Source organism: Amycolatopsis sp. NPDC004378 (genome assembly GCF_053602455.1).
In genome coordinates this window covers 282,272-506,026 of record NZ_JBSGDR010000004.1, presented here as the reverse complement: position 1 = coordinate 506,026, position 223,755 = coordinate 282,272, and the positions used below count along the sequence as shown (strand labels likewise).

The 223,755-nt window shown below is 72.3% G+C and carries 221 protein-coding genes and 1 pseudogene (2 of these 222 only partly in view); 129 read left to right on the top strand and 93 right to left on the bottom strand.

Translation table 11 applies throughout. The features are described 5' to 3' along the window. On the bottom strand, positions 1-535 hold the 5' portion of the coding sequence (locus ACWEN0_RS17385) for a DMT family transporter (RefSeq protein ID WP_451974209.1). The gene continues 395 nt to the left of window position 1, outside the view; only the first 535 of its 930 coding nucleotides appear in the window; the start codon lies at positions 533-535; its stop codon lies off the left edge, out of view. 83 nt (positions 536-618) lie between these two features. On the opposite strand from ACWEN0_RS17385, the gene ACWEN0_RS17380 reads away from it, so the two are divergent. Next, the gene (locus ACWEN0_RS17380) at positions 619-1,572 is read left to right on the top strand and encodes a GlxA family transcriptional regulator (RefSeq protein ID WP_451974207.1); all 954 of its coding nucleotides are present in this window, start codon (positions 619-621) and stop codon (positions 1,570-1,572) included. A gap of 3 nt (positions 1,573-1,575) precedes the next feature. Here ACWEN0_RS17380 and trpD read toward each other — a convergent pair whose 3' ends face one another. Genes trpD through ACWEN0_RS17365 form a run of 3 tightly spaced genes read right to left on the bottom strand, consistent with a single transcriptional unit; the run spans position 1,576 to position 3,500 of the window. Further along, positions 1,576-2,610 (bottom strand): anthranilate phosphoribosyltransferase, encoded by a 1,035-nt coding sequence (gene trpD, locus ACWEN0_RS17375; protein WP_451974205.1) that lies wholly within the window; start codon positions 2,608-2,610, stop codon positions 1,576-1,578. Positions 2,611-2,615: 5 nt separating this feature from the next. Next, entirely contained in the window at positions 2,616-3,026 is a 411-nt protein-coding gene (locus tag ACWEN0_RS17370) for a hypothetical protein (protein ID WP_451974203.1), read from the bottom strand. A gap of 60 nt (positions 3,027-3,086) precedes the next feature. Continuing rightward, entirely contained in the window at positions 3,087-3,500 is a 414-nt protein-coding gene (locus ACWEN0_RS17365; RefSeq protein ID WP_451974201.1) for a hypothetical protein, read from the bottom strand. 95 nt (positions 3,501-3,595) lie between these two features. Here ACWEN0_RS17365 and ctaE point away from each other — a divergent pair, with 95 nt between their 5' ends. The 4 genes from ctaE to qcrB all read left to right on the top strand — a co-directional run bounded on the left by ctaE (position 3,596) and on the right by qcrB (position 7,909). Next, the gene (gene ctaE, locus ACWEN0_RS17360; RefSeq protein ID WP_451974199.1) at positions 3,596-4,219 is read left to right on the top strand and encodes an aa3-type cytochrome oxidase subunit III; all 624 of its coding nucleotides are present in this window, start codon (positions 3,596-3,598) and stop codon (positions 4,217-4,219) included. 62 nt (positions 4,220-4,281) lie between these two features. After that, on the top strand, positions 4,282-5,100 hold the full coding sequence (gene qcrC / locus ACWEN0_RS17355; RefSeq protein WP_451974197.1) for a cytochrome bc1 complex diheme cytochrome c subunit: 819 nt from the start codon (positions 4,282-4,284) through the stop codon (positions 5,098-5,100). Continuing rightward, entirely contained in the window at positions 5,097-6,251 is a 1,155-nt protein-coding gene (gene qcrA / locus ACWEN0_RS17350; protein WP_451974195.1) for a cytochrome bc1 complex Rieske iron-sulfur subunit, read from the top strand. Before qcrC ends, qcrA begins: the two co-directional genes overlap by 4 nt. Further along, a complete protein-coding gene (qcrB, locus tag ACWEN0_RS17345) occupies positions 6,248-7,909 on the top strand; it encodes a cytochrome bc1 complex cytochrome b subunit (protein ID WP_451974193.1) in 1,662 nt (553 codons plus the stop codon). The genes qcrA and qcrB overlap by 4 nt, the downstream gene beginning before the upstream one ends. 133 nt (positions 7,910-8,042) lie before the next feature. On the opposite strand, the gene ACWEN0_RS17340 is transcribed toward qcrB, so the two are convergent. Both ACWEN0_RS17340 and ACWEN0_RS17335 read right to left on the bottom strand, forming a co-directional pair. Beyond that, positions 8,043-8,324, bottom strand: coding sequence for an Lrp/AsnC family transcriptional regulator (locus tag ACWEN0_RS17340; protein WP_284750247.1), 282 nt, complete (start codon positions 8,322-8,324; stop codon positions 8,043-8,045). Positions 8,325-8,365: 41 nt separating this feature from the next. Beyond that, complete coding sequence (locus ACWEN0_RS17335; RefSeq protein WP_451974191.1) at positions 8,366-9,103, bottom strand: maleylpyruvate isomerase family mycothiol-dependent enzyme; 738 nt, start codon at positions 9,101-9,103, stop codon at positions 8,366-8,368. 44 nt (positions 9,104-9,147) lie between these two features. Between ACWEN0_RS17335 and ACWEN0_RS17330 the strand changes: the two genes are divergently transcribed. Further along, positions 9,148-10,083: a MerR family transcriptional regulator gene (locus ACWEN0_RS17330; protein ID WP_451974189.1), complete on the top strand. Its 936-nt coding sequence runs from the start codon at positions 9,148-9,150 to the stop codon at positions 10,081-10,083. On the opposite strand, the gene ACWEN0_RS17325 is transcribed toward ACWEN0_RS17330, so the two are convergent. Then, positions 10,059-11,762 carry a DEDD exonuclease domain-containing protein gene (locus tag ACWEN0_RS17325; protein WP_451974187.1) on the bottom strand — a complete coding sequence of 568 codons (1,704 nt, stop codon included), beginning with the start codon at positions 11,760-11,762 and terminating at the stop codon, positions 10,059-10,061. The genes ACWEN0_RS17330 and ACWEN0_RS17325 overlap by 25 nt on opposite strands. 160 nt (positions 11,763-11,922) lie before the next feature. Between ACWEN0_RS17325 and ACWEN0_RS17320 the strand changes: the two genes are divergently transcribed. The 4 genes from ACWEN0_RS17320 to ACWEN0_RS17305 all read left to right on the top strand — a co-directional run bounded on the left by ACWEN0_RS17320 (position 11,923) and on the right by ACWEN0_RS17305 (position 16,375). Beyond that, the gene (locus ACWEN0_RS17320) at positions 11,923-13,320 is read left to right on the top strand and encodes an NYN domain-containing protein (protein WP_451974185.1); all 1,398 of its coding nucleotides are present in this window, start codon (positions 11,923-11,925) and stop codon (positions 13,318-13,320) included. Positions 13,321-13,387: 67 nt separating this feature from the next. Continuing rightward, on the top strand, positions 13,388-13,645 hold the full coding sequence (locus ACWEN0_RS17315; protein ID WP_451974183.1) for a hypothetical protein: 258 nt from the start codon (positions 13,388-13,390) through the stop codon (positions 13,643-13,645). Between the two features lie 436 nt (positions 13,646-14,081). Next, complete coding sequence (locus ACWEN0_RS17310; RefSeq protein ID WP_451974181.1) at positions 14,082-15,134, top strand: NlpC/P60 family protein; 1,053 nt, start codon at positions 14,082-14,084, stop codon at positions 15,132-15,134. An 83-nt stretch (positions 15,135-15,217) separates the two neighbouring features. Further along, positions 15,218-16,375 (top strand): glycosyltransferase family 4 protein, encoded by a 1,158-nt coding sequence (locus tag ACWEN0_RS17305; protein WP_451974179.1) that lies wholly within the window; start codon positions 15,218-15,220, stop codon positions 16,373-16,375. Here the strand turns inward: ACWEN0_RS17305 and ACWEN0_RS17300 are convergent. Further along, on the bottom strand, positions 16,372-16,995 hold the full coding sequence (locus ACWEN0_RS17300) for a uridine kinase (RefSeq protein WP_451974177.1): 624 nt from the start codon (positions 16,993-16,995) through the stop codon (positions 16,372-16,374). The two genes, ACWEN0_RS17305 and ACWEN0_RS17300, sit on opposite strands and share 4 nt — an antisense overlap. Positions 16,996-17,059: 64 nt before the next feature. On the opposite strand from ACWEN0_RS17300, the gene ACWEN0_RS17295 reads away from it, so the two are divergent. From ACWEN0_RS17295 to ACWEN0_RS17240, 12 genes are all read left to right on the top strand, one after another. After that, complete coding sequence (locus ACWEN0_RS17295) at positions 17,060-17,473, top strand: SRPBCC family protein (RefSeq protein ID WP_451974175.1); 414 nt, start codon at positions 17,060-17,062, stop codon at positions 17,471-17,473. 25 nt (positions 17,474-17,498) lie between these two features. Further along, positions 17,499-18,698, top strand: coding sequence for a cytochrome P450 family protein (locus ACWEN0_RS17290; RefSeq protein WP_451974173.1), 1,200 nt, complete (start codon positions 17,499-17,501; stop codon positions 18,696-18,698). Positions 18,699-18,791: 93 nt separating this feature from the next. Next, positions 18,792-20,135, top strand: coding sequence for an SdrD B-like domain-containing protein (locus ACWEN0_RS17285; protein WP_451974171.1), 1,344 nt, complete (start codon positions 18,792-18,794; stop codon positions 20,133-20,135). An 18-nt stretch (positions 20,136-20,153) separates the two neighbouring features. After that, positions 20,154-21,434, top strand: a complete 1,281-nt coding sequence (locus tag ACWEN0_RS17280; RefSeq protein ID WP_451974169.1) for an adenosylmethionine--8-amino-7-oxononanoate transaminase — start codon at positions 20,154-20,156, stop codon at positions 21,432-21,434. 209 nt (positions 21,435-21,643) lie between these two features. After that, entirely contained in the window at positions 21,644-23,875 is a 2,232-nt protein-coding gene (locus ACWEN0_RS17275; RefSeq protein WP_451974167.1) for a bifunctional SulP family inorganic anion transporter/carbonic anhydrase, read from the top strand. A gap of 235 nt (positions 23,876-24,110) precedes the next feature. Further along, on the top strand, positions 24,111-26,267 hold the full coding sequence (locus ACWEN0_RS17270) for a SulP family inorganic anion transporter (RefSeq protein ID WP_451974165.1): 2,157 nt from the start codon (positions 24,111-24,113) through the stop codon (positions 26,265-26,267). Positions 26,268-26,399: 132 nt separating this feature from the next. After that, positions 26,400-27,806: an alpha/beta hydrolase gene (locus ACWEN0_RS17265; protein ID WP_451974163.1), complete on the top strand. Its 1,407-nt coding sequence runs from the start codon at positions 26,400-26,402 to the stop codon at positions 27,804-27,806. A 45-nt stretch (positions 27,807-27,851) separates the two neighbouring features. Continuing rightward, positions 27,852-28,577, top strand: a complete 726-nt coding sequence (gene bioD / locus ACWEN0_RS17260; RefSeq protein ID WP_451974161.1) for a dethiobiotin synthase — start codon at positions 27,852-27,854, stop codon at positions 28,575-28,577. A gap of 72 nt (positions 28,578-28,649) precedes the next feature. Further along, positions 28,650-29,663: a biotin synthase BioB gene (gene bioB, locus ACWEN0_RS17255; protein WP_451974159.1), complete on the top strand. Its 1,014-nt coding sequence runs from the start codon at positions 28,650-28,652 to the stop codon at positions 29,661-29,663. Next, positions 29,620-29,856 carry a biotin synthase auxiliary protein BsaP gene (bsaP, locus tag ACWEN0_RS17250; protein ID WP_451974157.1) on the top strand — a complete coding sequence of 79 codons (237 nt, stop codon included), beginning with the start codon at positions 29,620-29,622 and terminating at the stop codon, positions 29,854-29,856. The genes bioB and bsaP overlap by 44 nt, the downstream gene beginning before the upstream one ends. Positions 29,857-30,303: 447 nt before the next feature. Continuing rightward, entirely contained in the window at positions 30,304-30,900 is a 597-nt protein-coding gene (locus tag ACWEN0_RS17245) for a DUF2567 domain-containing protein (RefSeq protein ID WP_451974155.1), read from the top strand. Between the two features lie 62 nt (positions 30,901-30,962). Continuing rightward, entirely contained in the window at positions 30,963-31,985 is a 1,023-nt protein-coding gene (locus tag ACWEN0_RS17240; RefSeq protein ID WP_451974153.1) for a M48 family metallopeptidase, read from the top strand. Here the strand turns inward: ACWEN0_RS17240 and ACWEN0_RS17235 are convergent, their stop codons facing one another. Together ACWEN0_RS17235 and ACWEN0_RS17230 are read right to left on the bottom strand one after the other, a co-directional pair. After that, entirely contained in the window at positions 31,986-32,702 is a 717-nt protein-coding gene (locus ACWEN0_RS17235; RefSeq protein ID WP_451974151.1) for an LON peptidase substrate-binding domain-containing protein, read from the bottom strand. It lies immediately after the preceding gene. Between the two features lie 40 nt (positions 32,703-32,742). Further along, on the bottom strand, positions 32,743-33,375 hold the full coding sequence (locus tag ACWEN0_RS17230; protein ID WP_451974149.1) for an NUDIX hydrolase: 633 nt from the start codon (positions 33,373-33,375) through the stop codon (positions 32,743-32,745). A gap of 111 nt (positions 33,376-33,486) precedes the next feature. On the opposite strand from ACWEN0_RS17230, the gene nadA reads away from it, so the two are divergent. The 4 genes from nadA (at position 33,487) to ACWEN0_RS17210 (ending at position 38,278) form a co-directional block, all read left to right on the top strand. Next, the gene (nadA, locus tag ACWEN0_RS17225; protein ID WP_451974147.1) at positions 33,487-34,500 is read left to right on the top strand and encodes a quinolinate synthase NadA; all 1,014 of its coding nucleotides are present in this window, start codon (positions 33,487-33,489) and stop codon (positions 34,498-34,500) included. Further along, positions 34,497-36,146 carry an L-aspartate oxidase gene (locus ACWEN0_RS17220; RefSeq protein ID WP_451974145.1) on the top strand — a complete coding sequence of 550 codons (1,650 nt, stop codon included), beginning with the start codon at positions 34,497-34,499 and terminating at the stop codon, positions 36,144-36,146. Before nadA ends, ACWEN0_RS17220 begins: the two co-directional genes overlap by 4 nt. Further along, positions 36,143-37,036, top strand: coding sequence for a carboxylating nicotinate-nucleotide diphosphorylase (nadC, locus tag ACWEN0_RS17215; RefSeq protein ID WP_451974143.1), 894 nt, complete (start codon positions 36,143-36,145; stop codon positions 37,034-37,036). Before ACWEN0_RS17220 ends, nadC begins: the two co-directional genes overlap by 4 nt. Positions 37,037-37,108: 72 nt before the next feature. Continuing rightward, on the top strand, positions 37,109-38,278 hold the full coding sequence (locus tag ACWEN0_RS17210) for a S8 family serine peptidase (protein WP_451974141.1): 1,170 nt from the start codon (positions 37,109-37,111) through the stop codon (positions 38,276-38,278). A gap of 194 nt (positions 38,279-38,472) precedes the next feature. Here the strand turns inward: ACWEN0_RS17210 and ACWEN0_RS17205 are convergent, their stop codons facing one another. From ACWEN0_RS17205 to ACWEN0_RS17180, 6 genes are all read right to left on the bottom strand, one after another. Beyond that, positions 38,473-38,841, bottom strand: coding sequence for a hypothetical protein (locus ACWEN0_RS17205; protein ID WP_451974139.1), 369 nt, complete (start codon positions 38,839-38,841; stop codon positions 38,473-38,475). After that, positions 38,838-40,178 (bottom strand): alpha/beta hydrolase, encoded by a 1,341-nt coding sequence (locus tag ACWEN0_RS17200; RefSeq protein WP_451974137.1) that lies wholly within the window; start codon positions 40,176-40,178, stop codon positions 38,838-38,840. The genes ACWEN0_RS17205 and ACWEN0_RS17200 overlap by 4 nt, the downstream gene beginning before the upstream one ends. 25 nt (positions 40,179-40,203) lie before the next feature. Next, positions 40,204-41,496, bottom strand: coding sequence for a WXG100 family type VII secretion target (locus ACWEN0_RS17195; RefSeq protein ID WP_451974135.1), 1,293 nt, complete (start codon positions 41,494-41,496; stop codon positions 40,204-40,206). Continuing rightward, positions 41,493-41,879: a hypothetical protein gene (locus tag ACWEN0_RS17190; RefSeq protein ID WP_451974133.1), complete on the bottom strand. Its 387-nt coding sequence runs from the start codon at positions 41,877-41,879 to the stop codon at positions 41,493-41,495. The genes ACWEN0_RS17195 and ACWEN0_RS17190 overlap by 4 nt, the downstream gene beginning before the upstream one ends. A 102-nt stretch (positions 41,880-41,981) precedes the next feature. Continuing rightward, on the bottom strand, positions 41,982-42,284 hold the full coding sequence (locus ACWEN0_RS17185) for a hypothetical protein (protein WP_372668884.1): 303 nt from the start codon (positions 42,282-42,284) through the stop codon (positions 41,982-41,984). Between the two features lie 17 nt (positions 42,285-42,301). Further along, entirely contained in the window at positions 42,302-42,646 is a 345-nt protein-coding gene (locus ACWEN0_RS17180; protein ID WP_155541946.1) for a WXG100 family type VII secretion target, read from the bottom strand. Positions 42,647-42,904: 258 nt separating this feature from the next. Here ACWEN0_RS17180 and ACWEN0_RS17175 point away from each other — a divergent pair, with 258 nt between their 5' ends. Beyond that, positions 42,905-44,368, top strand: coding sequence for an AMP-binding protein (locus ACWEN0_RS17175; RefSeq protein ID WP_451974131.1), 1,464 nt, complete (start codon positions 42,905-42,907; stop codon positions 44,366-44,368). Here the strand turns inward: ACWEN0_RS17175 and ACWEN0_RS17170 are convergent. The 4 genes from ACWEN0_RS17170 to eccCa all read right to left on the bottom strand — a co-directional run bounded on the left by ACWEN0_RS17170 (position 44,365) and on the right by eccCa (position 50,084). Continuing rightward, entirely contained in the window at positions 44,365-44,841 is a 477-nt protein-coding gene (locus ACWEN0_RS17170) for a nucleotidyltransferase domain-containing protein (RefSeq protein WP_451974129.1), read from the bottom strand. The genes ACWEN0_RS17175 and ACWEN0_RS17170 overlap by 4 nt on opposite strands. Next, positions 44,841-45,284 carry a YdeI/OmpD-associated family protein gene (locus tag ACWEN0_RS17165; protein ID WP_451974127.1) on the bottom strand — a complete coding sequence of 148 codons (444 nt, stop codon included), beginning with the start codon at positions 45,282-45,284 and terminating at the stop codon, positions 44,841-44,843. The genes ACWEN0_RS17170 and ACWEN0_RS17165 overlap by 1 nt, the downstream gene beginning before the upstream one ends. Before the next feature lie 55 nt (positions 45,285-45,339). Then, positions 45,340-46,044, bottom strand: coding sequence for a S1 family peptidase (locus tag ACWEN0_RS17160; protein WP_451974125.1), 705 nt, complete (start codon positions 46,042-46,044; stop codon positions 45,340-45,342). Between the two features lie 113 nt (positions 46,045-46,157). Then, positions 46,158-50,084: a type VII secretion protein EccCa gene (gene eccCa / locus ACWEN0_RS17155; RefSeq protein ID WP_451974123.1), complete on the bottom strand. Its 3,927-nt coding sequence runs from the start codon at positions 50,082-50,084 to the stop codon at positions 46,158-46,160. A 143-nt stretch (positions 50,085-50,227) separates the two neighbouring features. Here eccCa and ACWEN0_RS17150 point away from each other — a divergent pair, with 143 nt between their 5' ends. The 7 genes from ACWEN0_RS17150 to ACWEN0_RS17120 are packed head-to-tail and all read left to right on the top strand — an operon-like array spanning position 50,228 to position 56,722. Then, complete coding sequence (locus ACWEN0_RS17150) at positions 50,228-51,001, top strand: WXG100 family type VII secretion target (protein WP_451974121.1); 774 nt, start codon at positions 50,228-50,230, stop codon at positions 50,999-51,001. A gap of 31 nt (positions 51,002-51,032) precedes the next feature. Next, the gene (locus ACWEN0_RS17145) at positions 51,033-52,091 is read left to right on the top strand and encodes a WXG100 family type VII secretion target (protein WP_451974119.1); all 1,059 of its coding nucleotides are present in this window, start codon (positions 51,033-51,035) and stop codon (positions 52,089-52,091) included. Between the two features lie 3 nt (positions 52,092-52,094). Next, positions 52,095-53,456 carry a WXG100 family type VII secretion target gene (locus ACWEN0_RS17140; RefSeq protein WP_451974117.1) on the top strand — a complete coding sequence of 454 codons (1,362 nt, stop codon included), beginning with the start codon at positions 52,095-52,097 and terminating at the stop codon, positions 53,454-53,456. Then, a complete protein-coding gene (locus ACWEN0_RS17135; RefSeq protein ID WP_451974115.1) occupies positions 53,456-53,926 on the top strand; it encodes a hypothetical protein in 471 nt (156 codons plus the stop codon). Before ACWEN0_RS17140 ends, ACWEN0_RS17135 begins: the two co-directional genes overlap by 1 nt. Next, positions 53,923-54,243, top strand: coding sequence for a YbaB/EbfC family nucleoid-associated protein (locus ACWEN0_RS17130; protein WP_451974113.1), 321 nt, complete (start codon positions 53,923-53,925; stop codon positions 54,241-54,243). The genes ACWEN0_RS17135 and ACWEN0_RS17130 overlap by 4 nt, the downstream gene beginning before the upstream one ends. Next, complete coding sequence (gene eccD / locus ACWEN0_RS17125; RefSeq protein WP_451974111.1) at positions 54,243-55,613, top strand: type VII secretion integral membrane protein EccD; 1,371 nt, start codon at positions 54,243-54,245, stop codon at positions 55,611-55,613. Before ACWEN0_RS17130 ends, eccD begins: the two co-directional genes overlap by 1 nt. A 44-nt stretch (positions 55,614-55,657) precedes the next feature. Next, complete coding sequence (locus tag ACWEN0_RS17120) at positions 55,658-56,722, top strand: serine hydrolase domain-containing protein (RefSeq protein ID WP_451974109.1); 1,065 nt, start codon at positions 55,658-55,660, stop codon at positions 56,720-56,722. On the opposite strand, the gene ACWEN0_RS17115 is transcribed toward ACWEN0_RS17120, so the two are convergent. Then, a complete protein-coding gene (locus tag ACWEN0_RS17115; protein ID WP_451974107.1) occupies positions 56,719-57,774 on the bottom strand; it encodes a type VII secretion protein EccE in 1,056 nt (351 codons plus the stop codon). The two genes, ACWEN0_RS17120 and ACWEN0_RS17115, sit on opposite strands and share 4 nt — an antisense overlap. Positions 57,775-57,916: 142 nt before the next feature. Here ACWEN0_RS17115 and eccB point away from each other — a divergent pair, with 142 nt between their 5' ends. The 3 genes from eccB to ACWEN0_RS17100 are packed head-to-tail and all read left to right on the top strand — an operon-like array spanning position 57,917 to position 60,695. Next, positions 57,917-59,338 carry a type VII secretion protein EccB gene (eccB, locus tag ACWEN0_RS17110; RefSeq protein ID WP_451974105.1) on the top strand — a complete coding sequence of 474 codons (1,422 nt, stop codon included), beginning with the start codon at positions 57,917-57,919 and terminating at the stop codon, positions 59,336-59,338. An 11-nt stretch (positions 59,339-59,349) separates the two neighbouring features. After that, positions 59,350-60,042, top strand: a complete 693-nt coding sequence (locus tag ACWEN0_RS17105; protein ID WP_451974103.1) for a response regulator — start codon at positions 59,350-59,352, stop codon at positions 60,040-60,042. Further along, positions 60,039-60,695 carry a response regulator gene (locus tag ACWEN0_RS17100; RefSeq protein WP_451974101.1) on the top strand — a complete coding sequence of 219 codons (657 nt, stop codon included), beginning with the start codon at positions 60,039-60,041 and terminating at the stop codon, positions 60,693-60,695. Before ACWEN0_RS17105 ends, ACWEN0_RS17100 begins: the two co-directional genes overlap by 4 nt. Here the strand turns inward: ACWEN0_RS17100 and ACWEN0_RS17095 are convergent. Further along, the gene (locus ACWEN0_RS17095; protein WP_451974099.1) at positions 60,692-61,498 is read right to left on the bottom strand and encodes a carbon-nitrogen hydrolase family protein; all 807 of its coding nucleotides are present in this window, start codon (positions 61,496-61,498) and stop codon (positions 60,692-60,694) included. The two genes, ACWEN0_RS17100 and ACWEN0_RS17095, sit on opposite strands and share 4 nt — an antisense overlap. Before the next feature lie 93 nt (positions 61,499-61,591). Here ACWEN0_RS17095 and hisD point away from each other — a divergent pair, with 93 nt between their 5' ends. The 4 genes from hisD to ACWEN0_RS17075 are packed head-to-tail and all read left to right on the top strand — an operon-like array spanning position 61,592 to position 64,762. Then, the gene (gene hisD, locus ACWEN0_RS17090) at positions 61,592-62,917 is read left to right on the top strand and encodes a histidinol dehydrogenase (protein ID WP_451974097.1); all 1,326 of its coding nucleotides are present in this window, start codon (positions 61,592-61,594) and stop codon (positions 62,915-62,917) included. Further along, on the top strand, positions 62,914-64,011 hold the full coding sequence (locus ACWEN0_RS17085) for a histidinol-phosphate transaminase (protein ID WP_451974095.1): 1,098 nt from the start codon (positions 62,914-62,916) through the stop codon (positions 64,009-64,011). The genes hisD and ACWEN0_RS17085 overlap by 4 nt, the downstream gene beginning before the upstream one ends. Then, positions 64,008-64,607 carry an imidazoleglycerol-phosphate dehydratase HisB gene (gene hisB / locus ACWEN0_RS17080; RefSeq protein WP_451974093.1) on the top strand — a complete coding sequence of 200 codons (600 nt, stop codon included), beginning with the start codon at positions 64,008-64,010 and terminating at the stop codon, positions 64,605-64,607. Before ACWEN0_RS17085 ends, hisB begins: the two co-directional genes overlap by 4 nt. Then, positions 64,604-64,762, top strand: a complete 159-nt coding sequence (locus ACWEN0_RS17075) for a hypothetical protein (RefSeq protein ID WP_451974091.1) — start codon at positions 64,604-64,606, stop codon at positions 64,760-64,762. Before hisB ends, ACWEN0_RS17075 begins: the two co-directional genes overlap by 4 nt. Positions 64,763-64,806: 44 nt before the next feature. On the opposite strand, the gene ACWEN0_RS17070 is transcribed toward ACWEN0_RS17075, so the two are convergent. Then, on the bottom strand, positions 64,807-66,993 hold the full coding sequence (locus ACWEN0_RS17070) for an MMPL family transporter (RefSeq protein ID WP_451974089.1): 2,187 nt from the start codon (positions 66,991-66,993) through the stop codon (positions 64,807-64,809). A 205-nt stretch (positions 66,994-67,198) separates the two neighbouring features. On the opposite strand from ACWEN0_RS17070, the gene ACWEN0_RS17065 reads away from it, so the two are divergent. Then, positions 67,199-67,789 (top strand): TetR/AcrR family transcriptional regulator, encoded by a 591-nt coding sequence (locus ACWEN0_RS17065; RefSeq protein ID WP_451974087.1) that lies wholly within the window; start codon positions 67,199-67,201, stop codon positions 67,787-67,789. Between the two features lie 227 nt (positions 67,790-68,016). Beyond that, positions 68,017-68,694, top strand: a complete 678-nt coding sequence (locus ACWEN0_RS17060; protein WP_451974085.1) for a hypothetical protein — start codon at positions 68,017-68,019, stop codon at positions 68,692-68,694. A gap of 30 nt (positions 68,695-68,724) precedes the next feature. On the opposite strand, the gene soxR is transcribed toward ACWEN0_RS17060, so the two are convergent. After that, positions 68,725-69,186: a redox-sensitive transcriptional activator SoxR gene (gene soxR / locus ACWEN0_RS17055; RefSeq protein WP_284740995.1), complete on the bottom strand. Its 462-nt coding sequence runs from the start codon at positions 69,184-69,186 to the stop codon at positions 68,725-68,727. Between the two features lie 52 nt (positions 69,187-69,238). Between soxR and ACWEN0_RS17050 the strand changes: the two genes are divergently transcribed. The 3 genes from ACWEN0_RS17050 to ACWEN0_RS17040 are packed head-to-tail and all read left to right on the top strand — an operon-like array spanning position 69,239 to position 71,287. After that, complete coding sequence (locus tag ACWEN0_RS17050; protein WP_451974083.1) at positions 69,239-69,928, top strand: thiamine pyrophosphate-dependent enzyme; 690 nt, start codon at positions 69,239-69,241, stop codon at positions 69,926-69,928. 7 nt (positions 69,929-69,935) lie between these two features. Further along, positions 69,936-70,820 (top strand): transketolase family protein, encoded by an 885-nt coding sequence (locus tag ACWEN0_RS17045; RefSeq protein ID WP_451974081.1) that lies wholly within the window; start codon positions 69,936-69,938, stop codon positions 70,818-70,820. Between the two features lie 38 nt (positions 70,821-70,858). Continuing rightward, entirely contained in the window at positions 70,859-71,287 is a 429-nt protein-coding gene (locus ACWEN0_RS17040) for an NUDIX hydrolase (RefSeq protein WP_451974313.1), read from the top strand. On the opposite strand, the gene ACWEN0_RS17035 is transcribed toward ACWEN0_RS17040, so the two are convergent. Genes ACWEN0_RS17035 through ACWEN0_RS17025 form a run of 3 tightly spaced genes read right to left on the bottom strand, consistent with a single transcriptional unit; the run spans position 71,273 to position 73,232 of the window. Next, positions 71,273-71,797: an NIPSNAP family protein gene (locus tag ACWEN0_RS17035; protein ID WP_451974079.1), complete on the bottom strand. Its 525-nt coding sequence runs from the start codon at positions 71,795-71,797 to the stop codon at positions 71,273-71,275. The two genes, ACWEN0_RS17040 and ACWEN0_RS17035, sit on opposite strands and share 15 nt — an antisense overlap. Positions 71,798-71,834: 37 nt before the next feature. Continuing rightward, a complete protein-coding gene (locus ACWEN0_RS17030) occupies positions 71,835-73,007 on the bottom strand; it encodes an acyl-CoA dehydrogenase family protein (protein WP_451974077.1) in 1,173 nt (390 codons plus the stop codon). Between the two features lie 48 nt (positions 73,008-73,055). Beyond that, entirely contained in the window at positions 73,056-73,232 is a 177-nt protein-coding gene (locus ACWEN0_RS17025) for a hypothetical protein (protein WP_451974075.1), read from the bottom strand. Between the two features lie 171 nt (positions 73,233-73,403). On the opposite strand from ACWEN0_RS17025, the gene ACWEN0_RS17020 reads away from it, so the two are divergent. From ACWEN0_RS17020 to ACWEN0_RS17000, 5 genes are all read left to right on the top strand, one after another. Next, on the top strand, positions 73,404-74,258 hold the full coding sequence (locus tag ACWEN0_RS17020) for a hypothetical protein (RefSeq protein ID WP_451974073.1): 855 nt from the start codon (positions 73,404-73,406) through the stop codon (positions 74,256-74,258). Between the two features lie 32 nt (positions 74,259-74,290). Next, positions 74,291-74,908 carry an imidazole glycerol phosphate synthase subunit HisH gene (hisH, locus tag ACWEN0_RS17015; RefSeq protein WP_451974311.1) on the top strand — a complete coding sequence of 206 codons (618 nt, stop codon included), beginning with the start codon at positions 74,291-74,293 and terminating at the stop codon, positions 74,906-74,908. A 35-nt stretch (positions 74,909-74,943) separates the two neighbouring features. After that, on the top strand, positions 74,944-75,681 hold the full coding sequence (priA, locus tag ACWEN0_RS17010) for a bifunctional 1-(5-phosphoribosyl)-5-((5-phosphoribosylamino)methylideneamino)imidazole-4-carboxamide isomerase/phosphoribosylanthranilate isomerase PriA (protein ID WP_451974071.1): 738 nt from the start codon (positions 74,944-74,946) through the stop codon (positions 75,679-75,681). A 75-nt stretch (positions 75,682-75,756) separates the two neighbouring features. Beyond that, a complete protein-coding gene (locus ACWEN0_RS17005; protein ID WP_451974069.1) occupies positions 75,757-76,131 on the top strand; it encodes a DUF1330 domain-containing protein in 375 nt (124 codons plus the stop codon). A 10-nt stretch (positions 76,132-76,141) separates the two neighbouring features. Beyond that, the gene (locus ACWEN0_RS17000; protein ID WP_451974068.1) at positions 76,142-76,618 is read left to right on the top strand and encodes a GNAT family N-acetyltransferase; all 477 of its coding nucleotides are present in this window, start codon (positions 76,142-76,144) and stop codon (positions 76,616-76,618) included. On the opposite strand, the gene ACWEN0_RS16995 is transcribed toward ACWEN0_RS17000, so the two are convergent. From ACWEN0_RS16995 to ACWEN0_RS16980, 4 genes are read right to left on the bottom strand one after another with little or no spacing between them, the layout of a single operon-like run. Next, positions 76,602-76,988, bottom strand: coding sequence for a PPOX class F420-dependent oxidoreductase (locus ACWEN0_RS16995; protein WP_451974066.1), 387 nt, complete (start codon positions 76,986-76,988; stop codon positions 76,602-76,604). The two genes, ACWEN0_RS17000 and ACWEN0_RS16995, sit on opposite strands and share 17 nt — an antisense overlap. A 13-nt stretch (positions 76,989-77,001) precedes the next feature. After that, positions 77,002-77,736: an ABC transporter permease gene (locus ACWEN0_RS16990; protein ID WP_451974064.1), complete on the bottom strand. Its 735-nt coding sequence runs from the start codon at positions 77,734-77,736 to the stop codon at positions 77,002-77,004. Continuing rightward, complete coding sequence (locus tag ACWEN0_RS16985; RefSeq protein ID WP_451974062.1) at positions 77,733-78,446, bottom strand: ABC transporter ATP-binding protein; 714 nt, start codon at positions 78,444-78,446, stop codon at positions 77,733-77,735. Before ACWEN0_RS16985 ends, ACWEN0_RS16990 begins: the two co-directional genes overlap by 4 nt. Positions 78,447-78,450: 4 nt before the next feature. After that, positions 78,451-79,041 carry a putative glycolipid-binding domain-containing protein gene (locus ACWEN0_RS16980; RefSeq protein WP_451974060.1) on the bottom strand — a complete coding sequence of 197 codons (591 nt, stop codon included), beginning with the start codon at positions 79,039-79,041 and terminating at the stop codon, positions 78,451-78,453. A 136-nt stretch (positions 79,042-79,177) separates the two neighbouring features. Between ACWEN0_RS16980 and ACWEN0_RS16975 the strand changes: the two genes are divergently transcribed. Next, positions 79,178-80,125: a hypothetical protein gene (locus tag ACWEN0_RS16975; RefSeq protein ID WP_451974058.1), complete on the top strand. Its 948-nt coding sequence runs from the start codon at positions 79,178-79,180 to the stop codon at positions 80,123-80,125. On the opposite strand, the gene ACWEN0_RS16970 is transcribed toward ACWEN0_RS16975, so the two are convergent. Both ACWEN0_RS16970 and ACWEN0_RS16965 read right to left on the bottom strand, forming a co-directional pair. Next, positions 80,115-81,083 carry a hypothetical protein gene (locus tag ACWEN0_RS16970; protein ID WP_451974056.1) on the bottom strand — a complete coding sequence of 323 codons (969 nt, stop codon included), beginning with the start codon at positions 81,081-81,083 and terminating at the stop codon, positions 80,115-80,117. The two genes, ACWEN0_RS16975 and ACWEN0_RS16970, sit on opposite strands and share 11 nt — an antisense overlap. Beyond that, positions 81,080-81,577 (bottom strand): RNA polymerase sigma factor, encoded by a 498-nt coding sequence (locus ACWEN0_RS16965; RefSeq protein WP_451974054.1) that lies wholly within the window; start codon positions 81,575-81,577, stop codon positions 81,080-81,082. Before ACWEN0_RS16965 ends, ACWEN0_RS16970 begins: the two co-directional genes overlap by 4 nt. Before the next feature lie 116 nt (positions 81,578-81,693). Here ACWEN0_RS16965 and ACWEN0_RS16960 point away from each other — a divergent pair, with 116 nt between their 5' ends. Next, positions 81,694-82,260 carry a TetR/AcrR family transcriptional regulator gene (locus ACWEN0_RS16960; protein WP_451974052.1) on the top strand — a complete coding sequence of 189 codons (567 nt, stop codon included), beginning with the start codon at positions 81,694-81,696 and terminating at the stop codon, positions 82,258-82,260. Further along, positions 82,257-83,069, top strand: coding sequence for an NmrA family NAD(P)-binding protein (locus ACWEN0_RS16955; protein ID WP_451974050.1), 813 nt, complete (start codon positions 82,257-82,259; stop codon positions 83,067-83,069). Before ACWEN0_RS16960 ends, ACWEN0_RS16955 begins: the two co-directional genes overlap by 4 nt. A 3-nt stretch (positions 83,070-83,072) precedes the next feature. Here the strand turns inward: ACWEN0_RS16955 and ACWEN0_RS16950 are convergent. Beyond that, a pseudogene (locus ACWEN0_RS16950) lies at positions 83,073-83,276 on the bottom strand (phytase); the annotation flags it as partial. 3 nt (positions 83,277-83,279) lie between these two features. Then, complete coding sequence (locus tag ACWEN0_RS16945) at positions 83,280-83,876, bottom strand: TetR/AcrR family transcriptional regulator (protein WP_451974048.1); 597 nt, start codon at positions 83,874-83,876, stop codon at positions 83,280-83,282. Between the two features lie 38 nt (positions 83,877-83,914). On the opposite strand from ACWEN0_RS16945, the gene hisF reads away from it, so the two are divergent. From hisF to ACWEN0_RS16915, 6 genes are all read left to right on the top strand, one after another. Beyond that, entirely contained in the window at positions 83,915-84,688 is a 774-nt protein-coding gene (gene hisF / locus ACWEN0_RS16940) for an imidazole glycerol phosphate synthase subunit HisF (protein ID WP_451974046.1), read from the top strand. Beyond that, positions 84,685-85,062: a hypothetical protein gene (locus ACWEN0_RS16935; RefSeq protein WP_451974044.1), complete on the top strand. Its 378-nt coding sequence runs from the start codon at positions 84,685-84,687 to the stop codon at positions 85,060-85,062. The genes hisF and ACWEN0_RS16935 overlap by 4 nt, the downstream gene beginning before the upstream one ends. Further along, positions 85,059-85,421 (top strand): phosphoribosyl-AMP cyclohydrolase, encoded by a 363-nt coding sequence (hisI, locus tag ACWEN0_RS16930; protein ID WP_086841627.1) that lies wholly within the window; start codon positions 85,059-85,061, stop codon positions 85,419-85,421. The genes ACWEN0_RS16935 and hisI overlap by 4 nt, the downstream gene beginning before the upstream one ends. Further along, entirely contained in the window at positions 85,418-85,780 is a 363-nt protein-coding gene (locus tag ACWEN0_RS16925) for a DUF1304 domain-containing protein (protein WP_364628204.1), read from the top strand. The genes hisI and ACWEN0_RS16925 overlap by 4 nt, the downstream gene beginning before the upstream one ends. 86 nt (positions 85,781-85,866) lie before the next feature. Beyond that, entirely contained in the window at positions 85,867-86,295 is a 429-nt protein-coding gene (locus ACWEN0_RS16920) for a hypothetical protein (RefSeq protein ID WP_451974042.1), read from the top strand. A gap of 91 nt (positions 86,296-86,386) precedes the next feature. Further along, on the top strand, positions 86,387-87,409 hold the full coding sequence (locus tag ACWEN0_RS16915; RefSeq protein WP_451974040.1) for a hypothetical protein: 1,023 nt from the start codon (positions 86,387-86,389) through the stop codon (positions 87,407-87,409). On the opposite strand, the gene ACWEN0_RS16910 is transcribed toward ACWEN0_RS16915, so the two are convergent. Continuing rightward, positions 87,390-88,004 (bottom strand): TetR/AcrR family transcriptional regulator, encoded by a 615-nt coding sequence (locus tag ACWEN0_RS16910; RefSeq protein WP_451974038.1) that lies wholly within the window; start codon positions 88,002-88,004, stop codon positions 87,390-87,392. The genes ACWEN0_RS16915 and ACWEN0_RS16910 overlap by 20 nt on opposite strands. Before the next feature lie 94 nt (positions 88,005-88,098). On the opposite strand from ACWEN0_RS16910, the gene ACWEN0_RS16905 reads away from it, so the two are divergent. The 7 genes from ACWEN0_RS16905 (at position 88,099) to ACWEN0_RS16875 (ending at position 94,297) form a co-directional block, all read left to right on the top strand. Further along, positions 88,099-89,649: an anthranilate synthase component I gene (locus ACWEN0_RS16905; protein ID WP_451974036.1), complete on the top strand. Its 1,551-nt coding sequence runs from the start codon at positions 88,099-88,101 to the stop codon at positions 89,647-89,649. 34 nt (positions 89,650-89,683) lie between these two features. Next, positions 89,684-90,211 carry a Trp biosynthesis-associated membrane protein gene (locus ACWEN0_RS16900; protein ID WP_451974309.1) on the top strand — a complete coding sequence of 176 codons (528 nt, stop codon included), beginning with the start codon at positions 89,684-89,686 and terminating at the stop codon, positions 90,209-90,211. A gap of 124 nt (positions 90,212-90,335) precedes the next feature. Further along, positions 90,336-91,145 (top strand): indole-3-glycerol phosphate synthase TrpC, encoded by an 810-nt coding sequence (gene trpC / locus ACWEN0_RS16895; RefSeq protein ID WP_451974034.1) that lies wholly within the window; start codon positions 90,336-90,338, stop codon positions 91,143-91,145. Beyond that, positions 91,124-92,353 carry a tryptophan synthase subunit beta gene (gene trpB / locus ACWEN0_RS16890; protein ID WP_451974307.1) on the top strand — a complete coding sequence of 410 codons (1,230 nt, stop codon included), beginning with the start codon at positions 91,124-91,126 and terminating at the stop codon, positions 92,351-92,353. The genes trpC and trpB overlap by 22 nt, the downstream gene beginning before the upstream one ends. Then, positions 92,350-93,141, top strand: a complete 792-nt coding sequence (trpA, locus tag ACWEN0_RS16885) for a tryptophan synthase subunit alpha (RefSeq protein ID WP_451974032.1) — start codon at positions 92,350-92,352, stop codon at positions 93,139-93,141. The genes trpB and trpA overlap by 4 nt, the downstream gene beginning before the upstream one ends. Before the next feature lie 33 nt (positions 93,142-93,174). Next, entirely contained in the window at positions 93,175-93,552 is a 378-nt protein-coding gene (locus ACWEN0_RS16880) for a MerR family transcriptional regulator (RefSeq protein WP_451974030.1), read from the top strand. A 94-nt stretch (positions 93,553-93,646) separates the two neighbouring features. After that, positions 93,647-94,297 (top strand): peptidoglycan recognition protein family protein, encoded by a 651-nt coding sequence (locus ACWEN0_RS16875; protein ID WP_451974028.1) that lies wholly within the window; start codon positions 93,647-93,649, stop codon positions 94,295-94,297. A 4-nt stretch (positions 94,298-94,301) separates the two neighbouring features. Here ACWEN0_RS16875 and ACWEN0_RS16870 read toward each other — a convergent pair whose 3' ends face one another. Then, complete coding sequence (locus ACWEN0_RS16870) at positions 94,302-95,576, bottom strand: hypothetical protein (protein ID WP_451974026.1); 1,275 nt, start codon at positions 95,574-95,576, stop codon at positions 94,302-94,304. A 130-nt stretch (positions 95,577-95,706) separates the two neighbouring features. Continuing rightward, a complete protein-coding gene (locus ACWEN0_RS16865; protein WP_451974024.1) occupies positions 95,707-97,065 on the bottom strand; it encodes a glutamine synthetase in 1,359 nt (452 codons plus the stop codon). A 54-nt stretch (positions 97,066-97,119) separates the two neighbouring features. Here ACWEN0_RS16865 and ACWEN0_RS16860 point away from each other — a divergent pair, with 54 nt between their 5' ends. The 4 genes from ACWEN0_RS16860 to lgt are packed head-to-tail and all read left to right on the top strand — an operon-like array spanning position 97,120 to position 101,845. Further along, positions 97,120-98,550 (top strand): APC family permease, encoded by a 1,431-nt coding sequence (locus ACWEN0_RS16860; RefSeq protein ID WP_451974022.1) that lies wholly within the window; start codon positions 97,120-97,122, stop codon positions 98,548-98,550. Further along, positions 98,547-99,671, top strand: coding sequence for an amidohydrolase (locus ACWEN0_RS16855; RefSeq protein ID WP_451974020.1), 1,125 nt, complete (start codon positions 98,547-98,549; stop codon positions 99,669-99,671). The genes ACWEN0_RS16860 and ACWEN0_RS16855 overlap by 4 nt, the downstream gene beginning before the upstream one ends. Then, positions 99,668-100,837: a M20 metallopeptidase family protein gene (locus ACWEN0_RS16850; RefSeq protein ID WP_451974019.1), complete on the top strand. Its 1,170-nt coding sequence runs from the start codon at positions 99,668-99,670 to the stop codon at positions 100,835-100,837. The genes ACWEN0_RS16855 and ACWEN0_RS16850 overlap by 4 nt, the downstream gene beginning before the upstream one ends. Before the next feature lie 18 nt (positions 100,838-100,855). Continuing rightward, positions 100,856-101,845: a prolipoprotein diacylglyceryl transferase gene (gene lgt, locus ACWEN0_RS16845; protein ID WP_451974017.1), complete on the top strand. Its 990-nt coding sequence runs from the start codon at positions 100,856-100,858 to the stop codon at positions 101,843-101,845. Between the two features lie 49 nt (positions 101,846-101,894). On the opposite strand, the gene ACWEN0_RS16840 is transcribed toward lgt, so the two are convergent. From ACWEN0_RS16840 to ACWEN0_RS16825, 4 genes are all read right to left on the bottom strand, one after another. Then, positions 101,895-102,647: a hypothetical protein gene (locus ACWEN0_RS16840; RefSeq protein WP_451974015.1), complete on the bottom strand. Its 753-nt coding sequence runs from the start codon at positions 102,645-102,647 to the stop codon at positions 101,895-101,897. A gap of 8 nt (positions 102,648-102,655) precedes the next feature. Then, entirely contained in the window at positions 102,656-103,717 is a 1,062-nt protein-coding gene (locus ACWEN0_RS16835; RefSeq protein WP_451974013.1) for a hypothetical protein, read from the bottom strand. A 19-nt stretch (positions 103,718-103,736) separates the two neighbouring features. Continuing rightward, complete coding sequence (locus ACWEN0_RS16830; protein ID WP_451974011.1) at positions 103,737-104,120, bottom strand: type VII secretion target; 384 nt, start codon at positions 104,118-104,120, stop codon at positions 103,737-103,739. 97 nt (positions 104,121-104,217) lie between these two features. Continuing rightward, the gene (locus ACWEN0_RS16825; RefSeq protein ID WP_451974009.1) at positions 104,218-105,006 is read right to left on the bottom strand and encodes an SDR family oxidoreductase; all 789 of its coding nucleotides are present in this window, start codon (positions 105,004-105,006) and stop codon (positions 104,218-104,220) included. Positions 105,007-105,322: 316 nt separating this feature from the next. Here ACWEN0_RS16825 and gltB point away from each other — a divergent pair, with 316 nt between their 5' ends. From gltB to ACWEN0_RS16805, 4 genes are all read left to right on the top strand, one after another. Further along, the gene (gene gltB / locus ACWEN0_RS16820) at positions 105,323-109,876 is read left to right on the top strand and encodes a glutamate synthase large subunit (protein ID WP_451974007.1); all 4,554 of its coding nucleotides are present in this window, start codon (positions 105,323-105,325) and stop codon (positions 109,874-109,876) included. Continuing rightward, the gene (locus tag ACWEN0_RS16815; RefSeq protein WP_451974005.1) at positions 109,869-111,377 is read left to right on the top strand and encodes a glutamate synthase subunit beta; all 1,509 of its coding nucleotides are present in this window, start codon (positions 109,869-109,871) and stop codon (positions 111,375-111,377) included. The genes gltB and ACWEN0_RS16815 overlap by 8 nt, the downstream gene beginning before the upstream one ends. Before the next feature lie 129 nt (positions 111,378-111,506). After that, positions 111,507-112,394, top strand: coding sequence for a trypsin-like serine peptidase (locus tag ACWEN0_RS16810; protein WP_451974003.1), 888 nt, complete (start codon positions 111,507-111,509; stop codon positions 112,392-112,394). A gap of 361 nt (positions 112,395-112,755) precedes the next feature. Continuing rightward, on the top strand, positions 112,756-114,147 hold the full coding sequence (locus ACWEN0_RS16805; RefSeq protein ID WP_451974001.1) for a class II 3-deoxy-7-phosphoheptulonate synthase: 1,392 nt from the start codon (positions 112,756-112,758) through the stop codon (positions 114,145-114,147). Positions 114,148-114,189: 42 nt separating this feature from the next. On the opposite strand, the gene ACWEN0_RS16800 is transcribed toward ACWEN0_RS16805, so the two are convergent. The 5 genes from ACWEN0_RS16800 to pknB form a co-directional block, all read right to left on the bottom strand. After that, positions 114,190-115,506, bottom strand: coding sequence for a wax ester/triacylglycerol synthase family O-acyltransferase (locus ACWEN0_RS16800; protein ID WP_451973999.1), 1,317 nt, complete (start codon positions 115,504-115,506; stop codon positions 114,190-114,192). A 182-nt stretch (positions 115,507-115,688) separates the two neighbouring features. Next, positions 115,689-116,390 carry a hypothetical protein gene (locus ACWEN0_RS16795; protein ID WP_451973997.1) on the bottom strand — a complete coding sequence of 234 codons (702 nt, stop codon included), beginning with the start codon at positions 116,388-116,390 and terminating at the stop codon, positions 115,689-115,691. Between the two features lie 136 nt (positions 116,391-116,526). Then, complete coding sequence (locus tag ACWEN0_RS16790) at positions 116,527-118,032, bottom strand: SPFH domain-containing protein (protein WP_451973995.1); 1,506 nt, start codon at positions 118,030-118,032, stop codon at positions 116,527-116,529. Positions 118,033-118,087: 55 nt separating this feature from the next. Next, positions 118,088-118,297 carry a hypothetical protein gene (locus ACWEN0_RS16785; RefSeq protein ID WP_451973993.1) on the bottom strand — a complete coding sequence of 70 codons (210 nt, stop codon included), beginning with the start codon at positions 118,295-118,297 and terminating at the stop codon, positions 118,088-118,090. Beyond that, entirely contained in the window at positions 118,294-120,318 is a 2,025-nt protein-coding gene (gene pknB, locus ACWEN0_RS16780; RefSeq protein ID WP_451973991.1) for a Stk1 family PASTA domain-containing Ser/Thr kinase, read from the bottom strand. Before pknB ends, ACWEN0_RS16785 begins: the two co-directional genes overlap by 4 nt. A gap of 103 nt (positions 120,319-120,421) precedes the next feature. Here pknB and ACWEN0_RS16775 point away from each other — a divergent pair, with 103 nt between their 5' ends. Genes ACWEN0_RS16775 through ACWEN0_RS16755 form a run of 5 tightly spaced genes read left to right on the top strand, consistent with a single transcriptional unit; the run spans position 120,422 to position 122,438 of the window. After that, a complete protein-coding gene (locus ACWEN0_RS16775; protein WP_451973989.1) occupies positions 120,422-120,790 on the top strand; it encodes an Rv2175c family DNA-binding protein in 369 nt (122 codons plus the stop codon). Between the two features lie 46 nt (positions 120,791-120,836). Then, positions 120,837-121,244: a hypothetical protein gene (locus tag ACWEN0_RS16770; RefSeq protein WP_451973987.1), complete on the top strand. Its 408-nt coding sequence runs from the start codon at positions 120,837-120,839 to the stop codon at positions 121,242-121,244. A gap of 6 nt (positions 121,245-121,250) precedes the next feature. After that, a complete protein-coding gene (locus ACWEN0_RS16765; RefSeq protein ID WP_451973985.1) occupies positions 121,251-121,553 on the top strand; it encodes a hypothetical protein in 303 nt (100 codons plus the stop codon). Positions 121,554-121,571: 18 nt separating this feature from the next. Continuing rightward, entirely contained in the window at positions 121,572-121,880 is a 309-nt protein-coding gene (locus tag ACWEN0_RS16760) for a hypothetical protein (RefSeq protein ID WP_451973983.1), read from the top strand. Between the two features lie 33 nt (positions 121,881-121,913). Then, positions 121,914-122,438, top strand: a complete 525-nt coding sequence (locus ACWEN0_RS16755) for a CGNR zinc finger domain-containing protein (protein ID WP_451973981.1) — start codon at positions 121,914-121,916, stop codon at positions 122,436-122,438. A 52-nt stretch (positions 122,439-122,490) separates the two neighbouring features. On the opposite strand, the gene ACWEN0_RS16750 is transcribed toward ACWEN0_RS16755, so the two are convergent. Genes ACWEN0_RS16750 through merB form a run of 5 tightly spaced genes read right to left on the bottom strand, consistent with a single transcriptional unit; the run spans position 122,491 to position 127,505 of the window. Continuing rightward, the gene (locus ACWEN0_RS16750; RefSeq protein ID WP_451973979.1) at positions 122,491-123,270 is read right to left on the bottom strand and encodes an LLM class F420-dependent oxidoreductase; all 780 of its coding nucleotides are present in this window, start codon (positions 123,268-123,270) and stop codon (positions 122,491-122,493) included. Continuing rightward, entirely contained in the window at positions 123,267-124,193 is a 927-nt protein-coding gene (locus ACWEN0_RS16745; protein ID WP_451973977.1) for a phytoene/squalene synthase family protein, read from the bottom strand. Before ACWEN0_RS16745 ends, ACWEN0_RS16750 begins: the two co-directional genes overlap by 4 nt. Then, on the bottom strand, positions 124,190-125,662 hold the full coding sequence (gene crtI, locus ACWEN0_RS16740; protein WP_451973975.1) for a phytoene desaturase family protein: 1,473 nt from the start codon (positions 125,660-125,662) through the stop codon (positions 124,190-124,192). The genes ACWEN0_RS16745 and crtI overlap by 4 nt, the downstream gene beginning before the upstream one ends. Position 125,663: 1 nt before the next feature. After that, positions 125,664-126,755 carry a polyprenyl synthetase family protein gene (locus tag ACWEN0_RS16735; protein ID WP_451973973.1) on the bottom strand — a complete coding sequence of 364 codons (1,092 nt, stop codon included), beginning with the start codon at positions 126,753-126,755 and terminating at the stop codon, positions 125,664-125,666. Positions 126,756-126,815: 60 nt separating this feature from the next. Continuing rightward, entirely contained in the window at positions 126,816-127,505 is a 690-nt protein-coding gene (gene merB / locus ACWEN0_RS16730; RefSeq protein ID WP_451973971.1) for an organomercurial lyase, read from the bottom strand. A 114-nt stretch (positions 127,506-127,619) separates the two neighbouring features. Between merB and metF the strand changes: the two genes are divergently transcribed. The 3 genes from metF to ACWEN0_RS16715 all read left to right on the top strand — a co-directional run bounded on the left by metF (position 127,620) and on the right by ACWEN0_RS16715 (position 131,313). Next, positions 127,620-128,504, top strand: a complete 885-nt coding sequence (metF, locus tag ACWEN0_RS16725) for a methylenetetrahydrofolate reductase [NAD(P)H] (RefSeq protein WP_451973969.1) — start codon at positions 127,620-127,622, stop codon at positions 128,502-128,504. A gap of 42 nt (positions 128,505-128,546) precedes the next feature. Next, on the top strand, positions 128,547-130,235 hold the full coding sequence (locus ACWEN0_RS16720) for a DUF885 domain-containing protein (RefSeq protein ID WP_451973967.1): 1,689 nt from the start codon (positions 128,547-128,549) through the stop codon (positions 130,233-130,235). Between the two features lie 211 nt (positions 130,236-130,446). After that, positions 130,447-131,313, top strand: coding sequence for a DMT family transporter (locus tag ACWEN0_RS16715; protein WP_451973965.1), 867 nt, complete (start codon positions 130,447-130,449; stop codon positions 131,311-131,313). Positions 131,314-131,316: 3 nt separating this feature from the next. Here the strand turns inward: ACWEN0_RS16715 and ACWEN0_RS16710 are convergent, their stop codons facing one another. Then, the gene (locus ACWEN0_RS16710; protein ID WP_451973962.1) at positions 131,317-131,889 is read right to left on the bottom strand and encodes a GNAT family N-acetyltransferase; all 573 of its coding nucleotides are present in this window, start codon (positions 131,887-131,889) and stop codon (positions 131,317-131,319) included. Next, positions 131,886-132,398, bottom strand: a complete 513-nt coding sequence (locus ACWEN0_RS16705; RefSeq protein WP_451973960.1) for a YbaK/EbsC family protein — start codon at positions 132,396-132,398, stop codon at positions 131,886-131,888. Before ACWEN0_RS16705 ends, ACWEN0_RS16710 begins: the two co-directional genes overlap by 4 nt. A gap of 213 nt (positions 132,399-132,611) precedes the next feature. Between ACWEN0_RS16705 and ACWEN0_RS16700 the strand changes: the two genes are divergently transcribed. Genes ACWEN0_RS16700 through ACWEN0_RS16680 form a run of 5 tightly spaced genes read left to right on the top strand, consistent with a single transcriptional unit; the run spans position 132,612 to position 137,137 of the window. Then, positions 132,612-133,598 carry an SAV_6107 family HEPN domain-containing protein gene (locus tag ACWEN0_RS16700; protein WP_451973958.1) on the top strand — a complete coding sequence of 329 codons (987 nt, stop codon included), beginning with the start codon at positions 132,612-132,614 and terminating at the stop codon, positions 133,596-133,598. Next, the gene (locus ACWEN0_RS16695) at positions 133,588-134,355 is read left to right on the top strand and encodes a maleylpyruvate isomerase family mycothiol-dependent enzyme (protein ID WP_451973956.1); all 768 of its coding nucleotides are present in this window, start codon (positions 133,588-133,590) and stop codon (positions 134,353-134,355) included. The genes ACWEN0_RS16700 and ACWEN0_RS16695 overlap by 11 nt, the downstream gene beginning before the upstream one ends. A 59-nt stretch (positions 134,356-134,414) precedes the next feature. Beyond that, on the top strand, positions 134,415-135,146 hold the full coding sequence (locus tag ACWEN0_RS16690; protein WP_451973954.1) for a VOC family protein: 732 nt from the start codon (positions 134,415-134,417) through the stop codon (positions 135,144-135,146). A 15-nt stretch (positions 135,147-135,161) separates the two neighbouring features. Beyond that, positions 135,162-135,995: an alpha/beta fold hydrolase gene (locus ACWEN0_RS16685; RefSeq protein ID WP_451973952.1), complete on the top strand. Its 834-nt coding sequence runs from the start codon at positions 135,162-135,164 to the stop codon at positions 135,993-135,995. 56 nt (positions 135,996-136,051) lie between these two features. Beyond that, positions 136,052-137,137: a GNAT family N-acetyltransferase gene (locus ACWEN0_RS16680; protein ID WP_451973950.1), complete on the top strand. Its 1,086-nt coding sequence runs from the start codon at positions 136,052-136,054 to the stop codon at positions 137,135-137,137. Positions 137,138-137,373: 236 nt separating this feature from the next. Here the strand turns inward: ACWEN0_RS16680 and def are convergent, their stop codons facing one another. Genes def through ACWEN0_RS16650 form a run of 6 tightly spaced genes read right to left on the bottom strand, consistent with a single transcriptional unit; the run spans position 137,374 to position 146,916 of the window. Next, positions 137,374-137,874: a peptide deformylase gene (gene def, locus ACWEN0_RS16675; RefSeq protein ID WP_451973948.1), complete on the bottom strand. Its 501-nt coding sequence runs from the start codon at positions 137,872-137,874 to the stop codon at positions 137,374-137,376. 36 nt (positions 137,875-137,910) lie between these two features. Continuing rightward, positions 137,911-142,575 (bottom strand): DEAD/DEAH box helicase, encoded by a 4,665-nt coding sequence (locus tag ACWEN0_RS16670; RefSeq protein ID WP_451973946.1) that lies wholly within the window; start codon positions 142,573-142,575, stop codon positions 137,911-137,913. Further along, positions 142,553-143,353 (bottom strand): DeoR/GlpR family DNA-binding transcription regulator, encoded by an 801-nt coding sequence (locus tag ACWEN0_RS16665; protein ID WP_451973944.1) that lies wholly within the window; start codon positions 143,351-143,353, stop codon positions 142,553-142,555. Before ACWEN0_RS16665 ends, ACWEN0_RS16670 begins: the two co-directional genes overlap by 23 nt. After that, a complete protein-coding gene (locus ACWEN0_RS16660) occupies positions 143,325-144,644 on the bottom strand; it encodes an MFS transporter (RefSeq protein ID WP_451973942.1) in 1,320 nt (439 codons plus the stop codon). The genes ACWEN0_RS16665 and ACWEN0_RS16660 overlap by 29 nt, the downstream gene beginning before the upstream one ends. Beyond that, on the bottom strand, positions 144,641-145,669 hold the full coding sequence (pdxA, locus tag ACWEN0_RS16655; RefSeq protein WP_451973940.1) for a 4-hydroxythreonine-4-phosphate dehydrogenase PdxA: 1,029 nt from the start codon (positions 145,667-145,669) through the stop codon (positions 144,641-144,643). Before pdxA ends, ACWEN0_RS16660 begins: the two co-directional genes overlap by 4 nt. After that, positions 145,666-146,916: a four-carbon acid sugar kinase family protein gene (locus tag ACWEN0_RS16650; RefSeq protein WP_451973938.1), complete on the bottom strand. Its 1,251-nt coding sequence runs from the start codon at positions 146,914-146,916 to the stop codon at positions 145,666-145,668. Before ACWEN0_RS16650 ends, pdxA begins: the two co-directional genes overlap by 4 nt. Before the next feature lie 180 nt (positions 146,917-147,096). Between ACWEN0_RS16650 and ACWEN0_RS16645 the strand changes: the two genes are divergently transcribed. The 5 genes from ACWEN0_RS16645 to ACWEN0_RS16625 all read left to right on the top strand — a co-directional run bounded on the left by ACWEN0_RS16645 (position 147,097) and on the right by ACWEN0_RS16625 (position 151,305). Continuing rightward, entirely contained in the window at positions 147,097-148,953 is a 1,857-nt protein-coding gene (locus tag ACWEN0_RS16645) for an Hsp70 family protein (protein ID WP_451973936.1), read from the top strand. A gap of 44 nt (positions 148,954-148,997) precedes the next feature. Further along, positions 148,998-149,192: a DUF3046 domain-containing protein gene (locus ACWEN0_RS16640; protein ID WP_451973934.1), complete on the top strand. Its 195-nt coding sequence runs from the start codon at positions 148,998-149,000 to the stop codon at positions 149,190-149,192. A gap of 237 nt (positions 149,193-149,429) precedes the next feature. Further along, positions 149,430-150,476: a recombinase RecA gene (gene recA / locus ACWEN0_RS16635; protein ID WP_451973932.1), complete on the top strand. Its 1,047-nt coding sequence runs from the start codon at positions 149,430-149,432 to the stop codon at positions 150,474-150,476. A gap of 86 nt (positions 150,477-150,562) precedes the next feature. Beyond that, the gene (locus ACWEN0_RS16630) at positions 150,563-151,090 is read left to right on the top strand and encodes a regulatory protein RecX (RefSeq protein WP_451974305.1); all 528 of its coding nucleotides are present in this window, start codon (positions 150,563-150,565) and stop codon (positions 151,088-151,090) included. Next, on the top strand, positions 151,090-151,305 hold the full coding sequence (locus ACWEN0_RS16625; RefSeq protein WP_451973930.1) for a hypothetical protein: 216 nt from the start codon (positions 151,090-151,092) through the stop codon (positions 151,303-151,305). Before ACWEN0_RS16630 ends, ACWEN0_RS16625 begins: the two co-directional genes overlap by 1 nt. 6 nt (positions 151,306-151,311) lie before the next feature. Here ACWEN0_RS16625 and ACWEN0_RS16620 read toward each other — a convergent pair whose 3' ends face one another. From ACWEN0_RS16620 to edd, 4 genes are all read right to left on the bottom strand, one after another. Further along, complete coding sequence (locus ACWEN0_RS16620; RefSeq protein WP_451973928.1) at positions 151,312-152,664, bottom strand: MFS transporter; 1,353 nt, start codon at positions 152,662-152,664, stop codon at positions 151,312-151,314. A 19-nt stretch (positions 152,665-152,683) separates the two neighbouring features. Continuing rightward, positions 152,684-154,672 (bottom strand): PEP/pyruvate-binding domain-containing protein, encoded by a 1,989-nt coding sequence (locus tag ACWEN0_RS16615; RefSeq protein ID WP_451973926.1) that lies wholly within the window; start codon positions 154,670-154,672, stop codon positions 152,684-152,686. 214 nt (positions 154,673-154,886) lie between these two features. Next, positions 154,887-155,492 carry a bifunctional 4-hydroxy-2-oxoglutarate aldolase/2-dehydro-3-deoxy-phosphogluconate aldolase gene (gene eda / locus ACWEN0_RS16610; RefSeq protein ID WP_451973924.1) on the bottom strand — a complete coding sequence of 202 codons (606 nt, stop codon included), beginning with the start codon at positions 155,490-155,492 and terminating at the stop codon, positions 154,887-154,889. Continuing rightward, positions 155,489-157,369, bottom strand: a complete 1,881-nt coding sequence (gene edd / locus ACWEN0_RS16605; protein WP_451973922.1) for a phosphogluconate dehydratase — start codon at positions 157,367-157,369, stop codon at positions 155,489-155,491. The genes eda and edd overlap by 4 nt, the downstream gene beginning before the upstream one ends. A 253-nt stretch (positions 157,370-157,622) precedes the next feature. Here edd and ACWEN0_RS16600 point away from each other — a divergent pair, with 253 nt between their 5' ends. Genes ACWEN0_RS16600 through ACWEN0_RS16575 form a run of 6 tightly spaced genes read left to right on the top strand, consistent with a single transcriptional unit; the run spans position 157,623 to position 163,122 of the window. Beyond that, positions 157,623-157,910: a hypothetical protein gene (locus ACWEN0_RS16600; protein ID WP_451973920.1), complete on the top strand. Its 288-nt coding sequence runs from the start codon at positions 157,623-157,625 to the stop codon at positions 157,908-157,910. Further along, entirely contained in the window at positions 157,907-158,731 is an 825-nt protein-coding gene (locus ACWEN0_RS16595) for a hypothetical protein (RefSeq protein ID WP_451973918.1), read from the top strand. The genes ACWEN0_RS16600 and ACWEN0_RS16595 overlap by 4 nt, the downstream gene beginning before the upstream one ends. Positions 158,732-158,780: 49 nt before the next feature. After that, positions 158,781-160,697 carry a fumarate reductase/succinate dehydrogenase flavoprotein subunit gene (locus tag ACWEN0_RS16590; RefSeq protein WP_451973916.1) on the top strand — a complete coding sequence of 639 codons (1,917 nt, stop codon included), beginning with the start codon at positions 158,781-158,783 and terminating at the stop codon, positions 160,695-160,697. Then, positions 160,694-161,446, top strand: coding sequence for a succinate dehydrogenase/fumarate reductase iron-sulfur subunit (locus ACWEN0_RS16585; RefSeq protein ID WP_451973914.1), 753 nt, complete (start codon positions 160,694-160,696; stop codon positions 161,444-161,446). Before ACWEN0_RS16590 ends, ACWEN0_RS16585 begins: the two co-directional genes overlap by 4 nt. A 30-nt stretch (positions 161,447-161,476) precedes the next feature. After that, complete coding sequence (locus ACWEN0_RS16580) at positions 161,477-162,001, top strand: GNAT family N-acetyltransferase (RefSeq protein ID WP_451973912.1); 525 nt, start codon at positions 161,477-161,479, stop codon at positions 161,999-162,001. Beyond that, positions 161,998-163,122, top strand: coding sequence for an amidohydrolase family protein (locus ACWEN0_RS16575; protein WP_451973910.1), 1,125 nt, complete (start codon positions 161,998-162,000; stop codon positions 163,120-163,122). The genes ACWEN0_RS16580 and ACWEN0_RS16575 overlap by 4 nt, the downstream gene beginning before the upstream one ends. On the opposite strand, the gene ACWEN0_RS16570 is transcribed toward ACWEN0_RS16575, so the two are convergent. Continuing rightward, complete coding sequence (locus ACWEN0_RS16570) at positions 163,109-163,960, bottom strand: helix-turn-helix domain-containing protein (protein WP_451973908.1); 852 nt, start codon at positions 163,958-163,960, stop codon at positions 163,109-163,111. The two genes, ACWEN0_RS16575 and ACWEN0_RS16570, sit on opposite strands and share 14 nt — an antisense overlap. Before the next feature lie 372 nt (positions 163,961-164,332). On the opposite strand from ACWEN0_RS16570, the gene ACWEN0_RS16565 reads away from it, so the two are divergent. Both ACWEN0_RS16565 and ACWEN0_RS16560 read left to right on the top strand, forming a co-directional pair. Then, positions 164,333-165,271 (top strand): DUF4037 domain-containing protein, encoded by a 939-nt coding sequence (locus tag ACWEN0_RS16565; protein ID WP_451973906.1) that lies wholly within the window; start codon positions 164,333-164,335, stop codon positions 165,269-165,271. After that, positions 165,264-165,953, top strand: a complete 690-nt coding sequence (locus tag ACWEN0_RS16560; protein ID WP_451973904.1) for a YoaK family protein — start codon at positions 165,264-165,266, stop codon at positions 165,951-165,953. The genes ACWEN0_RS16565 and ACWEN0_RS16560 overlap by 8 nt, the downstream gene beginning before the upstream one ends. Here ACWEN0_RS16560 and ACWEN0_RS16555 read toward each other — a convergent pair. The 5 genes from ACWEN0_RS16555 to ACWEN0_RS16535 form a co-directional block, all read right to left on the bottom strand. Next, a complete protein-coding gene (locus ACWEN0_RS16555; RefSeq protein WP_451973902.1) occupies positions 165,907-166,644 on the bottom strand; it encodes an SDR family NAD(P)-dependent oxidoreductase in 738 nt (245 codons plus the stop codon). The genes ACWEN0_RS16560 and ACWEN0_RS16555 overlap by 47 nt on opposite strands. Before the next feature lie 153 nt (positions 166,645-166,797). Beyond that, the gene (locus ACWEN0_RS16550; protein ID WP_451973900.1) at positions 166,798-167,712 is read right to left on the bottom strand and encodes an amino acid ABC transporter permease; all 915 of its coding nucleotides are present in this window, start codon (positions 167,710-167,712) and stop codon (positions 166,798-166,800) included. Beyond that, positions 167,709-168,395 carry an amino acid ABC transporter permease gene (locus ACWEN0_RS16545; RefSeq protein ID WP_451973898.1) on the bottom strand — a complete coding sequence of 229 codons (687 nt, stop codon included), beginning with the start codon at positions 168,393-168,395 and terminating at the stop codon, positions 167,709-167,711. The genes ACWEN0_RS16550 and ACWEN0_RS16545 overlap by 4 nt, the downstream gene beginning before the upstream one ends. 76 nt (positions 168,396-168,471) lie before the next feature. Continuing rightward, positions 168,472-169,323 carry a glutamate ABC transporter substrate-binding protein gene (locus tag ACWEN0_RS16540; protein WP_451973896.1) on the bottom strand — a complete coding sequence of 284 codons (852 nt, stop codon included), beginning with the start codon at positions 169,321-169,323 and terminating at the stop codon, positions 168,472-168,474. 53 nt (positions 169,324-169,376) lie between these two features. After that, a complete protein-coding gene (locus tag ACWEN0_RS16535) occupies positions 169,377-170,105 on the bottom strand; it encodes an amino acid ABC transporter ATP-binding protein (RefSeq protein ID WP_284741287.1) in 729 nt (242 codons plus the stop codon). A 276-nt stretch (positions 170,106-170,381) separates the two neighbouring features. Between ACWEN0_RS16535 and ACWEN0_RS16530 the strand changes: the two genes are divergently transcribed. Both ACWEN0_RS16530 and ACWEN0_RS16525 read left to right on the top strand, forming a co-directional pair. Beyond that, the gene (locus tag ACWEN0_RS16530) at positions 170,382-171,056 is read left to right on the top strand and encodes a response regulator transcription factor (RefSeq protein WP_451973894.1); all 675 of its coding nucleotides are present in this window, start codon (positions 170,382-170,384) and stop codon (positions 171,054-171,056) included. Between the two features lie 4 nt (positions 171,057-171,060). Beyond that, positions 171,061-172,458 (top strand): sensor histidine kinase, encoded by a 1,398-nt coding sequence (locus ACWEN0_RS16525; RefSeq protein ID WP_451973892.1) that lies wholly within the window; start codon positions 171,061-171,063, stop codon positions 172,456-172,458. On the opposite strand, the gene ACWEN0_RS16520 is transcribed toward ACWEN0_RS16525, so the two are convergent. After that, positions 172,455-173,381 carry a TAXI family TRAP transporter solute-binding subunit gene (locus ACWEN0_RS16520; protein WP_451973890.1) on the bottom strand — a complete coding sequence of 309 codons (927 nt, stop codon included), beginning with the start codon at positions 173,379-173,381 and terminating at the stop codon, positions 172,455-172,457. The genes ACWEN0_RS16525 and ACWEN0_RS16520 overlap by 4 nt on opposite strands. An 82-nt stretch (positions 173,382-173,463) precedes the next feature. Between ACWEN0_RS16520 and ACWEN0_RS16515 the strand changes: the two genes are divergently transcribed. Further along, positions 173,464-174,669 carry an NAD(P)/FAD-dependent oxidoreductase gene (locus tag ACWEN0_RS16515; RefSeq protein WP_451973888.1) on the top strand — a complete coding sequence of 402 codons (1,206 nt, stop codon included), beginning with the start codon at positions 173,464-173,466 and terminating at the stop codon, positions 174,667-174,669. A 50-nt stretch (positions 174,670-174,719) separates the two neighbouring features. On the opposite strand, the gene ACWEN0_RS16510 is transcribed toward ACWEN0_RS16515, so the two are convergent. Beyond that, positions 174,720-175,385 (bottom strand): DUF4097 family beta strand repeat-containing protein, encoded by a 666-nt coding sequence (locus tag ACWEN0_RS16510; protein WP_451973886.1) that lies wholly within the window; start codon positions 175,383-175,385, stop codon positions 174,720-174,722. 376 nt (positions 175,386-175,761) lie between these two features. Here ACWEN0_RS16510 and ACWEN0_RS16505 point away from each other — a divergent pair, with 376 nt between their 5' ends. Then, on the top strand, positions 175,762-177,123 hold the full coding sequence (locus ACWEN0_RS16505) for a beta-1,3-glucanase family protein (RefSeq protein ID WP_451973884.1): 1,362 nt from the start codon (positions 175,762-175,764) through the stop codon (positions 177,121-177,123). Here the strand turns inward: ACWEN0_RS16505 and ACWEN0_RS16500 are convergent. Continuing rightward, a complete protein-coding gene (locus ACWEN0_RS16500; RefSeq protein WP_451973882.1) occupies positions 177,081-177,581 on the bottom strand; it encodes a M15 family metallopeptidase in 501 nt (166 codons plus the stop codon). The genes ACWEN0_RS16505 and ACWEN0_RS16500 overlap by 43 nt on opposite strands. A gap of 87 nt (positions 177,582-177,668) precedes the next feature. On the opposite strand from ACWEN0_RS16500, the gene ACWEN0_RS16495 reads away from it, so the two are divergent. Continuing rightward, positions 177,669-178,337, top strand: coding sequence for a response regulator transcription factor (locus ACWEN0_RS16495; protein ID WP_451973880.1), 669 nt, complete (start codon positions 177,669-177,671; stop codon positions 178,335-178,337). Further along, complete coding sequence (locus ACWEN0_RS16490) at positions 178,330-179,445, top strand: sensor histidine kinase (RefSeq protein WP_451973878.1); 1,116 nt, start codon at positions 178,330-178,332, stop codon at positions 179,443-179,445. Before ACWEN0_RS16495 ends, ACWEN0_RS16490 begins: the two co-directional genes overlap by 8 nt. On the opposite strand, the gene vanX is transcribed toward ACWEN0_RS16490, so the two are convergent. The 3 genes from vanX to ACWEN0_RS16475 are packed head-to-tail and all read right to left on the bottom strand — an operon-like array spanning position 179,421 to position 182,060. Beyond that, a complete protein-coding gene (vanX, locus tag ACWEN0_RS16485; RefSeq protein ID WP_451973876.1) occupies positions 179,421-180,029 on the bottom strand; it encodes a D-Ala-D-Ala dipeptidase VanX in 609 nt (202 codons plus the stop codon). The two genes, ACWEN0_RS16490 and vanX, sit on opposite strands and share 25 nt — an antisense overlap. Next, entirely contained in the window at positions 180,026-181,060 is a 1,035-nt protein-coding gene (gene vanA / locus ACWEN0_RS16480) for a D-alanine--(R)-lactate ligase (RefSeq protein ID WP_451973874.1), read from the bottom strand. Before vanA ends, vanX begins: the two co-directional genes overlap by 4 nt. Continuing rightward, positions 181,053-182,060, bottom strand: a complete 1,008-nt coding sequence (locus ACWEN0_RS16475) for a D-isomer specific 2-hydroxyacid dehydrogenase family protein (protein WP_451973872.1) — start codon at positions 182,058-182,060, stop codon at positions 181,053-181,055. The genes vanA and ACWEN0_RS16475 overlap by 8 nt, the downstream gene beginning before the upstream one ends. Before the next feature lie 218 nt (positions 182,061-182,278). Between ACWEN0_RS16475 and miaB the strand changes: the two genes are divergently transcribed. Continuing rightward, positions 182,279-183,760: a tRNA (N6-isopentenyl adenosine(37)-C2)-methylthiotransferase MiaB gene (gene miaB, locus ACWEN0_RS16470; protein ID WP_451973870.1), complete on the top strand. Its 1,482-nt coding sequence runs from the start codon at positions 182,279-182,281 to the stop codon at positions 183,758-183,760. Continuing rightward, a complete protein-coding gene (locus ACWEN0_RS16465) occupies positions 183,757-184,230 on the top strand; it encodes an Rv2732c family membrane protein (protein WP_451973868.1) in 474 nt (157 codons plus the stop codon). The genes miaB and ACWEN0_RS16465 overlap by 4 nt, the downstream gene beginning before the upstream one ends. On the opposite strand, the gene ACWEN0_RS16460 is transcribed toward ACWEN0_RS16465, so the two are convergent. Then, positions 184,227-184,658, bottom strand: a complete 432-nt coding sequence (locus ACWEN0_RS16460) for a hypothetical protein (RefSeq protein WP_451973866.1) — start codon at positions 184,656-184,658, stop codon at positions 184,227-184,229. The genes ACWEN0_RS16465 and ACWEN0_RS16460 overlap by 4 nt on opposite strands. 171 nt (positions 184,659-184,829) lie before the next feature. Next, positions 184,830-186,143 (bottom strand): DUF349 domain-containing protein, encoded by a 1,314-nt coding sequence (locus tag ACWEN0_RS16455; protein WP_451973864.1) that lies wholly within the window; start codon positions 186,141-186,143, stop codon positions 184,830-184,832. Between the two features lie 219 nt (positions 186,144-186,362). Between ACWEN0_RS16455 and miaA the strand changes: the two genes are divergently transcribed. Both miaA and dapF read left to right on the top strand, forming a co-directional pair. Then, complete coding sequence (gene miaA / locus ACWEN0_RS16450) at positions 186,363-187,274, top strand: tRNA (adenosine(37)-N6)-dimethylallyltransferase MiaA (RefSeq protein WP_451973862.1); 912 nt, start codon at positions 186,363-186,365, stop codon at positions 187,272-187,274. Positions 187,275-187,284: 10 nt separating this feature from the next. Further along, on the top strand, positions 187,285-188,112 hold the full coding sequence (gene dapF / locus ACWEN0_RS16445) for a diaminopimelate epimerase (RefSeq protein WP_451973860.1): 828 nt from the start codon (positions 187,285-187,287) through the stop codon (positions 188,110-188,112). A gap of 16 nt (positions 188,113-188,128) precedes the next feature. Here dapF and valS read toward each other — a convergent pair whose 3' ends face one another. Beyond that, complete coding sequence (gene valS / locus ACWEN0_RS16440; RefSeq protein ID WP_451973858.1) at positions 188,129-190,639, bottom strand: valine--tRNA ligase; 2,511 nt, start codon at positions 190,637-190,639, stop codon at positions 188,129-188,131. A 9-nt stretch (positions 190,640-190,648) separates the two neighbouring features. Then, a complete protein-coding gene (locus tag ACWEN0_RS16435) occupies positions 190,649-191,902 on the bottom strand; it encodes an MFS transporter (protein WP_451973856.1) in 1,254 nt (417 codons plus the stop codon). Positions 191,903-191,963: 61 nt separating this feature from the next. On the opposite strand from ACWEN0_RS16435, the gene ACWEN0_RS16430 reads away from it, so the two are divergent. Genes ACWEN0_RS16430 through ACWEN0_RS16420 form a run of 3 tightly spaced genes read left to right on the top strand, consistent with a single transcriptional unit; the run spans position 191,964 to position 195,010 of the window. Beyond that, entirely contained in the window at positions 191,964-192,467 is a 504-nt protein-coding gene (locus ACWEN0_RS16430; RefSeq protein WP_451973854.1) for an ArsR/SmtB family transcription factor, read from the top strand. Positions 192,468-192,509: 42 nt separating this feature from the next. Next, a complete protein-coding gene (gene hflX / locus ACWEN0_RS16425) occupies positions 192,510-193,952 on the top strand; it encodes a GTPase HflX (protein WP_451973852.1) in 1,443 nt (480 codons plus the stop codon). A 53-nt stretch (positions 193,953-194,005) separates the two neighbouring features. Continuing rightward, positions 194,006-195,010, top strand: a complete 1,005-nt coding sequence (locus ACWEN0_RS16420; RefSeq protein WP_451973850.1) for a hypothetical protein — start codon at positions 194,006-194,008, stop codon at positions 195,008-195,010. A 198-nt stretch (positions 195,011-195,208) separates the two neighbouring features. Here ACWEN0_RS16420 and lexA read toward each other — a convergent pair whose 3' ends face one another. Beyond that, positions 195,209-195,868 carry a transcriptional repressor LexA gene (gene lexA, locus ACWEN0_RS16415; protein WP_051767737.1) on the bottom strand — a complete coding sequence of 220 codons (660 nt, stop codon included), beginning with the start codon at positions 195,866-195,868 and terminating at the stop codon, positions 195,209-195,211. 353 nt (positions 195,869-196,221) lie between these two features. On the opposite strand from lexA, the gene ACWEN0_RS16410 reads away from it, so the two are divergent. The 3 genes from ACWEN0_RS16410 (at position 196,222) to ACWEN0_RS16400 (ending at position 200,375) form a co-directional block, all read left to right on the top strand. Beyond that, entirely contained in the window at positions 196,222-196,689 is a 468-nt protein-coding gene (locus tag ACWEN0_RS16410; RefSeq protein WP_451973848.1) for a LysM peptidoglycan-binding domain-containing protein, read from the top strand. A gap of 352 nt (positions 196,690-197,041) precedes the next feature. After that, positions 197,042-197,536 (top strand): transcriptional regulator NrdR, encoded by a 495-nt coding sequence (nrdR, locus tag ACWEN0_RS16405; RefSeq protein ID WP_451973846.1) that lies wholly within the window; start codon positions 197,042-197,044, stop codon positions 197,534-197,536. A gap of 31 nt (positions 197,537-197,567) precedes the next feature. Next, on the top strand, positions 197,568-200,375 hold the full coding sequence (locus tag ACWEN0_RS16400) for a vitamin B12-dependent ribonucleotide reductase (RefSeq protein WP_451973844.1): 2,808 nt from the start codon (positions 197,568-197,570) through the stop codon (positions 200,373-200,375). A 27-nt stretch (positions 200,376-200,402) separates the two neighbouring features. Here ACWEN0_RS16400 and ACWEN0_RS16395 read toward each other — a convergent pair whose 3' ends face one another. Genes ACWEN0_RS16395 through ACWEN0_RS16380 form a run of 4 tightly spaced genes read right to left on the bottom strand, consistent with a single transcriptional unit; the run spans position 200,403 to position 203,113 of the window. Then, positions 200,403-201,194, bottom strand: coding sequence for an isocitrate lyase/PEP mutase family protein (locus tag ACWEN0_RS16395; RefSeq protein WP_451973842.1), 792 nt, complete (start codon positions 201,192-201,194; stop codon positions 200,403-200,405). Then, positions 201,191-202,642 (bottom strand): MFS transporter, encoded by a 1,452-nt coding sequence (locus ACWEN0_RS16390; protein WP_451973840.1) that lies wholly within the window; start codon positions 202,640-202,642, stop codon positions 201,191-201,193. The genes ACWEN0_RS16395 and ACWEN0_RS16390 overlap by 4 nt, the downstream gene beginning before the upstream one ends. A 1-nt stretch (position 202,643) precedes the next feature. Further along, positions 202,644-202,958 carry a VOC family protein gene (locus tag ACWEN0_RS16385; RefSeq protein WP_451973838.1) on the bottom strand — a complete coding sequence of 105 codons (315 nt, stop codon included), beginning with the start codon at positions 202,956-202,958 and terminating at the stop codon, positions 202,644-202,646. Beyond that, complete coding sequence (locus ACWEN0_RS16380) at positions 202,955-203,113, bottom strand: ribbon-helix-helix domain-containing protein (RefSeq protein ID WP_451973836.1); 159 nt, start codon at positions 203,111-203,113, stop codon at positions 202,955-202,957. The genes ACWEN0_RS16385 and ACWEN0_RS16380 overlap by 4 nt, the downstream gene beginning before the upstream one ends. A gap of 101 nt (positions 203,114-203,214) precedes the next feature. Here ACWEN0_RS16380 and ACWEN0_RS16375 point away from each other — a divergent pair, with 101 nt between their 5' ends. Beyond that, a complete protein-coding gene (locus ACWEN0_RS16375) occupies positions 203,215-203,949 on the top strand; it encodes a ferritin-like domain-containing protein (protein ID WP_451973834.1) in 735 nt (244 codons plus the stop codon). A gap of 147 nt (positions 203,950-204,096) precedes the next feature. On the opposite strand, the gene ACWEN0_RS16370 is transcribed toward ACWEN0_RS16375, so the two are convergent. Then, entirely contained in the window at positions 204,097-206,109 is a 2,013-nt protein-coding gene (locus ACWEN0_RS16370) for a prolyl oligopeptidase family serine peptidase (protein ID WP_451973832.1), read from the bottom strand. Positions 206,110-206,281: 172 nt separating this feature from the next. Between ACWEN0_RS16370 and ACWEN0_RS16365 the strand changes: the two genes are divergently transcribed. Then, positions 206,282-207,229, top strand: a complete 948-nt coding sequence (locus ACWEN0_RS16365) for a neutral zinc metallopeptidase (RefSeq protein ID WP_451974303.1) — start codon at positions 206,282-206,284, stop codon at positions 207,227-207,229. Here ACWEN0_RS16365 and ACWEN0_RS16360 read toward each other — a convergent pair. Beyond that, positions 207,222-207,794: a TIGR03086 family metal-binding protein gene (locus ACWEN0_RS16360; RefSeq protein WP_451973830.1), complete on the bottom strand. Its 573-nt coding sequence runs from the start codon at positions 207,792-207,794 to the stop codon at positions 207,222-207,224. The two genes, ACWEN0_RS16365 and ACWEN0_RS16360, sit on opposite strands and share 8 nt — an antisense overlap. A 77-nt stretch (positions 207,795-207,871) precedes the next feature. Between ACWEN0_RS16360 and pdxR the strand changes: the two genes are divergently transcribed. From pdxR to ACWEN0_RS16345, 3 genes are all read left to right on the top strand, one after another. Then, positions 207,872-209,278 (top strand): MocR-like pyridoxine biosynthesis transcription factor PdxR, encoded by a 1,407-nt coding sequence (pdxR, locus tag ACWEN0_RS16355; protein ID WP_451973828.1) that lies wholly within the window; start codon positions 207,872-207,874, stop codon positions 209,276-209,278. Further along, positions 209,275-209,697, top strand: a complete 423-nt coding sequence (locus ACWEN0_RS16350) for a hypothetical protein (RefSeq protein ID WP_451973827.1) — start codon at positions 209,275-209,277, stop codon at positions 209,695-209,697. The genes pdxR and ACWEN0_RS16350 overlap by 4 nt, the downstream gene beginning before the upstream one ends. 102 nt (positions 209,698-209,799) lie before the next feature. After that, on the top strand, positions 209,800-210,231 hold the full coding sequence (locus tag ACWEN0_RS16345; protein ID WP_451973825.1) for a CBS domain-containing protein: 432 nt from the start codon (positions 209,800-209,802) through the stop codon (positions 210,229-210,231). Positions 210,232-210,302: 71 nt separating this feature from the next. Here the strand turns inward: ACWEN0_RS16345 and ACWEN0_RS16340 are convergent, their stop codons facing one another. Next, positions 210,303-211,862: a DUF4139 domain-containing protein gene (locus ACWEN0_RS16340; protein ID WP_451973823.1), complete on the bottom strand. Its 1,560-nt coding sequence runs from the start codon at positions 211,860-211,862 to the stop codon at positions 210,303-210,305. Between the two features lie 83 nt (positions 211,863-211,945). On the opposite strand from ACWEN0_RS16340, the gene ACWEN0_RS16335 reads away from it, so the two are divergent. Then, on the top strand, positions 211,946-213,751 hold the full coding sequence (locus ACWEN0_RS16335; protein WP_451973821.1) for a Xaa-Pro dipeptidyl-peptidase: 1,806 nt from the start codon (positions 211,946-211,948) through the stop codon (positions 213,749-213,751). After that, positions 213,751-214,389, top strand: a complete 639-nt coding sequence (locus ACWEN0_RS16330; protein ID WP_451973819.1) for a YdcF family protein — start codon at positions 213,751-213,753, stop codon at positions 214,387-214,389. The genes ACWEN0_RS16335 and ACWEN0_RS16330 overlap by 1 nt, the downstream gene beginning before the upstream one ends. On the opposite strand, the gene ACWEN0_RS16325 is transcribed toward ACWEN0_RS16330, so the two are convergent. Then, the gene (locus ACWEN0_RS16325) at positions 214,386-215,027 is read right to left on the bottom strand and encodes a response regulator (RefSeq protein ID WP_451974301.1); all 642 of its coding nucleotides are present in this window, start codon (positions 215,025-215,027) and stop codon (positions 214,386-214,388) included. The genes ACWEN0_RS16330 and ACWEN0_RS16325 overlap by 4 nt on opposite strands. Then, positions 215,024-216,136 (bottom strand): sensor histidine kinase, encoded by a 1,113-nt coding sequence (locus tag ACWEN0_RS16320; RefSeq protein WP_451973817.1) that lies wholly within the window; start codon positions 216,134-216,136, stop codon positions 215,024-215,026. Before ACWEN0_RS16320 ends, ACWEN0_RS16325 begins: the two co-directional genes overlap by 4 nt. A gap of 95 nt (positions 216,137-216,231) precedes the next feature. On the opposite strand from ACWEN0_RS16320, the gene ACWEN0_RS16315 reads away from it, so the two are divergent. Together ACWEN0_RS16315 and ACWEN0_RS16310 are read left to right on the top strand one after the other, a co-directional pair. Next, a complete protein-coding gene (locus tag ACWEN0_RS16315) occupies positions 216,232-217,086 on the top strand; it encodes a M23 family metallopeptidase (protein ID WP_451973815.1) in 855 nt (284 codons plus the stop codon). A 158-nt stretch (positions 217,087-217,244) separates the two neighbouring features. Beyond that, positions 217,245-218,369: a DUF4192 domain-containing protein gene (locus ACWEN0_RS16310; protein WP_451973813.1), complete on the top strand. Its 1,125-nt coding sequence runs from the start codon at positions 217,245-217,247 to the stop codon at positions 218,367-218,369. Between the two features lie 314 nt (positions 218,370-218,683). On the opposite strand, the gene galE is transcribed toward ACWEN0_RS16310, so the two are convergent. From galE to ACWEN0_RS16295, 3 genes are all read right to left on the bottom strand, one after another. Continuing rightward, positions 218,684-219,673: a UDP-glucose 4-epimerase GalE gene (gene galE / locus ACWEN0_RS16305; protein ID WP_451974299.1), complete on the bottom strand. Its 990-nt coding sequence runs from the start codon at positions 219,671-219,673 to the stop codon at positions 218,684-218,686. Positions 219,674-219,775: 102 nt separating this feature from the next. Continuing rightward, complete coding sequence (galK, locus tag ACWEN0_RS16300) at positions 219,776-220,960, bottom strand: galactokinase (protein ID WP_451973811.1); 1,185 nt, start codon at positions 220,958-220,960, stop codon at positions 219,776-219,778. Beyond that, positions 220,957-221,673: an iron dependent repressor, metal binding and dimerization domain protein gene (locus tag ACWEN0_RS16295; protein WP_451973809.1), complete on the bottom strand. Its 717-nt coding sequence runs from the start codon at positions 221,671-221,673 to the stop codon at positions 220,957-220,959. The genes galK and ACWEN0_RS16295 overlap by 4 nt, the downstream gene beginning before the upstream one ends. A gap of 113 nt (positions 221,674-221,786) precedes the next feature. Here ACWEN0_RS16295 and ACWEN0_RS16290 point away from each other — a divergent pair, with 113 nt between their 5' ends. The 3 genes from ACWEN0_RS16290 to ACWEN0_RS16280 all read left to right on the top strand — a co-directional run. Next, on the top strand, positions 221,787-222,632 hold the full coding sequence (locus tag ACWEN0_RS16290; RefSeq protein ID WP_451973807.1) for a sulfurtransferase: 846 nt from the start codon (positions 221,787-221,789) through the stop codon (positions 222,630-222,632). Positions 222,633-222,775: 143 nt separating this feature from the next. Further along, positions 222,776-223,120, top strand: a complete 345-nt coding sequence (locus tag ACWEN0_RS16285; RefSeq protein WP_451973805.1) for a hypothetical protein — start codon at positions 222,776-222,778, stop codon at positions 223,118-223,120. Between the two features lie 135 nt (positions 223,121-223,255). Beyond that, on the top strand, positions 223,256-223,755 hold the beginning of the coding sequence (locus ACWEN0_RS16280; protein WP_451973803.1) for an acetoin utilization protein AcuC. The gene runs 670 nt beyond the window's last position; the window shows 500 of its 1,170 coding nt (coding positions 1-500); it begins with the start codon at positions 223,256-223,258; its stop codon lies off the right edge, out of view.

Genomic DNA, 223,755 nt, shown 5'->3' with positions numbered 1-223,755 from the left:
GGATGTGCTTCAGCTGCTTCGCCACGAAGGACGCGCCGGCGTAGAGCACGGCCGCGCCGAGCGCCAGCCCGATCCCGGCCAGCTGCACGGGTTTGCCGTCCTCGCCGTGCGCCGACAGGGAGATCAAGGCCACCCCGCCGAACGCGATCGCGGCCCGGGCCAGGTGGCTCTTGGCCACCTTCTCGCCGAGGAATGCCGCCGCCAAGCCGACCAGGATCAGCGGCTGGGTGTGGTAGACGACCGTGCTGACCGAGATCGACGACAGCGCGTAGGACGCGAAGAGCAGCACCCAGTTGCCGACCAGGAAGAGGCCGCCGAGGACGGCCAGGCCGAGGTCGCGCCGGGACGGCCGCCAGGCGGGCAGCCAGCCGCGCGCGAAGCACCAGATCACCAGGAGCGCCCCGCCGACGAAGCAGCGGGCGAAGGCCACGGCCGGTGCGGCCGCGCCGCTCTCGAGGACGACGGCGCCGATCGTGCCGGACATCGCCATCGCCGCGGACCACTGGAGCAGCGGGCGGGTTTCGGAGTTCGTCATGGCGTCCAGGTTCGCCGGGCCGGCGTCGCTCAACCAGTGTCAGAGATGACAACGGCCGCAAAACTTGTGACATGCTGGCCGGCATGGACGTCAACCGGGTCGCGGTGGTGCTGGCCGACCACGTTTCGCCGTTCGAGCTGGGCGTCGCGTGCGAAGTGTTCGGCACCGACCGCACGGCCGACGGCATCGAGGGCTGGGAGTTCGGCGTCTGCTCGCCGGCGGGCGCGCCGGTCGCGAGCTGGTCGGGGTTCGGGTTGTCCGGGCTCCGCGGGCTGGACTTCGCGGAGTCGGCCGACCTGCTGATCGTGCCGACGTGCGCACCGCGGACGGCACCGCCGCCCGCGGACCTGCTGGACGTGCTGCGCGACGCGGTCGCGCGGGGAGCGTGGGTGGCGGGGTTCTGCGCGGGAGTCTTCACGCTGGGCTACGCGGGCCTGCTGGACGGCCGTCGCTGCACGGTCCACTGGGTCTACGAGGCGGAGTTCCGGGCCCGCTTCCCCGCCGCCCGGGTGGACCCGCAGGCCCTGTACGAGGACGACGGCGGCATCCTGACGAGCGCGGGGACGGTCGCGGCCGTCGACCTGTGCCTGCACCTGGTCCGCCGGCTGCGCGGGGTCACGGCGGCGACGACCCTGGCCCGCCGGATGGTGGCGGCGCCGTTCCGGGCGGGCGGTCAGGCCCAGTTCGTCCAGGCCCCGGTCCCGTCCGTCCCGGACGACTCGGTGGTGGCGGAGGCCCTGGAGTGGGTGGAGCGGCGGCTGGACCGGCCGTTCACGGTGGCCGAACTGGCCCGGCGGAGCGGGCTGGGGGAGCGGACGTTCCTGCGCCGCTTCTCGGCGGCGACGGGGACCACGCCGCACCGCTGGCTGACCGAGCGGCGCCTGGACCGGGCGCAGGCGCTGCTGGAGGAGGGCCGGCTGTCGGTGGAGGACATCGCGGTGGCGTGCGGGTACGCGTCGGCGGCCGCGCTGCGGCACCAGTTCACCCGGCTGCGCGGTACGAGCCCGACGTCGTACCGCGCGGCCTTCCGCGGCTGAGGCTCAGGCGAAGGCGATCCAGCGGTCCAGGAGCGCCGCCGCGGCGCCGGAATCGATCGCCTCGGCCGCCCTCGCCAGGCCAGCGCGCAGATCGTCCTCCAGGGACGCCGAGAAGCCCGTGAACGCCGCCAGCGCCGCGGCCGCGTTGATCAGCACCGCGTCCCGCACCGGCCCCGGCTTGCCGCCCACCAGCTCGCGGACCACCTGGGCGTTCGACGCCGCGTCACCGCCGCGCAGGTCGTCCGCCGTCGCCCGGGGCACGCCCAGGGCGGCGGGGTCGAGCGTTGTCTTCGTCACGGTTCCGCCCGACACCACCCAGACCGACGAGGTCGTCGTAGTCGTGATCTCGTCGAGGCCGTCGTCGCCGCGGACGATCAGGGCCGTCGTCCCCCGGCGCGCGAACACCTCGGCCAGGACGTGCGTTTTGTCCTCGTACGCGCAGCCGATCAGGGCGCTGCCCGGCTGGGCCGGGTTGGTCAGCGGGCCGAGCAGGTTGAACGTCGTCGGGATGCCGAGCTCGCCGCGGACCGGGCCCGCGTGCCGCAGCGCCGGGTGGAACGCCGACGCCAGGAAGAACCCCACGCCGACCTCGGTCAGGCTGCGCTGGACGTCCTCCGGGGGCAGGGAAATCGTCACCCCGAGGGCTTCCAGGACGTCGGCCGCGCCGGACTTCGACGACGCGCTGCGGTTGCCGTGCTTGGCCACCGGGGCGCCGGCCGCCGCTGTGACGATCGTCGCCATCGTCGAGATGTTCACCGAGTTGGAGCCGTCGCCGCCGGTGCCGACGATGTCGACGGCCGGGCGGTCCAGCTCGACGCGGCGGGCGTGCGCCAGCATCGTGGCCGCCATGCCGGCGATCTCCGCCGGCGTTTCGCCCTTCGCGCGCAGCGCCACCGCGAACCCGGCGATCCGGGCCGGGCTCGCCGCGCCGCTCATGATCTGGTCCATCGCCCACGCCGTGTCCTCCTCGGACAGGTCGACGCGCGCGACGAGCTGCTTGAGCAGCGGCGGCCAGGTGCGGGGGACCGGGGTGGCCACCGGGCTCAGCCGTTCACGGCGGGGACCCGTCGCGCGCGCAGCACGTCGGCGACGGTCTCCGCGGCGGTCAGCGGGTCCAGCGGGTGCACCAGCACGGCGTCCGCCTGCGACCAGGTGGCCAGCCACCGGTCGTCCTTGCGCCGCACGGAAACCACGATCGGCGGGCAGTCGGCGATCTCGGCCTTGAGCTGCCGGCAGAGGCCGATGCCGCCGGTCGGCTGGGCCTCGCCGTCGAGGATGGCCAGGTCGACGTTCCCCTCGTCCACCTCGGACAGCACGTCGGCGATCCCGGCCGCCTCGACGTAGTCGACGCGGTCCAGGTCGGCGGCGGGCCGCCGGCCGACCGCGTTGACGATCGCCTCGCGCACCTCCGCCTTGTGGCTGAACACCAGGACCCGCATCGACCGCTCGCCCATCAGGCACGCCTCCAACTCGTCACCACACGTCTGCCTGGATCGTATCGGCCGAGACCGACATCACGCGGTCGGCTCCGGCTGTTGCGCGTCCCAGCCCAGCGCGTCGCCGCCCAATCGCTGGGCGAGACCGGCCATCCGGGACCGTTCCTGGGCGCAGTGGAGCGCGTCGAGCACCTGGACGCGCACCGCGTGCACCCGCGCCAGGTCGCCCGACGCGGACTGTTCCCGCAGCTCGTAGCCGTCCTGGGCGAGGATCGACGCCGCCTCCGCGAGCCGGCCCGGCGGCAGGAGCAGGTGGTGCCGCAGGACGGCCGGTGCCGTGCTGACCCAAGCGGGTGAACCGGCGAGGACGGCCGAGTCGGCGACGACCGGGTCGAAGGCCTCGGCGACGATCTCCAACCCGGGCGTATCGGGTGTCAGACCTGGGGTTTCGCGCTTTTTGACCAGGTCAAGCAGCCGGTCGAGTAAACCCATGAGTAGCTCTCACCTTCCCGGGCATCCGGTGTGATCGGTTACGCAGACGGCTCGCCGTGGACCCACCCGGCGGAGCGGCGGTGCGAGAGGACATAATGCGACGCGTGACAACGGCAGCTCCCACCATCAGTCAGCGGGTCCACTCGCTGAACCGGCCGAACATGGTCAGTGTCGGCACCATCGTGTGGCTTTCCAGCGAGCTGATGTTCTTCGCCGGACTGTTCGCGATGTTCTTCACCGTCAAGGCGCAGAACTCGTCCGGCCAGTGGCCGCCGCCGCTGCACGGCGAGGAGTTCCACCTCAACGTGACGTACGCGATCCCGTTCACGGTGATCCTCGTGCTGTCCTCGCTGACCTGCCAGTTCGGCGTGTTCGCGGCCGAGCGCGGCGACGTCTACGGGCTGCGCCGCTGGTACATCATCACGTTGATCATGGGTGCGATCTTCGTCGGCGGCCAGGCCAACGAGTACCACAACCTGGTCGAAGAGGGGATGACGATCCCGTCCGGCCCGTTCGGCACGGTCTTCTACCTCGCCACCGGGTTCCACGGCCTGCACGTCATCGGCGGGCTCATCGCGTTCGTGTACCTGCTCATCCGCACGAAGCTGAGCAAGTTCACCCCCGCCCAGGCCACGTCGGCGATCGTCGTGTCCTACTACTGGCACTTCGTCGACATCGTGTGGGTCGGCCTCTTCGGTGTGATCTACCTCCTTCCGTAGGTCCGCCCCAGCCGCCACCACCATCACCATCGGCCTGAACTGACAGCAAGGGTTGCCGCAAGATGACCACCAGCACCAAGTCCTCGGAGCGCCGCTACCGCGCGCGGTCGAAGCTGCGGAGGCGGTTCGCCGGCCTGCTCGCGCTCGGTATCGCGCTGGTAGGCGCCGGCGCCCTGTACGCCGTGTTCGCCCCGGAGCCGCAGACCGCGCAGGCCCAGGGCACGCCCGCGCAGCTGCGCCTCGGCGAGCAGGTCTACAACAACACCTGCATCGCCTGCCACGGCGCGAACCTCGAGGGTGTCAAGGACCGCGGCCCGAGCCTGATCGGCATCGGCGACGCCGCGGTGTACTTCCAGACCTCTTCCGGCCGGATGCCCGCCGCGCGCCAGGAGGCGCAGGCCGAGCGGAAGCCGCCGAAGCTGACCGAGGCCGAGATCGACGCGGTCGGCGCCTACATCCAGGCGCACGGCGGCGGCGTGCAGCGTCCCGCCGAGAAGGGCGAGGCCCTGCGCGGCTCCGACCCGGCCCGCGGTGGCGAGCTGTTCCGCCTGAACTGCGCCTCGTGCCACAACTTCACCGGCCGCGGTGGCGCGCTGTCCGCCGGCAAGTACGCGCCGAACCTGGACCCGGCCAGCGAAGAGCAGATCTACACGGCCATGCTCACCGGCCCCCAGAACATGCCGAAGTTCTCCGACCGGCAGCTGTCGCCGGAGGAGAAGAAGGACATCGTCGCCTACGTGAAGTCGGTGTCGGACGGCAACAACAACCCGGGTGGGAACGGCCTCGGCGGGGTCGGCCCCGCTTCGGAGGGCGTGATCGCCTTTATCGTCGGGATCGCCGCGCTGATCGGCGTGACGTTGTGGATTGGATCGAAGGCATGAGTGCCGAGGGGCCGAAGCCGCCGACGGAGGCGGAGCTGGCTGAGATGGACCGGGACCAGCTGGTCAAGCTGGGCGGCGCGCTCGACGGGGTCGAGATCGTCGAGTACCCGACTCCGTGGCCCGTGGAGGGCACCCGCGCGGAGAAGCGGGCCGAGCGCCTGGTCGCGTTCTGGTTCGGGCTGTCCGCCCTGGCCGGGATCGGGTTCGTGGTCTCGCTCATCTGGTGGCCGTGGCAGTACGAGGCGCCGGACAACGAGAGCGGCCACTTCTGGTACAGCCTCTACACCCCGATGCTCGGCATCACGCTCGGCCTGGCCATCCTCGGCCTGGGCATCGGCGTGATCCTGTACACGAAGAAGTTCGTGCCCGCCGAGGTCGCCGTGCAGCAGCGCAGCGACAACCAGGGCGAGGGGTCGGCCGAGGTCGACCGCCAGACGATCCTCGCGCACCTGGCCGACGCCGGGAACCGCAGCACGATCGCCCGCCGGTCGCTGATCAAGCGCTCGGCGATCGCCGGTGCCGGCGCGCTCGGCCTCGCGGCCGCGGCGCTGCCGCTGGCGTCGTTCATCAAGAACCCGTGGAAGAACAGCGAGTCGCGCGACTCGCTGTGGCACACCGGCTGGCAGCCGAACTTCCCCGGCGAGAAGGTCTACCTCCGCCGCAACACCGGCAAGCCCCTGGAAGAGGGCGAAGAGGTCAGCCTGGTCAAGGCCGAGGACCTCGACGCCGGCGCGATGGAGACGGTCTTCCCGTACCGCGACTCGGAGAAGGGCAAGCCGGAGCTGCTGGCCGCCGCGCTCACCCGCGTCGACAACCCGGTCATGCTGATCCGCCTGCGCCCGACTGACGCCGCCAAGGTGGTCAAGCGGGCCGGCCAGGAGGACTTCAACTTCGGCGACTACTACGCGTACACGAAGATCTGCAGCCACGTCGGCTGCCCGACCTCCCTGTACGAGCAGCGGACCAACCGCATCCTGTGCCCGTGCCACCAGTCGCAGTTCGACGCCCTCCACTACGCCAAGCCGATCTTCGGCCCGGCGACCCGGCCGCTGGCCCAGCTACCGATCACGGTGGACGAAGAGGGATACTTGATCGCGCGAGGCGACTTCATCGAGGCCATCGGTCCGGCCTTTTGGGAGCGTAAGTCATGAGTTCACTCACCACGCCGACCAAGGGGTCGAGCCCGGTCGAGAAGGCGCTGGGCGACGCGGCCGACAACGCGGACCAGCGGTATCACCTGGCCAAGGGCCTGCGGCACCAGCTGAACAAGGTGTTCCCGACGCACTGGTCGTTCCTGCTGGGCGAGATCGCGCTCTACAGCTTCATCATCCTGCTGCTCACGGGTGTGTACCTGACGTTGTTCTTCGACCCCTCGATGCAGGAGGTCGTCTACCACGGCAGTTTCAAGAACATGCAGGGCCTGGAGATGTCGCAGGCCTTCCGCACCACGCTGGACCTCTCGTTCGACGTGCGGGGCGGGCTGTTCATGCGGCAGCTGCACCACTGGGCGGCGCTGATCTTCGTGGCGTCGATGGCCGTGCACATGCTGCGGATCTTCTTCACCGGCGCGTTCCGGCGCCCGCGTGAGGCGAACTGGGTGATCGGCGGGCTGCTGCTGATCCTGGGCTGCTTCGAGGGGTTCTTCGGCTACTCGCTGCCCGACGACCTGCTCTCGGGCACCGGGATCCGGGCGACGCTGTCGGGGATCGTGCTGTCGGTGCCGGTGATCGGCACCTGGATCCACTGGGCGCTCTTCGGCGGGGAGTTCCCGGGCGACCAGATCATCCCGCGGCTGTACACGCTGCACATCCTGCTGCTGCCGGGGATCATGCTGGCGCTGGTCGGGGTGCACCTGGCGCTGGTGTGGTACCAGAAGCACACCCAGTTCCCGGGGGTGCGGCGCAAGGAAACCAACGTCGTCGGCGTGCGGATCATGCCGTACTTCGCGCTCAAGGGCGGCGCCTTCTTCACCGTGGTGATCGGGGTCCTGGCGCTGATGTCGGGGCTGTTCCAGATCAACCCGGTGTGGAACTTCGGGCCCTACAACCCGGCTCAGGTGTCGGCGGGCTCGCAGCCCGACTGGTACATGGCCTGGGCCGACGGCATGCTCCGGATCTGGCCCGCCTGGGAGGTCTACCTCGGGAACTACACGATCCCGGCGGTGTTCTTCCCCGGCGCGATCGGCATGCCGATCCTGTTCGGCCTGCTGCTCGGCTACCCGTTCATCGAGCGGAAGCTGTCCAAGGACACCGCGCACCACAACCTGCTCCAGCGGCCGCGTGACGCACCGGTCCGCACGGCGCTGGGCGCGATGGCACTGGGCTTCTTCGCCGTCATCGAGCTGTCGGGCTTCAACGACATCATCGCCGACCAGTTCGACATCTCGCTGAACGCGACGACGTGGGCGGGCCGCATCGGCGTGCTGATCGTGCCGCCGGTGGCGTACTACGTGACCTACCGGCTGTGCATCGGCCTGCAGCGGGCCGACCGCGAGGTGCTCGAGCACGGCGTCGAGACGGGCATCATCAAGCGGCTGCCGCACGGTGAGTTCATCGAAATCCACCAGCCGCTGGCCGGTGTCGACAGCCACGGCCACGCGATCCCGCTCGAGTACCAGGGCGCTCCGGTGCCGAAGAAGATGAACAAGCTGGGCTCGGCCGGGCACGCCGTCCCGGGCACGTTCTGGTCGCCGGACCCCGCCGAGGAGACCGCCGCGCTGCAGCGGGCCCACGGCAACGGGCACTCGAACGGGCACGCCGAGATCGAGAGCGCGGAGGCGGCCGAGGCCGCGAAGCACTCCGACCACTGAGTTCCGCACACGACGAAGGCCACCTCCCGCGGGAGGTGGCCTTCGGTCGTCTCAGCGGTGTTCTCGGGCGTCGGCCGGGGCCTCCCTGTCTCCAGGCTCCGGTGCCGCGTGCGCGCGTGCCTCGGAGGCCTTCTCAGTCCTCGGCGCCGATCGCGAAGGCCTGCTCGGTGTCGGCCCGCGAGTACGACCGGAACGCGATGTGCGTGACGGTGTCGAGCACGCCCGGCACCTTCCCGATCCGGCCCGGGATCAGGTCGGCGAGCTCCTCGTGCGCGGACACCTTGACGGTGGCGATGAGGTCGACGTCCCCGGCGCACGAGTAGACCTCGCCGACGCCGTCGATGTCGGCGATCGCCTGCGCCGCGTCCGGGATCGCGTCCGCCTCTACCTGGATCAGCACGATCGCGGTGATCACCTGGGTCCTCCAAGACTCGTCTGCGGGTGTCGCCCGCGATCCTAGGCCGCTGTGCGCGCCAGCCAGTGCTCGGCCAGCGCGCGCTCTCCGGTGATCGTGACGTGCCCGGCGGGCAGGCGGCGGGTGAAGACCAGCAGCAGGTCCCGCACGGGGCCGGCGAGGGTGACGTCGGCGGTGCCGGTGCCGTGGGCCCACTCGACGCCGTCCGGGGTGCGGGTGATGAGCCAGCCCCCGCCTTCGTCCGGCCGGAGGCAGAGGGTCTGGCCGGTGCCGCGCAGCTCGGCGAAGGCCGGTTTGAGGCTCGCCGTGACCGGGTGGGACAGCATTTCCAGCCACTCGGTCACGGCGTCGGCCGCGAGGTCCGGGGCCACGTCGAAGGCCGTTCCCGTGGCGAGGGCGGCGTCGGCGTGGTGGATCGTGGTGTCGTTGAGCATCCGGCGCAGCCAGAACCCGGCCGGCTGGTCGCCGAAGAACGTCCACACGGGCTTGTCGCCGGCGTCCAAGGCGGACTTGGCGAGGTCTTCGGCGCCCTGGAGCAGCCAGTCCGCCCAGGTGTCCGTGCTGCCGGGGTCGGCGTCGAGCGGGTCGGGGACCGGTGCCGGGCCGGACCGGACTATGCCGGCGGACCAGCGGTGGGCCTGGCCGATGTGGCCGACCAGGACCCGCAGCGGCCAGTCCGGGCAGGTGGGGACGGGGGAGCCGGGGTCGCCGTCGGCCACTGTTCGCGCGAAGGCGGCGGTGCGGTCGAGGAGTGCCTCGGCGAGTCTCGTGCTGTGCATGGCCGTACCGTAGGAATTCCACCCGGCTGGAGGTTCGACCGAAGGTGACCGAAGACACACTCGGGATCGGCGACCTGGCACGGCGGACGGGGGTGCCGGTCCGCACGATCCGCTTCTACTGCGACGAGGGACTGCTGGAGCCCGCCCGCAGCGGCGGTGGCCACCGCCGGTTCGGCCCGGCGGCGGTCGAGCGGCTGACCCTGGTCCGGCGCCTGCGCGGCCTCGGCCTGGGCCTGCGCGCGATCACCGACGTCGTCGCCGGCCGCCGCTCCCTCGACGACGCGGTGGCCGCCGAGCGGGCGGCGCTGGACCGCGAGGTCGCGACGCTGGCGTGGCGGCGTTCGGTGCTCCGCGCGGTCGAGGAGGCCCCGCCCGCGGACCGCGCGGCCCGGCTCGAGCTGCTGTCGGCGGTCCAGGACGGCTTCTCCGCGCACGACACGCTGGTCCGGCTGTGGCACCCGATGACGACCGGGCCGATCCCGCCGGACACGGCCGAGATGTTCCTCGGCATCAGCGCGCCCCGGCCCCCGGAGCAGCCGACGACCGCACAGGTGGTCGCGTACGCGTCGCTGGTGCTGCTGGCGGCCGACCGGGCACTGGTGCCGCACGTGCGGGCCAGCACGCTGGTGGCCCACGAGCGCGTCGCGGACCTGGGCGCGCTGCACGCGGAGGTGGGAGCGGCGTGCGGGCTGGCGTCGGCTTCGGTGGCCGCGGGGGAGCCGCCGGCGCCGGGCCCGGCGTTGGACCGCTTCGTGGCGGCGCACGCCTCGGCGTGGGGTCGGGAGGACAGCCCGGAGTTCCGGCGCGCGGTGAACCACCGGACGGCCCCGGACCGGCATCCCCGGCTGCGGCGGTACTGGCACCTGGCGGGCGAGGTGACCGGGGAGGCGGCTCCGATGGGCGTCGCGCACACCTGGCTGCTGGACGCGCTGGACCGCTCGGTGCGGCAGGCTGCTCAGCCCACGTGCTCGAGTGAATGAGCCGTCGACACCAGGTCCAGCCACCCTTGCCAGCCGGCCACCGCGGCCGGTTCGGCCCACGGGCGGGTCGTGCGGACCAGGCGGACGCCCGGCCGGGTCAGCCAGCGCAACAGCACCCCCACCTCCTCCGGGGGCGCGCCGTTCAACGGCCCGGGGTCCGGCAGGACCGTCTCCGCGGAGGCCACCAGGGCCTCCACCACCGGCATCGGCGGCACTCCGCGGCGCGCCACCCCCGCCGAGGCCAGCCGGCCGTAGCGGATCACCGACAACTCCCAACCGCCCGAACCGTCCGGGCCCGCCGCGATCAGCTCCGCGATCGAGGCCAGCGACGCCTGCCGGTGGGCGCGGCCCAGCGCGCGGATGAGGTCGGCCAGCTCGTCGCGGTGGCGGGCCGCCTGCTCGTAGTGGCGGCCCTCGGCCAGCCGCTCCACGAGCCGCGCCGCCGTGTGCAGGGGGCGGCCGTCGTGGCCCGCGATGAGCCCCGACACCGACTCGACCGCCGGGACGTACGCCTCGACGCTCTGCCGTCCCGCGCACGGCGCGCCGCACCGGCCCAGCTCCGCCAGCACGCACGGTGTCCCGTTCGGCGACCTCGGCGAGATCCGCTGGGTGCACGTCCGCAGGCCCGAGGCGCCGGCCAGCGTGTCGGCCGTCGCCTTCGCGTCCGCCTGGTTGCGGAACGGGCCCAGCACGCCCGGCCGTGGCAGGCGGACCACCGACAACCGCGGGAACGCCTCTTCCGTCAGCCCGACCCACCAGCCCTGGTGCCGGTTCTTCGACCGCCGGTTGTACGCGGGCCGGTGCGCCGCGATCAGCCGCAGCTCCCGCACTTCCGCCTCCAGGGCGTGCGCGCACACGACGTGGTCGACGCGTTCGGCGATCGCGACCATCTCGCGGATCCGGCTCCGCCCTTCCGAACCCGTGAAGTACGTCCGCACGCGCCGGCGCAGGTCCTTCGCCGTGCCGACGTACAGGACCTCGTCCTTCGGCCCCTTGAACAGGTAGACGCCGGGAGCCGACGGCAGGTCCGCTGCCATGTGCCGCTTCGCCCGCTGGGCCACGGTGACCTCGGGCAGGTAGCCCATCAGCTCCTCGAGCGAATGGACGCCGAGGTTGCCGACGCGCTCCAGCAGCCCGTGCAGCACGTCGACCGTCGCCTTCGCGTCGTCGAGCGCCCGGTGCGTCGGCCGGGTCCGGGCGCCGAACAGCAGCGCCAGCGCGGTCAGGTTGTAGCGGCCGACCTCGTCGCGCGGGACGACGCGCCGGGCGAGGCGCGCGGTGCACACCACGGTCGGTTTCGGCCAGGCGTAACCGTGTGCCTCGCAGGCGGCCCGCATGTGCGAGGTGTCGAAGCCGGAGTTGTGCGCCACCAGCACGGAACCGGCGATGAACTCGAGGAACGCCGGCAGCACCTCCTCGATCGGCGGCGCGTCGTACACCATCGTCTGCGTGATGCCCGTCAGCGAGACGATCTGGGGCGGGATCGGCTTGCCCGGGTTCACCAGGGTCCCGAACTCGCCGAGCACCTCACCGCCGTGCACCTTGACCGCGCCGATCTCGGTGATCTCGGAGGCCCCCGGCCCGGCACCGGTGGTCTCGAGGTCGAAGACGACGAAAGTCGTTTCCCGCAAGGGGGTTCCGAGCTCGTCGAACGCGAGCTGAGCCTGGATCGAACGCATGGTCGGGAGAGTAGGGGCGACCACCGACAGTTTTCGGGGGTTCGGGTGGCGGAGCCCCCGGCTCGGGGCGGAGCCCCGGATGGGCACCGACAGTTTTCGTGCGTGGCCGCTCCGTGTGCCGCGCGGGGCGTGATGCGGGGGCGGGGCCTACCCTGGACCAATGCACCCGCAGCCGCTCGTGCCGGAGCCGCCCGAGGACCCCGCTGGTCCGTCGGGTGTCGCGTCGCGCTCCGAGCCGGCTGAGGACGTCGCTGACCAGGGGGAACGGCCCGAACCGGCTACTTGGCCCGCGCTTCCCGAACCCGTCCGGGACCGGATCGCCGAGCTCTCCGCGGCCGCCGTTGCGAAGCTGCCCGCCACCGACGTGCCGCGGCAGCTGCGGCCCGTCGCGAAGTTCGCCCCGGCCAAGCGCGCCAAGCTCGGCGGTGCCGCTCTGCTCGCCGCGCTCGGGGAGTCGTCGCAGTTCCGGACCGCCGTCATCGAATGGCTGCGCGAGCACCGGACCGACGCCCTCGACCCGAACGCCGCCGACTCGGTCGCCGCGGCCGCGGCCGCCGTCCTGCTCGGTGAGTCCGGTGCCGCCGGGCGCGTGCGGCTCGTCGCCAGGAACGCCGAGGAAAACGCCCTGCGCGCCGAACGCGACGCCGCCTTGGCGCGCAGCCAGCGGCTCGAAGCGGAGCTGGCTCAGGTGCGCGCCGAGCTCGTCGAGGCGCAGCGCGCCGCCGAAAGCGCGCGTGGTGAGCGAGAGGGCGAAGTCGAGAAGCTCCTGAAGCGGCTTCGCGAACAAGGTGTCCAATTGCGCCAGGCGAAGGACGCGGCCGAAGTGGCGTCCGCCGAGGCCGAACGCGGTTCGACCGCCCGCGCCGAGGAAATCGCCGCCCTCAACGCCCAGCTCGAGCGGGAACGCCAGCGCGTCGCGAACGAGCGTGCCCGCGCCGAACGCGCCGTCGCCGACGCCGACATCGCGCGCCAGTCCGCCCGCGAGGCCCGCGAAGCCGACGAAGTCCGGCTCGCCCTGCTCATCGACACCATCGACGGCGCGGTCACCGGCCTGCGCCGCGAACTCGCCCTCGGCGCGCGCGGTGCCCGGCCTGCGGACATGGTCCGCGGCACCCGCACCGGCACCGGCCAGGGCGGGAAGATCGCCGACGTGTCCACGTTGGACCGCTACCTCGCGCTGCCCAACGTGCACCTGATCGTCGACGGCTACAACGTCACCAAGACCGGCTACCCCGAACTCGCGCTGGCCGACCAGCGCGACCGGCTGATCCACCAGCTGTCCGCCTTGGCCGCGCGCACCTCCGCGGAGGTCACCGTCGTCTTCGACGGCGCCGGCGTGCTGTCGGTCCCGGCGTCGGTGCCGCGCGGGGTGCGGGTGCTGTTCTCCGACCGCGGGGTCCTCGCCGACGACGTGATCCGCAACCTCGTCGCGGCCGAGCCCGCGGGCCGGCCCATGGTCGTCGCGACGTCCGACCGCGCCGTCGCGGACTCCGTGCGGGGCGGGGGCGCCCATCCGGCGCCGTCCGCGGTGCTGGTCAGCCGGCTGTCCCGGGTCTGATCGCCGGAAATTGTCGGTGGTGACCCCTACCGTCCTCTTCAGTCAGTTCCGGCGTGAGGAGGACCACATGAGCGACACCGCAGACCTGTCCCGAGTGGACGTCTCGCACATTTCGGTCGAGGACATCGAAAACCAGGTCATCGACTGCGACCGCTGCGTCGTGCGGGGCATTTCCTGCCACGACTGCGTCGTCAGCGTGCTGCTCGGCGCGCCGCCCGCCGTCGTGTGGGACGCCGACGAGCGCCGCGCCGTGGACGCGCTCGCCGACGCGGGGATGGTGCCCCGGCTGCGCTTGGTGGAGGGACCCGTTCTGCACAGCGCCTGACACGCCCGTTTCGTGTCGGCGCGCCGAATGGTCGATCGGATCAGGTGAACGGTCGGTGACCGAATCGGCCTCCGAAGAAACCCCAGCGTGTAACGCCCGTCACATGTTTTCTCCCCTGCTGGTCCGATGGGGTTTCACGGCGTCACGGAGAGTTTTTGCCCGGGGGGTGGTGGACGTGGTGGCGGTCTTTTCGTAACCTGTCCGAGATCTCGTGGCCCCTGGCCGTCGATAAGGGCGGCGACGCGGGATCGCCGCCGGACGCAGCTTTGTCGGGAAGCTGGGAACCGGAACCACCACCGCGTGCTTCACCTGTTGCGGTCGGCGCATGCCGGACGCACCACCTCGCGGCGGCGGGACAGCGGCGAAGAGGAACCCCCGACCTCTTCGTGCCCCGGTCCCCCTCGGCGGCCGAGACGCAAAGGAGACCCGCGCGACCGTGCAGTCGCATCCAGTTAGGCGCGTGGTTTCAGGTGCCCTCGCGGCGGCCTCGGTGATCACCCTCGTCACCATCGCCCAGCCGACGGCCACCGCCGCCCCCGTCCCCGTACTCCAGGCCCCGCCCACCGGTTCGGACGCCCTCGCCCAGTACCGCGACCTCGCGGCCCAGGCCGAGAAGCTCAACGAAGACCTGCTCAAGGCCCAGGACGACCTGAAGGCCAAGCAGGGTGAGCTCGACAAGGCCACCGGCGACGTCAACGCGGCGAAGGACCAGGCCGCCAAGGCCGCCGAGAACCAGAAGAAGTACCAGACCGAGGTCGACAAGTTCGCCGGCGCGTCGTTCACCAGCGGCGTCCAGCTGAACAAGCTGTCCGCGCTGCTGGCCGGCACGTCCACTCAGGACTTCCTGGACCGGTCGTCCGCGCTCGAGGTCATCGCGACCGAGAAGAACGGCGCGATGGGCAACCTCACCGGTGCCGTGCAGCAGGCGACCGACGCCACGAACAAGGCCTCCGACGCCGCCAAGCGCGCGCAGGACGCCCGTGACGCGGCCGCGAAGCTGACCGACGACATCAAGGCCAAGCAGAAGACGCTGAACGACCAGATCGAGCAGCTCAAGGCGGCCAACAAGAGCCTGAGCGCCCTCGACAAGGCCGCGCAGCGCGACACGGGCTCCGCGGCCCCGGGCCTCAAGGCCCCGACCGCCGCCGCCCAGACGGCGCTCGACGCGGCCCTGAGCAGGCTCGGCAGCCCGTACAGCTGGGGTGCCACCGGACCGAACCAGTTCGACTGCTCGGGCCTGATGCTGTGGGCCTACAAGCAGGCCGGCATCACGCTGCCCCGGTCGAGCCGCGAGCAGTCCACCTTCGGCGCCGCGGTGCCGCGGGACCAGCTCCAGCCGGGCGACCTCGTGTTCTACTACTCGCCCGTTTCGCACGTCGGCATGTACGTCGGCGACGGCAAGATGGTCCACGCGCCCGACACCGGTGACGTCGTGAAGATCTCGCCGCTGCAGAGCCAGTACGCGGGAGCGCGACGCCCGACGTCGTGACCCCGGGGTGAACGCAGGAGGGGCGGTGCCGCACACGCGGTGCCGCCCCTCCTGCGTTGCAAGCGGCCGCTAGCCTCTGGGGCGTGCTCAAGACCCTCCTCGTGACCAACGACTTCCCGCCGCGGCCCGGGGGGATCCAGAACTACCTGAACTCCCTCGCCACCCGGCTGCCGGCGGACGACCTGGTCGTCTACGCGCCGTCGTGGGAGTCGCGCACGGGGTCGCACGAGGAGTTCGACGCCGAGGCGCCGTTCGAGGTCGTCCGGCACCCGACGTCGCTGATGCTGCCGACGCCGGACGTCCTTCGCCGCGCGAAGCAGATCATGCGTGCGAGGGACTGCGAAGCCGTCTGGTTCGGCGCTGCGGCGCCGCTCGCGCTCCTGGGGCATTCGCTGCGCCAGGCCGGCGCGCGGCGCGTCGTGGCGTCCACGCACGGCCACGAGGTCGGCTGGTCCATGCTCCCGGCCGCACGGCAGGCGTTGCGGCGCATCGGGGACACTGTGGACGTCGTCACCTACGTGAGCCGGTACACGCGCGGCCGGTTCGCCGCCGCGTTCGGCCCGATGGCCGGGCTGGAGCTGCTGCCGTCCGGGGTGGACACCGAGCTGTACAAACCGGACCCGGCCGGCCGCGCGGAAATCCGGGCGCGCCACGGGCTTTCCGACCGCCCGACGGTCGTGTGCGTGTCGCGGCTCGTTCCGCGCAAGGGCCAGGACCAGCTGATCCGCGCGCTGCCGAAGATCCGGCGGCGCGTCCCGGACGCCGCGCTGCTCATCGTGGGCGGTGGCCCGTACCGCAAGACGCTGACCGGGCTGGTCGCCGAGCTGGGCCTCGAACGCGACGTCGTGCTCACCGGTTCGGTGCCGTGGGCCGAACTGCCCGCGCACTACGCGGCGGGCGACGTCTTCGCGATGCCCGCCCGCACGCGCGGCAAGGGCCTCGACGTCGAGGGGCTCGGCATCGTCTACCTGGAGGCCTCGGCGACCGGCCTGCCGGTGGTCGCGGGCAACTCCGGCGGCGCGCCCGAAGCGGTGCTCGACGAGGTCACCGGGCACGTCGTCGAGGGCCGGGACGTCGACCAGCTCGGCGAGACCGTGGCGAGCCTGCTGGCCGACCCGGTGCGCGCGCGGCGGATGGGCGAGGCCGGCCGCGCCTGGGTGAGCGCGAACTGGCGCTGGGACACCATGGCCGGGCGGCTGTCCGGGCTGCTGGACGGCGACCCGGTGGCCGTCGTCCGCTAAGGCGTGTACAGCGCCGGGTGCCGCGGATCGTCGACGCGCACGACGACGTCGGCCAGCGCGCTCGGGTCGACTTCTTCTTCGTACCGCTCGTAGGCCGGGACCGCCCAGGCGTCCGGTACGCGGCGGCGCAGCGCGGCGGGGGAGAGCCACAGGTGCACGGCCAGGTCGAAGGCCAGGCCGGTGCCCAGCAGCAGCTCGCCGTCGACGAGCACGACCCCGCCGTCGGGCACCGGCACCCGCTCGGCGCGGGTCGCGCGGTCGCGTCCGGCGTCCCACAGCGAAGGCAGGACCTCGCCGGAGCCGTCGTCGCCCAGCGGGTCGAGCACCTCGCGGCGCAGGGCGCCGAGGTCGAGCCAGTCGGTGTAGCGGGCGTCCGGGTCGGTGCGGCCGTGCTCGAAGCGCAGGGACGCCGGCCGCAGGAAGTCGCGTGCCGACACGCGCAGCGCCGCGCGGCCGCGCAGGCGCAGCGGGTCGACCAGGGCGTCCGCGAGGGCTGTGGTTTCCGTCGCACCTTCGGCACCGTCGACGGCGACCGCGATCCGTCGGCGCCCGGTGAGCGCGTCGATGCGTTCGGTCAGTTCTTCGGCCAGCACGGCGGGCGAAATCGGGCGGTAGCGCACGGGTACCGATCCTGCACCCGGGCCGGTGCACGATTTCGTCGTACCCCGATGGGAGGATGGAAGCATGAGTTCTTCAGTGGGGAAGACGGCCGATGTGGGCTGGAACATAGGGGTTTCCCGCACTTTGCCGTACGCGGCGGAGACGGTGTGGGACTTCCTGGTCAGCCGCGACGGCGTCGCGATCTGGCTCGGCCCGGGCGTCGAGCTGCCGCGGGAAGCGGGGGAGGAGTACGAGACGGCGAACGGCACGGTGGGCGAGATCCGCAGCTTCGTCGAGCACGACCGCGTCCGGCTCACCTGGCGGCCGAGCGACTGGGACCACGACTCGACGGTGCAGGTGCGGCTGAGCGGCGCGGGCGCCAAGACGACGCTGCGGTTCCACCAGGAATGGCTCTCGGGCGCGGAAGAACGCGAGGAACAGCGGGCATACTGGCAGGACGTGACCGAGCGCGTCGTGGCGGCACTGGCCGAGCGCTGACGCGGATCCACTGCATGGGGGCGGTATGACGGCGATCGAAGTGGCGGAGGACTTCGCCCAGGACGCGCACCTGTTCGCGGAGATGCTCCGCGCGGGCGGCCCGGTGCGCCGCGCCCGGATGCCGCGCGGCCTGGACTGCTACATCGTCACGGACTTCGCGCTGGCCAGGGCGCTGCTGGCGGATCCCCGGCTGCACAAGGACAACCGGCGCGCGTACGAGCTGTTCGAGGCGAAGTTCCCGGCCGGGGCGACCGGCCAGGGCAGCTTCGGCGAAGCGCTCGGGCGGCACATGCTCAACACCGACCCGCCGGACCACTCGCGGCTGCGCAAGCTGGTCAACAAGGCGTTCACCGGCCGCACGGTGGCCCGGCTGCGCCCGCGGATCGAAGAGATCACCGCCGAGCTGCTCGACGGGCTGGCCGGGCAGGAGCGGGCGGACCTGCTGCCGTCGTTCGCCGCGCCGCTGCCGATCACGGTGATCTGCGAGCTGCTCGGCGTCGCCCCCGAGGACCGCAACGAGTTCTCCGGCTGGTCGAAGACGCTGCTGAGCGCGTCGGCGCCGGAAGACGCGCAGCACGCGGCGCAGAGCATGCTGACCTACCTCACCGGCCTGATCGCGCAGAAGCGCGCCGAGCCGGTCGAAGACCTGCTGTCGGACCTGGTGCACGCGAGCGACGACGGCGACTCGCTGTCCCCGGACGAACTCGTCTCGATGGCGTTCCTGCTGCTGGTCGCCGGGCACGAGACCACGGTCAACCTGATCGCCAACAGCGTCCTGGCGTTGCTGCGCGAGCCGGCGCAGCTGGCCCTGCTGCGCGCCGACCCTTCGTTGCTGCCCAACGCGGTCGAGGAGTTCCTCCGCTTCGACGGCCCGATCCACCTGGCGACCCTGCGCTTCACCGCGGCGGCGGTCGAAGCGGGCGACGTGACGATCCCCGAGGGCGAGTTCGTGCTGATCTCGCTGCTGGGCGCGAACCGCGACGAGGCGAAGTTCGAGGACCCGAACCGGCTCGACGTCACGCGGGCCGCGGGCGGGCACCTGGCCTTCGGGCACGGCATCCACTACTGCGTCGGCGCGCCCCTGGCCCGGCTGGAGGCCGAGATCGCGCTGGGCGGGCTGCTGGCCCGCTTCCCGGACCTGGCCCTGGACGCGAAGCCGGACGACCTCGTCTACCGGTACAGCTCCCTGGTCCACGGCTTGGAGTCCCTGCCCGTCCGACTGTGACGTGCATCACTTGGGGTCGGCCGAAGTGCTCCTTCGCGCGTGAAAGCGCCGAAGCCCGCGCGGGAGGTGCGGGCCGGGTGAAGGGGAGTCACCTTGAGAGCCAGGATTTTCGCGATGGCGGCCGCCGTGCTCGTGGCGGTCGTGGGCTGGGCCGTTCCGGCGGCCGCGGCCGGGTACGACCTGCGCGGCACGGCCGCGGTCGAGGGCGGGCTGAAGGTGCCTGGCGAGCACGTGACCGTGAAGTACACGATCACCAACGCCGGTGACACCACCGTCTACCGCGCTCGCGGGTTCGCCGAGGTGCTCGAAGGCACGCCGTTCCAGGTCGAGTCGGGCTGGGGCGATCTCGGTGCCACCGGGGGCGCGGACTTCGCGCCGGGCGAATCGCGGGAGTACGTCCTGACCGGGAGCCTGGACCACCACGGAGCCGGTCCGGCGAAGGTGCGGCTGTCGGTGAACGTCGTGGACGGCGTGACGCCGCCGCTGGCCGTGACCGACGTGACCATCCCGGTCGCCGAGGGCACCGGTTCGATCGCCGGTCAGGTGTTCGGCGACGCCGACCAGGACGGTGTCGCCGACCCGGGAGAGGGACTGGCCGGCGTCAGCGTCGAGCTGTACCGCTACGGCGTGAGCCAGACCCGGACGAGCGGACCGGACGGGCGGTTCTCCTTCGAGAACCTCGAGCCCGGCGAGTACGACCTCTACCCGTCGCAGGCGCCCGGCGGCTGGGTGCTGCTCGGCGGTGGGCGAACGGTCCGGGTCGACGGGACGGTGCCCGTCGTCGACGTGCCGGTGCGGGCCGTGCGCCCGCTGTCCGAGTCGCTGCGCGCGAAGCTCGTGCTGGACAAGGAGACCTACCACGCGGGCGACCACGCGGTCATGACCGTGAAGCTGGTCAACACCGGATCGCGTGTCCTGTCCGGTCTTCACGGCTCCTGCGACCGCGTCGGCTACGGCCGCGACCTCGACATCACCTCGGCGGGCTGGGGCGAGCTGGACTACCTCGGCGCCGGCGCGACGATCCGGCCGGGGGAGACCCGCGTGTTCCGGGTGCCCGGCACGGTTCGCGACGTGTCGGGGAGCTGGGGCTTCCTCGAGCAGTACTGCGACTTCGGCAACGAAGAGACGTACGGCATCGGGCCCGAAAGCCGGGACACCGCCAAGGTGACCGGGCGGACCGGCACGAGCACCGGGCGGATCGTCACGGACACCGGTGACGGCCTGGCCGGGCAGCTCGTGAAGGCCACCGACCGCGACACGCTCCGCGTGATCACCGCGACGACCGGTGCGGACGGGAGCCTCACCTTCACCGGTCCCGCGGGGCGCTACGACCTGTCGGTGCGCGGCCCGGGGAAACTCGACGGGCCGGCTCCGGTCTACGTGGTGGCCGCACCCCTGAACGGGAACGGCTGGGTGTTCACGAGGCGAGCCGGCTGAGGGAGTTAGGGTCGGCGGATGGACTCCGCCGACCTGCTCGCTCTCGACGCCCAGCACGTCTGGCACCCCTACGCGCCGATGCCGGCGAAGGTGCCTTCGCTGCTCGTCTCCGAAGCGAGCGGCGTGCGGCTGAAGCTCGCCGACGGGCGGGAGCTCGTCGACGGGATGTCGTCGTGGTGGTCGGCGATCCACGGCTACCGGCACCCGGTGCTCGACGCCGCGCTCGCCGCGCAGGCCGGGCGGATGAGCCACGTCATGTTCGGCGGCCTGACCCACGAGCCCGCGATCACCCTCGCCAAGACCCTGGTCGACCTGACGCCCGAAGGGCTCGAGCACGTCTTCCTCTGCGACTCCGGCTCGGTGTCGGTCGAGGTCGCCGCGAAGATGTGCCTGCAGTACCAGCGTTCCCGCGGGTTGCCGGAGAAGCGGAAGCTGCTCACCTGGCGCGGCGGCTACCACGGCGACACGTTCACGCCGATGAGCGTCTGCGACCCCGAAGGCGGTATGCACTCGCTGTGGCGCGGGGTGCTGCCCGACCAGGTCTTCGTGCCCGCGCCGCCGTCCGGGTTCGACACCCCGCCTGACCAGTCCTATGTGGACACCCTGGCCGAGGCGATCGCCCGGCACGCCGGCGAGCTGGCCGCGGTGATCGTCGAACCGGTCGTGCAGGGTGCCGGCGGGATGCGGTTCCACAGCCCGGCCTACCTGCGCGCGCTGCGGGAACTGACCGAGGCGCACGACGTGCTGCTGATCTTCGACGAGATCGCGACCGGCTTCGGCCGCACCGGCGCGCTGTTCGCCGCCGAGCACGCGGGCGTCACCCCGGACGTCCTCTGCCTCGGCAAGGCGCTCACCGGCGGCTACCTGACCATGGCCGCGGCGCTCTGCACGCCCGAGGTGGCGGCGGGGATCTCCCGGGGCGCGCTGCCGGTCCTCGCGCACGGGCCGACGTTCATGGGCAACCCGCTGGCTTCGGCGGTGGCGAACGCGTCGCTGGGCCTGCTCGCCGACGGCACCTGGCGCGACGACCTCAACCGGCTCGAAAAGGGCCTGCTGGACGGCCTCGCGCCGGCCCGCGACCTGGGTTCCGTGGTGGACGTGCGGGTGCTCGGCGGGATCGGCGTGCTGCAGCTCGACCACCCGGTGGACATGGCGGTGGCGACGCAGGTGGTGACCGAGCACGGTGCCTGGCTGCGGCCGTTCCGCGACCTCGTCTACGCGATGCCGCCGTACGTTTCGGGCGACGACGACCTGGCCGTGATCACCGGCGCGATGCTCGCGGTCGCCGCGAAGGCGTGAATTCACCTCATCGGCCGTGACCGCGCGCACAGCGAGACCCGAAGGCCCTTCATCGTCGCTCTGCGTGCGCGACCAAGATCATCACCACGCGAACGGCGGAGGCCGCAAGTGCTGCTTTCGCCTGAAAAGTCCGGTCCGCGCGTGCCGGGGCAAACGCGAGAAATGCTTGCGTAGCGGACTTTTCGCGCGGTTTCGGCGATCCTGCCCCCATGATCGAGATCGTTCGCGGTGAGCACGACACCGGACCCCCGAAGAAGCCCGAGTTCGCGGAGAACCTCAAGCACGATTTCCTCGCGTCGATAGTCGTCTTCCTCGTCGCCGTCCCCCTCTCCCTCGGCGTGGCCTTCGCCGCCGGGGCGCCGCTCCTCTCGGGCCTGATCTCCGCCGTCGCCGGCGGGCTGGTCGCGAGCCTCCTCGGTGGATCGCCGCTGCAGGTCAGCGGCCCCTCCGCCGCCCTCACCGTGGTGCTGGCCGACACGATCGCCACCCACGGCTGGCCGGTCACCTGCGCGATCACCGTCGCGGCCGGCCTGCTCCAGATCCTCTTCGGGCTCACCCGCCTCGCCCGCGCCGCGCTCGCGGTGTCGCCGGCCATCGTGCACGGGTTGCTCGCCGGCATCGGCGTGACGCTGGTGCTCGGCCAGCTGCACGTCGTGCTCGGCGGCACGGCGCAGGGGTCCGCGCTCGCCAACGTCGTCGCGCTGCCGGGGCAGCTGGCCGGGCACCACGACCAGGCCGTGCTGGTCGGTGTCGTCACCCTCGTGGTGCTGCTGGCCTGGCCACGCCTCCCGAACGCGCTCCGCCGCGTGCCCGCGCCGCTGGCGGCGGTCACCCTGGCCACCGGGCTGTCCGTCGGCACCGGCATGACCCTGCCGCGCGTCGACCTGCCCGCCGGGCTGCCCGCCCTGCACGTCGTGCCGAGGCTGCCCGACGGCGGCTGGGGCGGGTTCGCCCTCGCCGCCGTCACCATCGCGCTGATCGCGGGCCTGGAGAGCCTGCTCTCCGCGGTGTCCGTGGACAAGCTGCGCGGCGGCCCGCGCAGCGACCTCGACCGCGAGCTCGTCGGGCAGGGCGCGGCGAACGTCGCCGCCGGCGCGCTCGGCGGGTTCCCGGTCACCGGCGTGATCGTGCGCAGCATGACCAACCACGAGGCGGGCGCCCGCACCCGGACGTCCGCGATCCTGCACTGCGCCTGGATCCTCGCCGCCTGCCTGCTGCTCACCGGCGTGCTGCGGCTGATCCCGCTGGCCGCCCTCGCCGCGCTGCTGGTGTACGTCGGCGCGAAGCTCGTGAACATCACCGGGCTCAAGGAAGTCCGCCGGCACGGCGACCTGCCGGTGTACGCCGTCACGCTGGCCGGCGCGGTCGCCGTCAACCTGCTCACCGGGGTCGCGGCGGGGATCCTGCTCGCGCTCGCGCTGATGCTGCGGCGGATGATCTTCTCGGGGATCCACGTCGAGAAGGACGGTGAGCGCCACCGGGTCGTCATCGAGGGCGCGCTGACGTTCCTGTCCGTGCCGCGGCTGACCCGGGTGCTCGCCGAGGTGCCGCCGCACGCCGAGGTGACGCTCGAACTGCTCGTCGACTACCTCGACCACGCCGCGTTCGACTGCCTGCGCGGCTGGCAGCAGGCGCACGCGGGGCCGGTGACGGTCGACGAGATCGGGCACCCGTGGTTCGAACGCGGGACCGCCGGCGCGCCGACCGTGCGCCGCAGCGTCGCCGCGCGCGTCGTGCCGCGGTGGCTCGCGCCGTGGTCGCAGTGGCAGGCCGAGCACGTCGTGCTGCCCGCGCAGCGCACGGCCAGTTCGCTGCTGTGCCGGGGTGCGTCGGAGTTCCAGCGCCGCACCGCGCCGCTGCTGCGCGACACCTGGAGCGGGCTGGCGCACGGCCAGCAGCCGCACACGCTGTTCATCACCTGCGGCGACGCGCGGATCGTGCCGAACCTGATCACCACGAGCGGGCCGGGCGACCTGTTCACCGTGCGGAACATCGGCAACCTGGTGCCGCCCGCGGACGGCGACGACTCGTCCGTCGGCGCGGCGGTCGAGTACGCCGTCGGGGTGCTCGGGGTGGCCGAGATCGTGGTGTGCGGGCATTCCGGCTGCGGCGCGATGAAGGCGCTGCTCGGCCAGGCACCGGCGGGGCTCGTGCAGCTCGGCAGCTGGCTGCGGCACGGCGAAGCGACGCTGCGGCGGCGTTCCCGCGAAGCCCCGCTGCTACTCGGTGGCGAACGGCCGGCCGCCGAGGCCGACCAGCTCGCGCTGCAGAACGTGGTGCAGCAGCTGGAGACGCTCCGCGGCTACCCGGTGGTCGCCGCGGCACTGGAGCGCGGCGGGCTGCGGCTCACCGGGATGTACTTCGACGTCGGCGCCGCGCAAGTGTCCCTTTTGGACGACGCGGCCCGCGGGTTCGTCCCGGCGGGCGCGCCGGAGCACTGACCGAGTCGGTCTGCCGCGGCTGTCGTGGGTGGTCAGGGCGGTTCTCACCCGCCCTGACCGCCCACGACAGCGAAACCGTTGTGTGGTACGGGTTTCACCTGTCGGCCGACAGGTACTCGATCTTGTGAACGGCGCGTTAACGAGCTGTCCGGTTTGTGACGTTCGAGCTAAATATGGCCAGTTGTTCACTCGAACGGGTGGCACATAGCGGACATTTCACACGATTTCCGGTTGCATGGTGATCATGAGACCCCTCGCCGTGCTCCGCCACGACCTGCCGGCCTCACTGGTCGTCTTCCTCGTAGCTGTCCCCCTGTCCCTCGGCATCGCCCTCGCCTCGGGCGCGCCGGTCGCCGCCGGGCTCGTCGCGGCCGTCGTCGGCGGTGTCGTCGCCGGCGCGCTCGGCGGGTCCGCGCTCCAGGTGAGCGGGCCCGCCGCCGGCCTGACCGTCGTGATGGCCGAAACCATCCAGACGTTCGGCTGGGTCGTCACCTGCGCGATCACCGTCGCCGCCGGCGCGTGTCAGATCCTGCTGGGGCTGAGCCGCATCGCGCGCGCCGCGCTGGCCATCTCGCCGGCCATCGTGCACGGCATGCTGGCCGGCATCGGCGTCACGATCGTGCTCGGCCAGCTGCACGTCATCCTCGGCGGGAAGGCCCAGAGCTCGGCGATCGAGAACATCGCCGAACTGCCCGGCCAGATCGTCGCCCACCACGACTCGGCCGCGCTGATCGGCCTGCTCACCATCGCGATCCTGCTCGTCTGGCCGCGGCTGCCGAAGGCCGTGCAACGCGTGCCGGGGCCGCTCGCCGCGATCGCCGCGGCCACCGTCCTGTCCGTCGTCACCGGGATGACGCTGCCGCGCGTCGAACTGCCGGGTGACTTGCTGAACGTCCACCTCGTGCCGCAGCTGCCCGACGGCGGCTGGGGCGGGTTCGCGCTCGCCGTCGTCACGATCGCCCTGATCGCCAGCGTCGAGAGCCTGCTCTCGGCGGTCGCGGTCGACCGCATGCACACCGGCCCGCGCGCCAACCTCGACCGCGAGCTGGTCGGCCAGGGCGCGGCCAACATGGTCTCCGGCGCCCTGGGCGGCCTGCCGGTGACCGGCGTGATCGTCCGCAGCTCCACCAACGTCGCCGCCGGCGCGAAGACGCGGGTGTCCGCGGTGCTGCACGGCGTCTGGGTGCTGCTGTTCGTCGTGCTGCTGGCCGGGCTGATCCAGAGCATCCCGCTGGCCGCACTGGCCGGGCTGCTCGTCCACGTCGGCGCCAAGCTGGTGAACCCCGGGCACATGAAGACCGTGCTGGCCCACGGCGACCTGCCCGTCTACCTGCTCACCCTGGGCGGGGTCGTCGTGTTCGACCTGCTGACCGGTGTGCTCGCCGGGATCGGGCTGGCGCTGGTGCTGATGCTGCGCCGCACGCTCTGGTCCGGGATCCACGTCGAAACCGAAGGCGGCAGGCGACGCGTCGTCGTCGAAGGGGTGCTGACGTTCCTGTCCGTGCCGCGGCTGTCGAAGGTGCTCGGCGGCATCCCGGCCGGCGTGCCGGTGCGGCTGGAGCTGGTCGTCGACTACCTCGACCACGCCGCGTTCGAAAGCCTGACCACCTGGCAGCAGGCGCACGAGCGCGCGGGCGGCACCGTGGAGGTCGACGAGGTCGGCCACCCCTGGTTCGGCGAAGGCAAGGCGGGCCGCCCGACGCGGTCCCGGCTCGCCGCGAGCCGGGCGGTGCCGCGCTGGCTCGCGCCGTGGTCGGAATGGCAGGCCGTCGAAGGCATCCCGGCCCAGCAGACCCGCCGCGGCGCCACCGAGTTCCACCGCCGGGCGGCGCCGTTGCTGAAGGACACGTTGTCCGGGCTGGCCGACAGCCAGCGGCCGCGGACGCTGTTCATCACGTGCGGCGATTCTCGCATCGTGCCCAATCTCATCACCACGAGCGGCCCGGGCGACCTGTTCACCATCCGGAACATCGGGAACCTCGTCCCACCCGGGCAAACCGACCCGTCGATGAACGCGTCGATCGAGTTCGCCGTCGGCGTGCTCGGCGTTTCGGAGATCGTCGTCTGCGGCCATTCCTCTTGCGGCGCAATGAAAGCCGTCGTCGACGGCGCGCCGGCGGGCCCGCTGGGCGACTGGCTGCGGCACGTCGAACCGAGCACCCGGCGCGACGGCGCGGTCACCCTCGACGGTGCCCGGCCCGCCCGCGAGGCCGATCGGCTGGCCCTGCACAACGTTCTGCAACAACTCGAGCACCTGCGGGAGTACCCGCTGGTCGCGGCGGCCGAGTCGGCCGGGAAGCTGCAGCTGACCGGCATGTACTTCGACGTCGGGGCCGCGAGCGTGCACCTGCTCGACGGGGAGGCGCACGCGTTCGTCGCCGCCGGGCAGTAGCCCGAACGGCGGTTCCCGGGCTGGGCACGACATGCGAACTTCGTGCGTCCACAAGGCACACGAGAGCAGGGACTCGTGGGCCGTCGCACGAAGGGGGATGGCCGAGTCATGTCGCTTTCCAGACGTTTCCGGGTGACAGCCGTGGCCGTGCTGGCCGCGGTCGCCGGGTTCCCGGCCACCGCGGCCGCATCGGGCCCCGCACTCGCGTGGGGCCCGTGCGCCGGGGTGCCGGAACCGAGCCAGGGCCTGCAGTGCACGTCGATGAGCGTGCCGCTCGACTACGCGCGGCCGGGCGGTCAGCAGATCACGCTCGCGTTCTCCCGGCTGCCCGCCGCGGACCCGGCGAAGCGCCGGGGCGTGCTGCTGCTGAACCCGGGCTCGCAGGGCGATTCCCAGCTTTCCCTGCCGTTGCAGCTGATCGCGCTGGGCCTGCCGCAGTCCGTGCGGGACACCTACGACCTCGTCGCGTTCGACCCGCGCGGGGCGGGCAACAGCACCCGGGTGACGTGCGACCTGCCCGTGACGTTCATGATCCCGCCCGCCTACGCGGTGACGAACGCGGACGTCGACAAGCAGGCCGGGGTCGCCCGCCAGAACGCCCAGGGCTGCGCGGCCGCGCCCTCGGCGCCGCTGCTGCCCTACATCACCGTCCGGAACGTCGCGCGCGACCTCGACGGCATCCGCGCGGCGCTGGGCGAACGGAAGGTTTCGTTCCTCGGCTACTCGTTCGGCGCCTTCCTCGGCGCCACCTACGCCACGATGTACCCGGCGCGCACGGACCGGTTCGTGCTGGACAGCTCGACCGGGCCGAACGGCCTCGACTTCACCTGGTCGCGCCGGTTCGCCCCAGGCCTCGAGAAGCACTTCCCCGACTTCGCCGCCTGGGCGGCGTCCCAGAACGCGACGTACGGCCTCGGCAGCACACCCGAAGCCGTCAAGGCGAAGTACTTCGAGCTGGCCGCGAAGCTCGACCAGACGCCGATCGAGACCGTCGACGGCGCCACGTTCCGCTGGATCAACGAGGCGCTGACCCAGTCGGACGCGACGTTCCCGCTGCTGGCCCAGGTCTACCAGCAGGCCGCGGACGGCACGATCTCGCGGCCGCCGCTGCCGCCCGGCTTCGACTTCTCCGGGCTGCTCTCGATCGTGTGCAACATGGACGGCTGGCCCACCGACGTCGAGGTCTACCGGCGCGCGGTGAACCACGACCGGGCGGCCTACCCGCTGCTGGGCGCGGCCGCGGCGAACGTCTGGGCGTGCGCGTTCTGGCCCGCGCGCAAGACCGAGCCGCAGGTGCGCATCGGGGACCACGGGCCGTCGAACATCCTGATGGTCCAGAACCTGCGCGACAACGGGACGGACTACCCGGGCGGCGTCGAGATGCGGCGCGCGCTGGGCGACCGGGCCCGGCTGGTGACCGTCGACCAGGGCGGCCACCGCGCGTACCTGTTCGGCACCAACGCCTGCGCGAACGCCACGGTGGCCCGGTGGCTCGCCGACGGCGTCCGTCCGGCGGCCGACACCAGCTGCCCCGCCTGAGCCCGGGCTGCGGACCGGTCCCCGGGGTCACTATGTTCATGGTCCGTGACCATGCTGGTGATGACGGGGACCGGGACCGGGGTCGGCAAGACGATCACCACGGCGGCGATCGCGGCCCTGGCCGTGGCGGGCGGGCAGCGCGTCGCCGTGCTGAAACCCGCCCAGACCGGCGTGCGGCCGGACGAACCGGGCGACCTGGCCGACGTCCGCCGGCTCGCCGGCGCCGGCGTCACCACCCGGGAGCTGCGCCGCTACCCGGACCCGCTCTCGCCGGAGGCCGCCGCCCGCCGCAGCGGCCTGCCGACGCTCGACCCCGGGGAGATCGCCCAGGCGGCGGCCGACCTGGACACCGGCCACGACCTCACCCTCATCGAAGGCGCGGGCGGCCTGCTCGTGCGCTTCGACGGCGCCGGGGCCAGCCTCGCCGACGTCGCGTGGTCGCTGGGGTCGTTGGTGATCATCGTGGCCGAGGCGGGCCTGGGCACGCTCAACGCGACCGCGCTCACCGCCGAGGTCGCCACGAAACGCGGGCTGACCGTCGCCGGGGTGATCATCGGCGCCTGGCCGGCCGAACCGGACCTCGCGGCGCTGTCCAACCTCGAAGACCTGCCGGTCGCGGCCGGGGCCCCGCTGCTCGGCGTGCTGCCGGCCGGGCTCGGCGAGGCCTCGCCCGAGGAGTTCCTGGCCGCGGCGCGGGCCGGGCTCTCGCCGTGGTTCGGCGGCGAGTTCGACCCCGAGCTGTTCGCCGGGTGCGCATCCGCCGAGAAGTGACGTGCGTCGCTGTCGTCCCGCGCCGCCGTCGTGCACGATGAGGGACGCTTTCCCCACGACCAAGGAGCAGCCGTGACCGCAGTCCCGGACACCGACGTCCTCGCCTACGCGCGCGAACGCGTCCTCGAAAACGGCGTCGGCCTGGGCGAAGCCGAGGTCCTCGAGGTGCTGCGGCTGCCCGACGAGCGGCTGCCCGACCTGCTCGCGCTCGCGCACGAGGTGCGGATGCGCTGGTGCGGCCCCGAGGTCGAGGTCGAGGGCATCATCAGCCTGAAGACCGGCGGCTGCCCCGAGGACTGCCACTTCTGCTCGCAGTCGGGCCGCTTCCCGACGCCGGTGCGGTCGGCGTGGCTCGACATCCCCAACCTGGTCAAGGCGGCCCGCCAGACCGCCGAGACGGGCGCGACGGAGTTCTGCATCGTCGCGGCCGTGCGCGGCCCGGACAAGCGGCTGCTCTCGCAGGTCCGCGAAGGCGTCCGCGCGATCCGGGAAGACGGCAACGACATCCAGATCGCGTGCTCCCTCGGCATGCTCACGCAGGAGCAGGTCGACGAGCTCGTCGAGATGGGCGTGCACCGCTACAACCACAACCTCGAGACGGCGCGCTCGCACTTCCCGGCGGTCGTCACGACCCACACGTGGGAAGAGCGCTGGGACACGCTGCGGATGGTCGCCGAGGCGGGCATGGAGGTCTGCTGCGGCGGCATCATCGGCATGGGGGAGACGGTCGAGCAGCGCGCGGAGTTCGCGGTGCAGCTGGCCGAGCTGAGCCCGCACGAGGTGCCGATGAACTTCCTCATCCCGCAGCCTGGGACGCCTTACGAGGACTACGAGATCGTCGAGGGCCGCGACGCGCTCCGGACGGTCGCGGCGTTCCGGCTCGCCATGCCGCGAACGATGCTGCGGTTCGCCGGGGGGCGTGAGCTGACCCTGGGTGACCTTGGTGCCGAGCAGGGGATGCTCGGCGGTATCAACGCGATCATCGTCGGGAACTACCTGACCAACCTGGGGCGGCCTGCTTCTGCTGACCTCGAGATGCTCGATGAGCTCAAGATGCCGATCAAGGCGCTCAGTGACAGCCTCTGACGCTCCCGCCTTTTGTGTCCATTGTGGACAGGCTTCGGCCGGGGGTGCCGACCACCCGGCTTGTCACAACCCGAGGACGGCGTTGGAACCGCCGCGCTACTGCACGTTCTGCGCGCGGCGGTTGGTGGTCCAGGTGAGCCCTCTGGGCTGGACGGCGCGCTGCAGCCGCCACGGCGAGACGGCGAGTGGCTGAGGGTGGGTCGGTTGGCGTTAACGAACCATTTCGTTCATGAGGGTCGGTGTAACGAACCAGATCGTTCATTGCTGGTCCTTGAGGGTGGCGAGTTGGCTGGGTCCGGGGTCCGGGGTCCGGGCTCGCAGGTGGAGCGGTGAGGTAACTAACCGGATCGTTCACGCGTCGGCGGCCGCGGGGTAACTCACCGGATCGTTCATAGCGGCGCGCCAGGGTGGCCGGATCGGGCGGCGAGGTAACTAACCAGATCGTTCACACGTTGATGGCCGCGCAGTAACTCACCAGATCGTTCATAGCGGCGCGCCGGGATGACCGGGTCGGGCAGTGAGGTAACTAACCGGATCGTTCACAACAAAGCCTGTCAGCCCCGACACGACCGAGCGCCTCACGGCGCTCCCGCACCGACCGGTTACCCTCGGTCGCACCATGTCGCAGGAGGGAGTCCGGGTGAGTGAGTCGTCGGGGCCCGCGCATCGGCCATCGGCTGTGGCCGGGCCGTGGTCGGTGCCCGTGCTTTTCCGGGAGCGGCGGCCGAAGGTCGTCGTCAAGGCCGACCTGCTGCCCGCCGTGAGCGTGCTCGGCACCCTCAGCCTGCTGAGCTTCCCGCTCGCCTTCGCCTGGTCGCGCCTCGCGCCCCCGGAACGCGTGCGCATCATCGCCTCCGACGGCACCCAGGGCGCCCTGGAACTCGAGAGCTGGCACCGCTTCGACGACCTCGCCGTCTTCGGGCTCATGACGCTCGGGCTCGGGATCGTCGTCGGTGTCGTCGTCTGGCTGCTGCGTGAACGCCGCGGGCCCGTCGTGTTCCTCGCCGCCGTGCTCGGGGTCGCCCTCGCGAGCGCGCTGGCCATGCTGCTCGGCGTCGGCTGGGCGAACAGCCACTACGCGATCGGCTCCGCCCCCGCGCTCGGCTCGGTGATCGAGCTGGCGCCGCGGCTCGAGTCGTGGTGGGTGCTGCTCACCGGCCCGCTCGGCGTGACGATCGCCTACAGCCTCCTCGCCACCTGGAACGGCCGCGACGACCTCGGCCGCCGCCTCGGCTGAAGCGCGCCCCCGCGGCGGGCACTTTCCCCTAGTCTGGTGGCTCGACCACAGGGGGATCACCAGTGACTGAAGACATCGAGGTCTCGCGGCACAACGCCGTCCGCTTTCCCGGCATCAGCCCGCGCGCGTACGAGCACCCCGTGGACCGCGGCGCGCTCGCGACCCTGCGCGCGGTGCCCGGGTTCGCCCAGGTCGTCAAGGCCGTTTCGGGCTTCTACAACGAGCGCGGCGAGCGGCTGATGGCGCTCGCCTCGTCGATCCGCGTCGGGCCGAAGCAGTACCCGGAGCTCGACCGGTTGCGCCACGAGTGCGCCGAGACGCTCGACCTGCCCGCCGTGCCGAACGTGTTCGTCCACCAGGACCCGCGCATCCAGGCGTCGGCCGTCGGCATGGACGAGCCGTTCATCCGGCTCAGCACGGGGCTCGTCGAGCTGATGAGCCACGAGTCGCTGCGGTTCGCGATCGGGCACGAGATGGGGCACGTGCTGTCCGGGCACACGGTCTACCGCACGATCATGGTGCGCCTGATCGGCCTGCAGATGTCGCTGTCGTGGACGCCGGTGAGCGCGCTCGGCATCCGGGCGATCATCGCGGCGCTGCGCGAGTGGTACCGCAAGGCCGAGCTGTCCTGCGACCGCGCCGGGCTGCTGTGCGGCCAGGACCCGACCGCCGCCCTGCGGGCCCAGATCCAGGTGGCCGGCGGCGTCGACCCGGCGCGGATCGACATCCCGTCGTTCCTGCAGCAGGCGAGCGAGTACGAGTCGGTCGAAGACATCCGGGACAGCTTCCTCAAGCTCAAGTTCGTCGAGACGGAGACGCACCCGTTCGCGGTGGTCCGCGCGGCGCAGCTGCAGAAGTGGGCGGCCTCGGAGGAGTACCGAGCGATCCTGGCGGGCGACTACCCGCGTCGCGACGACGACACCCCGACGTCCGACTGGAAGGACGACCTCAAGTCGGCGGCCAAGTCGTACAAGGACTCGTGGAGCGCGTCGGCCGACCCCCTGACGAAGGTGTTCAGCGACGTCGGCGAAGCCGTCTCCAGCACGGCGGGCAAGGTCTGGAGCAAGTTCGGGACCGGGGACTGATCAGTTCAGGCTGGCCGGGCGGCTCAGGTCGGTGAGCTCGCCCGGCGGCAGCGGCACCGCGCCCAGCGTGTCCAGGAACCCCGCCTCGCGCGTCAGCAGCCGGCACGCGATGCGCAGCCGGCGCAGCGGGTGGCGTTCCTCCAGCAGCCGCTGCCGGTCGTCCAGGGGGAGCAGGCAGTCGGCGGCCAGCAGGTAGGCCAGGTCGCCGATGTCGGCCTCCGCGTCCGGGGTGTGCCAGTCGTCGCTGCGCCAGGCCGTTTCGCAGTAGCGCCGGTGCGCCGTGCGGGCGACCGTCGCGAGGCGCTCGGCCATGTCCCCGCCCGGGGACACCGGGTCGTCGTCGATCCACTCCACCGACGCGATCAGGTAGGGCGCCGACGTGCAGTCGAGCTCCCGCAGCCGGAACCGGCGCTGGGCCTGCGTCACGACGTCGAAGCGGCCGTCCGGCAGGCGCTTCGCCTCGCGCAGGATCGTGCTGCAGCCGAACTCGTACAGCTGGTCCAGACCACGTACTTCGCGGGTGAGCGACGAACGCAGGGCCACGACCCCGAATTCGCGGCCCGGCACCGTTCCGCTCACGAGATCCGCGGTCAGCTGGCGGTAGCGCGGTTCGAAGATGTGGAGGGGGAGTTTCGTCCCCGGGAGCAGAACGGTCTGCAACGGGAACAACGGCAGCAATGTCGTCGTCGCGTCGCTTTCCGGTTCCGGCTCGGTCACGGCTCCACGGTAAGGGGAGAACGCCTCCGCCGCAGCACGGTCACTTGTTCGGCGGCTTGAACACGGCAAACGGGTCGGTGATCTGCATGCCCTTGCCCGCGAAGGAGAACAGTGCCGCCGGACGCCCGCCCGCGCGGCCCGGCGGGGCCGTGTGCCCGGTGGGCACCAGCAGGCCGCGCCGGGACAGCACGCGCTGCAGGTTGGTCGCCGAGACGCGGTAGCCCAGCGCGGCCGAATACAGCCCGCGCAGCGCCGAAATCGTGAACTCGTCGGGCGCGAGCGCGAAGCCGAGGTTCGTGTAGGAGAGCTTCGACCGCAGCCGGTCGCGGGCGCGCAGCACGATCGCCTCGTGGTCGAACGCCGTGCGCGGCAGCTTCGCGACGTCGTGCCACTCGGTGTCTTCGGGCACCTCCGGGTCGACGTCGGAGGGGACGAGCCCGAGGAACGCCGTCGCCACCACGCGCGGGCCCGGCACCCGGCGCGGGTCGCTGAACACCGCGAGCTGCTCGACGTGCTTGAGCTGGCGGACGTCGACCTTCTCGGCGAGCTGGCGCCGGATCGACGTCTCGACGTCCTCGTCGGGCCGCAGCCGCCCGCCCGGCAGCGACCAGCGGCCGAGGTGCGGGTCGAGCGCGCGGCGCCACAGCAGAACCCGCAGTGTGTCCGAGCGCACTTGAAGGACCGTTCCCAAAACCTCGTGGGCCAGGGGGGCCTGGGTGTTAAGATGACTTCGCACGGTTTTCGATTATAAGGCGAAAACCGGAGACCGGTCCAGGAGGGCCAGATGACCACCACGTTGGTTCCGGAGGGACTCACCCCGTTCGGCGGGGTCGAGGCGAACGCGGCCTGGGCGGAGGAGGTGCGGCGCCTGGCGAAGCAGCGCGACGCGGTCCTGCTCGCGCACAACTACCAGGTCCCGGAGATCCAGGACATCGCCGACCACACCGGCGACTCGCTCGCCCTCAGCCGCATCGCGGCGAGCAGCGACGCGTCCACCATCGTCTTCTGCGGCGTGCACTTCATGGCCGAGACCGCGAAGATCCTCTCTCCGGAGAAGACCGTCCTGATCCCGGACGCGCGGGCCGGCTGCTCGCTCGCGGACTCCATCACCGGCGCCGAGCTGCGCGCCTGGAAGGCCGAGCACCCGGGCGCGGTCGTCGTCTCCTACGTCAACACCACGGCCGAGGTGAAGGCCGAGACGGACATCTGCTGCACGTCCTCGAACGCGGTCGACGTCGTCGCCAGCATCCCGGCTGACCAGGAGGTTCTCTTCCTGCCGGACCAGTTCCTCGGGGCGCACGTCAAGCGCGTGACCGGCCGGGAAAACATGCACGTCTGGGCCGGCGAGTGCCACGTCCACGCCGGCATCAACGGCGCCGAGCTGGCCGAGCGCGCGGCTTCGAATCCCGACGCGGACCTGTTCATCCACCCGGAGTGCGGCTGCGCGACGTCGGCGCTCTACCTGGCCGGCGAGGGCGCGGTGGCGCCGGAGCGGGTCAAGATCCTCTCGACCGGCGACATGGTCCACGAGGCCCGCGACACGAAGGCCAAGTCGGTCCTGGTGGCCACCGAGATCGGCATGATCCACCAGCTCCGCAAGGCCGCGCCGGGCATCGACTTCCGCGCGGTGAACGACCGCGCGTCCTGCCGGTACATGAAGATGATCACGCCCGCCGCCCTGCTGCGGTGCCTGCGTGACGGCCTGGACGAGGTCCACGTCGACGTCGAAACGGCCGCCCGCGCGCGTGCTTCGGTGCAGCGGATGATCGAGATCGGGCAGCCCGGCGGCGGCGAATGACCACGCCGGTTAATGATTCACAGGCGAAAACCCCGGTCTGGGAAGCCCGCGCGGACCTCGTGGTGGTCGGCAGCGGCGTCGCGGGGCTGACGGCCGCGTTGCGGGCCCAGGCGCTCGGGCTGCACGTCCTGGTGGTCACCAAGGCGGCGGTCGAGGACGGCAACACGCGCTGGGCGCAGGGCGGCGTCGCCGTCGTCCTGGAAGACGAGCACGACCTCGACGACTCGGTCGCCAAGCACGCGGAGGACACCTTCACCGCGGGCGCCGGGCTGGTCGACGAGGCCGCCGCCCGCTCGATCCTCGACGGCGGCCCGGCCGCGGTCGCCCGGCTCCGGGCGGACGGGGCGGAGTTCGACGCCGCGACGGCCGGCGGCGGGCTGCTCGCGCGGACCCGCGAGGGCGGGCACAGCGCGTTCCGGGTCATCCACGCGGGCGGCGACGCGACCGGCGCCGAGGTCGAGCGCGCCCTGGTCGCGCAGGCCGGGCAGGCGCGGGTGCCGGTGCTCGAGCACCACATCGCCGTCGACGCGCTGCGCACGCCGGGCGGCCGGGTCGCGGGCGTGACCGTGCTCGACCGCAACGGGGTGCCCGGGGTCGTCCGGGCGCCGGCCGTGCTGCTGGCCAGCGGCGGGCTCGGGCAGCTCTACCAGGCGACGTCCAACCCGGAGATCGCCACCGGCGACGGGCTCGCGCTCGCGCTGCGGGCCGGGGCGACCGTGGCGGACATCGAGTTCGTCCAGTTCCACCCGACCGTCCTGTACACCCCGGGCGCGCGGGGACGCTGCCCGCTGGTCACCGAGGCCGTGCGCGGCGAGGGCGCGACGCTGGTCGACGCCGCCGGCGTGCCGGTCATGGCGGGCGTGCACCCGCTCGGCGACCTGGCTCCCCGCGACGTCGTCGCGGCGGCGATCACCCGGCGGCTGCTTTCGGCGCCGGGCGGGGTCGACGACCACGTCTTCCTCGACGCGACCTCGATCGCCGGGTTCGCGCGGCGGTTCCCGACGGTGTTCGCCGCGTGCGGGGTGCTGGGGCTCGACCCGGCCGTCGACCCGATCCCGGTGACGCCGGCGGCGCACTTCTCGTGCGGCGGCGTGGTGACCACTGTGGACGGTCGCTCGTCGGTCCCCGGTTTGTACGCCGCGGGCGAGGTCGCGCGGACCGGCCTGCACGGCGCGAACCGCCTGGCGTCGAACAGCCTGCTCGAAGGGCTGGTCGTCGGACAGCGCGTCGCCGAGGCCGTCGCGGCGGACCTCGCGGCCGGGTTGCTGGCCGATCCGTCGCGGGGCCGGTTGCCGTCGTGGACGACCGCCCCGGCGGCGGAACGCGATGCGCTGCAACGGGTCATGAGCCGGTACGCGGCGATCGGCCGCGACGCCGATGGGCTCGCGGCGGCCGGGTCGGTGCTCGACCTGTCTACTCAGGATAGTCCCTTGTGGACGCACGCGGCGGTGGAGGACGCGGCGTTGACGGTGGTGGCGCAGGCGTTGCTCGCCGCGGCCGTCCGGCGGACCGAGTCGCGCGGCTGCCACGTGCGCAGCGACTTCCCGGCGCTCGACGACGGCTGGCGGCGCAGCCAGCACATCCGGCTCAGCCCGTCCGGCCAGCCCGTGCTGGCCGACCCGATCCCCCTGGAGGGCGTGGCATGACGTTCCCGATCTCCGAACCCGCCGTGCGCCTGATCGCGGCTTCGGGCCTCGACGTCGAAGACGTGACGCGCGTGGTCACGACGGCGCTGGGCGAAGACCTGCGCTACGGGCCGGACGCGACCACCGCGTCGGCGGTGCCGGAGTCCGCGACCGCGGTGGCCGAGCTGACCCCGCGCGTCGACGGGGTCGTCGCCGGGCTGCCGGTGGCGCTGGCGGTGTTCGACGTGGTGCTGGGCGACGAGTACGAGGTGCTGGCCGGGCGCGAGGACGGCGAGCGGCTGGTCGCGGGGGAGCCCGCGCTGGTGCTGCGCGGCCCGGTGCGCGGGCTGCTCACCGCCGAGCGGACGGCGCTGAACCTGCTGTGCCACCTCTCGGGCGTCGCGACCGCGACCGCGGCCTGGGTGTCCGAAGTGGACGGTACCGGGTGCGCGATCCGGGACTCCCGCAAGACCTTGCCGGGCCTGCGGCTGCTGCAGAAGTACGCCGTCCGGTGCGGCGGCGGGGTGAACCACCGAATGGGGCTCGGCGACGCGGTGCTGATCAAGGACAACCACGTCGTCGCGGCGGGTTCGGTGACGGCGGCGCTGGCCGCGGCCCGCGAGCACGCGCCGGAACTGGCGTGCGAGGTCGAGGTCGACACCCTCGACCAGCTCGAGGAAGCCCTGGCCGCGGGCGCCGACGAGGTGCTGCTGGACAACTTCACGCCGGACGAGTGCGCCAAGGCCGTCGCGCGCCGCGACGAAGTCTCCCCGAAAACACGGCTGGAATCCTCTGGTGGGCTCACCCTCGACCGTGGTAGGGCCTACGCGGAGTCCGGTGTGGACTATCTTTCGGTGGGCGGGCTGACCCACTCTTCACCGGCGTTGGATCTCGGCATGGACCTTCGCTGAACGGCGTTTCCCGGCTAGACTGACGGTGGCGGAAGTCCTTTTCCGCCACCGTCTTTCTTGGTGGGGGCTCGGGTGCGGATACCGGCGGTGCTCGCGGTGGCGGGCTTTTTCGCGCTCGCCTCGCCCGCGTCCGCCGTCGCCGCTCCGGAAACGGGGTGCGCCAACCCGTCCGGCACGTACACCGGCGAGGTCCCGTGGGGGCAGCGGCTGGTCGACCCGGCGCGGCTGTGGCCGCTGACTCGGGGCGAAGGCCAGCTGGTCGCGGTGATCGGCACGGGCGTCGACGGGCAGAACACGCAGTTCGCGCCCGGACAGCTCGAAGGCGGCGCCGGCACGGAACGCACGGACTGCGACGGCCGCGGCACGATCGCCGCCGGGATCGTCGGCGCGCAGCCGGATTCGTCGACGACGTTCGCCGGCGTCGCGCCCGGCGCGCACCTGCTGCCGATCCGCTACACGCAAGCGGAAGGCACGACGTCGGACCGCGGCGGCGACCCGGGCGCGCTGGCCGGGGCGATCGACACGGCGGTCGACCGGCACGCCGGCGTCGTCCTGATCGCGGTGCCCGCGGCGTTCGACAGCCCGGCGCTGGCCGGCGCGGTCGCGCGGGCGCGGGCGGCCGGCGCGGTCGTCGTCTCGGCCGCGGCGGCGACCCAGCAGGGCACGCGGACGTACCCGACGGCGACGGCCGGCGTCCTGGCGGTCGGGTCGGTGAACCCGGCAGGCGAGCCGGTGCAGACGGAAGCCGGCGACTACCTGGGCGTCGCGGCGCCGGGCGCGGAGCTGGTCAGCACGTCGGCCGGGGCGGGCGGCGCGGTGGCGCACCGCTGGCCGGTGACCGACCCGGGCCTGGCGGCGGCGTACGTCGCGGGCGTCGCGGCGCTGGTCCGGGCGTACCACCCGGACCTGACGGGCGACCAGGTCCTGACCCGCCTCACGCTGACGGCGCACCGCCCGTCCTCCGGCGGCCACGACCCGCGGCTGGGCTGGGGAGTCCTGGACGCGTACGCGGCGGTGTCCTCGACCCTGCCCGCCGACGTCGCCCCGCCGGGCGCGGCACCCGCACCGGGCTCGGCTCCCGAGGTCGTCCCGGCGGCGGCGCCCGCGCGCCCGTCGTCCGACGTCGCCGCGGGCACGATCGCCCTGGCCGGGGTCGCCCTGGCCGCGGCCGCGGGCGTGACGGTCGCCGCGGTCCGCCGGGCCCGCCGCCGAGGCTGGCGCCCCTCCCGCTTCACCCCGTGATGCCCTTCCCATCACGTGTGATGCCTGCCTGATCACGTGTGATGCCTCGTTGCGCACGGGCGATCGTCGTACCGGACCAGCGGACCCGTGTGATCAGCCGGGCATCGCGTGTGCGTGAAGAGGCATCACGTGTGATTGAGGGGGCATCACGTGTGTTTGGAGGGGCATCACTCGTGATTGGGGGGGCGACACGGTTAGGCGGGGGTGGGGCGGGTCGAGCCGATGATCGCCACCGCCTGGCCGGCTCGGGCGACGTGCACGGTGAAGTCGGCGCCCTCGCGGCTGAAGCGGGCGATCAGTTCGCGGGGGGTGCTGCGGTCGTGGGCCTGCCAGCCGCGCTGCTCCAGCGTCGGGACGACCACCTCGGCCAGGCGGCGTTCCGGGTCGCCCGGGTGCTCCAGGCGCACGCCGTACTGCCAGCACAGCACCTGCCCGGGCCGGGTGGGGTCGCAGTCGAGCTCGCCGTCGACCGTCCGGTCCGCGTCGGGGCCGAACACCGCCGCGACGCTGTCGATCACGTCCGTCAGCTCGGCGGCCAGGCGATCCAGGTCCGGAGAAGTCACCGGAGCACACCCCCGTCGTTGAGGAACTCGACGCCGTTCTCGAGGATGCCATGCGGCTGGAACGTGCCGTTCGCCGTGGTCGGCCCGGCCGTGATGACCCGGTAGATGTTCGTCCACGACTCCGATCCGGGCTTGAGCACGTCGCTGTGCGACGAAAGGCCCCACAGCTGCGAACCGTCGGCGGCGCGGCCGGTTTCCAGCTCCGTGACGCCGGGGAAGGTGTCCGGGTCCGCGCCGTGGCCGATGCCGGTCCACTCCAGGCCCCGCGCGTTGCCCTGGGCGATCTCGATCGGGTCGAGCGGCGCGGTCATCGAGTACCGCTGGACGCCCGCCTGGCTCGCCGGCAGGTCCGACGGCGACCAGACGCCGTGGCCCATGCCCGCCGACTCGACGTGCAGGACGCGGTCGACGTCGAGGCCGTGCGTCTCGGCCAGCCCGACCGTCGCGCCGCCGTAGCTGTGCCCGATCGCGGTGAGCGTGACGTCGGAACCGGCGTGGCTCGCGATCTCGCCGCGCAGGTCGTCGGTGAAGTTCTTGAGGTCCGGCGCCATCGCTTCCGCGTAGCTCGCGGAAGGCCCCTGGACGACCGGGTTCTGCGGGAACACGCCGTCGGCCCAGACGACCATCGCCGTGCGCCCGGTCGGGTCCGCGGCCACCAGGCTGCGCCCGAGGCCGGCGTAGGCGTCGAAGTTCGACATCTGCGTGTTGACACCGGGCACGAACAGCCCGACGTTGCGCGTCCCCGGCTCGATGTGCCCGACGAGCTCGGCGATCCGGCCGTTGCCCGCGGGGTCGAACTTCAGGATCTGCCGGTTGTTCGCGAGGATGTCTTCGTACAGCTTGATCCGCGCCTGCGACCGCTTGATCTCGTCGGCGTCGGTCAGCGAAGCCAGCCGGGAGCGCTCGGCGGTCAACGCGTCGGCGACCTTCGCGCGGTTCTGCTCGATGGCCCGTGCCCACGCGCCGGTGTCGGCCGAACCGCCGATGCCCGCGGGGTTTCCCGCGGCCGGCAAGGGATCTTCGGGCATGAGCGCCCGGTACATCGCGGCGATCCGCACGTCGGTGCGGCGGTAGCCGGCGGCCGACTCGGTCAGACCACTTTGGAGCGTCCGGAGCCGTGACACGCCGGACCCGAGCTTCGAGCCCAGCTCCGTCATCGTCTTCTCGAACGTCTTGGCCGCCGCCGCGGACGCGCTGACCCGGCCGAACGCGGCGGCCGGGACCTGCTCGCCCGCGACCGCCTTCTGCGCCGCGGAAAGCGCCTCGGCGAGGGTCCCGAACCGTCCGGCCACGGTGTCGAGGCGGGCCGGGGCGACGCGATAGCCGGCAGCCGTCACGGCCCGCCTCCGTTCGTAGAGTGGTTCAGTACGCTTCCGGCTCTTCGCCGATCACCGGCGGCGCGACCGGGGCCGACTGGCCCCAGACGTTCTCCGTCTCCACCAGCCACGCCGGGATCCGGCGGCCGGACCCCAGGTCGCCGCCGGCGCCCATGCCCATCGGCATCATGGGCATCATCGGCATCGCGCTCTTGGCGGCCGCCGCGCCCGCGGCCCCGGCGACGCCGCCGGCGAGCCCGCTGAACGCGCTGCCCGAGCCGCCGTCGCCCGCCAGACCGGAGTGCGCCGCGGGACCGTCCGCGCCGCCGCCGATCCCGGCACCGCCCGGGACGCCGCCGCCGATCGACGGCGCGTCGCCCCCGCCGATCGGGATGCCGCCGCCGGCGCCGCCTTCGACGCCCGCGCCGCCGCCGAGCTTCGTGCCGGCCGGCTCGTCCTTGTTCTCCTTGGGGTCCTTGCCCGACGCCCAGCCCGGCACCTTCGGCATGATCGAGCCGAACCGGCCGAACGCGGCGGCCGAAGCCGCGGCGAGCCCGGCCGTGAACATGTCGCCGAAGAGCGGGTTCGACGTCGGCACGGTCGTCCCGGGCGGCGGTGTCCCGGTGGTGGGCAGCGGGTGCCCGCCGGTCGGGGTGACGACGACGCCGGGGTCGCCGACGCCGTTGCCGACGAGCCCGGGAGCACCCGCGCTGCCCGCGCCGCCGCCGGCCGGCGGGGTCGCCGGCACCTCGACGGCGTTCGGCGACGCCGGGATCGAGTCCTCGGCCACCGTGTACTCGCCGGCCAGTTCCGTCATCACCGCGATCGCCTTGCCGTGGGCCGAACCGGCCGCGTTGGCCGCGGACTGCTGCGCCTCGACGTTCGCGATGGCCTGCTGGCGCTGCTGCGCCGCGGCCTGCACGACGGCGGGCGAAGCGTCCGGCGGCAGCAGCGGCGGGTTCACGGCGAGCGCGACGTCGGCGGGGGAGACGTCCGGCACCGAGACCGGCGGCGGCATCTCCTTCTTGGCCTTCACCAGCGCGTCGGCGGCGTCGTCGAGCATCACGTTCATCGCCTCGGCGGTCTGCGCCACCTTGGAGATGCCGTTCGCGAGGTCGACGATCATGTGCTGGTACTGCTCGGCCGCGCCGCCGGTCCACTGGTCCTTGAACTCGGTGAGCTCCGAGTTGAGGTTGTGGGCCTGCTCGTGCAGGTGCAGCGCGGCGGACTTCCACTTGTCGGCGGCGTGCCGCGCGCTGTTCGGGTCGCCGGCCTGCAGCATCGCGTACAGCTGCTGGTGGCTGTACGCGGCGAAGTTCGTGTGGGCGGTGTTCGTCATCCCTTGCGGCTCCCGTCCGAGTCGCCCAGGCCGAGCAGGCCGAGCACGGGGTCGAGCAGGCCGGTGACGGCGCCCGAGGTGTGGAGGTCCCCGGCGACCGCCTCGTCGGCGTTCTGGTAGCCGTCGGCGACCGTGGTGGTGACGTCCTGCGCGAACCCGATCGCGCTGCGGACCTGGTCGAGCAGGCCCTGCATCTCCGAGACGGCGGCGCGGTGGGCGTCGGCCAGCGACCCGGCCTCGCCGAACTCGCCGAACAGCAGCGGCTCCTGGCCGAGGGTCAGCAGGAAGTCGTTCGGTTTGGACATCGCGTGGATCTGGGTTTCCAGCTCCCGCACGAAGTCCTTCAGCGATTCCAGGTGGACGTAGTACGACTGGTCTGGCATCGGTCCCGGCTCTCTGGGTCGCGCTCACGGAGGGAGGGAAAGCCGGTCGGCCGGTGCGAGCGGGGGGTTTCCCGCACCGGCCGACCGACGTCTGGGCGCGGTTCAGCCCGCGAACAGTCCCTGGTTGCGGTTTTCCAGCGTCTGCTGGAGGTCGTGGGCCTCGCCCACCTTGCCGCCGAACTGCGCGATGATCGCGACGATGTCGGCGGTCGCCTGGCGCAGCCGGGTCTCCGACTGGCGGGCCGCGTCACCGGCGGAGCTGCCGGAGGCGTACCAGGTCGCGGTGATCGGCTGGAGGTTCTGGTGCAGCTGCTCCAGCTGCGAGGTGAGCGCCTTGGCCTTGGCGGCCAGGGACGCCGAGCTGTGCTGCAGCGCGGCGAAGTTGATTTCGACGACGTCGGCCATCGGTACGTCCTCTCGGGTCAGGGGTTGAGGCGGGGGATCACGCCCGAGCCCTCGAGGGTGTTGCCGACCCCCTGGAAGCTCTGGTGGACGTCGGCGTCGCCGCGGCCGTAGTTCTGGTGGCTGGTGTGGACGAGCTGCGACATGGTGTCGAGCTCCTTCACCGCCACGGTCATCTTCTCCTGCAGGCGCCGCTGGAGGTCCCAGAACGCCACGGCCTGGTCACCCTTGTAGTTGCGCAGCGCCTCGGTCAGCTCGGACTCCAAGCTGGCCATCGTGGACTTGGCGTTCGTCGCGGTTTCCTCGAAACCCTGGACGGCGCGCGTCATGGCAGCGGAATCTGCCTGGAATCCCGGACTGGACATCGACGGGCCACCTCCTTCCTGAAGCGGAATATCGCCTGACGCGGGTGGTCCGCGCGGTGTGAAAGTCACGCTAGAAAAGAGCCTGGTGTGGTCAAACGGCACAACTGCCGGTCGCGGTGACGGCACTTATACCCACAGGCCCGGCCCGGTCCGCGCGTCTGCCGCGGCAGACGAGGAAACCCGCTGGTCAGCACGGTTCTGCCGAAATTCTGAGATCCGCCCGGTAGACCCGGACGCCCCGGGCGAAAGGCGGTCGAGATGGTCCACCCGCAGGCACTGCTGGACGAGCTGGAGCGCGCCCCGGAGGTCCCCGCCTTCGAACACGGCTCGCGGCTGACCACCCGCGGCGAGCTGCGGGAGCTGGTCGGCCGGTTCACGGCCGGCCTGCGGGCGGCCGGGCTGAAGGCGGGCGACGGCGTCGGGATCGCCACCGCCGTCACGGCGGAGGGGTTCGCCGCGATCGTCGCGGCGCACGTGCTCGGCTGCCGCGTCGTCGGGGTGCGGCCCGGCCTGCCGGTGCCGCAGCTGCGCCACATCGTCGGCGAGGTCGACGCCCTGGTCGTCGACGCCGCGTCCGAATCGCCGGAACTGCTCGGCACCGTGGCCGGCGCGCCGGTCCTGCGGGTCGGGCCCGAACTGCTCGCCACCTACGAGGAGCCGGTGCCGCGGGGACGGCCGGACGACGTCGCGACGGTCGTGTTCACCAGCGGCAGCACCGGCGTGCCGAAGGGCGTCACCTACAGCTACCGCGCCCTGACCGAAGGCCGGGTGTGGCGGGCGCCGGTCCCCGGCTCGGCCCACGAGCGGCTCGGCGCCGGGTTCGGCCGGTTCCTGCTGTTCGGCACGCTCACCAGCGCGGTGATGCTCGAACAGCTGGGGGTGTGCCTGCTCGCCGGCGGGACCGCGGTGGTCCCGGAGGAGCTGCCGGACTTCCCCTGGGTGCTGCCGCGGCTGCGGATCACCGCGGCCCTGATGACCGTCCCGCGGCTGCACCAGGTGCTCGACGTGCTGCGCACCGAGGACGTCGACCTGAGCGGCCTGCGGACCCTGATCGTCGCCGGTTCACCGGTGCCGCCGCACAAGCTGGCCGAGGCCCTCGAGCGGATCGGGCCGGCGATGCACCACGCGTACGGGCAGACCGAGACCGGGATGCTGACGATCTGCGGCGCCGGCGAGGGCTCCGGCTCGGTCGGAAAGGCTTGCGACACCGTCGAAATCGAGGTGCGCGACGCCTCGGGCGCACCGGTGCCGGCCGGCGCGGAGGGCGAGGTCTGGGTGCGGACGCCATCGGCGCTCGCGGGCTACTGGCGGGACGAAGCGACGACGGCCGACGTGCTGCGCGAGGGCTGGGTTCGCACGCAGGACCTCGGGTTCCTGGATGACGCCGGTTACCTGCACCTGTCCGGGCGGGCCCGCGACGTCGTGATCGTGAACGCGATCATCCACTACACCGGCCCGATCGAGCGGGCGATCGCGGCGCACCCGGACGTCGACCAGGCGTACGTCGTGGCGGTCCCGGACGCGCAAACCGGCGAAGCCGCGCATGCCTTCGTGGTGCCGGTCCCGGGCCGGGAGCCGGACCTCGGCGCGGTGCGCAAGGCCGTGGCGGCGGAGCTGGGGGAGGCGGCGGTGCCGGCGCGGTTCAGCCTGGTGGCGTCGGTTCCCGTGGCGCCGTCGGGGAAGCCGGACAAGGCGGCGCTGCGCGCGTCCGTTGTGGACTAGAACCAGGTGTCGACGCCGAAGGTTTCCTTCAGGGCGCGCATGTCCGCGACGTCGTGGGGTTTCGGCTCGTAGCCCTGGTGGAAGAAGACCTGCTGGGCCACGGAAACGCAGGGCACCTCGACGCCGTCGACCCGGCCGGTCACGAAACAGTCCGCGGGGTAGGGGAAAGTCCCGTCGGGCGCGGCTTGGCGGGCCGAGCCGTCCTCGGCGAAGACGAGCGGGTGCAGGTCCAGTTCCGTGCTGCCGTCGGAGAGGACGAACCGGACCGGGCGCAGGTCGCCGGTTTCGCGGTAGCCGAGAGCGGCGAGGGCCTCGAGGACTTCGGGTTCCTGCTCGAGGCGGTGCAGCAGGTCGAGGTCGCGGTGCTCGCGCGTCTGCCGGCCCAGGAGGGCGTCGATGCCCCAGCCGCCCGCGAGCCAGACCTCGGCCGGGCTGACGGCTTCGAGGACGCGCAGGACCGTGCCGGCGTCCATCACTTCCCGGCGCGCAGGTCGGTGATCACCTTGGCGACGCGGCGCTGCCGGGTCTCCTCGGTCTTGGCCTGCCCGATCGGGAGCACGAACCGCTGTTTCGCGCTGTAGGAGAGCTTTGCGAAGCGTTCCGCGGCGGCCGGGTCGGCGGCCAGGGCCGTCGCGAGGTCCTCGGGGATCTCCAGTTCGCGGGGCGCGGTGTCGAGCGTGATCTCGACGTCGACCTCGTCGCCCGCGGCCACGCCGGCCTTCTCGCGGTTCTCCCCGCTGAGCGGCACCAGGAACTGCCCGCCGCGGCTGCCGACGGTGGTGCGGTAGGTGTGCCCGCCGAGTGTCACGGTGACCGCGGGTTTCTTGCCGGCACCGAGCGCCTCGAGCACGTCGCCGGGGACCGGGAGGCCGGTCGCCGTCTTGCCGCCGAGCAGGACCTGGGTGCGGAACTTCATGGCGCCGAGTATGCCGCGTGCCGGCCTCCCGGGCGGAGAGGCCGGCACGGGCGCGTCAGACGCCGGCGGTGGTGCGGATCCAGCTGCGGCTCGACGCGATGCTCGCGTAGTTCTGCGTGCCCTGCGGGTTCGAACCGGAGTTGTTGCCGGTGGAGCAGACGCCGACCTGGACGCCGTTGGCGAGCTGCGGTCCGCCCGAGTCGCCGTGCCACGCCGAGCCGGTGACGCCCTGGCTGGCGATGGCGGTGCCGCCGAACGCGTCCGTGCTGGTGCCGGTGACGCGGACGTCGGCGGTCTTGAGCGTGCTCGACGGCGGGCTGGTGCCCTCGGTGCGGCCCCAGCCGTAGATCTGGTTGGTGGCGCCGGCCGGCGGGTTGCCGGTGCCGAGCTTCATGAAGGTGGTGTTCACGGCCGTCGTCAGGTGCAGCAGCGCGATGTCGCCGTTCGGCGACGCCTTCTGCTGGTCGACGGTGGCGGTGGTGCCCTGCTGGAGCGTCACGCTGCCGACCTTGACGTGCATGCCCGGCGAGTTCAGGCAGTGCCGGGCGGTGAGCACCCACTGCGGGGCGATGATCGTCCCCGAGCACTCGAAGCCGCCGTAGGTGGTGACGTTGTTCCAGTAGATCTGGGCGCCCCACGGCGCGGAGGAGACGGTGCTCCCGCCGATGATGTCCTGCTGGGCGTCCGCGACCCCCGCGGAGACCAGGCTCAGCGCCGCGGCGGCGGCACCCACCGCGGCAACAGCCCTCGACATGCGCATGAAAATGCCCTTCGGCCCAGGTGATCCGGATATTCGTCCCGAACGGGACGACCAGCTCAAACTAGGAGCCGTGAAGGATTTTCGGAACCTACCGAAGTCGGGTAACCGCGGACCTACGACTCCACCGGCTTGGTCCACGCGACCTGGACGAGCCCGGTCCCGTGCCGACGGGACACCAGGGTCCCGCGCCCCGGAGGCTGCGGCGAAGGCTTCACATCCGCGAGAAGGGCCCCCTCGTCCTTGGTGCCGGACATGATCAACCCCGGCGAACCCAGCTCCCGCAGCCGCTGGAGGACGGGCTCGAACAACGCCCGCCCGGCGCCGCCGGAGCCCCGGACGATGATCACGTGCAACCCGATGTCGCGGGCCTGGGGCAGGAACTCCAGCAGCGGCTGGAGCGGGTTGCGGCCGACCGTCGCGACGAGTTCGTAGTCGTCGACGAGGACGAACAGCTCCGGGCCCCGCCACCAGGACCGGTTCCGAAGCTGTTCCGGCGTGACGGAAGGACCGGGCAGGCGGTTGCGCATGGCCGTCGCGCACTCGCCGATGAGGTCCGTCAGCTTGCCCTCGGCGCCGGCGTAACCCAGCAGGTGCGGCTCGGAAACCGCGCCGAGCAACCCCCGCCGGTAGTCGGCGACGATGATCGCCGCTTCCTCGGGTGTGTACGCGGAAGTGATGCCGTGGGCGATGGCCCGCAGCAGGGAGCTCTTCCCCGACTCGACGTCGCCGAAGGCCACGAAGTGCGGGTCCGCCGCGAAGTCCAGGTACACCGGGCGCAACGTCGATTCCGCGATGCCCAACGTGACTTGGCGCGAAGGGGCCGCGGGCAGGCTGTCGAGGGGTACCTCCGGTGGCAGCAGCCGGACCTGCGGTGCACGCGGGCCTTGCCACGCCTCGGAAATCCGCCGGGTCAGGTCGACGCCGCCCGAGCCGATCGTCTCCGGGCGCTGGTCGCCGTCCACGCGGGGCAGCGCCGCCAGGAAGTGGAGCTTCTCCGCGGTGATGCCGCGGCCGGGGCGGTCGGCCGGGACGTTCGCCGCCACCTTGCGGTCGATCGACGAGTCCATCGGGTCGCCCAGGCGCAGCTCGAACCGCGTGCCGATCGCGTCGCGCAGCTGGGCGCGGACGCCGATCCACTGGTTCAGCGAGACGATCACGTGGATGCCGAACCCGAGCCCGCGCGCGGCCAGCCCGGTGATCTGCTCCTCCAGCTGCTCGTACTCCTGGCGGATCGTGGTCCAGTTGTCCACGAACAGGAAGACGTCGCCGAACTCGCGGCCGTCGGTGCTTTCGGTGAACTCCGCGCGGCGCCGGCGGAACGTCGTGATCGACTCGATCCCGTGGGCGGAGAAGAACTCCTCGCGCTGCTCCAGCAACGTCGTCAGCTCGGCGACGACCCGGCGGCAGCGCTGCGCGTCACGCCGGGTCGCGTAGCCGGACGTGTGCGGCAGGCCGGCGATCGGGGCCAGCGCGCCGCCACCCATGTCCAGGACGAACAGCTGCACCTCGGCCGGGGTGTGGGTCAGGGCGAGCATGCCCGCGATGTCCTTCATGAGCGTCGATTTGCCGCTCTGCGGCGCGCCGACGATCAGCGCGTGCCCGCCCGCGCCGGAGAAGTCGGCCCACAGCATGTCGCGGCGCTGCTCGAACGGCTTGTCCACCAGCGCGACCGGGATCGTCAGCTTGCCGTTGCCGCCCCAGCCGAGCGGGCACAGCCCGCGCGCGGCGTCCTCGCCCAGCGGCGGCAGGAGCTGGTCGAGCGTCGGTGGCTCGTTCAGCGGCGGCAGCCAGATCTGGTGCGCGGCCGGGCCGCGGCCCTCCAGGCGCGACAGCATCGCGTGGATGATCGTCTCGCCGGTGCCGTCGGTCTTCGGCGCGTCTTCGATCTCGGTCGTGACCGGGATTTCCACCGGGGCCAGGGAAAACGGCAGCACACCGAGCTCCTGCCCGTCCTCGCGCACGACCGTGCTGCGCGGCGGCAGCTCCCCGGAGACGTACGCGGCCTTGAGCCGGATCAGCGTCTCGGTGTCGGACTTCAGGTACGCCGACCCCGGCACCGGCGGCAGGTGGTACGCGTCGGCGACGCCCAGCACGGTCCGGCTTTCCGACGCCGAGAACGTCCGCAGGCCGATCCGGTAGGACAGGTGGGAGTCCAGCCCGCGCAGCCGGCCCTCCTCGAGCCGCTGCGACGCCAGCAGCAGGTGGATGCCCAGGGACCGGCCGAGCCGGCCGATCGCGACGAACAGGTCGATGAACTCCGGCCGCGCGGACAGCAGCTCGGAGAACTCGTCGATGATCACCAGCAGCGACGGCAGCGGGTCGAGGGGCGCGCCGTCCGCGCGGGCCTTCTCGTAGTCGCGGACCGACGCGTAGTTCCCGGCCGCGTGCAGCAGTTCCTGACGCCGCAGCAGTTCGCCGTTGAGCGCGTCGGCCATGCGGTCGACGAGCGCGAGGTCGTCGGACAGGTTCGTGATGACCGCGCAGGTGTGCGGCAGCCCGGTCATCCCGGCGAACGTCGCGCCGCCCTTGAAGTCGATCAGCGCCAGGTTGAGCGTCTCCGACGAGTGCATGACGGCCAGCGCCGTGACGAGCGTCCGCAGCAGCTCGCTCTTGCCGGACCCGGTCGCGCCGATGACCAGGCCGTGCGGGCCCATCCCGCCCTCGGCCGACTCCTTGAGGTCCAGCTCCACCGGCCGGCCCTCGGGGTTGACGCCCAGCGGGATCCGCAGCCGGTCGCGCGCGGCGCGCGGCGCCCACGTGACCGCCGTGTCGGTGTCGCGCGGGTCGCCGATGCCGAGCAGCCCGGACAGGCCGAACGTCGCCGACATCGGCTTCTCGCCGACGACGGCGGCCGCGGTGTGCAACGGCGTCAGCATCCGGGCGAGCGCCTCGGCCGCGCCGCGGTCGAGGGTGTCCGGGCGGCCGAGGAAGCCGAGCCGCTGCTCGGTGGCGTCGCCGACGACCATGCCGAGGGAGCCGGGCGCGGTGTGCAGGCTCAGCAGCCGCTCGGTCGAGTACGTCCGCGGGTGCTCCTGCCCGATCTCGATCACCGTGACGCCGAGGCGGCCGTCCTCGCCGACCAGCCGGGGTTCGCCGTGGGCGGTGCCGCCGTCGACGACCACGACCAGGTGCGGCAGGTCCAGCTCGGCGGCCGCGCGCCGGCTGAACGCGGGGCGTTCGCCGAGGTCGGGGCCGAGCAGCTCGGCCAGCCCGGCCACCGAGTCGGCCGCCAGGCGCCGGGAGCCGACGGCGTCGGTCGCGCCGGCCGCCGTCGCGTGCGGCAGCCACTTCGCCCACTCCCAGTCGTGCTGACGCTCGCCCGGGACGCACAGCGCGATCCGCAGGTCGCCGGGGGAGTGGAAGGTGACGAGCTGGCACAGCAGCGCCCGGACCAGGCCGAGCACGTCCGGCCGCCGCCCGGCCACGGTGACCGCGGCGAACGACCGCAGCGACAGCGCCACCGGCAGGCCGTCGACCGTCGAGTAGGTGCGGATGAAGTGCTTGAGGCTGGTGGAGGACACCGGGTCCAGGTCCTCCAGCGGCACGGTCTGGGGCGCCTTCAGCGGCGTCGCCAGCCGCTGCGGCCCGGTGCCCGCGCGGACCTGCGCGAACTGCGCGTCGCCGCGCCGCCGGTCCCACAGCTGTCCGGTCTCGACGTAGGCCCAGAGGTCGGCCGGGTCGGGCTGGAGCGCGACCATCGCCGCGCGCTGGCCGTCGGCGATGTCGCGGACCTGGGCGCGCAGGCCGGAGAGGTACCGCTGGTAGTCGCGGCGCTCGTCGTTGATCTGCGCCTTCTTCGCCATGCCGCCGCGCCCCAGCGACATCACGACCATGCCGCCCATGGCGCAGAGGAACAGGGCACCGAAGACGTAGGTCATCACGCCGCCGTCGCGTCCGATGTAGACGAACGACATCGCGCCCATGCCGAGCATCATCGGCAGGAACATCATCAGCTGCACCATCCCGCCGGACGAGCTCTTCGGGAGCATCGGCGGCGACTGCAGCACGATCTCGGTCGGGCGCTCGGGCGTGAGGCTCATGAGGCAATGCTCCAGCGGATCGGGGTGGCTCTGACCGGTATTTTGGCCACTCGCCGACCCGCCGCGGTGGGTACTTTTGCCGTCCGCCCGCTTCCGGGGCCGAACCTACGCTCTGCCGAGCAGCCACCCGCGGAAGGAGAGCCATGGCCGGCGAGTACCGGGCTGAGCCCGAGGCGATGCGCTCCGCCGTGGGCAATGTCGGAGGGATCATCGCCCACGGCATCAACGCCGTGGCCGACCTCGAACGCCTGGTCGTGCAGCCGATGTCGTTCGCGACGTTCGGCACCGCGGTCGCCGCCGCGAACGCCGCCCTGCACTCCGGCCAGATCACCGCCGTCCGCACGCTGCTGCAGCTGCTCCAGCAGGTCAACGGGCTCGTCAAGGCCAGTGCCGACGCCTACCAGGCGGCGGACCAGGACGCCGCCGCCGGCTACGGCGGGGGGCACGACGGGTCCTCGGCACCCGTGTCGTCGATCTGGGGGAGCTCGAACGCCGCCGAGCTCGCCACCCTGGCGGTCAACGACAGCGCGGGCGCCCACGGGGAGCCGTCCTCGGTCGGGAACGTGCTGCGCTACCTCGGGGACGCGCGGCTGGGCCGGCTGGGCGACCACCCGATCACCGACGCCCGCTTCCAGGGCGTCGCCGACTTCAACGACTGGCTGGCGGGCGACGCCGACAACCAGGCGCGGGTCGGGCTGATCGAGGTCTACGCGGGCACCGCCCGCACGTTCTCCGACGTCCCCGGCGGCGTGCACAGCGGGGACGTCGTGGTGGTCGAGCCGTTGCTGTTCTCCGACCGCCAGCCGGTCATCGGCGTCGCCGGCGACGGCGGCCGCCTCTACAACCACGGGCTCCTCGACGCCCGCATCAGCGGGCTGGCGAAGGTCAGCGTGTACCGGCCCGCTTCCGTCGTCTGATCGTCCGCTCCTTGAGAACCTGCGAGGTCCGATGCTGACTTTCCCGAACTCCAGCGCGATGGACGCGACCGCGTCTTCGGGCGGGCCGATCACCATCCTGCCGCAGATCGTCACCGGCCAGCCGGAGCAGATCGCGCAGCACGTGCTCGACCTGATCAAGAAGGCCGAGCAGTTCCTGAGCATGTACAACGAGCTGTCCAAGGCCGCCGACCAGCTGGGGAAGATCTGGTCGGGCGCGGCGAGCGAGTCGGCGCTGAAGAAGATCTCCGACTCCCTCCAGCAGCTCACCACGATCATCACCGTCGTCCAGAAGGGCGCCGAGCTGCTCGGCGTCTCCGGCACGCTGATCAAGACCGCGCAGCAGGCCTACCGCTCGGTGGTGGCCGCGGTGAACCCGACGGTCGCCTCGCTGATGTCGAACCCGTGGACCTACGGCGCGGCGGTCGCTTTGTCGACCGCGACGAGCGCGTCGCTGCGGGCGTTCATCACCTCGATCGGCGCGCTGCTCAAGGCCCTCGGCGCGGGGGACCTCGCCCAGCAGGTCACCACGCTCGCGCAGGTCATCGGCGAGATCGAGAAGCTGTTCCACCACGGTTCGCCGAGCGGGGGCGCGACGACGCCGTCGATCGGGGCCACCCCGGTCACGGCGCCCCAGACCCCGTCGCCGGTGGCGAGTCCGGCCGGGCAGCAGGCGGTGGCGGGCGGGAGCGGCGGGGGGATCCCGCAGCAGCCTTCGTTCACCGACTACACCCCGCCCGCGCTCGCCGCCGGCGGCGGTTCCGCCACCGGCACGGGCGCGAACGGCGCGACCGTGCCGGTGACCGCGAACGGGACCCCGCTGGACCCCTCGAACAGCTGGATCCCGGTCGACCACGCTTCGACGTCGCCGGCCACCGGTCCGGTTCCCGCCCAGCCGGCTCCGGTACCCGCGGCGGGCGGCGCGAACGAGGTCACCATCCACACGAACCTCACCACCGGGGAGTCCACTGTGGAGGCTCCAGGTGGGCAGGACTTCGACCTGGACATCGCGCTCGACTACAACGGCAAGCACTTCAGCCAGCACGTCGGCTACGACGCGGCCGGGAACTAGCCGGTGGGGGGCTCGGGGGTCGTCGACGCGTCGGGCGTGGTCAGCTCCGTGCTGTCCGGGTACCGGCAGGTCCTGGTCGAATGCCAAAGACGGGTCACCGGTGACCCCGGTGCCCTGAGCGCGGCTTCGCAGCGCGTCGCCACCCAGGCCTCGACGGTCTCGGGTAAGGCGAAGGAGATCGAGGACTCCGCCCAGACCCTGCACGCGGACTGGGACGGCGACGCCTACACGGCGTTCGCCACCGCGGCCCAGAAGCTCGGCGAAGAACTCACCGACGCCGCCACCAAGCTCGACGACCAGGCGAAACGGCTCTCGACGGCGGCTCGGCTCGTGCAGTCGGCCAAAGCCGCGGTCGACTCCGTCCTCGCGCAGTTCGACCAGTACGCCCAGCAGCTGACCGCCCAGGCGCGCGCGGTGAACTCCGGCTCGGTCGGCGCGTTCATCCAGGCCGCGCGGCAGCTCGGCGAGCAGAGCGTGCAGGCCGCCCGCCAGGTCGTCGACGAGTTCTCCGACGCCCTCGCCGAGCTCTTCCCGCCCGAGGGCACCCAGCGCCTGGAGTACAAGCTGGGCAAGAAGACCGGCGGCCCGCTGGGCTGGCTCAACGGCAGCCCGCTCGACGGGCGCAAGCGGCCGCGCGACGCGCCGTCGTGGTTCAAGAACTCGGGCTGGAAGAAGCTCACCTGGGACGGCCTCGAAGGCACCCGCGCGCCGAAGAAGGCGGACACGCCGTTCGGGCAGCCGAAACCCGAGGGCCTCAAGGACAAGCTGGGCAACAACACCGAGATCACGTACTACAAGTTCAAGCACGACCAGGACGGGCTCACCCCGGAGTACGACGGCAAGATCACCTCGAAGGGCTGGGACGTCGGCGCGTCCGGGCACACCGAGCTGGCCGCGGTCAAGGAAGAGCTGGAGGCCAAGGGCGACTGGGGTGTCTCTTCGGCGCACGCCAAGGGCACGGTGTTCGCCGGCGGCGAAGCGAGCGCGTCCGGCACGATCGGGGCCCACGGCGCCGGCGCGCACGCGAACGTCTTCGCGGGCGGCAAGGTCGAAGGCGAGGTGGCCGCGGACGTCGCGGGCATCGGCGTCGGCGCGAACGGGACCCTGCAGTACGGCATCGGCGCGCAGCTCGACGCCCAGGCCGTCTACGACGCCGGGCACCTCAAGGTCAACTTCAAGGCGGGCGCGGCACTCGGCCTGGGCGCCGGGATCGGCGCCAAGATCGACATCGACCTGCCGAAGCTCGGCCACACCATCGGCGAGTACGGCGGCGCCGCCGTCGACTACGTCGGCCACGCGGCCTCCGACGCGGCGAACGCCGTCGGATCCGCTTGGGACGACGCCGTTTCGGCCGTGGGGCTGTGATGACGCTTCCCCTGGACTTCGTCATCCCGGACGGGTGGACCGCGGTCGACCCGGGTGACTCGGGCGCGGTGTTCGTCGCGGTGCACGACGCCGCGCCGGGCGAGTTCGTCCCGAACATCACCCTGAGCGTCCGGCAGCGGCCGGACGAGGCGTCGATCGACGCCATCGCCGGCGAAGCCGTCGAGCGGCTTTCGCTGACCTCGGCGGGGCTCGACGTCCTGAGCCGCCGCGACGTCGGCGAGCCGGCCGCCCCCGGCGTCATGCAGCTGCTCCGCCTGCGCACCGGCGAAGGCGAAGAGCTGATCCAGACCCAGGTGCACCTGACGATCCCCGGCGCGACGCCGGCGGAGCGGCTGGTGCTCGAGCTCGCCTGCACGGCCGCGCCCGCGACCGCGCGGCGGCTCTCACCCGGTTTCCAGCGGTTCGTGGGCAGCGTCCGCGTCCGCCAGCACGAAGGGAATGCACAGTGACCGATCCGTACGCGGTGCCGGACATGGACGAACTGCTCGCCCAGGTGCGCAAGCAGACCGAAGAGGTCCAGCGGATCCAGCGCACGGTCGAGGCGATGGAGGTCAAGGCGCACTCGCGCCAGAACGAGGTCACCGTCACCCTCCGCGGCGACGGCCGGTTCACCTCGGTCGACATCGACCCCCGCGCGATCCGCGAGTACGACGCCCGCAACCTGTCGGAGATCGTCCTCGAAGCGGTGAACGCCGGGCTGGCGAAACTCGCCGAGGCGTCGAACGCCAAGTTCGCGCCGGTGATCGCGGCCGCGAAGAACGTCTGATGACCGCGTCTCTGACGGGGACGACGCGGCGGGTCACGGTGGTCACGCCGAGGGCCCGCGTCGACGTCGCCCTGCCGCAGCAGTCGACGTTCGCCGAGCTGGTGCCGCAGCTGGTCCGGCTGGCCGGGGCGTCCGGGCAGGCGTCGGCCGAACACCCCGGCTGGGTGCTCGCCCGGCTCGGCGGCGCGCCACTGGCCCTGGGCCTGAGCGTCGCGGCCGCCCAGATCCGCGACGGCGAAGTGCTGCACCTGACCCCGCGGGAGCGCCCGCGGGGTCCGCTGCTGTTCGACGACGTCGTCGACTCGATCGCCAGCGTCGCCGACACGACCGGCGGGTGGGGCCCGTCGGTCGCCCGGCGCTCCGGCCTGGTGGCCGCGGTCGTGCTGCTGCTGGCCGGCGGGCTGCTGGTGCAGGCGGCGGCGTCCGGCAGCGTGCTGGCGCCGATCGGGACCGGTCTCCTGGCCCTCGTGCTGCTGCTCGGCGGCGGCGCGCTGAGCCGGGCCTACGGGGACGCCGAAGCCGGCGCGGCCGGGGCGGTCGCCGGGGTCGGCGTCGCGCTGCTGGCCGGGATGTCCGTGCTGCCCCCGCACCCGCTGTTCTCGCTGTCGGCGGGGCCGCTGGCCGCGGGGTTCGCCGCGGTGACGGTGTACGGCGTGCTGGCGGCGGTCTCGGTGGCCGACCGCCTGCCGTGGTTCGTGGCCATCACCGGCGCGGCCGGCTTCGGCGCGGTGACGACGGGCGTGGTGCTGCTCGGCGGGGTCCGCCCGGTCGCGGCGGCGGCGGTCGTCGCGGTGCTGGGCACGGCGCTGGCGGCGGTGGCGCCGATGCTCGCGATGCGGCTGACCCGGCTGCCGCTCCCGCGCGTGCCGGACGACATGGAAGCCTTCCGCGCGGACGAACAGCCGTCGCTCGGCACCGAGATGATCGGGCGGACGTCGCGCGCGCAGGCGGTGCTGACGGGCCTGCTGGTGGGCCTGGGCCTGGTGGTGCTCGCCGCGTCCGTCGTGCTCGCCACCGGCGGGCCGTGGGAAGCCGGGCTCGCCGGGCTGCTCGGCGTCGCGTGGATCCTGCGATCCCGTTCGTACGCGGGGAAAGCGCAACGCCTGGTGCTCGTCGGCTTCGGCGTCGCGGGCCTGGTGACCGCCGGGGTGTGGCTCGTCGCCTCGGGCGGCCGCACGGTGGTCTTCGCGGCGGGCTGCGCGGTCGTGCTGGCGGCGGTGGTCTGCCTGGTGTACGCGACGCGGGTCGCGCGCGGGCTGCGTTCTCCTTACTGGTCAAGGCTTCTGGACGTCTCGGAGTTCCTGGTGCTGCTGTCGCTGGTGCCGTTCGTGGGCATGGTCGCGGGGGTGTACGAAGCCGTCCGCGGCTGAAAATGAGTTGGCCCGGCCGCGGCGGAGGGGGTTCACTCTTCGCCGTGGCAAACCTTTCCGGTACGTGCGACGACCGGTTCGGCAAGGTGGCGGACGTGCTGGCGGCGTCGCTGGACGCCGTCGACGTGGGCGCGAGCGTGGCCGTCTTCCAGGACGGCGAACCCGTGGTGGACCTCTGGGGCGGCCACCGCGACGCGGCCCGCACCGTGCCTTGGGACCGCGACACGATCACCAACGTCTGGTCGACGACCAAGACGATGACCGCGCTGTGCGCGCTGGTCCTCGCCGACCGCGGCGACCTGGACCTCGACGCGCCGGTTTCCCGCTACTGGCCCGAGTTCGCGGCCGCGGGCAAGGACGGCGTGCTGGTCCGGCACCTGCTCGGGCACACCGCGGGCCTGCCGGACTTCGCCGGCCCGATCGCCGTCGAAGACCTCTTCGACTGGCCCGCCGTGACGGCCCGGCTGGCCGCGCAGGCCCCGAGCTGGGAGCCGGGCACCGCGGGCGGCTACCACTCGATCACCTTCGGGTTCCTCGTCGGGGAAGTCGTGCGCCGCGTCACCGGGCGCAGCCTCGGCACGTTCTTCGCCGAGGAGATCGCCGGGCCGGCCGGCGCCGACTTCCACATCGGGCTGGCCGCCGAGCACGACCACCGAGTCGCGCAACTGATCCCCGCGCCCGAAGGCGACCGGCCGCCGGGCTTCCTGATCGGGGTGGCGGACTCGCACACCGAAGCCTGGCGGCGCGCGGAACTGCCCGCCATCAACGGGTTCGGCCACGCTCGCTCGGTCGCCGCCGTGCAGTCGGCCTTGGCCTGCGGGGGAACCGCGGGTGGCGTCCGGCTCCTGTCGGAGGCCGGCTGCGAGCGCGTCTTCGAGGTGCAGTCCGACGGCGTCGACCGCGTGCTCGGCATGCCGATGCGCTGGGGACCGGGCTACCGGCTGGAGGGCCGGACGTTCTCGTGGGGCGGCTGGGGTGGCTCGGTCGTGTTCGTCGACGTCGAGCACCGGCTGGCGGTCGCGTACGTGATGAACCAGGTGCTCTGGGCCGACGGGTACGCGCGCGGCCTGGAAGTCGTGATGGCCGCCTACGACGGGGTCACGGCTTAGGCGTCGAGGGCGAGGGGGAGGGTCCGGCGGACGGCGTCGCCGTGGCGTCCGTGCAACGGGACCACCGGGATCCCCGGCGGGGGAACGGGAGCGCCGGGGCGAGCGCCGACCCGGATCGTCACCTCGTCCTTCTCGCGCCCGCCCGGCGTCCGGGTCAGCGTGTACGACGTCGCCGTGAACGCCGCGCCCGGCACCGCGAAGTCCAGCGCCCGCGCCGAACGCGGGGCGAAGCACATCTGCGGCGCGTCGCCCCAGTGCCAGGACCGCCAGCGGTCGGGAGCGCCGTCCGGAGCACCCTGGACGCCCAGCGCGACCCGCAGCTCCTTCGCGAGTTCCCCGGCCTCCAGCACGGTGCTCTGGTAGCCCGCCTCGGCGAGCGAACCCATCAGGCTCAACGCCGCCGACGCCGTGCTGCGCAGCGCGCCGAGGTCGCCGCCGCCGCGGGCCAGCGCCGCGATCGGGGCGAGGTCCGGGCGGTAGCGCACGGTCAGCCACCGCACCCGCAGCACCTGCTCGCCGCGCGGGATCGCCCACGTCAGCAGCTGCGCCGAAGCCAGCGGGATGTCGGTGCGCCGGTAGGCCTCGCGCAGGATCTCGACCAGCGCGGCCGGTCCCGGCGCGCCCGGGCCGGCGGTCAGCCGGACGATCGCGCTCCACCCGCCGTCGACCTCGGCGACGCCGAAGCGGTTGCCCGCGCGGTCGACGTGCTGGCGCACCTTCACCGGCCCGGCCAGGTGGTGCAGGGGGTCCGGGCTGTCGCGGCGGGTGTCGTGGCGGCGCAGCCGGTAGGCCGTCCAGGTCAGTGCCCACCCGGCGAGGTGCCGCCCGGCGAACCGCACGGACGTCAGCAGCACGAGCACCCCGGCGGCGGCGGTGACGCCGATGCGCACGGGCTGCGTGACGGTGCCGACCAGCCACGCGAGCAGCACGGCGATCGCGGCGACCTCCCACACCGCGGCCTGCAGCGGCCGGATCGGCAGCAGCCAGGGCAGCGGCGCGTGCGAGCGCCGGGACGGTGCCCGGCGGACGGCGCCGGCGGTTTCGACGGACACGGGCTCCCCTTTCCCCGGGTCTGCGACGCTACTGCCTGGCCGGATACCGCGTGGGCGTAAAAATTACCCTCGCCGCCCCCGCACCCGCGGCTTAGCATCGGGCACTCGGGAGGACGACGCACACAGCCGGGGGCTAAGCAGCGTGTGGACGCAGCGGGACCAGATCCAGGCGTACCAGTTCCTCCGGCGCAGGCTCGTTTCCGCACTCGTCGCGGCCGACGCCAACCACCCCGTCTCGCCCAGCCGCCGGCTCGTGCTCGGCACCGTGCTGGGGCTCGTGGCCGCCCTGCTCGTCACGGCCGTCTTCGGCATCATCGGCCTGCTGAACCCCTCCGGCGGCAAGGACTGGCTGGCCGGTGGCAAGGTGATCGTCGAAGAGGGCACCGGCGCGCGGTTCGTGCTCGGCGCGGACGGCGTCCTGCACCCCGTGCTCAACTACGCCTCCGCGCGGCTGCTGGCCGGCGGCAACGGCGACGCGACGGTGTCCGTCTCCTCGGAGAAGCTCGGCAGCGCCGGGCGCGGTGCCCAGATCGGCATCCCGGGCGCGCCCGACTCGGTGCCCGCGCCGAGTGCGCTGGTCACCACGCCGTGGACGAGCTGCAGCCGGTCCACCCAGGACGCGCCCGCGTCGGCCGAGCCCCGCACCGCCGTCCTGCTCGCCGCCCCGGCGTCCGGCGTCGAGCTGCCGCGCGACCAGGGCGTCATCGTCCGGCTGCCCGCGGGCGAGCGCTTCCTGCTCACCGGCGGGCGGCGCTACAAGCTCTCCGACGCGGCCGCGACCGCGCTGCAGTTCGACAGCTACCCGACGATCGCGGTGTCCGCGCGGTGGATCGACACCGTCCCGGCCGGGCGCGACCTCACGGCGTTGCCGGTCGACGGCGCGGGCGACCGCGGGCCCGCGGTGGGCGGGCGCGCCACCCGCGTCGGCGAAGTCCTCGCCGTCGTGGACGCGATGGCCGCGCCCGGCGCCGCGACGTCGTACTACCTCGTCCGCCGCGACGGCCTCGAACCGGTCGGCCAGACCGAAGCGAGCCTGCTGGTGACGACGGAAGCCAACGCGGTCGCGTATTCCGGGACGCCGGCGCCGGTCGAGGTCCGCGCGGCCGACGTCGCCGCCGTGGCGAAGGTCGCCGCGCCCCGCGCGGGCGGCGCCGACCCGGCCGCCTTCCCCGACCGCATCCCGGGCAAGGCGCCGATCACCGGCGGCTCGGTCGCGTTGTGCATCCAGGGCAGCCGGCTGCTCGTTTCGGCCGAATTCCCGCTTTCCCCTGGGGCCAAGGCAATCCAGGTCACCACGAGGACCGAAGCAAGGGTGGCGGACGAGGTGTACGTGCCTCCGTCGGGAGGCGCCGTCGTCGTCGAATCCGGTTCGGCCACCACCTACCTGGTGACCGACACAGGCCGGAAGTACCCGGTGGTCAACGCGCAGGCACTCGCGTCGCTCGGCTACGGAAGCGTGGCGAAGTCACCGGTCGCAGGTAGTTTGCTGGCATTGGTGCCGACGGGCCCCGCGCTGGACCCGGCTTCGGCCGGGCGGCCGGCCCCGTCGGGTGGAACGGGGTGAAAGTCGTGCACATGACACAAGAGCGCTCGACCGAAGACGAACGAGAACCGGGTCGCGTCCGGGTGGCGGTCATCGAAGACCACCCGCTGTACCGCGTCTCGGTCCAGCGCGTGCTGGCCGAAGCGGACTTCGTGGAGCTCGGCGCGGTGGTCGATTCGGTGGCGCGGTTCCACGTCCACCGGCAGCCGCCGGGCAGCGTGGTCCTGCTCGACCTGGGGCTGCCGGGCGTCGCGGGGGCGGCGGCGGTGCTGGAGGTCTGCGAGCTCGGGCACCACGTGCTCGTGGTCTCCGCGCAGGCGGAACCCGAGGTCGTGCTGGGCGCGATCGCGGCCGGGGCGCGGGGCTTCCTCTCGAAGGACGTCGACGCGGACGAGCTGCTGATCGCGATCAAGACCGTCGCCGACGGCGGCGCGTACGTCTCGGCGGTGGTGGCCGGGATGATCATGAAGGACAACGCGGACCGGCCGGCGGTCTCGGCGGACGTCGAGCTGTCGCCGCGCGAGGAGCAGGTGCTGCGGCTGGTGGCGGCGGGGGAGCGCGACGTCGACATCGCGCTGATCCTCGGCATCGGTGTCCGGACCGTGCGGGGCTACCTCGACCGCATCCGCGACAAGACGGGCGAACGGCGGCGCCCCGGCCTGGTCAAGGAAGCCATCCGGCGCGGCCTGATCGGCGGCGCGGGTCCCAAGCGCGGCCGCAAATGAGCGAACCCGCGGCCGACGCCCCGGCGCCGCGCCGGATCACCGTCGGGGTCATCGAGGACCACCCGCTCTACCGGTACGCGCTCACCCGCGTGCTCACCGAAGCCCCGGACATCGAGCTCGGCGCGGTCGCCGACTCGGTGGCCCGGTTCGCGGTCCAGGACCAGCCGGCGGGCAGCGTCGTGGTCCTCGACCTCAAGCTCCGCGGGGTCCAGGACGCGGCCGCGGTCCTGGAAGTGGGGCACATGGGGCACAAGGTGCTGGTGGTGTCCGCGCACGCGGAACAGCCGGAGGTCCTGGGGGCGATGCAGGCGGGCGCGAAGGGGTTCCTGTCCAAGGACGTCGACGGCGACGAGCTCCTGCGCGCGATCCGCACGATCGCCGACGACAACGCGTACGTGTCGCCGACCCTGGCCGGGATGATCATCCAGGACAGCGAAGAGCGCCACGCGGGGCCGAAGATCGTGCTGTCGGAGCGCGAGAAGCAGGTCCTCCGCCTGGTGGCGGCGGGGGAGCGCGACGTCGACGTGGCGGAGATCCTCAACATCAGCGTCCGGACGGTCCGCTCGTACCTGGACCGCATCCGCGACAAGACGGGCGAGCGCCGCCGCGCGGGCTTCGTCCGCGTCGCGATCCGCGAAGGCCTGCTCCGCTAGCTGTGCCGCTGGAGGCGGCGGTTGGCCAGGGCACCCGTCGCCGTGCGGGCCTTGGCCGGTACCGCCGGGTCGACGTCCACCAGGAGCGTCTCCGGGCCCGCGCCCGCGGCCGCGTGCACCCGGCCGAAGCCGTCCGCGGCCAGCGAATACCCGATCCCGGTCGGCGCCTTCGGGTTGACCGAAATCCCGGTCGCCGCCGGGTCGGCCTGGCCGCAGGCCAGGACCCAGCAGCCCGAGTCCAGGGCCCGCGCCCGCACCAGGACCTCCCACTGCTCGCGCTTGCCCTCGCCCGCGCCCCACGACGCCGGCAGCAGCACGACGTCGGCGCCGTCGTCGGCCAGCGCGCGGAACAGCTCCGGGAACCGGACGTCGTAGCAGGTCGCGACGCCGTAGACGACGCCGTCCAGCTCGAACGTGGTCACCGCGGCGCCGGGCGCGACCGTGTCCGACTCCGCGAAGCCGAACGCGTCGTAGAGGTGGATCTTGTCGTAGCCGCGGTGGTGCCCGCCGCCGGTGACGAGCAGCGTGTTGTGCACCCGGCCGCCGTCCGCCGGGGTGAACATCCCGGCGACGACCACGACGTCGTGCTCGGCGGCAAGCGTGGCCACCGCCGAGGCCCACGGCCCGTCGAGCGGCTCGGCGACCGGCGCCAGCGGCCGCCCGAACCGCGCCATGGCCGCTTCGGGGAAGACGACGATCCGCGCACCGCCGGCCGCCGCGGCTTCCACCCCGGCGCGCACCAGCTTCAGGTTCGCCTCCGGTTCGTCACCCGAGTTGACCTGGCACAACGCGATTCGCGTCACCGCTGCCTCCTGCATGCTGGGATCGGCCGTCGTTCCGCCGCACCAAGGAGTATCGCCGACGGGCGCTCGAGCGTGACCTCGTACCCTGGGGGCATGTTGAACCGCACCGACCTGCGCGGGCAGGTCCCGACCGCCGCCGAACTGCGCGCCACGCTGCCCCGCGCCGAATACGACGTGGACGCGGCGCTGCATCACGTGCGCCCGGTGGTCGAGGCGGTCCGTGACCGCGGTGTCGAAGCCGTCCTCGAGTACACCGAGCAGTTCGACAAGGTCCGCCCGGTGTCCGTGCGGGTGCCGCGGGAGCGGCTGACGCAGGCGCTCGCGCAGCTCGACCCGCAGGTGCGCGCCGCACTGGAGGAGTCGATCACCCGCGCCCGCAAGGTGCACGCCGAGCAGCGCCGCACCGACGTCACGACCACGGTCGTCGACGGCGGCACGGTCACCGAGAAGTGGGTGCCGGTCGAGCGCGTCGGGCTGTACGCGCCGGGCGGGCTGGCCGTGTACCCCTCGACCGTGGTGATGAACGTGGTCCCGGCGCAGATCGCCGGCGTCGGCTCCCTGGTCGTCTGCTCGCCGCCGCAGGCCGGGTTCGCCGGGCTGCCGCACCCGACCATCCTCGCCGCGGCCGAACTGCTCGGCGTCGACGAGGTGTGGGCGGTCGGCGGCGCGCAGGCCGTCGCGCTGCTGGCCTACGGCGGCACGGACACCGACGGCACCGAGCTCGCCCCGGTCGACGTCGTCACCGGGCCGGGCAACATCTACCTGACCGCGGCCAAGCGGCTCCTGCGCGGCCTGATCGGGATCGACGCCGAAGCCGGGCCCACCGAGATCGCCATCCTCGCCGACGAGACGGCCGACCCGGTGCACGTCGCCGCCGACCTGATCAGCCAGGCCGAACACGACCCGCTGGCCGCGAGCGTGCTGGTGACGACGTCGGTCGAGCTGGCCGACGCCGTCGACGAGGAGCTGGTGAACCGGGTCGCCGCGACGAAGCACACCGAGCGGGTCGGCCAGGCCCTGGGCGGCAAGCAGTCCGGCGTCATCCTGGTGTCCACAGTGGACGACGGCCTGCGCGTGGTCGACGCCTACGCCGCCGAGCACCTCGAAATCCAGACGGCGGACGCGCGGTCCGTCGCCGCCCGGGTCCGCAACGCCGGCGCGATCTTCGTCGGCGCGTACGCCCCGGTGTCGCTCGGCGACTACTGCGCCGGGTCCAACCACGTCCTGCCCACCGGCGGGTTCGCCCGCCACTCCTCGGGCCTGTCCGTGCAGAGCTTCCTCAAGGGCATCCACGTCGTGGACTACTCCGAGGACGCGCTGCGCGAGGTCGCCGGCCGCGTCGTCGCGCTGGCCGACGCCGAGGACCTGCCCGCGCACGGCGAGGCCGTCACCGCGCGCTTCGGGGGTTCGGTCCGATGATCGGCGAAGAAGTCACCCTGGACCAGTTGCCGCTGCGCGAGGACCTGCGCGGCAAGACGCCGTACGGCGCGCCGCAGCTGGCCGTCCCGGTCCGGCTCAACACCAACGAAAACCCGTACCCGCCGCCGCCCGAGCTGGTCGCGGACGTCGCGGAGGCCGTCCGCGCGGAAGCCGCCGAGCTGCACCGCTACCCGGACCGCGACGCCCTCGAGCTGCGCCACGACCTGGCCGACTACCTGAGCGTGTCGACGCGGGTGGTGCTCACCGAGGCGAACGTCTGGGCCGCCAACGGGTCCAACGAGGTGCTGCAGCAGATCCTGCAGGCCTTCGGCGGGCCCGGGCGCAGCGCGCTCGGCTTCGAGCCGTCGTACTCGATGCACCCGATCATCGCGTCCGGCACCCGCACCGAGTGGGTCCCGGCGCCGCGCCGCGACGACTTCACGCTGGACACGGCCGCGGCGGCCGCGGTCATCGCGGAAAAGCGGCCGGACATCGTGTTCGTCACGAGCCCGAACAACCCGACCGGCGGCTCGATCCCGCTGTCCGAGCTGCGGGCCGTCCTGGACGCGGCCACCGGGATCGTGGTCGTCGACGAGGCGTACGCGGAGTTTTCGTCGCAGCCGAGCGCGGTGCACCTGCTCGAGGACTACCCGGCGCGGCTGATCGTGTCGCGCACGATGAGCAAGGCGTTCGCCTTCGCGGGCGGCCGGCTCGGCTACCTCGCGGCGGCGCCCGCCGTCGTCGACGCGCTGCAGCTGGTGCGGCTGCCGTACCACCTTTCGCGGCTCACACAGGCGGCCGCGCGGGCGGCACTGCGGCACGCCGACGCCACTTTGGACAGTGTGCACAAGCTGGCCGCGGAACGCGACCGCGTCGTGGAGGCGCTGGCGGGCCTGGGGTACGACCCGGTGCCGAGCGACTCGAACTTCGTCCTCTTCGGACGGTTCAGCGACCCGCACGCCGCCTGGCAGTCCTACTTGGACAAGGGGGTGCTGATCCGCGAGCCCGGCATCGAAGGGCACCTGCGCGTCAGCATCGGCACCCCGGAAGAGAACGACGCCTTCCTCGAGGCGAGTAAGGAAGTTTCCCGATGACCCGCATCGGCAAGGTCGAACGGACCACCAAGGAGTCCTCGATCTTCGTCCAGCTGGACCTCGACGGCACCGGCGAGGTCGAGATCTCGACCGGCGTGCCGTTCTACGACCACATGCTGACGGCGTTCGGCGTGCACGGTTCCCTGGACCTCAAGGTCGAGGCGACCGGCGACGTCCACATCGACGCCCACCACACGGTCGAGGACACGGCGATCGTGCTCGGCCAGGCGGTCCGCCAGGCCCTGGGCGACAAGAGCGGCATCCGCCGCTTCGGCGACGCGTGGATCCCGATGGACGAAACCCTGGCCCACGCGGCGATCGACGTCTCGGGCCGGCCGTACTGCGTGCACGTGGGCGAGCCCGAGCAGTTCACCACCTTCACGATCGGCAACAACTACCCGTTCGTGCTCACGCGGCACGTCTTCGACTCGCTGTCGTTCCACGCGCAGATCGCGCTGCACGTGCGCGTGATCCACGGCCGCGACCCGCACCACATCGCGGAGGCGCAGTACAAGGCCGTGGCCCGGGCCCTCCGGGCGGCGACCGAGCCGGACCCGCGCGCGGGCGGAATCCCTTCCACGAAGGGCGTTCTGTGAGCAACGGAGTCATCGGCGTCCTCCTGCTCGCCCTGGGCGGCTTCCTGCTGGGCGGCGTCTATTCGACGTGGAAGACGGCCAAGTTCATGGCGGGGGTGCTCGCCGTCGCGGCCCTGCTGGCCATCGGCGGCGCGATCTTCTGGTTCTCCAGCTGACGTGAAGAATGCCCCCTCGGGTGAGGGGGCATTCTCCGGGTCCGCTACCGGCTCGCGCCGACCAGTTCCCGCTCCCCGGGCTCGTCGAGGTGCTTGGTGAGCTTCTCGCCCTCGACGTCGACGTCCGGCAGGATGCGGTCGAGCCACTTCGGCAGCCACCACGCGCCGCGGCCGAGCAGCGACATCACCGCCGGCACCAGCGTCATGCGGACCACGAACGCGTCCACCAGCACGCCGAACGCCAGCGCGAAGCCGATCGACTGGATCAGCGCCGATTCGGCGAGCACGAACCCGGCGAACACGCTGATCATGATCAGCGCCGCCGCGACGACCACGCGCGCGCCGTGGCGGAAGCCGGTGACCACGGCTTCCTGCGGGTCGGCGCCGTGGACGTGCTCCTCGCGCATCCGCGTCACCAGGAACACCTGGTAGTCCATCGCCAGCCCGAACAGCACGCCGATCAGCAGGATCGGCAGCATGCTCATGATCGGCCCGGTCGACTCGACGCCGAGCAGGCCGGTCAGCCAGCCCCACTGGAACACCGCGACCACCGCGCCGAACGTCGCCGCGACGGAGCCGAGGAAGCCGATCGTCGCCTTCAGCGGCACCACGACCGAGCGGAACACCAGCATCAGCAGCACGAACGCGAGCCCGACGATCAGCGCGAGGTAGGGCAGCATCGCGTCGGACAGCTTCGCCGAGACGTCGATGTTCGCCGCCGTCTGCCCGGTGACGGCCAGCTTGGCGCCGGTCGCGTTCTCGAGCACCCCCGACTGGGCGCGGATCGCGGCCACCAGGTCCTCGGTCTGGGTGCTGCTCGGGCCGCTCTTGGGGATCACCGTCAGCAAGGCCGTGTCGCCCGCCTGGTTGGTGCGGGGCGGCGTCACCGCGGCGACATCGGGCAGCTTCGCGATGTTCGACGCGGCCTGGCCCAGCGCGACCTGGCGGTTGGTGCTCGCGCCGGCGTCGACGACGACCAGCAGCGGCCCGTTCGAGCCCTCGCCGAAGCTGCGGCTGGCGATCTCGTACGCCTTGTGCTGCGTCGACTCCGGCGCGGCGGTGCTGTCGTTGGGCAGGCCGAGCTGCATGCCGAGCGCGGGCAGCGCGACGACGGCCATCCCGGCCAGCGCGACGAGCAGCACCGGGATGCGGTGGCGGCCGACGAACCGCGCCCAGCGCTCGCCGTGCGTCGTTTCGGCCGGCCTGCGGCGCAGCCGGACGCGGCCACCGGCGACCCTGCGGCCGGCGAAGCCGAGGATGGCGGGCAGCAGCGTCAGGGCGATGACCACGGCGATCGCGACGGTCACCGCGGCGGCGACGCCCATCTGGCCGAGGAACGGGATGCCGACGACGGTCAAGCCGGCCAGGGCGATGATGACGGTGAGCCCGGCGAACACGACGGCCGAACCGGCGGTGCCCGCGGCGCGCCCGGCGGCTTCCTCGGGGTCGCGGCCGATGCTGAGCTCGTGCCGGTAGCGCGACACGATGAACAGCGCGTAGTCGATGCCGACGGCGAGCCCGATCATCAGCGCCAGGATCGGCGTGTTCGAGTTCAGCTCGAGGAAGCCGGAGGCGAGGAAGATGCCGCCCATCCCGGTGCCGACGCCGATCAACGCCGTGAGCAGCGGGATGCCGGCGGCGACGAGCGAACCGAACGTGATGATCAGCACGACGGCCGCGACCGCGACGCCCAGCCCCTCGGTGGCGCCGGTTTCCGGGACACCCTGGACGGCGTCGCCGCCGAACTCGACGGTGAACCCTTGCGCGCGGGCCGCGTCGGCGGCGTTCTGGAGGGCCTCGCGGTCACTGTCGGTGAGTTCGTAGGCCTTCGCGCCGTAGCTGACCTGGGCGAGTGCGACGCGCTTGTCGGGCGAGATCGACTGCGCCTGGAACGGGTCCACGACGGCGGCGACCTTCGGCGCGGTCTTCAGCTGCCCGACCGTCGCCTCGACCGCGGCCTTGCCCTTGGCGTCGGTGACCGTGGTCCCGGCCGGGGCCTCGATGACGACGCGGGCGGTCGCGCCACCCGCGTTGGCCTGCGGGAACTTCTCGGTGAGCTGGTCGATCGCCCGCTGGGACTCGGTGCCGGGGATGGTCACCGAGTTCGACAGCTGGCCGGACAGCGTCAGGGCGCCCAGCCCGAGCGCCACGAGGACGGCCGTCCAGACGGCGGCGACCAGCGCCCGCCGTCGGAAGGACAACCGGCCGAGCCGGTACAGGAAGGTCGCCACGAGTCAGCTCCGTTTCGCCCGAACGGGGTCGGTTCACTCAATCTGGTTCCTTTCCAAGCTAGCCGATCGGCAAGGGTGACTCCAAGCCGATCGGCAAGTATGTGACTTGCCGAACAGCAAGGTTTGTTCCAGCCGATCGGCAAGTAAGCGGTTTGCCGATCGACAGGGAGTGACGTACGCTCCGACGGCTCGCTGAGGAGGAAGAATGACCGCCGGCCCGGCCGAGGACACCCGGACCCGACTGCTGCAGACCGCGCTGCGCCTGTTCACCGAACACGGGGTCGAGGGCACGTCGCTGCAGATGATCGCCGACGCGCTCGGGGTCACGAAGGCGGCGGTCTACTACCACTTCAAGACGAAGGCGGAGATCACCGAGGCGGTGGCCGAGCCCGGCGTGCGGGACCTGGACGAACTGGTGCTGCGCGCGGCCGCGCAGAAGCGCCGCGGCACGCAGGTGGACCTGCTGCTGGAGGGGTTCGTCGACCTGGTGATCCGGCACCGCGCGCTGGTGGCGCTGTTTTCGAGCGACCCGGGCCTGATCCGCGCGATCGAGAAGTCCGCGCACGGCGGCATGGAGGGCTTCGGCCGCGCGCTGCTGGGCATCCTGGCGGGCCCGGCCCCGGACCCGACGGCCCGGGTCAACGCGATGGTGACGTTGACGGGCATCGCCATGGCCGGCGGCTCCCCGGACCTGGCCGGCCTGGGCGACGACGAGCTCCGCACGGAACTGCTGGACGTGGGCCGCCGCCTGCTGGGCCGCCCCCGCCGCCGCACCCCAGCCGTGTCGACCCTCTAATCACGCGTGATGCCTCTCCAGTCACGCGTGATGCCTCTCCAACCACGCGAGATGCCCCACCGATCACACGACGCCCGAGTCCAAGCTCGGGCCGGGGCTGGGGGCTTCCGCCTCGGTGCGCGTGTTGTCCGGGGCGGAAGCGAGCGTCGACGCCGTCAGCCGGTGGTGATCGTGGCCGCGGGGTTGCCTTTCACTGATTTTTCATCGGCCGGCGCGATCATGCCCCCATGCGGCGAACCGGGGCGTGGACAGGCGGGGCGACGGCGGTGGCGTGCGCGGTCATGGCGATCGACCTCTCGCGTTCCGACCTTCACGACCAGTCGTGGCTCGGCGGTGCGGGCTCGTTCGTCACCGGGGTCTCGGCGCTCACCGGCGCGCTCGTCCTCGCCGTGCCCGCGCGGCCGCGGCCGGTGCCCGTGGCGGCCGTCGGGGCCGAACGGGATCCCACCGTCGTTCCGCTGACCACGCCCTCGTCGCGGATCCGGCATCGGGCCGTCGGCGTGCTGACCGGGGTTGTCTGGCTGGGCGTCTTCCTCGCCGTCGCCTACCTCGGTGGTGCGTCGCTCGGTGCCGTGCTGCCGCTGGTTCTGCTGGCCGTCTTCGCCTTGGCCGGCTTCTGGGACGCCCACGCCGACGGCAAGGACGAGCTGATCCTCGACCCGGCGGGCATGACGATCGTCGATCGGCGGCGGATCGCCGTGCGGGACCGGTCTTTCCGGGTGCGGTGGGCGGACCTCGAAAGCGTTGCGCTCCAAGCGCGCCGTGGCCGGTGCTGCGTCGCCGTGCGATACGGCAAGCACGGCGGCTGGGACGTCGTCCTCGAGCTGCCGTCCGAGAGTCCCGAACTCCTTTACGTCGTCAGGAGAGCGCTCGAACGGTTCGCGGGCGGCAAGTTCCGGGACTGACGCGGTGCAGGTACGCCGGGGGCAAGCGGTTCAGATGCCGCCTTCGACCGCCGGACGCAGTTTGCTCGCCCCCGGGCCGAAACGCGCCAGCTCGTCGTCGTTGTTGTAGAGCGCGCAACTGCGCAGTGACAGGCACCCGCAGCCGACGCAGCCGGTGAGCCGGTCGCGAAGCCGTTGCAGGGCGTCGATCCGCGCGTCGAGCTCGTGCTGCCAGTCGCGGGACAGCCGGGCCCAGTCGGCCTTCGTCGGCGCGTGGTCGGCGGGCAGTGACGCCAGCGCCGAGCTGATGTCCTCCAGGGAAAGCCCGACGCGCTGCGCGGCGCGGATGAACGCGATCCGCCGCAGCACCGAGCGCGGGTACCGGCGCTGGTTGCCCGCCGAACGCTCCGAGCTGATCAGCCCTTTCTCCTCGTAGAACCGCAGTGCCGTGTGCGGCACCCCGCTGCGGTCCGCCACCTGTCCGATGCTGAGATGTTCAGCGAGCCTCGTCACCAGCTCAGGCTATCCTTGACTTCGAGTTTAGTCGAGGTTGCATGGTCGGTTCATGACCACTGCGACCGAACCGGGTTACGCCGAGCTGCCGCGTCTGATCTCGCTCATGACCGGCGACGACAAGCACCAAGCCGCCGCGGAGTCCACTGTGGACGTCTTGTGGGTGCTGTACGACCGCGTGCTCGACATCACGCCGTCGAACCACCGGGAGCCCGGCCGCGACCGGTTCCTGCTGTCCAAAGGGCACGGTCCGATGGCGTACTACGCCGTGCTCACCGCGAAAGGCTTCCTCGACGAAGCCGAGCTGCCGACGTGGTCGAACGCGCTTTCCCGGCTGGGACACCACCCCGACCGGCGCCGGATCCCGGGCGTCGAGATCTCGAGCGGCTCGCTCGGCCACGGCCTGCCGATCGCGTTGGGGACGGCGCTGGGCCTGCGTGCCCGGGGCATCGGGTCGAAGGTGGTGACGTTGATCGGCGACGCGGAGCTGGACGAGGGCTCGAACCACGAGGCGATCGTCGTCGCGGCGCGGTCGGGCCTGGAGAACCTCACGACGGTGGTGGTCGACAACCAGTCGTCGACGCGCGGCTGGCCGGGCGGGATCGCGCGGCGCTTCGACGTCGAAGGCTGGGAGACGCGCACGGTGTCCGGCCGCGACCATTCCGCGTTGTACGGCGCTTTCACCGCTGCGCACCCCGGCCGTCCGCTGGCCGTGATCGCCGTCGTCGAACCGAAGGGCTGATTTCGTCATGAGGGAAACGTTCCTGACCACGACCGAGAAGATCCTGGACGCCGACCCGGAGGTGGCGGTCGTCCTGGCGGACATCTCGGCGGCCCAGCTGGCCGGTGCCGCGCGGCGGCACCCGGACCGCGTGCTGAACGTCGGGATCCGCGAGCAGTTGCTGGTCAGCGCGGGCGCGGGGCTGGCACTGGCCGGACTGCGGCCGATCGTGCACACGTTCTCGTCGTTCCTGGTGGAGCGCGCGTTCGAGCAGATCAAGCTCGACTTCTCGCACCAGGACGTGGGCGGGGTGCTGGTGTCGTACGGCGCGTCGTACGACATGCCGACCGCGGGGCGCACGCACCAGTCACCGGGCGATGTGGCGCTGATCGATTCGCTGCCGGGCTGGACGGTGCACGTCCCGGGCCACGCCGCCGAAGCCCGGCGGTTGCTGCTGGATTCCGTGCCGGGGGACGGCCGGGTCTATCTGCGGTTGTCGGCCCAGACGAACGCTTCGCCGCACTTGGGGGTGGGGTTCACGCGGTTGCGGTTCGGTTCGTCGGGGGTCGTGGTGGCGGTGGGGCCGGTGCTGGACCGGGTGCTTCGGGCCACTTCCGGGCTGGATGTGACGGTTTTGTACGCGTCCACGGTTCGGCCTTTCGACGCTGCCGGGTTGCGGTCTGCTGCGCTGGCTGCTTCGGGGTCTGTTGTGCTTGTGGAGCCCTATTTGGCCGGGACTTCGGCTTACTGGGTTTCCGAGGCGCTGGGAGACGTGCCGCACCGGGTGAAGTCGTTGGGGGTGCGGCGGGATGTCGAGGTGCGGACTTACGGGGGGATCGCGGACCACGATCTGGCCCATGGGCTGGATGCCGGCTCGTTGAGGCTGTCGATCAGGGATTTTCTGGGGGAGTAGGCGGAGCTTCACCGCGGAAGGCCGATAGCGTGACTTCCATGGGGTCCAGCATTCGGCCGATCGCGCTCGGTCTGATCAGGCGGCGTGAGCAGATCCTCGTCTTCGAGGGGCGCGACGACGTCAAAGGCGAGACCTACTACCGGCCCCTCGGAGGCGGGGTCGAGTTCGGGGAGCGCAGTGAAGACGCCCTCGCAAGAGAGTTCCGCGAAGAGCTCGAAGCCGAGATCAGGGTCGGGGAACGGCTCGGTGTGCTCGAGAACGTCTTCACCTGGCGTGGACGGCCCGGCCACGAGATTGCCTTCGTCTATCACGCCGAGTTCGTCGATGCCGGCTTCTACGCCAGAGAGGAGATGAAGATCCTCGACGATCCCGCCACCGCGCGGTGGGTCGACGTCGAGGACTTCCGCGACGGCAGCAAGATCCTCTACCCCGACGGGCTCACGCGACTGCTCTCACCGGAGCAGTGACCGCGAAGTCGGCTGCAGTTCCAGTCCGGGCGGAACCCGGCTGAACGACACCGTGAACGGGCCGTCCGTGCGGACCGGCAGCTGCGGGAAGTTGTTCGGCGAAGGCTCCGTCTCGAACACCGCGAACGCCTCGGGCGACGCCGAGAAAGACAGGTGCACCCCCGAGCCCGGCGGGGGAGATGCCAAGCCGCGCCGCACCGGGCGCAGCAGAAGCACGTTGTCCGAGTCCACCATCGTCGCGTTGGCCTCGGCCCGGAAGCGCCGCCACACCGGCCCGGTGTAGAACGCGGTAAGCGCGGCGAAGCGGGCGGCCAGGGACGAGAACCCCCGCAGCCACAGGAACTCGTCCGGGGACGACGGCACGCGGAACAGGCCGAACAGGTGCGCGCCCGCCTCTTCCTGGGGCTCGACGAACTCGCGCTCGAACAACGCGATCAGCTCGTCACGACGCCCCGGGTGGAGCGTGTAGCGCCGGAGTTCGAGGACGCTCTCGAAGTCGGTGAAATCCACGACCGGAACGCTAGCGGGCACCACCGACAAAACCGGATCAGCGGAACGCCGCCAGCCCCGTCACGGCCTGGCCCAGGGACAGCGCGTGCATCTCCTCCGTACCCTCGTACGTCAGCACCGTCTCCAGGTTCGCCATGTGCCGCATCACCGGGTACTCCAGGGAAATCCCGTTCGCGCCCAGCATCGTGCGGGCCTCGCGCGCGACGGAAATCGCCGAGCGGACGTTCGCCATCTTGCCGAAGCTCACGTGGTTGTGGTGCAGCGAACCCGCGTCCTTGAGCCGGCCGATCTGCAGGGCCACCAGGCCCGCGCGGTTGACCTCGACGACCAGGTCGGCCAGCTTGCGCTGCGTCAGCTGGAACCCGGCGAGGGGCTTGCCGAACTGCGAGCGCGACAGCGTGTACTCCAGCGCCGATTCGTAGCACGCGCGCGCGGCGCCGACGACGCCGAACAGGATCCCGTAGCGCGCCTCGTTCAGGCAGGACAGCGGCCCGCGCAGGCCCCGGACCTCGGGGAACGCGGCCGACGAAGGCAGTCGCACGCCGTCCAGGACCAGCTCCGCCGTCAGCGACGCGCGCAGGGACAGCTTGTGCTTGACCTCGTTGGCCGTGAACCCCGGCGTCGACGTCGGGACGACGAAGCCGCGGATGCCGTCCTCCGTCTGCGCCCAGACCACCGCGACGTCGGCGACCGTGCCGTTGGTGATCCACATCTTCGTGCCCGACAGCACCCAGTCGGACCCGTCGCGCACCGCGCGCGTCCGCATCGAGCCCGGGTCGCTGCCCGCGTCCGGTTCGGTCAGGCCGAAGCAGCCCAGCGCGTCGCCCGTCGCCATCCGCGGCAGCCACTCCTGCCGCTGCTCCTCGCTGCCCCACCGGTGGATCGCGTACATCGCCAGCGACCCCTGCACCGAAACGAAGCTCCGCAACCCCGAGTCGACGGCTTCCAGTTCCCGGCACGCGATGCCGTAGGCGACCGCGCTGGTGCCGGCGCAGCCGTAGCCCTCCAGGTGCATGCCCAGCAGCCCCATCGAGCCGAAGCCCTTGGCGAGCTCGGCGGCGGGCAGGACGCCCGTTTCGTACCAGTCCGCGACCCGGTCCAGCAGCTGGTCCTTCGCGTACGCGCGGACGGCGTCGCGGATCGCCCGCTCCTCTTCGGCGAGCCCGGCGTCGAGGTCGAGGAAGTCGTGCGGGTCAGGAGTGCGGGTCATGGGGGCTCCCTGGGGACGCGTCGGTGCGGCCCCAGCAGGAAACCACAGTCAGACGTCTGCTCCCCGCGTGGCGTTCGTCACGCGGGCGGCAGACGCGCGCGGCGTGCACCGCTGCCGGGCCTGCTGGCGCGGGATCAGCAGCTCGCTGAACTGCGGGAACGGCTCGCTCTCGATGTCTTCACGCCAGGCGTGCAGCATCTGGGACAGCAGATCGTCCTCGGCCATCTTCGCCTCCCTGGCGTCCGGTCGTGCGGTGCTCAGGCCACACGATCGGGTGACTTGGTACCCAGCGAGCGGGACGGCGAAACGGCCTTCGCCAAGATTCTTCCGACCCGTCACCACCTCGTGGCAGAATCGCGTCGCCGCCGCCACCGCCTCTACTCCCGAGGAGCGCACATGCGTGCGGCCAGTCTGCTCGCCCTCACCACCGCCGCCCTGCTCGCCACGGCCGGCGTCGCCACGGCGCACGAATCCGGCTGGCGCCAGGCCGGCCACACGACCGCGGAAAACCGGATCAGCGGCGAGGGCCTCACCACGCTCCGCCTGCCCGGGCACGCCCCCGAGATCGTCTACCGCAACGGCGCCACCATCCCGCAGCCGCTCAAGGACGAGGGCTGGGGCCACGTCGGCGACCCGGACTCGCTGCGCGGCTACGTCTTCGACGTCTACCAGGACACCGTCACGCCGACCCCCGTGAAGAAGATGTACCTGGTCACGAAGCCCGACGGGTCGACGACGGAGTTCGTCCACCCGCTGCAGCCGGACGAGCCCGCGGCCAACGCGAACGCCCAGGTCGTGGTCACGCCCGACGGCCAGTGGCTGGTGTCGGGCCCGCTCGGCGAGATCGACCGCCTCTACGTCTCGGCGACGCCGTTCCTCAACCCCCGGGGCCCGAAGGCCGCCGGTGACCTGCCCGTCGCCGCCCGCATCCACCTCGACCACCACATCCGCAGCGCCCAGGGCTGCGACTTCGTCGGCCCGACGCGCCTGATCTGCGCGACGAGCGACCCGTACAACGACCTGTACCCGACGAACCTGCAGCTCCTGCAGATCGACCTGGCCCGGCCGCTCAACGGCCGTGACGTCACCGCGAAGGTGCACGAGATCGGCCAGGTTCCGCTGGTCAGCACCTGCACCGGCACGTTCACCCCGGAGGGCGTCGACTACGACGCGGGGACCCTGCGCGTCGAGGTCGTGCCGCCGGCACCGTGCAACACCGTGACGGACGTCTATTCGTTCGAGCGCCGCTGAGGGCGACGGCTACGCTGGGTGGCGTGTCTCGTGTGGTGATCCTCGACTACGGTTCCGGCAACCTCCGCTCCGCCGAACGCGCCGTGGCGCGCGCCGGGGCCGAAGTCGAGGTCACCGCCGACCCGCACGCCGCGATCGAGGCCGACGGCCTGGTCGTGCCGGGCGTCGGCGCCTACTCCGCCTGCATGGCGGGGCTGCTCGAGGTCAAGGGCCACCGGATCATCGGCAAGCGCCTGGCCGGCGGCCGTCCGGTGCTCGGCATCTGCGTCGGCATGCAGATCCTCTTCGCCCGCGGCGTCGAGCACGGCGAGGAGACCGAGGGCACGGCGGAGTGGCCGGGTGTCGTCGACCGGCTGAACGCCGAGGTCCTGCCGCACATGGGCTGGAACACCGTCCGCGCGCCCGCGGACTCGCAGCTGTTCGCCGGGCTCGACCCGGACGAGCGGTTCTACTTCGTGCACTCCTACGCCGCGCGCAAGTGGGAGCTGGAGTCGGGCATCGGCCAGGAGCCGAAGGTCACCTGGTCGAACCACGGCGAGGACTTCGTCGCCGCGGTGGAGAACGGACCGCTGTGGGCGACCCAGTTCCACCCGGAGAAGTCGGGCGACGCCGGCGCGCACCTGCTGCGCAACTGGCTCGCGACCCTCTGACCGGGTGACCGGCGTCTCCGCCTTAGAGTTACGGCGTGACTTTCACGCTGCTTCCCGCCGTTGATGTGGCCGATGGCCAGGCCGTGCGACTCGTCCAGGGCGAGGCCGGCACCGAAACCTCCTATGGCAGCCCGCTTGAAGCGGCGCTCGCCTGGCAGCGCGACGGCGCCGAGTGGATCCACCTGGTCGACCTCGACGCCGCGTTCGGCAAGGGCAGCAACCGCGAGCTGCTCGCCACGGTCGTCGGCAAGCTCGACGTCCAGGTCGAGATCTCCGGCGGCATCCGCGACGACGCGTCGCTCGAGGCCGCCCTGGCCACCGGCGCCCGCCGCGTCAACCTCGGCACCGCCGCGCTCGAGGACCCGGAGTGGACCGCGCGCGTGATCGGCGAGTACGGCGACCGCGTCGCGATCGGCCTCGACGTCCGCATCACCGACGCCGGCCACCGGCTCTCGGCCCGCGGCTGGACGTCCGACGGCGGCGACCTGTGGGAGGTCCTGGAGCGCCTGGACCGCAACGGCGCCGCCCGCTACGTCGTCACCGACGTGAGCAAGGACGGCACCCTGCGCGGCCCGAACCTCGAGCTGCTGCGCGACGTCGTGGCGCGCACCGACGCGCCGGTGATCGCCTCGGGCGGGGTGTCCAGTGTGGACGATCTCGTCGCGCTGGCCGGCCTGGCGTCCGACGGCGTCGAGGGCTCCATCGTCGGCAAGGCGCTCTACGCCGGGGCGTTCACGCTGCCCGAGGCGCTCGCCGCGGTCGCGAAGCTCTGAGGAGCATTACCTCCCGCGTAATCGACGCTGCACGGAAACCCGGTCAGGATTCCTTTCGACGACGAAAGGAATCCCATGACCGCCTACGGACTCGCCCACCTGCGCCCGCCCGCCGTGCTCCACGAAGAAGTCTTCCAGTACCTCGAACGCATCCAGGCGACGCTCGACCCCCACGGCGGCAAGTTCGTGGTGCACGGCTCGCCCGTCGAAGTCAGGGAAGGCGAGTGGCCCGGCACGCTCGTCGTCATCGAGTTCCCGAGCCTCGACGCCGCCCGCCGGTGGTACGACTCCGCCGCCTACCGGGAGATCCTGCGCCTGCGGGCCGACCACATCCCGGGTGACCTCGTGCTCGTGGAGGGGTGCGGCCCGGACCACGACTCGGCCGCCCTGGGGGCCGCGCTGCGGGCACTCGCCTGCAAAGGGGCTGACAGCGGCACCCGCGTCCCCTAGGTTGCCGCGGGTGGAGGAGATCGTCACCCAGCTCGAAATGACCGCCGCCGATCAGCTGAACCCGGCGCCGGTCGTCGACGGCGTCACGCTCGTCGCCACCGGGCCGGGGCCGCACGTCCGGGACCTGCACGTCCGGATCGGGACGCCCTACCGCTGGCCCAGCGCCACCAGGAGCGGCGAGGACTGGGACAGGTGGCTGGCGGAGCCGGGCCGCCGGTACCGGCTCGTCGAGTACCGCGGGGAGGTCGCGGGCGCCGCCGATTTCGAGCCGCAACCCGGGGACGCCGTCGAAATCACCACCTTCGGCCTGCTGCCCGAGTTCGTCGGGAAGGGCCTCGGCGGGTACGCGCTCACCCTCGTCGTCGCCGATGCCTGGACGGTCCCCGGGGCGAGCCGGGTCTGGCTGCACACCTCGACCCTCGACCACCCGAACGCGCTGCCGAACTACCTGCGGCGCGGCTTCCGCAGCTTCAGCCGTCCAGCTTGACCGCGATGCCGACCGTCCGGTCCGCCGGGCCGCGCAGCTTCGAGAAGAACATCGTGATCCGCCCGATGATGCCGTACTTGCGGGCGATCGCCTTCCGGACGCGCTCGGTGTCCGAAGCGTCCAGCAGCCGCGCCTGGCCGGTGGCGACGGCACCGTGCGTCTTCTGCCCGCGCAGGTCGCACGCCTGGACCTCGACCCGGCCGCTGTTGCGGATGCGCTTGACCTTCCCGGCCTTGCGCTCCGACCAGAACACGAGCTCACCGGCGTCGCCGGCCACCCAGATCGGGGTCGGCACGGCGCGGCCGTCGCGGCGGAACGTGGTCAGGACGACGTAGCGCTCGGCGGCGAGCCGGTCCGTTTCGGATGCCATGCGCCCACGGTAGTCACGGCGTCCGGCGCCGCAGCGTCGCCGCGCCGAGCACCAGCGCCAGCAGCGCGCAGCACGCCACGACGACCAGGTTGCGCAGGATCACCGCGTCGATCGTCGACGACGCCGTCACGCGGGTCAGCGCCTCGACCGCGTACGAAAGGGGCATCACGTCCGACAACCACCGCAGCAGCCAGCCCATGTCGCCGCGCGGCACGAACAGCCCGCACAGCAGGATCTGCGGCAGCACGAACACCGGCATGAACTGGATCGCCTGGAACTCGGTGCGCGCGAACGCGCTGACGAACAGCCCGAGCGCCATCCCCAGCAGCGCGTCGAGCACGGCGATCAGCAGCAGCATCCCCACCGGCCCGGCCAGGTCGAGCCCGAGCCACCACAGGGAAACCCCGGCCGCGAGCGCGACCTGGACGACGGCGATCGCGCCGAACGCCAGCGCGTAGCCGAACAACAGGTCGAGCCGTCCGATCGGCAGCGTCATCAGGCGTTCGAGGGTGGCCGTGGTGCGCTCCCGCAACGTCGTGATCGAGGCGATGAGGAACATGATCAGGAACGGGAAGACGCCGAGCAGCGCGGGCGCGACGTGGCTGAACACCAGCGTCGAGTTGAAGACGTACCGCAGTAGGATCATCAGCAGCGTCGGCACCAGGACCAGCATCACGACGGTGCGCGGGTCGTGCCGCAGCTGCGTGAGGATGCGCCGCGTCGTGGCGAGCGTCAGCGCGGGGTTCACGAGGCGGCCCTCACCAGGTGCAGGAAGGCGCCTTCCAGGTCGGCGGCGCCGGTGCGCACGCGCAGCGCTTCCGGTGCGTCGTCGGCGAGCAGCGTGCCCTCGCGCATCAGCAGGAGCCGGTCGCAGCGCGCGGCTTCGTCCATGACGTGGCTGGAGACGAGCAGTGTCGCGCCGCCGTCGGCCAGCCGGCGGAACAACGCCCACAGCTCGTCGCGCAGCACCGGGTCGAGGCCGACGGTCGGCTCGTCGAGCACGAGCAGTTCGGGCTCACCGAGCAGCGCGACGGCGAGGTTCGCGCGGTTGTGCTGCCCGCCGGACAGCGAGCCGACGAGCTTCCCGGCGTGGTCGCCGAGGCCGACTTCGCCGATGACCCGGTCCACATCGGACCCCGGTGCGCGCAGCACCGCGGCGAAGTACCGCAGGGCCTCCCGGACGGTCAGGTCGGCGTAGATGGCCGGGTTCTGCGTGGCGTAGCCGATCCGGCGCCGCAGCGGCGGGCTGCCGGCCGGCAGGCCCAGCACGGTGACGGTGCCGCCTTCGACGATCTGCACGCCGACGACCGCGCGCATCAGCGTGGTCTTGCCGCAGCCGCTCGGGCCGAGCAGCCCGGTGACGGCGCCGCGCGGCACCTCGAAGCTCACGTCCCGGACGACGACCCGGCCACCGCGCCGCACCCGCAGGCCGGTGACCGCCAGCGCAGAATTAATCATGCGTTTAATTCTGCGCGTGCCGGGAATCGCCGTCAAGGGGGTGGCGGACGGCGATGCCGGGGTAGCGCGTGACCAGGCCGGCGGCGTCGTACTCCAGGACACAGGAGAAGCCGAACACCGGTGCCGCGTAGGCGTAGCGGCCCGGGCTCAGGTGCTCGTAGGTCTGCTCCAGCCGGCCGACGCCGAGGTCCGCCGCGCGGACGTACGCGGCCGGTGCGGCGGCCCGGCCGCCCCGCGGCAGGGCGAGCCGGTGGACGGGGAAGGTGTTCGTCATCGCGGACGACTCGAGGTCGAGGTCCAGGCAGCCGTCCAGGCGCGGGGCCGGCCGCCCGTCGAGCCGCCAGTGCCCGCGTCCGTCCGCTTCGATCGCGAGCGTCCGCGAGCCGCCCGGCCCGCGGCCGTCGAGCCGCGCCGAGCGCAACGTCCACTGTGGACCGACGGCGAGGGTGTACCGCACCGCCCAGGCGAGGCCGTCCTCCACGGCGGTGGTCGCACCTTCGGCGAGCCAGCCGTCTTCGTGGGGGCGGAACCAGGTCGTCTCGAAACCGGAGCGGGCATCGACGTGGCGCCACGCGGCGCTTTCCGGGAACGGCATGCCCCACCGTAGTCGGCGTGAAAAACGACTGGTCCGTTCGTCGTCCGAAGGCCACTCGCCTGGCCGAGGCGTTTCGACAACCGTGTCTGAAACGCTTTGCCGGCTGGGTTTCACCGGCTCACCGGAGGGAACGTCCATGGCTGTCGCGCAGCAGGTCCCAGTCCACCCCCAAGCAGGGTTCTTCGGCGCGGGGCCCTATCCGTCCCGCCGCGTCGTGATCGCCGTCGCCGCGGTCCTCGGCGGGTTCGTGCTCACGGCGTTGTGGTCCGCGACGTTCGTCGACTCCGTCATCGGCGACACGGTCGCCAACAACCTCCTCGGCCACGACGCGAAGGCGACGCCGATCGGCGGCGTCCTCACCGGGACGCTCTTCGCGTTCGTCTCCGGCCTCGCCGGGTCCTTCACGGCCTGCAACATCGCCGCGTTCGGCGCGGTCGCGCCGCTCGTCGGCGGCCAGGCCGGGGAGAAACGGCGCTTCGCCACCACGCTCAAGCCGCTGGGCTGGATCGCCGCCGGCATGCTCACCGTCTCGGTCGGCTACGGCGTCGTCGTCGCGCTCGTCGGCACGCGCATGCCGCAGTTCTCCACCGCGCAGGCGAGCGGCCTGACCCCCCGCAGCGTCCAGTCCATGATCGCCTTCGGCGTCGTGGGCCTCGTCTTCCTGGTCATGGGCCTGATCGCGCTCGGCATCCTCCCCAACCCCGCCCGCGGGTTCGTCGCCCGCCACCCCGCGGCGCCGCTGGTCCTCATGGGCGCGCTCATCGGCGGGTTCCTCATCGGCCGGCCGTACCCGCTCTTCCGGATCATGTTCCGCAGTGCCGCCGAGCAGCACAACGTGCTCTACGGCGCCGCCGCGTTCGCCCTGCAGTCGGTCGGCAACATCGTCGTCATGGCACTGCTGTTCCTGCTCCTGACGCACGCCACGGGCGGTCGCGTGCAGCGCTGGCTCGCCGCGAAACCCGCCCGCGTCGCGACGGTCACCGGCGCGGCCCTGCTCGTCGGCGGCACGTTCACGCTGCTCTACTGGGACGTCCGCGTGCTCGGCCGGCTCGGGCTGATCTGGTTCCCGGCGGTCAGCTGGTAGCCCGCCCGAGCCACTGGTAGTCCGGCGAGGGGTCGAGCCGGACGCCGTCCGCGACAGCGACCAGCTCGGCCTCCGGCCGCGGGCCCGACACCGTCAGCCACCGGCCCGAAGACAGCCGGACCGCGACCATCGCCTCCTGGCCGGCCACGAAGAACCCCTGGCCGCCGCGGACGATGACGGGCGCGGCGCCGTTCACGCCGGGGGAGCCCGCGCCGGCCGTGACCCGCACGACCGCGGACGGCCGGGCCGGGTCGGCGGCGGTCAGCTCGGTGGTCGCGTCGGCCGGCCCGGTGCCCCTGACCGCGGCCGAGCGCTCGGTCAGGCCCGCCGGGAGCGCGCCGAAGCGCAGCTCGCCGCGGACGCCGACCGGCGTGGCGGTGACTCCCTGGGCGATCCGCAGGGCCACCACCCGGGCGTCCGGGACCCCGCTGACCCGCGCGGTCAGGACGTGGTCGTCGTCGGCGAGCCAGGTGATCAGCGCGGTCGTCCCGGTGTCGCCGGTGATCATGGCGACCCGGCCGCCCACCAGGACCTGGTCGTGGATCGCCGCGATCCGCAGCTCGGTCTGCGACCATTCGGGGTCGGCGGTCGAGTAGACCGACAGGGTGACCTCCGCGGGGCCGGCGAACCACCGGCGGACCTGCGGCGCGATGCCGGGCCCGCCTTCGCGGTACTGCTCGGTGAAGCCGGGCGGGAGCCAGCCCGGGCCGTAGCCGAGCACCGGCCGGCCGGCGGCCGGTACCGGGTCCGTCGAGGTGATCAGCTGCGTGCCGGCGAACACCCCGGCGACCAGCACGACCACCGCGGCGGCCACCAGCGCGAGCCGCGCCGGCGCGTGCCGGCGTCGTCCGGCGTCCGCCAGCGCTTCGCGGACCGCGTGACCGTCGGGAGCGCGCGCGGCGAGGCGGTCCAGGCTCTCCCGGATCAGCGTCTCGGTCTCGTGCTCGCGGCGGGTCATGCGGGGTCTCCGGTGGTGAGGAACGCGGGGTGCGGGGCCTGGCGCAACGTCGCCAGCGCGCGCGAGATCTGGCTGCGCACGGTGGACACGCCGCAGCGCAGGAGTGCGGCGATTTCGGCGTCGGAGTAGTTCTCGTAGTAGCGCAGGACGATCGCCGCGCGCTGCTTGCGGGGCAGCGTCGCGAGCAGGCCGAGCATCGCGTCCCGCTCGTCGTAGGCGGCGGCCGGGTCGGCTTCGGGCGGGCTCAGCGCGTCGAGGACGTCGTGGCTGCTCGGCACCATCCGCCGCACCGCGCGCCGCCGCCACGACAGGTATTCGTTGGTGACCATCCGCCGCACGTAGGTGGGCGGGTGGTCGATGGCTTCCCAGCGCTGCTGGGCGCGCAGCAGCACGTCCTGGACGATGTCCTGCGCGAGGTGGGGGTCGCCGGCCAGGACGGTGGCGTAGCGCAGCAGCCCGTCCAGCCGCTCGGCCACGAAGTCTTCGAAACCCACACGCGTCCCCTCTGTCTCCTTCATGGACGCGCGAGGGGACCGGGGTGATGCACGCGAGCGCGATGTTTTTCGGGTACATTCGATACGAGACGGTTTCGTTTCGTATTGGAGGGCTCATGCCGGGCAGACCCCGCGACGCCGGCCGCGACGTCGTCATCTTCGACGCGACGCTGGAGCTGCTGACCCGCTCCGGGTACGACCGGCTGTCGATCGAAGCCGTCGCCGCCGAGGCCGGGGTGGGGAAGGCGACGATCTACCGCCGCTACGCCGGCAAGGCCGACCTGGTCGCCGCGGCCGTCGACGCCCGCGCGGGCGCGACCCCGCCCGCGGCCGGGGCCGCCGACCTCCGCGGCGCGCTGCTGGAGACCGTCGGGTGGCTGGCCCGGGAGATCGCCGGCCAGGAGGTCGCGTTGCTCGGCGCGCTGTTCGCCGGCATGCGCGGCGATCCCGCCCTCGCCGCGGCGATGCGGCGGATCCTGCGCCGCGACCAGGCGGCGATGACCGCGCGGCCGCTCGCCGACGGGCACCTGGACCCGCGAGGGGCGGCGCTGTTCGCCGAACTCGCCCCGGCGGTCGTCGTGCACCGGCTGGTCGTCACCGGCGAACCCTGCGACGGACCCTTCCTCGAGCACCTCGTCGACGACGTGCTGCTTCCCCTGCTGCGAAAGGAAACCCGGCCATGATCGTGGTCACCGGCGCGACCGGCGCCCTCAACGGCGCCACCGTCGAACACCTGCTGAAGCGGATCCCGGCCGAGGAGATCGGCGTCAGCGTCCGGGACGTCACGAAGGCCCGGCACTTCGCCGAACGGGGCGTGCGGGTCCGGCGTGGCGCCTACGACGACCCGGCCGCCCTGCGCACCTCGTTCGAGGGCGCCGACCAGGTGCTGCTGGTCTCGTCGAACGACCCGGCCGCCGACGCGGTCGCCCTGCACCGCACCGCGATCGGGGCCGCCGTCGCCGCGGGGGCCCGGCGGATCCTCTACACCAGCCACCAGAACGCGCGCGGCGACAGCCCGTTCGGTCCCGGGCGGGACCACGCCGCCACCGAGGAGCTCCTGGCCGGCTCCGGCGTCGCCTGGACGTCGCTGCGCAACGGCTTCTACGCCCACAGCCTCGGCCGGCTGCTCGGCCCGTGGCGCGAGACCGGCACGATCACCGCGCCGCAGGACGGCCCGGTCTCCTGGACCGACCGCGCCGACGCCGCCGAAGCCGCGGCGGTGGTCCTCGCCGGTGAGCGCTCCTTCGACGGGCCCGTCACGCTCACCGCCCGCCAGGCCGTCACCTTCGGCGACCTCGCGGCGCGCTACGGCGTGGAGCGGGTCGTGCTCGACGACGACCGGTGGGTGGCCGACCAGGTCGCCGCCGGAACGCCCGAACCGCTCGCGCGGATGCTGCTGACGTTCTTCGAAGCCGCGCGGGCCGGGCACTTCGCGGAGACCGGCCCGGTCCTGGCCGAACTGCTCGGCCGGGAACCGCTCACCGCGGGATGACGTGTACGAGCGCACGCGGTCGACGAGCTCCGGCCGCTCGAAGCCCTCGGCCGAGAGGGGATCCGCCAGATCCCGACGTCCTCCTGGGCGGCGTAGAGCGTCCGGCCGTCGAACACGGACCCCTTCGAGCTGCGGGCCTTCGCCCGGCTCTGCGCACGGCGACCAGGTCGTGCCGTCCGGCGGCCGGAACGCCGAGGGCAGATGGACAGCCTACGGTGGGGGACCGACGGTTTCGCGGCCGTCGAGGTAGTACTGCGCCACCGGGGCGAGCAGCGCGACTATCTCCTCGTCGGCCGCCTCCGCCAGCGCGGGGAGCTTGATCACGTACCGCAGCAGCGCGATCCCGATCATCTGCGCCGCGATCCCGGTGACGCGGACCTTCGGCACCCCCAGCGCGCGGGCCACGTCCGCCAGGACGGCGCTCGCGATGAACTGGCGCATCATCACCGCGACCTGCTCGTTCGTCGCCGCCGCGCGGAGCATCGCGAGGAACGGCGTCCGGCCCTCCGGCACGGCCCAGACCGCCAGGAAGGCGCGCACCAGCCGTTCGCCGACGCCCGCGCGCGGGCCGGCCAGGATCGCGGGCACCAGCTCCGCCGGGTTGACGGGGAGGTTCATCGCCGCCACGAACAAGGCCTGCTTGGTGCCGAAGAAGTGGTGCAGCAGGGCCGCGTTCACGCCCGCGTCGGCGGCGATCCCGCGGACCGTCGCACCGTCGTACCCCAGCTCGGCGAACCGGTGCCGCGCCGCGTCGAGGATCTTCTCGCGCGTCTCGGTCTGCCCCGGCCGCCGCCCCGCCCGTGCCATCGTCCGAGCTTAGAAGACCGGTGACTACGCTGGTGGGCATGTCTGTCGCGGTGCGGGTGATCCCCTGTCTCGACGTCGACGCGGGCCGGGTCGTGAAGGGCGTCAACTTCGCCGGCCTGCGCGACGCCGGCGACCCGGTCGAGCTGGCCCGGCGTTACGACGCCGAAGGGGCCGATGAGCTGACGTTCCTCGACGTCACGGCGTCTTCCGGCGACCGCGAGACCACCTACGAGGTCGTCCGCCGCACCGCCGAGCAGGTCTTCATCCCGCTGACCGTCGGCGGTGGCGTCCGCAGCAACGACGACGTCAACCGGCTGCTGCGCACCGGCGCGGACAAGGTGAGCATCAACACCGCCGCGATCGCGCGGCCGGAGTTCCTCCACGAGGCTTCGCGGCGGTTCGGCTCGCAGTGCATCGTGCTGTCGGTCGACGCGCGCCGCGTGCCCGAAGGCGGCGAGCGGACCGCGTCCGGCTTCGAGGTGACCACCCACGGCGGCCGCCGCGGCACCGGGATCGACGCCGTCGAATGGGCCGCGCGCGGCGAAGAGCTGGGTGTCGGCGAGATCCTGCTCAACTCCATGGACGCCGACGGCACGAAGAACGGCTTCGACCTCGAGCTCATCGAGCTGGTCCGCAAGGCCGTGCGGGTCCCGGTCATCGCGAGCGGTGGCGCGGGTGCGGTGGAGCACTTCCTGCCCGCGGTCCGCACGGGCGCGGACGCGGTGCTCGCGGCCAGCGTGTTCCACTTCGGACAGTTGAAGATCGGCGACGTCAAGGACGCGCTGCGCGAAGGCGGGGTCGAGGTCCGATGAAGTCCTGGCAGGCACCCGTCGAGGTCAAGGTCACCGCCGTCCTGCTGGTCGGGCTGCCGGTGGCGTGGGCCTTGCTCGACCTGATCCCGGTGCTGGGTGCCGGGGCGGGCCTGGAGATCTACCGGATGCCCGCGCTCGCGCTGATCCTCGGCGGCGTCGTGACGACCGGGCTGGTGCTCAAGATGGGCAGCGCCCGCATCGGCGGGCTGGTCGTCACCGTGGTCTTCGCGCTGCTGCACGCGTTCCTGCTGCTGGCCGCCGAACTGTGGTGGAACAAGCTGTTCTCCGGGCTGTCCTTCGCCGGGTACGGCTACGCGTTCGTCCTGTTGAACTCGATGCCGCTCAAGCGGCACATCGTGGGAGTCGGAGCATGACCCTGGACGCGGCCGTCTCGGCGCGCCTCAAGCGCAACGCCGACGGCCTGATCGCCGCGGTCGTCGTCGAGCACGCCACTTCGGACGTGCTGATGATGGCCTGGATGAACGACGACGCACTGGCCGCCACCCTCGCCACCCGCCGCGGTACGTACTGGTCGCGCAGCCGGCAGAAGCTGTGGGTCAAGGGCGAGACGTCCGGCCACTACCAGCACGTCCGCGAGGTGCGGATCGACTGCGACGGCGATACCGTCCTGCTGCGCGTCGACCAGACCGGCCCGGCCTGTCACACCGGCACGCACACCTGTTTCGACACCGAAGAGCGCCTGCTCCTCGCCGACGAGAAAGAGCACGCGTGACAATCGTCGCCGACGTCCTGGTCGGGCTGGTCGCCCTGATCCACGTCTACATCGTCGTCCTGGAGATGTTCCTCTGGACGACCCCGCGCGCCCGCGCGGCCTTCGGCACCACCGAGGAGTTCGCGAAGGAGAGCGCGCCGCTGGCCGCGAACCAGGGGCTGTACAACGGGTTCCTGGCCCTCGCGCTCGTCTGGGGCCTGATCGCGAGCGACCCGACGGGCTTCCAGCTCAAGCTCTACGGCATCGTCTGCGTGATCATCGCGGGCCTGTACGGCGCGGCGACGGCGAACAAGCGGATCCTGTTCGTGCAGGTGCTGCCGGGCACGCTGGCGCTCATCGCCCTGCTGCTGGCCCGCTGAACACCGCGGACTGGCTGCCGCCGCCCGAAAACCCGGCGGACGCGGACTTCGCCACGGCGGCGCTGGGCCGGCGGCGCCGGCGCGCGGTGGCGTTCGCGGTGCTGGTGATCCTGGCCGCCGTCGCGGGCCTGTTCACCGGCCAACCGGTCGTCGTGGTCCTCGGTCCCGTGTTCGCCGCGGCCGCGGTTCTCCGCGCTTTCTTCGCGCAGCGGCGGGTGCTGGCGGCGCGCCGCACGGGCTGGCGGGCGGCCAAGATCACCCTCTCCCGCCGCGGGGTGAGGGGCGAATTCGCGATCGTCGAGGTGCGGTTCGCCGAGGACAGCCGGATCATCCTGTCCTCCCGCCCGGGCGGCTTCGCCATGGCCAGGCTGGCGGATCTGCCCCGCCTGCGAGCGATCGTCGCGGGGTACGGGCCGGCGATGACCGTGCTCGTCCTCGAAGACCCGCCGCTGTGCGCCAAACCAGTGCTGTTCGGGGCGAGCGCCGTGACCTACCGGTGGCGGCCGGGCCCCTGACCGGTACGCCCGGCGCGGCCGTCCGGTTGCCCCGGTGGCCTGTGCCGTTTCTCGCAGCGTCACCGTGATCCGGCCGTCCTACGCTCATCCGATGGGGCTCGGCGCGCGGCGCAGGACATGGCTGGTCGTCACGGTGCTCGGCGTGGTCGTCTTCCTCGTCGTCACCGCCGGCACGACGTACTCGCTGCTCGACCCGGGCTACGTCTTCGAAGACGGCGAACTCCCCGTCGAGGCCGTCATCCTGGCCGGGTGCCTGGTGCTCGCGCTGACCGGCGGCTACCGGGTGCGGGTCCTCGACCGCCGGGTCCTGGCCGCCGCAGGCGGCCTCGAAGCGTGGCTGCCGCCGGAGGAGAGCACGGCCGGCACCGACAGCGTGGACCTCGGGGCCGAAACCCGGCGCCTGCGCGGGATCGCCCGCCGGGCGGCGGGACTGGCCGTGGTCTGGACCGTGCTGGTCGCCGGCGCGCTGACCGGCCTCGGCCTGGCCGACGCGGCCGCCGCGGACCTCCTCGCCACCGGGGTGCGCGTGCCCGGCATCGTGCTCGAGGCGCACACCCCGGCCAAGGGCGCGCCCACGATCTGGGTGCGCTACCACTCGCCGGGCCGGTCGTGGACCGAGGAGATCGACCGCGACTCGGGGCGGGACTACGTGGCCGGCGACCCGGTGACCGTCGTCTACGACCCCGGCGACCCCGCGCACGTGCGCACCACGGACGAGGCGAACACGAACCAGGTCGTCGTCGGCTTCAGCACGGTCGCGCTGCTGCTCGGCGCCGGCGGGCTGCCGTTCGCGCTCGGCGCCACCGTCGGCTGGCGCCGCCGGGCCCGGGCGGTCGCCGCGACCGGGTGGCGGGCCGCCGCGGTGACCGTGGTGCCCGACGTGCGGCGTGCGGGCCTGGCGGACGTCCACGTCCGCTACCGCGACGGCTCCGGGATCGTGCTTCGCTGCGCGCTTTCGACGCACGGCCCGGGCGAACTGGCCGGACAGGCGGACCGCCGGGCCTGGATCGGCGGCTGGGGACGGCGGATGGTCGTGCTGTTCCCGTACGGCCCGCGCCGGCCCGGCCCGCACGCCGTGCCCGCGTACGCGGTCGTCAGTCGATCTCTCCGGTGAGGTAGCGCTGCACGGTCGGCGCCACCGCGGCCACCAGCGTGTCGATCTCCGCCTGGGCCAGCGGCTCGAACTTCGCGACGTAGCGGATCATGCCCATGCCGACCAGCTGTGACGCGCACAGCGTCATCCGCAGCGGGACCCGGTCGGAACCGATCGACGTGATCAGCGCCGTGAAGAACTGCTGGAAGAAGTCGCGCAGCGCGTGGCCGGCCTGCTCGTGGCCGGTGATGCTGCGGATGAGCGCCTGGAAGACGTCGCCGCCCGCGCCGTCCCAGCGGGTGAGGAACGCGCGGACGATCCGCGCGCCCATCTCGTCGTCCGGGCCGTCGCGGATCTCCGCCTGCAGCTCGAAGGGGTCGAACGGCAGCTGGAGGACGGCCTTCGCGAACAGCCCCTCCTTGCTGCCGAACCAGTGGTTGACCATGGCCGCGTCGACGCCGGCGCGGGTGGCGATCGAGCGCACGGTCGCACCGTCGTAGCCGTTCTCGGCGAACACGGCCCGCGCGGCTTCGACCAGCGCGGTACGGGTGTCCTGGCCGGCGGGCCGCCGGCCGCGGCGGCGCGAAGTAGGCTCGGTGCTGTCGGTGGTGCTCACGCCTCCATCATGACGTACGGCCCCGCGTAATTCAACATTCATTGAATTCGGGGTCTGGCAAATCCCTCCGTGGCGGTGCAGCACAATGAGGGCCATGGTCAGCGCAACCGCCGGTCCCGGCTCGGTCAGCCCGTCCCGCGAAGACTTCCGAGCCCTCGCCGAAAGCCGCCGCGTGATCCCGGTCGTGCGCCGGGTGCTCGCCGACGGCGAGACGCCGATCGGGGTCTACCGCAAGCTCGCCGCCGACCGGCCGGGCACGTTCCTGTTCGAATCCGCCGAGAACGGCGCCTCCTGGACGCGCTGGTCGTTCATCGGGGTCCGCAGCCCGGCCGCGCTCACCGTCCGCGACGGCCAGGCGGTCTGGACCGGCACCCCGCCGGTCGGCCTGCCCGGCGAAGGCAACCCGCTCGACGTCCTGCGCGAGACGATCGAAGCCCTGCACACCGAGCCGCTGCCCGGGCTGCCGCCGCTGACCGGCGGCATGGTCGGCTACGTCGGCTACGACGCCGTGCGCTGGCTGGAAAAGCTGCCGGAGCTGGCCGAACGCGACCTCGACATCCCCGAGCTGACCATGCTCCTGGCCACCGACCTCGCGGCGTTCGACCACCACGAGGGCACGGTCACGCTCATCGCGAACGCCGTCAACTGGGACGACTCGCCCGAGCGCGTGGACGCGGCCTACGACGACGCCGTCGCCCGGCTGTCCGTGATGACCGAGGAACTGCAGGTCCACGCGCCGCCGACGGTCGCGGCGTTCGACCGGCCCGCGCCCGAGTTCGTCCGCAAGCGGTCCAAGGAGGACTTCCACGCCGCCGTCGAGAAGGCCGTCGAGGCGATCAAGGCCGGCGAAGCGTTCCAGATCGTGCCGTCGCAACGGTTCGAGATCCCGACCGCGGCCGACGCGCTCGACATCTACCGCGTGCTGCGGACGTCCAACCCGAGCCCGTACATGTACCTGCTGCGGCTCGAAGGCTTCGACATCGTCGGGTCCAGCCCCGAATCGCTCGTCACCGTGCGGGACGGCCGCGCGACCACGCACCCGATCGCGGGCACGCGCTGGCGCGGCGCCGACCCGGAAGAGGACGCCCAGCTGGCCAAGGACCTCCTGGCCGACGACAAGGAGCGAGCCGAGCACCTGATGCTCGTCGACCTCGGCCGCAACGACCTCGGCAAGGTCTGCAAGCCGGGCACCGTGCGCGTCGTCGACTTCTTCCAGATCGAGCGCTACAGCCACGTCATGCACATCGTGTCCACCGTCACCGGCGAGCTGGCCGAAGGCAAGACGGCGTTCGACGCGGTCACCGCGTGCTTCCCGGCCGGGACGCTCTCGGGCGCGCCGAAGGTCCGCGCGATGCAGCTGATCGAGGAGCTGGAGCCCGTCCGCCGCGCGCTGTACGGCGGCGTCGTCGGCTACCTCGACTTCGCCGGCGACGCCGACACGGCGATCGCGATCCGCACCGCGCTGGTCAAGGACGGCATCGCGCACGTCCAGGCCGGCGGCGGCGTGGTCGCCGACTCGGTGCCGGACTACGAGGACACCGAGTCGCTCAACAAGGCCAGGACCGTGCTCTCGGCCGTCGCCGCCGCGCAGACGATGGTGGCGGCGGGCACCCTCGACCCGGCCGCGGACCGCGCGCATGTCTGAGGAGCAGGCCAGGCCGTCCCGCCGTCCACTGTGGATGATCGTGGTCGCGCTCCTGCTCGGCGCGCTCGCGCTGTGGGGTGCGTCACGGCTCACGTGGTACGCCGAGTTCCGCGACGGCGGCGTGCGCGGCACGGTGCTCTACCGCGAGACCGGCGAGCAGCGCGCGACGGCGCTCGTGCCGCTGGCCCTGCTCGCGCTGGCGGGCGTCGCCGGGGTCGTCGCGACCGGCGGCTGGGCGCGGCGCGTGCTCGGCGGCGTGCTGGCGCTGGCCGGCGCCGCCGCGATCTGGAGCGGGGTGGCGGGCGTCCGCGTCTCCGGCTGGGCGGAAGGGCTGCCCGTGACGCAGATGCTGCTCGGCCGCGGCTTGGCCGCGCTCGGGGGAATTCTCGTCGCCGCGGGCGGGTTGGCAGCCGTCAAGGGCGCGGGCAAGGCCGCGCGGCTCGGGCCCAGGTACGCGGCGCCGGCCACCCGGAAGAAGGCCCGGGATCCGGACGCCGAGCTGTGGGAAGCGCTGTCGGAAGGGGAGGACCCGACGGACGTCCGGGGGAGGCATTCGGAGTAACGCGCGCACCCGGAACCGGGCGCTCCAGATGCGGGGGTTAGCATCGTTTCGGCGGGAAGGGGAAGGTTTTTGTGAGCGACCTTGCGAGTGAATCCGTGAGCACGTGCCCGGACGGGGGCGTCCGGTGACCGTGCTCGAAGACATCGTCGCCGGTGTGCGCGAGGACCTCGCGGCCCGCGAGTCCGTGCTGCCGTTCGACGAACTGAAGATCCGCGCGGCCGCCGCCCCGGCGCCCCGCGACGTGATGACCGCGCTGCGCGAGTCCGGCATCGGCGTGATCGCCGAGGTGAAGCGGCGCAGCCCGTCCAAGGGCGAGCTGGCCGACATCCCCGACCCCGCCGCGCTGGCCAAGGACTACGAAGACGGCGGCGCGCGCGTGATCAGCGTGCTGACCGAGCAGCGGCGGTTCGGCGGTTCGCTGGCCGACCTCGACGCGGTCCGCGCGGCCGTGGACATCCCGATCCTGCGCAAGGACTTCATCGTCAGCCCGTACCAGGTGCACGAGGCCCGCCTGCACGGCGCCGACATGGTGCTGCTGATCGTCGCCGCGCTGGAGCAGAACGCGCTCGTCGCGCTGCTCGACCGCGTCGAGTCGCTGGGCATGACCGCGCTGGTGGAGATCCACAACGCCGAAGAGGCCGACAAGGCCCTCGAGGCGGGCGCGAAGGTCATCGGCGTCAACGCGCGCAACCTGCACACCCTCGAGGTGGACCGGGACGTCTTCTCGCGGCTGGCCCCCGGCCTGCCGATGGACGTCTACAAGGTCGCCGAGTCGGGCGTGCGCGGGCCGGGCGACTTGATGTCGTACGCCGGCCACGGCGCCGACGCGGTGCTGGTCGGCGAAGGGCTCGTCGCGTCCGGCGACCCGAAGGGCTCCCTGGTCAAGCTGGTCACCGCCGGTTCCCACCCCGCCTGCCCGAGGCCGTCCCGGTGACCCGAGAGCACGACAAGCACGACCCGGACGAGCGCGGCTACTACGGCCCGTACGGCGGGCGGTTCATGCCGGAGGCGCTGATCGGCGTCGTCGACGAGGTCGCCACCGAGTACGACAAGGCCCGCGACGACCCGGAGTTCCTGACCGAGTTCAACCGCCTGCTGAAGGACTACGCGGGCCGTCCGTCGCTGCTCACCGAGGCCAAGCGCTTCGGCGAGCACGCCGGCGGCGCGCGCGTGTTCCTCAAGCGCGAGGACCTGAACCACACCGGCTCGCACAAGATCAACAACGTGCTGGGCCAGGCGCTGCTCACCAAGCGCATGGGCAAGAAGCGCGTGATCGCCGAGACCGGCGCGGGCCAGCACGGCGTCGCGACGGCCACCGCGTGCGCGCTGCTCGACCTCGACTGCGTCGTCTACATGGGCGAGGTCGACACCGAGCGCCAGGCGCTGAACGTGGCCCGGATGCGGCTGCTCGGCGCCGAGGTGATCCCGGTCAAGACCGGTTCGCGCACGTTGAAGGACGCGATCAACGAGGCCCTGCGCGACTGGGTGACCAACGCGGACACCACGCACTACCTCTTCGGCACGGCCGCCGGCCCGGCGCCGTTCCCGACGATGGTCCGCAACTTCCACCACGTGATCGGCGAAGAGGCCCGCGCGCAGATCCTCGAGCAGGCCGGCCGCCTGCCCGACGTCGTCGCGGCCTGCGTCGGCGGCGGGTCGAACGCGATCGGCATCTTCTCGGGCTTCTACGACGACCCGTCCGTGCGGCTGGTCGGCCTGGAGCCGGGCGGCGAGGGCATCGAGGGCAACCGCCACGGCGCGACGCTCACCAAGGGCACCCCGGGCAACCTGCACGGCGCGATGACGTACCTCCTGCAGGACGAGGACGGCCAGACGGTCGAGTCGCACTCGATCTCGGCCGGGCTCGACTACCCGGGCGTCGGCCCCGAGCACGCGTGGCTCAAGGACACCGGCCGCGCCGAATACCGGCCGGTCACCGACGCCGAGGCGATGGACGCGTTCCAGCTGCTGTCGCGCACCGAAGGCATCATCCCGGCGATCGAGTCGGCGCACGCGCTGGCCGGCGCGCTGGTGCTGGGCCGCGAGCTGGGCCCGGACGGCCTGATCGTCGTCAACCTGTCGGGCCGCGGCGACAAGGACATGGACACGGCGGCGAAGTGGTTCGGGCTGGTGAACGAATGAGCGGGCTGGACGACCTCTTCGCGACGACGCACGCGGAGGGCCGCGGCGCGCTGGTCGGCTACCTCCCGGCGGGCTTCCCGACGGTCGAGGGCTCGAAGGACCTGATCGCGGCGTGCGTCGACGGCGGTGCGGACCTGATCGAGGTCGGCGTCCCGTACTCGGACCCGGTGATGGACGGCCCGACCATCCAGGCCGCGTCGGTGACCGCGCTGGACAACGGCTTCCGCCTCAAGCACGTGTTCGAGGTGGTCGAGTCGGTGTCCGCGCGCGGCGGCCGCGCGGTGGTGATGACGTACTGGAACCCGGTGCACCGCTACGGCGTCGACCGCTTCGCGCGTGACCTGGCCTCGGCGGGCGGGCTCGGCCTGATCACACCGGACCTGATCCCGGACGAAGCCGCGTCGTGGATGACGGCCTCCAAGGAACACGGCCTTGACCGGACCTTCCTCGTGGCGCCGTCGTCGTCGGAAGAGCGGCTCGCGCTGACGGCGGCCGCGTCGTCGGGCTTCATCTACGCGACCGCGGTGATGGGCGTGACGGGCGCGCGCGACCAGGTCGGCGCGGGCGCGGAGGCCCTGGTCCGGCGCACGCGAGCCCACACGGACCTGCCGATCGGCGTGGGCCTGGGTGTCCGCTCGGGCGACCAGGCGGCCGAGGTGGCTTCGTTCGCGGACGCGGTGATCGTGGGTTCGGCCCTGGTCACGGCAGCGGCCGAGGGCCCTGCCGGGGTGCGCCGCCTGTCGGAGGAGCTGGCCGAGGGCGTCCGCCGGGCGGTCGCGCCGGCTTGACCTGGAGTGCCCTCCAGGTGCCAGGCTGGGCGGGTGACGTCCTACACCCCGGCCCAGGTGACCGAAAAGACCGGTTTCACGATCGACACGCTGCGCTACTACGAGCGCATCGGCCTGCTGCACGAAGTGGGCCGCACAGCCGGCGGCCGGCGTTTCTTCACCGAGCAGGACGTGGAGTTCCTGCAGCTGCTGCGCTGCTTGAGGTACACGGGCATGCCGGTGGCGGAGATGCTGCGCTTCGTCGAGCTGCTGCGTTCCGGTGAAGCGACCCGCGAAGAGCGCGTCGAGGTCCTGCGCGAGCACGAGCAGCGCGTGTCGGCCCAGATCGAGCGGCTGAAGGAGCACCAGGACCACATCCGGTTCAAGATCGAGCTGTACTCCGAAGTGGGACAGCTGGCCTCGGCGGGCTGAGACTGTCGGTGGTGGTCCGCCCCTTCGAGGCTGCGCTCCGCCTCCGACCGCCGTTTGTACGAAAGCTGTACGGCTCCGCGGCAGGCTCCGCCGCATGGACATCGCACACCTTCCGCGGCGCACCTTCCTCCGCGGCGCCGCCGGGCTCGCCGTCGCCGGAGCCGCCGGGCTGCTCCTGCCCAGAGCTGCCGGAGCCGCGACCGCGCCGCGGATCTACAGCTGTGCCGAATGGGGGGCGCGGCCGCCCTCCGACGCGCTCACCACCCTGTACCACCCGGCGAACCGCGTCCTCATCCACCACATCGCCTGCCCCAACAGCACCGACTACTCCCAGCAGCACGCCTTCCAGGTCGCCCGCGACGACCAGCACGACCACATGGACAACAACGGCTGGTCCGACACCGGCCAGCACTTCACCGTCAGCCGCGGCGGGTACCGGCTCGAAGGGCGGCACGGCAGTCTCGACGCCCTGCGCGGCGGGACCACCATGATCCAGGGCGCCCACTGCCCGGGCCAGAACACCAACGCCATCGGCATCGAGAACGAAGGCACCTACACCAGTGTCGAGCCGCCCGAAGCGCAGTGGGCCTCGCTCGTCGTCTTCTGCGCCTACGTCTGCCGCCAGTACGGCATCCCCGTCGAGGAGATCAAGGGGCACCGCGACTTCTACAACACCGAGTGCCCCGGCGACCGCCTCTACGCCAAGCTTCCGCAGCTGCGAGACGAAGTCGCCGGGGCCCTCTGAACGCTCAGCCGATCGTGCCCAGCGTCCGCACGGCGTCGGTCGCCGCCGCCTGGTCCGCCGGGTCCGGCTCGGCCGCCGCGGCCGGGTGGGCCGAGGCCGCCGGGCGCGTGCAGCCCAGCTGCTGCAGTGAACCCTGGAGCCGGTCGGTCAGGAACTTCAGCAGGCCGACGCCGTCGTCCGGGGACGGGGCCGCCCGCAGCAGCCGGCGGTCGGTCGTGAGCCGGTCCAGTCCCGACGTCCGCAGGTCGCGGCAGTACGCCCGGGTGCTCGCCGACCGCCGGTCCAGTGGTGGCTGGTCGACGCCCGCGCGGTAGAGGTTCGCCTTGGCCTCGCTGGGTTTGCCGTCGACGAGCGTCATCGGGTCGCCCGGGGGCACCAGCGCGACCGGGGCGCGCTGCCCGGCCGCCGCCTGCAGTTCGTTCAACGCCAGGGACGTCGTCGGGCGGCCGCCGTCCGTCAGGTCCGGGGCCGTGAACGGCGTGCACCCCAGCGCCGGGTCCACGAAGGCGTCGAGCAGGCGGTTGTCGCTGCCGTTGGCGAGGGTGGCCGGCTTCCGGAGCGCCCGCGAGTTCGCGGCCGTGGCCTGGGCCGTCCGGCCGTCGGAGGTCGCGAGGTAGGTCGTGGTGACGTTGTCGCTCTGGTCCTGGTCCACCAGCGAGAAGTCCCGCACCGACGGGCACGCCCGGCCGTCCTTCGCCCGCCCGAGCGGCGGGATCCGCAGCTTGCCGGCGCGCGTCGCGCTGTTCGCCGCGGCGAAGAACGCCGGGGCGCCGCAGAAGGCGACCTGCCCGAACAGGGACCGGCCGAGGCCGTTGACGCAGGTCTTCGCCGCGGCGCCGCCGAGGGTCAGTGTGTCGCCGTTGAACCCGAACCACAGCCCGACGACGGCGCCGCGCGGCAGGGCGGGGACCACCGGCACCGCGGCGGGCGCGGTGCCCGCGTCGACGACGAGCGGGTGGTACACGGAAAGCCGCCCGGTGGCGGGGTCGAGCACGGTCGCTTCGACGAAGGCGCCCTGCGCGTCCTCCGCTTCGTGGCACGCGCCGAGCCGCGGGTCGGTCGCGGCGAGCTGGTACGGCGTGGCCAGGCCACGCGCGGACAGCGGGTTGTCGGGCACCTTCAGGGTGCAGCTCGGGTTGGGGGTCGCCACGGGCGCCGGGGCCGGGGTCCGCGGTGCGGCCACCGCGATCCCGACCGCGCCGAGCGACGCCGCGGCCGCCACGACGGTCACCTTGAGCTTCCAAGGCCGCTGCCGGTGGCGGGGACGAGTGTCTGGCATGAACTGTGCCTTCTTTCGGCCTCCTCACCTCACCCGGCGCAGGACGTTAGCACAGATAACGTCCTGATCACAGAACGGTTTCCGGGTGAAAAACCGGCATTCGCGGCGAATCGTTTCCGGTGAAAAGATCTCAGTGGAGGTAGCGCATCACGGCGCACAGTTCGGCCGGCGGCAACGCCCCCAGCCGCGCGATCTCGCCGCGGCGCACGTCCACCAGCGTCGTCGCGAGCTCCGCGCCGAACGCCGAAGTCAGGGCGGAATCCGCTTCGAACGCCGCCACCGCGTCCGCCAGCGACGTCGGCAGCCGCACCGCCGACGGCAGCGTCCCCGGGTCGACGTCCACCGGGTCCGGCAGTTCCGCGGACGCGTCGAGCCCCGCCAGGCCCGCGAACAGCAGCGCCGCCACCACCAGGTACGGGTTCGCGGTCAGGTCGAAGCACTTGACCTCGAAGTTCGCCGCCCGCTCGCGCTGCCCGGCCGGGCCCTGGACCAGCCGCAGCGGTGCCTCGCGGTTTTCCAGGCCCCACGCCGAAAACACCCCGGCCCAGTGGTGCGGTTCGAGCCGCAGGTAGCTGACCACCGAAGGCGCGCCGATCGCCAGCAACGCCGGCAGCCGCGAGAAGATCCCCGCGCCGAACGCCTCCGCGGTGGCCGTCAGGCCAAACCGGCCGTCGCCGCCGGCGCACAGGTTGCGGTCGCCGTCCCAAAGGCTCAGGTGGACGTGGCCGCCGTTGCCGACGCCGTCCGGCGAGAACTTCGGCGTGAACGACGCGCGCAGCCCGTGCCGGGAACTGACCGTCCGGATCGTCTCGCGCGTCAGCACCGCGACGTCCGCCGCGCGCACCGGGTCTTCGGCCGCCACCGACAGCTCGAACTGCCCCGCCGCGTATTCGGGGTGGACCTGTTCCACCACAACGCCTTGCGCGGTCAGCGCGGACACCAGCGCGCGCAGGTACGAAGCCTGCGCCGAAAGCCGGGCGTAGCCGTAGGCCGGGCCGGCGGTCGCCGAGCGCGGGTCGTCCGGCGCGTCGGCCGCCGTGATCACCCATTCGATCTCGAACGCCGTCCGGACGGTGAAGCCCAGCGCCGCGACCCGGGCCGTCGCGGTCGCGGCCAGCGCCCGCGCGTCCTGCGGGTGCGGCTCGCCCTCCTGGTCGTACTTCAGGACCGGCGCCCACGCCCAGCCCGGCTGCGCGGCCAGCGGCACGAGCGCGCCGAGGTCCGGGTGCAGCCGCAGGTCGCCGACCGGGCCGCGCGAATACGTCCCGTCGGTGATGTCGTCGGTGGCCAGGAAGAAGTCGAACGAGTTCGACGCGCCGACGCCCCACGCCGCCGCCGACCACAGCCGGTCCACCGGGACGGCCTTGACCCGCGCGATGCCGCTGTTGTCCACGAAGGTCAGCGCGACGAGCTCGACCCCGGCCGCGCGCAGGCCGTCGGCCCGGAGTGCGCCCTGTCGTGCGAGTTCTGCCCGATCGAGCTGGCTCATTCCGCTCCCGTCGATGTTCACTTGAGGTTTCACCGCAGAAAAGAGGTGGAGATCGTGTCAGACACCGTCGAAACCCGTCCAGGGCTGCGCCGTTCCCTCTCCGTCTGGCAGGCCGTCGGCCTGTCCGTGGCGTTGATGGCCCCCAGCATGGCCGCCAACATCAACCCCCAGCAGACCGCGGCCTCCGCCGGCCGCGCCGTCCCGCTCGCTTTCCTGCTCTCGGCCGTCGGCGTGCTGCTGGTCGCCTACGGGTTCGTCAAGCTCTGCCAGTACTACCAGCACGCCGGGTCGGTGTACGCGTTCGTCGGCGCGACGCTCGGCCCGCGCGTCGGCGTGGTCTCCGGCATCGGCCTGCTCGGCACGTACACGTTCTACGCCGTCGTCACCAGCTCGGCCGCGGGCACGCTGGGCACGGCCTTCCTGACCCAGGTGGGGATCTGGCCGGACCCGCCGTCCTGGGGGCCGTTCGTGCTGACGGCCGTCGCGCTGGCCGGCGCGTGGCTGCTGGCCGTGGTGCCCGCACGCCGCGGCACCAGCACGCTGCTCGCCGTCGAAGGCGCGACGATCGCGGTGATCCTGCTGGTCACGGTCGTGATCCTGGTCCGGCTGCTGGCCGGCAACGCACCGGGCGGCCGGTTCACCCTGGACGTGTTCGTCCCGGACACCGGGATGTCCGGCGTGTTCCTCGGCGCGGTCTTCGGCTTCCTGTCCTTCGCCGGGTTCGAAGCGGCGGCGACGCTCGGCGAGGAGACCCACGACCCGAAGCGCAACATCCCGCGCGCGATCCTCGGCACGGCGATCTTCGGCGGGGTGTACTTCGTCGTGGTCACCGCGGTCGAGATGATGGCGTTCGGCGCGGACGCGACCGCGTTCCACGACTCGCCGTCCCTGCTCGGCGACCTGGGCAGCCGGTACGCGGGCGCCTGGGTCGGCGACGTCATCAGCGTGGGCGCCGCGATCAGCGCGTTCGGCTGCTGCCTGGCCTGCGTCGTCGGCGGCTCGCGGCTGCTGTTCGCCCTCGGGCGCGACGCGTTCGGCGGCCGCGGCATCGGCCGGACGTCCGGCCGCGGCACCCCGGTGGCGGCGGTGAGCGCGGTGACCGCCGCGGCGGTGCTGATCATCCTGGTGTGCGCGCTGTTCTTCGGCGCGACCGCGTCGGACACCTTCGCCTGGAGCGGTTCGATCGGGACGCTCGTCCTGCTGGTGATCTACCTGCTCACGACGGTCGGCGCGATCCTGCTGCTGTTCGTGAAGCGCCGCATGCGGGTGCCGGTGTGGCACCTCGTGTTCCCGATCGGCGCGCTCGCCGTGCTCGGGTACACCGTGTACGTCAATGTGGTGCCGTACCCGGCCGACGGCCCCGCGCGGTGGTTCCCCGTGGTGGCCGGGGCGGTGCTGGTGCTGGCCGTGATCTTGGTGCTGTCCGCGCCCGGCTTCGCTCGTAGGGTGGGGGAGAGGCTGACCACCGTGGACGGAGGCGCATGACCGACCTGCTCCCGTTCGTCGCGGACCTGCCGCTGGTGGACCACCACTGCCACGGCGTCGTCACCGAAGACGTCGCCCGCGCGGAGTTCGAGGCGATGCTGACCGAGGCGGACACGCCGTCGCCGCTCGGCACCAGCCTGTTCGACTCGCTGATCGGGCTGGCCGTGCGCGAACGCTGCGCGCCCGTGCTCGGCCTGCCGAAGCACGCGGAAGCCGCCGCCTACCTCGAACGCCGCGCCGAACTGGGCGCGGCGGAGGTGGCGCGGCGGTTCCTGCGGGCCACCGGCACGACGGACTTCCTGCTGGACGGCGGGTTCCTCCCGGACGCGCTGACCACGACGGCGGAGTTCGCGGAGCTGTCGGGCACCCGCGCGCACGACATCGTCCGGCTGGAACAGGTCGCGGAGGCGGTGATCGACGGAACGACCGCGCAGGGGTTCGCCGCGGCCTTCGCGGACGAGCTGGGGAAACGCGCCGCGACCGCCGTCGGGCTCAAGTCGATCGCGGCCTACCGCGTCGGCCTCGACCTGGCGGGGGAGCGGCCGTCCGCGGCGGAGGTGACCGCCGCCGCCGGACGCTGGCTGCGCGCCGGAACCGCCCGGCTCGCCGACGAGGTGCTGCACCGGCACCTCGTCTGGACCGGCCTCGACCTGGGCCTGCCGGTGCAGTTCCACGTCGGCTACGGCGACTCCGACGTCGACCTGCACCGCTGCGACCCGCTGCGGCTCACCGCGCTGCTGCGGGCCACCCGGGACCTCGGCGTGCCGATCCTGCTGCTGCACAACTACCCGTTCCACCGCAACGCCGCCTACCTCGCGCAGGTCTTCGAGCACGTCTTCGCCGACGTCGGCCTGGCCACGCACAACGCGGGCTTCCGCGCGCCGGCGATCCTCGCCGAGCTGCTGGAGATCGCGCCGTTCGGCAAGGTCCTCTTCTCCACCGACGCGTTCGGCCTGGCCGAGCTGTACCACCTGGGCACCGCCCTGTTCCGGCAGGGACTTTCGGACTTCCTGCGCGCCGCGCTCGACGCCGGTGCGATGTCCGAAGTGGACGCCGTCCGGCTGTGTGCTTTGGTGGGACACGAGAACGCGAAGAGGATCTACCGCTGGGAGCACGCGTGAACGACCTCTGGGACCGCTGGACGCGGGCCATCGCCGACGAGCTGCCCGCCGCCGTCGAGCTGCGGCACGCGGTGCACGCCGACCCGCGCGGCTCCGGCGACGAGGAGGACACCGCCCGCCTGGTCGCCGCCGCGCTGGGCGCCGGTGACGGCACCCGCGTCGCCAAGACCGGCCGCGCGATCCCGCTGCCGGGCGGCGACGGCCCGGTCGTCGCGCTGCGGGCCGAGCTCGACGCCCTGCCGGTGCTGGAGGGCACCGGCGTGGCGTGGGCGTCGGAGAACGGCCTGATGCACGCCTGCGGCCACGACGTCCACCTGGCCGCGCTGGTCGCGGTCGGCCGCGCGGCGGTCCGCGTCGGCGTCCCGCGGCCGATCCTGGCGCTGCTGCAGCCGCGGGAGGAGACGTCGCCGCCGGGCGCGCTCGACATCGTCGAGTCCGGCGTGCTGGCCGGGGCCGGGGTGGCCGCGGTGATCGGCGCGCACGTCCAGCCGCGGATCGCGCACGGCGTCGTCGCGGCGGTGCCGGGCCCGGTGAACGCGTCCACCGACGAGTTCGAGGTGACGATGCACGGCCAGGGCGGCCACGCCGGCTACCCGCACCTGCTGCGCGACCCGATCCTGGCGCTCTCGCAGCTGGTCGTGAGCCTGCAGCAGCTCGCGTCGCGGCGGATCGACCCGGTGTTCGGCGCGGTCTGCTCGGTCGGCCGGATCCAGGGCGGCGCGGCCGCCAACGTCGTCCCGAACAGCGCGAGCGCGTTCGGTTCACTGCGCCTGATGCGGGCCGAGGACCGCGAGACGGCGCTGGAAGCGCTCGCCGAGATCGTGCACGGCACGGCGAAGGCGCACGGCTGCACCGCCGAGCTGGAGATCAGCCCGTGCGAGCCGGTGCTCGCCAACGACCCGGAGCTGGCCACGGGCGCGCAGCGTTGGCTGGCGCACGCCGGCTTCACCGTCGACGACGGGTTCCGCTCGTTCGGCGCCGACGACTTCGCCCACTACTGCGGCGGGAAGACGCGCGGCCTGATGCTCTTCGTCGGCCTCGGCGACACAGCCGGCGTGCCCAGCCTGCACGACGAACGGTTCCTCCCGCGCGACCAAGCCGTGGTCCAGGTGGCGCACGCGCTGGTGGCGGGGTACCTGGCCGCTGTGGATGCGGAGACGAGCTAGCGCTACGGTGGCCGCGTGATGAGCGCCTACCTCGCGACGATCCCCAGCCCCGACCGCGGGGTCTGGCACCTCGGGCCGATCCCGATCCGCGCGTACGCCCTCTGCATCATCGCCGGCATCATCGTGGCGATCTGGTGGGGTGAGCGGCGCTGGGCCGCTCGCGGCGGCACCAAGGGCACGGTGATCGACGTTGCCGTGTTCGCTGTGCCGTTCGGCCTGGTCGGCGGCCGGTTGTACCACGTGATCACCGACCCCGAGCTGTACTTCACCGAGGGCAAGAACCCCTGGAACGCGTTCGCGATCTGGGACGGCGGCCTCGGCATCTGGGGCGCCATCGCCCTCGGCGGCGTGGGCGCGCTCATCGCCTGCCGCCGCAAGGGCATCCCGCTGCCGGCGATGGCGGACGCGATCGCCCCCGGCATCGTCGTCGCGCAGGCCATCGGCCGCATCGGCAACTACTTCAACCAGGAGCTCTACGGCGCGCACACCGACCTGCCGTGGGGCCTGGAGGTCTACCAGCGCTTCAACCCGGACGACCCGAACAACCTGCTCAACGGCGTCGCGACCGGGCATATCCCGCTGCCGGAGAGCCCGGTCCACCCGACGTTCCTGTACGAGCTGATCTGGAACCTGCTGGTCGCGCTGCTCGTGGTGTGGGCCGACCGGAAGTTCAAGCTCGGGCACGGCCGGGCGTTCGCGCTGTACGTCGCGGGCTACACGGTGGGCCGCGGCTGGATCGAGATGATGCGGACCGACACCGCGAACCACATCCTCGGCCTGCGGGTGAACGTCTGGACGTCGATCCTGCTGTTCGCGGGCGCGGTGGTGTACTTCGTGCTCGCCGCCAAGCGCGGGCCGCGGGAGTCGCCGGAGTCGCTGCGGAGCAAGGACGCCGTGGCCGAGGCACCCGCCGACGCGGAGCCGGAGCCCGAGCACGCCGGCGTGCCGGCCGACAAGCCGGGCGAGGACGCCCCGGAGGAGAAGCCGGAGAAACCGGCCGAAAGCTGACCCCACGGCGAAGGCCCCCACGCGGATCGCGTGGGGGCCTTCGCCGTGTTCAGCTCAGGAAGGAGCCGCCGAAGTAGTCGTCGTCCGCCGGGGTGTCGCGCCGGGTGCGCCGCTGGGGAGCCGAGGGCGGGGGAGCGGTGTCCTCGGCGAGCGGGTCGGCGAAGTCGTCGTCCTCCCACTCCGGCTCACGCCGGTGCCGCGCGGGCGGCTCCGGTTCCGGCCGCGCCGGGGACTCGGACTGCGGTTCGGTGGACCACCGGCCGGAGGGCCCGCCCGGCCGGCCGGGGTCGGCGGGCGGCTCGGGGGCGCGGCCGCTCGCCAGCGGGTCGTCGGGCGAGTAGCCGGCCGGTGCGGCGGGCCCGGCCGCGTACGGCGAGCGACCGGTGTCGGCCAAGGGGTCGGCGGGGCGGCCGCCGGTACGCGCCTCGAGCACCTCGTCGGGCGTCGCGCCTTCCCGGATCTCCTCGTACATCTCGTGGGCTTCGCCGAGCCGGCCCATGGCGAGCGCGCGGACCTCGGGGTCGGCGAACGCCTTGCCGGAGGCGACGTCCTCCCACGAGAGCTCGCCGGCGTCGACCTTCCGCTTGAGCAGGCGCAGCTGCGGCGGCGCGTCCGGCCGGGCCGCGGCGGCCTGCAGCGCCGCGATCTTCTCGGGCGACGCGGTCCGCTCGACCGGCGGCAGCTGGAGCTTCTCCAGATCCTTGAGCAGCTGACGCGACTTGCTCACGCTGCGGTCCAGTGCGGACTCGGCTTCCCGGATGGCCGCGGTCTTCCACGCGTCCGGCGGGGTGGGCTGGGACATGGGTTCTCCTAGTCGATTCGTCCGCTGATGCGCCCGCTGGCCGGGTGGCCGGCGGTGACCCGCTGCCGGCGTTCCTCCCGGCGCTCCTTGGTCTCTTCCTTGCGCTCGCGGTGCTCCTCGACGCCTTCCTTCGCCTTGTCCTTGATGTCGTGGACCCCGCCCGAGATGCTCTTCGCGTCGTCCTTGACGTCGCCGACGTCGCCGGCGATGCCCTTGCCGATGTCGAAGAGGTCGCCGACGTTCTGCACGTCCTTGATCTTCGCCAGCTGCGACCCGATGTCCTTCAGCGAGTTCCAGAGGTCGCCGACCTTTTCGACGATGTCCTTGATCATGTCGATGATCGAGATCAGCGCGTCGATCAGCGGGATGATCTCGCTGAGGGCGGTGATCGCGTCGGCCACCCAGCCGGCGATCGGCACGCACGCCTCGGCGGCCATCACCAGCAGCCGGTCGATCAGGCTCTTGAGCAGGTCGAGCGCCTTCGCGGCGAGCTTCTTCGACGTCTCGGAGAGCAGGTCGAAGCCCTTGGCGATGAGCTCGGCGATCCCGGCTTCGGCGGCCAGGCCGGCCTTCCAGCCGAGGTCGATGTACGCCTTGTGCGCCAGCGACGCCGGGCCGGTCCAGTGCTCGCCGAGCACCTTCTCGTTCTCCGACATCACCACCGACAGCGCCTTCACCGTCTCGCCGATGTTGCGCCACGCCACCGCGTCCGCCGACATCTTGGAGAAGTCCCCGGTCAGCGGCTCGATGAACTGCTGGGTCAGCGTGGTGCCGGTGATCTTCTGGTACACCCACTCGACGGCCAGCACCTCGACGCCGGCGTCCTTGACCAGGTCCTGGACGTCCTCGCCGGAGGTGTCTTCCGGCTTCTGCAGGGGCTCGGTGACCGAGCTGCCGTCGTCGAAGCCGTACGACGTCTGCGCACCCGGGCCCGGCGCGGACGAGTGCTCCTTGGGTTCGTCGCCGCCGTCGTCCTTCTTCTTCTTGCCTTCGGGCTTTTCGTCTTCGTCCTTCTTCTTTTTCGGCTTGTCCTTCGTGGACGCTCCGCCGTGGTGTCCGGTCTTGGCCACGTCGTTCCCCTCGTCTGCGTCAGGCCGGGTGCGGCATCGTCGGGAAGTCGTCGGGCACGCCGCCCGGCTCGCCGGGCGCGCCGCCCCGCGCCTCGAGCTTCGCGCGCAGCTCGTCGAGCATCTTCTTGGCGTTCTCGTCGTGCGTCGCGTAGGCGTTCGCCGCCGACTGGACGCCCTGGCTCAGCGAGCTCAGCCGGGAGTGCCCGAACTTCAGCGTCTCGCCGTAGAGGTTCCCGACCAGGTCGACGACCGGCTGCAGCACCGTGAACAGGCCGGTGAAGCCGGACTTGTCGCACGCCGTCGAGCGCATGTACTCGTCGATCTTGGTCACGGCCTGGTGCAGGCCGTCGACGACCTGGGCGTACTCGCGCATCGCCGCGGGGTCGACTTCGAAGTCGGCCACGGATCTCCCCCTCGCTGTCCCCTGATGATCCCTCGGTCGGGCAACACTATGACACCAGGTGGACACGGGGCGTGGGTGGTTCGGCGAAAAAGGCCGGTCAGGCCAGGTCGGGCAGGCCCAGCTCCAGGTTGGGGGCCTGCAGGCCGCCGTCGACTTCGAGGATCTTGCCGGTGAGGTAGCCGCCGGCCCGCGACGCCAGGAACACCACGGTGGCCGCGATGTCCTCGGCGTCGCCGATGCGCTTCAGCGGGGTCGCGGACTCCATCTTCTCCCGCAGCTCCGGGTTGCCGGCGACGATCTCCAGTGCCGACGTCAGGACCGAGCCGACCGAGATCGCGTTGACCCGCACCCGGGGCGCCAGGTCGGCGGCCGCCAGGCGCGTGTAGTGGGCCAGCGCCGCCTTCGCCGTTCCGTACGCCGCGAAGCCGCGGCCGGACACCCGGCCCATCACCGACGAGATGTTGACGACCGAACCGCCGGTCTCCACCAAGGACGGTGCCGCCGCCGTCGTCAGCGCGTGTGCGGTCGCGACGTTGAAGCGGAAGGCCTCTTCCAGGAACTCGGGCGTGGTCTCCAGCAGGGGCCGGGGGTAGGTGCCGCCGACGTTGTTGACGACCAGGTCGAGGCGGCCGAACTCGGCGACCGCGACGGACGCCAGCTTCGCGGCGGCGGCCGGGTCGGAGAGGTCGGCGGGCACGACGTGCGCGCGCCGGCCGGCCGCCGCGACGTGCGCCGCGACCTCCGAGAGCTGGGCTTCGGTGCGGGAGGCGATGACCACGTCGGCGTCCGCTTCGGCGAGGGCCACGGCCGTGGCCGCGCCGATCCCGCGCCCCGCGCCGGTGACCACGGCGACCTGGTCGGTGAGCTTGAACCGGTCGAGGATCATGCGCCGAAATGTAACACGTTCTAGTGACCGGCGGCACACTTCGGGGCTGCCGCGTCGGGCCCGTCACGTTAAGCTTGACGCGAGTTTCCGGGACGTATACTTAGCACAACGAACTACCGGGAACCCATCAGGAACTACGTCGTTCCGCGCAGCCAGATCGTTACCGTCCGACGTCGCTCGGGGCGCTCTGAACGGGTGCTGCCATGTTTCCCAGGTGTTAAAGTCGCGCTAACAAGCGGGCCATCGTCGTCCCGTGCGCTCCCCGGCCGGTAGCCCGGCCCCGCACGACAGACGAGACGACGAAGGAGGTCCCTTCATGATCTTCTCCGCCATGCCCGGCAAGCAGGGTCTTTACGACCCGGAGACCGAACAGGACTCCTGCGGTGTGGCCATGGTGGCCGACATCCGCGGGCGCCGCTCCCACGGCATCGTCACCGACGGCCTGGCCGCGCTGACCAACCTCGACCACCGCGGCGCCGCCGGCGCCGAACCGACCAGCGGCGACGGCGCCGGCATCCTGCTGCAGCTGCCCGACACGCTGCTGCGCGCCGAAGCCGGCTTCGCGCTCCCCGAACCCGACGAGCACGGGCACCACACCTACGCCGCCGGCATCGCGTTCCTCCCCGAAGACGCCGAGCAGCGCCGCAAGGCCGTCGAGCTCGCGGAACGCATCGCCGTCGAAGAAGGACTGGAGGTCCTCGGCTGGCGCGAGGTCCCCGTCGACGCCGACCGCGCCGACATCGGCCCGACCGCCCGCTCGGTCATGCCGCACTTCGCGATGCTTTTCGTCAGTGGCGACGGGAAAGCGGGCCTCGAGCTCGACCGCCTCGCCTTCTGCCTGCGCAAGCGCGTCGAGCACGAGAGCGCGAACTCGGGCTGTGGCACGTACTTCCCGTCGCTGTCCTCGCGAACCATCGTCTACAAGGGCATGGTCACGCCGGAGCAGCTGCCCGCGTTCTTCGCCGACCTGCGCGACGAGCGGCTGGAAAGCGCCATCGCGCTGGTGCACTCCCGTTTCTCCACCAACACCTTCCCGTCGTGGCCGCTGGCCCACCCGTTCCGGTTCGTGGCCCACAACGGCGAGATCAACACCATCCGCGGCAACCGCAACCGCATGCGGGCCCGCGAGGCGCTGCTGGAGTCCGAACTCCTGCCCGGCGACCTGACCCGGCTCTTCCCGATCTGCTCGCCGGACGCGTCCGACTCGGCGTCGTTCGACGAGGTCCTCGAGCTGCTGCACCTCGGCGGCCGGTCGCTGCCGCACGCGGTGCTGATGATGATCCCGGAGGCGTGGGAAAACCACGCCACGATGAAGCCGGAACGCCGCGCGTTCTACCAGTTCCACGCGAGCCTGATGGAGCCGTGGGACGGCCCGGCGTGCGTCACCTTCACCGACGGCACCCTGGTCGGGGCGGTCCTGGACCGCAACGGCCTCCGTCCCGCGCGCTGGTGGCGCACGGCGGACGACCGCGTCGTGCTCGCCAGCGAGGCCGGCGTCCTCGACGTCGCACCGAAGGACGTCGTGGCCAAGGGGCGCCTCAAGCCCGGCCGGATGTTCCTCGTGGACACCGAAGCCGGCCGGATCGTGGACGACGAAGAGGTCAAGTCCGCGCTCGCCGGGAAGCTCCCGTACGAGGGCTGGCTGCATGCGGGCCTGCTGAAGCTCGCCGAGCTGCCCGACCGCGACCACGTCGTGCAGAGCCACGACTCGGTGCTGCGCCGCCAGCTTTCCTTCGGCTACACCGAAGAAGAGCTGAAGATCCTCCTCGCGCCGATGGCCGAGAAGGGCGCCGAGCCGATCGGTTCGATGGGCTCGGACACCCCGCCCGCGGTGCTGTCGAAGCGATCCCGGCTGCTCTACGACTACTTCAAGCAGAACTTCGCGCAGGTGACCAACCCGCCGCTGGACGCGATCCGCGAAGAGCTCGTCACGTGCATGGCGCGGATCATGGGCCCGGAGCGCAACCTCCTGGCCCCGGGGCCGGCGTCCTGCCGCCACCTCAAGCTGCCGTACCCGGTCATCGACAACGACGAGCTCGCCAAGCTCATCCACATCAACGACGACGGCGACCTGCCCGGCTTCGCCTGCAGCGTCCTTTCCGGACTGTACGAAGTGGACGGCGGCGCCGAGGCGCTGGCCGGCGCGATCGAGCGCGTCCGGCGGGAGGCGTCCGAGGCGATCGCCGCCGGCGCGCGCACGCTGGTGCTGTCCGACCGCGACTCCGACCACCGGATGGCGCCGATCCCGTCGCTGCTGCTGGTCTCCGCGGTGCACCACCACCTGGTCCGCACCAAGGAACGCCTGCGCGTCGCGCTGGTCGTCGAATCCGGCGACGCCCGCGAGGTGCACCACATCGCGCTGCTGCTCGGCTACGGCGCCGCCGCGGTCAACCCGTACCTGGCCTTCGAGACCATCGAGGACATGATCGGGCAGGGCGCGGTCACCGGCATCGAGGCGGGCAAGGCGGTCCGCAACTACGTGCAAGCGCTCGTCAAGGGCGTCCTGAAGATCATGTCCAAGATGGGCATCTCGACGGTCGGCGCGTACACCGCCGCCCAGGTCTTCGAGTCCCTCGGCCTCGGCCAGGACCTGCTCGACGAGTACTTCACCGGCACGTCGTCGAAGCTCGGCGGCGTCGGCCTGGAGGTGCTCGCCGAAGAGGTCGCCGTCCGGCACCGCCGCGCGTACCCGGACAACCCGACCGAGCGGGTCCACCGCGGACTCGACACCGGCGGCGAGTACGCCTACCGCCGCGAGGGCGAGCTGCACCTGTTCACCCCGGAGACGGTGTTCCTGCTGCAGCACGCGTCCAAGACCGGCCGGGACGAGGTGTACCGCAAGTACACCGACGAAGTGCACCGCCTCTACCGCGAGGGCGGCACGCTGCGCGGGCTGTTCTCGTTCTGCAACGGCGTGCGCGAGCCGATCCCGCTCGACGAGGTCGAGCCCGCGGAGGCGATCTTCAAGCGCTTCAACACCGGCGCGATGTCGTACGGCTCGATTTCGGCCGAGGCGCACGAAACCCTGGCCATCGCGATGAACCGCATCGGCGGCCGGTCCAACACCGGTGAGGGTGGCGAAGACCCCGAGCGGCTCTACGACCCCGAGCGCCGCAGCGCGATCAAGCAGGTCGCCTCCGGCCGCTTCGGCGTCACCAGCGAGTACCTGGTCAACGCCGACGACATCCAGATCAAGATGGCGCAGGGCGCGAAGCCCGGCGAGGGCGGTCAGCTGCCGCCGAACAAGGTGTACCCGTGGATCGCGCGGACCCGGCACTCCACGCCGGGCGTCGGCCTCATTTCGCCGCCGCCGCACCACGACATCTACTCCATCGAGGACCTGGCCCAGCTGATCCACGACCTCAAGAACGCCAACGAGCACGCCCGCATCCACGTGAAGCTGGTGTCCTCTTTGGGCGTCGGCACCGTCGCGGCCGGTGTGTCCAAGGCGCACGCGGACGTCGTGCTCATCTCGGGCCACGACGGCGGCACCGGCGCGTCCCCGATGAACTCGCTCAAGCACGCGGGCACGCCGTGGGAGATCGGCCTCGCCGAGACCCAGCAGACGTTGCTGCTCAACGGGTTGCGCGACCGGATCACCGTGCAGGTGGACGGCGCCATGAAGACCGGGCGCGACGTGGTGATCGCGGCGCTGCTCGGCGCCGAGGAGTACGGCTTCGCGACGGCCCCCCTCGTCGTCGCGGGGTGCATCATGATGCGCGTCTGCCACCTCGACACCTGCCCGGTCGGCGTCGCCACGCAGAGCCCCGAGCTGCGCAAGCGCTACACCGGCCAGGTCGAGCACGTCGTCAACTTCTTCAAGTTCGTCGCGGAAGAGGTCCGGGAAACCCTGGCGTCGCTGGGCTTCCGCACGCTCGACGAGGCCATCGGCCACGCCGAGCTGCTGAACACCGACGAGGCCGTCGACCACTGGAAGGCGTCCGGGCTGGACCTGGCGCCGATCTTCGAGATGCCGTCCGAGACGCCGTACGGCGGCGCGAAGCGGCGCACCCGCGGCCAGGACCACGGCCTCGAGCACGCCCTGGACCGCACGCTCATCCAGCTCGCCGAGGCGGCGCTGGAGGACGCGCACCCGGTGCGGCTCGAACTGCCGGTGCGCAACGTCAACCGGACCGTCGGCACGCTGCTCGGCTCGGAGATCACCCGCCGCTACGGTGGCGACGGCCTGCCCGAGGACACGATCCACGTGCTGCTCACCGGGTCGGCGGGCCAGTCGCTCGGCGCGTTCCTGCCGCGCGGGCTCACCCTCGACATGGTCGGCGACGCGAACGACTACGTCGGCAAGGGCCTGTCCGGCGGGCGGATCGTCGTGCGCCCCGACCCGGAGGCCGCGTTCGCCGCGGAAGCCCAGACGATCGCGGGCAACACGATCGCCTACGGCGCGACCGGCGGCGAGATCTTCCTGCGCGGCCAGGTCGGCGAACGCTTCTGCGTCCGCAACTCCGGCGCCACGGTCGTCGCCGAGGGCGTCGGCGACCACGCCTTCGAGTACATGACCGGCGGCCGCGCGGTGGTGCTCGGCCCGACCGGCCGGAACCTGGCGGCCGGCATGTCCGGCGGCATGGCGTTCGTGCTCGACGTCGACCGCAGGAAGGTCAACCAGGACATGGTGGACCTGCTCAAGCCGACCGCCGACGACCTGGCGTGGCTCAAGAAAACCGTGCAACAGCACTACGATCTCACCCGCTCCGCGGTGGCCGCGTCGCTGCTCGGCGACTGGCCGCGCCGTTCGGTGGCGTTCACCAAGGTGATGCCGCGTGACTACCAGCGGGTCCTGGACGCGGCGAAGGCGGCCAAGGCCGCCGGCCGCGACGTCGACGAGGCGATCATGGAGGCCGCTCGTGGCTGACCCGACCGGTTTCCTGAAGTTCGAGCGCGAAGAGCCGAAGAAGAAGTCCTACGAGGAACGGCTTTCCTCGTGGGGCGAGGTCTACGCGGACGTCGACCCGGGCGAGCGCAACGAAAAGGTGCGCAAGCAGGCGTCTCGGTGCATGGACTGCGGCATCCCGTTCTGCCACTCCGGCGGCTCCGGCTGCCCGCTGGGCAACCTGATCCCGGAGTGGAACGACCTGGTCCGCCGCGGCGACTGGGCCGCGGCGAGCGACCGGCTGCACGCCACCAACAACTTCCCGGAGTTCACCGGGAAGCTGTGCCCGGCGCCGTGCGAGGCGGGCTGCGTCCTGTCGATCTCGCCGCTGTCCGGCGGGCCGGTGGCGATCAAGCGCGTCGAGCAGACGATCGCCGACCAGTCCTGGGAAGCGGGGTACGTCCAGCCGCAGGTGTCGGAGGAGTCCACCGGGCAGCGCGTCGCGGTCGTCGGCTCCGGCCCGGCCGGGCTCGCCGCCGCCCAGCAGCTGACCCGCGCCGGCCACGAGGTCACGGTGTTCGAGCGCGACGACCGCCTCGGCGGCCTGCTGCGCTACGGCATCCCCGAGTTCAAGATGGAGAAGAAGGTCCTCGACCGCCGCCTCGCGCAGCTGCGCAAGGAGGGCACCAAGTTCGTCACCGGCTGCGAGGTCGGCGTCGACCTTTCGGTGGAGGACCTGCGTACGCAGTACGACGCCGTCGTGCTCGCGGTCGGCGCGCTGCGCGGCCGCGACGACACGACGACGCCCGGCCGCGAGCTGGGCGGCATCCACCTGGCGATGGAGCACCTGGTGCCGGCCAACAAGTACGTCGAGGGCGACGGCCCGTCGCCGATCGACGCGCGCGGCAAGCACGTCGTCATCATCGGCGGCGGCGACACGGGCGCGGACTCCTACGGCACCGCGACCCGCCAGGGCGCGCTGTCGGTGACGCAGCTCGACCAGTACCCGACCCCGCCGTCCACCCGCGACGACGACCGCTCGCCGTGGCCGACGTGGCCGTACATCCTGCGCACCTACCCGGCGCACGAGGAGGCCGGCGAGCGCAAGTTCGCGGTGGCGGTCAAGCGGTTCGTCGGCAACGCCGAAGGCCGCGTGACGGCGGTCGAGCTGCAGCAGGTCCGCGTCCGGAAGGACCCGGCGACGGGCCGCCGCGAGGTGACCCCGGTCGGCGACGAGGTCGAGACGCTCCCGGCGGACCTGGTCCTGCTGGCGATCGGCTTCGAGGGTGTCGAGGAGATGCCGCTGCTGTCCGAGCTGGGCCTGTCGCTGACCCGCCGCGGCACGCTGTCGTGCGGCGCGGACTGGCAGACGGAGACGCCAGGGGTGTTCGTCTGCGGCGACGCCCACCGCGGCGCCTCGCTGGTGGTCTGGGCCATCGCGGAAGGCCGTTCGGTCGCCAACGCGGTCGACGCCTTCCTGACCGGTGCTTCGGACCTCCCGGCGCCGGTGCACCCGACGGCGTTGCCGCTCGCGGTCGTCTGATCGACACTGTCCGCCGTTCGGCCGTATCCAGTACGGCCGAACGGCGGATGTGTGTGCGTAACCGGGCAACTACTTTCGAGTAGCCATGTCGCTTTTGCGAACATTTACCGGTTGCGGAAGGTGGGCGTCTTGAAGCACACGACCCTCCGGGCAGCGGTGGTCACCGCGGTCCTCGCCCTCGCATTCACCCTGGTCGGCGCCCCGGCGCAGGCCGCACCGAGATCGTTCTGGACGGCCGCCGCGATGCGGGCCGCCGTGCCGATGGACACGCTCGTCAAGGCTCCCCGCGTCACACCGAAGGAGGTCGCCCGCGGGAAGAGCGCGATCATCCGGAGCATCCCCAACGGCGGAGGCGTGTGGACCGGCGGCGGCCAGGTCACGCACACCGCCGGCCGGGTGTTCTTCCTCTTCGACGGCCAGAAGGCCTCCTGCTCCGGGGACGCCGTCACCAGCGCGAACGGCAGCGTCGTCGTCACCGCCGGGCACTGCGTGAAGTACCAGGGCACCTGGCACACGCAGTGGACGTTCGTCCCCGGCTACGACAACGGCAACGCGCCCTACGGCCAGTGGACGGCGAAGTCCACGCTGACCACGCCGCAGTGGGAAGCCGGCGAGGACATGAACTACGACGTCGGCATGGCCGTCGTGAACCCGCTGAACGGGCAGAAGCTCACCGACGTCGTCGGCGCCCAGGGCATCGCCTTCAACCAGCCGAAGAACCAGAGCATGTACACCTTCGGCTATCCGGCGCAGGCGCCCTACGACGGGACCAAGCTGGACTACTGCAGTGGCAGCACGTTCACCGACTTCCTGCTGACGAAGGACCACGGGATGCGGTGCGACATGACCGGCGGGTCCAGTGGCGGGCCGTGGTTCCTGTCGTTCAGCGAAGGCAGCGGCACCGGTGTCCAGGCTTCGGTGAACAGCTTCGGCTACACCTTCCTGCCGGGCTACATGTTCGGGCCGTACTTCGGCACCGACGTGCAGAACCTGTACAACCGCGCGCAAGCCGGGTGACGTCCGCGCGCGCCCGTGGGCGCGAGTCCGAAGTGGACATCCTGCCCGGACTACGGCGTGACGCCGTCGCCCAGTGCCGGCCTCGACTACACGCACCCCGGCCGCACCATCGCGCTGACCCTCTCCTGGCAGGCGCCGCGGCGTGCTGCTGATGAACCCCGGCGGCCCGGGCAGTCCTGCGGACGGGTCCTGCCGTCCCGGCTGAACGACGTCCGCATGGCGGGAGCCGGGTTCTCCCGCCGTGCGGACTTGTGCGACGCGGATCAGGAGTCCCCAGCTCAGCACCGCACATCTGGGGTCATGCCAGCTCAGAGGCGAACCGGGCGAAGCCGAGGACGGCGCGAACCCTATCCTGGTGTTCGTGAACTGGACTGTGGACGTCCCCGTCGACACCCTGCCCGAACTGCCGCCGCTGCCGCCCGAGCTGCGCGCGCGGCTCGACAAGGCGCTGGCCCTGCCGGCCGCGCAACAGCCGGAGTGGCCCGACCCGGACGCCACCCGCCGGGTCCGCGGCGTGCTCGAGAGCGTGCCGCCGATCACCGTCCCCAACGAGATCGACCGCCTCAAGGAGCGGCTGGCCATGGTCGCCCGCGGCGAGGCCTTCCTCCTCCAGGGCGGCGACTGCGCGGAGACGTTCGAGTCCAACACCGAGCCGCACATCCGCGCCAACCTGCGCACGCTGCTGCAGATGGCGGTCGTGCTGACCTACGGCGCGAGCCTCCCGGTCGTGAAGGTCGGCCGCATCGCCGGCCAGTACGCGAAGCCGCGTTCGGCCGCGACGGACGCGCTGGGCCTGCCGGTCTACCGCGGCGACATCATCAACTCGCTGGTCGCGAAGCCCGAGCTGCGCGTGCCGGACCCCGGGCGGATGATCCGCGCCTACGCGAACGCGGGCGCGGCGATGAACCTGGTCCGCGCCCTGACCGGCGCCGGCATGGCCGACCTGCACCAGGTGCACGACTGGAACAAGGACTTCGTCTCGGCGTCGCCGGCGGCGCAGCGCTTCGAGGCACTGGCCAACGAGATCGACCGCGGCCTGCGGTTCATGTCGGCGTGCGGCGTCACCGACACGTCCCTGCAGTCGACGGAGATCTTCGCCAGCCACGAAGCGCTGCTGCTCGACTACGAGCGGTCGATGCTGCGCCTGGACAAGGCCGACGCGGCGAACCCGAAGCTGTACAACCTGTCGTCGCACTTCCTCTGGATCGGCGAGCGGACCCGCCAGCTGGACGGCGCGCACATCGCGTTCGCCGAGCTGCTGGCCAACCCGATCGGGCTCAAGATCGGCCCGACGACCACGCCCGAGCAGGCGCTGGAGTACGTCGAGCGGCTCGACCCGCGCTTCGAGCCGGGCCGGCTGACGCTCATCTCCCGGATGGGCAACGGCAAGGTCCGCGAGGTGCTGCCGGCGATCGTGGAGAAGGTCGAAGCGTCCGGGCACAAGATCATCTGGCAGTGCGACCCGATGCACGGCAACACGCACGAGTCGTCGACCGGCTACAAGACCCGCCACTTCGACCGCATCGTCGACGAGGTCCAGGGCTTCTTCGAGGTGCACAACCAGCTGGGCAGCTACCCCGGCGGCATCCACGTGGAGCTGACGGGCGAGGACGTCACGGAGTGCCTGGGCGGCGCCCAGGAGATCTCGGACATCGACCTCTCGGGCCGCTACGAGACGGCCTGCGACCCGCGGCTGAACACGCAGCAGTCCCTGGAGCTGGCGTTCCTGGTCGCGGAGATGCTCCGCGGCTGATCCTCGTGCCGGACGTCCCGAGGCCACCTCGGGGCGTCCGGGTCAGGAAGCGTCGACCAGCTGGGCCGCGGACTTCAGCACCGCGTCCCGCAGCGAGCCGACGTCCGGCACCGCTTCGCCGTTGACCTGCAGTCCGATGTGGACCGAGTCGCGGTACGTCGCCACCGCGATGCCGACCGCGTGGCGCGGGGCCAGCGGGACGAACGGGTAGACCTCCGCCAGGCGGGCGCCGCCCAGGGACAGCCGCGCCGGGGGCAGCGGGACCGTCGTGACCACCAGGTCGAACAGCATCGGCGCGGCCTGGCCCGCCCTGCGCGTGCCCAGGCGGTGCAGCAGCGGCGGGACGCGGTCGGCCAGCAGCGGCAGCGCGCCGGCGCCGCGGCTCGGGCCCGCCGCCTTGTTGCGCGTCATCGCGCGCCGGACCACCCGCAGGCGCTCGACCGGGTCGTCCTCGCCGACCGGCAGGTCGCAGAGGTACCCCGAGAGCTTGTTGCCGCCGAGCGGGTCGCCCGTCCGGCCGCGCACGCTCACCGGGATCAGCGCGCGCAGCGTGCGGCCGTCGGCGCGGTGGCCGCGGTTCACCAGCCAGCCGCGCAGTGCGCCGGAAAGCACCGCCAGCACGACGTCGTTGGTCGTGCCGCCGTGGGCCTGGCGGACCCGGCGCAGCTCCTTCAGCGGCAGCCGGACGAACCCGAGCCGTCGCTCGGCCGACGCCGGCGCCGAGATCGGCGAGAGCGGCGGCCGCGCGGCCCGCACGAGCGACGACGCGATCCCGGCCGTCTCGTTCGCCTGGCCCCAGACCGTGCCCAGCGCGTCCTTCACCGTGTCCAAAGTGGACCGTGGGGCCGGGATCCGCGGCGTGGCCGAAGTGCCGCGCAGCGGCAGTTCGACCCCGTCGAGCAGACCGGCTGTGACCGCGTACGCGCCCGCGCCGTCCGTGAGCGCGTGGTGCAGCTTGAGCAGCAGGGCGAACTTCCCGTCCGGCAGCCCGGTGGCCAGGGTGAGCTGCCACAGCGGCCGGGACGTGTCGAGCGGCTCGGCGATCCACCGCGACGCGTACGCGGCGAGCGGGTCCGGTTCGTACAACGTGCTGAGCGCGACGTGGTGAATGTGGTCGGCCGCAACGAAATCCGGGTCGTCGGCCCAGCTCGCCGCACCCGGCGGGAACAGCTCCGCGCGCGCCCGCTGGCGCAGCTTCGGCAGCTCGGCGGCCCGCTGCGCCAGGAGCGCGGTCAACGCTTCGGGGTCCACCGGGCCGCGAGCGGTGAACGTGACCACCGCTCCCATGTGCATCGGGGAGGTTTCGCTTTCCAGGCAAAGGAAAGCGACGTCGAGTGCGCTGAGCGGCGAGCCAGCCATATGCGACCTTTCCGGGTTCGCGGGTGCACGGCCACGTGCGTCGGAAGGGAGGAGACCCACTGCACCAGCCGGAGATGTCCGGCGGGTGGTCGAAGTGTTTCAACGACGCTAACTACCCACCCCATTCATCCATTCGAGATACCCCGGGCGCCGGTGCCCGGGGTCACAGATCGACAAACGCGCTAGTCCCCACGGGTGGGCTCGGGCTCTTCCGCCCGCACCACGGAGGTCCCCCATTCGGGGGTGAGGGCCACCTGCTTGCCGACGCGGCGCACCGGCAGGCCGTTCACCTGCCGCTTGCCCAGCCCCGGCCAGATCTCCGCGGCGTCCTTCGCCGCGGCCCGGATCGCGCCGCCGTCGAGCGTCGTGCGCGTCTCGGGGATCTCGCGGTCGGTCCACTGGACGACCAGCTTCAGCGGGCCGGCCGACGGGAGCGGCCACAGGAACACGTCGTGCTCGACGGCGAAGCGCGTGCCGCCGACCGGTTGCGCCCGCAGCACCGGTTCGTCCGGTTCGGACGCCGACGGCACCGAAACCGTCTCGGAGCTCGCGCGGCTTCCGTCGGCGTAGAGCACGCCGAAGAGCAGCCCGTTGTAGTCGGGCTTGCGCCGGTGGTCGATCAGCCCTTCGGCGGGGTCGTCGACCAGGCTGTCGCGCGAGAACACGGTGATCCGCAGGGTCATGGCCTCCGGCCACACGTCGATGGACCGCAGGGCCACCACCGTGCGCTCGGACCGGCCCAGCGGCTGCGCCCACGGCAGCACGGCCGGGACGATGTGCTCGCGCGGGGCGTCCGTCCAGTGCCGCCCGTTGAACGCGTAGAGCTCCTGTTCCGGAACGGGGAACAGGGGACGCTCACGGGGACCGCCGTTGAAGAAGGTCATCGGGCGGTCCGAGACGGGCTGTCCGGCACCATGCGCCCACGGTAGGACAACATCACGGGAATTGCCGCCCCCGAACGGGCGTACGGCCCTTGCCTCCCGTGATTCGGGACACAAGAGCCGTACGCTGAGTGACCGCTCAGTCGGTCAGCTTCAGTTCGCCGTTGCGCCGGGCGGACTCGTCCAGCTCCTTCTCGGCCGGCTTGCCCATGGCGTCCATCAGCTGCCGGGCCAGGCCGAGACCGGTGCCGCCGAGCGACAGGGCCTTGGCGAACATGTCGGACATGCCGTCGGCGCCGTTGAGCACGACCATGTGGTCGACGTTGCCGAACGCGCTCGCGCCCGCCTCGACGATCTCCGGCCAGCGCTCGGCCAGCTGCTGCGCGACGACCGCCTCCTGGTTCTCCGCCAGCGCCGCCGCGCGTGCCTTGATCGCGTCCGCCTCGGCCAGGCCCTTCGCCCGGGCCGACTCGGCCTCGGCGAGCCCCTTCGCCTTGGCGGCCTCCGCCTCGGCGAGGCCGCGGGCCTGGGCCGCGGCGGCCTCGGCCTCACCGGTCGCCCGGGTCGCGCCCGCCGACGCCTCGGCGCGGGCCTTCGTGGCCTGGGCTTCGGCTTCCGCGGCCGTCTTCACGCGCGTCGCGTCCGCCGCGGCCCGCAGCTCGGTCTCCTTCGCCTCGGCCTGCGCCTTGGCGATCTGCGCGTCACGGGCGGCGTCGGCCGTGGTCCGGGTGTCGTACGCCTTCGCGTCGGCCGGCTTGCGGACCTGCGACTGCAGCCGCTGCTCGGCCAGCGCCGCCTCCAGCTCGGCCGCCCGCGTCTCCTGGACGACGACCTCCTGGCGCGCGGTCGCCTCGGCCAGCGGGCCGGACTGCGACGCCTTCGCCCGGGCCTGGTCCACTTCGGCCTGGTAACCCGCCTGCTGGATCTGGCTTTCGCGGACCGCGGCGGCCTTCTTCGCGGCCGAGACCTGCTCGACCTCGGCGGCCTCCTGGTCGCGCTGCGCCTCGGCGATGCGGGCCGACGCGGCGATCGCGGCCGCGTGCGGCTTCCCCAGGTTGAGGATGTAACCGGACTCGTCGTCGATCTCCTGGATCTGCAGCGAGTCCACGATCAGGCCGAGCTTGATCATCTCCGTGGCCGAGGACTGCCGGACCTCGCCGGTCAGCGCGTCCCGGTTGTGGATCATCTCCTCGATGGTCAGCCCGCCCACGATCGAGCGCAGGTGGCCGGAGAACAGCTCGTGGATCGTGTCGTTCATGCCCTTCTGCTGGTCCAGGAACCGGCGGGCGGCGTTGGCGATCGAGGCGAAGTCGTCGCCGACCTTGTAGATGACGACCGCGCGCACGGTGACCGGCAGGCCCTGCTTGGTCACGCACGAGACCTGCAGGTTGACGCCCCGCGTGTCCAGCGACAGCCGGCGGGCCGTCTGGAACCCGGGCAGCACGTTCACGCCACGGCCGGTGATGATCTTGAAGCCCAGGCTGTCCGCGGTGTCCGCCCGGTCGACGCGCACGCCGAACCCGGAGATGATCAGCGCTTCGTTCGGCTCCGCGACCTTGTAGAGCAACCGCAGGATCCCGAAGACGACGACCAGCGCGACGACGAGACCACCGGCGGAAACCAGCACGATTTCCACGAGACTCATGGCACCGACCCCCTCGCTCTTCTGTTGTGGGTGTGTTGGTGCCTCTTCGACGCCGTCAAAGGCCCAGCGGTTGCCACCGTTCCACGTAAACCGTCCGCGGGGGTTCGAAGTCGACCACGAGCACCTGGGTGCCCGAGGCGAACGTGGCTTCGGGGTCGGCCGGGTAGGCGTAGAACGCCTCCGTGCCGCCCCGGACGTTCAGCAGGACCTCGCCGACGAGGCCGGGACCGATCGTGCCGGTCACGCGGCCGCGGCTGCCGATCATCCCCCGAAGCCCTTCAGCTTGACCTTGCTGCCCTTCTGCACGATGGAACCCGGCTGCGGGTCCTGCTGGAAGACGAAGTCGAACCCGCCGCCACCACCCGGTCCGTGGCCGTTGCCGTTGCCCTTGCCGTCGCGGTCGGCCTTCAGCCCGGCCTGCTCGAGGATCTTCTGGGCGTCGTCGAACGAGCGGAACCGGACGTCCGGTACCTGGACGGCGTTCGACACGAACACGCCGATCCGCTTCGCCGTCGCCTGCGAGTTCGCCGGCGGGTCGGTCCGGGTGACGTTCCCGCCCGGGACGCCCTGGTTGAACTCCTCGCCGGCCTGGAACGGCTCGAACCCGGCCTGCTGCAGCAGCTGGAACGCCTCGTCCTTGCTCCGCCCGGTGACGTCCGGGACCGGCGGCAGCGGGATCGGGCCCTTCGACACGATGATCGTGACCTGGCCGCCGATGGGGAGCTGGCTGCCGGCGGCCGGCGTGGTGCGGATGACCGCGCCCTGCGGCACTTCGGCGTCGTAGTCGTCCTGGCCGCGGACCGGGTTCAGCTGGGCGGCCTTGATCGCCTGCTCGGCGTCGGGGAGCGCGGTGCCCGGCCGGATGTCCGGCACGGCCGGGCGGCCCTTGGACAGCACGACCGACACCGTCGAGTTCGGCTGCAGCGGCGTGCCCTCGGCGGGCTCGGCCCGCAGCACCGTGTTCGACGGCACGGAGTTGTCGTACTCCTGGCTGAACTGCGGCGTCAGCTTCACCGCGCGCAGGGCGTCGCCCGCCGCGGCCTGGTTGAGCCCGACGAGCCTCGGCACGGTCGCGGTCTTGTCCCCGCCGTCGTCGGTGAGGATGAACGCGAACGCCCCGATCAGCCCGCCGAACAGCAGCACGGCGGCCACGATGATGGCGATCCGCTTCCGGTTGTCCCGCGGCTTCCCGGGTTCCGCTTCACCGCCGAGCCGCGGTGGTGACGGCGGCTGCTGCGCGAAGCCCGGGGGAGGGGTGCCGGGGTGGCTCAGCGCCCGCGTCGCGTTCGGGCGGTGCACCGGCATGGTCTTCTCGGTGTCCGGCACCTGCGGGATCCGCGGCAGCGTGCGCTCGGTGTCGGCGACGTCGCCCTGGCCGTGCGCCGCCGGGATCGGCACGGTCACCGGCAGCAGGCCCAGCTGGGCGCGCACGGCCGTCAGCTCGGTCAGGAACTCCCCGGCGTCGGCGGGGCGCAGCTGCGGGTCGCGCCGGGTCGCGCGCGTGATCAGCTCGTCCAGCGCGGGCGGCAGGTCGGGCCGCAGCAGGCTCGGGCGCGGGACGTCGTCGTTCACGTGCCGGTAGGCCACGGAGATCGCCGTGTCGCCGGTGTAGGGCACCTGCCCGGTGAGCATTTCGTAGAGCAGGATGCCGGCCGAGTAGACGTCGCCCTGCGACGAGGCCGCGCCAGTGGCGACCTGCTCGGGGGAGAGGTAGGCGACCGTGCCGAGGATGACGCTCGAGCTGGTCGTGCCCGCGCTCGCGACGGCCCGCACCAGGCCGAAGTCGGCGACCTTGACCGCGCCGCCGGTCTGCCCGGAGCGGCCGATCAGCACGTTCTCCGGCTTGACGTCCCGGTGCACCAGCCCGGCCTGGTGCGCGGCGGCCAGCGCCGACAGCACCGGCTCGGCCACGCTCAGCGCGAGCGCGACGTCCAGCGGGCCCTTCTCGTCCAGCAGGTCGCGCAGCGTGCCGCCGTCGACCAGCTCCATCACCAGGAACGCGAGCCCGGACTCCGCGCCCTGCGGCTGGTCGAACCCCTGGTCGTGCACGGCCACCACGTGCGGGTGGTGCAGCTGGGCCGCCGACTGGGCTTCGCGCACGAACCGGTCCACGAACGACCGGTCGTCGGCGAACCGCGGGTCCATGATCTTGATCGCGACCGGCCGGTCCAGCCGGGTGTCGGTCCCCCGGTAGACGGAAGACATTCCGCCGTGGGCGAGCAGCCGGTCCACCCGGTAGCGCCGCTCGAGGAGCGTGCCGACCAGGCTGGGATGGGTGCGAGTCACGAGTAAGGATCGTACGGAACCGCACACGGTTGGTGCAGGAGACCTCGCGGGTCACCCGTGCGTACTAGCGGGTGAGGGGACGAAATGTGGCACAGTGTCACCTGTGAGTGGGATTCCTGTCGCCGATGACGTCCTCGACACCGCGGTCGCGGTCCTCCCGTTGACGGAGGTGGCGACCGTTCTCGGGACCTCGGCCAACAAGGTCCGGCAGATGCTGCGCGACGGGCACCTCATCGCGGTCAAGCGCGGTGGCGAGCTGTGCGTGCCCGGCGACTTCTTCGTCAAGGACGGCGTCGTCAAGGGACTGGCGGGGACGATCACCGTGCTCGCCGACTCCGGGTTCTCCCGGACCGAGATGCTGCGGTGGCTGTTCACGGCCGACGAGACCCTGCCGGGCAGCACGCCGATCAACGCCCTGCGCACCAGCCACGGCACCGAGGTCAAGCGGCGCGCGCAGGCGATGGCGTTCTGACCTGCGCGGATACGGCGTCGCGGCGAGGAGCTGAACGCCCGCCGCGGTGAGCAGGGCCGCCGGGAGCGACCACGCGGCCAGCGGGCCGGCTGCGGCCGCGCCCGCCGCCAGCCCGGTGACCTTCACGCTCGCGGCCGTCGTGAACACCTGCGCGCGGACGTGCTCCGGTGCCTCCCGATGGCGGATCGCGAACAGGGCCGTGAGCTGCGGGCCTTCGGTGACCCCGGCCAGGGCCGCCGCGGCGGCGAGCGGCACCGGGCCGTCCGCGGCCGCCGCCACGCCCGCGCTCGCGGCCAGCACCAGCGTGCTCAGCCGGACCGTCCGGTCCGGGGCCCACGGCAGCGGCCACCTCGCGAGGACAGCGTTGGCGAGCAAGGACGCGACGGCCAGCACGGTCAGCAGGAGCGCGCCGTCGGCCGGCCCGCGCAGGTGCGCCGCGCCCAGCAGCGGGTAACAGACGGTGACCATCCCGATGCCGGCGCAGGAGATCGTCGACGCCACCGTCGCCCGCCTCAGCGGGGCGTTGCGCACCAGGACCGTGAAGCCGTCCTTGAGGTGGGTTCTCCTGCCCGGCCCGCTTTTCCCCGGCAGGGTCCAGGCGACCGGGATCGCGGCGGAGACCAGGGCCACGGCCACGACGAGCCCGGTCGCACCCCCGAGGAGCCCGGCGAGACCGGGACCGGCGAGCGCGGCGGCGGTGAAGGTCAGGGCGTCGAGCCGGCTGGCCTGCGGGAGCCGCGACCCGGCGACGGCGGGCAGCTGAGCGGTCCAGCCGCCCGCGATGGCGGGGTTGAGCAGCCCGGTGACGACGGCGACGGCGACGACGGCCACGAGCGGCAGGTGCCCGAAGACGGCGGCGACGAGGGCGAGCCCGCCGGCGTACCCGGCGAGGGCGCACGCCAGCAGCCGCCCCGGCGCCGGGCTGCGGTCCAGGAAGACCCCGAACACGGGCCCGCCCACCGCGGCGGACGCGGTCAGCCCGGCGAGCAGGGCGGACCCGGCGTGCGGGCCCGCGGCCAGCCCGAGCAGCAGCAGCGCGGGCCCGGACAGCTCGTCGCCGGTCCGGGCGAGTGTCGCCCCGGCCAGGTAACGCCTTGTCATCGGCAAGACGTTACAGTGGGGCATGGCCTTTCCGCACCGGGATTCCGTGCAGCGCGCCGTCGACCTGCTGGACGTCCTGCTGGTCCCGGCTCCCGACCCGGCTTCGGTCGAGCGCGTCCTCCGTCAGCACGGCGAGACCGAGGTACGGCTGTCGCCTTCGGACGTGGCGGAACTGCGCGCGGCGGCTGTCGAGCTGCGTTCGGTGTTCGCAGCGCCTGACGTCGCTTCGGCGGCTTCGGCGCTCAACGCGTTGTTCGCCGCGTACGCGCGTCCACCACGCTTGACGAACCACGCGGACGGCTACGGCTGGCACCTGCACGTCGACTCCGCGGACAACGGGCCGTGGGGCGCGTGGCTGGTGACGTCGTCGGCTTTGGGGCTGGCTTCGCTGCTGGCGTCACGTCAGGACGTGCCGGGCGGGCTGTGCGCGTCACCGTCGTGCGGAAAGCCGTTCGCCCACACCGGCGGCGGCAGTCCTCGCCGCTACTGCTCCCCGCGCTGTGCCACCCGGGAGCGGGTCGCCGCCCACCGGGCCCCAAAGCCGTGAAGGCCACATCGACGGAACCGAAGTCCCTCGACGTGACCTTCACGGACGAAAATCAGGCGTTGGTCTTGTCGCGCCAGGCGATCCACTTCTCCAGCGCGCCCAGGTCGTAGTCCGGGCCGCCGACGCCGACCGTGAACGTCGTGACGCCCAGGTCCAGCAGCTGGGGGCCCAGCTCGTCCGGCTCGCCCTGGACGCCGCACGACCGCTCGATCTCCGCCGGGTCGCGGCCGACGTCCGCGCAGTGCTGGTCGAGGATCTTCACCTTGCGCTCGACGACCTCCGGGTCGCCGAAGCCGTGCCAGATGTCGCCGTGCTTCGCGACCAGCTTGAGCGTCTTCTTCTCGCCGCCGCCGCCGATGAGCACCGGGATCTTGCGGGTCGGCGGCGGGTTCAGCTTGCCCAGCCGCGATTCGATGCGCGGGAGCGACTCCGCCAGGTTGTCGAGGCGGCCGCCGGCGGTGCCGAACTCGTAGCCGTACTCGTCGTAGTCCTTCTCGAACCAGCCGGAGCCGATGCCGAGGATGAGCCGGCCGCCGGAGATGTGGTCGACCGTGCGGGCCATGTCGGCCAGCAGCTCGGGGTTGCGGTAGCTGTTGCAGGTCACCAGGGCGCCGATCTCCACCCGTGACGTCGACTCCGCCCACGCGCCGAGCATGGTCCAGCACTCGAAGTGCTTGCCCTCGGGCTCGCCGTACAGCGGGTAGAAGTGGTCCCAGTTGAAGACGATGTCGGCACCCAGGTCCTCGGCGGCCGAGGCGGTGCGCCGGATGGCGTCGTAGTCGGCGTGCTGCGGCTGGAGCTGCAGCCCGATCCGGATCCGTCGATTGGTCATGATCGCAGCGTACGACCGCCGCGGAACGTCTCGCGCGCCCAGACCGCGGCCAAGGGTGGTAGTGCGACTACCAGCCTCCGCGCCTTCGGGACGACCGCGCGCCGCGTCAGGACGTCGTAGTCGAGCGCGACGATCTCGTCGAGGATGCCTTCGTACAGCGTCAGCGCCGTCCGCACGCACGCCCGCGACTCCGGGCGCAGCAGCGGAACGCCCGCTTCGGCCCGCCGGTACACCGCTCGCGTCCGCGCGACGAAGTACGCCAGCGCGGCCCGGATCCGCGGGTCGGGACGCCGTCGTTCCAGCAGGTCGCGGGTGACGCCGAACGCGGCCAGTTCCGACGTCGGCAGGTACAGCCGGCCGCGGTCGAGGTCCTCGCCGACGTCGCGCAGGAAGTTCGTCAGCTGGAACGCTTCGCCCAGCGCGATCGCGCCCGGCTCGGCTTCGGCCAGGCTGCCCACCGTGCCGAACACCGGCAGCATCTGCAGCCCGATCACCGCGGCCGAGCCGTACATGTACTCGCCCAGCTCGGCGAAGGTCGGGTACTCGACCGGCTCGAGGTCCATCCGCATGGACTTCAGGAACGCGTCGAACAGTTCGCGGGAAATGCCGTAGCGCCGCACGGTGTCGGCCAGCGCCGCGAGCACCGGGTCGTCGGGCACCCCGCCGGCGTGGACGACGTCGACCATCGCCGCGACGCGGTCCAGTGAACCCGCGGGATCGCTGCCCGGCGCCGGGTTGTCGACCAGTTCGTCGGCCATCCGCGCGAACCCGTAGAGCGTGTGCGCGGCGGGCCGGGCCCGCGCCGGCAGCAGCCGGGTGGCCAGGAAGAACGTGCGCCCGTAGTGCGCGTTGATGCGGCGGCATTCCGCGTACGCGGCGCGCAGGGCCGGGTCGGTGATGCCCGCGGCGTCGAGTTCGTTCACCGGCCGGTGATCCTTTCCGCTGCCAGTCGCCCGGAGATGAGCACCGGCGGGATGCCGACGCCCGGGGTGGTGCCGCAGCCGGCGAGCACCACGTTGCCCGCCGCGCGCACCAGGTTCGCCGGCCGGAACGGGCCGGTCTGCGGGAACGTGTGCGCGAGCGAGAACGGCGTCCCGGCCGCGAGCCCGCGCGCGGCCCAGTCCGCCGGGGTGATCGTCTCGTCGACGGTGAAGGCTTCGCCGAACCCGGTCAGCCCGCGCGCTTCGAGCGTGCGAAGCAGTTCCTCCCGGTACGGCCCGCGGACGCGGTCCCAGTCGATCTTCCCGCTGCGCAGGTTCGGCGCGGGCGCGAGCACCGAGACGATCTCCCCGCCGCGCCCGGCCAGTCCCGGGTCGGTCGCCGTCGGGCGCGTGACCAGCAGCGACGGGTCGCTCATGAGCTTCCCCTCGCGGATGATCTCCGCGAACGTCCGCTCCCAGGCGCCGCCGAAGAAGATCGTGTGGTGCCCGAGGTCCCACTTCCGGGTGGTCCGGCCGTGCAGGACCACGGCCGACGGCGAGTACCGCAGCGGTAGCGGCCGCCGGGGCCGCGCGCCGATGAGCCGGTAGGCCGCGCCCAGCTCGGTGGCGAGCACGACGGCGTCGCACTCGATCCGCTCGCCCGAGCGCGTCCGGACCGCGCGCACCCGTGAATTCACCCGTTCGAGCCACGCGGCTTCGGTGCCGAACCGCACGTCCGCGCCCGCCCGGGCCGCCGCGCCGGTCATCGCCCGGCCGATCTCGCCCATCCCGCCTTCGGGGTAGTGGACGCCGCCGACGGTGTCCATGTAGGCGATGACGCCGTACGCGCCGATCGCGCTCGCCGGATCCAGCCCCGCGTACAGCGCCTGGAACGTGAAGAGCCGCCGGACCCGCTCGTCGAGCAGGTAACGGCCGACGCGCGGGCCGAGCCGGCCGAACCCGCCGAGCGCCGCGAGTTTCGCCAGCTCGGGGCGGGCCAGGTCGAGCGGCGAGTCGAAGTTCGCGCCGATGAACCGGTCCTTCTGCACCGCGTACAGCTCGGTCAGCCAGCGCCGCAGTGCCCGGTAGCCCACCGCTTCGCGTGCGCCCGCGAAGGCGCGGATCTCGGCCTCCATCGCGTCGCCGTCGGTGTGCAGGGCCAGGGTGCTGCCGTCGGCGAACCGCGCCCGGTAGGCGGGGTCGAGCCTGGTCAGGCGCAGGTTCTTGGCCAGCGGCTCACCGACCGCGGCGAACGCCTCTTCCAGCAGTTCCGGCATGGTCAGCACGCTCGCGCCGGTGTCCACGGCGTTGCCGTCGAAGTTCCGCTGCCCGGCCCGGCCGCCCGGGACGTCGGCCTGCTCCAGCAGCGTGACGCGCCGCCCGGCGCCGAGCAGGTGCAGGGTCGCCGAAAGCCCGGCCAGCCCGGCCCCGATCACGACGACGTGGTCGGCGGGCCCGTCGATCTTCCGCACGTCAGTACGTCCGCTGGGTGGCCTTGACGACCAGGCCGGTCAGCGCCTCGGGCGCCGGCTCGGCCAGGTGCGCGCGCTCGAGCGCGGCCATCGCGGCGGTGGTCAGCTCGTCGATCCGCCGCTCGACCGCGTCGACCGCGCCGACCTGCTGCAACGCCATCCGGACGGTCTCGACGTCCTCGTCGGAGAGGTCCGCGTCGCCGATCGCGTCCGCGATCACGGTGGCCGCGGCGTCCTCGCCCTTCTCGGCGGCGAGCTGCAGGCCGAGCGCGACGAGCAGGGTGCGCTTGCCCTCGCGCAGGTCGTCGCCGGCGGGCTTGCCGGTGACGGACGGGTCGCCGAACACGCCGAGGAGGTCGTCGCGCAGCTGGAACGCGACACCGACCTCGCCGCCGAACTCCAGCAGCGTCTCGATCAGCTCGTCCGACGCCCCGCCCAGCGCGGCGCCCAGGTGCAGGGGCCGCTGCACGGTGTAGGCGGCGGTCTTGAGGCGGTCGATCTTCAGCGCGGCCTCGACCGACGCGTCACCGGTGGCCTGCGTGCGGACGTCCAGGTACTGCCCGGCGAGCACCTCGGTGCGCATGGCGCGCCAGGCCGGGCGCGCCGCGGCGAGCGTCTCGGCCGGCAGCGGCGCGCCGGCGAACATGTCGTCGGCCCAGGCCAGGGCGAGGTCGCCGACCAGCACCGCGGTGGCCAGGCCGAACGTCGCGGGGGAGCCGAGCCAGCCCTGGTCGGCGTGCAGCTTCGCGCCCGCGATGTGCACGGTCGGGAAGCCGCGGCGGGAGTCGGAGGAGTCGATCAGGTCGTCGTGGATGAGCGCGCACGCCTGGATCAGCTCCAGGCTGGACACCGCCTGCAGCACGCCCTCGGCGTCCGGCCCGGCCGGGTCGCCGCCCGCGCCGCGCCAGCCCCACCACGCGAACGTCGGCCGCAAGCGCTTGCCCCCGGTCAGCACGAACCCGCTCAGCGCGTCGATCCCGGCGGCCACGGTCGGCTCGGTGCCGAGGATCTCCGCGCCCGCCCGGCCGAGGAACCCGGCCAGCGCGCGCTCGACGTGGGCGGGCAGGTCGGCGTCGGAGACGGGCGCGTTCATGCCGCCATCCTCGCGGAACCCGCGGGGCCGCGGACCGCCGGGGCGGCCCGATGTGGCGAATCAGACTCCGGCCGCCGGCGCCCAGAACGGCCCGCTCAGGCCCGCTTCGGCGAAGTAGGCGACTGCGCTGTCCGGTTCGCGGCGGCGGTAGCCGCGCTCGAGCCGGCCTTCGTACCAGCCGCGGGCCAGCCGCCAGAGCGTGACGAGGTCCATCACGTACCCCCGCTCCTGCCCGGTCGCCGCCAGCCACGCGTCCACACAGGACTCGCAGCAGAACAGCCGCTGGTGGTCGCAGGTGCGCAGCACGTCGTCCCACATGCGCGCGGCGGGCACGAGGAAGTGCGCCACCTGAGAGCCTTCGGGCGGCGCTTCCCGGCGCACGACCAGCGCGTGCGGCTGGCCGCAGCCGGGGCAGCGGGTCGCGACCAGCACCTCGGGCTCGTCCTCGACGAGGTGCGGGATGGCGAAGGAGTCCCACGCGCAGCCGCCCCACCAGAGCGTGTGCGACCCCATCACCGAGAAGCCGAGCGACTTCGCCGCGAACGGGTGGGCGAGCACGACGTGCTCACAGTCGTCGAGCACCAGGTGGTGGGCCTCGGCGAGGCGGTGCAGCGCCTGCTTGGCGACGGCCAGGGAGCCGCCCGCCGCGTCGGCCAGTTCCGGTGCGGACGGTGCCCGGCCGCGGTCGGCGAACGCGTGGTAGACGGCGAGGCGCACGTCCTCGTCCCAGCTGGCGTCGTCGTCCCTCATAGGTCACTCCCGGTGGTGCGCGCCCAGTTTAGTCCTCGAACGCGACTCGAACGGCAGTCTCGCGACGCGGACGGGGGCTCCCGCATGCCGGGCGTGGGCCCTTAACATTCGAGTATGAAGTCGGTGATCGAGCGGGTGCGGGGTGACGGGCCGAAGTTCTCCATCGAGTTCTTCCCGCCCCGGGACACGGCGGACGAGGCTGTCCTGTGGAAGGCGATCCGGGAGCTCGAGCCGTACGACCCGGCCTACATGTCGATCACCTACGGCGCCGGCGGCTCCAGTCGCGACGGCACGGTCCGCAGCATCGCCCGCGTCGCGACCGAGACGACGCTGGTGCCGATGGCGCACCTGACCGCGGTCAACCACTCCGTCGCCGAACTGCGGAACGTGATCGGCTGGTACGCCTCGGTCGGCGTCCGCAACATCCTCGCGCTGCGCGGCGACCCGCCCGGCGACGTCTACGGCGAGTGGATCCCGCACCCCGAGGGCCTCACCTACGCCGAAGAGCTGGTGCAGCTGGTGCGCGAGCTGGGCGACTTCTGCGTCGGCGTCTCGGCGTACACCTACGGCCACCCGCGCTCGCCCGACCTGGAGTCGGACACGAAGTACCTGGTCCGCAAGCTGCGCGCGGGCGCGGACTTCGCGATCGCGCAGTTGTTCCACGACCCCGAGGACTTCCTGCGGCTGCGCGACCGGGTGGCCGCGACCGGCTGCGACGTCCCGGTGCTGCCGGGCGTCATGCCCCTGACGACCATGCGGACCCTGCAGACGACGATCAAGCTGTCCGGCGCGCCGGCCCCCCGCAAGCTCCTGGACCGGCTCGAACCGCTGGCCGAGGACCCCAAGGCGTTCCGCGCGGCGGGCATCGACGTCACCACCGAGCTGTGCGAGAAACTGATCGCGGAAGGCGTGCCGAACCTGCACTTCTACACGTTCAACCGCTCGAAGGCGACGCGCGAGGTGATCGCCCGGCTCGGGCTCGTCCCAGCCCGGACATAAGTCCGTACCACCAGCCCTGGGTGGGCCGGTAGCGTGCGGCACATGGCTTCTACTGCTTCCTCGGACGTGCACGCGATCTGCGACCGCTACGTCGACGACTACGCGGCCGCCGACCCGGTCGCGGCCACCTCCTTCGGCGTCAAGGGTCACGACGACCGGCTGACCGACTACTCGGCCGAGGGGTACGCCGAGCGCGCCGGACTGGCCGCGCGGGCGCACGCCGCCGTCGTCGCGGCCGAGCCGAAGGACGCCGCCGAGCGGGCCGCGAAAGCCGTGTTCACCGAGCGCGTGGGCCTGGAGCTGGAGATCCACGAGGCGGGCCTCGACGTGGCGAGCCTCAACGTCATCTCCAGCCCGGTGCAGGAGCTGCGGATGGCGTTCGACCTGATGCCGCTGGAGAACGAGCACGACTGGTCGGTCGTCTCGGCCCGGATCGGCGAGGTCCCGAAGGCGCTGGCGGGCATCCGCGGCGGCCTGCTCGCGGCCGCCGACGCGGGCCACGTCTCGGCGCTGCGCCAGGTCGGCAAGGTCGCGGAGCAGTGCGAGACGTGGGCGGGCCTGAAGGACGAGACGGGCTACTTCACCCAGCTCGCCGCCGGCGCGTCTTCACAAGGCGAAGCGCTGAAGACGGACCTCGCGCACGGCGCGCGGGCCGCCGAAGAGGCGTACGCGGAGTTCGCCGGGTTCCTGCGCGCCGAGCTGGCGCCGAAGGCCCCGGTCAAGGACGCCGTCGGCGAGGACGTCTACCGCCTGTGGTCGCGGTACTTCGTCGGCGCGGCCCTGGACCTGCGCGAGGCGTACGAGTGGGGCTGGGCGGAGTTCGCCCGGATCGAGTCCGAGATGCGGGCGGTCGCCAACCGGATCAAGCCGGGCGCCACGATCACGGAGGCCGCGGCGGTGCTCGACGCCGACCCGCGCTACCGCGTCCAGGGCCGTTCCGAGTTCGAAGCGTGGATGCAGCACCTGTCCGACGAGGCGCTGAAGTCGTTGCGCGGCAAGCACTTCGACATCTCCGACCGGGTGATGGCCCTGGAGTGCCGGATCGCCCCGCCGGGGGGCGGCGTCGGCGCGTACTACACGGGCCCGAGCGAGGACTTCAGCCGGCCGGGCCGCATGTGGTGGTCCCTGCCCGCCGGCCGCGACGAGTTCGTCACCTGGCGCGAGACGAGCACGGTCTACCACGAGGGCGCGCCGGGCCACCACCTGCAGATCGCGACCGCGGTGGACCAGTCGGAGGGGCTGAACAAGTACCAGCGCCTGATGGCGTTCACGTCGGGCCACGCGGAGGGCTGGGCCCTGTACGCGGAGCGCCTGATGGAGGAACTGGGCTACCTCGCGGACGACGGCGACCTGCTGGGGATGCTGTCGGAGCAGCTGTTCCGCGCCGCCCGCGTGGTCGTCGACCTGGGCATGCACCTGGAGCTCCCGATCCCCGCGGGCACGGGCTTCCACGAGGGCGGGCGGTGGACGCCGGAGCTGGGCCTGGAGTTCATGCTGACCCGCACGATCACGGACCAGGCCCACGTCCGCGACGAGATCGACCGCTACCTCGGCTGGCCCGGCCAGGCCCCGGCGTACAAGATCGGCGAGCGCCTCTGGCTGGCGGCCCGCGCCGAGGCGCGAGCCCGCGCGGGATCGGCGTTCGACATCAAGCGGTTCCACACGGAGGCCCTGCGGATGGGCGGCATGGGGCTCGACACGCTGCGGGAGCAGCTGGCCCAGCTGGACTGACGTGCGCGGCGGCCACCGGAAAACCGGTGGCCGCCCGCCCGTAGGCTCCGCTACTTTCCGGTCCGTGCACCGGATCCTGTTCGTCACCCCGCCGCCCCGCGCCTGAGCGGGGTGGTCCTCCGCCGCGTGGCCCGAGCGCCCGCGGCTGCGTCGTCTTGCGCACCGCCCCGCGTCGTCGATCTCCCGATCCCTTCGACGCAGGAGCGTTCCCTTGGTGTCCCTGCCCACGCGCGCCCGTTCTTCGGCCGCGCTCGTCCTCGCCGGTGTCCTGTGGGGCACCGGCGGTCTCGCCGGCTCGCTGCTCGGCCGGCTCGCCGACCTCCACCCGCTCGCCGTCGCCGCCTACCGGTTGCTCGCCGGCGGCGGGATCGCGACCGCCGCGGTCCTCCTGACCGGCGGCACCGTCCCTCGGACCGCGCCGGCGGCCCGGCGGCTCCTCGCCGTGGGCGCGCTGTTCGCGCTGTTCCAGGCGAGCTACTTCGCCGCCGTCGCGCTCAGTTCGGTGAGCATCGCGACGATGACCACGATCGGCGCGTCCCCGGTGTTCGTCACCCTCGCCGCGGTGCGGAAGCCGGGCCGCTGGACGCTGGTCTCGATCGCGGGCACGCTCGCCGGGCTCGTCCTGCTCCGCTGGTCACCCGGGCAGCCCGGTCACCTGCTCGGCGGCCTCGGCTGCGCGCTGCTCGCGGCGGCCGGGTTCGCGACGCTGACGTTGCTCACCGCGAAACCCGTCCTGGACCCGCTGGCCACGACGGCGTTCGGCTGCCTGACCGGCGGCCTCCTGCTCACACCCGTGGCGGGCTGGGCGGGCATGGCGCTGCCGCTGCACGCGGACGTCCTCGCGGTCGTCTGCTACCTCGGCGCGGTACCGACCGCTCTCGCCTACGCCGCGTACCTGCGCGGCCTGGCGACCGCGCACCCGGTGCTGGGCGCGCTGTCGGCGGTGCTCGAGCCGCTGACCGCGGCGGTGCTCTCCGCGCTGCTGTTCGGCGAGCGGCTGAGCGTCACGGCGTGGTGCGGTGCGGCCGTCCTGGTCGCGGCGCTGGCTGTCGGCTACTGGCGTCCCGAACGGCGCTGAGCGTCAGCGCCGGTCGAGCGGCAGGGCCCGCCCGAGGATCGCGAACGGGCGTGGATCGCCGGCGAAGTGGTAGTCGCGCAGGACGTCGACGAACCCGGTGCGCCGGTAGAGCTTCCACGCCCGGCTCGTGCCCTCGGGCGTCGACAGCAGGACGTTCGCGCTCGGCACGCCCTCCAGCAGGCCGCGCAGCAGGTCCTCGCCGATCTGGTGGCCCTGGTTCTCCGGCTTGACGTGGATCTCGGTCAGCTCGAAGTAGTCCGTCAGCCACCGCTCCGCCGCTTCGGGCCCGAAGCGGCGGCTCAGGCCGTGGCGGACCTGCTCGTGCCACCACTGCCCGGCCCGGCCGCGGTAGCCGTAGGCGAGCCCGAGCAGGACGTCGTCGGCGTCGAGCGCGGCCATGCAGCGCCAGCCCTCGCGCAGCGCGTGGGTGAGCCACATCGGGGCGCGCTGCTCGGCCGTGCCCGCCGGGTACCGCATCGCCCGGACGTAGATGTCCAGCGCCTCGGGCAGGCGCGAGCGGAACTCGTCCGTCGAGAGCTGGACGTAGCGGGAGCAGCCGGCGGGCATCGCGGTCACAGCGGTCCATCTTCCTCCGCGCCGTCGAGCGCACCCGGGGTGCCCCCGGTCAACGCCACGAGGTCCGCGAAGGTCGTGGGGTAGACGGCCTTGGGGTGCCCGGCGGCGGCCCAGACGACGTCGTGCCCGCGCAGCGCGGTGTCGACGAGCGTCGGCAGCCGCGACGGGTGCCCGGTGGGTGCGACGCCGCCGATCGGCTGCCCGGTGTGCGCCCGCACGAAACCGGCGTCGGCCTTGCCGATTTCGCCTCCGGCCAGCCGCTCGAGGGTGGCCGGATCCGCGCGGTGAGCCCCCGAGGTGAGCGCGAGGAGCGCTTTTTTGTCGGACCCCAGGCGGAAGATGAGGCTGTTGGCGATGGCCCCCACGGGCACGCCGAGCGCCTCGGCCGCCTGAGCGGCGGTCCGGACCTCGGCGGGCAGAACGCGGATGCCTTCGGCGGCGGCGTGCTGCCCGGCCTCGGCCAGCGCGGCCGCCACCTTGGCGACGGCGGGGTGGTCCAGCGAACTCATGAACCTATGAGATCACGCCACCGACCTGGTGTCCCGCGGGATTCCACCCCCGGGGTTGAGCGGACGCCCGGTCCGGGGTTACTCTGGAAATTGTTCGAACAGACGTTCGACACTGGTGAGCGCGCACCGGTCAGGTGCCCGGCGGCGGGACGGGGGAAGCGTCTCGGCGCCGGGCGCTCGATCGGGCTCACAACGCGCAGGAGGAGGGTCGTCATGTCCGTCCCGGTCGTGTCCCCCGCGGACCCCGGGCAGCCGCAGCTGCCCATGCCGCTGCGCCCACCGGCCACCGGCCGATCCCCGCTGCGCTCGTCACCCCAGTCATCCCCCTCGGGCGCGGCCTGCACGGAGCCCCGCAGGCGCCGCCGCCCGGCGGACGCCACCCAGCCCGAACTGCCGATGACGCCGCCCGCCGACGCTGGGCAGCCGGAGTTGCCCGTGGTCTCGCGCGCCGCCGAGGTGCCCGCGGCCGTGCAGCCCGAGCTGTCCGCGGCGCCGCGTTCGGCTGCCGCCGCTGCCGAGCTGCCCGTGGTGCCGCGTCCCACTTCCGCTCGGCCCGAACCGCCGATGACTCCGCGCTCTGCCGACGCTGCCTCTCGGCAGCTCGAGCCGCCTGCGGCCGTGCAGCCCGAACTGCCCGCGGTGCCGCGCCCGGCCGCTGTCGAACTGCCTCTGGTGCCCCCGGTCGTCGTGTCGTCCGCGGCCGAAGGGCACCCCGAGGTGCCGGTGCAACGCTCGACCGACGCGTCGCCGGCCGCCGAGGCAGACTCCGAGCAGTCCCAGCTGCCCATGGCGCTGCGCCCTCCCGCCCCGCCGGCGGCGGCCGGCCTGCTCACCCAGGCCCGCCGCGGGCTCGCCGAAGCCGAGCGCGAAACCGATCCCGTCGAGCAGTTCGTCGGTGCCTACCTCGCCGCCCTGCGGGGGGCCGCCGCAGTGCTCGCCGCCCGGGGCCGGCCGCACCGGGGGCGTGCGCGGCCGGCCAGCACCTGGGTGCTGCTCGACTCCGTCGCTCCCGAGCTGCGGGAGTGGTCTGCCTTCTTCGCGAGCAACTCGGCCGCGCGCGCCGCCGCGCAGGCCGGGATCACCGGCAAGGTCAGCGCGGAGTCGGCCGACCAGCTGGTGCGCGCCGCGACGCCCTTCCTCGAACTGGTCCGCCGCCTCGTGCACGGCCTCCCGATCACCGGGGAAGCCCATGTCGCGTGAGCACGGCCTGGTCGACCAAGGGCGGCTGCTCACGGCGCTGGGGATCGAGGGCCGCGTGCTGGTCGAGGCCGTGCGCGCGGCGCCGGTCGAAGCGCCGGTGCCCGCCTGCCCGGGCTGGACGCTCGCCGAAGTCGCCCGGCACGTCGGCAGCCTCTACCGGATGGTGCGGCGCCGGCTGGCCGAAGGCCGGAACCCCGAAGACTGGCCGCGCGACCCCGAACCGGGCCAGGGCCTGGGCGAGTACCTGGAGACCGGCCTCGCCGAACTGCTCGACGAGCTGGCCGCGCACGACCCGGAGGAGCGCGCCGACACCTGGTGGCCCGCCGACCCGACGTACGGGTTCTGGCGGCGGCGGATGCTGCACGAGACGCTCGTCCACCGCGTCGACGTCGAGCAGGCGGCGGGCACGCCCGGGCGCGGCATCGCCGAAGACCTGGCACTCGACGGCATCGACGAGGCGCTGACCCTCTGGTTCGGCCAGAAGCTGCCGATGCTCGGGTTGACCGGCACGAAGGCCGGCTCGGTCGGCGTGCGCGCCGGCGGGCACAGCTGGATCGCGCGGGCCGGGCCCGAGGTGACGGAGGCCTGGCGCTGTTCGGCCGAGGAGGCCGAGGCCGCGGACGACGTCGTCACGGCCGAACCCGGGCGGATCTACCTGTGGCTCTGGGGCCGGGCGTCCCTGACCTCGGTGACCGTGCGGGGCGTGCACGACCAGGCGGCGCAGCTCTGGGCGCTGCTGCGGCTCGCGACCCGATGACTCCGGCCGGTGGGGAAGCCGAACCGGAACTGTCGGCGGGGGCGGCTAGCCTGCGGCGCATGAACACGCGCCTGGTGAACCTGGTGATCGACGCGGCGCGGCCGAGGGTCCTGGCGGGCTTCTGGGCCGCGCTGCTCGGCTGGCGCGTCGCCATCGAGGAACCGGACGAGGTCGACGTGCGCGCTCCGGAGACCGACGGCTGGGACCTGGACCTCGTCTTCGTGCCGGTGCCCGAGCCGAAGGAGGGGAAGAACCGGATCCACCTGGACCTGGCGAGCCGCACGCCGGCGCACCAGGCCGAACTGGTGGAGCGCGCCCTGGAGCTGGGCGGAAGCCGGGTCGACCTCGGGCAGGGCGACGTGCCGTGGGTCGTGCTGGCGGATCCCGAGGGCAACGAGTTCTGCGTCCTCGAGCCCCGCGAGCGGTACGCGGAGACGGGCGCGGTGGCCGCGATCGTCGTCGACACCCACGAGCCGGAACGCCTGGCCGGCTTCTGGGCACGGATCACGGGCCGGCCGATCGGCAGCCGGGAGGGCGACGTCGTGGTGGGGCTGCGGGCGCCGTCAGGCCGGGGGCCGTGGCTGGAGTTCCTGCGCAACGACGACGTCAAGCGCGTCAAGAACCGGGTGCACCTGGACGTGGCGCCGCCGGCGGGCACCGAGCACGCGGCGGCGGTGTCCGAGGTCGTGGCGGCGGGTGCGGCGCCGGCCGACCTCGGCGGCCCGGACCTGCCGTGGCGCGTGCTGATGGACCCGGAGGGCAACGAGTTCTGCGTGCTGACCCCGCGCTGACCTAGCGTGGGGATCATGGAGACCTTCGAGTGGCGCGGAAGGCGGATCGCCTGGGAGCGCGCCGGATCCGGGCCGGCGGTGGTGTTCTGCCACGGCACGCCGTGGTCGTCGTGGTTGTGGCGGCCCTTCGCCGAGGCGCTGAGCGGCGACTTCACCGTGTACCTCTGGGACATGCCCGGCTACGGCCGCTCTTCGAAGGACCCGGACCACCCGGTCGACTTCGGGGTGCAGGCGGAGGCGTTCCAGGCCCTCCTCACCCACTGGGACCTCGACCGGCCGCACGTCGTCGCCCACGACTACGGCGGCGCGGTGTCGCTGCGCGCCCACCTGGTCCACGGCGTGCCGTACGCGTCGCTGCTGATGGCCGACGTCGTGGCCATCCCGCCGGCGGGCTCCCCGTTCTTCCGGCTGGTCAAGGAGCACCCGGACGTGCTCGCCCAGGTGCCGCCGTACATCCACGAAGCGCTGGTCAGGGCCTACATCGGCAACGCGAGCTTCCGTGAACTGCGGGAGGCTGACCTGGCGGAACTCACCGCGCCGTGGCTCGGGGAGGAGGGCCAGCCGGCGTTCTACCGCCAGATCGCCGCGTACGACGAGGGCTACCTGGCCGAGAACGAGGAGCGGCTCGGCCGGCTCGACCTGCCGGTGCACGTCCTGTGGGGCACCGAGGACACCTGGATCCCGCAGGCGACCGGCGAGCGGCTCGCGGCCGGCATCCGCGGCGCCAAGTTCACCCCGGTGCGCGAGGCCGGCCACCTGATCCAGCTGGACGCCCCGGTGAGGCTGGCGGCCGAGCTGCGGTCGTGGCTGGGTGTTTCGCCGGGGTTGCCGGGCCGCCCGGAACGCTGACCTGCACGAAACACCGGCGTCCTGGGGCGGCAACAACCGCGCGGGACCGTGACGGCATGGAGCGAACCAGAGCGTCGAACGTCGCGAAGCCGCTCGCCGGGACGGCCGTGGTGGAGGAAGCCGCGCCGTCCGCGTGGCGGGTGCGCGTCCGGATGCACGACCACCCGGGCACGCTGGCCCGGATCGCGATCCGGCTGGCCGACCTGGAGTGCAACATCCTCGGCCTGACCGTGCTGCCGGTGCCGGGCGGCGTGCTCGACGAGATCGTCCTGCGCCCGGCGACCGGCCTGCCCCGGCGGCTCCTCGCCGACGCCATCCGCGAGGAGGGCTGCGAATGCACCGCGATCGTCGACGCGGACGTCCACGAGCTGGTCGACCCGTCGTCGTCGACGCTGCTCGCGGCCCGCCGCGCGATCGACGACCCCGCGCGGCTCGCCGAGGTCCTGAAGGACGTGCTGGCCGCGGACCTCGTCACGCTCGTCCCGGTGACGGAGGCGAACCCGGCCCGCACGGAAAGCGGGCACCGGGCGGTGTTCGAGCTGGACAACGCCACGGCGCTGGTGGCGCGCCGCCAGTGGGCGCCGTTCGTGCAGCTGGAACTCACGCGCGCCGAGGCATTGGTGACGTTGCTGGCCGCGGCGGCCCGCAACGTCGCGGGCCCGGTGGTGCTGAACCGCCCGGACGGCGCGGCGATCGTCCTGCGCAAGGGTGTCCCGGCGGACGCCGACGCGGTCTCCGAACTGCACCGCCGCTGCTCGACCGCGACGCTCTTCCGGCGCTACCACACGGGAGTCCGGACGGTCCCGCGCCGCTGGCTGCACCGGTTGCTGGTGCCCCCGCGCGGAACGAGCGTGCTGGCGGTCTTCGGCCGCGAGGTGATCGGCCTGGCCCAGCTGATCCCGGCGGCGGCCGAGAAGGCGGAGATCTCCCTCCTGGTGGAGGACGACTGGCAGCGCCAGGGCATCGGCACGGCCCTGCTGGCCAGGCTGGCGGTGCTGGCGGAGGCGCAGGGCATCACGGAGCTGAGGGCGGACTGCCTCCCCGGCGACGACGCACTGCCCCGCACCGCGGCCCGCGCGGGCCTGCACACGGAACACCCCACCGAGGACGGCACCCAGCTGCGCATGTTCCTGCACGGCTGAGCAGGCGAGCGGCCGCACTTCGCCCGAGCTGGGTTCGACGGCCGGTGCCGCGGCCCGTGCGCGGCGGGTCGCAGCTGGGCGGGGCCGGCTTTCCTTCGCTTCGGCGGCCGGTGAGCGGTGGCTGCTCGCGCGAGTTGTCCGGCACCGGGCGGGGCGTCCGCTCGCTGCCGGTAGTGGCTGCACGCGTCGGCGGAGCTTCGGCTCGGCTTTGGGCTGCTCGCGGCCGGGTCAGCTGGTCAGCGCCGCCAGAACCAGTCCTTTTCGCGGGCTTGGCGCATTGCCGTCTTCTTGCGCTCGGCGGTGAGGCGGTCGAGGTAGAGCACGCCGTCCAGGTGGTCGGTTTCGTGCTGGAGGCACTGGGCCAGCACGTCCTCGCCTTCCACCTCGATCGGCTCGTTGTGGATGTCGACGCCTCGGACTTTCGCGTGCTTCGCTCGCTTCGTCGGGAACCACAGCTCCGGCACCGACAGGCAGCCCTCGTCGATCTCGTGGGTTTCCTCGGACAGCTCGACGATCTCCGGGTTGATCACGTAGCCCGTGAGGCCGGCGACGTCGTAGCTGAAGATGCGGAGCCCGACCCCGATCTGCGGTGCGGCCAGCCCGGCGCGGCCCGCGGGTTTCACCGAGTCGACCAGGTCCCGCGCGAGCGCCTCGAGCTTCGCGTCGAACACGGTGACCGGGTCGCAGACGGACTTGAGGATCGGGTCCCCGAAATAGCGCAGTTCGCGCATGGCCATGAGCAGAACATCCTTCGTGCGTGTCGGACTGGCAGCTTAGGCCCGCAGCCGCAGACCCGACGGCGTGGCCCGGAAACCGGCTTCCCGCAGGACCTCCGCCAGTTCCGACGTCAGCGCCTGCTCGCCGTCCGCGCGCTGGACCGCCAGCTGGCCCAGCCAGCCCTCCCGCACCGCCGCCGACAGCGCCTGGGCCGCGTCCGACAAGGGTTGCCGTTCCTCCGTGAAGCTCAGCAGGGACCGGCCTCCTCGCTCGACGTACAGCGCCGGGACGCCGTCCACCAGCACCGCGAGCGCGCCGGCCTTGCGGGCCGGGCGGTGCTTCGTGTCGCCCGTCGCGGCCGGCCAGGGGAGCGCCGCGCCGTACGGCTGGGCCGGGTCCGCCGCCGCCAGCACGACCGCGCGGCCGGGTGCCGGACGGCCCGGGCCCGACAGCGCGCGCAGCCGGTCGACCGCGCCCTTCGCCGCGAACTGGGCCGCGCCCAGCCCTTCGACGACGTAGCCGCGGATCACCTGGCCGGTGTCCTCCATCCCGCGGAGTACCTTGTAGATCCCGGAAAACCCGCCGGTGACGCGTTCGGTGTCGAGCGCGCCGCGCGTCAGGACGCCGTGGCGTTCCAGGAACGCCTCGGTCCGCGCGTGGGCCCGCCGGGTCGCGTCCGTTTCGCGGTTCGGGGTCAGCGCCCAGCGGCCGGCGACCGTCGGCGGCCCCGACCGCGAAGGCATCTGCGGACGGCCCGCGCGCAGCCGCGCGTACCGGCCGCGCGGTGCCTGGCGACGCGGTTTGTGCGCGCCGTGCCCGGCGACCTGGGCCCGCAACGGTCCCAGCGTGTCGCCCGTGACCAGCCCGGCCCACACCAGGTCCCACAGCGCCGCCACCACTTCGGCGTCGTTCGGTGCCTTCTCCACCAGGACGGTCGCGCGGTCCACCAGCTGCCGGAAGAACAGCGCGCCACCCTCCAAAGTGGACACGATCGCGTCGTGCAGCGGGCCGGTCGGGATGTCCTCGACGACTTCGGGCAGCAGCAGGTCGGCGACGTCCGTCGGCGCGAGCGCGATCCAGCCGTCGCCACCGGACAGCGCGCCGCAGCCCGCCCAGGTGACTTCGCCCGCCGTCGTCAGCTCGTCGAGCAACGCGGGGGAGTAGCCCGGCAGCCGGCCGGGCAGGATCAGCGACTCCACCGCGCTCGCCGGCAGCGGCGCCCCGGCGAGCTGCTCGACCACCGACAGCACGTCGTCGGCCGTCGGCGCCGCCCGGACGCGGCCGCCGAACCCGTGCCACGCCGGCAAGAACCGGCCCAGTGCCGCCGGTTCGACCGGTTCGACCTCGGCCCGCAGCTTCGCCAGCGATGCCCGCCGCAGCCGGCGAAGCACCGCCGAATCGCAGTACTCGATGCCGACTCCGTGGGTGTCGGGGTGCCCGACCGGGCTCAGCTCGCCGCGCACGAGACGGCCTTCGCCGGTCATCCGGTCGAGGACGCCGGTGACGACGGCCAGGCCCAGCCCGAACCGCTTCGCCGCATCCGCCGCCGCGAACGGCCCGCGGCTGCGGGCGTAGCGCGACAGCAGGTCGCCGAGCGGGTCGGCGACCGGTTCGGTGAACGCCTCGGGCACGCCGACCGGCAGCGCGGTGCCCAGCGCGTCGCGCACCTTGCCCGCGTCTTCGATCGCCAGGAACCGTTCCTCGCCGCCGATCCGCACCCGGATCGCCCGCCGCGCCGCTTCCAGCTCGGTGAGCCACTCGGCCCGGATCCCGCGTTCGGCGGCTTCTTCCACGGTCAGGTCGCCGAGGAACCGCAGCAGGTCCGCGGCGTCCTCCGCCGACCGTGCGTGCCGGTCGGGTTCGAGCCGCTGCAGCGACCGCTCCACTTCGCGCACGGCTTCCGGGTCGAGCAGCTCGCGGATCGCCTCGGTGCCCAGGAGTTCGGCCAGCAGCGCCGAATCCAGCGACAGTGCGGCCGCGCGGCGCTCGGCCAGCGGTGCGTCGGTCTCGTACAGGAACATCCCGACGTAGCCGAAGAGCAGGCTGCGCGCGAACGGCGACGCGGCCGGCGTCTCGACCTCGACCAGCCGGACCTTGCGGGCCCGGACGTCGGCCATCAGCTCCCGCAGCCCGCCCACGTCGTAGACGTCCTGCAGGACCTCTCGCATCGCCTCCAGCACGACCGGGAACCGCTCGTACTTCGCCGCGACCGAGAGCAGCTGCGACGCGCGTTGCCGTTGCTGCCACAGGGGAGTCCGGCGCCGCGGGTCCCGGCGCGGCAGCAGCAGCGACCGCGCCGCGCACTCCCGGAACCGCGCCGCGAACACGGCCGAGCCGCCGACTTCGGCGACGATGAGCTGCTCGACCTCTTCGGGGTCGAGCAGGATGTCGTCCGCGCCGATGGTCACGTCCGCGCCCTCCGCGTCGAGCGCGTCCGGCAGCCGCAGCACGATGCCGTCGTCGGAGTGCGCGACCTGCGCGTCGACCCCGCGGTTCTCGCGCAGCCGCGCGGCGATGGCCAGCGCCCACGGCGCGTTCACCTGCGCGCCGAACGGCGAGTGCACGACGATCCGCCAGTCGCCCAGCTCGTCGCGGTAGCGCTCCAGCAGGATCGTCCGGTCGTTCGGGACGTGCCGCGTGGCTTCCTTCTGCTCGGCCAGGTACTGCAGGAGGTTGTCGCACGCCCGCTCGTCCAGCCCCGCCGCGGTGGCCCGCTCACGGGCCTTGTCCGCGTCCGAAGTGGACAGTTCGCGGACGAACTTCCCCAGCGCCCGGCCGAGTTCCAGCGGACGGCCCGGCGCGTCGCCCTTCCAGAACGGCATCCGCGCCGGTTCGCCCGGCGCAGGCACCACGATGACGCGGTCGTGCGTGATGTCGGTGATCCGCCACGACGACGTGCCCAGCAGGATGGTGTCGCCGACGCGCGACTCGTACACCATCTCTTCGTCGAACTCGCCGACGCGCGAACCGGGCTTGTCGTCCGCGCCCGGGGTCATCACCGTGAACAGGCCGCGGTCGGGGATCGTGCCGCCGGAGGTGACGGCCAGCCGCTGCGAGCCGGGCCGCCCGCGCAGCTCGCCGCTGATCCGGTCCCACGTGATCCGGGCGCGCAGCTCGCCGAACTCCTCGCTCGGGTAGCGGCCGGCGAGCATGTCGAGCACCGCGTGCAGCGCGTCGTCCGGCAGCGACGCGAACGGCGCCGCCCGCCGCACCAGCGACGCGAGGTCCGGCACCGTCCACGGTTCGAGGGCCACCATCGCGACCACGTGCTGCGCCAGCACGTCGAGGGGGTTGCGGGGGTAGCGGACCGCCTCGATCGCGCCGGTCGCCATCCGTTCCGCGACCACCGCGCAGGAGACGAGGTCGCCGCGGAACTTGGGGAACATCACCCCGGACGACACCGCGCCGACCTGGTGCCCGGCGCGGCCGACGCGCTGCAGCCCGGACGCCACCGTCGGCGGCGCCTCGATCTGCACGACCAGGTCGACCGCGCCCATGTCGATGCCCAGCTCCAGCGACGACGTCGCCACCACGCACGGCAGCCGACCGGACTTCAGGTCCTCTTCGACGTGGGTGCGCTGCTCCCGGGACATCGACCCGTGGTGCGCCCGCGCGATCACCGGCGGCGCGCCGGTGGTGACCCCGGACTGGCCGACGGCCTCGGCCGGGAACGCGTCCGCGGGCGTGAGCTCCGTCTGCTCGGCGGCCAGCTCGTTGAGCCGGGCCGTCATCCGCTCGGTGAGCCGGCGCGAGTTGGCGAACACGATGGTCGACCGGTGGGCCTGGATCAGGCTCAGCACCCGCTCCTCGACCGCCGGCCAGATCGACGGCCGCTGCACGGGGTTGCCGGCGATCTCCTCCAGCGTGCCCAGCCCGCCCGGCGCGATGTCGCCCGGCGGGAGCGCGTCGGTCATCGACTCCAGGGCGTCGAGCGGGCTCGGCGCCGGGCCCTCGCGCGGCGCGTCGAGGTTGCCCATGTCCTCGACCGGGACCTCGACGCGCACCTCGATGGTCTTCGCGAGCTTCGGCTGGACCACCCGCACCGGGCGGCCACCGGCCAGGAACGCGCTCACCTCGTCGATCGGGCGGACCGTGGCCGACAGCCCGATCCGCTGCGCCGGCTTGGGCAGCAGCGAGTCCAGCCGTTCCAGCGACAGCGCGAGGTGCGCCCCGCGCTTGCCGCCCGCGACCGCGTGCACCTCGTCGACGATCACGGTCTCGACGCCGCGCAGCGACTCCCGCGCCGACGACGTGAGGATCAGGAACAGCGACTCCGGCGTCGTCACCAGCACGTCCGGCGGGGTCTTGGTGAAGGACCGGCGCTCGGCCGCGGTGGTGTCGCCGGTGCGCATGCCCACTTCGATCCCCGGCACCGGCAGCCCGAGCCGCCTGCTGGCCTGCGAAATGCCGGCGAGCGGCGCCCGGAGGTTGCGCTGGACGTCGACCGCCAGGGCCTTCAGCGGGGAGACGTAGAGGATCCGGCAGCGTTTGGTGGCCTCCGCCGGCGGTGGTTCCACCGAGAGCCGGTCCAGCGCCCAGAGGAACGCGGACAGCGTCTTGCCGGAGCCGGTCGGCGCGACGACGAGGGCGTGCTCGCCCGCGTGCGCCGCCCGCCAGGCCCCTTCCTGCGCCGCGGTGGGCGCGGCGAAGGCCCCCGCGAACCAGTCCCGGGTCGCGGGGGAGAAGAGGTCGAGCACGTCACCTGCCACGTCGTCCATCATGCGCGGCACCACCGACAGTTTCGGGCTCGCCCGCCAGGATCACGCTCTGAGCGAACTCCGGGTACGTCACGTCGACCTTCGGCTCGTCCGTGATCAGCCGGTAGTCGCGGTCGAGTGGCGCCCAGTAGGAAAACGGGGCCTGGCCCAGCTTGGAGTGGTCGGCCAGCACGTACGCCTCCGCGCCCGCGTGCAGCATCGCGTGCTTGACCACCGACTGCTCGAGTGAGGGACAGCACAGGCCCCGGTCGGCCACCAGGCCGTCCGCGCCCAGGAACACCCGGTCGGGTGAGATGTGCCGCAGCTGCGCGAGCACGGTCTCGCCGAGGATGGCTTCGTTCGGGTGCCGCAGCCGCCCGCCGAGGACGATCAGGTCGATCCCGCCGAAGCCGGCCAGTTCGCGGATGGCGTTGACGCCGTTGGTGACCACGGTCAGCCCCTCGCGGTGGGCGAGGTGCCGGGCGAGCCGCCCGGTGGTCGTGCCCGCGTCGAGCAGCACGACCTCCCCGTCCTGCACCAGGGCGGCGGCCTCACGCGCGATGGCGTCCTTCGCCGTCGCGTGCTCGCGGTCCTTCTCTCGGGGACTGCGTTCGGTGTCGAGCGCGCCGCCGTAGGTGCGGACGACGTGCCCGGCGCCGGCGAGCGACGCGAGGTCGCGCCGGATCGTCGACTCGGATACGCCGAACTCCTCGGCCAGCTCGGCGATGCCCCCCGAGCCGTCGCGGACGGCTTCGAGCAGCATCGCCCGCCGGTCACGGGTTCCTGGTCGCGGCTGGGACATGCGCCGAGTCTTCCACGTGGGCGGGCTTCAGCCCGAAGAACGCCAGGCCGGCGGCCACGGCGAGGAACGCGGCCAGGACGACGAACCCGGTGGTCGCGCTGCCGGTGACGTCGGTGAGCCAGCCGACCAGGTAGGGCCCGGCGAACCCGCCGAGGTTGCCGAGCGCGTTGATCAGGCCCATCGCGACGGCGACGACCTCGATGCCGAGGATCCGGCTGGGGATCGCCCAGAACGGCCCGTACGGCATGTAGACGCCGGTCGCGACGACGCAGAGCAGCACCAGCCGGACCACCGGTGGCCAGTGCACGAGGTTGCCCAGCAGCAACCCGGCGATCGCGACGACCAGCGGCACGGTGACCGCGAGCCGCCGGTTGCCGGTGCGGTCCGACCAGTGCGCGCACGCGACCATCCCGGCCAGGGCGAGGACGTACGGCACGGCCGACAGGAACCCGACGGCCGTCGCCGAACCCCCGGTCATGGTCTTCACGACCGACGGCAACCACAGCGAAAACCCGTAGAACCCGGTGATCCAGAAGAAGTAGACGCCGATCAGCAGCAGCACCTGCCGGTTCGCCAGCGCCTGCCGGTAGCCCGCTTTTCGGGGGCCCGAGGCGAAGCCTCGGTTGTCACGGCCCTGCTTCGCGAACGCGGGCTTCGCCTCTTCTTCGGCCTTCAGCGTGGTTTCGAGGTACTCGCGTTCCTCGGCGGAGATCCAGCGGGCCCGGGCCGGCCGGTCGGCGACCGCGAACCACCAGACGACCGCCCACAGCAGCGGCGGCAGGCCCTGGAGCACGAACACCCAGCGCCACGACATGTGGTCGAGCATCAGCCCGGACAGCGGCGACATGACGATCGCCGAGATCGGCAGGCAGGTCATCCACAGCGCGTTCGCCCGCGCGCGTTCGGCCTGCGGGAACCACGACGCCAGCAGGATCAGCACGGCGGGCCAGACTCCGCCCTCGAACAGCCCGAGCAGCAACCGCGCCAGGTACAGCTGGGTTTCGTTCTGCACCAGGCCGCACAGCACGGCCGCGACCGCCCACGCGACCATGAGGACCAGCACCGTCTTGCGGGCGCTCCACTTCACCGCGAGCACCGCGGCCGGGATCTGCAGCACGAGGTAGCCGACGAAGAAGATGCCGCTCGCCAGGCCCTTGGCGCTGGCGGACAACGGGAAGTCGTCGCCGATGTAGGGCAGGATCACCGCGACGTTCGTGCGGTCGAGGTAGGCCAGCATGTACATGACCACCGCGACCGGGATGACGTACGCCCAGCGCTTGCGGGGGATCATCGGACGGCCGGCGGGTAGATGGCGGGCAGCTTCCGCGCGTACGGCGCCAGTGTCGCCGCGGCCTTGAACGCCGCGCGCATCGTGCCGTGCGACGCCCGGCCGGTGCCGGCGATGTCGAACGCCGTGCCGTGGTCGACCGACGTGCGCAGGATCGGCAGGCCGACCGTCACCGAGACCGTGCCGTCGAAGTCGTACGTCTTCGACGCGATGTGCCCCTGGTCGTGGTAGAGCGAGAGGACGCCGTCGAACCGGCCCTGGATCCCTTGGTGGAACACGGAATCCGCCGGGATCGGGCCGACCACGTCGAGCCCGGCGGCCCGTGCCGCGGCCACCGCGGGCGCGATCGCGACGATCTCCTCGTCGCCGAACTTGCCGTTCTCGCCGCCGTGCGGGTTCAGCGCCGCCACGGCCAGTCTCGGTTTTTCGGTGCCGAACACCTCGAGCGCGGTGTACGCCTCACGGATCGCGTGCTCGATGTTCTCCCGAGTGATCTGGTCGATCGCTTCACGCAGCGAAAGGTGCCGCGTGGCGAAGAAGATCTTCAGCCCGGACACCCAGAACATCGTGTTGAACCGGGTCGAGGCGGTCAGCTCGCCGAGCATCTCGGTGTGCCCGAGGTGCTGGGAGCCGGCCGCCCAGATCGCCTCCTTGTTGATCGGCGCGGTGACGACCGCGTCGACCTCGCCGGCCAGCGCGAGCCGCGTGGCCACCTCGATCGCGCCGACCGCCGCCGCGCCCGCGGTCGCGTTCACCTCGCCCCACGGCAGGTCTTCCTTGACCACGCCGAGGTTGAGCACGTCGATCACGCCGGTGGTGAAGCGCGCGTCGGCGACCGTGGCGATCGGGTTGACCTCCAGGTGCAGGCCCAGGTGCCGGACGAGCCGTTCCAGCACGATCGCGTCGCCGACCGCGACGCCCCGCGCCAGTTGCAGGGACTCGGGTTCGGCCAGCGTCTTCAGGGTGATCTCGGGGCCGATGCCGACGGGGTCGCCGAGGGTGACGGCGAGGACGGGGAGGTCGCTCACGGGTTCTTCCTTCCGGTGGCCAGGACGTGGTTGAGGTGTTCCAGGCAGGCGACGGCCGCGTCCCGCCCGCCGATCAGCCCGCCCTTCGTGGCGAAGGGCAGCCCGGCGTGCGGGCCGCCGGAAAGCCGCCCGGCGACCGCCAGGGGCAGCACTTCGGCGTCGATCTCGAAGCCTTCGGCCCCGAGTGCCTTGGTGATCTCGACGGCGATGTCGCCGCCGGTGGCGTAGAGCCCGCCGATCCGGTGCGCGCCGAGCACCAGCCGGGCCGCCTCGCCGAGCGCCGGCGGGATCCGCGCCGCGACGCCCGGGTCCACCGGCGTGCCGGGGGCGGGTGCGCGAGTCCGGATCCCCACCACGCGGTGCCCGGACTCGAGCAGCTTTCCGGCCTCGGCCGCGATGGCGGGCGGGTCCGGGTGCGCCGGATCGACGTCGACGTACCGCGCGTCGAGCACCAGCTCGGTTTCCAGCAGCTGTTCGTGGGTTTGCGCGGTGATGCTGCCGACCACGGCGAGCACCGGCGGGACGGTGCCGTGCCCGGGCGCGAGCCCGAGCGCGGCGGCCAGGCGGACGCCGAACGGCCCGGAGTCCACCGAGACCCACCGCGTGCCCTCGGCCGCGAGCCGGGCCGCGGCCTTGGCGACGGTGGTCAGGTGCCGGTTCGTCGTGGCGTCGCAGACGACGATCCCGGCCGGGCGCCGCAACGCCGCCTCGACCGCGTCCACGCCTTCTTCGACCACGTCCAGCGGCAGTTCGCCGATCTCCCGGCCGGTGGGGTGCAGCAGCGTGCGGATGCGTGACGACTTCACCGGTGCCAGCGGGTCCCGCGCCGCCGGGCTTTCGGCCAGGGGCACGCCGTCGACCAGGTGCAGGCCGCCGAGGGTGACCCGGCCGGCGTCCGGGAACGCGGGCACGACCAGGGCCCGCGCGTCCGGCGCCGACGCCAGCACGGCCTCGGTCTCCACGCCGACGTTGCCGCGCAGCGTCGTGTCCACCCGTTTGACCGTGAGCTCGACGGGCCCGACGAGCTCCACGACGTCGCGCACCGCCTGCGCGGCGTGTGGCGGGGAAGCGTGCCGGGTACCCAGGTTCACCACGAGCGCTTCGATCCCGCAGTCCGCGCGGAAGCACGGAGCGTCCGGTCCGAGAGGCGCGTTGACGGAAACCGCGCGCAGCCCGAAGCGGGCGTACAGCGCTCCGGTCGCGTTGCTGCCGGTCAAGTCGTCCCCGAGGACGAGCAACTTCGGCATCGACCGCTCCCTCGCGCGTTTCGTGCAACTCGGTTGACCGAACTGCGCAACTATCGTGCCTCGTGATCGACCTCTCCGTCAAGGAGCGGTCACTTTCGCGGGTCCGCACGCACGGTGACCGCGCACATGGCAGCATCACGGCGAACGCCGCCACGGCGTGGTTGTGCGAAGGGGAGTGCAGTGCGGATCCTGTCGGTGGACCTCGGGACGTCCAACACCGTCGCCGTCCTTTCGGCGCACGGCATGCCGCCCCGGGTCGTCGAGGTCGACGGCTCGGCGAACATGCCGTCCGCGGTGTTCGCCACCGAAGAGGGCACGATCATGGTCGGCCGCGACGCCGAGCGGCGCGCCCGCCTCGACCCGACGCGCTTCGAGCCGAACCCCAAGCGCCGCATCGACGAGCAGACCCTGCTGCTCGGCACCGACGTCGTCCCGGTGACCGACGCGCTGGCCGCGATCCTGCGCCGGGTGCTCGAGGAGACCTCCCGCCAGCTCGGCGGCGAGCAGCCCGACGAGGTCCGGCTGACCCACCCCGCGCAGTGGGGCCAGACCCGCCGCAACGTCCTGATGTCCGCCGCCCGCCTCGCCGGGATGGACCGGAACATCCTGCTGGTGCCCGAACCCGTCGCCGCGGCGGCGCACTTCGCGTCGTTCCCCGGCAAGTCCCTCGCCCCCGGCCAGGCGCTCGCCGTCTACGACCTCGGGGCCGGCACCTTCGACGTCGCCGTCGTCGGCGCCACGCAGAACGGCTTCACCGTGCTCGCCGAGGACGGTCTGCCCGACCTCGGCGGCCTCGACGTCGACCAGGCGCTGATGGTGCACGTCGGGCGCGAGGTCTCGCACTCCGACCCGCAGCGCTGGCAGCGGCTGCTGCGGCCCGAGTCGACCGCCGACCGGCGCACCCGGCGCGCGCTGCAGGAAGACGTCAAGGCGGCCAAGGAAGCGCTGTCGCGGCACCCGCAGACCGAAGTGCCGATGCCCGAGCCGTTCAAGGACGTCCTCGTCACGCGCGGCGAGCTGGAAGGCCTGGTCCGGCCGGCGATGCTGCGCAGCGTCGAACTGCTTTCGCGGACGCTCCGCTCGTCCGGGCTGGCGCCGGACCGGCTGGCCGGCATCTACCTCGTCGGCGGGTCGAGCCGGCTGCCGCTGGTCGGCACGATGATCGCGGAGAAGCTCGGCGTCGTGCCGGGCAGCCTCGACCAGCCGGAGACGGCCGTCGCGCTCGGCGCCCAGCACGTCGCCCGCGACGGGCTCGGGGCCCGGACCCAGAACGTCGAAGGGGCGGTGGCCGCGGGCGCCCCGCCGCACCGCCCGCAGTACGCGCCGCCGCCCCCGCCGCAGTACCCGGGGTACGCGCCGTCGAACTTCCCGCCGAGCGGCCCGCAGCGGGTGCAGACCCCGGCGCCGTCGAACTTCCCCGCGTACTCGCCCGCCCCGGAGCGGGCCGAGCCGAAGCCGGGCGGGAAGAAGAAGCTGGTCATCGGGATCGCGGTCGCGGTCGTCGTGGTGCTCGCGGCCGGGCTGACCTACTTCCTGACGTCGTCGTCCTCGGCGACGACCTACACCGCGGACCAGTGCAAGACCCCGGGCCAGGCGGACGGCAAGGGCCTCACCGGCTGCCTGCGCCAGCTCGCCGGGAAGATCGCCGACACCGGCGACTGCAAGCCGGGCATGGGCAACGGCCCGGCGGCGCCCGCGAAGAGCCTCGGGCCGGCCTCGACGTGCTCCGCGCCGGGCCGGGCGGGGACGCAGGTGACCTACGTCCAGGGCGACAACGCCGACACGCTCAAGCAGTACACCGACGGCCTGCTCACCTCGGCGGGCGGCGACCGCACCGAGGCCGACTGGGCGGGCAACGGGCTCAAGGGCCACTACTCGTCGGCCGCGGGCAAGACGGCGGCGGTGCTCGTGTTCACGGTGTCGGACCGGCCGCTCGCCGGGTTCATCTACCAGCTGAACTCGAACGACCAGGCCGCCGCGACCACACCGGACACGCTGGCCGACTACTTCGAGGCGAGCGTCCAGCCGGGCGAGTAGTGGCGCGAACGGACCGTTCGCGCCGCCCGGTTAGAGTGGGTCCGATGCGGATCACGGTTTTCCGGCGGCTGATGGCCGAGGAGTTCGGCCCCGGGCGGGCCCAGGTGCTGTCCCGGGACCACGTGCTCAGCGGGCTCGGCGGCCGCACCGTCGACCAGGCGCTGACCGCGGGAATCCCGGCGAAAGAGATCTGGCGAGAGGTCTGCGACGCCTTCGACGTGCCCCCCGAACGACGCTGACCTGGGCGGATACGCCCGGGTCCTGACCCGGGCGGGCGAAAATCCTAGCGCAAGGGCGTGTCGCTGCCGACCTCGAACAGGTGTTCGTCTATGGTGTTGTCCACATCGGGTCCAGCGATCCACAGATTGGGCGCCGCGCCTGGAATTGTCGGTCCCCGCCGCTAGCGTCGGACCGGACAGCTGAAGAACCGACACAGAGCCCCGGAGACGGGGCTTCGACCAGCGAGGTGGACTTCCATGCCTGCAGCACCCGACAAGGACAAGGCGCTCGATCTCGCCCTGGCGCAGATCGACAAGCAGTACGGCAAGGGCTCGGTGATGCGCCTCGGCGAGGACACCCGGCCGCCCATCGCCGTGATCCCCACCGGCTCGATCGCCCTCGACGTCGCGCTCGGCATCGGCGGGCTGCCCCGCGGCCGCGTCGTCGAGATCTACGGCCCGGAATCCTCCGGTAAGACGACCGTCGCCCTGCACGCGGTGGCCAACGCCCAGCGCAACGGCGGCATCGCGGCGTTCATCGACGCGGAGCACGCGCTCGACCCCGAGTACGCGAAGAACCTCGGCGTCGACACCGACGCGCTGCTGGTGTCCCAGCCGGACACCGGTGAGCAGGCGCTGGAGATCGCGGACATGCTGATCCGCTCCGGCGCCCTCGACATCCTGGTCATCGACTCCGTGGCCGCGCTCGTGCCCCGCGCCGAGATCGAGGGCGAGATGGGTGACTCGCACGTGGGTCTCCAGGCCCGCCTGATGAGCCAGGCGCTGCGGAAGATCACCGGTGCGCTGTCCAACTCCGGCACCACGGCGATCTTCATCAACCAGCTCCGCGAGAAGGTCGGCGTCATGTTCGGCTCGCCGGAGACCACCACCGGTGGCAAGGCGCTGAAGTTCTACGCGTCGGTCCGCCTGGACGTGCGCCGCATCGAGACGATGAAGGACGGCGGCGAGGCGGTCGGTAACCGCACCCGCGTCAAGGTCGTCAAGAACAAGGTGGCCCCGCCCTTCAAGCAGGCCGAGTTCGACATCCTGTACGGCCAGGGCATCTCCCGCGAGGGTTCGCTCATCGACATGGGCGTCGACCAGGGCATCCTGCGCAAGTCGGGTGCCTGGTACACCTACGAGGGCGACCAGCTCGGCCAGGGCAAGGAGAACGCGCGCCGGTTCCTGCGCGACAACCCGGACATCGCCAACGAGGTCGAGAAGCGCATCAAGGAAAAGCTCGGCATCGGCCCGCAGGTCGACGCGGACGCCGTCGAAGCGGTCCCGGCGCCGGTCGACTTCTGATCCGCGGGTGAGGGCGAGCCCTGCCGTGGCCGTGGTCCGCGGTGGGGCGTGACGAGGGAGTGATTCAGGTGGCCAGGGCGCCCAAGGTGCCGCCCGCCGAGCTGCCTCCGGAGGAGCGGTACAAGAAGGCCAAGGAGATCTGCTTCGATCTCCTGGCCGCGCGGCCGCGTACCCAGGAGGAGCTCCGGCAGGCGTTGCACCGCAAGGGGTTCGACGAGGAGACCTGCGAAACCCTGCTCGGCAAGCTCGACCGGGCCGGGCTGGTCAACGACGCGGAGTTCGCGGAGCTGTGGGTGAAGTCCCGGCACGCGAACCAGGGCCTGTCCCGCACCGCGCTGGTGGCCGAGCTGCGGCGCAAGGGCGTCGACGGCGAGGTCGCCGCGCAGGCGGCGGGGGAGGTCGACCGCGAGTCCGAGGAGCAGATGGCCAGGGAGCTGGTCCGCAAGCGCCTCGGCTCGCTGGGCAACGTCGACGAACAGACGGCCCTGCGGCGGCTGCTGGGGTTCCTGGCGCGCAAGGGATATCCGCAGGGGCTGGCGTACACGGTGATCAGGGAGGAGCTCCGCGAGTACGGCGCGGAGTCCACCCTGCTCGACGACGCCGTCATCGACTGATGGGGCCCGGCTGGACCGTCGAGCACTTCTCGCAGAGCAACCCGGCCGGCCCGGGGCAGGGTGACGTGGCCGCCCTGCTGCGCCGGGTCGCCGACACCCTCGACGAGCTCGGTGACGTCCAGGTGCAGGACATCACCTTCGCGAGCGCGGCCACCGAGGGCGAGGACGACCTGACGATGACGGTGTACTACGACCGGCGGCCCCGGCGCCGGTGACCGGCATCAGCTCCGGGGCTCCGTGACCCGGGGGCGGACTTCCGAACCGTGGCAGCGGCGTTCCGCGCCGGCGGCCGGCAACCAGGGCTCCCGCACCTCGCGGGCCGGCGCCTGGTCGCGACGCCGGGGCGTGGGCACCCGGCGGTCCGAGCGGTGCTTGCGGACCGCCAAGAGCAGGAGGGCGAGCAGGCCCATCGCCACGCCGGTGACCACGGCCGACAGCACCAGGAACTCGTTCAGCCGGCCGGCCGCCAGGTACGCGCCCAGCGCCACCGCCACCAGCGCGCACACGGCGCGGTCCACAATGGACTCCATCGACAGCAGGGTGGCGCGGTGGCGGGAGTCCGGGATCGAGTCGTTCAGCAGCTGCTTCTGCACCGGGAACGCGATGCCCGTCGCCACCGCGAAGACGCACAGCAGCACCACGGCCGGGAAGGAGCCGACGAAGACGATCAGCCCCAGGCACAGCGCCATCACGATCGTCAGCGTGAACACCGAGCCCACCGGGCCGATCGCGCGGCGGAGCCGGTGCGGACGGGCCGCGCCCAGGGCCTCGAACACCGTCATGGCGGCGAGCACCGCGCCGTACCAGTTCACCGACAGCGACTTGGACTCGAGAATCGGCTGGAACAGGTTCACCTGGCAGATCCGGACCAGCGTGAACATCGCGATGCCCTGCACCATCAGCAGGGCCAGCCACCGCGACGAGCGCAGCGCGGACAGCGCGCCGCCGACGCCCGCGAGCAGGGATGCCGTCTTGCCGGTCGAGCGACGGCCGCCCGGGATCGCCGGGAGCCGGCACGCGAACGCCAGCGCGACGGCCGCGTTGATCGCCGTCAGCCAGTACGGGGAAGGGAGGTTCCACGTCATCAGCAGGCCGATGACCGGCCAGTACACGATCTTGCCGACGAGGCTGTACGCGCGCCCGACCCCTTCGACGCGCAGGTAGTGCTCACCGGCGCCGGAAGCGTGCAGGTACTCGTAGAGGTACGCGCTCTGCGCGCCGGACACCAGTGAGCGGGCCAGGGCGATCAGCACGAAGTGCACCAGGAACCCGGTGTAGGAACCGAGGAACACCGGCACCAGGTTCGCCACCACGAGCACGCCGGCGCCGGCCGCCAGCGACGTGCGGTAGTCGAACCGGTCGGCGACCATCCCCGTCGGGATCTCCAGCAGGCAGAACACGATGTAGTAGATGCTCTGGATGCCGAAGATCTCGCCGTCGGACAGGCCGGCGAGCTTCTGGTACTGGTAGAAGATCGGCACCCACAGCAGCAGGCCGAAGAAGAACTGGAACCCGTAGGTCAGCCGGACGGTGCGCTGAACGGCGGGTTTCGCGGGCAGGCGAAGGCCCAGCATGACGATGTCTCCCGGGAACTCAGGCGGAATACGGACGCAGCTGCACGATGTGGACGTGGTTGCCGTCGGCGAGCCATTCGATGTCCACCGGCGAGCCGAACGTGTAGTCGGGTGAGAAGTGCCCCTGCAGCAGGCGACCGGCGACGGCGAGCCGTTGCAGCTGCTCGTGGGCCGTCTCGTCGAGGTCGGTGGTGGCGTCGCCGAGCGAGACCGTGCGGCCGCCGCCCTCGACCGTCGAGTACAGGTACTGCATGGGCAGGGCCGAACCGTCGACGACGTCGGTCACGCGAGGCGACACGTTGACGTACACCGTGCGGAAGTCCGCGCGGTTCATCGGGTTCGTCGTCACGAGCACGCCGCCGAAGTCGGCCGCGACCTGCTCCTGGATCACGACACCCATGTAGCACTCGTCGAGGGAGATCCCGGCCTGGTGCCGCAGCCGCACACTGCGCACGGACACCAGCGAAGCCCAGACTTCCTTGACGCTGGCGAAGATCCGCTCGGCGGACGTGACGTGGTTGAGCGACTCGTAGATCCCGGCGGCGGAGAACCCGGCGAGGTCCTCGGCGTTGGACGAGCTGCGCACGACGAACGTCCGCACCCCGGCCAGCTGCGACACCAGGGCGGAGTCGATCTCCCCGGCCAGCGCGCCCGGCATCCGCGCGGACCGGATCAGGCCCTGCAGCTCGACGCACAGCGGCTCGATCTCCCGCGCGTCCAGTTCCAGGGCCATCTTCAGCTTGCCGATGGCCTGCTGGATCCGCGGCGACGACTCGAGGAACCGCCGTTGCAGCGAGAACGGCAGGGCGATGCCGCGGGACACGCGGATGCGCTCGTCGAGTAGCCGGCGAGCGGCGGCCGCGACGTCGGCGTCGGCGGGGACGCCCAGCAGCGTGGCCAGGTGGGGGAGCAGGTTGTCCCGCGGCGGCCGGGGCACCTGGTAGAAGCCGAGGAGCCGCTGCGAGCCGTGGGCCAGCACGTGGTGCAGCTCGCCCAGGTTGGCGGCCTTGGTGCCGTAGCGGTAGCGGTCGGCCGCGCGCAGCCGCGCGAGGTTCACGATCGGGCTGTGCTCGGCTTCGGGTTCCTCCAGCGTGACGCGCTGGGCGTACCAGCCCGGTCGCGGCCCTGCCTCGGCCGGTTCTTCGACCTCCCGCAGGGAGATCGACGACGCCTGGGTGTCCACTGTGTACTCGACCCACCGGCCGTCGAGCCCGCGGCGCTCGACCTCGGCGAGCGCGCCGAGCTGGACGGCGTTCGGGATCCGCCAGCCGGTGGCCAGCACGTTGGTGTGGGACAGCGGTGTCGTGTGGCGGGCGTTGACGATGCCGGCCAGGCGCGGGACGTCGTCCGGGACGCGGTCCATCACGATGATGTCCGACCAGTCCAGCGTGGCGGCCCGGTACTCGGCCTCGGAGCGGAACGCGCGCAGCCGGCCCGTGGCCGTGCCGGGGTTCAGCGCGACGAACGGTGCCGTCGAGAACAGTTCGTGCGCGAACACGCGCGGCAGCTCGTTCGCCGGGATCTCCCGCACGAGCCGTTCCTGCAGCTGGTTGGCCGGCTTGAACAGCAGCGGCAGCGCGGGGTCGACGTACTGCGCGACGAAGGCGTGGAACTCGCGGATCAGCGCGGCCGGCATGGTGTCGACTTCGACCGTCTCCAGCGAGAGGATCTTCTTTTCCCGTCGCGTGTGCAGCGCGAGGATGCCGAGCAGGAACCGGCGGTCCGGTGCGTGGTAGAAGGCCTGGTTGTAGGAGTCGATGTCCGCGCGGACGCGTTCTTCCGGGACGCCGAGGATCTCTTCGCCGATATAGATCGCGTGAAAGGAATGGCGCGCGTCGTTCAGGAAGTGGATGACCGATGTTTCGCGGTCGACCACGACCTTGACGAAGGAATAACCGCCGAGGGTGCCGCCCAGCTGGTGCAACGCGGACAGGGAAAGCCGTTCGCCGACGAGCGCGGCGACGGTTTCAGGGGCAGGACTGGGCGCGACCACACTGGTCAGGGACACGGATTCTCCTCGCTGGAAATAGCGAAGAGGAACGATAACAGGCCGGTAAATCACCGACCGGAGTGACAGTGGACCATTCAGTGGCACATTCGGCCGGATTCATGACGGCCGCCACACCCGCTCGGAGCACCGTTCCAGCGCGCTGGAACGGTGCTCCCGGGATCCGGACGCCGATTCCGCCGTTCGGGCGCGGATTCCGGCGGGGTGATCTCCGCTACAGCCGCGCGGCTTCCGCGGCCAGCTTCTCGATCGTGGCGGGCTCGAGCGACGCCGTCAGCCACGAACCGCCGATGCAGCCGACGTTCGGCAGCGCCAGGTAGGACGGCGCCGACGCCGCGGTGATCCCGCCCGTCGGGCAGAACTTCAGCGACGGCAGCGGGCCCGCTATCGACTTCAGGTACGCGACCCCGCCGGACGCCTCCGCCGGGAAGAACTTCAGCGCCGAGAGGCCGCGTTCGGCCAGCCGCATCGCCTCGGACACCGTGCTCGCGCCGGGCAGGAACGGCAGCCCGGTCTCGAAGCACGCGTCGACGACCGAGTCCGTGCAGCCCGGCGTCACGAGGAACTTCGCCCCCGCGTCGGCGGCCTGCTTCGCCTGGTCCGGCGAGGTGACGGTGCCGGCGCCGATGACGATGTCCGGGACCTCGGCCGCGACGCGCTCGATCGAAGCGAGCGCCGCGGGGGTGCGCAGGGTCAGCTCGATGACCCCGATCCCGCCGGCGAGCAGGGCCCGGGCCGTGGGCACCGCGTCGCCGGCGTCGTCGATGACCACGACGGGCATCACGGGGGACAGCTCGAGCAGGTCCTGACCGGTGGTCACTGACCGACCTCCTGGGTGGTGAAAGCGGGCATTCCGAAGTGCTCCGGCGTCACGGGGCCGAACACCGAGGCGCCCTGGTCGGCGGGACCGACCGCGCGGCGCAACGCGGCGAACAGCTCTCGGCCGGTGCCGGTCCAGGATGCTTCGGACGGCGGCGAGTCCACAAGTTCACGGCGGGCGAGTTCTTCGTCACCGACGAGCACGTCGAGGCTGCCCGTGGACGCGTCGAGCCGGATGACGTCGCCGTCCGCGATGCGGGCGATCGGGCCGCCCGCCGCGGCCTCCGGCGTCACCTGGATGGCGGCCGGGATCTTGCCCGACGCGCCCGACATGCGGCCGTCGGTGAGCAGTGCCACGGCGTACCCGCGGTCCATCAGCACGCCCAGCGCCGGGGTCAGGCCGTGCAGCTCGGGCATGCCGTTGGCCCGCGGGCCCTGCTGCCGGAGCACCACGACGACGTCGCGGTCCAGCTCGCCGGCCTCGAACGCGTCCTTGAACGCCTCCTGGGTGGTGAACACCCGGGCCGGCGCCTGGACGACCCGGTGCTCGGGCGCCACCGCGGACACCTTGGTCACCGCGCGGCCGAGGTTGCCCTCGACCATCCGCAGCCCGCCGTCCGCGGCGAAGGGCCGCCACGCCGGGCGCAGCACGTCTTCGTCGAGGCTGCGGGCCGGCACGTCGCGCCAGACCAGCTCGCCGTCGGACAGGATCGGCTCGGCCCGGTAGCGGTGCAGCCCGAACCCGGCGACCGTGTGCACGTCCTCGTGCAGGAGCCCGGCGTCGAGCAGCGTGCCGACGAGGAACTGGATGCCGCCGGCGGCGTGGAAGTGGTTGATGTCCGCGCTGCCGTTCGGGTAGACCCGCGCCAGCAGCGGCACGACGGCCGAGAGGTCTGAGAAGTCGTCCCAGGTCAGCTGGATGCCCGCGGCCGCGGCGACGGCGACCAGGTGCATCGTGTGGTTGGTCGACCCGCCGGTGGCGAGCAGCGCGACGACACCGTTGACGAACGCCTTCTCGTCGAGGATCCGCGAGACCGGCGTGTACTCCTCGCCGCGCGAGAGCGCGACGACCCGGCGGCCCGCTTCTTCGGTGAGCGCTTGCCGCAAGGAAGAACCCGGCTGCACGAAGCTGGCGCCGGGCAGGTGCAGGCCCATCACCTCGACGACCATCTGGTTGGAGTTGGCCGTGCCGTAGAACGTGCAGGTGCCGGCCGAGTGGTAGGACGCCGCTTCGGCGTCGAGGAGGTCTTCGCGCGTCGCGAGGCCCTCGGCGTACAGCTGCCGCACGCGGGCCTTCTCCTTGTTCGGCAGCCCGGAGTTCATCGGGCCGGCCGGCACGAGCAGCGCGGGCAGGTGCCCGAACGCCAGGGCGCCGATCAGCAGGCCGGGGACGATCTTGTCGCAGACGCCGAGCAGCAGGCCTGCGTCGAACATGTCGTGCGACAGCGCGATCGCCGTCGACATCGCGATGACCTCGCGGCTGAACAGGGACAGCTCCATGCCCGCGCGGCCCTGGGTGATGCCGTCGCACATCGCGGGCACGCCGCCGGCGAACTGGGCGACCCCGCCGGCGGAGCGCACCGACTTCTTCAGCCAGGCCGGGTACTCCTGCATCGGCTGGTGCGCCGACAGCAGGTCGTTGTAGGACGAGACGATCGCGACGCCGGGAGCGCGCGCGGCCCGCAGCGCGGCCTTGTCGGCGCCTTCCATGGCGGCGAAGCCGTGGGCGAGGTTGCTGCACGCGAGACCGCGGCGGACCGGGCCTTCTTCGTGCGCGGCGGCCATGCGGTCGAGGTAGGCGGAGCGCGTCGCGGCACTGCGCGCGGTGATGCGGGCGGTGACGTCGGCGACGGTCTTGTGCAGGGAGGTGGGGCTCATGTCCGGCTCCGGATCACTGGTGTGGGGTGGTCCGCGGGACGGCAGCGCTGACGCCTCTGGGTCGTGACACTGGCCACAGTACCTCGGGAAAACGCCGAATCAAAATCGATTCAGAAGATCCACCCGCGTGACCCCGATCACCTCCGGAACCGTTAGTGTGCTAGTTGTCACACTGCACGACGCGTGGCAAAGCCGTACAGCGAGCGATCGCCCGGCCGGCTCCCTGCCAGCCCCACCACACCCGGGAGGCATGATGTCCACCTCCGAGATCGCCGAGCTGCGGCGAACCATCGGCCAGCTCAGGCAGTGCGTCGGCGCACTGCGCTCGCGTTACGGCGACGCCTCGGCGGTCCGCCGGCTCGCCAACGACGTGGAGCGCCTCGACATCGACACCGCGGACCTCGACGGGGTGCCGCTCGCCGTGCCCTCCCAGGCGAAGCCCGCCGAACGCGTGCAAGTACCCGACACGCCGTACGACCCCGCGCTGTGGCACGGCGCGGACGACGAGGGTGTCGGCGGCTACAAGCGCGACCAGCGGTGAGCGCTCCGGCTGACAACGGCGTCGGCACCGGCGTCCGGGCCCCCAAGCGGGCCCGGATCGCCGAGCGCACCCTCCGCACGGACCGGTGGTGGCTGCAGCCGCTGCTGACCGTGCTCGGACTGTCGGCGTTCATCATCTACGCGACGGTCCGGTCGTTCGTGCGCACCGCGTACTGGGTGCCCGACTACCACTACCTGACGCCGTTCTACTCGCCCTGCCTGTCCACTTCCTGCGTCGAGGGCTCGAGCCACTTCGGCCACTGGTTCGGCGACCTGCCGGGGTTCATCCCGCTCGGCTTCGTCGTGCTGCCGTTCCTGCTCGGGTTCCGCCTGACCTGCTACTACTACCGCAAGGCCTACTACCGGGCCGTGTGGTTCTCCCCGCCCGCCTGTGCCGTCGCGGAACCGCACGCGAAGTACTCGGGCGAGACGCGGCTCCCGCTGATCATCCAGAACGTCCACCGCTACTTCTTCTACGTCGCGCTGGTCGTCTCCCTGATCAACACCTACGACGCGATCACGGCGTTCCACGGCAAGACCGGTGGCTTCGGGTTCGGGCTGGGCAACATCATCCTGCTCGGCAACGTGATCCTCCTGTGGGCGTACACGCTTTCCTGCCACTCGTGCCGGCACGTGACCGGCGGCAGGCTCAAGCACTTCTCCAAGCATCCGGTGCGCTACTGGATCTGGACCAAGGTCTCGAAGCTCAACACCCGCCACATGGCGCTGGCCTGGACGACGCTCGGCACGCTGGTGCTGACCGACTTCTACGTCATGCTCGTGTCGAGTGGCGCGATTTCGGACCTGCGGTTCGTGAACTAGTCTCCCGCTCCCGACAACGACGTCCCCAGTTCCGAGGTGGAATCTCTTCATGACCGAGGTCGAACGGCACAGCTACGACGTGGTGGTGATCGGTGCCGGTGGCGCCGGTCTGCGAGCTGTGATCGAGGCGCGCGAACGCGGTTTCCGCGTCGCCGTGGTGTGCAAGTCCCTGTTCGGCAAAGCGCACACGGTGATGGCCGAGGGCGGGTGCGCGGCGTCGATGGGCAACGCGAACTCGAACGACAACTGGCAGGTCCACTTCCGCGACACGATGCGCGGCGGGAAGTTCCTCAACAACTGGCGGATGGCCGAGCTGCACGCCAAGGAGGCGCCCGACCGCGTCTGGGAGCTGGAGACCTACGGCGCGCTGTTCGACCGCACCGCCGACGGCCGGATCAGCCAGCGCAACTTCGGCGGGCACACCTACCCGCGGCTGGCGCACGTCGGTGACCGCACCGGCCTCGAGCTGATCCGCACGATGCAGCAGAAGATCGTTTCGCTGCAGCAGGAGGACTTCGCCGAGACCGGCGACTACGAGGCGAAGATCAAGGTCTTCGCCGAGTGCACGGTCACCGAACTGCTCACCACCGACGGCGCCATCGCCGGCGCGTTCGGGTACTGGCGCGAGAGCGGCCGGTTCATCCTGTTCGACGCGCCCGCGGTCGTGCTCGCCACCGGCGGCATCGGCAAGTCGTTCAAGGTGACGTCGAACTCGTGGGAGTACACCGGCGACGGTCACGCGCTGGCCCTGCGGGCGGGCGCCAAGCTGATCAACATGGAGTTCGTCCAGTTCCACCCGACCGGGATGGTCTGGCCGCCGAGCGTCAAGGGCATCCTCGTCACCGAGGGCGTGCGCGGTGACGGCGGCGTGCTCAAGAACTCCGACGGCAAGCGGTTCATGTTCGAGTACGTGCCGGACGTCTTCAAGGGCCAGTACGCGGAGAGCGAAGACGAAGCCGATCGCTGGTACTCCGACCAGGAGAACAATCGCCGCACGCCGGACCTGCTGCCCCGCGACGAGGTCGCGCGCGCGATCAACTCCGAGGTCAAGGAGGGGCGCGGGTCCCCGCACGGCGGCGTCTTCCTCGACATCGCGAGCCGGCTGCCCGCCGAGGAGATCAAGAAGCGGCTGCCGTCGATGTACCACCAGTTCAAGGAACTCGCGGACGTCGACATCACGGCCGAGCCGATGGAGGTCGGGCCGACCTGCCACTACGTCATGGGCGGCATCGAGGTCGACCCGGACACGGCCGGCGCGAGCGTGCCCGGCCTGTTCGCGGCCGGTGAGTGCTCGGGCGGCATGCACGGCTCCAACCGGCTCGGTGGCAACTCGCTGTCGGACCTGCTGGTGTTCGGCCGGCGCGCGGGCCTCGGCGCGGCCGAGTACGTGCAGGGCCTCGAGAACCGGCCCGCCGTCAGCGAGTCCGATGTGGACGCCGCGGCGAAGATGGCGCTCGCGCCGTTCGACCCGCCCGCGGGTGCGTCAGCGGAGAACCCGTACACGCTGCACACCGAGCTGCAGCAGTCGATGAACGACCTGGTCGGCATCATCCGCAAGGCCGGCGAGATCGAGCAGGCCCTGACGAAGCTGGCCGAGCTGCGGCAGCGCATCCTGCACGTCACCGTGGAAGGGCACCGGCAGTTCAACCCGGGCTGGCACCTGGCGGTCGACCTGCGGAACATGCTGATGGTCAGCGAATGCGTCGCGAAGGCGGCGTTGACGCGGACCGAAAGCCGCGGCGGGCACACGCGGGACGACTTCCCGGGCATGGACCCCGAGTGGCGGCACAAGCTGCTGGTGTGCTCGGCGTCCGGGGGCGACAACCCCGTCGTCCCGGACATCGGCGTCGAAGTCAAGGAGCAGGTGCCGCTGCGGCAGGACCTGCTGGAGCTGTTCGAGTTCGGCGAGCTCGGGAAGTACTACACCGATGCCGAGCTGGAGACGCACCCGGGGAGCAAGGCATGAGTTACAAGGCGAGTTTCCGGGTCTGGCGCGGCGACGACACGGGCGGCGGGCTGCAGGACTTCACGGTGGAGGTGAACGAGGGCGAGGTCGTCCTCGACATCATCCACCGCCTGCAGGCCACCCAGGCGTCGGACCTCGCGGTGCGCTGGAACTGCAAGGCGGGCAAGTGCGGCTCGTGCTCGGCGGAGATCAACGGCAAGCCGCGCCTGCTGTGCATGACGCGGATGTCGACGTTCACCGAGGAAGAGGTGATCACGGTGACGCCGATGCGGACGTTCCCGGTGATCCGCGACCTCGTCACCGACGTGTCCTTCAACTACACGAAGGCGCGCGAGATCCCGTCGTTCACCCCGCCCGCCGACCTCAAGCCCGGCGAGTACCGGATGCAGCAGGTGGACGTCGAGCGGTCGCAGGAGTTCCGGAAGTGCATCGAGTGCTTCCTGTGCCAGAACACCTGCCACGTCGTGCGCGACCACGAGGAGAACAAGGAGTCCTTCGCCGGGCCGCGCTACCTGATGCGCATCGCGGAGCTGGAGATGCACCCGCTCGACGTCGCCGACCGGCGCGACGCCGCGCAGGAGGAGCACGGCCTCGGGTACTGCAACATCACCAAGTGCTGCAGCGAGGTCTGCCCGGAAGGCATCCACATCACCGACAACGCGCTCATCCCGATGAAGGAGCGCGTCGCGGACCGCAAGTACGACCCGATCGTCTGGCTGGGCAACAAGCTCTTCCGCCGCGACAAGTGATCCGTGCCCCGCACCTGGCAAGGTGGGGGCATGGAGATCGAGCTGCTGACGCCGTCGGTTGACCGCGCCGTGGTCGAACGGATCACGGCGCTGGTCAACCACGTCTACGCCGAGTCCGAGAAGGGGCTTTGGCTGGGGAGCACCGACCGGACCGACGGCGATGAGGTCGCCGGGTTCGTGCGGGCCGGGGAGATCGCCGTTGCGCTGGTGGACGGGGATCTGGCCGGGTCCGTGCGGGTCCGGCGCCTTGACGACGTGACCGGGGAGTTCGGCATGCTCGCCGCCGATCCGGGGCGGCGGGGGCTGGGGATCGGGCGGGAGCTCGTGCGGTTCGCCGAGGCCGCCGGCCGGGCGGCCGGGTGCCGGGAGATGCAGCTCGAACTGCTGGTGCCACGTGAGTGGACGCATCCGTCGAAGCAGTTCCTCGCCGAGTGGTACGGGCGGCTCGGCTACCGCGTGACGCACCGGGCCGATCTCGCCGAGGACTACCCGCACCTCGCGCCGTCGCTCGCCACGCCGTGCGACTTTCTCGTCTACCGCAAGGACCTCGCGTGACCCTGCTCGCCGGGGCGCGGGTGTTCGACCCCGAAACCGGGGAGACGACCCGGGCGGACGTCCGGCTGGACGGCTCGCGCATCGCCGAGGTGGGGCCGGGGCTCGACGGCGGTGAGCGGGTCGACTGTTCGGGCGGGCTGCTGGTGCCCGGGCTCATCGACTGCCACGTGCACGTCGCGTTCCGGCGGCCGGAGCCGCTGCCCCGCAGCGCGCGGATCCTCGAGGCCGTGCCCGTGCTGCGCCGGTTGCTGGCGCGCGGGATCACCACCGTCCGGGACGCCTGGGGTGCCGACGCCGGGTTCAAGCACGCGCTGCGCGAAGGCTGGATCACCGGGCCGGACCTGCTCGTCAGCCTGCGCCAGCTGGGGCCGACCGGCGGGCTCGGCGACACCTGGGACCCGGCCGCGGGCACCGTCGACAACTACGGCGACCCGGCCCTGCCGGACCCGCTGTTCGACGGGCCCGACGCCGCCCGCGCGGCCGTGCGCCGGATGGTGCGGGCGGGCGCCGACTGGATCAAGGTCGGCGCGAGCGGGGCGCTGTGGTCGGTCCGCGCGGGCATGGACGTCCGCCCCACCGACGACGAGCTCGCCGCGCTGGTCGACGAAGCCGGCCGCTGCGGGCGCGATGTCCTGGCGCACGCGCACACGTCGGCCGCCGTGGTGTCGGCCGCCCGCGCCGGGGCGCGCAGCGTCGAACACGGCACCTTCCTCGACGACTCCGCCGTCGCCGCCCTGGCCGAGGCCTGGTACGTGCCGACGCTCTCGCCGTTGCACGACAGCGAATTCGCCGAGACGCACCGGCGCTCGCTACGTCTCGCCGCGGACGCCGGCGTCCGGATCGCCGCGGGCTCGGACCTCGCGCCGCGTCCGCATGTCGACTTGACGACCGAGCTCCGGTTGCTGGCGGACGTCCTCGGCGACGCGGCCGCCCTGAAGGCGGCGACGTCCGAAGCCGCGCGCCTGCTCCGGCTCGACGACGACCGCGGCCGGATCGAGCCGGGGCTGCGCGCGGACCTGGTGCTGCTCGACGGCACGGACCTGGCCGTCGCCGACCTGCCCGGACGGATCCGGGCGGTCTGGCACGACGGGGAGCCGGTCGACGGGGTCAGGTCGTCATGAGATCGAACTCCTCGGCCAGGCGGACCAGGAAGTCCCGCGACTCCCCTTCGGGCAACGCGACTTGCTCCAGGCGCGTGCGAAGGACGTAGAAGGCTTCGACCGCCACCCGGTCGTCGACGAACAGCCCGGCGGTGAACGTCTCTTCGTAGGCCACCGGCGGGTGTTCGGCGAACTCGAGGAGGGTGAACCGGCTGCTGACGAGGTGGTACGGCGGAGCGGACGCGGGGACGACGCGGATGGTGCAGTGCGGGAGGTTGGTGGCCAGCACGAGGTACTGCAGTTGTTCGTGCATCAGGGCCGGGTCGCGCAGGATCGCTCTCAGGGTGTGCTCGTAGACGAAGTAGATGCAGTGGGGCGGGTCCCGGCGCTGCAGCAGCCGCTGCCGGTCGATCCTGGCCTGGATCAACGGTTTCAGCCGGTCGGTGGTGTACCGGCCGGACATCTCGTAGAGGGTGCGCACGTAGTCCTCGGTCTGCAGCATGCCGGGCAGCGCCGTCGGGCTGTTCGAGATCACCGTGGTCGCCAGGTTCTCCTGGATGATCAGGGACCTCATCGGGTCGACGAGCTTGTCGAAGTACGGCCGCACCCAGTACTGCTCGCCCGGTGGCCGGGTGAGCTCCAGCAGCCGCGCGCGCTCCGCGGCGTCGGTGCCGCAGAGCGCGAGGTAGATCGCCGCGTCGATCGGGGAGACGCGGCGGCCGTTCTCCCAGCCGGACACCTTCGACGCCGACCAGTGGGCGCGCCGCGCGACTTCGCGCAGCGACAGGTGCTTCGCCTCGCGCTGCGTCTTCAACTCGATGCCCATCTCCCGAGTGCGCACCGTGCTCTTTTCGGTCATGCTCGGACGGTAAGGGGAGGTACCGACAAAATTTGCGCTGCCACGCTGGGGTTCACCGGAACGTATGTCGGTGTTCTGGTCGTGTGACAATGGAATCCGCTCGCGAAGCGCTGCGAAGCAGCTTCGCACAAGGAAGGGCGCTTCGCGCGTTAGGGAGGCGAATTGGTGTGGTGCCCCCGGTCGCGTCGATGTTCACCGTATCGTACGTAGCTGTTCTGCTTGTGCGACAACGAGAAGGAGCGCGAAGTACCTTCGCGCGGCGAAGCGTGCTTCGCGTGCTGTCGTGTTCGCCAGACATTCAGGAATCAATGCCGCGAAGCGGTTTCGCATAATGAAGCGCGCTCCGCGTGTCAGTAAGTCATAATGGCATTCATGACGTTCTTTTCCGGAATCGCGTTGAGTCGCCGGTTCTACGCCGAAGCGGTCGCGCCGCGTGTCGGCGGACGGCACAGCGCTGCGTTGCTCGGGCCCGGCTCCGAGGTGCTCGGCTTCGACACCGAGCGCTCCACCGACCACGACTGGACCGCTCGTGTCTTCCTGTTCGTCCCCGGCGGCCGCGGCCCGGAGGTGCCGCCGACCTTTCTCGGGCACCCCACGAAACTGGTTGTCGCGAAGCTCGACGACTGGACGCGCGACTTCCTCGGCTTCGACCCGCGGCACCCAGAGCCGCAGGACTGGCTCGCCACCCCGACCCAGGTCTTCGCCGAGTTCACCGCCGGCGCCGTCTTCCACGACGACCTCGGGCTCGAAGCGCTGCGAAGCCGCGTCGCCTGGTACCCGCACGACGTCTGGCGGTACGTCCTCGCGTGCCAGTGGCAGCGCATCGGCCAGGAAGAGGCGTTCGTCGGCCGGTGCGGGGAAGCCGGCGACGAGCTGGGCTCGGCCGTCGTCGCCGCGAGGCTCGTGCGGGACCTGATGCGGCTGTGCCTGCTCATGGCGCGCCGGTACCCGCCTTACAGCAAGTGGCTCGGCAGCGCCTTCGCTCGGCTGCCCGCGGCCGCGACGCTCACGCCGTCGCTGGCCGGCGCGCTCGCGGCGACGCACTGGCGAGACCGCGAACACCACCTCGTGACGGCGTACGAGCGCGTGGCCGGGCTGCACAACGCGCTCGGCCTCACCGCCCCGGTGGACCCGCGGGCCCGCCTCTTCTTCGACCGGCCGTTCCGGGTCATCGGCGCGGAGCGGTTCGTGGCGCCGCTGCTCGCCGGGGCGCGGCTGCCGGTCGGCGCCATCGACCAGTTCGTCGACAGCACGGACGCGCTCGGGCACCGCGAACTGACCCGCCGGGTGGTTGACTGCGTGCATGGCTGAACCGAAACCGCGGGACCTGGCCGCCCTGCTGCTGACGCTCACCGTCGTGACCGGGGTCGTCGATGCCGTCAGCTTCCTCGGGCTGGGCCGGGTGTTCGTCGCCAACATGACCGGCAACGTGGTGTTCCTCGGCTTCGCGGCGGCGGGGGAGACGACGCTGTCGGTGCTCGCGTCGCTGACCGCGGTGCTGGCGTTCCTGGCGGGCGCGCTCGCGGGTGGCCGGCTGGCCCGCCGCGAAGACGACTACGACACGCTCCACCAGGCGACGGCGGCCCAAGCGGTGCTGGTCGCGGTGGCGGTCGTGCTGTCGGCGACCCTCGGCACCGGCACCCGGGCGGGCAGCGAACTGCTGATCGTCGTGCTGGGCGTGGCGATGGGCCTGCAGAACGCGGCGGTCCGCCGGATCGGTGCCCCGGACCTGACGACGACCGTCCTGACCATGACGCTGACCGGCTTCGCGGCCGACTCGAAGGCGGCCGGCGGGCAGGGGGCGCACCCGCTGCGGAAGATCGCGGCCGTCGGCGCGATGCTGGTGGGTGCCCTCGCCGGCGGGCTGCTCCAGCTGCACGTCGCGATGTGGACGGCGCTGGCACTGGCGCTCGTGCTGATCGTCGGCGTGCTGGTGGTGCTGCGGGTCAGCCGAGCGCGCGACCGCCGTCCACCAGCAGACGCTGTCCCGTGACGAAGCCCGCCTCCTCCGAGGCGAAGAAGCTCACTGCTGCCGCGACGTCGTCCGGGGTTCCCAGCCGGCCCGCCGGGACCGACTGCCGGTAGTCCTCCCGCTCGGCCGCCGGGACCTCCGCGTGCCGTTCCACCGGGACGAACCCCGGCGCGACCGTGTTGACCGTGATGCCGTCCGGTGCGAGTTCGCGCGCCCACGCGCGGGCCAGGCCGATCTGCGCGCTCTTGGCCGTCGCGTAGGCCGAGCGGCCGGGTGGCGGGCGGTCCGCGACCTCCGAGTCGACGTGCACGACGCGCCCGTACCCGCGGGCGCGCATCCCGGGCAGCACGGCGTGCCCGAGCAGCACCGGCGACCGCACGAAGAAGTCCAGCTGCGCCAGGTGGTCCGGCCAGTCCACTTGCGACACGGGCGCTTCGGGCTGCGGTCCGGTGGCGTTGAGCACGAGCACGCCGATCGGGCCGAGCAGCGCGGTGACGCCGTCGACGAGCTCGCCGACCTGGCGCCGGTCGGTCACGTCCGCGGCGAACGCGGCGGCCCGGCCGCCCTCGGCGAGGATCCCTTCCGCGGCGGTTTTGAGGTCGGCGTCGTCGTGGAGACCGTTGACGGCGACGGAAAACCCGTCGCGCGCCAGTCTCCGCGCGATCACCCGGCCGAGTCCGCGGGAGCTGCCGGTCACCAGTGCGACGCCCATGGGTCCCGACGCTAGGGGAGAGCCGGGGGCAGGACAACCCCACGGCACCGGGCCCGCCTTCGCGGTGAAGCCGGCGCGGCAGACGTCAGCGGACGAAAAAGCGGGTGAGTGCGACTCCGCGCACTCACCCGCTCCGGTGTGAAGACGTGAAGATCAGCCTCCGCCCGAGGCGTTGCCGGTGGCGAAGTCGGTCGCCGCGGTGACCGCCGCCGGGGCGGCTTCCATGGGCTTCGCGCCCCGAGGGGCCTTCTTCCGGCGGGACAGCTTCCGCTCCAGCCACGACGCGAACCACGACAGGAGCAGGTTGAGCGTGATGAAGATGATCGCGATGACGATCAGCGTCGGGATGGTGTTGTTGAAGTTGCCGGTGATCGGCCCCGAGCCGCGGATCAGCTCGTCGTAGCCGATGGTCAGCTGGCCGGCGAGCGCCGTGTCCTTCAGGATGACCACCAGCTGGCTCACCAGGGCCGGCAGCATCAGCGTGATGGCCTGGGGGAGCAGGACGTTGATCATCGTCTGGGTCTTGCGCAGGCCCAGCGCCGAAGCGGCTTCGGTCTGTCCCTTCGGGAGCGACAGGATGCCCGCGCGGAACACCTCCGCCATCACCGAGCCGTTGTAGAGCACCAGGCCCGTGACGGCGGCGAACAGCGGGCGGGTGTCCGCCTCGATCGGGGTGTAGTACGCGTACAGCGCCGCGCCGAACACCATCAGCAGCAGCACCGGGATGGCCCGGAAGAACTCGACCACCGCGCCGACCGGGATGCGCACCCACTTGTGCTGCGACAGCCGGCCGATGCCGAGCAGGGCACCGATCGGCAGCGCGATCACGATCGACAGCGCGGCCGCTTCGAGCGTCTTCAGCAGGCCGGGCAGCAGGAACTGCGTCCAGGTCGAGCCTTCGATGAACGGCTTCCAGAGGGCGCCGGCCCACTGGCCCTTCTCGTCGAAGCCGGTGTAGACGAACCACGCCACCAGGAGCAGCACCAGCACGAACAGGACCGTGTAGATCCAGTTGCGGGCCTTGGCCTTCGGGCCGGGCGCGTCGTAGAGGACGGACTGCGTGCTCATCGCTTGACCTCGGCTTTCTTGGCGACCCAGCCCAGCAGCAGGCCGAGCGGCAGGACCAGCGCGACGAACACCAGCGCGAACAGGATGAAGACGAGGAACAGCGAGTCGGACTCGTTCTCCACCATCGTCGACATCAGCAGCGACGCTTCGGCGACGCCGATGACCGAGGCGACCGTCGTGTTCTTGAGCAACGCGATCAGGACGTTCGCCAGCGGCGCGATCACCGCGCGGAACGCCTGCGGCAGCACGATCAGGCCCAGCACCTGCAGGAAGTTGAGCCCCAGGGCCCGCGCCGCCTCGGCCTGGCCGACGGGCACGGTGTTGATGCCGGACCGCAGCGACTCGCAGACGAACGTGGCCGTGTAGACGACGAAGCCCAGCACGGCCAGCCGGAACGCGTTGTCCGCCAAGGACGTCGGGGAATCCGGTGCGGCCAGGTTGATGCCCAGCGTGGACGAAAGACCCAGCGACGTGAAGATGATGATGACCGTCAGCGGGGTGTTCCGGAAGATGTTGACGTACGCCGTGGCGAAGCCGCGCATGATCGGCACCGGGCTGACCCGCATCGCCACCAGGATCGTGCCCCAGACGAGCGCGCCGATCGCCGAGAAGAACGTCAGCTGGATCGTCGTCCAGAACGCGCCGACGAGGTCGTAATCAGGGTTGTTGAGGAACTCGAACACGGTTGTCCAACCTGGCCTCGGTATGGGAACGGTGCGCCGCGGTCACGGCGCACCGTTCGACTTCACAAACCGGATATCAGGGAGCGATCGCGGGCGCGGCCGGGATCTTGTAGCCCGACGGGCCGACGTTCGTCTGCAGCGACTTCTCCCAGGAGCCGTCCTGCTCCATCTGCTGGATGGCCTTGTTGATCGCGGCCTTGCCGTCCGCGTCGTCCTTCTTCAGGCCGACGCCGTAGTTCTCGTCGGTGAAGCCCTTGCCGACCAGCTTCAGCTTGCCGGGCTGCTGCGCCGCGTAGCCGGCGAGGATGACGTCGTCGGTGGTCATCGCGTCCACCGTGCCGTTGAGGAGCGCGGTCACGCAGTCGGTGTACTTGCCCACCTCCTGCAGCTGCACCTCCTTGGCGTACTTCGTCTTCACGTTCTGCGCCGGGGTCGAGCCCTTGACCGAGCAGAGCTTCTTGTTGCCGGTCAGCGACTCGGGGCCGGTGATGTCGGTGTTGTCCTGGCGCACGAGCAGGTCCTGGTGCGCGATGAAGTACGGGCCGCCGAAGGAGACGTCGTTCTTGCGCTTGTCGGTGATCGAGTAGGTGGCGACGATGAAGTCGACCTCACCCTTCTTGATCAGGTCTTCGCGCTGCGCGGACTGCGCTTCCTTCCAGGTGATCCCCGACTCGTCGACGCCGAGCTGCTTCGCGATGTACTTCGCGACGTCGACGTCGAAGCCGGCGTAGGTGCCGTCCGGCTTCTTCAGGCCGAGGCCCGGCTGGTCGAACTTGATGCCGATCGTCAGCTTCTTGTTGTCCTTGGCCCGCTGGACCAGGTTCTTGTCGCCGCTCGCGCCGCTGCCGGACCCGCCGCCGCAGGCCGTCAGGGCCAGCCCGGCGGCCATCACGACCGCGCCGACCTGCAGAACTCGGTTCAACCGCATCGTCTCTCAGGTTCCTTCCGAATCTCGCCCGGCCGCGTGGCCGGGGAAAGTGCTCAGTGGGTCAGGATCTTGCCGAGGAAGTCCTTCGCGCGCTCGCTCTTGGGCGCGGTGAAGAACTCTTCCGGCGTCGTGTCCTCGACGATCTCGCCGTCGGCCATGAAGATCACCCGATCGGCTGCCCGGCGGGCGAAGCCCATCTCGTGGGTGACGACCAGCATCGTCATGCCGTCCTTGGCCAGGCCGGTCATCACGTCCAGGACCTCCTGGACCATCTCCGGGTCCAGCGCCGAGGTCGGCTCGTCGAACAGCATGACCTTGGGCCGCATGGCCAGGGCCCGCGCGATCGCGACGCGCTGCTGCTGGCCACCCGAAAGCTGGGCCGGGTACTTGTCGGCCTGGTTGGCGATGCCGACGCGCTCCAGCAGCTCCATCGCCGTCTTGCGGGCCTCGTCCTTCGAGGCCTTGCGGACCTTCGTCGGCGCCAGCATCACGTTCTCGACGATGGTCTTGTGCGCGAACAGGTTGAACGACTGGAACACCATGCCGACGTCGGCGCGCAGGGCCGCCAGGGCCTTGCCCTCCGCGGGCAGCGGGACGCCGTCGACGGCGATCTCGCCCGAGTTGATCGGCTCGAGGCGGTTGATCGCCCGGCACAGGGTCGACTTCCCCGAGCCCGACGGACCCAACACCACCACGACCTGGCCGCGGGGCACCTCGAGCGTGATCTCCCTGAGCACGTGCAGGTCGCCGAAGTACTTGTTCACGGCGGACGCCTTGATCATCGGCGCCGCCACCTCCGCGGTCATCTGGCCTCCAGGGTCGTTCGAATGCGGCGTGGGTCACCACGCGATGGCGAGAACCTACCGTTGCTGCACCGGCTGGCAAGCCGAGTTGAGCAATACTTAGGGTTTCAACTGCGTATCGATGTCCCATTTGGGAGTATCGGCGTCAGGGTAACCCACAGTCACCGGCCGGGTGGCTCGTGCGTCCCGTGACGGGACGTCCTAGAGTTCGGCGCTACCGGCCGGTGAGGCAGGTCACCATGGGAGGCGGACGGGGTGCGGGTGCTGCTGGTGGAGGACGACGACCGGGTCGCGGGCGCCCTCATCCCGGCGCTGACCCGGCGCGGGCTGGCGATCGCCCGGCTCGCCACCGGCGCCGGCGTGCTCGAACGCGTCCACGAGGTCGACGTCATCCTGCTCGACCTGGGCCTGCCGGACATCGACGGGGTGACGCTGTGCCGCCAGATCCGCGCGGTCAGTGACGTCGCGATCATCGTCGTCTCGGCGCGCGGCGAGGTCGACGACCGGATCGCGGGCCTGCGTGCGGGCGCCGACGACTACCTGGTCAAGCCCTACGACGTCGAGGAGCTGCTCGCCCGGGTCGAGGCCGTGCGCCGCCGCCGCGGCGAGCACGCGGTCAGCGAGCCGGTCGTGATCGAGGTCGGGGACGTCAGCGTCGACCTGTCGCGGCACGAGGTGCTCGTCGACGGGCGCGCGATCGCGTTGTCCCGCAAGGAGTTCCAGGTGCTCGCGCTGGTGGCGGGCGCGCGCGGCGCGGTGTGCTCGCGCGAGCACGTGCTCACCGAGGTGTGGGGCCACCGCGGCCCCGCGGAGAGCCGTTCGCTGGACGTCCACGTCGCGACGCTGCGGACGAAGCTGGGCCGCCCGGCCCTGATCGAGACGGTCCGCGGGGTCGGCTACCGGCTCGGCGGCCAGACCGCCCGGAGCTGACGCCGTGCGGGTCCGGCTGCAGGGCATCGTGCTGACCCTGGTCGCGCTCCTGGTGTTCGGCCTGGGCATCCCCCTCGCCACGTCCATCGCGGCCGGCGCGCGGCAGGACCTGTTCCTCGACCGGCTGACCGACACCGCCCGGTTCGCTTCGCTGGCGCAGCGGCCGCTGCTCGACAACAAGCCGTACCTGCTCGAGCCCGACGTGCGCCGCTACACGGAGGTGTACGGCGTCCAGGTGATCGTCGTCGACCAGGACGGCAAGCCGGTCGTCACCTCGCTCGGCCCGGCGGCCGCGCGGATCGACCTCAAGGCCGAGCGGATCAGCGACCCCGTCCACGAAGCGCTGGCCGGCCGCCGGTCGCAGCCCTCCGGCGTGCTGATGCCGTGGGATTCGACGCCGCTGGTGCTCGCCGAGCCGGTGCTCGCCGACGGCGAGGTGCGCGGCGCGGTGCTCACCGTGTCCGACACCGGGACCGAGCGCGCCGAAGTGCTGTGGTGGTGGCTGCTGCTCGCCGCCGGCGGGATCCTCGCCTTCGTGCTGGCGCTGGCCGTGGCGATCCCGGTCGTCCGGTGGATCCTGCGGCCGGTGAAGCGGCTCGACGACGCGACCGGGGCGCTGGTGGCGTCCGTGGTCAGCGGCCGGGAGGCCGAGCCGGTGGGGGAGGGCGGCGGGCCGCCGGAGCTGCGGCAGCTCGGGCGGTCGTTCGACCGGATGGCCGAGAGCGTGTCCGGCGCGCTGGCCGCGCAACGCGCGTTCGTCGCGGACGCCTCCCACCAGCTGCGCAACCCGCTGACCGCGCTGAAGATCCGGCTCGGGAACCTCGAAGGCCACGTCGTGGACGAGCAGTCCGCCGCCGACCTGGAGGCCGCGCGGATCGACGCCGGGCGGCTGCACCAGATCCTCGACGGCCTGCTCTCGATGGCCCGCGCCGAGGCCTCCGGCGGCGAGCTGGACCCCGTGGTGCTGGACGAGGTGGTGGCCGAGCGCGTCGCCGACTGGTCGGTGGTCGGCGAGGCCCGGGACGTGCGGCTGGTCGTGGCCGCCGCAGGCGACGGCGCGCGGGTCCGGATGCCGCCGCGCGGTGCCGAGACGATCCTGGACGCGCTGCTGGACAACGCGCTGAAGTTCACCGCGGCCGGGACGGACATCCGGGTCGCGGTCGAGCGCGAAGGCGACGAAGTCAGCCTGTCTGTGCGCGACCACGGCCCGGGGCTGCCGCCGGAGGAGCTCGAGCGCGCGCTGGACCGGTTCTGGCGCAGCCCGGCCCACCAGAACGTGCCGGGTTCGGGCCTGGGCCTGGCGATCGTCAGCGAGCTGACCGCGCACTCCGACGGCAAGCTGGCCCTGGACCTGCCCGAAGGCGGCGGCCTGCGGATCACGATGACGTTCCCGGCCGCCTAGGTCTTGACCGCCCGGTAGTAGCGCAGCGCGCCCGGGTGCAGCGGGATCGGCTGGGTCTCGATGCCCGGGTGGACGTCGATCGACAACGCCGCCGGGTTGGCCACGGCGAGCTGCTGGCGGGCGTCGAACAGGCCGCGGACCAGCGCCTCGGCGACGTCGTCGCTCATCGACTTCGGCACCACCAGGAAGTTCGGCACCAGCAGCGTGGTCACCGGGCCCGTCTGGTTGTAGGTGCTGGCCGGGATGGACGCGGTGCCGTAGACCTGGTTGAGCTCCTGCATCTTCGGCATCACGTCGGCGATGTCGAGCAGGCGCAGCGACTGCTTGTCGTTGTACTTGGCCAGGCCGGGCGTCGGCAGGCCGCCGGACCAGAAGAACGCGTCGATCTGGCCGCCGAGCAGGGCGCTCACGGAGTCGTCCAGGCCGCGCGCGCTCGTGGTGACCGAGCCGGCGAGCCCGGTCGCCTCCAGCAGCCGGCTGGCGATGTACTCGACGCCCGAAGACGGCGCGCCGGTCGCGATCCGGCGGCCGCGCAGCTGCTCGACGGTCCGGATGTCGGAGTCGGTGCGCACGACGATGTGCAGGTAGTCGTCGTGGATGCGGGCGAGGGTGGCCAGCCGCGGGTCGCGCTTGTACCGGTCGGCGGCGACGTCCGCGGCGACGAACGCGACGTCGGCGGTCCCGGCGAGCACCCGGTCGAGGTTGTCGGGCGAGCCCTGGGTCTGCAGCACGGCGGGCCGGTCGATGTCCAGGCCGGCGGCCCACGCCGTGGCGAGGGTCTGGGCGAGCTTGTCGTAGACGCCGCCGGAGTTGCCCGCGGCGATCCGCAGCTTCAAGCCGCTGAACCCGGAGCTGCACGCGGTGAGCGCCAGCAGCAGGGCGCCCGCCAGCGCGAGCGCTCGTCTCCGCCGCGTGCCGGTCACCGCCCGATCGTGCCAGATCCGGTGGCCGAGTGGTTGGTCACCGGCCACGCGGGCATGCTGCGGAGGACGAAGGGAGCACGGCGTGGACGTCGTCGTCGTGGGTGGCGGGCTGGCGGGGCTGAGCGCGGCGGCGCGGCTGAGCCGGGCCGGGGCCGAGGTCACCGTGCTGGAAGCGGGTGACGACGTCGGCGGCCGGGTGCGCACCGACGTCGTCGACGGGTTCCGCCTCGACCGCGGGTTCCAGGTGCTGCTGCCCGCGTACCCGGCGGTGCGGCGGCTGGCCGACGTCGGCGCGCTGCGGCCGCGGCCGTTCACGCGCGGCACGGTCGCGATGACGGGTTCCGGGCGCCGCTGGCTCGCCGGGCCGTGGCACGGCGTCTCCGCGGTGCGTGGTGCCGCGGAGTTCTTCGCGGGCCGTCCGGTCGACAGCGTGCGGATGGCGGGGCTGGCCGTCCGGGACGTGCTGACGGCGGCCCGCGGCGACAGCGGGCGCACCACCGCCGAAGAGCTGCGGCGCTGGGGGCTGTCGCGGGCCACGGTCGAAGAGGTGCTGCGGCCGTTCCTCGCCGGGGTGTTCCTCGACCCGGCGCTGGCGACGTCGGGCCGGCTGTTCCACCTGATCTGGCGCAGCTTCCTGCGCGGCGGCGGGGTGCTGCCGGCCGAGGGCATGCAGGCGCTGCCGCGGCAGCTGGCCGCCGGGCTGCCGGTCCGCACCGGCGTCGAGGTCGCGGAGGTCACCGCGGACGGCGTCCGCACGACGGCGGGGGAGGACGTGCGGGCGCGCGCGGTCGTGGTGGCGACCGAGGGCGACACGGCCGCGCGGCTGCTGCCCGGCGTCGAGGCGCCGGACTGGCACGCGGTGACGACCTTCTACTACCGCGCCGGGGTCTCGCCCCTGCACTCGCCGACGCTGATCGTCGACGGCCTGGACGAGCTGCTGCTCAACACGGCGGTGCTCAGTGACGTCGCGCCGGGCTACGCGCCGCCCGGGTCGGCGTTGATCTCGGCGTCGGTGCCCGGCCGCGCCGACCCCGGTCTGGAACCGCGGGTGCGGCAGCGCTTGGCGCGCGTCTACGAGACGGACACGGCCGGCTGGGAGCTGCTGAAGGTGTACGCGCTGCCCCGGGCGTTGCCGGTGTTCGGTGCGGGTGCTCCCCTGCGGCGCCCGGTGCGCGTGAGCCGCGGCCGGTACGTCTGCGGCGACCACCGCGACACGCCTTCGGTGCAGGGGGCGCTGGTTTCGGGGCAGCGCGCGGCGGCCGCGGTGCTCGCCGACCTCGCGGCCTGACGGCCCGGTGCCGGCGCACCGGGCCGCCTCCGTCCACAGTGGACCTCCGGTCACCGGCTGCGGGCGACGATGTCCCCCTGCGAGGTCGTGGCGCGGATCCGCAGGTCCGCGGCGCCGTCGTTCTTGAGCGAGTTGTCGACGCGGCCGTAGGACGTGCCGGCGTCCAGGGAGGCCGAGACCCCGGCGGCCGCGCCGACCGAGATGGCGCCGGACCGGGTGCTCAGCACCACCTCGCCGCGGACGGCTTCGGCGATGCGGATGTCACCGCGGGCGGTGCTGATCTGCGCCGGGCCGTCCAGGCGGCCGACCTCGACGTCGCCGTCGGTGGCGGTGAGCCGGACGCTCGCCGCCCGGGCCAGCTTGATCTCGCGGTACGCGCCCTCGAAGGCGACGTCGCCCAGGCGGCCGGTCCCGTGCAACTCGGCGGCGGCGGCCTTGGCCTCGACACGCGAACCGGCGGGCAGTTCGACGGTGATCTCGACGGATCCGGTGGGGCCGAAGAACCGGTTCTCCGGCTCCGGCGTGCGGACCCGCAGGACGCCGTCGGCGAACTCGACCGTGGTCCGGCCGGCCGTCTTGACGTCGCGGTTCTTGCCCGGGTCCGCGGGCCGGACCTCGACCGTGGTGTCGGCGCGGTCGGCGGCGACGAGCCGGACGCGGCCCGCGGGGAGGTCGAGGAGAGCGGCGATCGGGGCGGGGGTGGCGAAGGTCTGCATCGTGAGCTCCTGTGCGGTCGTGGTGTGCCTTGCTGGAAACCACGATCGCCGGGGCGGCTGACACCCGGCGGCCACCGCGCTGACACGGTGGCTGACACGGCGGGGCCCGTGCGGAGGGGCATGGCTGACTCCCGGTGAGCCGGCCCCTGGGCGGGTGGCGGCGCCACGCAGAGGGTCGATACGGAACCGGTTCCGAGGATCGCCCCGGGACCCCGGGCTGTCAAGGGTTGACAGGTCCGGGGCGGTGGTATGAACCTTTTCACCGATCGTCCCCGCCGGCCCTCGTGGGCATCCGCCCGGCGTCACGGGACGAGCCGGACGACGCCGTCCCCTGACCGGCGGCGGGTCCGCCCCACTTCCCGGCCAGGGAGGAACCATGCCCACGAACGCCCTGCCGCGGCGCCGCCGCCGCGGACCCGGAACCCGCTTGGCGACGCTGGCGGCCGCCCTCGCGGTCGCCGCGCTCGGCCTCGCCGCCCCCGCCGCCCAGGCGGCGGACACCCTGATCTCGCAGGGAAAAGCCGTCACCGCGTCATCGGTGGAGAACGCCGGGACACCGGCTTCCGCCGCGGTGGACGGCAACACCGGCACCCGCTGGTCGTCGCAGTTCAGCGATCCACAGTGGATCCAGGTGGACCTCGGCGGTGCCGCGACGATCAGCCGGGTCGTGCTGAACTGGGAGGCCGCCTACGCGACGGCGTTCCAGGTCCAGGTGTCCGACAACGCTTCCGGCTGGTCCACTGTGTACCAGACGACCAGCGGGACCGGCGGCACGCAGACCCTGAACGTGACCGGCGCCGGCCGGTACGTCCGGCTGTACACGACGGCCCGGGCCACCCCGTACGGCGTCTCGCTGTGGGAGTTCCAGGTCTACGGCACCGGCGGCGGCACCACCCAGCCCGGCGCGGGCGTCCCGCCCGACTCGTTCTGGGGTGACACCTCGAGCATCCCGGCCGCGCGCAACGTGCTCACCGTGAAGGTGCTCAACCGGACCAACGGCAAGTACCCGGACAGCCAGGTGTACTGGAACTTCGGCGGCCAGACGCATTCGATCGCCGAGCAGCCCTACATCGACATGCCGGCCAATTCGGCCGGCCGGATGTACTTCTCCCTCGGCACCCCGAACGGCCAGTACGCCGACTTCATCGAGTTCACCGTCGGCCCGGACGTGTTCAACGGCAACACCACCCGGGTCGACGCGTTCGCGCTGAAGCTCGCCATGCGGCTGCACGCGCACGACGGCTACGACGTCCAGGTCGGCGACGACTACGGGCTGTTCCAGGAGGACCGGTCGGCCACCTTCGCCCGCTTCCAGGCCGAGGTGCCGACCGAGTTCAAGGGGCTGGCGACGGTGAACGCGCCGTACCGGATCCCGGCCCCGGGCAGCGCGCCCGACTTCCGCGCGGGTGGCAAGTACGCGAACTACTTCACCGCCTACGCGCAGTCGGTCGGCGTCAACGAGCCGACGTCGAACATCACCGGCTGCGCGGGTTCGCTGGCCGGCAACCCGAACACGTGCGCGGCGCTGAACCGGCACACCGCCCAGCTGCCGCAGTCGCAGTGGCAGGACCCGGCGAACTACTACAAGGCCGCGCCGGCGAACTACTACGCGAAGTTCTGGCACGACCACGGCATCAACCACCTCGCGTACGGCTTCCCGTACGACGACGTGGCCGGGCAGTCCTCGTTCGTCTCTCACGGGGACCCGCAGTGGCTGGTGGTCGCCGTCGGCTGGTGACGCGCTCCGGTGCGCCGCAGCCTCGGATCGTGTGAGGGGTCGGCGTACAGGGGCGGGCAGCCGCCGGTGATCGCCTCGGGGCGCAGCTCGTAGTGCCAGGGTTCGTTGCGGTAGATCTGGCACAGCCCGTACCGCGCGCCGTGCGCGGACAGCCACACCCGGGCCGCGGCGGGCCCGATGTCGACGGCTTCCCCCGACACGTGCGCCGACGTGTCGGGGGTCGCCACCCAGCGGGCGGCCGCCTCCGCCGAGCCGTACTTCGCGACGGCTTGGCGGAGCAGCCCCGCCTGGTACTCCGGGGACCGCCAGCCGCCGTTGACGAAGATCTCGACGCCGTCGGCCGCGGCGTCGGCCGCTGCCCGGCGCAGGGCGGCGAGCAGGCCGGGGCCGAGGTTGGCCACGGCCGGGACGTCGGCGAAGACGGTCACGGGGACGGGAACGGCGCAGTCGTGGGTCATGCCCCGAGTGAAGGCAGCGGGGTGTTGCCGGGGCGTACCCGGTTTTCGATATGCGCGCGAAATGCGCCGCCTCGTAGCATCGGGCGCATGCGTGTGCTGATCGTCGAAGACGAGCCCTACCTGGCGGAAGCCGTCCGCGACGGGCTGCGCCTGGAGGCGATCGCGGCCGACATCGCCGGCGACGGGGACACCGCGCTGGAGCTGCTGAGCGTCAACTCCTACGACATCGCCGTGCTCGACCGGGACATCCCCGGGCCGTCCGGTGACGAGGTCGCGCGGCGGATCGTCGCCTCCGGCAGCGGGACGCCGATCCTGATGCTGACCGCCGCCGACCGGCTCGACGACAAGGCCACGGGGTTCGAGCTCGGCGCCGACGACTACCTCACCAAGCCGTTCGAGATGCGGGAGCTCGTGCTGCGGCTCCGGGCGCTGGACCGCCGGCGGGGGCACAGCCGGCCGCCGGTGCGGGAGATCGCCGGGCTGCGGCTGGACCCGTTCCGCCGCGAGGTCTACCGCGACGGCCGGTACGTCGCACTGACCCGCAAGCAGTTCGCCGTGCTCGAAGTGCTCGTCGCCGCCGAAGGCGGGGTGATCAGCGCCGAAGAGCTCTTGGAACGGGCCTGGGACGAGAACGCCGACCCGTTCACCAACGCCGTGCGCATCACGGTTTCGACCCTGCGCAAGCGGCTCGGCGAGCCCTGGCTGATCGCCACCGTGGCCGGCGTCGGCTACCGCATCGGCGGGGACCGTGGATAGGGAACCCGGGCTGAGCGTCCGCCTCAAGCTCACCCTCAGCTACGCCGGGTTCCTCATGCTCGCGGGGTTCCTGCTGCTCACGGCGGTCTGGGTGTTCCTGCTGCGCGGCACGCCCCTGCACATCCTGATCCCGCGCCCGTCGGACTTCCTGCGCGCGTTCGACCCGCGCAACTTCGGCCCGGCCGTCTTCGGCCCGGCGGCCGTCGCGGTGCTGCTGTTCCTGCTGGTGTTCGGCCTGCTCGGCGGCTGGCTCCTCGCCGGGCGGATGCTCGCGCCGCTGGGCCGGATCACCGAGGCCACCCGGCTGTCCGCGAACGGCTCGCTGTCCCACCGGATCCGCCTGCCGGGCCGCAACGACGAGTTCCGCGAGCTCGCCGACGCCTTCGACACCATGCTCGCCCGGCTCGAAGCGCACGTCGCCGAGCAGCGGCGGTTCGCCGCCAACGCGTCGCACGAGCTGCGCACGCCGCTGGCGATCTCGCAGGCCATGCTCGAAGTCGCCCGCACCGACCCGGACCGGGACGCCGGGGAGCTCGTCGAACGCCTCCACGCCGTCAACGCCCGGGCGATCGAGGTCACGGAGGCGCTGCTCCTGCTCGGCCGCGCCGAGCAGGGCTCCTTCACGCCGGAGCCGGTCGACCTGTCCCTCATCGCGGAGGAGGCGGCCGAATCCCTGCTCCCGTTCGCGGAACGGCACGGCGTCGCCGTCGAGACGTCCGGGGGCGTGACGCCGGCCAGCGGGTCACCGGCCCTGTTGCTGCAGCTGACCACGAACCTCCTGCACAACGCCATCGTCCACAACCTCCCGGAAGCCGGCACCGTGCGGATCGAAACCGCCGTCCGCGCCGGGTTCGTGCTGCTCACCGTCGAGAACACCGGCGCCCAGCTCTCCCCGCGGCTGGTCGCGACGCTCACCGAGCCGTTCCAGCGCGGTGCCGAACGCGTCCGCAGCGGCCCGGCGGGCGTCGGGCTCGGCCTGGCCATCGTCCGCAGCATCACCCGGGCGCACGACGGGATCCTCAACCTCGCTCCCCGTGCCGGCGGCGGGCTGCGCGTCACGGTGCAGCTGCCCGCGCCGTCCGGTCACGCGACGGGGAAGTCGAAGTAGGTGTCCGGGTGGGGCTCGTCCTTCAGCGTGTAGTGCCACCATTCGCGCTCGTACGCGGTGAACCCGCAGTCCTCCATGACGCCGCGCAGGTGGTGCCGGTTCCGCGTCTCGGCCGGCGTGATCCCCTTCGCGCCGTGGTGTGAGCGGGGATCCATCAGGTCGTGGTCGCCGCCCATGGCGGCGAGCTCGCCGGTGCCGAGGTGGTAGAGCGTCAGGTCGACGGTGCTGCCCCGGCTGTGGCCCGATTTCGCGGCCACGTACCCCTGTTCGACCATCCCGGGCCGGTCGATGTTCGGGTAGTGCCGCGGCTTCGTCCGGCCGTCGTCCGGCTGGGCCGACCAGCGCAGGAAGCGGTCGACGGCGCGTTGCGGCCGGTAGCCGTCCCAGACGAGCAGGCCGAAGCCGAGCGATGCGGCCTTTTCCTGCGCGTTCCCCAGGGCGGTGCACAGCGCCCGGGTGCCGACGATCCGGTTCGCCAGGTACCCGTCGACCGGTTTGCCGGTGAAGTTGTCCCACGTGGCGTACTTGGCGTCCCAGCGGATGCCGGGTGCCCACTCGTCGAGGTAGCCGAAGTCGGCGTTCACCGGGCGGTGCCCGTCAGCGCGAGCGCGACGGCCCGGTCGAGCACCTCGGCGAGCGGCAGCCCGGCCGCGGCCATCATCCGCGGGTACCGGCTGTAGGACGTCAAGCCGGGCAACGTGTTGACCTCGTTGAGGACGACCGTGCCGTCCGCCGTCAGGAACATGTCCACGCGCGCCAGCCCCCGGCAGCCCATGGCGCGGTAGATCGCCTTCGCCGTTTCCTGGACGAGCGCGCGCGACTCCGCCGGGATGTCGGCGGGCACGATCGGCGTCGAGTTCTCCGAGCCGCTCTCGGGCGTGCTTTCCTGGTGGATCCGGAAGAAGCCGTGGGACAGCGCGATGTGGTCCACCTCGCCGGCGAACAGCTCCGGGCCGTTGCCCAGGATCGCGCAGCCGACCTCGCTGCCGGCGACGGCTTCCTCGATCAGCACCTTCGAGTCGTACTGGCCCGCGCTCGCCAGCGCGGCCGCCAGCTCTTCCTCCCGGGACACCTTGCTGACCCCGAAGGACGAGCCCGAGCGGGCGGGCTTCACGAAGACCGGGTAGGTGAGCCCGCCGGCGTCTTCGCCGGGGGAGACGATCCGGAAGTCCGGCGTTGCGATCCCGGCACCGCGGGCGACGAGGTAGGCGAGCGACTTGTCCATGCACAGCGCGGAACTCGGGATGTCGCAGCCGGCGTACGGGATGCCGGAGAGTTCCAGCAGGCCCTGGATCGCGCCGTCCTCACCGAACTTGCCGTGCAGCACCGGCAGGACGACGTCCAGGCCGATCAGGTCGTACTTGCCCTCGTCGAGGACGAGCAGCCCGGGGGTGCCGCGGTCCGGCGACAGCACCGCGGGACGCGAATCCGTGCTTTCCCAGTCCGTGTCCGGGCCGTCGCACAGCCGCCAGGTGCCGGTTTTCGTGATCCCGATCCAGAACGGTTCGTACTTCGCGGTGTCGAGGTGCTTCGCGACTTCTTGCGCGGACTTGACGGAGACGGGGTGTTCTTCGGACGCGCCGCCGAAGACGATCCCGGTTTTGAGCCTATTCATGGTGTTTCCCCTCTTCGAAGAGCAGGCAGTTGGCGAGGCTGTGTTCGACGGTGTCGCTCAGCGCGTGGTCCGTGTAGTACGCGGTGTGCGGGCTGATGAGCACGTTCGGCATCCGCTGCAGCCGCGGCAGGGTTGCGTGGCCGAGGGGCTGGGTGCGGCAGTCGGCGTAGAAGATTCCTTCTTCGCCCTCGATGACGTCCAAGGCCGCGCCGCCCAGCCGGCCGCTTTCCAGTGCTTCGGTGAGCGCGGCCGTGTCGAGCAGCGGGCCGCGTCCGGTGTTGACGACGAACGCGCCCGGTTTCATCCCGGCGATGCGGCGGCGGTCCAGGAGGTGGTGGGTGGCCGGGGTGAGCGGGGTGTGGAGCGTGACGATGTCGCTCAGCCGCAGCAGTTCGTCGAGGTCGACGTACTCGACGGCGGTCTGGGGACGCTCGTCGCAGGCCAGGACGCGGCAGCCGAAGCCCCGCAGCCGCTGCACGACGGCCCGGCCGATGCGCCCGGTCCCGACCACGCCGACGGTCAGGTCGCGCAGTTCCTTCCCGCGGACCGCGTTCAGCCGGTAGTCGTGGGTGTCCGTGCGGCGGATGACGCGTTTCGCGTCGCGCACCGCCATCAGCATGAGCATCACGGTGTAGTCGGCCACGCTGTCGGGCGAATAGGCGACGTTCCCGACGGTGATACCGACGGCCCGCGCGTGGTCGACGTCGAGGTGGTCGAAGCCGATGCTCCTGGTCGAAACGTATTCCACGCCTGCCCGGGCGAGGGCGCGCAACGTCGCGTTGGTGACCGTGGTCTTGTGGCCGATGCTGACGCAGCGGTTCCCGGCGGCCAGGTCCGCGGTGGCTTCCGAAACGGCGGCCTCGGTGATGGTCGGCACGACGCCGAAGCGCGGCGCCAGTTCCCGGAACAGCACGGCTTCGTCCGGCCCGCAGCCGTAGATCGTGATCCCCGTCTTCGTGACGACCGTGGCGGACGGGGACGGCAAAGGGCTGGAGGACATGCCGCCAGTCAAGGCGGCGCGGTGTTGCCGTCCCGTATGCGCTTTCCGATACGACGACGATAAGTTACCGTTCGGTAACTTACGGGTTGCGATGCCGCCGTTCTGCCCGCGACGCCGAGGACGTGTGGTCGCGGAAGCCGCCTGGCGGCAGCGACGGCGGTCACGAGCGGCCGAGGCGGCGGCTTCCGCTGGTGGGGCGAGGGTTACCCTGGTGGTCGATGACCGAGAAGCAGGCACCCAGGGCGTACCAGATCCGCACCTTCGGCTGCCAGATGAACGTGCACGACTCCGAGCGGCTCGCCGGGCAGCTCGAGGACGCCGGGTACGCCCCGGTGCGGGAGGGCGCCAAGCCCGACCTGATCGTGTTCAACACCTGCGCCGTCCGGGAGAACGCGGACAACAAGCTCTACGGCACCCTCGGGCACCTGCGGCCGGACAAGGTCGCGAACCCGGACCTGCAGATCGCCGTCGGCGGGTGCCTCGCCCAGAAGGACCGCGGGGAGATCGTCAAGCGTGCGCCCTGGGTGGACGTCGTCTTCGGGACGCACAACATCGGGTCGCTGCCCACCCTGCTCGAGCGCGCCCGGCACAACGCCGAGGCCGAGGTCGAGATCCTCGAATCCCTCGAGACCTTCCCTTCGACGCTGCCCGCGCGACGCGAATCGTCCTATGCGAGCTGGGTGTCCGTTTCGGTCGGGTGCAACAACACCTGCACCTTCTGCATCGTCCCCGCCCTGCGCGGCAAGGAACGCGACCGGCGGCCCGGCGAGATCCTCGCCGAGGTCGAGGCGCTCGTCGCCGAGGGCGTGCTCGAAGTCACCCTGCTCGGCCAGAACGTGAACTCCTACGGCGTCGAGTTCGGTGACCGGCTGGCGTTCGGGAAGCTGCTGCGGGCGACCGGGGGCATCGACGGCCTCGAGCGCGTGCGCTTCACTTCGCCGCACCCGGCCGCCTTCACCTCCGACGTCATCGAAGCCATGGCCGAGACGCCGAACGTCTGCCACCAGTTGCACATGCCGCTGCAGTCCGGTTCCGACCGCGTGCTGCGCGAGATGAAGCGCTCCTACCGCTCGGCGCGCTTCCTGAAGATCCTCGACGAGGTCCGCGCGGCGATGCCGGACGCGGCCATCACCACCGACATCATCGTCGGCTTCCCCGGCGAGACCGAGGAGGACTTCCAGGCCACGCTCGACGTCGTCGAGCAGGCCCGGTTCTCCAGCGCCTTCACCTTCCAGTACTCGATCCGCCCGGGCACGCCGGCCGCGACGATGCCGGACCAGCTGCCCAAGGCGGTCGTGCAGGAGCGCTACGACCGGCTGGTCGAGCTGCAGAACGCGATCTCCTGGGAAGAGAACAAGAAGATCGTCGGCCGGAAGGTCGAGCTGCTCGTCGCCGAGGGCGAAGGCCGCAAGGACGCCGAGACGCAGCGGATGAGCGGCCGCGCCCGTGACGGCCGCCTGGTGCACTTCGCCCCGGGCGACGCGCAGGTTCGCCCCGGCGACGTCGTCGAGACGGTCGTGACCTACGGCGCGCCGCACCACCTGGTGGCCGACGGCGACCTGCTGTCGCACCGGCGGACGCGGGCCGGGGACAACGCGGAGGCCGGGCTGCGGCCGAAGACGAGCGGCGTCACGCTGGGCCTGCCGGGGTTCGGTGCCCCGGCCGCCCGGCCCGAGCCGGTGAGTGGGTGTGCGCTGTGACGGAGTCCAAGGGCAACGGGGAGCTGGCCGAGCTGGCCGCCGAGATCGACGAGGTGGGCCAGCACGCGTCCCGGACGGTGGAGCTGGGCCGGCGCGGGTTCACCATCGCCGTGTTTTCGTTCGTGCTGCTGGTCTGCCTGCTCCTGCCGTGGGTCGGCGAGCACGCGGGCTGGCAGGTGCTGGCCGGCGAGGGCGGCGGCATCCCGCAGCTGTTCGCGGCGACGTCGACCGGGGTCGGCATCCTCGCCTCGGCGCTGGCGCTGGTGACGCGCCGGTGGTGGCTGGCCTGGGTGTGCGCCGCCGGCGGCTGGTTCGCCTCGGTGGACGGGCTGCTGGCCATCTGGTCGCAGCAGTCGTCGCACGCCAGCGGAGCCGCGGGCGGCGGACCCGGGATCGGCTTGATCATCGCCTGGATCGCGATGATCTGCCTCGCGGTGCAGTGGATGCGGACGGCGTTCTCGCGGTCCTAGATCACCACGAGACCGATGACGCTCGAAACCGCGCTGACGTAGAGATCGGTCTCCGGGTGGTAGACCCGCAGCGACAGGCTGGCCCGGACGCTGAAGCTCAGGCTGAACACGAAGTTCCCGTTCGGCCGGCAGGTGCCCGTGGTCAGGTCCACCCAGACGCCGGCCTGCAGCTGCTGGACGATCACCGGCTCGCCGCCGGCGATGCTCTCCTGCCCGCCGAGGTCGGCGAAGGAGCCCTTGATCTTCGTCTGTTCGCCGACCTTGACGCGGGTCTTGTCGGCCTTGGCGTCGACCTTGGCCTGGTGCTTCTTGTGCCCCTGGACGGCGGCCGGGGCCGGGCCACCCGCCGCCAGCGCGACGGTCGGGACGGCGAGGGCGACGGTGCAGGCTACGACCAGTGCGGACACGAGGTTCGATGTTCTGCTCATGATCGAAGTGGAGCACCGCGGGGCGCGGAAAGCGCCGGAAGACCCCCGGCCGTGCAGCCCGTCACACCGCTTCGGGTGATGCGTTAACCCTCCGCTTACCGAGCCGGAAAGCCGTGAAGGCCGCATCGAGGGACTCCGAGTCCCTCGATGCGGCCTCCACGGACTCGGGGCTCAGCGGTCGGCGACCGCGGCCTCGGCGGCCTGCAGCCACTCACGCCACTGCGCGGCCTGCTCGTCGGCCTTCTTGGCGCGACGCTCGTCGCCGGCCGCTCGCGCCTTCTCGGCCTGGGCCTCGAACTGCTCGACGCGCTCGCGGAACTGCGCGGCCCGGGCCTGGGCCTCCGGGTCGGTGCGGCGCCAGCGGGTGTCCTCGGCCGACTTCACGCCGTCCTGGACCGCCTTGAGCCGGCCGTCGAGCTCGCGGATCCGCTCGCGGGGGACCTTGCCGATCTCGTCCCACTGCTCCTGGATGCGCCGCAGCGCGCCCTTCGCCGCCTCGAGGTTCGACGCCGCGTCGATCTTCTCGGCCTCGATCAGCAGCTCTTCCTTGCGGGCCGCGTTCTGCGCGAACTCCGCGTCGCGCTCGGAGAACACCGCGGACCGGCGGGCGAAGAACTTGTCCTGCGCCGCGCGGAACCGCTGCCAGAGCGCCTCGTCGCTGTCCTTCGGCGCGCGGCCGGCGGCCTTCCACTCGGTCATCAGGTCCTTGTAGCGCCCGGCCGTCTCGCCCCAGTCGTCGGACTCGCTGATCGCCTCGGCTTCGGCGATGAGCTCCTCCTTGCGCTGCTTCGCCGCGGCGCGCTGCTTGTCCAGCTCGGCGAAGTGCGACCCGCGGCGGCGGTTGAACGCCTCACGGGCTTTCGAGAACCGCTTCCACAGCTCGTCGTCGGTCTTGCGGTCGACGCCCTTGACCGTCTTCCACTCGTCGAGGATCGCGCGCAGCCGGTCGCCCGCCGCCTTCCACTGGGTGGAGTCGGCGGCGATCTTCTCGGCTTCTTCGGCCAGCTCCTGCTTCCGGGCGACGGCGGCCGCGCGGGCCTCCTCACGCTCGGCCTTCGCGCTGGCCAGCGCCTTCTCGGCGTGCCCGATGACGTACTCCAGCCGCGCGGCGAGCGCGGCCAGGTCGCCGACCAGGGCGGCCTCGGCCAGCCCGTCGCGCAGCTGCGTGGCGCTCGACAGCGCGTGCTTCGGGTCGCCCGCGCCGGAGACCAGCCGGGTCTCGAGCAGCTCGACTTCGGTGCGCACGTCGTCGAAGCGGCGGGCGTAGTGCACCAGGCCCTCGTCGGGGCTGCCTGCCTGCCAGACGCCGACCGCGCGTTCACCCTCGGCGGTGATGACGTAGACGGTGCCCTCGTCGTCGATCCGGCCCCAGGTGGACGGGGTGGGCTCGGCGGGCGGCACGGGCGGGGCGGCGTGCCCGGCGTGCAGCGCGTGCGGCACCGGGTGCGGGGCCGGGGTACCGGTGGAAGTGTTCTCCTGGGCCATCGCAGGCTCCTTATCGCCTGTACGCCCGCTCGCGCGGGCGCCCCGCCGCGGAAGCGGGGCCGGGTAATGCGGTCGTCACGGGCCGTGCTCGGATGCTACGGCCCCCACGCGGCATTCAAGCAGCTCAGCGCGCACCGTGGTACCGGATGAGCCACTCGAAGCACGTGATCCTACTTCCGGTGGACGCTCCGTGGCGGCCCGCCGGTATCGTCAGCCGCCGTGAACAGCTCCGTCGTCCCGCTCGCGGTGGTCGGGCCGACGGCCACCGGCAAGACCGCGCTCGCCGTCGACCTGGCCCTGGAGCTGGGCGGTGAGGTGGTCAACGCCGACGCCCTGCAGCTCTACCGGGGGATGGACATCGGCACGGCGAAGGCCACCGCCGAGGAGCGCCGCGGCGTCCCGCACCACCTGCTCGACGTCCTGGACGTCACCGAAACGGCGTCCGTCGCGGCCTACCAGCGCGAGGCGCGCGCCGAGATCGAGCGGATCCTGGCCGCCGGCCGGGTCCCGGTGCTGGCCGGCGGGTCCGGCCTCTACGTCCAGGCCGTGCTCGACGACCTGCGCTTCCCCGGCACGGACCCGGCCGTCCGGGCCCGGCTGGACGCGGAGGCCGAGCAGCTCGGCACGCCCGCGTTGTACACCCGGCTGGGTGAACGCGACCCGGCCGCGGCGGCGGCGATCCTGCCGACCAACACCCGGCGGATCGTGCGTGCCCTCGAAGTCATCGAGATCACCGGCGAGCCGTTCTCGGCGAACCTGCCCGAGCCGGGCCCGGCCCGGTACGGCACCGTCGTGGTCGGCGTCGACCGCGATCCCGCCGAGCTCGACGAGCGCGTCGACGAGCGCGTCCGGCGGATGTTCGCCGCCGGGCTGGTCGACGAGGTCCGCGCGCTGGTGCAAGCGGGCCTGCGCGACGGGAAGACGGCGTCCCGGGCGCTCGGCTACCAGCAGGTGCTCGCCGAGCTGGACGGCGAAGGCGACTTCGACGCGGCCGCCGCGGCGACGGCGCAGGCGACGCGGCGCTTCGTCCGGAAGCAACGGTCCTGGTTCAAGCGCGACAAGCGGATCCACTGGTTCGACGGCGCCGGGCCGGGGCTGGCCGAGCGCGTCCTGGATACCCTGGGCCGGTAATCTTGCCCCCATGGGCGGAATCGAGTTCCTCAAGGGGCACGGCACGCAGAACGACTTCGTGCTGCTCCCCGACGCGGCGGGCCGCCTCGAGCTGACCGAGGCGAGGGTCGCCGCGCTGTGCGACCGCCGCCGCGGCCTCGGGGCCGACGGCGTGCTGCGCGTCGTCCGCGCCGCCGAGCTCGACCTGCCGTCCGCGGGCGAGTGGTTCATGGACTACCGCAACGCCGACGGCTCGATCGCGGAGATGTGCGGCAACGGCGTGCGGGTCTTCGCCCGCCACCTCGTCGACTCCGGCCTGGCGACCGAGGGCGAGTTCGTCGTCGGCACCCGCGCGGGCGACCGCCCGGTGGTGGTGCACCCGGACCGCTCGGTGACCGTCCACATGGGACCGGCGACGATCACCGGCACGTCGGTCACGGTGGTGGCCGGCCGTCCGTTCTCCGGCGTGGCGGTCGACGTCGGCAACCCGCACCTGGTGTCGGTGCTCGACGACGACGTCGCGGACCTCGACCTGCGCGACCAGCCCGACTTCGACCACGACGTGTTCCCGCACGGGGTCAACCTCGAGTTCGTCAACCGGCTCGGCGAAGGCGCGCTGCGGATGCGCGTGCACGAGCGCGGCGTTGGGGAGACCCGGGCCTGCGGCACGGGCACGGTCGCCGCGGTGGCGGCGGCGGTCCACCTGGCGGGCACGGACACCGGCGCGGCCACGGTCGACATCCCGGGCGGCCGCGTTTCGGTGACGGTGTCGCGCGGCGCGTCGACGCTGTCGGGCCCGGCGGAGATCGTGGCCCGCGGCGAGATCGACGAAGCCTGGTGGGCCGCCGCCGGTTCCTGACGGCGGCCCGGCGGCGTCAGATCTTCGCGTCCACCGCGAACTCGCCTTCGCGCGTTTCCACGGACCCGATCGCGCCCGCGACCCGGATGTCCGCCTGGATGCCGGCGAAGCGAGCCAGTACTTCGGCCGGGCCGGTCAGCGTGAGCGTCTCCACCGGGGTGCGCATCGACACCTTCGCGTCCGTCTTCGCCCGGCGCACCGCCGCGATCACGTCGCTCGCCAGGGACAGCAGCTCCGGGTCGCCTTCGGCGGTGAGCGAAGGCCAGGAAGCCCGGTGCACCGAGCCTTCCCGCCACCACGACCAGACCTCCTCGGTCGCGAACGGCAGGAACGGCGCGAACAGCCGCAGCACCGCCGACAGCGCCGTCACCAGCGCGGCCTGCGCGGACGCCGCGGCCTCCGGGCCGAGGTCGCCGTACGCGCGGCCCTTCACCAGCTCCACGTAGTCGTCGCAGAACGTCCAGAAGAACGTCTCGGTCACCTGCAACGCCCGCGCGTAGTCCAGTGCCTCCAACGCCGCGGTCGCCGAGGAAACCACCGAAGACAGCCCAGCCAGCAGCGCCCGGTCGAGGGGCTCGGTCGCGACCGCGTCCGGAGAAGGCACGCCGAGGCCCAGCACGAACCGGCTCGCGTTGAGCAGCTTCGTCGCCAGGCGGCGGCCGACCTTCATCTGGCCTTCGTCCACCGCCGTGTCGACGCCCGGGCGCGCGCTCGCCGCCCAGTAGCGGACCGCGTCGGAGCCGAAGCGCTCCAGCAGGTCGACCGGCGTCGTCACGTTGCCCTTGGACTTCGACATCTTCTTGCGGTCGGGGTCCAGCACCCAGCCCGCGATCGACGTCTCGCGCCACGGCAGCACGCCGTGCTCCAGCTCCGCCCGCACCGCCGTCGAAAACAGCCAGGTGCGGATGATCTCGTGCGCCTGCGGCCGCAGGTCCATCGGGAACACGCGGGCGAACAGGTCGTCGTCGAGGGTCCAGCGGCCGACGATCTGCGGCGTCAGCGAAGACGTCGCCCAGGTGTCCATCACGTCGGCTTCCGCGACGAACCCGCCGGGCACGCCGCGCTGGTCCTCGGTGAAGCCGGGCGGGACGTCGCTGCTCGGGTCGACCGGCAGGTCCTCCGGCAGCAGGCGCGCGTCGTGGTCGGGCTCGCCGTTCGCGTCGAGCCGGTACCACAACGGGATCGGCACGCCGAAGAACCGCTGACGGCTGACCAGCCAGTCGCCGGCCAGGTTCTCGACCCACGACGAGTACCGGACGCGCATGTGCTTCGGCACCCAGTTCAGTTCCTCGCCCCGGGCCAGCATCTTCTCCCGGAACGCCTCGTCGTTGCCGCCGTTGCGCAGGTACCACTGGCGGCTCGCGACGATCTCCAGCGGCTTGTCGCCTTTCTCGTAGAACTTCACCGAGTGCGTGATCGGCCGCGGTTCTCCCCGCAGGGCACCGGCTTCGCGCAGCAGGCGCACCACGATCTCGCGTCCGGTGTGGACGGTCTTGCCGGCCAGCGGCGCATAGGCCCCGGCCGGGACGTCGTGCGGCGCGTCGGGCAGGAACCGGCCGTCGCGCCCGAGCACGACCCGCGTCGCCAGCCGCAGTTCACGCCACCACGTGACGTCGGTCGTGTCGCCGAACGTGCACACCATCGCGATGCCGCGGCCCTTCTCCGGGTCCGCGAGGTGGTGCGCCACGACGGGCACCTCGACGCCGAACACCGGGGTGCGCACGGTTTTCCCGAACAGCGGCCGGAACCGCTCGTCGTCCGGGTGGGCCACCAGGGCGACGCACGCGGGCAGCAGCTCCGGCCGGGTCGTCGCGATCACGACGTCGGCGCCGTCGGGGCCGGTGAACGCGAGGTCGTGGAACGCGCCCGGGCGTTCGCGGTCCTCCAGCTCGGCCTGGGCCACCGCCGTGCGGAACGTGACGTCCCACAGCGTCGGCGCTTCGGCCTGGTAGGCCTCGCCGCGGGCCAGGTTCTTCAGGAACGCGCGCTGCGAGATCAGCCGCGAGTCGTGCCCGATCGTCTGGTAGGTCATCGTCCAGTCGACCGAAAGGCCGAGGCGCCGCCACAGCTCTTCGAAGACCTGCTCGTCGGTTTCGGTCAGCGTTTCGCACAGCTCGACGAAGTTGCGCCGCGAAATCGAGACCACGTCCTTGCCCGGCTTCTCCGGGGCGCGGAAGGCCGGGTCGTAGGGCAGCGACGGGTCGCAGCGGACGCCGAAGTGGTTCTGCACGCGACGTTCGGTCGGCAGGCCGTTGTCGTCCCACCCCATCGGGTAGAACACCTCGAGCCCGCGCATCCGCTTGAACCGCGCGAGGACGTCCGTGTGGGTGTAGGAGAACACGTGCCCGATGTGCAGCGACCCGCTGACCGTCGGCGGCGGCGTGTCGATCGAGTAGATCTCTTCACGCGTCTTCGTGCGGTCGAAGCGGTAGGCGCCGGTGGATTCCCATACGGGTACCCACTTGGCCTCCAGACCGTCGACACCGACCTTGTCCGGGACCTGGGGGCGTTGGTATGGGGTACTCATGAAGCAACTCTAGGCGGCGCTGGAACCGCTTTTCGCCGTGGTCGGCAGATCGCGCATGCGCCGCAACGGCGAGCACAGCACCCACAGCACGGCGGCGGCCTCGCCGGCCACGGCGACCCACACCGCGTCACGCAGCCCGAGCCACTCGCCCAGCGCGCCACCGAGCAGGCCGCCGAGCGGGATGGTGCCCCAGACGACGAACCGCACGCTCGCGTTCATCCGGCCGAGCAGCCGGTCCGGGCAGATCGCCTGGCGGTAGGAAACCTGGGCGATGTTGTAGACGATGATCCCGAAGCCGCTGACGACCAGGCCGAGCCCGGCGAGCACGGTCCGCCAGCCGGGTGCGGCCAGCGGCACCAGCAGGCTCGCCGGCATGGTGACCAGGGGGAGCAGCCAGATCGCGCGCGCCTGGCCGATCCGCCGGGTGATCCCGCCCGCGCAGAGCGCGCCCGCGATCCCGCCCGCGCCGCCGGCCGCCAGCAGCACGCCGATCGCGGCCGGCGGCAGCCCGACCGTCCGCGTCAGGAACAGCACCTGCACCGCGTTCAGCGCGGCGCCGAACAGGTTGGCCGTCGCCGTGCACCCGACGATCGCGCGCAACGGCCGGTCCGAGAACACGAACCGCAGCCCCTCGGCGATCTGCGGGAGCAGCCGGGCGTGGCCCCCGCGCACGGGCTCGGGCTCGGCCGCGCGGATGCGCAGCAGGCACAACGCCGACGTGAGGAAGCCGAAGCCGGTGACGAGCACGGTGTTCGCCGCGGTGATGAGCTGGACCAGCACGCCGGCCGCGCTCGGCCCGGCGATCTGCGCGGTCGACTGGACGGCCTGCAGCTTCGCGTTGCCTTCCAGCAGGTGCTCCCGGCCGACGAGCGAGGGCAGGTACGACTGGTAGGCGACGTCGAAGAACAGCGTCGCGATGCCGACGAGCAGGACGACCACCAGCAGCTGGGCCAGCGTCAGCACCCCGGCCCACCAGGCGACCGGCACGCTCAGCAGCAGCGCGAAGCGGGTGAAGTCGGCGGTGAGCATCACCCGGCGGCGGCTCAGCCGGTCGACCCACACGCCGGCGGGCAGCCCGAGCAGCAGGAACGCCAATGTCTCGGCCGCGGTGAGCAGGCCCATCTCGAACGGCGTCGCGGCCAGTGTCACGGCGGCGAGCAGCGGGACGGCGGTGTTGCCGACGAACGTGCCGAACTGGCTGGCCGTGTCGCCGGCCCACAGCCGCCTGAAGTCGGCGTGGCGGAAGAGGGACCCCCTGGGCATGCCCCGAGTGTGGCGTGAGTGATTGGAAAGCGTCAATCACTTTTCGCTCTAGGCTGAGCGCGTGCTCCCCGCAGAACGACGCGCCGCGACCGAAGCCGAGGCCGCCGCGCTGGCCTCCGGAATACGGCTGCGCATCATCCGGTTGACCTTCTCGGAGGCGCTCACGAACAAGGAGCTCGCCGAGCGGCTGGGCCGCGACCCGGCGACGACACTGCACCACGTGCGCCGGCTCGTCGAGACCGGTTTCCTGGCCGCGCAGCCGCCGCGGCGCGGCGCGCGGGGCGCCAAGGAAATTCCGTATCTTTCGACCGGTCTTTCCTGGACACTCGACTCATGCGGTGACAAGGACGTGGAACAGGCGGTGCTCGAGGCCTATCTGGCCGAGATCGCCGAAACCGGATTCGAGGGCGTGCACCAGTCACGCCTGGTCGTCCAGGTGGCCCCCGAGGAGCGAGCGGAGCTGGAAACCCGGCTCAACGCCCTGCTCGAGGAGTTCCGCGCGCGCCCGCGCCGTCCCGGCGCCGAGCGCACCGCGATCTACCTCGCCACCTATCCCAGCACGTAAAAGTTCGGTTCCCGCGGCGAATCGTGGGACCATGGAGGCACGATGACAGAACTGACACACACCGAAGACCACGACGACGACCTGTACGACCCTTCGACGGGCGAGATGGAGCTCGAGGACCGGGCTTCGCTGCGCCGGGTCGCGGGACTGTCCACCGAGCTCGAGGACGTCACCGAGGTCGAGTACCGGCAACTGCGGCTCGAACGCGTCGTGCTGGTCGGCGTGTGGACCGAGGGCACGGCCCTGCAGTCCGAGGCGTCGCTGGCCGAGCTGGCGCGCCTGGCCGAGACGGCGGGCTCGGAAGTCCTCGAAGGTCTCATCCAGCGGCGTCCGAAGCCGGACCCGGCCACCTACATCGGCTCGGGCAAGGTCAAGGAGCTGCGGGACATCGTCGGCTCCACCGGCGCCGACACGGTGATCTGCGACGGCGAGCTCTCGCCGGGCCAGCTGCGGCAGCTCGAGGAGAAGGTCAAGGTCAAGGTCATCGACCGGACCGCCCTGATCCTCGACATCTTCGCCCAGCACGCCCGGTCCAAGGAGGGCAAGGCGCAGGTCGAGCTGGCCCAGCTGCAGTACCTGATCCCGCGGCTGCGCGGGTGGGGTGCGTCGCTGTCCCGGCAGGCCGGTGGGCGCGCCGGCGGCGCGAACGGCGGCGTCGGCCTGCGTGGTCCCGGTGAGACCAAGCTCGAGACCGACCGGCGGCGGATCAACAAGCGCGTGGCGAAGCTGCGCCGTGAGATCGCCGCCATGGACACCATCCGCGAGACCAAGCGCGGGCGGCGGCTGGCCAACGAGGTGCCCAGCGTGGCGATCGTCGGCTACACCAACGCCGGCAAGTCGAGCCTGCTCAACGCGCTGACCGGGGCCGGGGTGCTGGTGGAGGACGCGCTGTTCGCCACCCTCGACCCGACCACGCGGCGCGCGCAGACCGCGGACGGCCGCGGCTACACGCTGACCGACACCGTCGGCTTCGTGCGGCACCTGCCGCACCAGCTGGTGGACGCGTTCCGCTCGACGCTGGAGGAGGCCGCGGACGCGGACCTGCTGCTGCACGTGGTGGACGGGTCCGACCCGGCGCCGGAGGAGCAGGTCAGCGCCGTGCGCGAGGTGCTCGGCGAGATCACCCGCAAGCGCAAGGAGCCGCTCCCGCCGGAGCTGCTGGTGATCAACAAGACCGACGCGTCCGACGAGGTCAGCCTCGCCCGGCTGCGGCACGCGCTGACCGGGTCCGTCCAGGTCTCGGCGCGGACCGGGGCGGGCATCGCGGAGCTCGTCGAGGTGATCGCCGACCGCCTGCCGCGGCCGGAGGTCACGGTCGACGTCCTCGTGCCCTACTCGCGCGGCGAGCTGGTCGCGCGGGCGCACGCGGACGGCGAGGTGCTCGAAGAGGAGCACGCCGAAGACGGCACGCGCCTGCTGGTGCGGGTCCGTCCGGACCTCGCCGCGGCTTTGCGGGACTACGAGACCAACTCGACCAGGGCCTGAGACGTCTCCGTAGTGTGCTTTCCGGGTGGATCGCACACTACGGAGGTGGCTGGGTGCGCTGGGTGGTCGCGGTCGCGGCGGTTTCGCTGGCCCTGGTGAGCGGGCCTGTCCCAGCGTCGGCGGCGCCGGCTCCGGAGCCGCTGTGCACGGTCAAGGACTCGCGCCTCAACGAGCTTTCCGGCCTGGTCTCCGACGGCTCGAAGCTGTACGCGATCAACGACGGCGGCGCGAAGGTCCAGGTGTTCGTCCTGGGCCGCGACTGCAGGGTCCAGCAGGTCCTGACGGATCGGACGGACCCGTTCGACGTCGAGGACCTGGCCCGGACCCCGGACGGCACGCTGTGGCTGTCCGACACGGGCGACAACCAGAAGGGCCGGCTGACGGTCGCCCTGCTGGAGATGAGCCCGCAGGGCAAGGTGACGCTGCACCGGCTGACCTACCCGGACGGCCAGCACGACACCGAGGCGCTGCTGATGGACAAGTCCGGCACGCCGTACCTGATCACCAAGGACATCCTCGGCGAGGCTCGCGTCTACCGGCCGTCCGGGCCGTTGGCGAGCCCCGGGCCGACCAACCTGGAGAAGGTCGGCTCGCTGAAGATCAAGGAGACCGACACCCCGGGCGGCCCGGTGGGTTCGCTCGGCTCGGTCCTGGTGACGGGTGCGGCTTCGACGGCCGACGGCAGCGTGGTGGCGCTGCGGACGTACACGGACGCGTACTTGTACCCGGTCCCGGACGGCGACGTCCTGGCGTCGCTGCACCAGACCCCCGTTCGCATCCCCCTCCCGGGGGAAAAGCAGGGCGAGGCGATCGCGTTCGACCCGGACGGCACGCTGTTGTCGGGAAGCGAAGGGGTGGGCGAGCCGATCCGCGCGGTCAAGGGCGCGGCGGCGTCCGCTCCCGCGGCGTCTTCGGCCGGCAAGCCGGACACGGCATCGGGTGGCGTGTCCGCTTCGGACGGTGGGGGAGTACCGCTCCTGCCCGCGGCGGGCATCACCGTGGCCGTGGTCGGGCTCGGGTGGTTCGGCTTCAGCCGCCTGCGACGGCGCCGGGGCTGACGGCCGGGCGCCGCGCGAGCCCGCACCGTCCACATGCGACCGCGTCACCGCGGGTGCGGGGCGCGCAGGCCGAAGCCGCGCGCTCCGGCGCACCCGCGAGGATCATCCGATCGGGGTGGGGGAGGGACCGGGCTTCCCGTCCGCCCACCACCGGTACCGGCGACCGGTTCTGCCCCCAGATCCGGCCGCCGGCGGGGATCAGAGCCGCCGCAGCACCGCCACGACCTTGCCGAGCACCGTCGCGTCGTCGCCGGGGATCGGCTCGTACGCCTCGTTGTGCGGCATCAGCCAGATGTGGCCGCCCTTGCGCTTGAACGTCTTGACCGTGGCCTCGCCGTCGATCATCGCCGCGACGATCTCGCCGTTGTCCGCGTCCGGCTGCTGCCGGACCACGACCCAGTCGCCGTCGGTGATGGCCGCGTCGACCATCGAGTCGCCGGTGACCTTCAGCAGGAACAGCTCGCCCTCGCCGACGATCTCCCGCGGCAGCGGGAACACGTCCTCGATGGCCTGCTCGGCCAGCACCGGGCCACCGGCGGCGATCCGGCCGACCAGCGGCACGTACGCCGCCTTCGGCATCGACGGCGGCTGGTCCATCTCGATGCCCATGGGGTTGTCGTCGGTCGCCGACAGGACGCCGACCGCGCGCGGGCGGTTCGCGTCGCGCCGCAGGTACCCCTTGCGCTGCAGGGCGCGCAGCTGGTGCGACACCGACGACGTCGACGTCAGCCCGACCGCCTCGCCGATTTCGCGGACGCTCGGCGGGTAGCCGTAGCGGCTGACCCAGGTGCGGATCACGTCGAGCACCTGCTGCTGGCGGACGGTGAGGGTCTCGTCCACGTCGTACACCTCGGGCATGGAGTGCACCTGACCCCCGGGGGACCCACTGGTCCTGCCCGCCTTGTTCTCCTTCGCCACTGCGTCGCCTCCCAGACGTTCGCTGCACGTATCGCGCGCCGGCCGCCGCCCGCCGGGTGCGGGCAGCCTCGCCGGCGGCATCTGCCCGGCAGATGCCCTGGTCACCGACGTTAGCCCCCGGGCACGACGATTTCAAACATCTGTTCGATCGACACGCCGTGTCCGCTCGATTTTGTCGGTGGTAGGTGGTAGACCTTCGCACGGGCGTTCGATAGAACGCCTGTTCGACCTTGATCCACGGGCCGGCACCGGCCCAGGAAACGGGCGGACACCAGGGTTTCGAGGAGGTTCGGATGTCCATTCTGGCCGAACGCGAGCACGCTCGCCCGGCGACCCCGGTCCCGGCGCACCCCGGCCCCGTGCGCGTGACGCGCGGGCGCCGCGGGGAGATCCAGCGCCCGCCGACACGCGCACGGGTCGTCGCTGGCCGCCGCCCGGCCGGCGCGCCCTGCGCGGCGCCGAGGCGGGTGCCGGTCCGGTGGCCGTGGCTGGCCGCGCTGGCCGTCGCGAGCTGCCTCGTGGTCGTCGGGCTGGGCCTGCTCGGCGGGGGCTCCGCGAGCGCCCCGGTGCCCGAGCGCACCGCGACGGTGTCGGTCGGCCAGGGCGACACGCTGTCTTCACTGGCCGCGCGGTTCGCGCCGGAGAGCGACGCGAGCGCGGTCGTCGCCCGGATCAAGGAGCTCAACCGCCTCGACGACGCGGTGCTGGTGCCCGGGCTGCCGCTGACCGTCCCGGTCGACGGCGCCGTTCCCGCGCCGTGAAGATCACCCGCTCCGGTGAACCTGCCACTGGGCCGGACCGGTGAACGCCAGCGTCGCCGCGGGATGGCCCGTCCGCCCCTCACCCGGGCGGGGTCGACCACGGCCGTGCCGCTTGCGCACACCTCCGCCGAGTTCTACGCTCGCCCGCTATATGTAGTAGTTACACCGCTGTAGTTGGTCCACAGGTTGGGGTAGACTGGGCAGCAGTTGTCCACAGCTGGTCGGCCTTTACCCACCGGATGTCCACAAAACGATCACCAGGTGCAGGGGTGCCGGGTGCTCGACCGGCCGCGCGTGGCGGCCGGGGGACGTCGACCGGGGCGGCCGGCGCGGAGGGGAAGGTGATCGGCGGATGAGGTGCCCGTTCTGCCGGCATGCGGACTCTCGGGTCGTCGACTCCCGAGAGGTGGATGAAGGCCAGGCGATCCGCAGGCGGCGCTCGTGCGCGTCGTGCGGACGGCGGTTCACGACTTCGGAGACGATGGTGCTCGCCGTCGTCAAGCGGTCCGGGGTCACCGAACAGTTCAGCAGGGACAAGGTGGTGAGCGGCGTCCGCCGCGCCTGCCAGGGCAGGCCGGTCGACGACGACGCGTTGCAGCAGCTCGCGCAGCGCGTGGAGGAGTCGATCCGCTCCGCCGGGCTGGCGGAGATCCCGAGTCACGAGGTCGGCCTGGCGATCCTGGGCCCGCTGCGTGAGCTCGACGGGGTCGCCTACCTCCGGTTCGCCAGCGTCTACCGCTCGTTCTCCTCGGTCGAGGACTTCGAGAAGGAGATCGCCGATCTTCGTGAGGCCATGGCGGGTTCTGCTGCTCCGGAGGAGAGCGATCAGCGCGAAGACGGCAACTGACCGTCCCGCTGCGGGAGTGAGGGTTCGACCGATGACCGAAACCGTGGGAACCGGGGCCGGCGCGGCCGCCGGCAAGAAGAGCAAGGCGGCCGGCGGGCTGAGTGTGAAGCGCGTCTTCACCACCGAGGGCAAGCACCCCTACGACCAGGTGACCTGGGAACAGCGCGACGTCGTGATGACGAACTGGCGCGACGGCTCGGTCAACTTCGAGCAGCGTGGCGTCGAGTTCCCCGACTTCTGGTCGGTCAACGCGACGAACATCGTCACCAGCAAGTACTTCCGCGGCGCCGTCGGCAGCCCGCAGCGCGAGCGCAGCCTCAAGCAGCTGATCGACCGGGTCGTGAAGACGTACGTCAAGGCCGCGCGCGACCACGGCTACTTCGCCACGCCACAGGACCTCGAAATCTTCGAGCACGAGCTCACCTGGATGCTGCTGCACCAGGTCTTCAGCTTCAACTCCCCGGTCTGGTTCAACGTCGGCACGGCGTCGAAGCAGCAGGTCAGCGCCTGTTTCATCCTCGCCGTCGACGACACCATGGAGTCGATCCTCAACTGGTACCGCGAGGAGGGCCTGATCTTCAAGGGCGGCTCCGGTGCCGGCCTGAACCTCTCCCGCATCCGCTCCTCGAAGGAACTGCTGACCTCCGGCGGCACCGCGTCCGGGCCGGTCTCGTTCATGCGCGGCGCCGACGCGTCCGCGGGCACCATCAAGTCCGGCGGCGCCACCCGGCGTGCGGCGAAGATGGTCGTGCTCGACATCGACCACCCGGACATCGAAGAGTTCGTCCAGACGAAGGCGCGCGAGGAAGAGAAGATCAAGGTCCTGCGCGACGCCGGGTTCGACATGGACCTCTCCGGCGCGGACATCTCTTCCGTGCAGTACCAGAACGCGAACAACTCGGTCCGCGTGTCCGACGAGTTCATGCAGGCGGTCGAGAACGGCACCGACTTCGGCCTGCGCGCCCGGCTCACCGGCGAGGTGATCGACCGGACCGACGCGAAGAAGCTGTTCCGCAGCGTCGCGCAGGCCGCGTGGGAGTGCGCCGACCCCGGCATCCAGTACGACGGCACGATCAACGACTGGCACACCTGCCCCGAGTCGGGCCGGATCACCGCGTCGAACCCGTGCAGCGAGTACATGCACCTCGACAACTCGAGCTGCAACCTCGCCTCGCTGAACCTGCTCAAGTTCGTCACGCCCGAGGGCACGTTCGACGCGCCGCTGTTCGCGCGCGCCGTCGAGTTCGTCATCACGGCGATGGACGTCTCGATCTGCTTCGCGGACTTCCCGACCGAGCCGATCGCCGACACGACGCGCAAGTTCCGCCAGCTCGGCATCGGCTACGCGAACCTCGGCGCGCTGCTGATGGCGCTGGGCCACGCGTACGACTCCGACGGCGGCCGCGCGCTCGCGGCGGCGATCACGTCGCTGATGACCGGCGTTTCGTACCGGCGCTCGGCGGAGATGGCGCAGGTCGTCGGCGCGTACGAGGGCTACGCGCGCAACGCCGAGTCGCACCAGCGCGTGATGCGCAAGCACGCGGCGGCGAACGAGCTCGTCCGCACCTACCACTCGAACGACGCCGCGGTTCGCGCGCTGGCGACCGAGGAGTGGAAGAAGGGCATCGACATCGGCACGAAGCACGGCTGGCGCAACGCGCAGGCGTCCGTGCTCGCGCCCACCGGCACCATCGGCTTCATGATGGACTGCGACACGACCGGGATCGAGCCGGACTTCTCGCTGGTGAAGTTCAAGAAGCTCGTCGGCGGCGGCTCGATGCAGATCGTCAACCAGACGGTGCCGCGCGCGCTGGAGGCGCTGGGCTACCCGGCCGAGCAGGTCGAGGCGATCGTCGAGTTCGTGGCGCAGAACGGTCACGTCGTCGACGCGCCGGGGCTGCGGCCCGAGCACTACGAGGTGTTCGACTGCGCGGTCGGCGAGCGCTCGATCGCGCCGATGGGGCACGTCCGGATGATGGCGGCGGTGCAGCCGTTCCTGTCGGGCGCGATCTCGAAGACGGTCAACATGCCGGAGTCGGCGACGGTCGAAGAGGTCGAGGAGATCTACTTCCAGGGCTGGAAGCTGGGCCTGAAGGCGCTGGCGATCTACCGCGACAACTGCAAGGTCGGCCAGCCGCTGTCGACGGCGAAGAAGGAGTCGGCGGTCGCCGAGCCGGAGAAGGTCGTCGAGTACCGGCCGGTGCGCAAGCGCCTGCCGAAGAAGCGCCCGAGCCAGACGGTGTCGTTCACGGTCGGCGGCGCGGAGGGCTACCTGACGGCGGGCTCGTACCCGGACGACGGCCTCGGCGAGATCTTCGTCAAGCTGGGCAAGCAGGGCTCGACGCTGGCCGGCGTGATGGACGCGTTCTCGATGTCCATTTCGGTCGGTCTCCAGCACGGCATCCCGCTGGAGTTCTACGTCTCGAAGTTCTCGAACCTGCGCTTCGAGCCGGCGGGCATGACGGACGACCCGGACATCCGCATCGCGACGAGCGTGATGGACTACCTGTTCCGCCGCCTGGCGCTGGACTACCTGCCGTACGAAAAGCGTTCGCAGCTGGGCATCCTGTCGGCGGACGAGCGTTCGGCGGAGGTCGAGGCGAGCTACGGCACACCGGACCTCGAGACCCTGCGTTCCACAGTGGACTCTTCTCCGGAACCGCACGCGGAGCAGCCGGAGGCCCCGCACCGCGAAGCCCACACGACGACGGAGCTGATGGAGCTCCGCCTCGGCAAGGCAGCGGACGCCCCGCTGTGCATGACGTGCGGAACGAAGATGCGCCCGGCAGGCTCGTGCTACGCCTGCGAAGGCTGCGGCTCGACCTCCGGCTGCAGCTGACGACCGGGGCTGCGGCAGGCGTCCGGCTCAGTCGAACGCCTGCTGCAGCTCGGAGATCGGCGGCAGCTCGCCGACGAAGCCGAACCGCCCCGCCAGCATCTCCCGCGCGCCGTCCATGAAGGACTTCAGCGCCAGGCGGGACAACGCCGCGCCGATGCTGATGCGGCGGACGCCGATCTCCGCCAGTTGTTCCAGGGTGATCGACGGGTCCGCGAAGCCCATCACCACGTTCACCGGCTTGCCCACCGACGACACCACCGCGCGCATCTCGGCGAGCGTGCGCAGGCCGGGCGCGTACAGCACGTCCGCGCCCGCTTCCTCGAACGCCTGCAGGCGCTTGATCGTGTCGGCGAGGTCGTCGATGCCCAGCCACAGGTTCTCGCAGCGCGCCGTGAGCACCACGCCTCGCGCCCGCGCCGTCTCCACCGCCGCGCGGACGCGGTCGACCGCCAGGCCGAACTCGTAGATCGGCGAGCCGCGGTCACCCGTGTGGTCCTCGATCGACGCGCCCACCGCGCCCGCGTCGGCGGCCGCGTCGATCATCTTCGCGGCCTCGGCCGGGTCGTCGGCGAAGCCGTTCTCGAGGTCCGCGTTCACCGGCAGCGGCGTCGCGTCGGCGATCTCGCGGATGTTGGCGAGGATCTCCGCCCGGGTCGCGCGGGTCCGGCCCACCACGTTGGCCACGCCGAGGCTCGTCGTGGCCAGAGCTTCGTAGCCGAGGCCGGCGAGCAGCCGGGCCGTGCCGGCGTCCCACGGGTTCGGCAGCAGGAAGGGTTCGGGGCGCTCGTGCAGCGCGCGGAACGCGTCGGCGGTCGTCATGCGTCCAGCTTCGCGCCCCGGCCGCCCTCGGACAAACGCGGAGTTTTCAGCCTTCGGGGACGCCGCCCGCGGGCCGCGGACAGGACCGCCGCGGCGAGCATGACCACCGTCAGGGTGGTGAACGCCGTGCTCAGCCCGTCGGTGAAGACCGTCGCGAGTGGACCGTCCAGGCGGGCCGAGCCGACGAAGATCGCGAACGCCGTGCCGCGCGGGATCGCCTGGGCGGCGACCAGGATCGCCGTGGTGAACGAGAACACCATGCCGATGCTCGCGAACGTCCGCAGCACACCCGACGCGATCCCCAGCCGCTCGGGCGGGCAGGCCTTCATCACCGCGGAGCTGTTGGCCGGGTAGAAGAAGCTGCCGCCGATCATGATCACGACGTTCCCGACCGCGGGCAACCACAGCCCGCTCGTCGTGGTCATCCGGGCGAAGAGCACGAGGGCGACGACCGAAAGGCCGAGCCCGGCCGTCGCGGGCAGTGCCGGCCCGACGCGGTCGGCGAGCCGGCCCGCCCACGGGCCCACCGCGGCTCCGAGCACGTACCCCGGCAGGAGCAGCAGCGACGCGTCGATCGGGCTCAGCCCGCGGGGCCCCTGCAGGTACATGATCACCAGGAACAGCACCGCGAAGCTGCCGAGCCCCTGAAGCAGCGACGCCAGCAGCGACGGCGCCACGGCCGGGATCCGGAAGAGCGACAGGTCGACGGTCGGGTCCGGGTGCCGCAGCTCGACGACCACGAAGACGCCGAGCAGCAGCAGACCGCCGGCCAGGTAAGCGAGGTGTGTCCAACGCGGGGGTTCCGCGGCCAGCGACGTCATCGCCCACGACACGCCGAACAGGCCCAGGCCGAGGGTGAGCATGCCGGCGACGTCGAGCCGGCGGCGCGTCCGCTCGCCGCGGTCGTGCAGGACGCGTACGGCCAGCGCCAGCGCGACCGCGCCGATCGGCAGGTTGATCCAGAAGATCCAGCGCCACGACACCGACGTCACGATGATGCCGCCGAGCAGCACGCCGATCACGGAGCCGACCGAGTAGCCGAGCGCGTTGAAGCCGTAGGCGCGGCCGCGCTCGGCCGGTGGGTACAGCTCGGAGATGATGGCGCCGCTGTTGGCGGCGATCAGCGCCGCGCCGAGGCCCTGGACGATCCGGAACCCGATGATCGACGCCGCGTCCCAGGCCAGCGCGCACAGCACGGAGCCGCCGACGAACACCGCGAACCCGGCCCGGTACATCCGCACCCGGCCGAACAGGTCGCCGAGCCGCCCCAGCTGCGTCGCGAGCACGGTGACGACGAGCAGGTAGCCGATGACCACCCAGGTGACCGCGGACAGCGAGATGTCCAGGTCGGCCTGGATCGCGGGAAGGGCGAGCACGACGATGGTGCCGTCGACGGCCGCGATGAGCACGCCGGTCATCACGACGAGCATGCCCAGGGTGCGGTGCACGTCAGCGCCCGGCCTGGAGGATCCACTCCCGCCCGTCGGGGTCGCGGACGGTCATCTCGCGGGTCCCGAAGTGCGTGTCCTCGAAGGGGGAGACGACCTCGACGTCGGGGGTCACCTCTTCGCCCTTGAGGACGATCTTCATCCCGGTCGGCCGGCTTTCGGGCACCTCGGCGACGAACACGTAGGGCCCGTCGCCGTTGCGCAGGAGCCCCGAGTTGTGGTCGGTGGCGAAGTCGAGCTCGAACCCGAGGGCCTGGAAGAACTTGGCCGCCTTGCCCCAGTTGTGGGTCTCGAGGTACACGGCTTCGATGGTCATCGCTGGTCTCCTTCGGTGTTGGCCAGGTACTGGCGCAGTGCTTCGGTCACGAGGGCCGAGAGGGATTGCCCGCGGTCGACGGCGTGGTGCTTGACCTCCCGGATGAGGTCCACGGGGAGGTACACGTTGAACTGCTTGACGTCCTTGTCCGCCATGACAGGATGCTAGCATCCTATGTAGCTAGCACGTCAACCTTCACCGGATCTCCACCGGAGCCGCCCGGAAAATCCACAGGCGCGCGGCAGGATCGGACCCGATGAACTGGTTGCGGGAGTTCGAAGCGGAAGCGGAGCGGCGACGGCGCCGGGAAGGCCCGCCCTGGGCGCGCGGGGCCCGGCTGCACCCCGACGTCGCGAAGAGCGTCCAGCGGTTCCAGGTCGGCGAAGCCGGGGACGGCGCCAACCTCATCTCGAAGGCCGGCGGTGGCGACTACCTCGCCGCCGTCAAGCTCTTCGTCGCCGAGGAGCAGAACCACGCCCGGATGCTCGCCGAGCTGCTGGGCGCGGCCGGCGTGCCCACCATCGCCACGCACTGGACGGACGCGGTGTTCGTGTGGTTGCGCCGGGCGCTCGGGCTGCGGCTGGAGCTGATGGTGCTGCTCATCGCCGAGGTCGTCGCCCTGCGCTATTACCGCGCCCTGCGCGACGGCACCGCCGACCCGCTGGTCACGCAGGTCGCCGCCCGGATCCTCGCCGACGAGGAACGGCACGTGCCCTTCCACTGCCACCGGCTGCGGACCGGCTTCGCGGGCTTGTCGAAACCGGCGCGCGCCGCCGTGTTCGCGGCGTGGCGGGTCCTGCTGCTCGGCGTCGCGGTCACGGTCGCCGCCGACCACGGCCCGGCACTGCACCGCCTGGGCGTCGGACGGCTCGTCTTCGTCGCGGACGTCCTCACCGCCTTCGAGGCCGCCCTCGCGCGGATCCGCGGCGAAGAGCCGAAACCGAAGCCGCGATACGTCCCGAAGCGCGCGAGGCCGCGCGGGCTGGTCTAAAGCAGGCTCGCCAGTTCTCGCAGCGACGCCGTGATCCGCTCCGGCGTCACGCCCCGCGCGCTGGTGCAGGTTCAAGTCCGGGGCGAGCGGGGCCAGCAGGACGTCGGCCAAGACGTCCGGGTCCGGGGCGGTGCTCGCCGGGTTCGTCTACTTCGTGAGCTGCTCCCACAGGAACTCGAACACCAGCGCCCACTTGAACGCCAGCTGCTCGTTGTCGGCCGCGGCGCCGTGGCCGCCCTCGATGTTCTCGTGGTAGCGGACGTCGTGCCCCTGCTCACGCATGCGCGCCACCATCTTGCGGGCGTGGGCGGGGTGCACGCGGTCGTCGCGCGTCGAGGTCACGAACAGCGAGGGCGGATACTTGCGTCCACTGTGGACGTTCTGGTACGGCGAGTACTTCGAGATGTACTCCCATTCCGCGGCCTCGTCGGGGTCGCCGTACTCGGCCATCCACGACGCACCGGCCAGCAGCTGGTGGTAGCGGCGCATGTCCAGCAGCGGCACCTGGCTGACGATCGCGCCGAACCGCTCCGGGTAGCGCGTCAGCATGACGCCCATCAGCAGGCCGCCGTTGCTGCCGCCCTGGATGCCGAGCTTCTCCGGCGTCGTGATGCCGCGCTCGACGAGATCGGCGGCCACGGCGGCGAAGTCCTCGTACACGCGGTGCCGCTCGGCCTTGATCGCCTGGGTGTGCCAGCTCGGCCCGTATTCGCCGCCGCCGCGGATGTTCGCGACGACGTACGTGCCGCCGCGCGCGAGCCAGCCGCGGCCGATCATCCCGCTGTAGGACGGCGTCAGCGAGACCTCGAAGCCGCCGTAGCCGGTCAGCAGCGTCGGCCCGCCTGCGGCGCCGGACGGCCGGACGACGAAGTACGGGATCTTCGTGCCGTCCTCCGACGTCGCGAAGTACTGCGCGACGCTCATGCCCGAAGCGTCGAAGAACGCCGGAGCCTGCTTCAGCACTTCGACCTCTTCGCCGACGTGGCCGTAGCTGAGTGTCGACGGCTGGAGGAAGCCGCTGGAGTCGAGCAGGTACTCGTCGCTGACGTCGGGGTCGGTGTCGAAGATGTCCGCGCTGCCGAACTCCGGGCCGCCCGCCAGGGGCTCCTCCGCCCAGCCGTCCGGGCCGGGCGTCAGGGTGCGCAGCTCCGTGCGGACGTCGCGCAGCGTGCCGAGCAGCAGGTGGTGGCGGGTCCAGGCCCAGTAGTCGAGCGAGGTGTGGTCGTCGGGCGTGAAGAGCGTCGTGAAGGTGCGCTCGCCGCCCATGAAGTCGTCGAAGCGGATGGCGATCAGCGACCCCGCCGGGTGCTCGGTGCCGCCGACCGCCCACGCCGTCCGCGGCCGGACCAGCAGCCATTCGCGATGCACGGACGCGCTCGCGTCGTCCGGGACGTCGATCTTGACCAGCGCCCCGGGCGTCCGCAGGTACAGCTCGGAGCGGTAGAAATCGACCGCGCGGCTGACGAAGTCGCGCTCGAAGCCTTCGGTCGGGTCGTGCGACGCGCCGATCGAGACGTCGTCGGGCTTGCCCTCGTACACCGTGACGGCTTCTTCGATCGGCGTGCCGCGGCGCCACTCCTTGGCCAGCCGCGGGTAACCGGAGCTGGTCAGCGAGCCTTCGCCGAAGTCGGTGCCGACGTACACGCGGTCCTCGTCGATCCAGCCGATCCGCGTCTTCGCTTCCGGCAGGGTGAAGCCGTCTTCGACGAACTCGTGCGCGTCGAGGTCGAACTCGCGCACGACCGTGGCGTCCGCGCCGCCGCGCGACAGCTCGACGAGGCCGCGCCGGTAGTCCGGCCGCAGCACGGTCGCGCCCTGCCAGACCCAGTTTTCGCCCTCGGCCTCGGCCAGCGCGTCGACGTCGAGCAGCAGTTCCCACTCGGGCTCGGCCTGCCGGTACGACTCGAGCGTCGTCCGCCGCCACAGGCCCCGGGGGTGGCTCGCGTCCTGCCAGAAGTTGTAGAGGAGCGCGCCGCGGCGGCGCACGTACGGGATCCGGTCGTCGGCGTCGAGCACCTCGCGCAGCTCGTCCCGCAGCTCGGCGAACCGCGCGCCGCGGGTCAGCTCGGCGAGCGTCTCGTCGTTGCGGGCGCGCACCCAGCTCAGCGCGTCATCGCCGGTCACGTCTTCCAGCCACAGGTACGGGTCCTCGACACTCATGCCGACAGTTTCGTCTCCCCACGGTCCCGCCGGCCACCTGACGGCGTTTTCGTTTCGTGATCCCGGCCTCTCCGGTGGTCCGTATGCTGGTCGCACTGAGCAGGGGGAGAACGTGAACGACACCGACGGCCCGGCTCCGCCGGGAGATCCCGGGCTGCCATCACCGCCGCCGATGGCGGCCCGGCTCCCGGAACCCGCGTGGACGCCGGAGCCGAACCCGTGGGCCCCGAACTGGGCCGCCGCGCCACCCGTCCCGATCGCCCCGCCGCGCAGCCGGCTCTGGGGTGCCGTCGCCGGCGTCCTGGTCGTCGTGCTGGCGATCTCGCTGATCGCGGCCACCATCCCGCACCGGGTCGACGGCCACGCGCTCGTCGCGCAGGGCGCCGACACCGGCCGGGCCTACAGCGGCGGCTCGGAAGTGAAGCCCGTGCCGGAGCTGGCCCGCAACCCGCTGCTCGCCGACGACATCACGCCCGGGCCCGCGACCTGCGCCCTGCCCGACCTCGGGCGGGCGGCCGACCAGCTCAAGGCGTACTACGACCGGCTCGTCGACTGCCTGGCGGAGTCCTGGCGCCCGGCCCTGGACAAGGCGAACGAGCCGAGGCTGCTCGCCTTCGTCTCGGTGAAGCTGCCCGAGCACAGCGCGTGCGGCGCGGCGCCGACGGAGAACGAAGCCGTCGCCTACTACTGCGGCGGCGACACGACGATCTACGCCCCGACCGACTGGATGCTCTCGGACGCCGGGCTCAACAAGGCCCGCCACATCGCGACGATCGCCCACGAGTACGGCCACCACGTGCAGCGCGAGAGCGGCATCCTGTCCGCGGCGGCGGACAAGATGACCTCGCCGAACGAGGACAGCGCGGCCGACAAGGAGGTCGTCCGCCGCATCGAGCTGCAGGCGAACTGCTTCGGCGCGCTGTTCCTGGCCGCCGTCGCCGGCTCGGGTTCGATCAGCCGTTCCCTGGCCAACGCCGCCGTCGCCGACTACGGCCGCGCCAACGACAGCGACACCCACGGCTCGCGCGCGCACCAGCTGTCCTGGGCGAAGGCCGGCTACGACGGCCGGACGACGAAGGCGTGCGACACGTGGAGCGCGCCGGTCGCCGACGTCAGCTGACGGTCCAGGCCGGGTCGCGGCCGAGCAGGGCGAGGAACCGGTCGAGTTCGCTCGTGTCCGCCTCCGTTCGGACGCTGGGCGCGAACGAGCCGTTCTTCTCACGGCCCTCGTCCGGGATGCGCTCGGCCAGCTGCAGGGCGGCGTGCACGGCTTCGGCGTCCGGCTCGTAGGGCAGGCCGAGCGTGCGGGCCAGGTCCCAGCCGTGCGCGACGGTGTCGACCAGGTGCATGTGCGCGGCGATCGTACCCGGGAACGTGCCGAAGTGGTTGATGGCGAGCTGCCGGTCCAGCACGGCGTCGTCGGCCATGGCGTCGAGGAAGTCGTCGACGGACGCCTGGTAGGCGGCCCGGGCGTCGTCCCCCAGGTCACCGGCTTCCCAGTCCGGCGCCGAGCCGGCGCGGGCCGCCGTGGCGAAGGCGTGGTTCTCGCTGACCTGGTGGCGGAGGAGGTCGGCCAGGGTCCAGCCGGCGCAGGGGGTCGGGCGGGCCAGGTCGGCGGGCGTGGTCGTGGCGACGAGCTTGTCGAGGACGAGCAGGCTGCGGCGGTCGAGTTCGCGGAGATCCATGCTTCGCACGCTAAGCGGCGGAGCGGACCACGAACAGTGCCAAATCCGGCCTAGATCAGGTGTGCCAATCTGGAGGCGTGGACGTGCACATCGACCTGGCCGGGACCCGCGGGCACCGCGACGCGATCTACCGGCAGCTGCGGGCGGCGATCCTGGACGGCCGGATCCGGCCGGGGGAGGCCCTGCCGCCGACGCGGGAGCTCGCGCAGCGGCTGGCGGTCTCCCGGACGACGGTCAGCGCGGCTTACGACCGGCTCACCGCCGAGGGGTTCCTCGAGGGCCGGGTCGGCGCGGGCACGTTCGTCACGGCCTCTTCCCTGACCCGCCCGGCGCCGTCCTCGGTCTCGGGGGTCCGTCCGCTGCCGGAGTGGGACGCGGTCCCGGCGCCGCCCGCGCCGTTCGCCCCGGCGCCGGAGTTCGACTTCCGGCCCGGCGTCCCGGACCTGACGCGGTTCCCGTTCGACACCTGGCGGCGGCTCGTCACGCAACGGCTGCGGGCGGGCCAGGCGGACCTGATGACGTACGGCGATCCACAGGGGCTCGCTGCGCTGCGCGAGGAGCTCGCGCGGCACGTCGGGGTGTCGCGGGACGTGCGGGCGAGCGCGTCGCAGGTCGTCGTCACGGCCGGGGCCCAGCAGACGACGGACTTGGTCGGGCGGGTGCTGCTGCGCCCGGGTGACCTGGCCGCCGTCGAGGACCCCGGCTACCCGCCGCCGCGGCTGGTGCTGGCCGCGCGGGGCGTGCGCGTGGCGCCGGTGCCGGTCGACTCGCACGGCATCGTCGTCCGGGCGATCCCGGCGGGGACGCGGCTGGTGTACGTGACGCCGTCGCACCAGTACCCGCTGGGCCTGTCGATGTCGCTGGAGCGGCGGCTGGAACTGCTCGACTGGGCCGAGCGGAACGACGCGGTGCTCGTCGAGGACGACTACGACACCGAGTTCCGCTACACCGGACGGCCGCTGGAACCGTTGCACAGCCTGGATTCCCGCGGCCGGGTCGTGTACGTCGGCTCGTTCTCGAAGGTGCTTTCGCCGGCGCTGCGGCTGGGGTTCCTCGTCGCTCCGCCGTCTTTGGTGCCGGCGCTGGTGAAGGCGCGGTACCTGACGGACTGGCACGCGCCGAACGTCGAGCAGGCGGCCCTGGCGGCGTTCATGGCCGAGGGCGGCTTCGCGCGGCACGTCCGGCGGATGCGGAAGGTCTACCGCGAGCGGCACGAACTGCTGTCGTCGCGCGTCGGCGAGTTCCCGTTCCTGACGCTGCTGCCGTCTTCGGCTGGCCTGCACGTGAGCGCGGTTTCCTCGGCGGACCTGTCGCCGCTGGTCCGCCGCGCCCGCCGGGCCGGCGTCCGGCTGTACTCGCTGGGGGACTTCGCCGTGGGCGAGCGCCGGCACGGGCTGGTGTTCGGCTACGGTGCGATCGCGGCCGAGCGGATCGGGCCGGGGCTGGCCCGGCTGCGGGCGCTGGCGGACGGGGGAGCGGCATGACCGACGACGTGCTGGTGGCGATCGACGCCGGCCTGCGGCAGCACATCGGCGGCGACCGCGCGGGCGCATACGCGACGTTCACGGCGTTGTGGGCGTCGATCGGCCCGGACGGCGAGCCCCTGCACCGCGTCGCGCTCGCGCACCACATGGCCGACGTCTGCGACGACCCCGCGGAAGAGCTCGAGTGGGATCTGCGTGCGTTGACGGCGGCGGGCGCGATGACCGACACGGCGACCGCGCGGGGGTTCTACCCGTCGCTGCACCTCAACCTGGGTGAGGACTACCGCAAGCTGGGCGACGAGCCGGCGGCCCGCGAGCAGCTGGCGCTGGCGCGGTCCTGCCTGGCCGCCCTGGGCGACGACGACTACGCGACGGGAATCCGCCTGGCCCTCGACGGCCTGGCCGAACGCCTGGGCTGAATCGTTTTCAATACCACGAAAACGCCCCGTTTGCCGGACTTTCGCGCACGTCCCGGCGCCCTTACCCTGTGGTGATCCAGCTCACCGACGGGAAGGATCGCCATGCGGATTGCGGATCTGCTGCGCAAGAAGGGGTCGGCGGTCGCGACGGTCACCCCGGAGACCACGGTGACCACGCTGCTGGCCGGCCTGGCCGAGAAGAACGTGGGCGCGATGGTGGTGGTGGCCCCGGACGGCTCGATCGCGGGGATCGTCTCGGAACGCGACGTGGTCCGCCGCTTGAACGACCACGGCCCAGCCCTCCTGGACGGCCCGGTGTCCTCGATCATGACCACGCTGGTGGCCAGCTGCACCCCGGACGATTCGGTGGACCAGCTGTCGGTCCTGATGACGGAGCGCCGCATCCGCCACGTCCCGGTACTCGCGGACGGCCGGCTGGCGGGAATCATCTCCATCGGGGACGTGGTGAAGAACCGGATGGAAGAGCTGGAGAAGAGCCAGGAACAACTGGAGGCCTACATCTCCCAGGGCTGACGTTACGACGCGAGTGCCGGCTTCACCCGACTATGCGGGGTGAGGCCGGCCTTCCGCTTTGATGGGCTCACTCACTCCCGCCAGCCGGAGAGTTCCACGCCCTTCGCCACGTCCACCCGGTACGAGAGCTTCACCTCGCCAGTCTCGCCCGGTGCCAAGGTCAGCTTCCACGTCAGCTCGCCCAGCTCCGACGTCTCCACCGGCTCCGGCGACGTCTTCACATCGCGGACCGTGATCCCGTCGTCCCGCGAGACCGGCGCTTGATCCAGCACCGTCACGACCGCCGAACGGGGGCCGTGGTTGCCGACCGAAATCCGGTACTCCGCCTCACGCCGCCGCTGTCCCGACAACGCCGCCTTCGAAGCCGTGCGCCGGACCAGCTCGCGTTCGACCCGGATCCGGTCGTCCACTCCCAGCGCCAGCTCCAGCTCTTCCCCGGGAGCCCAAGCCTCCAAAACGGTGGTTCCGACGAACTCGGCGTCGTGGAACACCGAAGCCCGACCCGGTCGCAGTGCGACGGACGAGGTGTTCACCACCGTGGCCCGCAGATAAGCCTCTTCCGCCAGCACCGGTGCCGTGACGTACCCCAGATCAGCCGTCAGCGATAGCTGCGCCAACGTCGTCCGGTGCCCCTGGGCCCCCGACGGTACCGCCACCGGACGCGACGGCCGGTACGTCACCGCCGTCGTGCCCTGCTCCACCGCGGCCAGCTTCGGGGCCATCGGTGCCGCGGCCAAAGCGGCGAAACCCCTCGCCCGCGCTCCCTCGGGGATGCCGCCGCCGGACCCGCCGTAGGCGGCCGCGGGCGCAGCCGGGGCCGGAAGGAACCGGTCCAGGTACCACGGCGAAAGTTCCGGCACCACCACCGAAACCGCCGGCCGCGCGGTCGACAATGCCAGCTCGCACTCCGGCCAGTCCTCGCCCGTGTGCTGGGTGACCAGCCCGTACGACATCACCGTCACGTCCGTGCCGCGCACGCGGACGTCGTACCCCGGCTCCCAGCTCGCACCGGGGACCACATAGGACAGTTCCAGCTCCGCCGAGCCGGCGGTGTCCGAGATCTCCAGCTCCACCACCACCGACGTACTGTCCTCTTCGGACCGAGCGCTGTGGGACTCGATCCGCCGGTCCAAGGCTGCGAGATCCTCGCGCAAGCGCGTGATCCGGTCCGAAAGCACCCGCCGCGCCTTCAACGCCGACGCCAGCCGCGAACTCAGCGCGTCAGTCACCTCCGCGACGCGCGACGGCTCGGCGGTCCCGGCCGCCAGCGCCTTCGCGAAGCTGCCACCGCTGCGCTTCGCGAGCGAAGTCAGCAGATCGACCTTCATCGCTTCGGCCGCTTCGTCGTCCACGACGCCGTCGAGCGTGGCTTGATCCGCGCGCCGCTGCTCCACCAACGCGCGCAACGCCGCGTCGGCCGGGGAGGCGTGCCGTTCGGTGCGGACGTCGACGCCGGCGATCAGCGCGGGTCCGGTGCCCGTGACGCGCACCGATGCCGGGTCGAGGGCCAGCGGCAGCCCGGCGAAGGTCAGGCGGGGCCCGCCGTCGAGCGCGGCCTTGCCCCGGCGGGTGATCCGGGCCTGCTGCGGGTAGACGGTCACGGCGGCGATCGGCGCTTCCACGGTCGGCATGCCCCCGACGTTAGTCGCTTGACACTCCCGAGGGCGGAACGGAAGTCTCGGCAGTCGTCCGCTTCGCCCGGCTTGGGGGTTTGATGAAAGCCGCACGAACCGCAGTCCTGCTCCTCGCCCTGGCGACCCTGCCGCTCACGGCGGTCACCGCCGAAGCGGCCCTGCCCGCCCCGGTGTTCTCCGGCGGCCAGGCCCAGCCGGTGTTCGACCCCGCCGACGTCATCCGCGAAGACGTCTGGGTCACCGCGCCCGTCGACAGCGACCACGACGGCCAGGACGACCTCGTGCACGCCCAGGTCGTGCGCCCGCGCGCGACGCAGCAGGGCCTGAAGGTGCCCGTCGTCTACCAGGCCAGCCCGTACTACGCCGGCGGCAACGACGTCGCGAACCACGACGTCGACGTCGAGCTCTACGCACCCGGGTACGCCCGCGGCCCGGAAGGCCCGCGCGTCGCCGCGCACGGCGTCGGCCCGGCCACCCCGATCACCTGGCGCTACCAGGACTACTTCACCGCGCGCGGATTCGCCGTCGTCTACGGCGAATCGCTGGGCACCGGCCTCTCGACCGGCTGCCCGACGACGGGTGACGTCAACGAGACGATCGGCGCGCGGTCGGTCGTCGACTGGCTCAACGGCCGCACCGCCGCGAAGGACGCGAACGGCGCCGCGGCGAAGGCCGACTGGAGCACCGGCAAGACCGGCATGATGGGCGTGTCCTACAACGGGACGCTGCCCAACGCCGTCGCGAGCACCGGCGTCGAAGGCCTCGAGACGATCGTGCCGATCGCCGCCATCTCCAGCTGGTACCAGTACTACCGCAACGACGGCGCCGTCGTCGCGGCCGGCGGCTACCAGGGCGAGGACGCCGACGTGCTCGCCGAATACGTCTACACCCGCGCCGACCGGCAGGTCTGCCGCCCGGTGATCGACGGCCTCACCCGCGACCAAGACCGCGTGACCGGCGACTACACGCCGTTCTGGGACGTCCGCAACTACCGCAACGACGTCGCGAAGGTGCACGCGTCGGTGCTCGCGGTGCACGGCCTCAACGACTGGAACGTCAAGACCGACCAGGTCGCCGAGTGGTACGAAGCGCTGAAGGCCCACGGCGTCGAGCACAAGATCTGGCTGCACCAGTCCGGCCACGCGGACCCGTACACGCTGCGGCGCGACGTCTGGCTCACGACGCTGAACAAGTGGATGTCGCACTACCTCTACGGCATCGACAACGGCATCCAGAACGAGCCGAAGGCGACGATCCAGCGCGAAGACCTGTCCTGGGTCGACGAAGCGGACTGGCCGGCGCCGACGACGGCCGACGTCCGCGTCTACCCGTGGCCGGGCGGCAAGGCGAAGGGCACCCTCGACACGCGCAACCCGGTGCCGGGCACCGCGGCCGTCGAAACCCTGGCCGACGACTCGTCGAAGACGATCGAGCAGCTGGCCGGCCTGGCGTCGTCGGGCAACCGCCTGCTGTACGCGACTTCAGCGGCGAAGCAGGCTGTACGTCTCTCCGGGACCGCGCGCGCCGACTTGGCGCTGGCCTTCGACCGGCCCGCGGCGAACGTCTCGGCGATCCTGCTCGACCGCGCCCCCGACGGCACGTCCCACGTGATCAGCCGCGGCTGGACCGACCCGCAGAACCGCACGTCGCCCGCCCGCACCGAGCCGATCACGCCCGGGAAGACGTACAAGATCGGCGTCGAGCTGATGCCGAAGGACTACGTCCTCGCGGCGGGCCACCGGCTGGAGTTCCTCCTCGCCTCGAGCGACCACGACTACACACTGCGGCCGAAACCGGGCGCGGGCCTGGCGCTCGACCTGACGAAGACGTCGGTGACGCTCCCGGTCACGGGGGGCAAGCCGGCGCTGCGAGCCGCGTTCGGCTGATGCTGCCGGACCACCTGGACGCCGACGTCCGCACGTTGTGGGAGTACCACGACCTGCGGCACGCACCACGGCGCTCCGACGTCGGGATCGGGCTCGGCAGCCGCGATCCCGGCGTCGCCGTCCACACGGCCGAGCTGTTCCGGGCGGGCCGGTTCCCGCTCGTCGTCTTCACGGGCGCCAACGCGCCGACGACGGTCGAGCGCTTCCCGCGCGGCGAAGCGGTCCACTACCGCGAAATCGCGCTGGAGCTGGGCGTCCCCGACGACGTCATCCTGGTCGAGCCCGCGGCGCGCAACACGGGGGAGAACATCGAGCTCACCCGCCGGCTGCTGGCCGGGCGGGCGATCCGGTCGGTGACGCTGGTGACGCGGCCGTACCAGCAACGCCGGGCCTACGCCACGGCGAAGCGGCGCTGGCCCGGCGTCGACGTCGTGTGCGCGTCCAAGGCGGTGTCGTTCGAGGACCACCTCACCGGCGAAGAGGACGCCGAACGGGTGATCAGCATGCTCGTCGGCGAGACCCAGCGGATCACCGCGTACGCCGAGCGGGGTTTCGCGATCCCGCAGGCGATCCCGGCGGGCGTGGCGCGGGCGTTCGGCCGGCTGGCCGCGGCGGGGTTCACCCAGCGACTGCTCTAGTCCGCGATGCCCGCCCGGTAGGCGAAGGCGACCGCCTGCGCGCGGTCCCGCAGCCCGGCCTTGGTGAACAGGTGGTTCACGTGGGTCTTCACCGTCGCCTCGCTCACCACGAGCGTGCGCGCGATCTCCGTGTTCGACAGCCCCGCCGCGATCAGCCGCAGCACCTCGATCTCGCGGGCGGTCAGGCCTTCGATCTCCTTGACCCGCTTGGGCGTGCTGCGGGTGGCGGCGTCGACGAGCCGCCGCTGCAGCTCGCCGTCCACTGTGGACTGCCCGGCGGCGGCCGAGCGCAGGGCCCTGGCGATCGCCTCGGCGTCGGCGTCCTTCGTCAGGAACCCGCGGGCCCCGGCGCGCAACGCGGCCAGCAGCGACTCGTCGTCGGCGTACGTGGTGAGCACGACGACCTCGGTCCCCGGGTGCTCGGCGCGGATCCGTTCGGTGGTCTCGACCCCGTCGCAGCGGGGCATCCGCAGGTCGACCAGCACGACGTCGGGGTGGTGCGCGGCGACGAGGTCCAGCGCGGCCAGCCCGTCGGCGGCGGCGCCGACCACCTCGACGCCCGGCAGCAGCCCGAGCAGCGTGACCAGGCCTTCCCGGACGACCGCCTGGTCGTCGGCCAGCACGACGCGCAACGTCACGCCGGCACCGTCAGGTGAATCCGCCATCCGTCCTCCCCCGGCCCGCTCTCGAAGCGCCCGTCGAGCAGCGCGACCCGTTCGCTCATCCCGCGCAAACCGTAGCCTGCCGCCGGCGCGTCCGGCGGGCGCCTGCCCTGCCGGTCGGCCACGGTCAGCGCGACGCTCCCGGAGCCGTAGTCCAGCGTTACGTCGACGTCGGCCTGCGCCGCGTGCTTGCGCGTGTTCGCCAGCGCTTCCTGGACCGCGCGGACCAGGGCGGTGCCGACCGCCGCGTCGAGGTCGCGAGGCTCGCCCTCGACGGTCAGGTCCGCCCGGGCGCCGCTGTCGAGCCGGTACGCGGCCAGCAGGTCCGCGATCGTGCGTTCGACCGGGACGGCGTCTTCGCGCAGCGCGGCGACGGCTTTCCGAGCCTCGGCGAGGCCTTCCGACGCCAGCTTCTGCGCCCGTTCGATCTGCGCGACGGCGTCCGGGCTCGCCCCGTCGCGCACCAGCATGAGCCGGGCGCCCTGCAGGTTCAGCGAGAGCCCGGCCAGCGAATGCGCCAGGACGTCGTGCAGCTCGCGGGCGATGCGGGCGCGTTCGGCGAGGGCGGCCGCGCGGGCGTGCTCCTCGCTGGCGGTCTGCGCGCGGGCCAGCGCCAGCTCGGTCTGCTCGATCTTGGCCAGCCGGGTCCGGCGGTTCAGGCCGAGCAGGACGATCACGGCGACGATCGCGTACGTCGGCAGCGCACCGCCCCAGGCGTGGTGGTAGCCGGCCCAGAACGTGATCGCGGCCAGGTCGATCGCGACGGCGAGCACGATCGGCACCGCCGGCTGCCGGATCACCACGAAGAAGGTGGTGGCGAACATCGTCACGGAGGCGAAGCTGTTCGGCACGACCGCCCACAGCGCACCGGCGGCGCCGATCACGGCGACGGTCGCCACGGGCAGCAGGCGGCGGCTGCCGACGTCGTAGATCCACAGCAGCGGCAGCGACAAGACCAGGGTGATGCCGATCAGGATCCAGGCGAGCGCGTTCGCGCGGGGCATCGCGGCGAACATCGGCACCGCGACGAACCCCCAGCGCACCCAGTCCTGGACCTGGGGGAGCCCGGCTCGTCTGCTGATCATCCTCGGTGCCTCCGCTGGGTGCTTGTACGGAAAATGTACCGACGGGGGCTTCACTGTGCGGTGTCGAGATGTCCCGTTCGTCAGGAGGTTCCCCCATGTCCAGGTTGCGACGGCTCGCCGTGTTCGCCGCCGCCGCGGCGCTGCCCGCGCTCGGCCTCACCCTCGCCGGCCAGGCGACGGCCTCGGCCGCGCCGAACTTCCAGGTGCCGTTCAAGTGCGGGGTCACCGTGACCGCGGCGACGTTCAGCGGCCACAGCCCCGAGTACTCGGTCGACTTCCAGAAGTCGGGCATCACGGGCATGCCGGTGCTCGCCGCGGCGTCGGGCACGGTCACGCGGGTGGCCGACGAGGGCAGCACGAGCTACGGCAAGTGGATCGAGCTGGACCACGGCGGCGGCTGGCGCACCCGGTACGCGCACCTGTCCGCCCAGGAGGTCTCGGTCGGGCAGACCGTCGGGCTCGGCAAGGAGATCGGCAAGGCGGGCGCGACCGGCGGCGTCACCGGGCCGCACCTGCACTTCGAAGAGCGGCTGAACAGCGTGGTCCAGAAGGCGAAGCTGAACGGCGTCGCCGTGCCCTACTACGGCCACACGGACTTCACCAGCAAGAACAACTGCGGCGGCAACCCGTACTCGGCCGAAGAGGTCTGCGGCGCCGGCTTCTCCGTGGTCGACCAGCAGGCGCTGGCGAACTCGTCGGGCACGGCGTACCTGCTGTACAACGCCTCGACCAAGGCGAACTGCGTGACCACGCTCAAGGCGACGTCGCTGGGCACGGCCAGCCCGGTCTCGGCGTTCCTCGAGGTCCAGGGGTCGGCGCGGGTGACCGACTCGGGCAGCTTCACCTACTACGCCGGGCCGGTGAAGAAGACCGCCGACGCCACCTGCGTGAAGTGGGGCGGTTCGGTGGGCAGCAACACCTACGAAAGCGGTTTCGAGCACTGCGGCTGAGCCGAGCCGGTCGGTGGGGCCGGGCAGCCTAGCCCGCCCCACCGACAGAAACCCGCTGTCCGGCCGGCCGCCGGCCGGATCCGTCCACATCGGCCCCGACGATCCACAGATTTGCCGCCACCGCCCCGGCCGGCCCCGTCCTGCCCCATCGTGGAGGCATGACCACTGCCACTCCGACCGGCCGGCCGCCGGTCAACCTCCGAAGCCCCGCGCAGCTGCTGGCAGCGCTCCCGTACCTGATCGGGTTCCGGCCCGAGAACTCCGTCGTCCTGCTCGGCCACCGCGCCCCGGCGGGCAACCGCATCGGCCTGGTCCTGCGCGGCGACCTCCCCCGCCGCGAAGACCGGGCCCGGCAGGCCAGGGCGCTCGCGCCACGGTTCGCCCTGGCACCCCACACCGGCGTGACGCTGGTGGTCGTCGGCGGACGGCGAAGACCCGGCAGCGCGCCGCCGCACGCGGGGTTCGTCGAGGAGCTGGCGGACGCGCTGGGCGAGCTCGGTCTCCCGGTGCTGCACGCGATGTGGGCCGAGAACATCACCGAGGGCGCGCCCTGGGGCTGTTACGCGGACCAAGACTGCGGCGGCGAACTGCCGGACCCGCGCGCGACGGTGCTGGCGGCGGCCGCGACGGAGGACGGCACCGTGGCGTTCGACAGCCGCGACGAGCTGGCGGCGCTGCTGGCCCCGCGGTCACCGGAAGCGCTCGCCCGCCGGGCGGAGGCGCTGTCCGCGCAGTCCTCGTTGCCGTGGCCGGAAGCCACCGCGGTGTCCGACGCGGCGTCGGTGATCCGAGCGGCGTTCGAGCGTCAGCTGCGCGGTGAAGACCCGCCGACGGACGAAGAAGCGGTCCAGTTGGCGAGCGCCCTGACGATCCCCGAGATCCGGGACGTCTGCCTGGCGATGGCGGTCCCGTCCCACACCCCGGCCGCGCGCGAGGCGGAGCGCCTGTGGCTGATGCTGGTCCAGGAGCTCCCGGCTCCCGAGCGCGCCGAGGCGGCGGCCCTGCTGGGCTACACGGCCTACATGCGCGGTGACGGCACGTTCGCGGGCATGGCCCTGGAGAACGCCCTGGAAGCGGCGCCGGACCACGTCCTGGCCCAGCTGCTGACGAAGGTGCTGAACCACGGCTTCCCACCGGAACAGCTCCTGGGCCTGGCGTTGGCCGCGGACCCCACGGGCATGTCCGGCTTCGGCCTCGCCCCGGCGGACTTCGCCGAGCCGGGTCCGTGCCTGCCGTCGGGTGTCGCGTTCGGACACTCGGAAGCGCGGAAAGACTCATCCTGACCGACGCCTGCCGGCTGCCGACGCGGTGCCTTGTGGCCGAGCTGCGGCTGCCCGGTCCGGGCGGGCTGCCGGGTCTGGGCGGCCGCCCTGGCGCCGGTGCGCTCTGGCTTCCGGGCCCGGTTTGCTCGGGCCGGATCGCCCGGCGGCCACGGCTGGGCGCCCGGGCGGTCTGCCAGGGCTGGGCGAAGCTCCCCAGCTGTGGTGCGTTTCGGCTCCCGGGCCGGATCGCCGTCAGCCCAAGCCCCGGCCCCGGACTCAAGCCCCGGCCCCGGACGCGGGGCCCGGGCCGCAGCTGAGGCGACCCAGGCGTGGAATCAGCCCCGCGCGGTCTGCCGGGCCTGGGCGAACTCCCAAGCGTCGCGCACGATCCCGGTCAGCTCGGTGCGTTCCGGCTTCCAGCCCAGGTCCTCGCGGGCCCGGTCGCTGGCCGCCACGAGGACCGACGGGTCGCCCGACCGGCGCGGGGCCACCGCCGCCGGGATCGGGTGGCCGGTGACCTCGCGGCAGGCCTCGATCACCTCGAGCACGGAGAACCCGGTGCCGTTGCCCAGGTTGTAGATGCGGTGCTCACCCGCCGTCGCGTGCTTCAGCGCCAGCAGGTGCGCGTCCGCGAGGTCCACGACGTGGATGTAGTCGCGGATCGCGGTGTGGTCCGGCGTCGGGTAGTCGTCGCCGAAGATCTGGATGCGCTCGCGGTCGCCCGAGGCGACCTGCAGGACGAGAGGAATGAGATGGGTTTCCGTGGTGTGGCGCTCCCCGAAGGCGCCGTACGCGCCCGCGACGTTGAAGTAACGCAGGCTCACGGCCGCCAGTCCGTGCGCGCCGGCGAAGCTGGTGATCGCGTGGTCGATCGCGAGCTTCGTCGCGCCGTAGGTGTTGGTCGGCCGGGTCGGCGCCGACTCCGGGATCGGCGACTGCTCCGGCTCGCCGTACGCGGCCGCCGTCGAGGAGAACACCAGGCGTGGCGTGCCGTGCTCGTGCATGGCCTCGAGCAGCCGCAGCGACGTGACGGCGTTGCCCTCCCAGTACTTCGTCGGCTCCGCCATCGACTCGCCGACCAGCGACTTGGCCGCGAAGTGCAGCACGCCGTCGAAACCCTCGCGCAGCAGGCTGCCCGCCACCTCGGCCGCGTCACCCTCGATGAACCGCGCGTCCGGGTGGACGGCGTCGGCGTGCCCGGTGGAGAGGTCGTCGACCACGGTGACCTGGTGCCCGGCCTCGATCAGCCGGGCGGCGCAGACGCTGCCGATGTACCCGGCTCCGCCCGTCACGACCAGTTTCAGGGCGTTGCTCTGCTCCGACACGTCCAGGCCTTCCTGCTCAGGGTGGTGACTGTGCGCCACAGTCTTCACCCCCGGCGACGCGCGGGTCCGCGCGGGGGTTGCCCCGGGCGGACCGGCGCGGCCTCAGATCTCGTCGCGCCCGGCACCCCGGGACGGCACCGCGGTGAACATCCGCGGCCGCCGGTAGCCGGCCTTCTCGTACGCCGCCTCGACGGCCGCCTTGACCCCGTCCAGGTCGGCGTCGCGGACCAGCGCGATCGCCGAGCCGCCGAAGCCGCCCCCGGTCATCCGGGAGCCGAGCGCGCCGGCTTCCCGCGCCGAGTCGACCGCCAGGTCCAGCTCGGCCGTGGAGATCCGGTAGTCGTCGCGCATGCTGACGTGCGAAGCGTCCAGGTACGGGCCGATCTCCGCGAGGCGCCCGGCCCGCAGCAGCTCGACCACCTCGAGCACCCGCTGGTTCTCGGTGACGACGTGCCGCACGAGCGGCACCAGCTCGGCAGGCAGCCGGCCGAGGGCGTCCTCGAGACCCTCGACGGTGACGTCGCGCAGCGCCTTGACCTCGAGCAGCTCCGCCGCCCGTTCGGTGCCGCGGCGACGCTCGCCGTACCCGCCCTCGGCGTGCGAGTGCTTCGTGCGGGTGTCCATGATCAGGACCTGCAGCCCGGCCTCGGCCAGGCCGAACGGCACCTGCTCCTGCTCGCCCGAGCGGACGTCGAGGAACAGCACGTGCGATTCGGTGCAGCAGAGGGACGCCGTCTGGTCGAGCAGGCCGGTGGGCGCGCCGACGAAGTCGTTCTCCGAGCGCTGGACCCACCGCGCCACCTCGGGCCGCGTCGGCACGCGGTCACCGGGGGTGCCCAGCTCCAGCCCGGCCAGCCCGAGCAACGCGAGCGAGACCGCGCATTCGAGCGCGTGCGAAGAGGAGAGTCCTGCCCCCGAGGGCACGTCGCCCGCGATGACCAGGTCGGCGCCGGCCGAGAAGCCCTGGTCGCGCAGCACCCAGGCGACCCCCGCCGGGTACGCGGCCCACCCGTCGACCGTGCCCGGCGCCAGGTCGGCGATCTTGAGCTCGCCGGAGCGCTGGAGCTGGCCGTCGTCACCCAGGGTGGCCACGGACAGGACGCCGTCCTCGCGGGGCGTCGCGGCCGCGGCGAGGCGGTGCGGCAGGGCGAACGGCAGCACGAAGCCGTCGTTGTAGTCGGTGTGCTCGCCGATCAGGTTGACGCGCCCCGGCGCGGACCACACGCCGGCGGGCTCGCCGCCGTGCACCGTGCGGAACGCCGCCGCGGCATCGGAAGCCGGGCTCACCTGGCTTGCGCCAGGACGGCGTGCAGCGCGGAGCTGGCGACCTGGGCGGTGTTGTCCCCGCCGGTGACCTCGATGGTGCCGCCGTTGGCCTTGCCGACGGTGACCGTGCCGCCCGGCACGATGCCGACGGACTTGAGCTCGGTCATCAGCGACTCGTCCAGCTGGACGTGCTCGGCGATGCGCCGGATCTCGACGCGGCCGCCACCGGTGCGGGCGAACTCGTCCAGGCGGACGAGGTCGGCCTCGGCGGGCGGTGCCGGGTCGCCGTCACCCAGCTTGTCCAGGCCCGGGATCGGGTTGCCGTACGGGGAGGTGGTCGGGTGGTCGAGCAGCTTGACCAGCTTGCGCTCGACGGCCTCGCTCATCACGTGCTCCCAGCGGCACGCCTCGTTGTGCACGTGCTCCCACTCGAGCCCGATGACGTCGACGAGGAGGCGCTCGGCCAGCCGGTGCTTGCGCATGACGGCGATGGCCAGCTCGCGGCCGTGGTCGGTCAGCTGGAGGTGCCGGTCGTCGGCCACCACCACCAGGCCGTCCCGCTCCATCCGGGCGACGGTCTGGCTCACCGTCGGGCCGCTCTGCTGCAGGCGCTCGGCGATGCGGGCGCGCAGCGGAACGACACCCTCTTCTTCAAGCTCGTAGATGGTACGCAAGTACATCTCGGTGGTGTCGATGAGATCGTTCACGCTGTCCCCTTCGTCCGCGTCGCTCATCGTAGTCGTTGACCCCGACAGCGGCGGCGGCCCTCAGGGATAACAACTCGCCGGTGGGCCTTGTGCCGGAACCCGGCAGCGGCCGGGTGGCGGACCGCTGGAAGATGGGAGGCATGCGTCCGCTGATCAGCACCACCGACCTCGCCGCCGCGCTGGCCGGCCCGGCGGGGGACCGGCCCGTGGTCCTCGACGTCCGCTGGCGGCTCGCCGGCCCGCCCGGCGCCGATTCCTACCGCGAAGGCCACGTGCCCGGCGCGGTCTTCACGGACCTCGACCGCGTGCTCGCCGGTGAGCCGGGCGAGGGTGGCCGGCACCCGCTGCCCGACCCGGCCGCCCTGCAGCGCGACCTGCGCGCGGCCGGCGTGCGGGCGGGCGCGCCGGTGGTCGTCTACGACGACGCGGACGGTTCGGTGGCGGCCCGGGCGTGGTGGCTGCTGCGCTGGGCCGGCCACGAGGAGGTGGCGGTGCTCGACGGCGGCTACGCGGCGTGGACGGCCGACGGCCACCCGGTGAGCACGGACGCGGCGCGGCCGGAGCCGGGCGACCTCACGGTCCGGCCGGGCGCGATGCCGGTGCTCGACGCGGACGAGGCCGCGGCCCTGGCCCGCGACGGCCTGCTGCTCGACGCCCGGGCGAACCCGCGCTACACGGGCGAGACCGAGCCGGTCGACCCACGGGCGGGCCACATCCCGGGCGCGGTGAACGCCCCGTTCGCCGGCCACACCACCGACGACGGCCACTGGCGCGCGCCCGAAGAGCTGGCGGCCCGCTTCGCGGACCTGGGCCTGCGCCCGGGCGAGCCGGTCGGCGCGTACTGCGGCTCGGGGGTGACGGCCAGTTCGGTGGTCCTGGCCCTGGAGCTGGCGGGCCACCCGGGCGCGGGCCTGTACGCGGGCTCGTGGTCCCACTGGTCCCGCGACCCGCACCGCCCGGCCGCGACGGGCACCCTGCCGGGCTGATCCCCCGATGCGGTGATGTCCAGCTGCCTGAATGGCGGTACGGCTCAAGGTCAACTTCGTGCTTTTCTGGGCAAGTCGGGAGCTTTTTCGCAAGTTTCCGACAGTTCCCGGCGCCGGCCGGGAACCCGACCAGGGGAGGGTGGATGAAAATCAGCCGGAACATCACCTGCAGCCTTGCTGCGGTCGCTGCCTTGCTGGGCGCGGTGCTGCCGGGGACCCCGGCGATCGCGCAGGAGAGCCCGGGCGTGTCGGTGACACAGAGCTCGTCTTCCGTGCCGATCGCCGGACTGCAGTGCTTCGACCAGATCAACCACAACGTCCTGACCTCGTACGTGGCGACGTACTACGGAGGCGTCTACAACGCGGTCTGCGACCAGTGCAACGCCAGGGCGGTGGAAGGTGTCGAGGGCGGCGCCTGGGGCACCTTCGGCTGCTGGGTCACCTCGCGGAACCCCGGCTACGTCATCGAACTGTGGGTCAAGCCCTGACGGCGTGATCCGGACGTCCGGCCATCCGGTGGGGAGCGGGCGCTCCGCGCTGGATGGCCGGCCTCGCCGGGCGCCGCCGGTTCCGCGCGATTTCCCGGTCGGCGATCGCCGGCATCGGCACTAGAGTCGGGCGGTATGTCGCCGGCTGTTGTTTGGGACTCCGCTCTGCTCGGTTATGACCTGGGCGGGGAGCATCCGTTCAACCCCGTCCGGCTGGAGCTGACCGTGCGGCTGGCCACCGAGCTCGGGGTGCTCGACAACGTTCCGCTGCTGGTGCCCACCGGGGCCGGGGGCGAGGAGCTCCTCCGGATCCACGCTCCCGAATACATCGCCGCCGTGCGGGAGGCGCCGCTCGTCGGGTGGGATGTCGGGCATGGGCTCGGGACTTCCGACAACCCCGTCTTCTCCGACATGCACGACGCGTCCGCGCTGGTCGTCGGCTCGACGCTACTCGCCGCGCGGAAGGTCGCCGAGGGGGCGGCCACGCGCGCGGTCAACATCGCCGGGGGGCTGCACCACGCCATGCGGGACCAGGCGTCCGGGTTCTGCGTCTACAACGACTGCGCCGTCGCCATCAGCTGGCTGCTCGACCACGGCTTCGAGCGGATCGCCTACATCGACACCGACGTCCACCA

Coding starts and splice junctions, on each gene's coding strand:
- ACWEN0_RS16550 (WP_451973900.1), bottom strand. CDS start 167,712: ATGAGCACGCAGTCCGTCCTCTACGACGCGCCCGGCCCGAAGGCCAAG.
- ACWEN0_RS17190 (WP_451974133.1), bottom strand. CDS start 41,879: ATGCCAGACCAGTCGTACTACGTCCACCTGGAATCGCTGAAGGACTTC.
- ACWEN0_RS16755 (WP_451973981.1), top strand. CDS start 121,914: ATGGCCTTTCCGCACCGGGATTCCGTGCAGCGCGCCGTCGACCTGCTG.
- ACWEN0_RS16960 (WP_451974052.1), top strand. CDS start 81,694: ATGCCGGGCAGACCCCGCGACGCCGGCCGCGACGTCGTCATCTTCGAC.
- ACWEN0_RS16290 (WP_451973807.1), top strand. CDS start 221,787: ATGCGTCCGCTGATCAGCACCACCGACCTCGCCGCCGCGCTGGCCGGC.
- ACWEN0_RS16735 (WP_451973973.1), bottom strand. CDS start 126,755: ATGAACGCGCCCGTCTCCGACGCCGACCTGCCCGCCCACGTCGAGCGC.
- ACWEN0_RS16720 (WP_451973967.1), top strand. CDS start 128,547: ATGGCTTCTACTGCTTCCTCGGACGTGCACGCGATCTGCGACCGCTAC.
- ACWEN0_RS16495 (WP_451973880.1), top strand. CDS start 177,669: ATGCGTGTGCTGATCGTCGAAGACGAGCCCTACCTGGCGGAAGCCGTC.
- ACWEN0_RS16310 (WP_451973813.1), top strand. CDS start 217,245: ATGACCACTGCCACTCCGACCGGCCGGCCGCCGGTCAACCTCCGAAGC.
- eccD (WP_451974111.1), top strand. CDS start 54,243: ATGACCGCGTCTCTGACGGGGACGACGCGGCGGGTCACGGTGGTCACG.
- ACWEN0_RS16800 (WP_451973999.1), bottom strand. CDS start 115,506: ATGGCTGGCTCGCCGCTCAGCGCACTCGACGTCGCTTTCCTTTGCCTG.
- ACWEN0_RS16840 (WP_451974015.1), bottom strand. CDS start 102,647: ATGTCCCAGCCCACCCCGCCGGACGCGTGGAAGACCGCGGCCATCCGG.
- nadA (WP_451974147.1), top strand. CDS start 33,487: ATGACCACCACGTTGGTTCCGGAGGGACTCACCCCGTTCGGCGGGGTC.
- ACWEN0_RS16340 (WP_451973823.1), bottom strand. CDS start 211,862: ATGCCGACCGTGGAAGCGCCGATCGCCGCCGTGACCGTCTACCCGCAG.
- ACWEN0_RS17365 (WP_451974201.1), bottom strand. CDS start 3,500: ATGGGTTTACTCGACCGGCTGCTTGACCTGGTCAAAAAGCGCGAAACC.
- ACWEN0_RS16760 (WP_451973983.1), top strand. CDS start 121,572: ATGGCGGGGTTGAGCAGCCCGGTGACGACGGCGACGGCGACGACGGCC.
- ACWEN0_RS17335 (WP_451974191.1), bottom strand. CDS start 9,103: ATGCACAGCACGAGACTCGCCGAGGCACTCCTCGACCGCACCGCCGCC.
- vanA (WP_451973874.1), bottom strand. CDS start 181,060: ATGAATAGGCTCAAAACCGGGATCGTCTTCGGCGGCGCGTCCGAAGAA.
- ACWEN0_RS16945 (WP_451974048.1), bottom strand. CDS start 83,876: ATGGCACGGGCGGGGCGGCGGCCGGGGCAGACCGAGACGCGCGAGAAG.
- ACWEN0_RS17170 (WP_451974129.1), bottom strand. CDS start 44,841: ATGGACGCCGGCACGGTCCTGCGCGTCCTCGAAGCCGTCAGCCCGGCC.
- ACWEN0_RS16995 (WP_451974066.1), bottom strand. CDS start 76,988: ATGGCATCCGAAACGGACCGGCTCGCCGCCGAGCGCTACGTCGTCCTG.
- ACWEN0_RS16955 (WP_451974050.1), top strand. CDS start 82,257: ATGATCGTGGTCACCGGCGCGACCGGCGCCCTCAACGGCGCCACCGTC.
- ACWEN0_RS16315 (WP_451973815.1), top strand. CDS start 216,232: ATGTCCAGGTTGCGACGGCTCGCCGTGTTCGCCGCCGCCGCGGCGCTG.
- ACWEN0_RS17030 (WP_451974077.1), bottom strand. CDS start 73,007: ATGACCCGCACTCCTGACCCGCACGACTTCCTCGACCTCGACGCCGGG.
- ACWEN0_RS17150 (WP_451974121.1), top strand. CDS start 50,228: ATGGCCGGCGAGTACCGGGCTGAGCCCGAGGCGATGCGCTCCGCCGTG.
- ACWEN0_RS17025 (WP_451974075.1), bottom strand. CDS start 73,232: ATGGCCGAGGACGATCTGCTGTCCCAGATGCTGCACGCCTGGCGTGAA.
- ACWEN0_RS16985 (WP_451974062.1), bottom strand. CDS start 78,446: ATGATTAATTCTGCGCTGGCGGTCACCGGCCTGCGGGTGCGGCGCGGT.
- ACWEN0_RS16680 (WP_451973950.1), top strand. CDS start 136,052: ATGGAGCGAACCAGAGCGTCGAACGTCGCGAAGCCGCTCGCCGGGACG.
- ACWEN0_RS16825 (WP_451974009.1), bottom strand. CDS start 105,006: ATGATCCTCGACCGGTTCAAGCTCACCGACCAGGTCGCCGTGGTCACC.
- ACWEN0_RS17370 (WP_451974203.1), bottom strand. CDS start 3,026: ATGGGCGAGCGGTCGATGCGGGTCCTGGTGTTCAGCCACAAGGCGGAG.
- trpA (WP_451974032.1), top strand. CDS start 92,350: ATGAGCGGGCTGGACGACCTCTTCGCGACGACGCACGCGGAGGGCCGC.
- ACWEN0_RS16700 (WP_451973958.1), top strand. CDS start 132,612: ATGTCCGTCCCGGTCGTGTCCCCCGCGGACCCCGGGCAGCCGCAGCTG.
- lgt (WP_451974017.1), top strand. CDS start 100,856: ATGAGCGCCTACCTCGCGACGATCCCCAGCCCCGACCGCGGGGTCTGG.
- ACWEN0_RS16640 (WP_451973934.1), top strand. CDS start 148,998: ATGCGGATCACGGTTTTCCGGCGGCTGATGGCCGAGGAGTTCGGCCCC.
- nrdR (WP_451973846.1), top strand. CDS start 197,042: ATGAGGTGCCCGTTCTGCCGGCATGCGGACTCTCGGGTCGTCGACTCC.
- ACWEN0_RS17100 (WP_451974101.1), top strand. CDS start 60,039: ATGAGCGAACCCGCGGCCGACGCCCCGGCGCCGCGCCGGATCACCGTC.
- ACWEN0_RS17160 (WP_451974125.1), bottom strand. CDS start 46,044: ATGCGCATGTCGAGGGCTGTTGCCGCGGTGGGTGCCGCCGCCGCGGCG.
- nadC (WP_451974143.1), top strand. CDS start 36,143: ATGACGTTCCCGATCTCCGAACCCGCCGTGCGCCTGATCGCGGCTTCG.
- dapF (WP_451973860.1), top strand. CDS start 187,285: ATGGGCGGAATCGAGTTCCTCAAGGGGCACGGCACGCAGAACGACTTC.
- ACWEN0_RS17270 (WP_451974165.1), top strand. CDS start 24,111: ATGGTGATCATGAGACCCCTCGCCGTGCTCCGCCACGACCTGCCGGCC.
- ACWEN0_RS17295 (WP_451974175.1), top strand. CDS start 17,060: ATGAGTTCTTCAGTGGGGAAGACGGCCGATGTGGGCTGGAACATAGGG.
- ACWEN0_RS16970 (WP_451974056.1), bottom strand. CDS start 81,083: ATGACCCGCCGCGAGCACGAGACCGAGACGCTGATCCGGGAGAGCCTG.
- ACWEN0_RS17325 (WP_451974187.1), bottom strand. CDS start 11,762: ATGCGTTCGATCCAGGCTCAGCTCGCGTTCGACGAGCTCGGAACCCCC.
- ACWEN0_RS16345 (WP_451973825.1), top strand. CDS start 209,800: ATGCGGATTGCGGATCTGCTGCGCAAGAAGGGGTCGGCGGTCGCGACG.
- ACWEN0_RS16790 (WP_451973995.1), bottom strand. CDS start 118,032: ATGAGTCTCGTGGAAATCGTGCTGGTTTCCGCCGGTGGTCTCGTCGTC.
- ACWEN0_RS17290 (WP_451974173.1), top strand. CDS start 17,499: ATGACGGCGATCGAAGTGGCGGAGGACTTCGCCCAGGACGCGCACCTG.
- ACWEN0_RS16455 (WP_451973864.1), bottom strand. CDS start 186,143: ATGGCCCAGGAGAACACTTCCACCGGTACCCCGGCCCCGCACCCGGTG.
- ACWEN0_RS16585 (WP_451973914.1), top strand. CDS start 160,694: ATGAGTTACAAGGCGAGTTTCCGGGTCTGGCGCGGCGACGACACGGGC.
- ACWEN0_RS16510 (WP_451973886.1), bottom strand. CDS start 175,385: ATGCAGACCTTCGCCACCCCCGCCCCGATCGCCGCTCTCCTCGACCTC.
- ACWEN0_RS17135 (WP_451974115.1), top strand. CDS start 53,456: ATGACGCTTCCCCTGGACTTCGTCATCCCGGACGGGTGGACCGCGGTC.
- ACWEN0_RS16905 (WP_451974036.1), top strand. CDS start 88,099: ATGGTCAGCGCAACCGCCGGTCCCGGCTCGGTCAGCCCGTCCCGCGAA.
- ACWEN0_RS16865 (WP_451974024.1), bottom strand. CDS start 97,065: ATGAGCCAGCTCGATCGGGCAGAACTCGCACGACAGGGCGCACTCCGG.
- ACWEN0_RS17315 (WP_451974183.1), top strand. CDS start 13,388: ATGAGCGACACCGCAGACCTGTCCCGAGTGGACGTCTCGCACATTTCG.
- ACWEN0_RS16785 (WP_451973993.1), bottom strand. CDS start 118,297: ATGATCGGCAGCCGCGGCCGCGTGACCGGCACGATCGGTCCCGGCCTC.
- ACWEN0_RS16555 (WP_451973902.1), bottom strand. CDS start 166,644: ATGGGCGTCGCACTGGTGACCGGCAGCTCCCGCGGACTCGGCCGGGTG.
- ACWEN0_RS17105 (WP_451974103.1), top strand. CDS start 59,350: ATGACACAAGAGCGCTCGACCGAAGACGAACGAGAACCGGGTCGCGTC.
- ACWEN0_RS16875 (WP_451974028.1), top strand. CDS start 93,647: ATGGACATCGCACACCTTCCGCGGCGCACCTTCCTCCGCGGCGCCGCC.
- ACWEN0_RS17280 (WP_451974169.1), top strand. CDS start 20,154: ATGGACTCCGCCGACCTGCTCGCTCTCGACGCCCAGCACGTCTGGCAC.
- ACWEN0_RS16410 (WP_451973848.1), top strand. CDS start 196,222: ATGTCCATTCTGGCCGAACGCGAGCACGCTCGCCCGGCGACCCCGGTC.
- ACWEN0_RS16330 (WP_451973819.1), top strand. CDS start 213,751: ATGCTGCCGGACCACCTGGACGCCGACGTCCGCACGTTGTGGGAGTAC.
- ACWEN0_RS16435 (WP_451973856.1), bottom strand. CDS start 191,902: ATGCCCAGGGGGTCCCTCTTCCGCCACGCCGACTTCAGGCGGCTGTGG.
- ACWEN0_RS16690 (WP_451973954.1), top strand. CDS start 134,415: ATGAACACGCGCCTGGTGAACCTGGTGATCGACGCGGCGCGGCCGAGG.
- def (WP_451973948.1), bottom strand. CDS start 137,874: ATGGCCATGCGCGAACTGCGCTATTTCGGGGACCCGATCCTCAAGTCC.
- ACWEN0_RS16570 (WP_451973908.1), bottom strand. CDS start 163,960: ATGACCGAAAAGAGCACGGTGCGCACTCGGGAGATGGGCATCGAGTTG.
- ACWEN0_RS16460 (WP_451973866.1), bottom strand. CDS start 184,658: ATGAGCAGAACATCGAACCTCGTGTCCGCACTGGTCGTAGCCTGCACC.
- ACWEN0_RS16750 (WP_451973979.1), bottom strand. CDS start 123,270: ATGACCAATCGACGGATCCGGATCGGGCTGCAGCTCCAGCCGCAGCAC.
- ACWEN0_RS16600 (WP_451973920.1), top strand. CDS start 157,623: ATGTCCACCTCCGAGATCGCCGAGCTGCGGCGAACCATCGGCCAGCTC.
- ACWEN0_RS16560 (WP_451973904.1), top strand. CDS start 165,264: ATGGCTGAACCGAAACCGCGGGACCTGGCCGCCCTGCTGCTGACGCTC.
- ACWEN0_RS16625 (WP_451973930.1), top strand. CDS start 151,090: ATGGGGCCCGGCTGGACCGTCGAGCACTTCTCGCAGAGCAACCCGGCC.
- recA (WP_451973932.1), top strand. CDS start 149,430: ATGCCTGCAGCACCCGACAAGGACAAGGCGCTCGATCTCGCCCTGGCG.
- ACWEN0_RS16935 (WP_451974044.1), top strand. CDS start 84,685: ATGAAGTCCTGGCAGGCACCCGTCGAGGTCAAGGTCACCGCCGTCCTG.
- ACWEN0_RS17220 (WP_451974145.1), top strand. CDS start 34,497: ATGACCACGCCGGTTAATGATTCACAGGCGAAAACCCCGGTCTGGGAA.
- ACWEN0_RS16370 (WP_451973832.1), bottom strand. CDS start 206,109: ATGAGTGTCGAGGACCCGTACCTGTGGCTGGAAGACGTGACCGGCGAT.
- merB (WP_451973971.1), bottom strand. CDS start 127,505: ATGAGGGACGACGACGCCAGCTGGGACGAGGACGTGCGCCTCGCCGTC.
- ACWEN0_RS16650 (WP_451973938.1), bottom strand. CDS start 146,916: ATGCCGAAGTTGCTCGTCCTCGGGGACGACTTGACCGGCAGCAACGCG.
- ACWEN0_RS17175 (WP_451974131.1), top strand. CDS start 42,905: ATGGTCCACCCGCAGGCACTGCTGGACGAGCTGGAGCGCGCCCCGGAG.
- ACWEN0_RS16295 (WP_451973809.1), bottom strand. CDS start 221,673: ATGAGCGACGCGGACGAAGGGGACAGCGTGAACGATCTCATCGACACC.
- ACWEN0_RS16660 (WP_451973942.1), bottom strand. CDS start 144,644: ATGATCCCCCGCAAGCGCTGGGCGTACGTCATCCCGGTCGCGGTGGTC.
- ACWEN0_RS17320 (WP_451974185.1), top strand. CDS start 11,923: ATGCACCCGCAGCCGCTCGTGCCGGAGCCGCCCGAGGACCCCGCTGGT.
- ACWEN0_RS16565 (WP_451973906.1), top strand. CDS start 164,333: ATGACGTTCTTTTCCGGAATCGCGTTGAGTCGCCGGTTCTACGCCGAA.
- ACWEN0_RS16590 (WP_451973916.1), top strand. CDS start 158,781: ATGACCGAGGTCGAACGGCACAGCTACGACGTGGTGGTGATCGGTGCC.
- ACWEN0_RS17180 (WP_155541946.1), bottom strand. CDS start 42,646: ATGTCCAGTCCGGGATTCCAGGCAGATTCCGCTGCCATGACGCGCGCC.
- ACWEN0_RS16350 (WP_451973827.1), top strand. CDS start 209,275: ATGACCGACGACGTGCTGGTGGCGATCGACGCCGGCCTGCGGCAGCAC.
- ACWEN0_RS16380 (WP_451973836.1), bottom strand. CDS start 203,113: ATGGCGGACAAGGACGTCAAGCAGTTCAACGTGTACCTCCCCGTGGAC.
- ACWEN0_RS17040 (WP_451974313.1), top strand. CDS start 70,859: ATGGGGTCCAGCATTCGGCCGATCGCGCTCGGTCTGATCAGGCGGCGT.
- ACWEN0_RS16695 (WP_451973956.1), top strand. CDS start 133,588: ATGTCGCGTGAGCACGGCCTGGTCGACCAAGGGCGGCTGCTCACGGCG.
- ACWEN0_RS16505 (WP_451973884.1), top strand. CDS start 175,762: ATGCCCACGAACGCCCTGCCGCGGCGCCGCCGCCGCGGACCCGGAACC.
- edd (WP_451973922.1), bottom strand. CDS start 157,369: ATGAGCCCCACCTCCCTGCACAAGACCGTCGCCGACGTCACCGCCCGC.
- ACWEN0_RS17185 (WP_372668884.1), bottom strand. CDS start 42,284: ATGGCCGACGTCGTCGAAATCAACTTCGCCGCGCTGCAGCACAGCTCG.
- hisI (WP_086841627.1), top strand. CDS start 85,059: ATGACCCTGGACGCGGCCGTCTCGGCGCGCCTCAAGCGCAACGCCGAC.
- ACWEN0_RS16870 (WP_451974026.1), bottom strand. CDS start 95,576: ATGCCAGACACTCGTCCCCGCCACCGGCAGCGGCCTTGGAAGCTCAAG.
- ACWEN0_RS16395 (WP_451973842.1), bottom strand. CDS start 201,194: ATGACGACCGCCGACGCGTTCCGCGCGCTGCACGAGCGCCCCGAACCC.
- ACWEN0_RS17275 (WP_451974167.1), top strand. CDS start 21,644: ATGATCGAGATCGTTCGCGGTGAGCACGACACCGGACCCCCGAAGAAG.
- lexA (WP_051767737.1), bottom strand. CDS start 195,868: ATGCCCGAGGTGTACGACGTGGACGAGACCCTCACCGTCCGCCAGCAG.
- ACWEN0_RS16580 (WP_451973912.1), top strand. CDS start 161,477: ATGGAGATCGAGCTGCTGACGCCGTCGGTTGACCGCGCCGTGGTCGAA.
- ACWEN0_RS16320 (WP_451973817.1), bottom strand. CDS start 216,136: ATGATCAGCAGACGAGCCGGGCTCCCCCAGGTCCAGGACTGGGTGCGC.
- ACWEN0_RS17020 (WP_451974073.1), top strand. CDS start 73,404: ATGCGTGCGGCCAGTCTGCTCGCCCTCACCACCGCCGCCCTGCTCGCC.
- bsaP (WP_451974157.1), top strand. CDS start 29,620: ATGAGCTCAAGATGCCGATCAAGGCGCTCAGTGACAGCCTCTGACGCT.
- ACWEN0_RS17085 (WP_451974095.1), top strand. CDS start 62,914: ATGATCGGCGAAGAAGTCACCCTGGACCAGTTGCCGCTGCGCGAGGAC.
- ACWEN0_RS16620 (WP_451973928.1), bottom strand. CDS start 152,664: ATGCTGGGCCTTCGCCTGCCCGCGAAACCCGCCGTTCAGCGCACCGTC.
- ACWEN0_RS17005 (WP_451974069.1), top strand. CDS start 75,757: ATGACCGCCTACGGACTCGCCCACCTGCGCCCGCCCGCCGTGCTCCAC.
- ACWEN0_RS17380 (WP_451974207.1), top strand. CDS start 619: ATGGACGTCAACCGGGTCGCGGTGGTGCTGGCCGACCACGTTTCGCCG.
- miaB (WP_451973870.1), top strand. CDS start 182,279: ATGACCGAGAAGCAGGCACCCAGGGCGTACCAGATCCGCACCTTCGGC.
- ctaE (WP_451974199.1), top strand. CDS start 3,596: ATGCGACGCGTGACAACGGCAGCTCCCACCATCAGTCAGCGGGTCCAC.
- ACWEN0_RS17145 (WP_451974119.1), top strand. CDS start 51,033: ATGCTGACTTTCCCGAACTCCAGCGCGATGGACGCGACCGCGTCTTCG.
- ACWEN0_RS16795 (WP_451973997.1), bottom strand. CDS start 116,390: ATGACCTTCTTCAACGGCGGTCCCCGTGAGCGTCCCCTGTTCCCCGTT.
- ACWEN0_RS16670 (WP_451973946.1), bottom strand. CDS start 142,575: ATGATGGACGACGTGGCAGGTGACGTGCTCGACCTCTTCTCCCCCGCG.
- qcrA (WP_451974195.1), top strand. CDS start 5,097: ATGAGTGCCGAGGGGCCGAAGCCGCCGACGGAGGCGGAGCTGGCTGAG.
- ACWEN0_RS16975 (WP_451974058.1), top strand. CDS start 79,178: ATGGCTGTCGCGCAGCAGGTCCCAGTCCACCCCCAAGCAGGGTTCTTC.
- qcrC (WP_451974197.1), top strand. CDS start 4,282: ATGACCACCAGCACCAAGTCCTCGGAGCGCCGCTACCGCGCGCGGTCG.
- metF (WP_451973969.1), top strand. CDS start 127,620: ATGAAGTCGGTGATCGAGCGGGTGCGGGGTGACGGGCCGAAGTTCTCC.
- ACWEN0_RS16855 (WP_451974020.1), top strand. CDS start 98,547: ATGACCGACCTGCTCCCGTTCGTCGCGGACCTGCCGCTGGTGGACCAC.
- gltB (WP_451974007.1), top strand. CDS start 105,323: ATGATCTTCTCCGCCATGCCCGGCAAGCAGGGTCTTTACGACCCGGAG.
- ACWEN0_RS16375 (WP_451973834.1), top strand. CDS start 203,215: ATGAACTGGTTGCGGGAGTTCGAAGCGGAAGCGGAGCGGCGACGGCGC.
- ACWEN0_RS16360 (WP_451973830.1), bottom strand. CDS start 207,794: ATGGATCTCCGCGAACTCGACCGCCGCAGCCTGCTCGTCCTCGACAAG.
- hisB (WP_451974093.1), top strand. CDS start 64,008: ATGACCCGCATCGGCAAGGTCGAACGGACCACCAAGGAGTCCTCGATC.
- ACWEN0_RS16365 (WP_451974303.1), top strand. CDS start 206,282: ATGGCGGCCCGGCTCCCGGAACCCGCGTGGACGCCGGAGCCGAACCCG.
- ACWEN0_RS17065 (WP_451974087.1), top strand. CDS start 67,199: ATGACCGCCGGCCCGGCCGAGGACACCCGGACCCGACTGCTGCAGACC.
- eccCa (WP_451974123.1), bottom strand. CDS start 50,084: ATGAGCCTCACGCCCGAGCGCCCGACCGAGATCGTGCTGCAGTCGCCG.
- hisF (WP_451974046.1), top strand. CDS start 83,915: ATGTCTGTCGCGGTGCGGGTGATCCCCTGTCTCGACGTCGACGCGGGC.
- ACWEN0_RS16540 (WP_451973896.1), bottom strand. CDS start 169,323: ATGCGGTTGAACCGAGTTCTGCAGGTCGGCGCGGTCGTGATGGCCGCC.
- ACWEN0_RS16705 (WP_451973960.1), bottom strand. CDS start 132,398: ATGAGTTCGCTGGACCACCCCGCCGTCGCCAAGGTGGCGGCCGCGCTG.
- ACWEN0_RS17050 (WP_451974083.1), top strand. CDS start 69,239: ATGACCACTGCGACCGAACCGGGTTACGCCGAGCTGCCGCGTCTGATC.
- ACWEN0_RS17060 (WP_451974085.1), top strand. CDS start 68,017: ATGCGGCGAACCGGGGCGTGGACAGGCGGGGCGACGGCGGTGGCGTGC.
- ACWEN0_RS16335 (WP_451973821.1), top strand. CDS start 211,946: ATGAAAGCCGCACGAACCGCAGTCCTGCTCCTCGCCCTGGCGACCCTG.
- ACWEN0_RS16285 (WP_451973805.1), top strand. CDS start 222,776: ATGAAAATCAGCCGGAACATCACCTGCAGCCTTGCTGCGGTCGCTGCC.
- ACWEN0_RS16980 (WP_451974060.1), bottom strand. CDS start 79,041: ATGCCGTTCCCGGAAAGCGCCGCGTGGCGCCACGTCGATGCCCGCTCC.
- ACWEN0_RS17045 (WP_451974081.1), top strand. CDS start 69,936: ATGAGGGAAACGTTCCTGACCACGACCGAGAAGATCCTGGACGCCGAC.
- ACWEN0_RS16685 (WP_451973952.1), top strand. CDS start 135,162: ATGGAGACCTTCGAGTGGCGCGGAAGGCGGATCGCCTGGGAGCGCGCC.
- ACWEN0_RS17165 (WP_451974127.1), bottom strand. CDS start 45,284: ATGAAGTTCCGCACCCAGGTCCTGCTCGGCGGCAAGACGGCGACCGGC.
- ACWEN0_RS16900 (WP_451974309.1), top strand. CDS start 89,684: ATGATCGTGGTCGCGCTCCTGCTCGGCGCGCTCGCGCTGTGGGGTGCG.
- ACWEN0_RS16500 (WP_451973882.1), bottom strand. CDS start 177,581: ATGACCCACGACTGCGCCGTTCCCGTCCCCGTGACCGTCTTCGCCGAC.
- hflX (WP_451973852.1), top strand. CDS start 192,510: ATGACAGAACTGACACACACCGAAGACCACGACGACGACCTGTACGAC.
- ACWEN0_RS16475 (WP_451973872.1), bottom strand. CDS start 182,060: ATGTCCTCCAGCCCTTTGCCGTCCCCGTCCGCCACGGTCGTCACGAAG.
- valS (WP_451973858.1), bottom strand. CDS start 190,639: ATGAGTACCCCATACCAACGCCCCCAGGTCCCGGACAAGGTCGGTGTC.
- ACWEN0_RS16385 (WP_451973838.1), bottom strand. CDS start 202,958: ATGACCATCGAAGCCGTGTACCTCGAGACCCACAACTGGGGCAAGGCG.
- ACWEN0_RS17195 (WP_451974135.1), bottom strand. CDS start 41,496: ATGACGAACACCGCCCACACGAACTTCGCCGCGTACAGCCACCAGCAG.
- ACWEN0_RS16665 (WP_451973944.1), bottom strand. CDS start 143,353: ATGTCCCAGCCGCGACCAGGAACCCGTGACCGGCGGGCGATGCTGCTC.
- hisD (WP_451974097.1), top strand. CDS start 61,592: ATGTTGAACCGCACCGACCTGCGCGGGCAGGTCCCGACCGCCGCCGAA.
- ACWEN0_RS16400 (WP_451973844.1), top strand. CDS start 197,568: ATGACCGAAACCGTGGGAACCGGGGCCGGCGCGGCCGCCGGCAAGAAG.
- ACWEN0_RS16915 (WP_451974040.1), top strand. CDS start 86,387: ATGGGGCTCGGCGCGCGGCGCAGGACATGGCTGGTCGTCACGGTGCTC.
- ACWEN0_RS16535 (WP_284741287.1), bottom strand. CDS start 170,105: ATGATCAAGGCGTCCGCCGTGAACAAGTACTTCGGCGACCTGCACGTG.
- qcrB (WP_451974193.1), top strand. CDS start 6,248: ATGAGTTCACTCACCACGCCGACCAAGGGGTCGAGCCCGGTCGAGAAG.